The 230,686-nt window shown below is 38.9% G+C and carries 212 protein-coding genes, 6 tRNA genes, 1 pseudogene and 1 other annotated feature (1 of these 220 cut by a window edge); of the genes and pseudogenes, 51 read left to right on the forward strand and 168 right to left on the reverse strand.

Annotation, left to right across the window (positions count from 1 at the left end; translation table 11 throughout):
• Positions 1 to 876, forward strand: an 876-nt coding sequence (locus TSYNT_RS04990) for a uroporphyrinogen decarboxylase family protein (protein WP_059032355.1), incomplete at its 5' end; no start/stop codon positions are given.
• 49 nt (positions 877 to 925) lie between these two features.
• The gene (locus tag TSYNT_RS04995; RefSeq protein WP_059032356.1) at positions 926 to 2,311 is read left to right on the forward strand and encodes an MFS transporter; all 1,386 of its coding nucleotides are present in this window, start codon (positions 926 to 928) and stop codon (positions 2,309 to 2,311) included.
• A 62-nt stretch (positions 2,312 to 2,373) separates the two neighbouring features.
• On the opposite strand, the gene TSYNT_RS05000 is transcribed toward TSYNT_RS04995, so the two are convergent.
• The 11 genes from TSYNT_RS05000 to TSYNT_RS05050 form a co-directional block, all read right to left on the reverse strand.
• Positions 2,374 to 2,772, reverse strand: a complete 399-nt coding sequence (locus tag TSYNT_RS05000; protein ID WP_059032359.1) for a pyridoxamine 5'-phosphate oxidase family protein — start codon at positions 2,770 to 2,772, stop codon at positions 2,374 to 2,376.
• A 28-nt stretch (positions 2,773 to 2,800) separates the two neighbouring features.
• Entirely contained in the window at positions 2,801 to 3,964 is a 1,164-nt protein-coding gene (locus TSYNT_RS05005; protein ID WP_114272600.1) for an acyl-CoA dehydratase activase-related protein, read from the reverse strand.
• A complete protein-coding gene (locus tag TSYNT_RS05010) occupies positions 3,961 to 4,944 on the reverse strand; it encodes an acyl-CoA dehydratase activase-related protein (protein ID WP_059032360.1) in 984 nt (327 codons plus the stop codon). The genes TSYNT_RS05005 and TSYNT_RS05010 overlap by 4 nt, the downstream gene beginning before the upstream one ends.
• 16 nt (positions 4,945 to 4,960) lie before the next feature.
• Complete coding sequence (locus TSYNT_RS05015; RefSeq protein ID WP_059032362.1) at positions 4,961 to 6,997, reverse strand: UvrD-helicase domain-containing protein; 2,037 nt, start codon at positions 6,995 to 6,997, stop codon at positions 4,961 to 4,963.
• Between the two features lies 1 nt (position 6,998).
• Positions 6,999 to 9,440 carry a PD-(D/E)XK nuclease family protein gene (locus TSYNT_RS05020; protein WP_059032364.1) on the reverse strand — a complete coding sequence of 814 codons (2,442 nt, stop codon included), beginning with the start codon at positions 9,438 to 9,440 and terminating at the stop codon, positions 6,999 to 7,001.
• Between the two features lie 157 nt (positions 9,441 to 9,597).
• Entirely contained in the window at positions 9,598 to 11,397 is a 1,800-nt protein-coding gene (gene ftsH / locus TSYNT_RS05025) for an ATP-dependent zinc metalloprotease FtsH (protein WP_059032366.1), read from the reverse strand.
• Between the two features lie 115 nt (positions 11,398 to 11,512).
• On the reverse strand, positions 11,513 to 12,055 hold the full coding sequence (gene hpt / locus TSYNT_RS05030; RefSeq protein ID WP_174221085.1) for a hypoxanthine phosphoribosyltransferase: 543 nt from the start codon (positions 12,053 to 12,055) through the stop codon (positions 11,513 to 11,515).
• Between the two features lie 71 nt (positions 12,056 to 12,126).
• Positions 12,127 to 13,545, reverse strand: coding sequence for a tRNA lysidine(34) synthetase TilS (gene tilS / locus TSYNT_RS05035; protein WP_059032370.1), 1,419 nt, complete (start codon positions 13,543 to 13,545; stop codon positions 12,127 to 12,129).
• A gap of 73 nt (positions 13,546 to 13,618) precedes the next feature.
• Positions 13,619 to 13,693 (reverse strand) — tRNA-Glu (locus TSYNT_RS05040).
• A gap of 4 nt (positions 13,694 to 13,697) precedes the next feature.
• Positions 13,698 to 13,774, reverse strand: a tRNA-Met gene (locus TSYNT_RS05045).
• A gap of 21 nt (positions 13,775 to 13,795) precedes the next feature.
• A tRNA-Met gene (locus tag TSYNT_RS05050) sits at positions 13,796 to 13,872 on the reverse strand.
• Positions 13,873 to 14,074: 202 nt separating this feature from the next.
• On the opposite strand from TSYNT_RS05050, the gene TSYNT_RS05055 reads away from it, so the two are divergent.
• Positions 14,075 to 15,256, forward strand: a complete 1,182-nt coding sequence (locus TSYNT_RS05055) for a glycosyltransferase family 4 protein (protein WP_059032372.1) — start codon at positions 14,075 to 14,077, stop codon at positions 15,254 to 15,256.
• Positions 15,237 to 16,295, forward strand: a complete 1,059-nt coding sequence (locus TSYNT_RS05060) for a hypothetical protein (RefSeq protein WP_059032374.1) — start codon at positions 15,237 to 15,239, stop codon at positions 16,293 to 16,295. The genes TSYNT_RS05055 and TSYNT_RS05060 overlap by 20 nt, the downstream gene beginning before the upstream one ends.
• Positions 16,296 to 16,326: 31 nt before the next feature.
• Here the strand turns inward: TSYNT_RS05060 and TSYNT_RS05065 are convergent, their stop codons facing one another.
• Positions 16,327 to 19,902 carry a glycoside hydrolase family 130 protein gene (locus TSYNT_RS05065; RefSeq protein WP_059032376.1) on the reverse strand — a complete coding sequence of 1,192 codons (3,576 nt, stop codon included), beginning with the start codon at positions 19,900 to 19,902 and terminating at the stop codon, positions 16,327 to 16,329.
• A gap of 125 nt (positions 19,903 to 20,027) precedes the next feature.
• Here TSYNT_RS05065 and TSYNT_RS05070 point away from each other — a divergent pair, with 125 nt between their 5' ends.
• Entirely contained in the window at positions 20,028 to 21,215 is a 1,188-nt protein-coding gene (locus TSYNT_RS05070) for a M20 metallopeptidase family protein (RefSeq protein ID WP_059032861.1), read from the forward strand.
• Between the two features lie 5 nt (positions 21,216 to 21,220).
• Here TSYNT_RS05070 and TSYNT_RS05075 read toward each other — a convergent pair whose 3' ends face one another.
• Together TSYNT_RS05075 and TSYNT_RS05080 are read right to left on the reverse strand one after the other, a co-directional pair.
• Positions 21,221 to 22,099, reverse strand: coding sequence for an NAD(P)-dependent oxidoreductase (locus tag TSYNT_RS05075; RefSeq protein WP_059032377.1), 879 nt, complete (start codon positions 22,097 to 22,099; stop codon positions 21,221 to 21,223).
• Positions 22,100 to 22,118: 19 nt separating this feature from the next.
• The gene (locus TSYNT_RS05080) at positions 22,119 to 22,442 is read right to left on the reverse strand and encodes a TIGR04076 family protein (RefSeq protein WP_059032380.1); all 324 of its coding nucleotides are present in this window, start codon (positions 22,440 to 22,442) and stop codon (positions 22,119 to 22,121) included.
• 246 nt (positions 22,443 to 22,688) lie between these two features.
• Here TSYNT_RS05080 and TSYNT_RS05085 point away from each other — a divergent pair, with 246 nt between their 5' ends.
• Positions 22,689 to 23,138: an Hsp20/alpha crystallin family protein gene (locus TSYNT_RS05085; protein ID WP_059032381.1), complete on the forward strand. Its 450-nt coding sequence runs from the start codon at positions 22,689 to 22,691 to the stop codon at positions 23,136 to 23,138.
• Positions 23,139 to 23,304: 166 nt separating this feature from the next.
• Here the strand turns inward: TSYNT_RS05085 and rplL are convergent, their stop codons facing one another.
• The 7 genes from rplL to rpmG form a co-directional block, all read right to left on the reverse strand.
• Positions 23,305 to 23,682 (reverse strand): 50S ribosomal protein L7/L12, encoded by a 378-nt coding sequence (rplL, locus tag TSYNT_RS05090; protein ID WP_059032383.1) that lies wholly within the window; start codon positions 23,680 to 23,682, stop codon positions 23,305 to 23,307.
• 56 nt (positions 23,683 to 23,738) lie between these two features.
• A complete protein-coding gene (gene rplJ / locus TSYNT_RS05095; protein WP_059032862.1) occupies positions 23,739 to 24,257 on the reverse strand; it encodes a 50S ribosomal protein L10 in 519 nt (172 codons plus the stop codon).
• Between the two features lie 37 nt (positions 24,258 to 24,294).
• Positions 24,295 to 24,453, reverse strand: a sequence feature (ribosomal protein L10 leader region).
• An 11-nt stretch (positions 24,454 to 24,464) separates the two neighbouring features.
• Complete coding sequence (gene rplA / locus TSYNT_RS05100; RefSeq protein ID WP_059032385.1) at positions 24,465 to 25,160, reverse strand: 50S ribosomal protein L1; 696 nt, start codon at positions 25,158 to 25,160, stop codon at positions 24,465 to 24,467.
• A gap of 50 nt (positions 25,161 to 25,210) precedes the next feature.
• On the reverse strand, positions 25,211 to 25,633 hold the full coding sequence (gene rplK, locus TSYNT_RS05105; RefSeq protein WP_059032388.1) for a 50S ribosomal protein L11: 423 nt from the start codon (positions 25,631 to 25,633) through the stop codon (positions 25,211 to 25,213).
• A gap of 25 nt (positions 25,634 to 25,658) precedes the next feature.
• Positions 25,659 to 26,183: a transcription termination/antitermination protein NusG gene (gene nusG / locus TSYNT_RS05110; RefSeq protein WP_059032390.1), complete on the reverse strand. Its 525-nt coding sequence runs from the start codon at positions 26,181 to 26,183 to the stop codon at positions 25,659 to 25,661.
• 29 nt (positions 26,184 to 26,212) lie between these two features.
• Positions 26,213 to 26,419, reverse strand: a complete 207-nt coding sequence (gene secE / locus TSYNT_RS05115; RefSeq protein ID WP_083497661.1) for a preprotein translocase subunit SecE — start codon at positions 26,417 to 26,419, stop codon at positions 26,213 to 26,215.
• 20 nt (positions 26,420 to 26,439) lie between these two features.
• The gene (gene rpmG, locus TSYNT_RS05120; RefSeq protein ID WP_059032392.1) at positions 26,440 to 26,589 is read right to left on the reverse strand and encodes a 50S ribosomal protein L33; all 150 of its coding nucleotides are present in this window, start codon (positions 26,587 to 26,589) and stop codon (positions 26,440 to 26,442) included.
• 428 nt (positions 26,590 to 27,017) lie between these two features.
• On the opposite strand from rpmG, the gene TSYNT_RS05130 reads away from it, so the two are divergent.
• Complete coding sequence (locus TSYNT_RS05130) at positions 27,018 to 27,965, forward strand: cation diffusion facilitator family transporter (RefSeq protein WP_059032396.1); 948 nt, start codon at positions 27,018 to 27,020, stop codon at positions 27,963 to 27,965.
• A 53-nt stretch (positions 27,966 to 28,018) separates the two neighbouring features.
• Here the strand turns inward: TSYNT_RS05130 and tuf are convergent, their stop codons facing one another.
• From tuf to TSYNT_RS05160, 6 genes and pseudogenes are all read right to left on the reverse strand, one after another.
• Positions 28,019 to 29,224, reverse strand: coding sequence for an elongation factor Tu (tuf, locus tag TSYNT_RS05135; RefSeq protein ID WP_059032398.1), 1,206 nt, complete (start codon positions 29,222 to 29,224; stop codon positions 28,019 to 28,021).
• 100 nt (positions 29,225 to 29,324) lie between these two features.
• A tRNA-Thr gene (locus TSYNT_RS05140) sits at positions 29,325 to 29,400 on the reverse strand.
• A 5-nt stretch (positions 29,401 to 29,405) separates the two neighbouring features.
• Positions 29,406 to 29,482: transfer RNA gene (locus tag TSYNT_RS05145), tRNA-Met, on the reverse strand.
• A gap of 195 nt (positions 29,483 to 29,677) precedes the next feature.
• Positions 29,678 to 29,754 (reverse strand) — tRNA-Gly (locus tag TSYNT_RS05150).
• Positions 29,755 to 29,807: 53 nt separating this feature from the next.
• Positions 29,808 to 30,470 (reverse strand): RNA polymerase sporulation sigma factor SigH, encoded by a 663-nt coding sequence (gene sigH / locus TSYNT_RS05155; RefSeq protein ID WP_083497662.1) that lies wholly within the window; start codon positions 30,468 to 30,470, stop codon positions 29,808 to 29,810.
• 71 nt (positions 30,471 to 30,541) lie between these two features.
• A pseudogene (locus TSYNT_RS05160) lies at positions 30,542 to 30,886 on the reverse strand (UPF0236 family transposase-like protein); the annotation flags it as partial.
• A gap of 256 nt (positions 30,887 to 31,142) precedes the next feature.
• On the opposite strand from TSYNT_RS05160, the gene TSYNT_RS05165 reads away from it, so the two are divergent.
• The 8 genes from TSYNT_RS05165 to TSYNT_RS05200 all read left to right on the forward strand — a co-directional run bounded on the left by TSYNT_RS05165 (position 31,143) and on the right by TSYNT_RS05200 (position 39,707).
• The gene (locus TSYNT_RS05165) at positions 31,143 to 32,156 is read left to right on the forward strand and encodes a LacI family DNA-binding transcriptional regulator (RefSeq protein WP_059032403.1); all 1,014 of its coding nucleotides are present in this window, start codon (positions 31,143 to 31,145) and stop codon (positions 32,154 to 32,156) included.
• A 54-nt stretch (positions 32,157 to 32,210) separates the two neighbouring features.
• Complete coding sequence (locus TSYNT_RS05170) at positions 32,211 to 33,200, forward strand: ABC transporter substrate-binding protein (RefSeq protein WP_059032405.1); 990 nt, start codon at positions 32,211 to 32,213, stop codon at positions 33,198 to 33,200.
• An 89-nt stretch (positions 33,201 to 33,289) separates the two neighbouring features.
• Positions 33,290 to 34,777 (forward strand): sugar ABC transporter ATP-binding protein, encoded by a 1,488-nt coding sequence (locus TSYNT_RS05175; protein ID WP_059032407.1) that lies wholly within the window; start codon positions 33,290 to 33,292, stop codon positions 34,775 to 34,777.
• A gap of 20 nt (positions 34,778 to 34,797) precedes the next feature.
• A complete protein-coding gene (locus tag TSYNT_RS05180) occupies positions 34,798 to 35,844 on the forward strand; it encodes an ABC transporter permease (RefSeq protein ID WP_059032410.1) in 1,047 nt (348 codons plus the stop codon).
• A 15-nt stretch (positions 35,845 to 35,859) separates the two neighbouring features.
• A complete protein-coding gene (locus tag TSYNT_RS05185; RefSeq protein WP_059032411.1) occupies positions 35,860 to 36,900 on the forward strand; it encodes a Gfo/Idh/MocA family protein in 1,041 nt (346 codons plus the stop codon).
• A gap of 46 nt (positions 36,901 to 36,946) precedes the next feature.
• Entirely contained in the window at positions 36,947 to 37,861 is a 915-nt protein-coding gene (locus tag TSYNT_RS05190; protein WP_059032413.1) for a sugar phosphate isomerase/epimerase family protein, read from the forward strand.
• Between the two features lie 29 nt (positions 37,862 to 37,890).
• Positions 37,891 to 38,706 (forward strand): sugar phosphate isomerase/epimerase family protein, encoded by an 816-nt coding sequence (locus TSYNT_RS05195; protein ID WP_059032415.1) that lies wholly within the window; start codon positions 37,891 to 37,893, stop codon positions 38,704 to 38,706.
• 14 nt (positions 38,707 to 38,720) lie between these two features.
• Positions 38,721 to 39,707: a Gfo/Idh/MocA family protein gene (locus TSYNT_RS05200; RefSeq protein ID WP_059032416.1), complete on the forward strand. Its 987-nt coding sequence runs from the start codon at positions 38,721 to 38,723 to the stop codon at positions 39,705 to 39,707.
• Between the two features lie 112 nt (positions 39,708 to 39,819).
• Here the strand turns inward: TSYNT_RS05200 and TSYNT_RS05205 are convergent, their stop codons facing one another.
• Complete coding sequence (locus TSYNT_RS05205; protein WP_083497663.1) at positions 39,820 to 40,302, reverse strand: S-layer homology domain-containing protein; 483 nt, start codon at positions 40,300 to 40,302, stop codon at positions 39,820 to 39,822.
• A gap of 119 nt (positions 40,303 to 40,421) precedes the next feature.
• Here TSYNT_RS05205 and TSYNT_RS05210 point away from each other — a divergent pair, with 119 nt between their 5' ends.
• From TSYNT_RS05210 to TSYNT_RS05230, 5 genes are all read left to right on the forward strand, one after another.
• Positions 40,422 to 41,720 (forward strand): phenylacetate--CoA ligase family protein, encoded by a 1,299-nt coding sequence (locus TSYNT_RS05210; RefSeq protein WP_059032420.1) that lies wholly within the window; start codon positions 40,422 to 40,424, stop codon positions 41,718 to 41,720.
• 34 nt (positions 41,721 to 41,754) lie between these two features.
• Complete coding sequence (locus TSYNT_RS05215) at positions 41,755 to 42,186, forward strand: ACT domain-containing protein (RefSeq protein WP_059032423.1); 432 nt, start codon at positions 41,755 to 41,757, stop codon at positions 42,184 to 42,186.
• 122 nt (positions 42,187 to 42,308) lie between these two features.
• Positions 42,309 to 43,661 carry a MurT ligase domain-containing protein gene (locus TSYNT_RS05220; protein WP_059032425.1) on the forward strand — a complete coding sequence of 451 codons (1,353 nt, stop codon included), beginning with the start codon at positions 42,309 to 42,311 and terminating at the stop codon, positions 43,659 to 43,661.
• Positions 43,658 to 44,389, forward strand: a complete 732-nt coding sequence (locus TSYNT_RS05225; protein ID WP_059032427.1) for a type 1 glutamine amidotransferase — start codon at positions 43,658 to 43,660, stop codon at positions 44,387 to 44,389. Before TSYNT_RS05220 ends, TSYNT_RS05225 begins: the two co-directional genes overlap by 4 nt.
• A gap of 22 nt (positions 44,390 to 44,411) precedes the next feature.
• Positions 44,412 to 44,828, forward strand: a complete 417-nt coding sequence (locus TSYNT_RS05230) for a C-GCAxxG-C-C family (seleno)protein (protein ID WP_059032429.1) — start codon at positions 44,412 to 44,414, stop codon at positions 44,826 to 44,828.
• On the opposite strand, the gene TSYNT_RS05235 is transcribed toward TSYNT_RS05230, so the two are convergent.
• Together TSYNT_RS05235 and TSYNT_RS05240 are read right to left on the reverse strand one after the other, a co-directional pair.
• Positions 44,808 to 45,302 (reverse strand): hypothetical protein, encoded by a 495-nt coding sequence (locus tag TSYNT_RS05235; protein ID WP_059032431.1) that lies wholly within the window; start codon positions 45,300 to 45,302, stop codon positions 44,808 to 44,810. The two genes, TSYNT_RS05230 and TSYNT_RS05235, sit on opposite strands and share 21 nt — an antisense overlap.
• A gap of 88 nt (positions 45,303 to 45,390) precedes the next feature.
• A complete protein-coding gene (locus tag TSYNT_RS05240; protein ID WP_059032433.1) occupies positions 45,391 to 45,900 on the reverse strand; it encodes a transcription repressor NadR in 510 nt (169 codons plus the stop codon).
• Between the two features lie 179 nt (positions 45,901 to 46,079).
• On the opposite strand from TSYNT_RS05240, the gene TSYNT_RS05245 reads away from it, so the two are divergent.
• The 14 genes from TSYNT_RS05245 (at position 46,080) to TSYNT_RS05310 (ending at position 64,475) form a co-directional block, all read left to right on the forward strand.
• Positions 46,080 to 47,069: a lipoate--protein ligase gene (locus tag TSYNT_RS05245; protein ID WP_059032437.1), complete on the forward strand. Its 990-nt coding sequence runs from the start codon at positions 46,080 to 46,082 to the stop codon at positions 47,067 to 47,069.
• Positions 47,070 to 47,240: 171 nt separating this feature from the next.
• Positions 47,241 to 48,431 (forward strand): ROK family transcriptional regulator, encoded by a 1,191-nt coding sequence (locus TSYNT_RS05250; RefSeq protein ID WP_059032440.1) that lies wholly within the window; start codon positions 47,241 to 47,243, stop codon positions 48,429 to 48,431.
• 19 nt (positions 48,432 to 48,450) lie between these two features.
• Positions 48,451 to 49,407 carry an ROK family protein gene (locus TSYNT_RS05255; RefSeq protein WP_059032443.1) on the forward strand — a complete coding sequence of 319 codons (957 nt, stop codon included), beginning with the start codon at positions 48,451 to 48,453 and terminating at the stop codon, positions 49,405 to 49,407.
• A gap of 12 nt (positions 49,408 to 49,419) precedes the next feature.
• The gene (gene fba, locus TSYNT_RS05260) at positions 49,420 to 50,265 is read left to right on the forward strand and encodes a class II fructose-1,6-bisphosphate aldolase (RefSeq protein WP_059032445.1); all 846 of its coding nucleotides are present in this window, start codon (positions 49,420 to 49,422) and stop codon (positions 50,263 to 50,265) included.
• A gap of 14 nt (positions 50,266 to 50,279) precedes the next feature.
• Positions 50,280 to 51,353: a bifunctional phosphoglucose/phosphomannose isomerase gene (locus TSYNT_RS05265; protein WP_059032447.1), complete on the forward strand. Its 1,074-nt coding sequence runs from the start codon at positions 50,280 to 50,282 to the stop codon at positions 51,351 to 51,353.
• A complete protein-coding gene (pfkB, locus tag TSYNT_RS05270; RefSeq protein WP_059032449.1) occupies positions 51,354 to 52,292 on the forward strand; it encodes a 1-phosphofructokinase in 939 nt (312 codons plus the stop codon).
• A gap of 114 nt (positions 52,293 to 52,406) precedes the next feature.
• Entirely contained in the window at positions 52,407 to 55,502 is a 3,096-nt protein-coding gene (gene ebgA, locus TSYNT_RS05275; protein ID WP_059032451.1) for a beta-galactosidase subunit alpha, read from the forward strand.
• A gap of 31 nt (positions 55,503 to 55,533) precedes the next feature.
• On the forward strand, positions 55,534 to 56,454 hold the full coding sequence (locus TSYNT_RS05280; protein ID WP_059032453.1) for a carbohydrate ABC transporter permease: 921 nt from the start codon (positions 55,534 to 55,536) through the stop codon (positions 56,452 to 56,454).
• Positions 56,451 to 57,296 (forward strand): carbohydrate ABC transporter permease, encoded by an 846-nt coding sequence (locus TSYNT_RS05285; RefSeq protein WP_202859729.1) that lies wholly within the window; start codon positions 56,451 to 56,453, stop codon positions 57,294 to 57,296. Before TSYNT_RS05280 ends, TSYNT_RS05285 begins: the two co-directional genes overlap by 4 nt.
• Positions 57,297 to 57,316: 20 nt before the next feature.
• Positions 57,317 to 58,630 (forward strand): ABC transporter substrate-binding protein, encoded by a 1,314-nt coding sequence (locus tag TSYNT_RS05290; protein ID WP_083497664.1) that lies wholly within the window; start codon positions 57,317 to 57,319, stop codon positions 58,628 to 58,630.
• 73 nt (positions 58,631 to 58,703) lie between these two features.
• On the forward strand, positions 58,704 to 60,098 hold the full coding sequence (gene gcvPA / locus TSYNT_RS05295) for an aminomethyl-transferring glycine dehydrogenase subunit GcvPA (RefSeq protein WP_059032458.1): 1,395 nt from the start codon (positions 58,704 to 58,706) through the stop codon (positions 60,096 to 60,098).
• Between the two features lie 21 nt (positions 60,099 to 60,119).
• Positions 60,120 to 61,682, forward strand: coding sequence for an aminomethyl-transferring glycine dehydrogenase subunit GcvPB (gene gcvPB, locus TSYNT_RS05300; RefSeq protein ID WP_059032460.1), 1,563 nt, complete (start codon positions 60,120 to 60,122; stop codon positions 61,680 to 61,682).
• Positions 61,683 to 61,706: 24 nt separating this feature from the next.
• Complete coding sequence (locus TSYNT_RS05305; protein ID WP_059032463.1) at positions 61,707 to 62,489, forward strand: SDR family NAD(P)-dependent oxidoreductase; 783 nt, start codon at positions 61,707 to 61,709, stop codon at positions 62,487 to 62,489.
• A 468-nt stretch (positions 62,490 to 62,957) separates the two neighbouring features.
• Positions 62,958 to 64,475, forward strand: coding sequence for an IS1182 family transposase (locus TSYNT_RS05310; protein WP_059031289.1), 1,518 nt, complete (start codon positions 62,958 to 62,960; stop codon positions 64,473 to 64,475).
• A gap of 152 nt (positions 64,476 to 64,627) precedes the next feature.
• On the opposite strand, the gene TSYNT_RS05315 is transcribed toward TSYNT_RS05310, so the two are convergent.
• The 18 genes from TSYNT_RS05315 to TSYNT_RS05400 all read right to left on the reverse strand — a co-directional run bounded on the left by TSYNT_RS05315 (position 64,628) and on the right by TSYNT_RS05400 (position 84,680).
• Positions 64,628 to 65,989 carry a uroporphyrinogen decarboxylase/cobalamine-independent methonine synthase family protein gene (locus tag TSYNT_RS05315; RefSeq protein ID WP_059032465.1) on the reverse strand — a complete coding sequence of 454 codons (1,362 nt, stop codon included), beginning with the start codon at positions 65,987 to 65,989 and terminating at the stop codon, positions 64,628 to 64,630.
• 194 nt (positions 65,990 to 66,183) lie between these two features.
• Complete coding sequence (locus TSYNT_RS05320) at positions 66,184 to 67,545, reverse strand: uroporphyrinogen decarboxylase family protein (RefSeq protein WP_059032467.1); 1,362 nt, start codon at positions 67,543 to 67,545, stop codon at positions 66,184 to 66,186.
• The gene (locus TSYNT_RS05325) at positions 67,546 to 68,184 is read right to left on the reverse strand and encodes a cobalamin B12-binding domain-containing protein (RefSeq protein ID WP_059032469.1); all 639 of its coding nucleotides are present in this window, start codon (positions 68,182 to 68,184) and stop codon (positions 67,546 to 67,548) included.
• Positions 68,185 to 68,423: 239 nt separating this feature from the next.
• Complete coding sequence (locus tag TSYNT_RS05330) at positions 68,424 to 69,806, reverse strand: MFS transporter (protein WP_059032471.1); 1,383 nt, start codon at positions 69,804 to 69,806, stop codon at positions 68,424 to 68,426.
• A gap of 84 nt (positions 69,807 to 69,890) precedes the next feature.
• Positions 69,891 to 71,114 carry a uroporphyrinogen decarboxylase family protein gene (locus TSYNT_RS05335; protein ID WP_238142644.1) on the reverse strand — a complete coding sequence of 408 codons (1,224 nt, stop codon included), beginning with the start codon at positions 71,112 to 71,114 and terminating at the stop codon, positions 69,891 to 69,893.
• Positions 71,115 to 71,116: 2 nt separating this feature from the next.
• Positions 71,117 to 71,746, reverse strand: coding sequence for a cobalamin B12-binding domain-containing protein (locus TSYNT_RS05340; RefSeq protein ID WP_059032475.1), 630 nt, complete (start codon positions 71,744 to 71,746; stop codon positions 71,117 to 71,119).
• Positions 71,747 to 72,344: 598 nt separating this feature from the next.
• Positions 72,345 to 73,040, reverse strand: coding sequence for a DUF1638 domain-containing protein (locus tag TSYNT_RS05345; RefSeq protein ID WP_238142645.1), 696 nt, complete (start codon positions 73,038 to 73,040; stop codon positions 72,345 to 72,347).
• 123 nt (positions 73,041 to 73,163) lie between these two features.
• Positions 73,164 to 74,093 carry a transketolase family protein gene (locus TSYNT_RS05350; RefSeq protein WP_059032479.1) on the reverse strand — a complete coding sequence of 310 codons (930 nt, stop codon included), beginning with the start codon at positions 74,091 to 74,093 and terminating at the stop codon, positions 73,164 to 73,166.
• Positions 74,094 to 74,111: 18 nt separating this feature from the next.
• A complete protein-coding gene (locus TSYNT_RS05355) occupies positions 74,112 to 74,942 on the reverse strand; it encodes a transketolase (RefSeq protein WP_083497665.1) in 831 nt (276 codons plus the stop codon).
• 22 nt (positions 74,943 to 74,964) lie between these two features.
• Positions 74,965 to 75,816: a YitT family protein gene (locus TSYNT_RS05360; RefSeq protein ID WP_059032480.1), complete on the reverse strand. Its 852-nt coding sequence runs from the start codon at positions 75,814 to 75,816 to the stop codon at positions 74,965 to 74,967.
• 12 nt (positions 75,817 to 75,828) lie between these two features.
• A complete protein-coding gene (locus TSYNT_RS05365; protein ID WP_059032481.1) occupies positions 75,829 to 76,575 on the reverse strand; it encodes a WecB/TagA/CpsF family glycosyltransferase in 747 nt (248 codons plus the stop codon).
• Entirely contained in the window at positions 76,572 to 77,693 is a 1,122-nt protein-coding gene (gene csaB / locus TSYNT_RS05370) for a polysaccharide pyruvyl transferase CsaB (protein ID WP_059032482.1), read from the reverse strand. The genes TSYNT_RS05365 and csaB overlap by 4 nt, the downstream gene beginning before the upstream one ends.
• An 80-nt stretch (positions 77,694 to 77,773) precedes the next feature.
• Positions 77,774 to 78,865, reverse strand: coding sequence for a glycosyltransferase family 4 protein (locus TSYNT_RS05375; RefSeq protein WP_059032483.1), 1,092 nt, complete (start codon positions 78,863 to 78,865; stop codon positions 77,774 to 77,776).
• On the reverse strand, positions 78,862 to 80,775 hold the full coding sequence (locus tag TSYNT_RS05380; protein WP_059032484.1) for an O-antigen ligase family protein: 1,914 nt from the start codon (positions 80,773 to 80,775) through the stop codon (positions 78,862 to 78,864). The genes TSYNT_RS05375 and TSYNT_RS05380 overlap by 4 nt, the downstream gene beginning before the upstream one ends.
• Positions 80,776 to 80,855: 80 nt before the next feature.
• Positions 80,856 to 81,335 (reverse strand): DUF4330 domain-containing protein, encoded by a 480-nt coding sequence (locus tag TSYNT_RS05385; protein ID WP_059032485.1) that lies wholly within the window; start codon positions 81,333 to 81,335, stop codon positions 80,856 to 80,858.
• Entirely contained in the window at positions 81,319 to 82,464 is a 1,146-nt protein-coding gene (locus TSYNT_RS05390; protein ID WP_059032486.1) for a glycosyltransferase family 4 protein, read from the reverse strand. Before TSYNT_RS05390 ends, TSYNT_RS05385 begins: the two co-directional genes overlap by 17 nt.
• A gap of 68 nt (positions 82,465 to 82,532) precedes the next feature.
• Positions 82,533 to 82,988, reverse strand: coding sequence for a hypothetical protein (locus TSYNT_RS05395; protein WP_059032487.1), 456 nt, complete (start codon positions 82,986 to 82,988; stop codon positions 82,533 to 82,535).
• A gap of 21 nt (positions 82,989 to 83,009) precedes the next feature.
• Positions 83,010 to 84,680, reverse strand: coding sequence for an ABC1 kinase family protein (locus TSYNT_RS05400; protein WP_059032488.1), 1,671 nt, complete (start codon positions 84,678 to 84,680; stop codon positions 83,010 to 83,012).
• A 190-nt stretch (positions 84,681 to 84,870) separates the two neighbouring features.
• On the opposite strand from TSYNT_RS05400, the gene fba (TSYNT_RS05405) reads away from it, so the two are divergent.
• Positions 84,871 to 85,821: a class II fructose-1,6-bisphosphate aldolase gene (gene fba / locus TSYNT_RS05405; protein WP_059032489.1), complete on the forward strand. Its 951-nt coding sequence runs from the start codon at positions 84,871 to 84,873 to the stop codon at positions 85,819 to 85,821.
• A 426-nt stretch (positions 85,822 to 86,247) separates the two neighbouring features.
• Positions 86,248 to 87,777, forward strand: a complete 1,530-nt coding sequence (locus TSYNT_RS05410) for a M1 family metallopeptidase (protein ID WP_059032490.1) — start codon at positions 86,248 to 86,250, stop codon at positions 87,775 to 87,777.
• Here TSYNT_RS05410 and TSYNT_RS05415 read toward each other — a convergent pair.
• The 20 genes from TSYNT_RS05415 to TSYNT_RS05510 form a co-directional block, all read right to left on the reverse strand.
• On the reverse strand, positions 87,767 to 88,567 hold the full coding sequence (locus tag TSYNT_RS05415; RefSeq protein WP_059032491.1) for a L,D-transpeptidase: 801 nt from the start codon (positions 88,565 to 88,567) through the stop codon (positions 87,767 to 87,769). The two genes, TSYNT_RS05410 and TSYNT_RS05415, sit on opposite strands and share 11 nt — an antisense overlap.
• Before the next feature lie 311 nt (positions 88,568 to 88,878).
• A complete protein-coding gene (gene gltX / locus TSYNT_RS05420) occupies positions 88,879 to 90,354 on the reverse strand; it encodes a glutamate--tRNA ligase (protein ID WP_059032492.1) in 1,476 nt (491 codons plus the stop codon).
• Between the two features lie 97 nt (positions 90,355 to 90,451).
• Positions 90,452 to 91,639: a nickel pincer cofactor biosynthesis protein LarC gene (gene larC, locus TSYNT_RS05425; RefSeq protein ID WP_059032493.1), complete on the reverse strand. Its 1,188-nt coding sequence runs from the start codon at positions 91,637 to 91,639 to the stop codon at positions 90,452 to 90,454.
• Positions 91,640 to 91,641: 2 nt separating this feature from the next.
• Positions 91,642 to 92,403, reverse strand: coding sequence for a nickel pincer cofactor biosynthesis protein LarB (larB, locus tag TSYNT_RS05430; RefSeq protein WP_114272602.1), 762 nt, complete (start codon positions 92,401 to 92,403; stop codon positions 91,642 to 91,644).
• Positions 92,385 to 93,221, reverse strand: a complete 837-nt coding sequence (gene larE, locus TSYNT_RS05435; RefSeq protein ID WP_059032495.1) for an ATP-dependent sacrificial sulfur transferase LarE — start codon at positions 93,219 to 93,221, stop codon at positions 92,385 to 92,387. Before larE ends, larB begins: the two co-directional genes overlap by 19 nt.
• Positions 93,222 to 93,239: 18 nt before the next feature.
• Positions 93,240 to 95,447, reverse strand: a complete 2,208-nt coding sequence (gene recD2 / locus TSYNT_RS05440) for an SF1B family DNA helicase RecD2 (RefSeq protein WP_059032496.1) — start codon at positions 95,445 to 95,447, stop codon at positions 93,240 to 93,242.
• A 325-nt stretch (positions 95,448 to 95,772) separates the two neighbouring features.
• The gene (locus tag TSYNT_RS05445; RefSeq protein ID WP_059032867.1) at positions 95,773 to 96,420 is read right to left on the reverse strand and encodes a response regulator; all 648 of its coding nucleotides are present in this window, start codon (positions 96,418 to 96,420) and stop codon (positions 95,773 to 95,775) included.
• 20 nt (positions 96,421 to 96,440) lie between these two features.
• Positions 96,441 to 97,592 carry a sensor histidine kinase gene (locus TSYNT_RS05450; protein WP_059032497.1) on the reverse strand — a complete coding sequence of 384 codons (1,152 nt, stop codon included), beginning with the start codon at positions 97,590 to 97,592 and terminating at the stop codon, positions 96,441 to 96,443.
• Positions 97,593 to 97,740: 148 nt separating this feature from the next.
• A complete protein-coding gene (metK, locus tag TSYNT_RS05455; RefSeq protein ID WP_059032498.1) occupies positions 97,741 to 98,937 on the reverse strand; it encodes a methionine adenosyltransferase in 1,197 nt (398 codons plus the stop codon).
• Between the two features lie 30 nt (positions 98,938 to 98,967).
• Positions 98,968 to 100,557 carry a HEAT repeat domain-containing protein gene (locus TSYNT_RS05460; protein ID WP_059032499.1) on the reverse strand — a complete coding sequence of 530 codons (1,590 nt, stop codon included), beginning with the start codon at positions 100,555 to 100,557 and terminating at the stop codon, positions 98,968 to 98,970.
• 166 nt (positions 100,558 to 100,723) lie between these two features.
• Positions 100,724 to 101,473 carry an arginase family protein gene (locus TSYNT_RS05465; protein WP_059032868.1) on the reverse strand — a complete coding sequence of 250 codons (750 nt, stop codon included), beginning with the start codon at positions 101,471 to 101,473 and terminating at the stop codon, positions 100,724 to 100,726.
• A gap of 140 nt (positions 101,474 to 101,613) precedes the next feature.
• Complete coding sequence (fbp, locus tag TSYNT_RS05470; RefSeq protein ID WP_059032500.1) at positions 101,614 to 102,711, reverse strand: fructose-1,6-bisphosphate aldolase/phosphatase; 1,098 nt, start codon at positions 102,709 to 102,711, stop codon at positions 101,614 to 101,616.
• A 233-nt stretch (positions 102,712 to 102,944) separates the two neighbouring features.
• On the reverse strand, positions 102,945 to 103,181 hold the full coding sequence (locus tag TSYNT_RS05475) for a hypothetical protein (protein WP_059032501.1): 237 nt from the start codon (positions 103,179 to 103,181) through the stop codon (positions 102,945 to 102,947).
• A gap of 41 nt (positions 103,182 to 103,222) precedes the next feature.
• On the reverse strand, positions 103,223 to 103,939 hold the full coding sequence (locus TSYNT_RS05480) for a hypothetical protein (protein ID WP_059032502.1): 717 nt from the start codon (positions 103,937 to 103,939) through the stop codon (positions 103,223 to 103,225).
• Positions 103,940 to 104,406: 467 nt separating this feature from the next.
• Positions 104,407 to 104,739 carry a hypothetical protein gene (locus tag TSYNT_RS05485; RefSeq protein ID WP_059032503.1) on the reverse strand — a complete coding sequence of 111 codons (333 nt, stop codon included), beginning with the start codon at positions 104,737 to 104,739 and terminating at the stop codon, positions 104,407 to 104,409.
• Positions 104,740 to 104,886: 147 nt separating this feature from the next.
• Entirely contained in the window at positions 104,887 to 105,267 is a 381-nt protein-coding gene (locus TSYNT_RS05490) for a hypothetical protein (RefSeq protein ID WP_059032504.1), read from the reverse strand.
• 23 nt (positions 105,268 to 105,290) lie between these two features.
• The gene (locus TSYNT_RS05495) at positions 105,291 to 105,566 is read right to left on the reverse strand and encodes a hypothetical protein (RefSeq protein WP_059032505.1); all 276 of its coding nucleotides are present in this window, start codon (positions 105,564 to 105,566) and stop codon (positions 105,291 to 105,293) included.
• 20 nt (positions 105,567 to 105,586) lie between these two features.
• The gene (locus tag TSYNT_RS05500) at positions 105,587 to 106,537 is read right to left on the reverse strand and encodes a DUF5131 family protein (RefSeq protein WP_202859730.1); all 951 of its coding nucleotides are present in this window, start codon (positions 106,535 to 106,537) and stop codon (positions 105,587 to 105,589) included.
• A 110-nt stretch (positions 106,538 to 106,647) separates the two neighbouring features.
• A complete protein-coding gene (locus TSYNT_RS05505) occupies positions 106,648 to 106,935 on the reverse strand; it encodes a hypothetical protein (RefSeq protein WP_023062293.1) in 288 nt (95 codons plus the stop codon).
• Between the two features lie 321 nt (positions 106,936 to 107,256).
• On the reverse strand, positions 107,257 to 107,532 hold the full coding sequence (locus TSYNT_RS05510; protein WP_023062292.1) for a hypothetical protein: 276 nt from the start codon (positions 107,530 to 107,532) through the stop codon (positions 107,257 to 107,259).
• A 154-nt stretch (positions 107,533 to 107,686) separates the two neighbouring features.
• Between TSYNT_RS05510 and TSYNT_RS05515 the strand changes: the two genes are divergently transcribed.
• From TSYNT_RS05515 to TSYNT_RS05525, 3 genes are all read left to right on the forward strand, one after another.
• A complete protein-coding gene (locus TSYNT_RS05515) occupies positions 107,687 to 107,902 on the forward strand; it encodes a helix-turn-helix domain-containing protein (protein ID WP_023062291.1) in 216 nt (71 codons plus the stop codon).
• 208 nt (positions 107,903 to 108,110) lie between these two features.
• A complete protein-coding gene (locus tag TSYNT_RS05520; RefSeq protein ID WP_059032506.1) occupies positions 108,111 to 108,992 on the forward strand; it encodes a hypothetical protein in 882 nt (293 codons plus the stop codon).
• Positions 108,993 to 109,021: 29 nt separating this feature from the next.
• The gene (locus TSYNT_RS05525; RefSeq protein ID WP_059032507.1) at positions 109,022 to 109,771 is read left to right on the forward strand and encodes a Fic family protein; all 750 of its coding nucleotides are present in this window, start codon (positions 109,022 to 109,024) and stop codon (positions 109,769 to 109,771) included.
• Between the two features lie 190 nt (positions 109,772 to 109,961).
• Here the strand turns inward: TSYNT_RS05525 and TSYNT_RS05530 are convergent, their stop codons facing one another.
• Positions 109,962 to 110,231 carry a hypothetical protein gene (locus TSYNT_RS05530; protein ID WP_059032508.1) on the reverse strand — a complete coding sequence of 90 codons (270 nt, stop codon included), beginning with the start codon at positions 110,229 to 110,231 and terminating at the stop codon, positions 109,962 to 109,964.
• A gap of 135 nt (positions 110,232 to 110,366) precedes the next feature.
• Between TSYNT_RS05530 and TSYNT_RS05535 the strand changes: the two genes are divergently transcribed.
• The 3 genes from TSYNT_RS05535 (at position 110,367) to TSYNT_RS05545 (ending at position 111,800) form a co-directional block, all read left to right on the forward strand.
• Positions 110,367 to 110,732 carry a DUF6431 domain-containing protein gene (locus TSYNT_RS05535; RefSeq protein ID WP_162780989.1) on the forward strand — a complete coding sequence of 122 codons (366 nt, stop codon included), beginning with the start codon at positions 110,367 to 110,369 and terminating at the stop codon, positions 110,730 to 110,732.
• A gap of 178 nt (positions 110,733 to 110,910) precedes the next feature.
• Positions 110,911 to 111,273, forward strand: coding sequence for a hypothetical protein (locus TSYNT_RS05540; protein ID WP_059032510.1), 363 nt, complete (start codon positions 110,911 to 110,913; stop codon positions 111,271 to 111,273).
• Complete coding sequence (locus tag TSYNT_RS05545) at positions 111,270 to 111,800, forward strand: hypothetical protein (protein ID WP_023062288.1); 531 nt, start codon at positions 111,270 to 111,272, stop codon at positions 111,798 to 111,800. The genes TSYNT_RS05540 and TSYNT_RS05545 overlap by 4 nt, the downstream gene beginning before the upstream one ends.
• Positions 111,801 to 112,073: 273 nt before the next feature.
• On the opposite strand, the gene TSYNT_RS05550 is transcribed toward TSYNT_RS05545, so the two are convergent.
• The 7 genes from TSYNT_RS05550 to TSYNT_RS05580 all read right to left on the reverse strand — a co-directional run bounded on the left by TSYNT_RS05550 (position 112,074) and on the right by TSYNT_RS05580 (position 119,035).
• The gene (locus TSYNT_RS05550; RefSeq protein ID WP_059032511.1) at positions 112,074 to 112,556 is read right to left on the reverse strand and encodes a hypothetical protein; all 483 of its coding nucleotides are present in this window, start codon (positions 112,554 to 112,556) and stop codon (positions 112,074 to 112,076) included.
• The gene (locus TSYNT_RS05555; protein ID WP_059032512.1) at positions 112,553 to 116,044 is read right to left on the reverse strand and encodes a tape measure protein; all 3,492 of its coding nucleotides are present in this window, start codon (positions 116,042 to 116,044) and stop codon (positions 112,553 to 112,555) included. The genes TSYNT_RS05550 and TSYNT_RS05555 overlap by 4 nt, the downstream gene beginning before the upstream one ends.
• Before the next feature lie 163 nt (positions 116,045 to 116,207).
• A complete protein-coding gene (locus tag TSYNT_RS05560; RefSeq protein ID WP_059032513.1) occupies positions 116,208 to 116,510 on the reverse strand; it encodes a hypothetical protein in 303 nt (100 codons plus the stop codon).
• A 5-nt stretch (positions 116,511 to 116,515) separates the two neighbouring features.
• On the reverse strand, positions 116,516 to 116,956 hold the full coding sequence (locus tag TSYNT_RS05565) for a hypothetical protein (RefSeq protein ID WP_059032514.1): 441 nt from the start codon (positions 116,954 to 116,956) through the stop codon (positions 116,516 to 116,518).
• A 22-nt stretch (positions 116,957 to 116,978) separates the two neighbouring features.
• Positions 116,979 to 117,665 carry a sigma-70 family RNA polymerase sigma factor gene (locus tag TSYNT_RS05570; protein WP_059032515.1) on the reverse strand — a complete coding sequence of 229 codons (687 nt, stop codon included), beginning with the start codon at positions 117,663 to 117,665 and terminating at the stop codon, positions 116,979 to 116,981.
• Between the two features lie 118 nt (positions 117,666 to 117,783).
• The gene (locus tag TSYNT_RS05575; RefSeq protein ID WP_059032516.1) at positions 117,784 to 118,746 is read right to left on the reverse strand and encodes a hypothetical protein; all 963 of its coding nucleotides are present in this window, start codon (positions 118,744 to 118,746) and stop codon (positions 117,784 to 117,786) included.
• Between the two features lie 61 nt (positions 118,747 to 118,807).
• Positions 118,808 to 119,035, reverse strand: coding sequence for a hypothetical protein (locus TSYNT_RS05580; protein ID WP_059032517.1), 228 nt, complete (start codon positions 119,033 to 119,035; stop codon positions 118,808 to 118,810).
• Between the two features lie 199 nt (positions 119,036 to 119,234).
• On the opposite strand from TSYNT_RS05580, the gene TSYNT_RS05585 reads away from it, so the two are divergent.
• Positions 119,235 to 119,849 (forward strand): helix-turn-helix domain-containing protein, encoded by a 615-nt coding sequence (locus TSYNT_RS05585; RefSeq protein ID WP_059032518.1) that lies wholly within the window; start codon positions 119,235 to 119,237, stop codon positions 119,847 to 119,849.
• A 51-nt stretch (positions 119,850 to 119,900) separates the two neighbouring features.
• On the forward strand, positions 119,901 to 121,007 hold the full coding sequence (locus TSYNT_RS05590) for a site-specific integrase (protein ID WP_059032519.1): 1,107 nt from the start codon (positions 119,901 to 119,903) through the stop codon (positions 121,005 to 121,007).
• A 79-nt stretch (positions 121,008 to 121,086) separates the two neighbouring features.
• On the opposite strand, the gene guaA is transcribed toward TSYNT_RS05590, so the two are convergent.
• From guaA to TSYNT_RS05730, 28 genes are all read right to left on the reverse strand, one after another.
• Complete coding sequence (guaA, locus tag TSYNT_RS05595; RefSeq protein ID WP_059032520.1) at positions 121,087 to 122,622, reverse strand: glutamine-hydrolyzing GMP synthase; 1,536 nt, start codon at positions 122,620 to 122,622, stop codon at positions 121,087 to 121,089.
• Positions 122,623 to 122,864: 242 nt separating this feature from the next.
• Complete coding sequence (locus TSYNT_RS05600) at positions 122,865 to 123,929, reverse strand: ABC transporter permease (RefSeq protein ID WP_059032521.1); 1,065 nt, start codon at positions 123,927 to 123,929, stop codon at positions 122,865 to 122,867.
• On the reverse strand, positions 123,904 to 124,803 hold the full coding sequence (locus tag TSYNT_RS05605; RefSeq protein WP_059032522.1) for an ABC transporter ATP-binding protein: 900 nt from the start codon (positions 124,801 to 124,803) through the stop codon (positions 123,904 to 123,906). Before TSYNT_RS05605 ends, TSYNT_RS05600 begins: the two co-directional genes overlap by 26 nt.
• Before the next feature lie 2 nt (positions 124,804 to 124,805).
• Complete coding sequence (locus TSYNT_RS05610; protein ID WP_059032523.1) at positions 124,806 to 125,189, reverse strand: GntR family transcriptional regulator; 384 nt, start codon at positions 125,187 to 125,189, stop codon at positions 124,806 to 124,808.
• A gap of 382 nt (positions 125,190 to 125,571) precedes the next feature.
• Entirely contained in the window at positions 125,572 to 126,999 is a 1,428-nt protein-coding gene (locus tag TSYNT_RS05615; protein WP_059032524.1) for an NAD(P)(+) transhydrogenase (Re/Si-specific) subunit beta, read from the reverse strand.
• A 14-nt stretch (positions 127,000 to 127,013) separates the two neighbouring features.
• On the reverse strand, positions 127,014 to 127,286 hold the full coding sequence (locus tag TSYNT_RS05620) for an NAD(P) transhydrogenase subunit alpha part 2 (RefSeq protein ID WP_059032525.1): 273 nt from the start codon (positions 127,284 to 127,286) through the stop codon (positions 127,014 to 127,016).
• A 15-nt stretch (positions 127,287 to 127,301) separates the two neighbouring features.
• Positions 127,302 to 128,483, reverse strand: a complete 1,182-nt coding sequence (locus tag TSYNT_RS05625) for an NAD(P) transhydrogenase subunit alpha (RefSeq protein ID WP_059032526.1) — start codon at positions 128,481 to 128,483, stop codon at positions 127,302 to 127,304.
• A 363-nt stretch (positions 128,484 to 128,846) separates the two neighbouring features.
• Positions 128,847 to 130,031, reverse strand: coding sequence for a sigma 54-interacting transcriptional regulator (locus tag TSYNT_RS05630; protein WP_238142646.1), 1,185 nt, complete (start codon positions 130,029 to 130,031; stop codon positions 128,847 to 128,849).
• 100 nt (positions 130,032 to 130,131) lie between these two features.
• Positions 130,132 to 130,638, reverse strand: a complete 507-nt coding sequence (locus TSYNT_RS05635) for a PTS sugar transporter subunit IIA (RefSeq protein ID WP_059032527.1) — start codon at positions 130,636 to 130,638, stop codon at positions 130,132 to 130,134.
• Positions 130,639 to 130,667: 29 nt separating this feature from the next.
• Positions 130,668 to 131,510: a PRD domain-containing protein gene (locus tag TSYNT_RS05640; RefSeq protein WP_059032528.1), complete on the reverse strand. Its 843-nt coding sequence runs from the start codon at positions 131,508 to 131,510 to the stop codon at positions 130,668 to 130,670.
• 31 nt (positions 131,511 to 131,541) lie between these two features.
• Positions 131,542 to 132,576, reverse strand: a complete 1,035-nt coding sequence (locus tag TSYNT_RS05645; RefSeq protein WP_059032529.1) for an ADP-ribosylglycohydrolase family protein — start codon at positions 132,574 to 132,576, stop codon at positions 131,542 to 131,544.
• Between the two features lie 36 nt (positions 132,577 to 132,612).
• Positions 132,613 to 133,551 carry a pseudouridine-5'-phosphate glycosidase gene (locus tag TSYNT_RS05650; protein ID WP_059032530.1) on the reverse strand — a complete coding sequence of 313 codons (939 nt, stop codon included), beginning with the start codon at positions 133,549 to 133,551 and terminating at the stop codon, positions 132,613 to 132,615.
• Between the two features lie 4 nt (positions 133,552 to 133,555).
• The gene (locus tag TSYNT_RS05655; RefSeq protein WP_059032531.1) at positions 133,556 to 134,509 is read right to left on the reverse strand and encodes an eIF2B alpha/beta/delta subunit family protein; all 954 of its coding nucleotides are present in this window, start codon (positions 134,507 to 134,509) and stop codon (positions 133,556 to 133,558) included.
• Positions 134,510 to 134,540: 31 nt separating this feature from the next.
• Entirely contained in the window at positions 134,541 to 135,959 is a 1,419-nt protein-coding gene (locus TSYNT_RS05660; protein ID WP_238142647.1) for a PTS transporter subunit EIIC, read from the reverse strand.
• 297 nt (positions 135,960 to 136,256) lie between these two features.
• Positions 136,257 to 137,489 carry an MFS transporter gene (locus TSYNT_RS05665; protein WP_059032532.1) on the reverse strand — a complete coding sequence of 411 codons (1,233 nt, stop codon included), beginning with the start codon at positions 137,487 to 137,489 and terminating at the stop codon, positions 136,257 to 136,259.
• A 101-nt stretch (positions 137,490 to 137,590) separates the two neighbouring features.
• Positions 137,591 to 139,594 carry a sodium-translocating pyrophosphatase gene (locus tag TSYNT_RS05670; protein WP_059032533.1) on the reverse strand — a complete coding sequence of 668 codons (2,004 nt, stop codon included), beginning with the start codon at positions 139,592 to 139,594 and terminating at the stop codon, positions 137,591 to 137,593.
• A gap of 43 nt (positions 139,595 to 139,637) precedes the next feature.
• Positions 139,638 to 139,865 carry a preprotein translocase subunit SecG gene (secG, locus tag TSYNT_RS05675; protein WP_059032534.1) on the reverse strand — a complete coding sequence of 76 codons (228 nt, stop codon included), beginning with the start codon at positions 139,863 to 139,865 and terminating at the stop codon, positions 139,638 to 139,640.
• Between the two features lie 247 nt (positions 139,866 to 140,112).
• Positions 140,113 to 141,399, reverse strand: a complete 1,287-nt coding sequence (gene eno / locus TSYNT_RS05680) for a phosphopyruvate hydratase (protein WP_059032535.1) — start codon at positions 141,397 to 141,399, stop codon at positions 140,113 to 140,115.
• 22 nt (positions 141,400 to 141,421) lie between these two features.
• Positions 141,422 to 142,966 carry a 2,3-bisphosphoglycerate-independent phosphoglycerate mutase gene (gpmI, locus tag TSYNT_RS05685; protein ID WP_059032536.1) on the reverse strand — a complete coding sequence of 515 codons (1,545 nt, stop codon included), beginning with the start codon at positions 142,964 to 142,966 and terminating at the stop codon, positions 141,422 to 141,424.
• A 15-nt stretch (positions 142,967 to 142,981) separates the two neighbouring features.
• The gene (gene tpiA / locus TSYNT_RS05690; RefSeq protein WP_059032537.1) at positions 142,982 to 143,737 is read right to left on the reverse strand and encodes a triose-phosphate isomerase; all 756 of its coding nucleotides are present in this window, start codon (positions 143,735 to 143,737) and stop codon (positions 142,982 to 142,984) included.
• Positions 143,738 to 143,753: 16 nt separating this feature from the next.
• Positions 143,754 to 144,938 carry a phosphoglycerate kinase gene (locus TSYNT_RS05695; RefSeq protein ID WP_059032538.1) on the reverse strand — a complete coding sequence of 395 codons (1,185 nt, stop codon included), beginning with the start codon at positions 144,936 to 144,938 and terminating at the stop codon, positions 143,754 to 143,756.
• Positions 144,931 to 145,971, reverse strand: a complete 1,041-nt coding sequence (locus TSYNT_RS05700) for a sugar-binding transcriptional regulator (RefSeq protein ID WP_059032539.1) — start codon at positions 145,969 to 145,971, stop codon at positions 144,931 to 144,933. The genes TSYNT_RS05695 and TSYNT_RS05700 overlap by 8 nt, the downstream gene beginning before the upstream one ends.
• A 90-nt stretch (positions 145,972 to 146,061) precedes the next feature.
• Positions 146,062 to 147,075 (reverse strand): type I glyceraldehyde-3-phosphate dehydrogenase, encoded by a 1,014-nt coding sequence (gene gap / locus TSYNT_RS05705; protein WP_059032540.1) that lies wholly within the window; start codon positions 147,073 to 147,075, stop codon positions 146,062 to 146,064.
• Positions 147,076 to 147,277: 202 nt separating this feature from the next.
• Positions 147,278 to 148,681, reverse strand: coding sequence for an RNA polymerase factor sigma-54 (gene rpoN, locus TSYNT_RS05710; RefSeq protein ID WP_059032541.1), 1,404 nt, complete (start codon positions 148,679 to 148,681; stop codon positions 147,278 to 147,280).
• A gap of 254 nt (positions 148,682 to 148,935) precedes the next feature.
• Positions 148,936 to 149,952, reverse strand: a complete 1,017-nt coding sequence (locus tag TSYNT_RS05715; protein ID WP_059032542.1) for an aspartate-semialdehyde dehydrogenase — start codon at positions 149,950 to 149,952, stop codon at positions 148,936 to 148,938.
• 313 nt (positions 149,953 to 150,265) lie between these two features.
• Positions 150,266 to 151,441, reverse strand: a complete 1,176-nt coding sequence (locus TSYNT_RS05720) for an aspartate kinase (RefSeq protein WP_059032543.1) — start codon at positions 151,439 to 151,441, stop codon at positions 150,266 to 150,268.
• Positions 151,442 to 151,463: 22 nt separating this feature from the next.
• On the reverse strand, positions 151,464 to 152,477 hold the full coding sequence (locus tag TSYNT_RS05725; RefSeq protein WP_059032544.1) for an aspartate-semialdehyde dehydrogenase: 1,014 nt from the start codon (positions 152,475 to 152,477) through the stop codon (positions 151,464 to 151,466).
• 202 nt (positions 152,478 to 152,679) lie between these two features.
• Complete coding sequence (locus tag TSYNT_RS05730) at positions 152,680 to 153,183, reverse strand: gamma carbonic anhydrase family protein (RefSeq protein WP_059032545.1); 504 nt, start codon at positions 153,181 to 153,183, stop codon at positions 152,680 to 152,682.
• A gap of 289 nt (positions 153,184 to 153,472) precedes the next feature.
• Here TSYNT_RS05730 and TSYNT_RS05735 point away from each other — a divergent pair, with 289 nt between their 5' ends.
• On the forward strand, positions 153,473 to 156,892 hold the full coding sequence (locus TSYNT_RS05735) for a stalk domain-containing protein (protein ID WP_059032546.1): 3,420 nt from the start codon (positions 153,473 to 153,475) through the stop codon (positions 156,890 to 156,892).
• A 69-nt stretch (positions 156,893 to 156,961) separates the two neighbouring features.
• Here TSYNT_RS05735 and nifJ read toward each other — a convergent pair whose 3' ends face one another.
• The 10 genes from nifJ to TSYNT_RS05785 form a co-directional block, all read right to left on the reverse strand.
• Positions 156,962 to 160,489, reverse strand: coding sequence for a pyruvate:ferredoxin (flavodoxin) oxidoreductase (gene nifJ, locus TSYNT_RS05740; protein WP_059032547.1), 3,528 nt, complete (start codon positions 160,487 to 160,489; stop codon positions 156,962 to 156,964).
• A gap of 415 nt (positions 160,490 to 160,904) precedes the next feature.
• Positions 160,905 to 161,750, reverse strand: a complete 846-nt coding sequence (locus TSYNT_RS05745; protein ID WP_059032548.1) for a DegV family protein — start codon at positions 161,748 to 161,750, stop codon at positions 160,905 to 160,907.
• Positions 161,751 to 161,826: 76 nt separating this feature from the next.
• Positions 161,827 to 162,645 (reverse strand): purine-nucleoside phosphorylase, encoded by an 819-nt coding sequence (locus TSYNT_RS05750; protein WP_059032549.1) that lies wholly within the window; start codon positions 162,643 to 162,645, stop codon positions 161,827 to 161,829.
• Between the two features lie 18 nt (positions 162,646 to 162,663).
• The gene (locus TSYNT_RS05755; RefSeq protein ID WP_059032550.1) at positions 162,664 to 163,842 is read right to left on the reverse strand and encodes a phosphopentomutase; all 1,179 of its coding nucleotides are present in this window, start codon (positions 163,840 to 163,842) and stop codon (positions 162,664 to 162,666) included.
• A gap of 15 nt (positions 163,843 to 163,857) precedes the next feature.
• Positions 163,858 to 165,177, reverse strand: a complete 1,320-nt coding sequence (locus TSYNT_RS05760) for a pyrimidine-nucleoside phosphorylase (RefSeq protein WP_059032871.1) — start codon at positions 165,175 to 165,177, stop codon at positions 163,858 to 163,860.
• Between the two features lie 79 nt (positions 165,178 to 165,256).
• Positions 165,257 to 165,649: a cytidine deaminase gene (locus TSYNT_RS05765; RefSeq protein WP_083497667.1), complete on the reverse strand. Its 393-nt coding sequence runs from the start codon at positions 165,647 to 165,649 to the stop codon at positions 165,257 to 165,259.
• A gap of 21 nt (positions 165,650 to 165,670) precedes the next feature.
• The gene (nikC, locus tag TSYNT_RS05770; protein ID WP_059032551.1) at positions 165,671 to 166,516 is read right to left on the reverse strand and encodes a nickel transporter permease; all 846 of its coding nucleotides are present in this window, start codon (positions 166,514 to 166,516) and stop codon (positions 165,671 to 165,673) included.
• A 15-nt stretch (positions 166,517 to 166,531) separates the two neighbouring features.
• A complete protein-coding gene (locus TSYNT_RS05775) occupies positions 166,532 to 167,539 on the reverse strand; it encodes an ABC transporter permease (RefSeq protein ID WP_202859731.1) in 1,008 nt (335 codons plus the stop codon).
• A 15-nt stretch (positions 167,540 to 167,554) separates the two neighbouring features.
• Complete coding sequence (locus tag TSYNT_RS05780; RefSeq protein WP_059032552.1) at positions 167,555 to 169,174, reverse strand: ABC transporter substrate-binding protein; 1,620 nt, start codon at positions 169,172 to 169,174, stop codon at positions 167,555 to 167,557.
• 109 nt (positions 169,175 to 169,283) lie between these two features.
• Positions 169,284 to 170,009, reverse strand: a complete 726-nt coding sequence (locus TSYNT_RS05785; protein WP_059032553.1) for a carbon-nitrogen hydrolase family protein — start codon at positions 170,007 to 170,009, stop codon at positions 169,284 to 169,286.
• A 171-nt stretch (positions 170,010 to 170,180) separates the two neighbouring features.
• Here TSYNT_RS05785 and yfcE point away from each other — a divergent pair, with 171 nt between their 5' ends.
• The gene (gene yfcE / locus TSYNT_RS05790) at positions 170,181 to 170,726 is read left to right on the forward strand and encodes a phosphodiesterase (protein WP_059032554.1); all 546 of its coding nucleotides are present in this window, start codon (positions 170,181 to 170,183) and stop codon (positions 170,724 to 170,726) included.
• A 6-nt stretch (positions 170,727 to 170,732) separates the two neighbouring features.
• On the opposite strand, the gene TSYNT_RS05795 is transcribed toward yfcE, so the two are convergent.
• The 13 genes from TSYNT_RS05795 to TSYNT_RS05855 all read right to left on the reverse strand — a co-directional run bounded on the left by TSYNT_RS05795 (position 170,733) and on the right by TSYNT_RS05855 (position 185,129).
• Positions 170,733 to 171,302, reverse strand: coding sequence for a TIGR01440 family protein (locus tag TSYNT_RS05795; protein ID WP_059032555.1), 570 nt, complete (start codon positions 171,300 to 171,302; stop codon positions 170,733 to 170,735).
• A 466-nt stretch (positions 171,303 to 171,768) separates the two neighbouring features.
• Positions 171,769 to 173,061 (reverse strand): PTS ascorbate transporter subunit IIC, encoded by a 1,293-nt coding sequence (locus TSYNT_RS05800; protein WP_059032556.1) that lies wholly within the window; start codon positions 173,059 to 173,061, stop codon positions 171,769 to 171,771.
• 209 nt (positions 173,062 to 173,270) lie between these two features.
• Positions 173,271 to 173,570 carry a PTS sugar transporter subunit IIB gene (locus TSYNT_RS05805; RefSeq protein WP_059032557.1) on the reverse strand — a complete coding sequence of 100 codons (300 nt, stop codon included), beginning with the start codon at positions 173,568 to 173,570 and terminating at the stop codon, positions 173,271 to 173,273.
• A 200-nt stretch (positions 173,571 to 173,770) separates the two neighbouring features.
• Positions 173,771 to 174,631 (reverse strand): SDR family oxidoreductase, encoded by an 861-nt coding sequence (locus tag TSYNT_RS05810; protein WP_238142658.1) that lies wholly within the window; start codon positions 174,629 to 174,631, stop codon positions 173,771 to 173,773.
• 5 nt (positions 174,632 to 174,636) lie between these two features.
• On the reverse strand, positions 174,637 to 175,278 hold the full coding sequence (locus tag TSYNT_RS05815) for a cyclase family protein (RefSeq protein WP_059032559.1): 642 nt from the start codon (positions 175,276 to 175,278) through the stop codon (positions 174,637 to 174,639).
• 30 nt (positions 175,279 to 175,308) lie between these two features.
• Positions 175,309 to 176,340: an Ldh family oxidoreductase gene (locus tag TSYNT_RS05820; RefSeq protein WP_059032560.1), complete on the reverse strand. Its 1,032-nt coding sequence runs from the start codon at positions 176,338 to 176,340 to the stop codon at positions 175,309 to 175,311.
• A 40-nt stretch (positions 176,341 to 176,380) separates the two neighbouring features.
• Complete coding sequence (locus tag TSYNT_RS05825) at positions 176,381 to 177,310, reverse strand: phosphoglycerate dehydrogenase (protein ID WP_059032561.1); 930 nt, start codon at positions 177,308 to 177,310, stop codon at positions 176,381 to 176,383.
• Positions 177,311 to 177,330: 20 nt separating this feature from the next.
• Positions 177,331 to 178,218 (reverse strand): dihydrodipicolinate synthase family protein, encoded by an 888-nt coding sequence (locus tag TSYNT_RS05830; protein WP_059032562.1) that lies wholly within the window; start codon positions 178,216 to 178,218, stop codon positions 177,331 to 177,333.
• Between the two features lie 85 nt (positions 178,219 to 178,303).
• Positions 178,304 to 180,427, reverse strand: a complete 2,124-nt coding sequence (locus tag TSYNT_RS05835) for a BglG family transcription antiterminator (protein WP_238142648.1) — start codon at positions 180,425 to 180,427, stop codon at positions 178,304 to 178,306.
• Positions 180,428 to 180,674: 247 nt separating this feature from the next.
• Positions 180,675 to 181,952: a nickel-dependent lactate racemase gene (gene larA / locus TSYNT_RS05840; protein WP_059032564.1), complete on the reverse strand. Its 1,278-nt coding sequence runs from the start codon at positions 181,950 to 181,952 to the stop codon at positions 180,675 to 180,677.
• Between the two features lie 266 nt (positions 181,953 to 182,218).
• The gene (locus TSYNT_RS05845; RefSeq protein ID WP_059032874.1) at positions 182,219 to 182,725 is read right to left on the reverse strand and encodes a type 1 glutamine amidotransferase domain-containing protein; all 507 of its coding nucleotides are present in this window, start codon (positions 182,723 to 182,725) and stop codon (positions 182,219 to 182,221) included.
• Positions 182,726 to 182,800: 75 nt separating this feature from the next.
• Positions 182,801 to 184,147, reverse strand: a complete 1,347-nt coding sequence (locus tag TSYNT_RS05850; RefSeq protein ID WP_059032565.1) for an SEC-C domain-containing protein — start codon at positions 184,145 to 184,147, stop codon at positions 182,801 to 182,803.
• A gap of 88 nt (positions 184,148 to 184,235) precedes the next feature.
• Positions 184,236 to 185,129 (reverse strand): radical SAM protein, encoded by an 894-nt coding sequence (locus TSYNT_RS05855; protein ID WP_059032566.1) that lies wholly within the window; start codon positions 185,127 to 185,129, stop codon positions 184,236 to 184,238.
• Positions 185,130 to 185,319: 190 nt separating this feature from the next.
• Here TSYNT_RS05855 and mscL point away from each other — a divergent pair, with 190 nt between their 5' ends.
• Positions 185,320 to 185,718 carry a large-conductance mechanosensitive channel protein MscL gene (gene mscL, locus TSYNT_RS05860; protein WP_083497668.1) on the forward strand — a complete coding sequence of 133 codons (399 nt, stop codon included), beginning with the start codon at positions 185,320 to 185,322 and terminating at the stop codon, positions 185,716 to 185,718.
• An 8-nt stretch (positions 185,719 to 185,726) separates the two neighbouring features.
• On the opposite strand, the gene TSYNT_RS05865 is transcribed toward mscL, so the two are convergent.
• The 7 genes from TSYNT_RS05865 to TSYNT_RS05895 all read right to left on the reverse strand — a co-directional run bounded on the left by TSYNT_RS05865 (position 185,727) and on the right by TSYNT_RS05895 (position 191,662).
• Positions 185,727 to 185,978 carry a hypothetical protein gene (locus tag TSYNT_RS05865; RefSeq protein ID WP_059032567.1) on the reverse strand — a complete coding sequence of 84 codons (252 nt, stop codon included), beginning with the start codon at positions 185,976 to 185,978 and terminating at the stop codon, positions 185,727 to 185,729.
• Between the two features lie 23 nt (positions 185,979 to 186,001).
• Positions 186,002 to 186,376, reverse strand: coding sequence for an SLC5/6 family protein (locus TSYNT_RS05870; protein WP_059032568.1), 375 nt, complete (start codon positions 186,374 to 186,376; stop codon positions 186,002 to 186,004).
• 13 nt (positions 186,377 to 186,389) lie between these two features.
• The gene (locus TSYNT_RS05875) at positions 186,390 to 187,970 is read right to left on the reverse strand and encodes a thiamine pyrophosphate-binding protein (RefSeq protein ID WP_059032569.1); all 1,581 of its coding nucleotides are present in this window, start codon (positions 187,968 to 187,970) and stop codon (positions 186,390 to 186,392) included.
• Positions 187,971 to 188,353: 383 nt separating this feature from the next.
• A complete protein-coding gene (locus TSYNT_RS05880; RefSeq protein WP_162780990.1) occupies positions 188,354 to 188,521 on the reverse strand; it encodes a hypothetical protein in 168 nt (55 codons plus the stop codon).
• Between the two features lie 79 nt (positions 188,522 to 188,600).
• On the reverse strand, positions 188,601 to 189,716 hold the full coding sequence (locus TSYNT_RS05885; RefSeq protein ID WP_059032570.1) for a dihydrolipoamide acetyltransferase family protein: 1,116 nt from the start codon (positions 189,714 to 189,716) through the stop codon (positions 188,601 to 188,603).
• Positions 189,717 to 189,730: 14 nt separating this feature from the next.
• The gene (locus TSYNT_RS05890) at positions 189,731 to 190,693 is read right to left on the reverse strand and encodes an alpha-ketoacid dehydrogenase subunit beta (RefSeq protein ID WP_059032571.1); all 963 of its coding nucleotides are present in this window, start codon (positions 190,691 to 190,693) and stop codon (positions 189,731 to 189,733) included.
• Positions 190,694 to 190,696: 3 nt separating this feature from the next.
• Complete coding sequence (locus tag TSYNT_RS05895; protein WP_059032572.1) at positions 190,697 to 191,662, reverse strand: thiamine pyrophosphate-dependent dehydrogenase E1 component subunit alpha; 966 nt, start codon at positions 191,660 to 191,662, stop codon at positions 190,697 to 190,699.
• A 403-nt stretch (positions 191,663 to 192,065) separates the two neighbouring features.
• On the opposite strand from TSYNT_RS05895, the gene TSYNT_RS05900 reads away from it, so the two are divergent.
• Both TSYNT_RS05900 and TSYNT_RS05905 read left to right on the forward strand, forming a co-directional pair.
• Positions 192,066 to 193,244 carry a MalY/PatB family protein gene (locus TSYNT_RS05900; protein WP_059032573.1) on the forward strand — a complete coding sequence of 393 codons (1,179 nt, stop codon included), beginning with the start codon at positions 192,066 to 192,068 and terminating at the stop codon, positions 193,242 to 193,244.
• 119 nt (positions 193,245 to 193,363) lie between these two features.
• Positions 193,364 to 194,353, forward strand: coding sequence for a D-alanine--D-alanine ligase family protein (locus tag TSYNT_RS05905; RefSeq protein WP_059032574.1), 990 nt, complete (start codon positions 193,364 to 193,366; stop codon positions 194,351 to 194,353).
• Positions 194,354 to 194,407: 54 nt separating this feature from the next.
• On the opposite strand, the gene TSYNT_RS05910 is transcribed toward TSYNT_RS05905, so the two are convergent.
• The 32 genes from TSYNT_RS05910 to TSYNT_RS06065 form a co-directional block, all read right to left on the reverse strand.
• Positions 194,408 to 195,376 carry a Cof-type HAD-IIB family hydrolase gene (locus tag TSYNT_RS05910; protein WP_059032575.1) on the reverse strand — a complete coding sequence of 323 codons (969 nt, stop codon included), beginning with the start codon at positions 195,374 to 195,376 and terminating at the stop codon, positions 194,408 to 194,410.
• Positions 195,377 to 195,445: 69 nt separating this feature from the next.
• Positions 195,446 to 196,669: a DNA polymerase IV gene (locus tag TSYNT_RS05915; protein ID WP_059032576.1), complete on the reverse strand. Its 1,224-nt coding sequence runs from the start codon at positions 196,667 to 196,669 to the stop codon at positions 195,446 to 195,448.
• Between the two features lie 154 nt (positions 196,670 to 196,823).
• Positions 196,824 to 198,125, reverse strand: coding sequence for a phenylacetate--CoA ligase family protein (locus TSYNT_RS05920; protein WP_059032876.1), 1,302 nt, complete (start codon positions 198,123 to 198,125; stop codon positions 196,824 to 196,826).
• 237 nt (positions 198,126 to 198,362) lie between these two features.
• On the reverse strand, positions 198,363 to 198,761 hold the full coding sequence (locus TSYNT_RS05925) for a secondary thiamine-phosphate synthase enzyme YjbQ (protein ID WP_083497672.1): 399 nt from the start codon (positions 198,759 to 198,761) through the stop codon (positions 198,363 to 198,365).
• 130 nt (positions 198,762 to 198,891) lie between these two features.
• The gene (gene dhaM / locus TSYNT_RS05930) at positions 198,892 to 199,287 is read right to left on the reverse strand and encodes a dihydroxyacetone kinase phosphoryl donor subunit DhaM (protein WP_059032578.1); all 396 of its coding nucleotides are present in this window, start codon (positions 199,285 to 199,287) and stop codon (positions 198,892 to 198,894) included.
• 9 nt (positions 199,288 to 199,296) lie between these two features.
• The gene (gene dhaL / locus TSYNT_RS05935; RefSeq protein WP_059032579.1) at positions 199,297 to 199,929 is read right to left on the reverse strand and encodes a dihydroxyacetone kinase subunit DhaL; all 633 of its coding nucleotides are present in this window, start codon (positions 199,927 to 199,929) and stop codon (positions 199,297 to 199,299) included.
• 25 nt (positions 199,930 to 199,954) lie between these two features.
• The gene (gene dhaK, locus TSYNT_RS05940; RefSeq protein ID WP_059032580.1) at positions 199,955 to 200,953 is read right to left on the reverse strand and encodes a dihydroxyacetone kinase subunit DhaK; all 999 of its coding nucleotides are present in this window, start codon (positions 200,951 to 200,953) and stop codon (positions 199,955 to 199,957) included.
• Between the two features lie 125 nt (positions 200,954 to 201,078).
• Entirely contained in the window at positions 201,079 to 202,812 is a 1,734-nt protein-coding gene (gene phnD / locus TSYNT_RS05945; RefSeq protein WP_059032581.1) for a phosphate/phosphite/phosphonate ABC transporter substrate-binding protein, read from the reverse strand.
• An 18-nt stretch (positions 202,813 to 202,830) separates the two neighbouring features.
• The gene (locus tag TSYNT_RS05950) at positions 202,831 to 204,189 is read right to left on the reverse strand and encodes a sigma-54 interaction domain-containing protein (RefSeq protein ID WP_114272604.1); all 1,359 of its coding nucleotides are present in this window, start codon (positions 204,187 to 204,189) and stop codon (positions 202,831 to 202,833) included.
• Between the two features lie 22 nt (positions 204,190 to 204,211).
• Positions 204,212 to 204,583, reverse strand: coding sequence for a DUF1667 domain-containing protein (locus TSYNT_RS05955; RefSeq protein WP_059032582.1), 372 nt, complete (start codon positions 204,581 to 204,583; stop codon positions 204,212 to 204,214).
• Positions 204,584 to 204,586: 3 nt separating this feature from the next.
• Positions 204,587 to 205,849, reverse strand: coding sequence for an NAD(P)/FAD-dependent oxidoreductase (locus TSYNT_RS05960; protein ID WP_059032583.1), 1,263 nt, complete (start codon positions 205,847 to 205,849; stop codon positions 204,587 to 204,589).
• Complete coding sequence (locus tag TSYNT_RS05965) at positions 205,839 to 207,311, reverse strand: NAD(P)/FAD-dependent oxidoreductase (protein WP_059032584.1); 1,473 nt, start codon at positions 207,309 to 207,311, stop codon at positions 205,839 to 205,841. The genes TSYNT_RS05960 and TSYNT_RS05965 overlap by 11 nt, the downstream gene beginning before the upstream one ends.
• 108 nt (positions 207,312 to 207,419) lie before the next feature.
• Positions 207,420 to 208,919: a glycerol kinase GlpK gene (gene glpK, locus TSYNT_RS05970; RefSeq protein ID WP_059032585.1), complete on the reverse strand. Its 1,500-nt coding sequence runs from the start codon at positions 208,917 to 208,919 to the stop codon at positions 207,420 to 207,422.
• Between the two features lie 108 nt (positions 208,920 to 209,027).
• Complete coding sequence (locus TSYNT_RS05975) at positions 209,028 to 209,366, reverse strand: Lin0368 family putative glycerol transporter subunit (protein ID WP_059032586.1); 339 nt, start codon at positions 209,364 to 209,366, stop codon at positions 209,028 to 209,030.
• Between the two features lie 58 nt (positions 209,367 to 209,424).
• Positions 209,425 to 209,781 carry a Lin0368 family putative glycerol transporter subunit gene (locus tag TSYNT_RS05980; RefSeq protein WP_059032587.1) on the reverse strand — a complete coding sequence of 119 codons (357 nt, stop codon included), beginning with the start codon at positions 209,779 to 209,781 and terminating at the stop codon, positions 209,425 to 209,427.
• A 177-nt stretch (positions 209,782 to 209,958) separates the two neighbouring features.
• Positions 209,959 to 210,534 carry a glycerol-3-phosphate responsive antiterminator gene (locus TSYNT_RS05985; RefSeq protein ID WP_059032588.1) on the reverse strand — a complete coding sequence of 192 codons (576 nt, stop codon included), beginning with the start codon at positions 210,532 to 210,534 and terminating at the stop codon, positions 209,959 to 209,961.
• Positions 210,535 to 210,723: 189 nt separating this feature from the next.
• Positions 210,724 to 211,317, reverse strand: coding sequence for a glycerol-3-phosphate 1-O-acyltransferase PlsY (plsY, locus tag TSYNT_RS05990; RefSeq protein WP_059032589.1), 594 nt, complete (start codon positions 211,315 to 211,317; stop codon positions 210,724 to 210,726).
• Between the two features lie 274 nt (positions 211,318 to 211,591).
• Positions 211,592 to 212,005: a DUF3842 family protein gene (locus TSYNT_RS05995; protein WP_059032590.1), complete on the reverse strand. Its 414-nt coding sequence runs from the start codon at positions 212,003 to 212,005 to the stop codon at positions 211,592 to 211,594.
• The gene (locus tag TSYNT_RS06000) at positions 212,002 to 212,199 is read right to left on the reverse strand and encodes a CooT family nickel-binding protein (protein ID WP_059032591.1); all 198 of its coding nucleotides are present in this window, start codon (positions 212,197 to 212,199) and stop codon (positions 212,002 to 212,004) included. Before TSYNT_RS06000 ends, TSYNT_RS05995 begins: the two co-directional genes overlap by 4 nt.
• 18 nt (positions 212,200 to 212,217) lie before the next feature.
• Positions 212,218 to 212,448 carry a DUF8180 domain-containing protein gene (locus tag TSYNT_RS06005; protein WP_059032592.1) on the reverse strand — a complete coding sequence of 77 codons (231 nt, stop codon included), beginning with the start codon at positions 212,446 to 212,448 and terminating at the stop codon, positions 212,218 to 212,220.
• Positions 212,449 to 212,496: 48 nt separating this feature from the next.
• The gene (gene acsV / locus TSYNT_RS06010; protein ID WP_059032593.1) at positions 212,497 to 214,425 is read right to left on the reverse strand and encodes a corrinoid activation/regeneration protein AcsV; all 1,929 of its coding nucleotides are present in this window, start codon (positions 214,423 to 214,425) and stop codon (positions 212,497 to 212,499) included.
• A gap of 79 nt (positions 214,426 to 214,504) precedes the next feature.
• Positions 214,505 to 216,628: an acetyl-CoA decarbonylase/synthase complex subunit alpha/beta gene (acsB, locus tag TSYNT_RS06015; RefSeq protein ID WP_059032594.1), complete on the reverse strand. Its 2,124-nt coding sequence runs from the start codon at positions 216,626 to 216,628 to the stop codon at positions 214,505 to 214,507.
• A 40-nt stretch (positions 216,629 to 216,668) separates the two neighbouring features.
• A complete protein-coding gene (gene acsE / locus TSYNT_RS06020; protein ID WP_059032595.1) occupies positions 216,669 to 217,454 on the reverse strand; it encodes a carbon monoxide dehydrogenase/acetyl-CoA synthase methytransferase subunit in 786 nt (261 codons plus the stop codon).
• Positions 217,455 to 217,472: 18 nt separating this feature from the next.
• A complete protein-coding gene (gene acsC / locus TSYNT_RS06025; RefSeq protein ID WP_059032596.1) occupies positions 217,473 to 218,837 on the reverse strand; it encodes an acetyl-CoA decarbonylase/synthase complex subunit gamma in 1,365 nt (454 codons plus the stop codon).
• A 19-nt stretch (positions 218,838 to 218,856) separates the two neighbouring features.
• Positions 218,857 to 219,795 carry an acetyl-CoA decarbonylase/synthase complex subunit delta gene (acsD, locus tag TSYNT_RS06030; RefSeq protein WP_059032597.1) on the reverse strand — a complete coding sequence of 313 codons (939 nt, stop codon included), beginning with the start codon at positions 219,793 to 219,795 and terminating at the stop codon, positions 218,857 to 218,859.
• A gap of 23 nt (positions 219,796 to 219,818) precedes the next feature.
• Positions 219,819 to 220,598: an ATP-binding protein gene (locus TSYNT_RS06035; RefSeq protein ID WP_059032598.1), complete on the reverse strand. Its 780-nt coding sequence runs from the start codon at positions 220,596 to 220,598 to the stop codon at positions 219,819 to 219,821.
• A gap of 65 nt (positions 220,599 to 220,663) precedes the next feature.
• Entirely contained in the window at positions 220,664 to 221,521 is an 858-nt protein-coding gene (locus TSYNT_RS06040) for a bifunctional 5,10-methylenetetrahydrofolate dehydrogenase/5,10-methenyltetrahydrofolate cyclohydrolase (RefSeq protein ID WP_059032599.1), read from the reverse strand.
• Complete coding sequence (locus tag TSYNT_RS06045; RefSeq protein WP_059032600.1) at positions 221,505 to 222,341, reverse strand: DUF166 domain-containing protein; 837 nt, start codon at positions 222,339 to 222,341, stop codon at positions 221,505 to 221,507. The genes TSYNT_RS06040 and TSYNT_RS06045 overlap by 17 nt, the downstream gene beginning before the upstream one ends.
• Positions 222,342 to 222,368: 27 nt before the next feature.
• Positions 222,369 to 224,048: a formate--tetrahydrofolate ligase gene (locus tag TSYNT_RS06050; RefSeq protein ID WP_059032601.1), complete on the reverse strand. Its 1,680-nt coding sequence runs from the start codon at positions 224,046 to 224,048 to the stop codon at positions 222,369 to 222,371.
• Complete coding sequence (locus TSYNT_RS06055; protein WP_059032602.1) at positions 224,045 to 224,848, reverse strand: ATP-binding protein; 804 nt, start codon at positions 224,846 to 224,848, stop codon at positions 224,045 to 224,047. Before TSYNT_RS06055 ends, TSYNT_RS06050 begins: the two co-directional genes overlap by 4 nt.
• A 32-nt stretch (positions 224,849 to 224,880) precedes the next feature.
• Entirely contained in the window at positions 224,881 to 226,782 is a 1,902-nt protein-coding gene (cooS, locus tag TSYNT_RS06060; protein WP_059032603.1) for an anaerobic carbon-monoxide dehydrogenase catalytic subunit, read from the reverse strand.
• A 19-nt stretch (positions 226,783 to 226,801) separates the two neighbouring features.
• On the reverse strand, positions 226,802 to 227,221 hold the full coding sequence (locus tag TSYNT_RS06065; RefSeq protein ID WP_059032604.1) for a 4Fe-4S binding protein: 420 nt from the start codon (positions 227,219 to 227,221) through the stop codon (positions 226,802 to 226,804).
• A gap of 204 nt (positions 227,222 to 227,425) precedes the next feature.
• Here TSYNT_RS06065 and TSYNT_RS06070 point away from each other — a divergent pair, with 204 nt between their 5' ends.
• Positions 227,426 to 228,415 carry a Gfo/Idh/MocA family protein gene (locus TSYNT_RS06070; RefSeq protein WP_059032605.1) on the forward strand — a complete coding sequence of 330 codons (990 nt, stop codon included), beginning with the start codon at positions 227,426 to 227,428 and terminating at the stop codon, positions 228,413 to 228,415.
• Positions 228,416 to 228,445: 30 nt separating this feature from the next.
• Positions 228,446 to 228,844, forward strand: coding sequence for a metallopeptidase family protein (locus TSYNT_RS06075; RefSeq protein WP_059032878.1), 399 nt, complete (start codon positions 228,446 to 228,448; stop codon positions 228,842 to 228,844).
• 10 nt (positions 228,845 to 228,854) lie between these two features.
• Here the strand turns inward: TSYNT_RS06075 and TSYNT_RS06080 are convergent, their stop codons facing one another.
• Both TSYNT_RS06080 and TSYNT_RS06085 read right to left on the reverse strand, forming a co-directional pair.
• Complete coding sequence (locus tag TSYNT_RS06080; RefSeq protein WP_059032606.1) at positions 228,855 to 229,718, reverse strand: DMT family transporter; 864 nt, start codon at positions 229,716 to 229,718, stop codon at positions 228,855 to 228,857.
• A gap of 70 nt (positions 229,719 to 229,788) precedes the next feature.
• On the reverse strand, positions 229,789 to 230,686 hold the 3' portion of the coding sequence (locus tag TSYNT_RS06085) for an EAL domain-containing protein (RefSeq protein ID WP_059032607.1). 2,075 nt of this gene lie beyond the right edge of the window; 898 of the gene's 2,973 nt are visible here — the last part of the coding sequence; its start codon lies beyond the right edge, outside the window; its stop codon occupies positions 229,789 to 229,791.

Consider the following 230,686-nt stretch of genomic DNA (forward strand, 5'->3'; position numbering starts at 1 on the left):
CCCGGCAGAGAGATTGATGAAAATGCAAGTCCTCAGTTTATCGGCGGAACCTTCATGCAGCCGGAAGAATACGATCAGCTGATAGAAGATCCTGTAGGATTTATTGCAGAAACCATACTGCCTAGGGTGTGCACTAATCTGGAGACAAAAAGAAAGGCCATGGCTACATGGGTAAGAGTCGGTATGGAACTTGAGAAAGGCGCTCGTTTAGGCGGTGAAGTCGGCAGAATCTCTGCAGAGTTAGGTTATCCATATATCCCCATGGGCTGGGCATATGCCCCAATGGATATTATCGGAGACTTTTTAAGAGGCATAAGCAATGCCGCTCTTGATGTTAGAAGATACCCGGATAAGATCAAAAAAGCCGTCGATGCTCTTACAGAACCGGTAATCACGTATGCTTTAGACGCATGTAAGCCGATAAATGCAGAAGTGGCTTTCATACCATTGCATTTAAACGAATACTTATCGCCTAAACTTTATAATGAGTTTTACTGGCCTTCGCTAAAGAAAGTCATTATAAGGCTTTATGAAGAGGGCGTCAAATCAGAGGTATTTTTTGAAGGACATCATGAGCCTCATCTAGAGACCATTTTAGAACTGCCTAGGGGATGGGGAATAGCATATTTCGAAAAAACTGACGTTGTTAAGGCGAAAGAAGTATTAAAGGATCATACATGTGTAATGGGCGGCCTGCCTATAAGTTTATTAGTCAGTGCCACGCCGCAAGAAATCGACGAATATGTTAAGACCTTACTCGAAAAAGTAAAACCAGGCGGAGGATTTATATTGGCTCCGGCTGTCGGAACCGCTCCGGCAATTACGCCACCTGAAAACATACATGCCTTAATTAGCGCAGTAGAAAAATACGGTTAATTTGTGCAAATACTCCAAAAGCTTGTTTAATTGAAGGGGATGAGCCGTTATGGAAAAAAAGCCACTAAGCAAAGCCGTAAAGACATTCTATGGCATCGGAGATTTTGGTTTTGGTTTGATGGCATCAGTTGAACTTTATTTCTTTGTATTTTTCCTGACCAATGTTGCTAAACTTTCATTGCCAACAGTTGCTCTCATCAGTTCGATAACGAGTATCGTAGATGCAGTGTCATCACCTTTTTACGGAGCTATAATCAGCGGCACTAAGCCTTTAAAGTGGGGACGAAATCGTTCTTGGATATTGATAATGCCTCCGCTTGTCGTAATCTTTTATATATTCCAATTTAGCAAGATCGGTCCGGAATCAGTAGCCGCACTGATTATCTGCGCCGGTTTTATTCTAAGCCATATCGCATGGAACCTGCCCTGGGTAGCAAATGTTGCGCTTATTCCGGTACTTGCCAGTGACCCTGATGAAGCAGCATTGCTGGCATCAAGACGTGCTACTTGGACTGCTCTTTCAGGAATAGTATTCTCTTATACCGGAGCACCCTTGGCAGAGTATTTTGGCAGGGTTACAAACAATGAAGTATTGGGTTACACCATTCTGGCAGGGCTTACAGGTTTGATTATGATGATCTGTTACTGGATCGTTTTTAAGATAACAGAAGGCTATGAGCCTACGGGAACTGCAGCTCAAGACACAACTCAGGCTCAAAAAGTTTCACTAGCTGCTATGGTAAAAAGCCTTGTCCAAAATCCACCCCTTATTGTGCTGTTAATATCAGACTTTTTCAGGAACATGGTCCTCTTTGTTATGACAGCAGCTGCAGCTTATTACTTTACTTATGTAGCACAAAATATGGGACTATTTTCAGCATACTTACTAATAGTATCTATAGCAACTATGATAGGATCATACTTTGCAGGTTCAGTTGCAAAGAAAATGTCATCGCGGAATGCCACCATCTTTGGTCTGTATGCCTTAGGCATATCGCTTATAATATGTAAATTCGTAGCACTAAATGTTACTATGTTTTTCATTGTAATAACTATATCTAGTATATTTACAGGAATTCTAACATCAGTAACCGTAAGCTTATATTCTGATGTATCTATTTATGCTTACTGGAAAACAGGAGAAGACGCATCTCCCTTTGTTATGGGCTTGATGACGGTAGCCTTAAAGCTTGCAGTTATATCCAGAGGAACGGTGATTCCTTTTGTCTTGGCGTCGGTAGGATTTACCCCGGGAATAGATCCTGCCTCAGCTACTGAAGCACTTAAGATAGGCGTAATAAATGCTTTCCTATTCATACCCGGAATCTTTGCATTAATCGGCGCTGTAATACTGCACTTAGGTTATAAGCTGACGCGAGAAAAAGTTATAGAATATCAAAACGAAATAAATAAAAGATTGGCTCAACAAGCTTAAATAACAAAAGCAAAAGAGGTATGCCTTTAATTTAAAGGCATACCTCTTTTTTCGCTTTAGGACTACACTTGAATTTTTCGTATTTCTTTGTCAATTTTAAGCACAGATGCTTCGATATTTGTTATATAGAATAGCTCAAAATTCGAACTTTCGGGCGAACCATAAATGGCAGCAAGGCTGGGAGCAACAGCAAATGCCTGTTTTTTAGCTTCTATGTTCTCGTCAAACACAGCTCTACCGCTTATGCGAACCCACTCATCTTTAGATATCATTGCGCAAATTTCTACGGCAGGATTCGCCTTAAGCTGCCTATAGACATTTTTGTGATTGCCCGTGCAAAAATACAACTTCCCGTTGTAATTCATGACAAATCCAAACGGGCGAACTTTAGGTTTATCACCGTCAACAGTTGCCACATAAAATACAGAAGCATCTGTCAGCATTTTTAATAATTCTTCCATCTTCCTCACCCCTATTTTTATTTAATTATTACTTATTACTTAATACTTTCTCATTATCAATATCGCTATTTTCATGATATATCTTAGATAAGTAACTGTTATCTTCACTCATTTCCTTTTTTTGATTTATCATATCAATAAAGGCTTCAAGTCTTGTTCTGACGCCGGCTTTAGCTGAATGTTCATCTAGCACCAGTGTCATTACTGGAATTGAATAATCTTTCGCGACTCGAGGTATTGCGCTTTTTGCAACAATTTCAGGCATGCAGGTAAAAGGCAGAAGATGTATAACACCATCAAAACCATTTTTTGCAAAACTTGCAATTTGAGCTACGGTTTCTTGGCCGTGGCCACCTATAAAGCGCTTAATATAAGGTTCTGCTAACTTTAACATTTCCTTATAATCTTTTGGCTTTAAAAAGGAAGGAAAAAGATTTATTCTGACCCAGTCTGTAAGGTAAACGCTTCGATACACTTCGGCGCCGAGACTGTTCAGCTCAGATTCTATGTCTAAGTTTACAAAGGGCTCCAATACAGTATATATTTCACCTACTATTCCGATTTTGGGGAAGGTTTTATCCTTTATAGTCTCAATGCTGTCAAATGTTTCCAGCATAACTGCTTTATATTCATCTAGCTCTGCTTCTTTCTTTATATCCTTTATTTTATGAATTACTTCTTTGTACTTTTTATCGGTCTGACCTTTTATTTTTTCCTTTGGCCTTATTTGAGACAATTTCATGTCTGCAATATCCAACAGAATGGCCTTTTTCCATGCAATTATAGCTGCCTTTATTATATTTTTTAGTGAATTTTGTTTTCTGTTAGTAAGCACTCTAATATCACTTACTAACTTTAAAAAATTATTTTTCGGAGGTTCTACTATGACCATTTTAAAATCAAAACCTAAATCTTTTAAAATTTCTCGCTCTACTTCACCATAATAGCCAAACCTGCAGGGCCCTATTCCACCGGCCATGACAATGGTATCTGCACCGTTTTCAAGGGCTTCAATAAAATTCCCCACATTTATTTTAAGTGGAAGGCAAGCAAATTCCGGCGAATGCAGGACACCAAGTTCTAAGGTTCTTTTTGTGCAAAAAGGCGGAACAACTACTTCTGTGCCTAGGTTTTCAAATAGAGATTCAAGCACAATGTATAAATTACCCATATGAGGAAAAGTCACTTTCATTGAACCTTCCTCCCTTCTAAAACATCCAAAAAAGCCTCAAGCCTTGTATCAAACCCGGCTTCAGCGGCGTGTTCATCAAGGGTTAGATACAGAAAAGGAATTTTATAGTAACGTTTTATTTTTCTTTCCAAAAGTTCACCTACAAAAGAATCGGGACCACATCCGAAAGATGCAACATGGATTATTCCATCAAGCTCTCCTTTGTCTAAAAAGTAGAAAGCAGCACCTAACGATCTTTCCCCTAGTGTCCAGAACATATCTTTTGTCAGTTTCTTGGCCCCTTTTTTGATTTCACTATCTGAAACCATGTCAGTTGTTATAAGATTAATATGCTGTCTTTTGAGCTTAGCAACAAGGTTCATGCTAAGAAAAGTATCGTATATATTGTAATGGTGCCCCACTAATAAAACTTTCGGATATGAAGCAGTATGTAGCTCGGATTCCTCTTGTTTTGGAGGTTTAAAATCGATATCCGGCAAGATTTCGCATGGGGCTATTTTGTATGTAGTGATAAATTGTTTATACTTTTTTTGCGCGCTTGCTGCTTTATGATAGGCCCGCAGCACTTCTGTCTTATTTTTATTAAGAGCATCGCCAATTTGTATTACGTGGTTTTTAATGCCTTTCTTGCTTTTATAAAGATTTAATTCGGCATCGATTAACGGCGGTAACTTCGGAATGCTATTTCTTATCATATCCGGCAGCCCTAAAAACTTTGGGCAGAGATATTTTTGCGGCTCTATGCTTACAATTCTGGGAATAAAAATAGCATCAACCTTATCTGCCAGATCTGCTACATGGCCGTGAAAGCTTTTAATCGGCAGGCATGCATCATCTACGCATAATGCAACTCCTTTTTTAAGCAGTGCCTCGTTAGTAGAGGATGACAGCACAACCTGCTGACCTAAAGCCTCAAAAAATACCTTCCAAAAAGGGTAGTATTCATAATAAAACAGTGCTCTGGGTATGCCTATTTTCATCAATACACCTCTGTTGCTAACTTGTTGTTTGGTTTAACCATTTTAAAAAACTTTCTCGTTTATCAGATGTTATCTCTCCTGATATCACTAAATAATCCATTGCGCGGGTAAGCGCCACATAAAGCAGCCTTTTGGCTTCTTCAATCTCTTTGTTATCAAGAAAGTTTTTCAACTCTTGCCACTTCTCTTTATCTTTTTTAATTGCAAGACCGACTTCCGGATCAAATAATATCTCAGAAGATACCGTTGATAAGCTTTGGCCGCTGTCTGCCAGGATAACTATGGGAAACTCCAATCCCTTTGCCGAATGTATTGTAATAAACTTTACAACATCTTCTTCTTCAGAAACATCCACCGCCTCCTGATACTCTGAGCCCCAATTCGAAAGTTCTTCTAAAAATTCTCTTAAGGTAAAGCCTTCTTCATCATAAACTGCACATAAATCTAAAAATTGAAGCAGGCTCTCGGTATCAAGGACATCTTCTAAATCGGTATATAAAAGCTTTGAATCTTTTATAATCTGTTCTGCCAGTTGTTTAATTGTTGCCTTATCTTTCATTTTAACCCACTTTTGAAATAATTTAAAGGCTTCCTCGGAGTCTATATTCTCATCAAAGATATTACTTAATTTTTTGCCGTTAAGCACATATTCTGCAATTTTATCATCATCCACTTTAAGCAAGTGCGAAAGTGCGCCATATATGTTTATATCATCTTTATACTCCACAGCCTTTAATCCCAAAAGAAGATTTTTTACTCCATGGCTTTCTTTAAGAGTCCCGACTTCAGCCACATAAAATGGTATATTGCGTGCGCGAAACTCCTCAATATAACAGGAAAGATGGGTTTTTCTCCTAAAGAGCACGGCAAAATCTCGAAAGGTGGGCTTTCGGTATCCTCCTGTGGTGCTGTCATATACCTTTACAGAATCATCGGACAACATTTCTAGTATCTTATCTGCAATAAGTCTTGCTTCCTGCTGCCTCCGCTCTCTCATCAAGCCGCTATTTTGCCCAATAAGGAAACAGATATTTTTTCCATCATGCTGCCTTTTGTAATTAATCGGTTCATAATTCTCCATGATGTCTTCAAAAGCTTTGTTTACAAACGTTATTATTTTATCGTTACTTCGAAAATTATCTTTTAAACTTAAGGACTTTCCATTTTTCTCTAAATCTTTTCTGAGCTTTTCGAAAAGCTCAACACGCGCTCCTCTAAAGCCGTAGATGGATTGTTTTTTGTCTCCCACCACAAAAAGATTTGTATCTTTGCCTAACAGCCGAAGAATTTTGTCTTGGATAAAGTTCAAATCCTGATATTCATCTACCAAAATAAATTTAAATTTTTGTTGATAGTTTTTCAAAATTTCCCGATTTTTTTCGAACATATCCAGCGTCTTTTCCAGAATATCTTCATAGTCAAGAACGTGCTGTTTCTCTTTTTTGCTGCCATAAATCTTTAAAGATTCTTCAATTAACATCACTATGGTTTTTTCATCTTCACTAATCGCCATTTCAGATAAAGTAGCAATGCTTACACCTTGGTTCTGTATTTTTATTATATTTTGATAAAGCTCATCGGATAATTTTCCAAAGCCCATTTCTGAAGTAATCTGAAAAACATTTTTGTTTTCTAATTTTCCTATAACGGCCTCTTGTATGCTTTCCTTGAGCCACGCATTCCCTTGATACTCCTTTGCTACCTGTGCCTCAGGGTCTATGGAAGCTTCTACCGGATTTTCTTTAAGCAATCGCAAGCAAAAACTATGTATTGTGCTGATATAAGCAGTTGAAAGCCTGAGTAGGTTTTTAGAGATGCTGTCATTGTATTTTTGCATTTTCATTTCGTATCTGAGCCGCTCTCTCATTTCAAGAGCTGCTTTATTTGTATATGTTATGGCGGCAATTTCGTCAATACTTGCAAGGCCCTGCTGTAATATATAAATTATGCGGCCCACCAGTATTCTAGTTTTGCCGGCACCGGCACCGGCTGTGACTACAAGGCTTTTATCTATTGTTTCGATAGCTTCTTTTTGTAAAGGGGTGTGTCCCATATTAAAACTCCTCCCAGGGACAAATTTGAGTAAAATCGCAAAAGCTGCCATAGCTTTGTATTTTTGGACATTTTTTTGGTTCTATCGGAAATTTCCCTTCTCTTATATTGTTTACATAAGCTCTGACTGTGTCTTTGGTTTTTTCCATAACGGTTTCCCATTCTTCTTGTGTTAAAATCCCTTTTTTCTGCCTCTTTGAAATAAATGGCAGATCTCTATCTCTTACAATAAAGTTATCTATAGCACCTTTTTTAACAGAAACAAAAGCTCCTCCCACTACCGGTTTTTTTAATATATGTTCCGCAGCCAAGATATATATTGGCATTTGAAGGTTTGTTCCATCTTCCATCTCTTTTATATCCGGTGTTGACCCGCTTTTATAGTCGATTATCAGTAATCTGTGCTGTGCGTCTTCATCTATCCTGTCAATTTTTCCCGAAAGCAAGATGTCTGGGGCAAAATCCAAGGAAAAATTTTTCTTGGATCCAAAACCAAGCTCAAAAAGAATCGGTTTAAAGTCTCCTCTTGAGGCTACATACCAGCCGACATAGTTCGTTATGCTTTTTGCAATTTCATTTTTCTCTATTTCAAACAGCAGAGGATGCGGAAAACTCTCTTTTACGCCGGAATTTTCCATGACACTTTCTGTAAGAAAGATTATCTCATTTTCGTATTCTTCTAATTTTATGCTTTCAAGGGTATCTTTATGATTTTTAAAAAATATCTCTAATATTTTATGTATGGCACTGCCCCGTGAAACCGCCGTATATTCTCCTTCTTCATCAGGTGCTGCAAGGCCTATGACTCTTGCAAGAAAAAACTTATAAGGACATTCGCCGTACATGTTTAGGGAAGCTGCGCTGAAAGGTTCTTCATGAAATCGCTTGCCTAATATTTTTCTTGTATTTTCTGAAATAGTTCCTAAAGTTTCACTGAAATTTTTAAATCCGGTAGAAGTATACATATCTTCTAATCTGACATCTTTAACCTCGGCTTTTAAATCATAAAGTATATCTTCTATATAGGAAGACATCAGTGAAGATGAGTTATCTTCCAAAACTGCCGGATAAGAAAAGCAGCCTGTAGAACTTGATGCCAGCAAAAATTTTAAGCAGCGCTGCTCATCCTCAAGATGACTATCTATGGTATCAAAACTGTAACCTATCTCATTGAGTCTTTTCCTCTCATCTTCCTTTATAAGCCAGTCAGGTCGTAATTCTGCCGGAAAATCTCCTTCTATCATCCCTGCCGCATAAATCTTTTCAAATTTTAGCCCTATTATTTGTTCTAGAGAAAGTATCCGAATACCTTCTTTATCGGAATCAAAACAGTTGTAGGAATAATTTCTTAAATAGGGTGCAAAAAAATTTATAAATCCTTCAAAATCTGTATATTCTTCTCCTGCCATTTCCCCTATATCTTCTAATTCATCCAAAAGTTTAATTAGGGCCTGAAATGCCGTAATATCGCGTTTTACAAAATCAGGGTCGTCACTATGAATATTGTAAAATCTGTTGGGATATCCATTGTCGGCAAGAAAACTTTTTGATATTTCGGCCCATTTATTGATTTTATGCCGTGAAATATTAGTTTTTAAAAGAATTTGTACAAAATAATCTGTTGTTTCTTCTTTTACAAGTCTTAAAAACGCTTTTACGAAAGGATTTTGGATAAGGGGTGCTTTTATATCAAAGTTTAACGATAAGTTCGCCTCTTTTGCCGCGTCTTTTAAAAGATATTTATAGGCTTTGGGCTTCGGCAAAACTATGCAGATTTTTTGCGGGGGAATGCCTTCTTCTAAATCTCTTAAAATCATTTTTGATATGTATTCAATTTCAATCCTCTTGTTTTGAGCCTTAATGGCATTTACATGTTTCATTTTATGCTCAAGGGGCAAGTTGACTATAACCCCTTTATCTACTATAACTTCCAACACTTTTTTCTGTATCGGATAAAGCCTATAAAATCCCCTAAAACATATTTTGTCAAACTGTTCAATATACTTTGCTTTACCTGCGTAGTCTGCCGAAATTATTTGGCAATCTTCTAAGTCATATAGAAGGTTTTCGGCAAGAAAATCCTGATATGTTCGGTATATCAAAGCCAAATCTTTTAGGCGAGGTGAATCCTTCAATATTTTATCAGCAATGTCAGGGGTTATGCCTTGTAATTTCAATTCCATTATTACTTCACTAATGCGCCGCACATATCCGGGCCTATATTCGCTGAAAAATTTAAATTGATTTTTCTCTTGCAGGCTATGAAAGATACGGCTGATTACTATATCTCTTTTAAAATTCCCGATAATATTTTTTGAATCTATAACATCTTTTATAATGTTTCTTATAAACTCTTCATAGAAAATTGCTGCCTCGCCGGCTGTTTGTGCTTGACTTTCTTGTTCTGCCAAATATGATGTAGGATATACATTAAGTTGTCTCATAATTTTTCCTCGCTAATATCTTCTTAAAGCTATACATTAAAGAATACCACAATAGTAGAATTTTTTCAATTATTTAACTATCTTTTGCAGTTATCGGCTTATAAACAGTAGGCCAGCGCTTTTTGGCGCTGGCCAGTAGTAGAGGTTGTAAGCTAGTTTATGCGCTTGCAAAAACCTCTAAGAATTCATTTTCCTTTAACTTTTCTTTTTCAAGCAGTGCTTGGGCTACTTTATGAAGTTTGTTGACATTGTCTGACAAAAGTGACCTAGCTCTGTCATAACAGCTGCTGATAATATTTTTAACTTCTTTGTCGATAGATGCTGCCACTTCTTCGCTGTAGTTTCTGCCTTGTGCAATATCTCTTCCCAGAAATACTTCTTCCTGCTTATGGCCCAGTGTCATTGGGCCTATATTTTCGCTCATGCCATACTCCATAACCATTTTTCTTGCAATCTGAGTTGCCCGCTCTAAATCATTTTGGGCACCGGTGCTTATTTCATTGAGCACTAGCTCTTCTGAAACACGGCCGCCAAGTAAATGGGTTATTTGGTCCATGAGTTCATTTTTACCCATAAAGAAGCGATCTTCTTTCGGCAAAATCATAGTATATCCGCCTGCTCTGCCCCTAGGCACTATAGATACTTCATGAACCGGGTCTACAGTCGGCAGTAAATGTGCCACTACAGCATGTCCCGCCTCATGATAGGCAACCAATCGGCGCTCTCGTTCTGTCATAACTCGGCTTTTCTTTTCCGGCCCTGCTATTACTCTAGTTATAGCCTCTTCTAGCTCCGGCATTTCTATTTTCTTTTTATTGCGCCTTGCTGAAAGAAGCGCTGCTTCATTCATCAGGTTTTCAAGATCAGCACCGGTAAATCCGGGCGTCCTTCTGGCCAGTACTGAAAGCTCTACATCTTCTGCTAAAGGCTTGTTTCTTGCATGAACCTTGAGTATTTCTTCTCTTCCTTTTACATCAGGTCTGTCTACCACAACTTCTCTGTCAAACCTGCCAGGTCTTAAAAGCGCAGGATCTAATATATCGGGGCGGTTAGTAGCAGCTATAACTATTATGCCCTCATTAATACCGAAACCGTCCATTTCTACAAGCAGCTGGTTTAGCGTCTGTTCTCTTTCATCATGTCCACCGCCAAGACCTGCTCCTCTTTGGCGGCCCACTGCATCGATTTCATCAATAAATATGATACACGGCGCATTCTTTTTAGCTTGGTCAAACAAGTCCCTGACCCTTGCTGCACCAACACCTACAAACATTTCCACAAAGTCCGAGCCGCTTATTGTAAAAAACGGTACCCCGGCTTCCCCTGCTACAGCTCTTGCTAAAAGTGTTTTTCCTGTTCCCGGAGGGCCTACCAGTAAAACTCCCTTGGGAATGCGCGCCCCCAGCTCTATAAATTTCTTGGGATGTTTTAAAAACTCCACTACTTCTTCTAATTCTTCTTTTGCTTCATCTACGCCTGCCACATCTTTAAAAGTCACTCTTCTTTTATCGTCTGTATGAAGCTTTGCCTTACTCTTGCCGAAAGACATCACTCGTCCACCACCGCCTTGGCTCTGCTGCATTAAGAAATACCATGCGCCAAATATAAATACCATGAGCAGTAGAGGGGACAAAATTTGCGTCCACCAAGGCGTAACAGGCTTAGGCTCTGAATCCACCGTCAATGCGCCGCTTCCGGCAAGCTTATCTATTTTAGCCATAAAAGTAGTCAGATCAGGAACATAGCTTACAAAATTTCTACCATCTTTTAGAGTGCCTTTGATGTTATTTTCTATTATCACTATTTTTTCCACTTCACCTTTGTCAAGGCGTTGAAGTAATTCTGAATATCCTAATCTGATCTGAGCTGCTTCCTGGTTAGAATACCATTGGACAACTGATAAAATTAAAATTATTATCAGCAAATAAAAACTTAGACTCCTAAAAAAGTTGTTCAAAAATTTTCCTCCCTTCTTGCACCACTAGACCAAACACATTTTACCACATAAATTACATTTTTACAATTATGCAAAATTTCTAATGCACCTCTTGATAATAATTTTCTTTATTACTTTATCCTTTGTAGATTTCAGGCTTTAACACGCAAATATCTCGTAAATTCCTATATTTTCCGGCATAGTCCAAACCATAGCCCACAACAAAATCATCCGGAATTTCAAAACCTAAATAATCTATTTTCAAATCAACTTTTCTGCGATTTGGCTTGTCAAGCAGTGTACAGATTTTAAGGCTGGCAGGTTTACGGGACTTTAAGATTTTATGCATATAGCTTAGAGTCAGCCCTGAATCAACTATATCCTCGACTATTAAGACATCCTTTCCCTCCACGGATTCATCAAGATCTTTAAGTATCCTAACGACTCCGGAAGATTCAGTGGATGTTCCATAGCTCGACACCGCCATAAAATCAATTTTTAAAGGCAGCTCTATAGAGCGAATAAGGTCTGACATGAAAACTACAGCGCCCTTTAGCACCCCTATTACGATAAAATTATCGCTATCCTTATAATCGTTGGTTATTTTTTCTCCCAGTTCCTTTACTTTTTCTAAAAGCTGCTCCTCTGTTATTAAAACTTGCTTTACATCATTGAGCAAGGCTATCCTCCTATTCGCTGCTTATTTTAAGATTTACAAATCAATTAGCATTTATTTTACCACAATGCCTATTACCTATCAAGTATATCAAAATTTCCTTCATTTATTATTCTTAAACGCAAAACTTTTTTTGTTTTGTCATCCAGTTTAAACCTATCATCAATTCTCATTCCTGCAACCCAAATGATATTACCGCAAGATTCTACTATTGGGATTTTATTTCTCTTTCTTCGAGGAATTTTTTCATCAATAAAAAACTCCTTTATTTTTTTAAAACCATCAGCACCTAAAGGTTTAAATTTGTCGCCGGCTCTTCTGTTTCTTACAATCAGATTGCAGTTTCCCACTTTATCAAAATCAAGGTATGCGGTGTTTGGGTCAATAGGCATATTAAAATTAGGATCGGGCGGTATAATATCGGCTTCTATCGTAACTCCACTTTCGGCTATAACAACCTTGCCCGGAACGGAAAGCTCATAAATATAATCAGGAACATCCGTATCTTTGCCGTCAGCATACAGCACAAATCGGCCATATTCTTTAATGCCTATAATGCCTTTGGGCAAGTCTATTATTTTGCCTGTTTCGGATTCTTCTATAAATTTAACCAGAAGCGCTGTGTGTTTTTCTTCAAAATCCTTTGTGTCTCCGGCAATTTTTTCTATTGCAAATCTTGCTACGTAGTATTTTATAGCTTCATGCAAATTTAAAAACTTCCCTATGTTTATTATAACGCAAAAGGGTTCAAAGTCTAGTACGTCTCTTGAAGCTTTTTGAGCCTCTTCCTTTATAAACGAAAGGTCTCGACGCGCTATTTCGGAAAGGCGGCGAAGGGATTTCCCCAGATGAGGACAGTATTTTTGTTCAATCAGAGGCATTAATTCAAGGCGAATACTGTTTCTAAAATAATCAGTCGTAAGATTTGTTGAATCTATTCTAAAAGGGATATTATTCTGATTTAGGTATTCTTCGATTTCTTCTCTCGGGATTTCAATAAGGGGTCTTATATAGAAATCTCGAACAGGCTCGATGCCCAGTAGGCCTTCTAAACCGCTGCCTCTTAAAATATTCATAAGTATAGTCTCTTCATGATCGTCTCTGTTATGGCCGGTAGCTATTTTATCTGCTTTTATTTCACTTCTTACACGTTTAAAAAAATCGTATCTGACACGTCTTGCCGCATCTTCCATAGAAAGTCCCTTGGCTGAGGCATAAGAAGGAACGTCAAGCCTTTCGGTAAAAAGCTCAATATTCCAGGATTTACATAATTTTTCTACAAACTCTGCATCTTGTCCTGATTCATCGCCTCGTATCATATGATCCAAATGGGCTGCATATACATAAATATTAAGTTCTCCTTGGAGTGTGACTAAAAGATGTAAAAGACAGACAGAATCAGGCCCTCCAGATACTCCGGCAATAATCTTGTCTCCTTTTTGAATCATATTGTATTTTTTAAGCGTTGAAAGAAAAATTTCATTTACATTCATTTTAAGTCTTCCTTAAGATTTTAACATTATTAAATAAAAAAAGCCGCATTTTGCGACTTGTTATTTTGCAGCTTGGTGACCCCGAGGGGATTCGAACCCCTGATACCGCCGTGAAAGGGCGATGTCTTAACCACTTGACCACGGGGCCTTTTTGGTAGCGGCGCAGGGATTTGAACCCCGGACACTGCGGGTATGAACCGCATGCTCTAGCCACCTGAGCTACGCCGCCATGTAAGATATTTGCATATTTTGGTTGCGGGGGCCGGATTTGAACCGACGACCTCCGGGTTATGAGCCCGACGAGCTACCGGACTGCTCCACCCCGCGTCATTTATATAATATCGTAAATGCCAAGCTATTTTATTTTACAACAAAAAGTCGAATCCGTCAAGCCAAATCGTTTTGTTGAAATAGACAGAAATCTCTGCTATAATGAATTATAAAGTCTGATATTGCTTATCTTTATGAATAATTGTTTCATGGAGCAAGGTGGTATTTTATGGCTTAGAATTTTAAGGAAGTGGTATTAATGAATATCGTTATTTTGAGCACTTATCCCCCTAGAGAATGCGGGATAGCTTCTTTCTCTAAGGACCTTAGGGACAATCTTGTATCTATCGATGAAAATGTCAGCATCATCGCCATAACAGACGCAAAAAATTCCTACGATTATCCCAAAGAGGTTATTTTTGAGGTAAGTCAAGATGAAAAAGAAAGCTTTCGGGAGGCAGCAGATTTTGTAAATCAATCTTCGGCAGATGTTGTCATAATCCAGCATGAATACGGTATATTCGGAGGCGATGACGGCAGCTATGTCCTTGAATTTGCAAATCATCTTAAAAAACCATTTGTAGTTACTACTCACACAGTGCTTTTGGAGCCAACTTTTGGTCAAAAAAATGTGCTTTCTCGGTTAGGAGCTGCAGCAAACGGAATTGTGTGTATGACAAAAAGATCCGCAAAGCTTTTGAGTAAAGTTTACAGCGTCCCTGAACATAAAATACGCGTAATCCCTCATGGCGTTCCATTTTTTGAACCTAAAGGCAGGGATGAATTAAAGCAAAAATACGGATATACCGGAAGAACAATAGTTTCAACCTTTGGCCTTATAGGTCCGGGTAAAGGCATTGAAAATTGCATAAAAGCAATTTCCGAACTTGTACCGCATCATCCGGATATTCTTTACTTAGTTCTCGGCAAAACACATCCGAATATTATAAAAAAATATGGGGAATCTTATAGGGCTTCGCTTGTAAGCTTAGTAGAAGAATTAGGATTAACCGACAATGTAAAATTTATAAATGAATTCCTCTCACTAGATAAGTTGGGAGATTATCTTTACATGACTGATGTGTATGTAACGCCATATCCCAACAAAAATCAGGCTGTAAGCGGCACGCTAACTTATGCGGTAGGATGTGGAAGGGCAATAGTATCTACGCCTTATGAATATGCTCTTGAAATATTGGGCGATGGAAGAGGGCTTATTGCTCAAAATAGTGATGACCCTAAAGAACTTGCTTTTTTAATAGAAAAAATTATTAACGATCCCGCCTTGAAACAATCCTTGGAAAATAAGGCGCAAGAATTGGGTAAAAAAATGAGTTGGAATAATGTCGCAAAGTTATATAGGAGCTTTTTAGAAGAACTCATCGCTTTTGCTGATTCCAAGATAAAAGAGGTGGTGTCTGATGAAAGAAGTCTCCTATAAACATTTGGAGAAAATGACGGATAATACCGGAATAATACAATTTGCAAAATATGATAATCCTATAAAGGAAAGCGGATACACCGTCGATGACAATGCACGGGCTTTGATTGTGGCTTTAAACGCTGATAAAGGCATGAAAGACCTGGCTAAGATTTACATTGAATTTATAAAAAGTGCTCAAAGGCCTGACGGCACTTTTGCAAATCTAAAGCTGGATGAAAATTTCGTTCCTGACATTGATTCTGAAGACAGTATTGGAAGGGCTTTTATGGCTTGTTGTTACGCATTCTGTAATAAAAACTCTTCTTCGGAAATTAAAGAAACCGCGCAAGGTATCATCAAAAAGACCTTACCTGTCATAGAAAACTTTAAAAGTCTGAGAGCCATAGCATATTCTCTTATAGGGCTTGCCTCGCTTTTAGGAAATGGTTTTGAAGATGTGCAAAGCACAGACGACATTTACAAAATAGCCGGTGATATGGCAGAGCGATTAAACAATGCCTATACAGCAAACCACAGTGATAACTGGCAGTGGTTTGAAGAATACTTAACTTACTGCAATGCCGTTTTGCCTCATTCTTTGTTTCTTTATTATGCTGTTTCCGGAGATAAAAAATCCCTTAGGATCGCAGAAGAATCTTTGAATTTTTTAACAGATGCCCTTTTTAAAAACGGTTATTTGTCAATTGTAGGAAATCAGGGATGGTGGCAAAAAGACGGCAGTATACCTACCTTTGATCAGCAGCCTGTTGATGCTGCATCTATCACCCTTGCATGTATTTGTGCTTATTTTGTAAAAGGTAAGAAAGAGCACTTGGATATGGCAAAACTTTCTTACAGATGGTACTGGGGAAAAAATGTAAATAGCTTGCAAGTATACAATGAAACTTCAGGCGGCTGTCATGATGCATTGACTTCCTGTGGTATAAATATGAATCAAGGAGCAGAAGCGCTAGTAAGTTTTCTGCTGACTCATCAAATATTGGAAAATATTTTAAACAACAATGCACAAGATACGGCAGAAATACCTGCTGTATAAAAAGAGAGGGTAGAATCCCTCTCTTTGTTTCTTATCTTTTTTCGGTTTTTTGTCTTATTTCATAGGGTATTAAATCCCCAATTTTCCCGAACGCAGCGCAAAGATACGTATCCGCTGCCCCATAATACACTAAAATTTCATCATCTGCTTCCAGTATCTCTCTGTCGCTTACAGGAACTGCACCGCAGGTAAAAACTACATTCGGAACCCACGATGTTGATTTGTCCCCCACTTCATAATGCATCTGTGGAGAAAGAATAGGGTTTGGAGACCTGTACAGAAGTCTTGACGGATTATCAAGTTCAACTAATGCTGCACCCAGCCTGTAGACCAAATTGTCATCGACTCCATGATATATCAGAAGCCACCCGTATTTTGTCTTTATAGGTTGGGCACCTGCACCGATTTTCATGGAATCCCACATCATTCCTGTCCGAGGTCCCATAATTATCTTATGCCCGTCTTTCGGCCAGGGAAATTTAAGCTCTTCAGAATATGAAACCCATATGCTAGGCTCAATTCTATGATAGAGTATATACTGATCGTTGATTTTTTCGGGAAAGATAACTGCATCTTTATTCCATATATTTGGAAAAGCAAGGCCTAATCTTTCCCATTTACTAAAATCTCTTTTTAAAAAGTCTGTGATGCCAATACAAGCGGCGGCTATTTGAGCTACTACTCCATCATAAGCGGTATAAAACATATAAATTTTGTCTCCCATTATAACTGTCCTGGGATCTTCGCAACCTTTTTTCTCTTGCGGAGTTTGCGGGAAAAAAATAGGTTCCGGAAGTCTTTCTAAGATATTGCAGCCATCAGATACAGCCATTCCAATCCTAGAAATATTATCATCGCCAAAAGCTCTGTAAAGTATGAATACCTTGTTTTCTATTTTGAGAGCTGCAGCATTGAGCACATATTTAGACTCCCACGGATGATCATGGATAGGCCGCAATATGGGATTGCCTTCATATCGCACAAGGCTTCCTGCGGGAGGCCAATTTTCTATATCTTGAACTACAACAGCATCATTAAAGGGTTTTATTTTTAAAAGGATATTTGCAATATCGTAACTTTCTTTTCCTTCTCCCATAAGTTGAAACACTACCTCCATGATTTCTTCTTCACTGTATCCCATGTATTTACATAGTTCTACCAAAAGTTCATTATTGAACCAGTTTCGTTCTACATGAATTGAAAGAGGTGCTGGTACTCCTTTGCCGCCTTTAAAGCTATAGCTCGCCCAGCTCCATGCTGAGCAAGGTATAAAAGTTCCGTCTTCTAGGGTAAATGAGAGATTGTATCCTTCTGCCATTAAGTAGATTGCTTCAGCTTCAGTTTTCATTCCCATATCTTCGAGTTTTTTCCCTAAAATTTTTAATCGTGCTACAAATTCTTTTTGATGCCAGTTTTCAAATATATTGTGAGCCGAGAAAATATCTTTGCCGTGGTGTCCTATAATAGAATTAATTACTTTGATACCAAAATTTCTTCGTTCTCTTGCATATAGCCTCCAGATATAAGCATAGTGTTCCGCTTCTATAGCACTTTTAATTATATGGGTAAAATAAAGAAGTTTTGGATATCTACCCCCCATTCCTTTTGCAAGCGTTGATATTATAATAACGCCTGTAATTTTATTTAGTGCACTTATATTGCTCATGCTCGCTATATTGGGGAATTTATTTTTACCAACTACAATCCTCTCTATTTCCACTTCTTCCATATTATCCGGCCTGAGATTATCCTCCAGCCATAAATTTATCCTGTCTACATAGGCTCTCTCCTCGCTTATAAACGCCAAAGCCATGGCTTTTCGGGGTGTCACAGCATCTAAAAGTTCCCCTATGCTCGTATAACCCATTGCTACCAAAAGATTCGAAGGAATAAACTCACATAACAGCTTCTCTAATATTTCTTCTTTTACCGCCATAACTTTGCCGCAAGGCATCATCTCAAACATTTTATCAACTGATTCTTTTGTTCCCTTCAACGTGTGAAGATCGCCTGCAAACAGTAAATTTGCGGTTTTTTCAAGTTGTGCTACAAGTTCACTTATCCCTGCAACTATTTCTTTAGAATCAGCATCTCTTGGAATGTGCAGTTTATTATATATAAAATCGTAAAAAGCAGCAGTGTATTTTTTCTTAATTTCATTAAATATTCCATTCGTCCACACTACTTGTCCGTTTAAACTTGTCAGTTGCTTCGGAAGCACAATTGGCACACCAGGGATAAATTCTAAATAATCTAATGGCACAATTGGAGGCGCTTTTTCCTCTGATTTACTAACCCAGTTTTTTGTAAAAGAACTTTTTAATTTTAAAAATGCCTTTGTTTGAGACGTCTCAAAATCTATTATTTTTTTGTAGGCAAGATTTTCTATATCCTCAGGGTTCGCATTGTCAAAACGTCTCTTGAAATTATTTATCTGTTTTATGTATCCTGCTACAGCACCTTCATACGCCACCATAAATGCAGATAAAATATCTTCTTTTGATATTTCTTCAGAAAAACAATATGCTTCTAAAAAACGATAAGTGAACGTCGCCCACAGTTCCTCATCCAATATAAAACTTTCATAGGAAAGATTATAAACTTCCTCTGCCGAAGATGCAAGTTCTTTTGGCAGCAGTTTTTTATAAATTAACCCATATTTTTCATAATCAGACTTAAATATGCTTACAAAATCTGTAAATTTATAGTATGCTTTTTTCGGCACATCTTCGTTTGCTGTAAATCGCAACAACTTATCAGGAAATTTTAAGATATCATTATGGTTTAACCAATAATCCTGATCAGCAATGATACATTCCCAAAAAGATCTGGTAATCTCTTTAAACAGAAAAAGTATTTTTTGCATTGACGAAGGAGATAGTGTAGCTCCTAAATCTACCTCGCAAATTTTTTTATCCCATACCACTGCGCGAGTTACAAGCCAAGGATCTATTCCATATCCGCCTATATAGCTGAGCCAATGGGATGCTTCCATACAGTAATCCTCTACAAGGTCATGAGCTATCCCGTATAAACCTGATAAAGGATCATATAGATTATATCCGTATATTGTTTCAAGTAATGGTCTTACCAGCAAAGTACCTGTGGTATTTTCAAAATAGTGTCTTTTAAATTTTGCAAAAACCGCATCATAGCCTTGGGTAATAGGATATATAAGTTGTTCTATCCAAGAGTGGGAAAATCCCTCTCCATTTTCACTTACCATATCTGCCTTTAGAATTATGGCATCGGCTTCAAGCTGTTTTGCTATCTCTAAAATGGTCATTATGCTAAAGCCTCTGCCGTTTATACCCGGATCTAATATAAAGGATATATTTGGCGTTTTTAATTTTGTGCTTCTTATAATTTCTAAGGCATCGCTTCCTGCAGGATCCCCGATGCAAACTATTAGTTTTTTTAGGTTTGGAAACGCTTCAAGTCCCTCGTCTACTGTTTTTAAGATAGATTCAATTGTATCTTTTTCATTATAAAATGGAATCCCTACAACTAAATCTGCATAACTCATATCTTGCATAGCATTTAGAATTTCGTCTACCTTTTTACGGAATTCATCTCCTTTTTCAACTACATTTTCATTTACGCTCAAATTGGAAACCTCATTTCTTTTTAGTTATTAATAATATTATTTTAAGAATATCATAAAGTATAAAAAAGATGTATACTTAATATATTGCAAAATTACGAATTAAATAGGGGGTAAAAATTTTGGGCATAGATTGGCTTTTGGAGGCCGATAAAATAAGTAAGGATATTGTAGCTATCAGAAGATATCTTCACATGAATCCGGAATTAGGATTTGAGGAGCATCTTACCAGCGAATTTGTAGAAAAAACACTTCATGATATAGGTATTAAAACAAAAAGGGTAGCAGGCACCGGCATTATTGGCATTTTAACAGGAAAAGATTTAGGGAAAACGGTTGGGCTAAGAGCAGACATGGATGCCTTACCTTTAAATGATGGAAAGAACGTGGAGTATGCTTCAAAAGTAAAAGGAAAAATGCACGCCTGCGGTCATGACGCTCATACTGCCGGACTTTTGGGAGCGGCTATGCTTCTGGCAAAGCACCGGGAAAGCTTTATCGGACAGGTGAAATTCCTTTTTCAGCCTGCAGAAGAAACCACCGGCGGTGCACTGCCTATGATAAAAGAAGGAGCTATGGAAAATCCTAAAGTCAATGCAGTTTTTGGATTACACTGTAACGCGGGGCTTAATACAGGAAAAATTGGCGTGATTTACGGAAAGGCTTACGCCTCATCAGATATGTTTGATATAAAGATAAAGGGTAAAAGCTGCCATGGCGCAAGCCCCCAATTCGGAATCGATGCTATAGCAGTAGGAGCTCAGGTAATTAACTGCCTGCAGAGTATTGTAAGTCGCAGTATAGATCCACTGGATTCTGCTGTTATAACAGTCGGAAAATTTAATGGCGGTTATCAAAGAAATATTATAGCAGATGCTGCAAATCTTTCAGGAATAATAAGGACATTAGAGCCTGAGACTCGCAAAAAAATCAGGAATAATTTTGCTAAAATGGTAAATAAGATCTGTGAGGCTTACGGGGCCCAGGCTGATATTAATATAGTAGAAAGCTATCCCGCCCTTGTAAATGATGACAAAATGGTGGATCTAGTCAGGGCCGCAGCCTCTAAGCTCATTGGAGAGCAAAATGTAGTTGTGGTTTCTAAACCGGGCATGGGGGTGGAAGACTTTGCGTATTTTCTAAAAGAAGCACCTGGGGCCTTTTTTCAGCTGGGAGTAAGAAACGAAGCAAAAGGAATAGTGCATCCTGCCCACAGCAACCTGTTCGATATTGATGAAGATGCGCTGCCTCTTGCTTCAGCAGTTTTGGCAAATATAGCTTTTGAATATTTAATGGGAAATCTAAACAGAAGTTAGCTCTGCTATATGTAATATTTAAAAAGTGCTTGTGTGCCGCTGTCCTCTTCTCCTTTTTCCGCTAATTCTTCATATAGAGAAAGCGCAAGTTTTAAGCCGGGGGTTTTAAGTCCCATTTCTTCTGCAGATTCTAAGGCAATTTTCATATCTTTGATAAAATGCTTTATGTAAAAACCAGGTCGAAAATCTCCATCCAGCATTCTGGGTGCTAAATTGCTCAAAGACCAGCTGCCTGCAGCTCCTGATTCTATACTTTTTAAAACCAGTTTCGGATCAAGGCCTGCCTTTTTTGCATAAGCCATAGCTTCACAAACTCCTATCATATTAGAGGCAATTGCGATTTGATTACTCATTTTGGTATGCTGGCCTGCCCCGGCTTTTCCCTGCAGCACTATATTTTTACCCATTGCTTCAAAAATAGGCTTAACTTCTTCAAACGCCTCTCTATCTCCTCCAACCATGATAGAAAGGGTTGCCTCTCTTGCTCCCACATCCCCACCTGAAACCGGTGCATCTAAGGCATATAAACCCCGTGCTTTAGCCTCTTCATAAATTTCCATGGCAAGTTTCGGACTTGAAGTCGTCATATCTATCAAATAAGAGCCTTTTTTCGCATTTTCTATTACTCGACCTTCTCCAAGATATAATTCTCTTACATCTTTGGGATATCCTACCATTGTTATTATTACATCGGCTTCCTTTGCAATTTCTGCAGGACTGTCTTTCCATGCTGCGCCAAGTTCAATTAATTCTTGAGCTTTTGATTTTGTCCGGTTATATACTAAAAGCTCATACCCTGCTTTAATTAAATTTTTTGCCATGCTTTTCCCCATTACGCCTGTTCCTATAAAACCTATTATTGTATTTTCTTTGCTTATCGGCATAATTACAGCCTCCTTATAATTATTTTTTTGACTTATATTTTTCTGCAGGCATTACTTCATAAAGAACTGTGCCACCGGGTGTATAAGGCGGGCCCGGATCCACACATTGCCACAGGCGGCCGTCAATTCCAAGTTTTTCAAAGTCAGTTCCCAGACGGCACGCAAAAACTACAGGCATGATATTTGTGAGGGCATAAGCGCAAATATTATCGGATTTTTCTTTAACAATATTTGCTCCGGAAAAATAAAGTACATCGCCAACTTTTATTCCTGCTGCACAATTTCCTCGAACTTCCCGTACAACAGCAATCACGTCGCGAGAAATTTTAGCAACGCTTTCCACCGCCTTCACTCTCCTTTACCAGCAAGTTTTCTTGAGCTATTAGATTTCAAATATATAATATCATTGCTTTGGCTATCATATATTCAATTCTATAACTATGTTTAAAATTCCTTCATTGTATTTTATGAAAAAAATTTTTGAAACCCTATTGACAAACTCTAAAAAATATGTTATATAAAAAATAGAATTAGCACTCGGGAGTTGAGAGTGCTAACAAAAAAATTATAAGTAAAGGAGCTGATGTATATGGCAGGATTAGTTCCTTTCAACAGAAGAACACCTGATATTTTAAGTGATCCTTTTGATGATATAACCAATGTGTTAGATGACTTCTTTGCTGATGTGTGGCCCTTCAGAAGGAGCCTTGTAGCTGATACTTTCAAAATTGACGTTTTAGAAGACGATAAAAACTACTATATTAAAGCAGAACTTCCCGGTGTAAAGAAAGAGGAAGTCAATGTAACAGTAGATGAAGGCAGAATCCAGATTTCAGTAAATAAAGAAGAAAACGTAGAAGAGGAAGGCAAGAACTATATCCACAGAGAGAGACGCCAAACCTCGATGCAGCGCAACATCTTCTTGGCAGATGCTAAAGATGAAGGCGTAGTTGCGAAACTGGAAAACGGTATTTTAACTGTAACCGTTCCTAAGAAAGAGCAAACAGGAAAAGCAGTGCCAATTGAGATCGAAGGTTAATACTATAAAACCACCCGAAAAACGGGTGGTTTTTTTCTGCCCTCGATAGAGGCAGTTACCGGCCAGCGCCTTAGGCGCTGACCTTCTTTATTTATATGTTATTGCTTTTAGTCATGTACCGCCAGCTAACTGGCGGAAGTGAAAGCACCGGCTTACGTAAATAGCCTTATTTTATTTCTACTGTTGCTCCAACTTCGGCGAGCTTTTCTTTAATCTGCTCGGCTTCTTCTTTGCTAACCTTTTCCTTTACAGGCTTTGGTGCATTGTCTACTAAGTCTTTTGCTTCTTTTAAGCCTAATCCTGTGATTTCTCTTACAACCTTTATAACTTTAATCTTCTGATCCCCTGCTGCAGATAAGATTACATCAAATTCAGTCTGCTCTGCCTCAGCGGCTTCTGCGGCTCCGCCTGCGGCAGGAGCTGCTGCAGCTGCCACAGGAGCTACTGCTGTCACTCCAAATCTTTCCTGTAAATCCTTTACAAGTTCTGATAACTCTAGTACTGTCATATTTTCAATAGCAGAAATAATTTCTTCTTTTGTCATTAATTTTTCCTCCTCAATTTTACTTAAAATTAGTTTTTATATTTTGATGTGAACCTTTAAGAAGCTTTCTTTTCCTCAATAGCTTGCAATGTATAAACCAAATTGCGAAGCGTTCCCTGTAATACTCCCACAATACCATATAGCGGCGACTGAATTGCGCCGACTGCATTTGCAAGAAGTTGTTCTTTCGGGGGTAGTTTAGCAAGTTCATCAATCATTTCCCTGCTAGCAACTTTGCCTTCCACTACACCGGCTTTAATTTCTAATTCCTTATGGGTTTTTGCAAACTCTGTTAGCAGCTTTGCAGGCGCTACCGGATCTTCATAACTGAAAGCTACGGCAGTAGGGCCTTCAAGAAAATCATCCAAGCTATAGTCAAAATCTTCAAGAGCGATATGCATTAGCGTATTTTTTGCAACTTTATACTCTATGCCCTGCTCCCGAAGCTTACGGCGAAGTTCGGTTATGGCCGCTACATTTAAGCCACGATAATCCGTAAGAATAACAGCTTTTGAACGACTAAATTTATCCTTTAATTCTTCTACAGCTTTTATCTTCGATTCTTTTACTGGCACTGTTTCACCTCCCAACATTTTTACTGCTTTTGCTTTTAACAAATTAAATAAAGCCTTTCTGCAGAAACAGAAAGGCTTTAGCATTTAAACAAATTCATGATTTTGTATGGAACAAAACCATTTTGCTTTAATTGCCTCGGTAGGAAATTAAGCTTTTATAAGCACCTACTGTCTGCAGCATTTATTATTTTTATATTCAATTTAGATTTAAGCCGCTACTTTTTGAGGATTTATTTTTATCCCGGGTCCCATGGTGCTGGATACAACTATACTTTTGATGTACTGGCCTTTAGCTGAAGCCGGTTTTGCTTTAATTATAGCATCCATTAGAGCATTAAAGTTGTCTATCAGTTTATCAACCCCAAAAGATTTTTTGCCGATCGGGGCATGTACAATCCCGGTTTTGTCAACTCTAAATTCTATTTTTCCGGCTTTAACCTCTTTTACGGCTTTTCCTACATCAAAAGTTACTGTACCTGCTTTCGGGTTGGGCATAAGGCCTCTGGGGCCTAAAATCCTTCCTAACTTTCCTACGCTGCCCATCATATCAGGTGTTGCAATCGCAACATCGAAATCAAGAAATCCGTTTTCAACTTTTGCAACCAAATCTTCTGCGCCTACATAATCGGCTCCTGCCTCTTCGGCTTCCTTAATTTTGTCTCCCTTGGCAAATACTAAAACTCTAACGCTTTTGCCGGTTCCATGTGGAAGTGTGACCGTACCTCTCACCTGCTGATCGGCATGTCTCGGGTCAACGCCAAGACGGATAGCGACTTCTATAGTTTCATCAAAATTTGCTACTGCTGTCTTTTCTAATAACTCAAATGCTTCTCTTACATCATACACTTTTGTTCTATCCACTAATTTTAATGCTTCTAGATATTTTTTGCCATGTTTAGCCATTTAGCGTACCTCCTTGTGGTAATATCGGAAAAATCCTCCCACTAGAAAATTTATTCGACTGTAATGCCCATACTGCGGGCAGTTCCCTCTACCATCCTCATTGCAGCTTCGATGCTGTTAGCGTTAAGATCGACCATTTTTAACTGGGCTATTTCTTGAACATCTTTCTTGCTGACTTTTCCTACTTTGACTCGATTGGGCTCTCCAGAGCCTTTTTCCACTCCTGCAGCCTTTTTAAGCAGCACAGAGGCCGGGGGAGTCTTTAAAACAAAAGTAAATGATCTGTCCTGATATACTGAAAGTTCCACAGGTATAATCAAACCGGCTTGGTTTGCTGTTTTTTCGTTAAATTCTTTACAGAAATTCATTATATTTATACCGGTAGGACCAAGTGCCGGGCCTACTGGTGGGGCTGGCGTTGCTTTACCTGCAGGAATCTGAAGTTTAACTACGGATACTACTTTTTTTGCCATTGGCACACCTCCTCTAACACAACTGTTATAGTTTTTCTATTTGATCAAAACCTAATTCTATAGGTGTTTCTCTGCCAAACATAGATATGAGCACTTTTACTTTTTGCTTTTCGGGATTTATCTCTATAACGTTTCCAACAAAGTTCTCAAATGGCCCGGACGAGACCTTAACGCTCTGATTTATGGCAATATCAATTTTATGCTTCGGCTCTTCAATACCCATTTGCTTTAGAATCTGTTTAACTTCAGACTCGTTAAGGGGAATAGGTTTGCTTCCTGCTCCTACAAATCCCGTAACTCCCGGTGTGTTGCGGACGACATACCAGGAATCATCTGTTACAATCATTTCGACCAGGACATATCCTGGAAAAATTTTGCGCTGTGTAGTTTTTCGCTTTCCGTTTTTAATTTCTATTTCGTCCTCCATAGGAACAAGAATCCGAAAAATCTTATCCTGCATACCCATGGATTCAACACGCTTTTCCAGGTTAGTTTTTACTTTATTTTCGTAACCTGAATAAGTATGAATAACGTACCAATTTTTTGACATGCTGCCGGGCTGTGCCCAACCTCCTTCAATTATCGGAGAATAAGTGATAATAATCTATAAAATATATTGTCTGATATCCACAAAAAACCGCTTACGATAACAACAGATATCATAACCACAAGAGTATATGTGGTAAGTTCATTTTTGGTGGGCCATGTTACTTTTTTAAGTTCGGACCTTACTTCTCTAAAAAACTTTCCGGTCCGCTTTATAATTCCCTCCTTAGCCGCTGCCATAAGACAATCCTCCTAGTCAATCATTTAGTTTCCCTGTGCAGTGTATGTTTTCCGCAGCGTCTGCAGTATTTAGTCATTTCCAATCTATCGGGATCATTCTTTTTATTTTTTTGAGTAAAATAATTTCTTTCCTTGCATTCTGTACATGCTAAAACTATGTTGGTCCTCAATGAGTGCGCACCTCCTACTCATGTTCGTATATATAGTTTATTCCCAGTCTTTATCTAGTGTGTAAGGATTTTTCGCTTTTTAGTCACTTAAATAAATTTATCATAATTGGCGTATGTTGTCAATAAATTAGATTTTATTTAAAAGATGGATCAAAGATGAGCATATAAATCATTATCATATGATAATCATTGTCGCACTTGACTTTCGGGGTTTTTGATGTTATATTTTCATTATAATGAGAACAGGCTTTTGCCGGGCGCACGGACGCAGCAATTAGAATTTTTGCAGGACTCATTCCTGCAAGTTTTTTTTACGCCAAATTTTGCCTTTAGCAGGGGAAGGATATTTTTAAAATTAACCAAATTTTGCACTATAAATGAAGATTTTGTACGTTCTTATTTTAACATTTACAGGAGGAATACCGCCAGTGAATAAAAAAGTTAAAAGCATCAATAATTATTTAATTGCATTATTTTTAAAGGAAAATGATTTTCCTTTAAGAGTAACCGATCCGCAGTTAAGGAGAAAGTATGCATACCTTGAGGCATGGGTAAGTATAGTAGGAAATCTGGTTCTGGCCGCTATTAAGATTTTCTTTGGGCTTACCTTAAATAGTATTTCATTAATGGCGGACGCCATTCATACAGCATCAGATGTATTGACTTCCGTAGTGGTGCTCTTAGGTTTCAAATTTTCCAGTTCCCCGGCCGATGAAAAACATCCGTACGGTCATGGCAGAATAGAATCGCTTGCCACTTTATTGATTGCTGCGATGCTGATTGTGGTGGGGGTTCAGTTTGGCCAGACTTCATGGAGCCGTTTTATTGCTAACACCCCTGTAAAAGGAAGCTTTATGGTAGCAGGTGTAATGGTAGTCGGAGCTATATTTAAAGAATGGATGGCTCAATTTTCCGTTGACCTTGGGATGCGAACTAATGCTTCTGCTCTGATGGCAGATGCTATGCACCATAGGACTGACGGTATAGCTTCAATTCTTGTAGCTATTGCCATTATCGCTTCTAGATATGGCTATTATAGAGTAGATGCCATATTTGGTCTCGGAGTTTCTGCATTAATTATCTATACCGGCATAAACATAATAGCAGAATCCGCTTCCAGACTTATAGGAGAAGCTCCTGATGAGGAAATTTTAAAGGTTATCGAAAAATGTGCTCTTTCTATTCCAGGTGTCTGTAGTATTCACAAAGTCAACGTCCATGACTATGGGGATTATAAGGAAATCTCATTGCACATACAAGTAGAAAAAGATATGCCCCTCATCAAGGCTCATGAGATATCAGAGCAAGTGGAAAGAGCTATTGAAGCTGAGACAGATTCTAATGTTACTGTTCATATCGAGCCGTTAAGGAGTTAAAAACTAACTAAAAAGAAGGGGACCAAGCCCCTTCTTTATTCATATCATATTATTTAGTTCTCGATTACCTCTGTTACTACACCTGCTCCAACTGTTCTTCCACCTTCACGGATAGCAAATCTAAGTCCTGGTTCGATGGCTATAGGAGCTATTAGCTCTATGTCCATTACTACGTTGTCTCCGGGCATTACCATCTCTGTGCCTTCAGGAAGCTTGATTGTTCCTGTAACGTCGGTTGTCCTGAAGTAGAACTGAGGACGATAGCCGTTAAAGAAGGGAGTATGTCTTCCGCCTTCTTCTTTCTTTAGAACATAAACCTGACCTTTAAACTTGGTGTGGGGTTTAATGCTGCCGGGTTTTGCAAGGACCATTCCTCTTTCAACTTCGTCTCTGTTTATGCCGCGAAGAAGAACTCCTACGTTGTCTCCGGCTTCTGCGGTATCAAGGAGCTTTCTGAACATCTCAAGGCCTGTTACCACTGTCTTTCTTGTCTCTTCGGCAAGGCCTACGATTTCAACTTCGTCTCCTACCTTAACTGTTCCTCTTTCAACTCTTCCTGTTACAACGGTGCCTCTTCCTGTAATGGTAAATACGTCTTCTATAGGCATGAGGAAGGGTTTGTCTACTTCACGCTGGGGTGTGGGTATATAGGTATCTATGGTATCTATAAGCTCCCATATGGGGCCGCACCACTTGCAGTCTTTTTTGCCGCAGCCGCACTCTAATGCTTTTAAGGCTGAACCCTTTACTATGGGTATTTCGTCTCCGGGAAATCCGTATTCGGTTAACAGCTCTCTTACTTCCATTTCAACTAATTCTATTAATTCTTCGTCATCTACCATGTCGGTCTTGTTTAAAAAGACTACGATGTAGGGGACGCCTACCTGGCGGGCAAGAAGTATATGCTCTCTTGTCTGAGGCATTGGGCCGTCAGCTGCCGATACTACAAGTATTGCTCCGTCCATCTGGGCTGCGCCTGTTATCATGTTCTTTACATAGTCAGCATGGCCCGGGCAGTCCACGTGGGCATAGTGGCGTTTTTCTGTTTCATATTCCACGTGGGATATTGCAATCGTTATTCCACGCTCTCTTTCTTCAGGAGCTTTGTCTATATTGCTGTAGTCTACGAAGTTTGAAAGTCCCGCATCAGATAAAACCTTTGTTATTGCTGCGGTAAGAGTTGTTTTGCCGTGGTCTACGTGACCTATTGTCCCTATATTAATATGGGGCTTTTTTCTTTCATATTTTTGCTTTGCCATGGTTATCCTCCTTAGATATGTAAATTGCAATTCAAAAGTAATATAAATCGTAGCTTTGTTGATTTTAAAAGCGAATTTTCAAATATATTTAATGCAAAAATGGAGCCCACGACCGGGCTTGAACCGGTGACCTCCGCCTTACCAAGGCGACGCTCTGCCTCCTGAGCTACGTGGGCTTGTTTGGTTGCGGGGGCCGGATTTGAACCGACGACCTCCGGGTTATGAGCCCGACGAGCTACCTGGCTGCTCCACCCCGCGGCAAGTTGTTTGATATAGAAAAGAGTCTTAATTATACAATCTATCTAATCCTGCTGCGTCTTTTATTCTAATATAAATTTAGATATTCGTCAAGGTTGAAATGTTTTGCTTATTGTGAAGCCCTGCAGCCTTTACAAAAAAATATATGCACCTCTAATATATAAGATTCAGAGGGCATACTCTTTTTTTATATAATGGAGCGGGAAACGGGATTCGAACCCGCGACATTCAGCTTGGAAGGCTGACGCTCTAGCCAGCTGAGCTATTCCCGCATATAAGCAATTATAAAGCCGGTTGCTTAGAAACCTTTTGGGCATGCCAAGATTTAACACATATTTCTTACTTCAAGATACTTCTCTAATTTGCGTTTTACCCGCTGAAGCGCATTGTCAATGGATTTAACATGGCGCTTAAGCTCGCATGCAATTTCTTGATAAGATTTACCGCCTAAATACGAGACCAATACCTGCCACTCTAGTTTGCTTAAAATCTCGCCCATTTTATCTTCGATTTCTTCAAACTCTTCTTGGCTTATTATAAGTTCTTCCGGATCAGAAATCTTTACACCTGAAATAATGTCCATCAATGTTCTGTCCGAATCCTCATCATAAAGCGGCTTGTTAAGTGAGACATAAGAATTCAGCGGAATGTGCTTTTGTCTTGTGGCCGTCTTTATAGCAGTAATTATCTGCCTTGTTACGCAAAGCTCCGCAAAGGCTCTAAAGGAGGCAAGCCTGTCAGGATTAAAATCTCTGATGGCTTTATACAGTCCGATCATACCTTCTTGTATAATATCTTCACGATCAGCGCCTATTAAGAAGTATGATCTAGCTTTAGATTTAACAAAGTTTTTATACTTGTTAATGATATATTCAAGTGCCTCATGGTCGCCATTAGTGGCTTCACATACTATATCTTCATCGGTCATGTCATCAAAAGAAAGACATTCCTCTTTAGGAAGCCCAACATTCAATAAGATCGCCCCCATGATTTTTTAAAGAGCTTACGCTACAAATGTTATTATAGCGCATTTTTACTGCATTAGTCAAGTCTTTAGCTTTCATGTTTTTCTATTCCTATCGCATTATCTAAAAGATAAGCTCTTTTGCCTGTACTTTTGTTCTTGTAGTACCTTCTCTCGTAGTTTACGTCTCCAAAGGGTGTTACGATTGTCCTTTTACAGCCCTTTTGTACCACCTTCCAGTCCTTTCTCTTATCTTTGTCCTTGTATATCTTTTCATCTAGTTCATTTAGTACATCTTGGCATACATCTTTACCTAGATCGCTTAGTACTTCCTTTAGCTCTTGTTCAAATTCAGGGTATGTATAGCTCCCATCTAAAAGCTTAAATATTTTTTCTTCTACAAGCAGGAATTTATCCATTACAAGTCGAATTAGTTCCATAAAGACCTCACCTTTCTATGAGTTTATACTCATCCTGTGGAAAGGATGGTGAGGTCTTTTTTCTACGTCCGAATGAATTTTTCCTGCAAAAAACCTAGAAATATTTTACACTATCTTTTAAGATAATATTGACAAAACAAATTTACAAGCTTATACTTAAAATGTAATGGATTACATTTTGCTTTTTTATTTTTTTTCTAAAAAGTGTAATGGATTACATTCAAAATTATTTTATATTAATATTGGTGGAATAAATATGGTCAAAATAGCAGATGTTGCTAAAGAAGCAAATGTATCTGTAGCAACAGTATCAAGAGTATTAAATAAAAAAGGGTCAGTAAAACCGGAAACCTGCGAAAGGGTTTATAAAGCCATAGAAAAACTTTCCTTTGAGCCTAATATGTCTGCACGCAATCTGAGGCGAAATGAGACGCGGGTAATACTTATAATTGCTCCAAATATAACAAACCCTTATTATGCACATATACTTGCAGGTATCGGCGATGAGGCAGCAAAACTGGGATACAGTGCGCTTATATATAATACCGCAGGGAATGAGGAGCGGGAAAGAAGCAGCATGGATATGCTAAAAAGAAAACGGGCAGATGGCGCTATCCTCCTTGCATGCAATACGGATTCATTATGGGTAGCAGAATACGCGGAAAAATACCCTTTAGTGCATTGCTCTGAATATGTGGAGAAACTTGATGTTCCAAGGGTTTCTATTGACAACTACAAAGCTGCTGTAGATGTAATGGAATACATTATAGGTCTGGGACATAAAAAAATTGCCACTATAAGCAGCTGCAACAGTTATATTTCAACTGTTCTCAGGCTGCAAGGCTACAAGGATACACTTAAAAAACATAGTCTTGCGATGAAAAAAAGGTATATTGCATTTGCTGATGCAGAATATTCCTTTAAAAGCGGTAAAACTGCGGCTTTTGACTTACTTAAACAAAAAGACAGACCTACGGCTATTTTTTGCATATCAGATACTATTGCACTAGGCGCGATTACGGCGGCAAAAGAAATGGGACTTAGGGTGCCTGAAGATGTTACGATTACGGGTTTTGACGATGTAGATTATACTACAATGTTTCATCCCTATATAACTACTATCGCTCAGCCTTGCTACGAACTTGGAAGGGAATCTTTTAAGCTTCTGCACGCCTGCATGAGCAATAAAAAGGAAATCGATAAAAAAGTAATACTTCCCCATAAATTTATTATTCGCGAATCATCGGCACCAATTTCAACATGCAATTAACTGCTAAAGCATGCAGTTAATTAGTATAAAAATAAATATAAAAGGGGTGTTTTGATGAAAAAGTTTGTTAGCGTAATTTTAGTTTTAACTTTGGCGTTAGCAGTACTTCTGACAGGCTGCGGCGGCCAGCAGGCAACTAATAGCAATGAAGAAGGCACACCTAGCGAAAATAGCGGTGGAGGAGAGAAATTCAAGGTTGGTATCTTAGCCCCTGCTGTTACCCACGGTTGGGTTGCAGCTGTTGCCTATCACGCGGAGGCCCGCGCAAAAGAGTTGTCAGACCAGATCGACTACAAAATTCAGACCAGCAGTAATGCTGAAGAAATGACTGCTCAATTAGATGACCTGATGACATGGGGCGCACAGGCTATAGTAGCATTTCCTCAGTGGGAAGGCATGGAAGAACCCATAAAGAAGGCTTTGGATGCCGGAATAAAGGTTGTAAACTTTGATATCGTAATTGATGTAGACGGTGTTTACAGAGTATCCGGCGACAATGAAGGCATGGGAATTGAAGGCGCCAAGTATATTGCTGACAAAATAGGCAAAGAGGGAACTGTTGTAGTTTTAGAAGTTCCTACATCCGGTTCAGTATCAGAGCTTAGGAAAAAGGGCTTTATGGAAACAGCGGCGCAAATTGCTCCCGATTGGAACATACTTACATATGCAACAAAGTTTACTCGGGAAGACGGTTTGAAGGATTTTGCAGATATACTAACCAGCAATCCGAAAATCGATGCCGTGTTTTCCATGGACGATGAGACTTCCATAGGTGTTCTTCAGGCTATAAGAGAAGCAGGCCGAACCGATATCAAAGTCATTACCGGCGGCGGAGGAATGCAGGAATATTTCAGAATGATGCCCGAAAATGAAGATATATGGCTTGAATCCGCGCTTTACAGCCCAGCCATGGTAAAAGATGCCATCGATCTTGCTGTAAAATTATTAAAGGGTGAAGACGCTCCCGAAGTTACAATTATCCCGACTACTATAGTAGACAGAACAAATTACAAAGATTTCTTAGATCCGAATTCGCCGTATTAAACCAAAAGCATACGTTGATTGAGACAACTAAGACAAAAGGTTATGGCGTCGCCATAACCTTTTGCATATAAAAAGATGGATGTGGTTTCATGATAGTTGAAATGAAAAATATCATAAAATCATTTGGAAGCAATAAAGTGCTAAAAAATGTATCATTTACAATAAAAGGCGGTGAAATATGCGCACTTATAGGTGAGAACGGGGCAGGCAAATCAACGCTTATGAATATACTAGGCGGAGTATGCAAGATAGATTCGGGAAAAATATATCTGGACGGCAAAGAAGTAGAATTTGAAAGCCCTGCAGAATCCCTTAATGCCGGTATAGCATTTATACACCAAGAGCTTAACCTTATAAACGATTTGCCTGTATATGAAAACATGTTTTTAGGCAGAGAGCTAAAAAACAAACGAGGGACTTTAGATTTAGAAAGAATGGTTTATGAAACAGAAAAAGTTTTCAGGGAAATGAATGTAGACCTAGACCCCAAAATCATGGTTCGAGATTTAGATACATCCTACAAGCAGATAGTTGAAATATGCAGAGCCATGATGATGAATGCATCGATAATAATAATGGACGAACCTACTACTTCGCTGACAGAACCTGAAATAGAACGAGTCTTTAAGATGATGAGGACGCTAAAAGAGCGAGGTGTAGGCATAATCTTTATATCTCATAAATTAAACGAAGTAATGGAGATATGCGAAAGATACATAGTGCTAAGAGATGGCTGCCTGGTTGCCGAAGGAAATGTAAGCGATGTAACAACTGACGATCTGGCAAGATTTATGGTGGGCTATGATGTGAGAACCGAGCAATTGTCAAGAAAAAGAAAATTGGGTAAAGAAATTCTTCGCCTGGAAGGGCTTACTCATGAAAAGGCGTACAGAAACATCAGTTTATCGGTAAGGGCCGGAGAAATCCTCGGCGTAACCGGCCTGCTGGGAGACGGGCGAAGCGAACTTTTTCAATCGGTTTTTGGAGCAGAGAGCATACTTGACGGAAAGATATTTCTTGAAGGCAAAGAGATTAAAATTTTTAGCACAACCCAAGCCCTTCATATAGGTATTGGATACCTTCCGGGCAATAGAAAAGAAAACGGAATAATAAAAGACATGAATGTGCTTGAAAATGCATCCATAGTTACATGGCCATTGTTTGCAAAAAGAGGAGTAATCGACTGGCCAAGACATATCAACATATTCAACAGGCAAATTAAAGAACTGAGAATAAAACTTGGAAAGATTAGCGACAGCATTAACAGTCTTTCAGGAGGTAACCAGCAAAAGGTTGTACTTGCAAAGTGGCTGTCGGCAAATCCTAAAGTTCTAGTGCTGGATAATCCTACTCAGGGTGTTGATGTGGGAGCCAAAGAAGATATCTATGACATTATATTAAATCTTGCAGATGAAAATATTGCCGTAATTGTGCTTTCCAGCGAAGCCCAGGAGATTGTGAGAATATGTGATAGAGCAATCGTAATGTATCATGGAGCAATCCAAGGCGAAGTTTTTGGCAAGACAATGAACGAACATGACATAATGCGGCTAGCTACCGGCGGGAGACTGGAATAAGCAAGAAAGGGGAACAAAATATGAGTGATGATACCGGCAGAAAAAGGAAGAGAAGCTTTTTTGAATGGTTCAAATACAGATGGACCGCGGAACCGCTTTTTAGCACCGCCATAGTTCTCTTACTCATTATTATATTACAGACATTGGTTTTGGGGTTTGATTATGACTCCATCGGCAGCTGGTTTAGTTCGTGGCTGAACAATTGGATAAATATTTTAAGAAATAATGCAGGTATTGGCATAATCTCCCTTGGGATGACATTTGTAATAATTTCGGGAGGCATAGATCTTGCGGTAGGTTCCACGACAGTTGCAATAGGCGCTGTTATGATGATGCTTATTGACAAAGGGCCAAAGGGCATATTGATAAATATGGGTATAACCGGCATCCCGGCATTTGCGATAGCGATTGTTGCAGGAATCGTGTTAGGATATTGCCTGGGTACAGGGATTGGGCTATTAATAACCAAAGGCAGGATACCTCCGTTTATCGCAACATTGGGCGCAATGAAGATTTTTAGAAGTGTTACACAGCATTTTATGCAGGGTTACAATCCAACGGTTCCGAGAGAATTCCTTCAAATTGCAAACATGAAAATAGGAAATTTTATGTTAATGCCTATTATATTTTGGCTGGTTATTGCAAGCATACTATATTATGTCTCAAAACGGACGGTGTTTGGACGGCAAGTGATCGCAGTAGGCTCTAATGAAAAAGCAGCTAAACTTTCAGGCGTTAATGTAGACAAAGTCAAAACAGGCGTATACTCACTTATGGGAATACTTGTGGCGATTTCTGCGATAATTCAGGTGTCACGAATAGGCTCCATGGACTTTGCAAACGCAGGCAGCGGCTACGAGATGGACGCAATTGCTGCGGCTGTAGTGGGAGGAACGAGCATGAGCGGCGGAAGAGGCACCGTATTAGGCACTGTTTTTGGTATGCTGATTATCGCTGTGATGAACAACCTTCTAAATCTTTTTGGAGTACCGCCTTTCTTAAGAGAAGCCTTTAAAGGTCTAATAGTTGTTTGCGCGGTGCTTTTACAGAAGAAAGAGAAAGCTTAAAAGGAGGATAACTTTATGATTAATGTTGGTATTATCGGATGTGGGAAAATTGCTCAAGTAAGACATATACCTGAATATCTTGATAATAAAAATTGCCGCCTAGTGGGTTTTTACGATAAAAATCCGGACAGAACAAAGGAAATTGCCCAAAAATATGGCGGAATAGCTTATGCTTCTTGCGAAGAATTACTTTCAAATCCCACAATAGATGCAGTAAGCGTATGCGTATCAAATAATTTGCATGCCCAGATAACAATTGAGGCACTTCGCGCAGGAAAGCATGTGCTTTGTGAAAAACCTATGGCAACAACTCTTGAAGATTGCAAAGCCATGGTTAAAGCAGCTGAGGATGCGGGCAAAAAACTTCTTATAGGTCACAACCAAAGACTTGCTCCTGCTCACAGAAGGGCAAAAAAGCTGGTAGAAGAAGGATTAATTGGCGATATAATTACCTTCAAAACTACCTTTGGGCACGGTGGCCCGGAAACGTGGAGCATTGATGCAGGTCCTGATGTGTGGTTTTTTGACAAGAATACCGCGGTTATGGGTGCTATGGCAGACCTTGGAATTCACAAGACGGATTTGATACAGTTTTTAACCGGTAAAAAAATTGTAGAAACAACGGCAAAACTTGCTACATTAAACAAAAAGACTTCTGACGGCAAACCTATAAGCGTAGACGATAATGCATTTTGCATATATAAAATGGAAAATGGAATCATCGGAATAATGACGGCAAGTTGGACATATTATGGACCAGAGGACAACAGCACCATATTATATGGAACAAAAGGCATTATGAGAATATATGATGATCCTCAGTATGCTATAAAAGTTCTTATGCATGATGGAGAGAAAATAAATTTCGAAATGGAAGGCATACAGACAAATGAAAAACAAACAAAATCCGGTGTCATAGATTTATTTGTGGACAGCATACTAAATGACAGGGATACAGAATTATCTGGAAAAGCCGCGCTAAGTTCTATGAAAGCAGTATTTGCAAGCATAGAATCATCTGAAAAAGGTAAAACCATTACCGTAGATCAAGATTAATTATATCTGATAATATCCAATAAATAAAAGAAAGAAGATGGTATGCATGAAAATGGGATTTGTAAGTGCGATTTTAGCTGATTACAGTTTCGAAAAACTAATTGATACTGCAGCCGAACTAGGATTTGAATGTGTTGAAGTTGCATGCTGGCCTAAAGGAACAGCGGAAAGAAGGTATGCCGGCGTCAGCCATATTGATGTGGACAGCCTTAATGATGAAAAAGCCGCTTACATAAAGGATTATTGCAGAAATAAAAAAGTTCAAATCTCGTCCCTTGCCTTTTATCCTAATACCATCGGAAATGACTTAGAGATGCGCCGTGCAAATGTTTCTCATCTATACAAAGTAATAGATGCCAGCGCAAAACTTGGGGTTAATATGGTGACAACATTTATAGGAAGAAATCAGTATAAAAGCGTTGAGGAAAATATAGAACTTTTTAAGGAAGTCTGGCCGCCTATTATAAGCTATGCAGAAAATAAAGGGGTAAAAGTTGCCATAGAAAACTGCCCAATGCTTTTTGATGAAAACCAGTGGCCGGGCGGGCAGAACCTTTTTAATTCTCCTAAAATCTGGAGAAAATTGTTTGAAATTATTCCAAGCGATAATTTCGGTATAAATCTTGATCCAAGTCATTTTATCTGGCAAATGATGGATTACATAAAACCGGTTTATGAATTCCGAGACAAAATTTTTCATGTTCACTTCAAAGATATTAAACTGCACCCTGATAAATTAAAAGAAGTGGGGACGCTGGCTTATCCCCTAGATTACATGAGTCCTAAAATCCCGGGTCTTGGCGATGTAAACTGGGGAGCTTATGTTTCATCTCTCACTGATATAGGATACAATGGATATGCGTGTATAGAAATAGAAGACAGGGCTTTTGAGGAAAACGAAGAAAGGGTCCTTGCAAGCCTGAAACTTTCAAAGAGGTATTTAGAACAGTTTGTAATCTAGAAATTCAAATTTAAAGGGGGTCTTATGGCGTGAAGAGAATTATTGCGGTAAATTCAAACACTTATCACGGCTACTCTCTCGATGATGCTATTTCCGGCATAAGCAAGGCTGGTTTCAAGTATATTGAGCTTACAGCAACAAAAGGATGGACCGAGCATGTCTTTCCAACAATGACATTTGAAGAGCTCTGCAGAATTAAAGACAGTCTAAAAAAGGCGGAGCTTACGCCGATTTCCATGAGCGGTCACTGCAACCTTATGGATACAGAACGCCTTAGTGATTTTATTTTAAATATTAAACTTGCATCATTTTTCGGATGCGACTACATTATATCTTCAATTGGAGAGGCACATTTAAAAGATAGAACTGAAACTTCCGATGAAGAAGTGGCAAAACACATAAAAGAGATTGTGCCATACCTACAGGAATATAATCTCAAACTATGTCTTGAAAACCACGGCAAGCACGGAACAGGAAAACAACTTAAAAAAATTGTAGATTTAGTGGACTCGCCGACAGTCATGATAAATTATGATACTGCAAATGTTATATATTATGGAAATATTGATCCGGTAGAAGACATAAGTTCATGTATAGATAAAATCGGGCATATTCACCTAAAAGACAAAGCCGGTGCCAATAACGAGTGGAATTTTCCTGCAATAGGCAAAGGAAACGTTGATTTTGAAAGGATTATTAGCGAATTAGACAAAGCCAATAACAATTGCCCCCTCAGTATAGAAATAGAATTTACAAAGGATGGAGCAAGAAATCTTGGTGAAGTAAATCAAGCAGTAAAGGATTCTTACGATTATCTTAAAAAAATAGGCCTTTTTAGTGCCTAAATGGAGGGAGACCGATGGTCAAGATTGGTATGGTTGGCTTTGGGGGCATAGGAAATGTGCATTATGATAACTACAAAAATATTGACGGATGCAAAGTTGTCGCAGTAGTATGCAATACTGCACAGGATAAAGAAAAAGCCGCAAAGTTCAATTTAGCTGTATATGATGACATAGCTTCCATGACAGCAAATGAACAAATAGATGTGATAGATGTATGCACACCTACTTATCTTCATAAAGAACATGTAGTAGAAAGCTTAAATTGCGGCAAACATGTAATTGTGGAAAAACCAATGGCTCTTTGCGCAAAAGATGCTAAAGAAATGTTCGACCTTGCCGCCAAAAAAAATCTTTTGCTTTTTGTAGGTCAAGTCGTGCGTTTTACAAGAGAATCCGAAATTCTTTATGAAGCCGTAAAAAGCGAAAAATACGGCAAGCCTCTGGACGGCTATTTCATAAGACTTAGCGCTTGCCCTACATGGAGCAAGGGAGGGTGGCTTTTTGACAGAAAGAAAAGCGGACTTGTGCCCTTTGACTTGCATGTCCATGACTTGGATTTGATTATAAGTATTTTCGGAAAGCCAAGAAACTTTACATATACAAGCTGCGGCAGGCCTGATGCCGGATATAAAGAACATTACAGATTCAATTATACACTTGACAATCTAAACGTTACGGCAGAGGCAGCCTGGTTTAATGCAAATTATCCCTTCAAAGCTGCTTGGCGTGTATATTTTGAAAATGCAGTATTAGAAAACGATGGAAAAAAAGTTACAGTTTATGAGCATGATAAAGAACCTTTCACTTATAACTTTCAAGAGGATAAAGCGGTAGCCACCGAGATAAACCTGCCTGCCAGCGACATGTTTTACCGTGAGCTTTCACATTTTATAGAATGTATAGAAAGAGGCGTTCCGTCAGAACGTATCCACCCTGATGAAATCATAGAAGGGATTAAGATTTTAGAAAAAATAACCGAAGAAGAAAAGCCGGCAGTCTAAGAACCGCATCTATTCAGGACATACTAGGAAGGAGGCGCTCTTTAAAAGAGCGCCTCCTTGTGTGCTTTTTTACTGCTTATTTTTTGCTGTTTACTAAATTTACCAGCTGAATCTAGAGCAAGTTGTAAAGCACTTGCGCCATCTCAGCCCTTGTTGCAATGCTTTCGGGAGTTAACAAGCCATCACTTCCGCGCACCATTCCTGTTTTGGCCAGATATTCCATAGCTTCTTTTGCCCAAGGAGCTACTTTATCGGCATCTCTGAAGCTTTCCAGGGTTGTTCCAGTAGTGCCGACAGGCAATTCTCCCAGCTCTTTTAAGGTGTTGTAAAGCAGTGTAAACATTTCCTGTCTTGTAATCGGCCGCTCCGGAGCAAAAAGGTTGCTGCCGATACCTTTTGTAATATTAAGGCGTTTAGCTGCTGCCAGATAACCGGTATAGTATGTGCTGCCGGCATCTAGGAAGTTGTCTTTCGGCTGCGCATCGGGTTCTATTCCGTATGCCCTCATCAGCATAACTAAATATTGGCTGCGCGTCAGCTGCTCTTGCGGGCTAAAAATTCCCTCCGCGGTTCCTGTGGTTATACCTCTACTCATTTATAAGTTATGGTTGCAATTTTGACATTATATTATATAATTTTACTTAACAATTGTTTGCTTAACACAACTGAGAGAGCGTGTTATTAAAGTAAAATTTCAAAATAGAGGGGACAGCTATGCACTGGAATAAAACACGAGAATGTATAGACAGAGAGCAGCTTCGTTCATATCAGCTTACAAAACTTAAAGAAACCATAGACAGAGTTTACCACAATGTGGAAAGCTACAGGCAGAAAATGCAAGAAATAGGAGTGATTCCTGAAGACATAAAAACTTTAGAGGATATAAGGCTTCTGCCGTTTACAACAAAACAAGATCTTAGGGACAACTATCCCTACGGCATGTTTGCAGTGCCTATCGAAGAAATAATCAGGATTCACGCTTCATCAGGGACCACGGGAAAACCTACAGTGGTAGGCTATACCAGAAGAGATATTTCTAATTGGGCCGAATTAATCGCAAGAAGCCTTGTAATGGGAGGCGGAAAGAGAGATTCGGTGGTTCAGGTCTCCTATGGATACGGCCTTTTTACCGGCGGTTTAGGATTTCACTATGGAGCAGAAAAATTAGGAGCAGTGGTGCTGCCTACGTCAGGCGGCAATACTCGCCGGCAGGTTATGCTCATGAAGGATTTAGGTACCGAGATTCTTGCATGCACCCCTTCTTACGCCCTTTGCATCGCCGAAACCTTAGAAGAAATGGGAATAAAGCAAGAAGAGTTAAAACTCAAGACAGGAATTTTTGGAGCAGAACCTTGGTCTGATAATATGCGCAAAGACCTTGAATCAAAACTTGGAATAAAAGCACTTGATATTTATGGTCTCAGCGAGGTTATAGGCCCTGGAGTAGCGGCTGAATGTATGGAGCAGAACGGTCTTCACATCGCAGAAGACTTCTTCATCCCCGAAATAATAGATCCGGTAACAGAAGAACCGCTTCCCGAGGGTGAAAGAGGCGAGCTGGTAATTACAACAATTGATAAAGAAGGCTTGCCGGTTATTAGGTACAGAACGCGAGATATCACCTCTATTTCATATAAGCCGTGCTCTTGCGGCAGGACTCATGCCCGAATCGAGAAAATCCTAGGCAGAACCGACGACATGCTGATTATCAGAGGAGTCAATGTGTTCCCGTCTCAAATTGAAAGTGCCTTAATGGCGGCCGGCGATGCCGAGCCCCACTATTTGATTATAGTGGATAGAAAGGATAATCTTGATTCTATCGAGGTATGGGTTGAAGTGTCAGAACAGCTTTTTGCCGATGAAGTAAGAAAGCTGGAAGAAGTCAGGAAAAAAATTACATCATCTATCTATACAACTTTAGGCATAAATGTAAACGTAAAATTAGTTGAACCGCATACCGTTGAGCGGACAGAAGGCAAATCTAAGCGCGTTATCGACAAAAGGAAATTATAAGGTACATTACAAGCAAAATGAACGGAGGGGTTATATGTTTGTAAAACAGATTTCGGTATTCCTAGAAAACAAACCCGGTAAACTTTCTCAAGTTACGGATATCCTAGAGAAAAATAATATCGATATCAAAGCTATTTCCATAGCAGATACTACTGAATTTGGGATTTTACGGATGATTGTAGATAAACCCAAAGAGGCAGTTGAGGCAATAAAAGCTGAGAAATTTCCGGTTAGCACAACGGACGTATTGGCAGTTGAGGTAACAGATAAGCCCGGAGGGTTAAACCGCGCCCTTCAAATTTTAAACGATGCCGGCGTCAGTGTGGAATATCTCTATTCGTTTATTAAGCGAAACGGTGAAAGGGCATTGATACTATTTCGAGTGGAAGAACCGGAGAGAGCGGTAGAGGTTCTCCAATCAGCGGGAATAAAACTGTATTCAACTGAAGAAATAAATAGTCTATAAAAAACAGGAGGAGTGTCAGAATAGGACACTCCTTAATAATTTAAAAAAATTGCACCTGAAAATACTCGATGCTATAATTTAAAAAGAGCTTTGTGCGATATACTAAAGGAGGCTCCAAAACATTGAAAGAAACATTTGCTGTTTTAGCGGGGAAAGCCGCCGTAAATCTTGCAAAGATTGCAGGCCGTCAGGGAACCAGCATAGGCGGAAGGGTAGCGCTTAAAATAAGTCCCGATATTCTTACTTGGTTTAGCTCAAAGGTAAAAAATGACATAATATTTGTCACAGGCACAAACGGAAAGACATCAACAAACAATATGATTTATTCCATAATCCAGGAGGCAGGCTATACTTGTGCTTGCAATAATATCGGCGCAAACATGGAAGTTGGGTTAATATCGGCTTTTATAGACAGTAGTTCAGTTTTTAAGCTGTCACTGGATTTTGCGTGTATGGAGGTAGATGAAGCATCCTTGCCAAAAGCAGCTGCCTCTACAAAGCCCGACATAATCGTGTTTACCAATATATTTCCGGATCAGTCAGACAGATATGTAGAAATTGACGCCCTTTTAAATAAGATAAGAGATGGATTAGAAGCATCTCCCGATACCACTCTTTTAATAAACGCAGACGATCCCTTTCTTGTAAGCATAGGAAATTTACTGCCTAATCCGAAACGGTATTACGGCGTTGAAAAGTGGTTTGACAATATAAGCGAAGATACGATGGCAGATGCTGTTTTATGTAAAAAATGCGGCAGCATCCTTTCCTATGACTGCCGCTATTATGGACAACTCGGCCGCTACAGCTGCAGCAAATGCGGTTTTCATAGACCGGCTCCTGATTTCAGCGCAGTCATTGAAAACGAGGAAGGCGTTCAGCTATTTAATATCTTAGATAAAGATAAAAAATCGATAATTGCGGTAAAGGCAGATATAAGCGATAGATACACTGTATATAACATGGCGGCTGCCGTATCCTGCGGGCTTCTTATAGGTATAAGGCCTGAAATTATAATAAAAGGGCTGCAAAAATACAAGCCTCAGGCAGGCAGAATGGAAGAGTTTTATATTCAAAAACCAATACTGTTGAATCTTGCCAAGAACCCTGTAGGATTTAACGAATCAATGAAAACGGTAAGTAAAGACGGAAGGACAAAAACAGTTGCCATTGGAGTAAACGACCTTCCCCAGGACGGACGGGACGTGTCATGGCTGTGGGATACGGATTTTGAGATACTAAAAAAAATAGACGATACTATAACAAGCTATATATTATTTGGACGCAGAAGATATGATACAGCGCTTAGGCTAAAGTACGCCGGAATAGACACAAAAAAACTTGTTATTTCGGAAATACTGGACGATGTTGTAAATAATGTTGTAGAAACCAAAAGCGAAATAGCTTATATAATATCCAATTACAGCACCACCTTTGACATCCGAAAGATATTAAAAGAGAGGGATAGCAAATGAAGCTTAATATATGCCACTTATACCCTGACCTTATGAATATGTACGGAGACAGCGGCAATATGCTTGCCCTTATTAGACGCTGCCAGTGGCGAAACATCTCGGTAGAAGTTAAAGAGCGCAGATTAAATGACAAAGCCGAAGACTTCAAAAACCAAGACATATTTTTTATAGGTCATGGAGCAAGCAGGCAGCAAAGCATAGTTGCTCAAGATATGAAAAGTATAAAGCCTTATTTGAAGGAAGCTATCGAAGAAGGCAAAGTGTTTCTTGCCATATGCGGAGGTTACCGCATACTAGGCAGATATCAAGATGCAAATGGCGCAACTTTGGGACTTGAGCTTTTCAATTTTTATACAGAACAAACGACAGACCACTTTGCAGGCAATATTATAGTAGAAACTGACGAAAATTATAATCTCATCGGCTTCGAAAACCACATTGGAAAAACATATCTAAATGGTCTTAAGCCTTTAGGACGAGTAATTTTCGGATTTGGGAATAACGGTGAAGATAAAACAGAAGGCATGCGCTACAAGAATACAATCGGCACATATCTTCACGGCCCCCTCCTTCCCAATAATCCCCGATTATGTGATAAAATAATAGAGGCGGCATTGCGCAATAAATATGGCACTGTTGAACTTGAAAAACTTGATGATTCGCTGGAGCTTGAAACCCGTAGAAAAATCTTAGAATTAATTGATCCAAAATTTACATCTCTTGCATAAGATTAAAAAAGGAGTGAATACTATGCTGACTGAAAAAATAGAAAAGTACTATTCGAAGGAATTTGACTTAAACTGCGCAGAGGCCATGGTTTATTCGGCAAATGAAGAATATGGTTTAAACTTAGATAAAAAAGCTCTGAAAATGGCATCAGGCTTTGGAGGCGGTATGGGCATTGAAAGTGTATGCGGTGCCCTGACAGGCGGGATAATGGTGCTGGGCGTGCTTTTTACAAAAGAAAAAGCTCACGAAAGTGAGCGTGTCAAGACATTAGAAAAAGAATTCTTAAGCCGATATAAGGATAAGATGGGTGATATATTGTGCAAACCCCTAAAAGAAAAGCACCATAACGATGAGGTCAGGTGTCTTAATGTTATAAAAGAAGCGGGAGTAATACTGGATGATATAGTTAAAAGAGAGCTAGGAACTCCTTCTAGATAAAGACATACTGTTTGAAACAGCTTTATAGAGCACTACGGCTATGGCGCTGTCTGCCAAATGGTGCAGTACGGTTCCTATACCTACAACCACAAATGCAGTATATAGATCAAAACCGAAAGGAAGCACTATCAAAGATTCTCCTAAAGCATGAATCGGTGTTACGGCAATTAAAGCCTTGGAGAACGAAAAACCCTTTTTGATTAAATAAGCACCGGCTACTCCGAATGCTACATGGATAAGAGCTCTTGCCGCTATAACAGGTCCCAGCATCAGCAGGAAACCAAAGGCAGAACCCAACCCCACCATCACAGCTGCCCAAGGGCTAATTAGCATTGCCAGCATCGAGGGTACGTGAGAGGCCAGTGTTGCCGAAAACGGAGGGATATATACCCTGAGGTAGCCGCCAAAAGCTACCGGTATTAATATTGCCAGTGCTGTCAGTAAAGCACTTATTACAAGATCTCTAGTTTTCATTGCACATTTTTTCCTTTCAAAGTATAATAATTGTTAATAACTATTATACTGTATATACACATGACAAGTCAATAAATTTTAAAAAAAATTATTCTAAAAGCATCCCTTTTTCCTTTAATAGCTTTTCGGCTTTATTGATGCAGTCCAAGTTAATAGCCTCAATCGTATGAATATGCACCCCGTCTGTAAGCTGCGAGAGCAAACTTGCTCTATGTTCTTTCACTGCATTTAAAAAATTTTCCACATCCTCGGAAGTAGACAGCATAAGCATGCCTCGAAGTTCGCCATATATAGGATGCTCAACTATTACATCAATCACTTTACAGCCGCATTCTACAAATGTCAGCAGCTCTTCCCGGGTTAGATCTGCATCATGGCGCACAGCTATTTGTTTGGTATAAGGCAGCATCGTGCCCTGCACCATGTACCCTTGAGCAGTTGCGATAATATTATTTCCTGCTGCCCTAAGTATAGCAATATCCTGGACTATGACTTGCCGCGTAACATTGAAAATCTTTGCAAGTTCACTGCCTGACATAGGTTCCTTGCAAGACTTAAGCAACTCTAAAATTTTATTCCTGCGCTGTTGGGTATTCATATTACTAACACCACCCTTACTAATCTGATTTTATTATATCAGTAGTTTACGATACTTTCCACATCGCTACAAATTTTATAACGTGATACAAAGCTTGCTATAGAGATTAAAGAGACTTACACTAAAGTCATATATATATATTCTAAGGCATTAAACTATATTATACTAGGAGGTTTGCAATGCTATACATCAAAAACGAATCAAACGATCCTTATTTCAACATGGCCCTTGACGAATATGTGGTAAGCAGCCTTGATCCATCAGAGGATTACTTTTATTTTTACCAAAATAAACCCGCCGTTATAATCGGCAGAAACCAAAACACTATAGAAGAAGTAAATCAGGAATATGTAAATGAAAACAATATTATAGTGGTAAGGCGCATGTCAGGGGGAGGAGCAGTCTATCATGACCTGGGCAATGTAAATTTTAGCTTTGTGGTAGACTACAAGCCGGAAGACTTCAACAATATAGAAAGATTTGCTAAGGCCATAGTAAAAGCTCTTGAAAAATTAGGAATAAATGCTGAATTTTCCGGCAGAAATGATATAACAATAGACGGGAAAAAGATATCCGGCAATGCCCAATATATCACCAAAGGACGAATACTTCACCACGGCACCCTGTTATTTGACTCAGATTTGACGGTTCTCAGCAAAGCATTGAATGTTAAACCTGAAAAAATTCTCTCTAAAGGCGTAAAATCTGTAAAAAGCAGAGTGACAAATATCAAGGAGTATTTAAAGGACGATATATCGATTCCCACATTTAAAGAAATGCTTCTAAAATATGTTTTTGAGGTAGAGGGAAGCGAGCTAAATGAATATATACTGACTCCGGAAGATATGAAAAATATCACAAAGCTCAGAGATGAAAAATATGCAACATGGGAATGGAATTTCGGAAATGCTCCCGAGTTTGATCTTGTGCGTTCCCACCGCTTTGACGGCGGAGAAATCCAAGTTCGCATGAACGTAAGAGATGGTATAATAACAGATATCAAATTTTTTGGCGATTTCATGAGTGTCCGCGATATTTCAGAAGTCGAAAAGCAACTTAAAGGACAAAAATTCAAAAACGATGCAATAAAAGCTGCTCTTTCGAAGTTGAATTTAAAGGACTACTTCGGCTCAATAAGCCTGGAAGAAATAGCAAGTCTGTTTTATTAAAAGAAAATTTATCTATAATAAAAGGCTTTCTTAACAGAAGCCTTTTTTAATTATTTTAATTACTTAATTAAAATTTTTATAAAGTAATTAAAAAAGTAGCAGGATTTTCTGTTTATATGTCGAATATATATTTAAGATAGTAAAAATTTTAATGAAGTTGGAGAATTTTTTATGGGAGAATTTGATCTAGATAAATTTAAAACAATAGCAACTCCTAACGACTGCTTGGTTTTAAATACAATAAGACACCAGGGCCCGATATCCCGGGCAGATATTGCAAAAGCGACAAACCTTACGGCTCCTGCCATTACCTATATAACAAACAAACTACTGGACTCGGGGATAGTAACAGAGCATACGATAGGACAATCCAGCGGCGGCAGGCGGCCCATTCTCCTTGCAATAAACCCTGACACTTTAAACGTTTTGGTAATCCATATAAGCTCTAACAGATTAAGAGGCTACCTGGTAGACGGAGAGCTGAACGTGATTTCAGAAAAGGAATACTCCGTCCAGAAGATGGCTAAAGATGACATATTAGAACTTATGCTCAGCACAATATTGGATTTAAAAAAAGATGCAAAAACCGACATACTTGGCATCGGCGTTGTAGTTCACGGTCCGGTTCAGTCTAAAGAAGGCATATCCTTATTTGCGCCAAATCTTGGTTGGAGAAATGTTCCTATAAAATATATCGTTGAAGAAAAAATAGGCCTTCCAACCTTTGTAGAAAACGACGTAAGAGCCATGGCCATAGGGGAATTTTACTATGGCTCAGCATCCGACATTGAAAATATGGTGTTTTTGAAAGTGGGCTACGGCATAGGTTCTGCAATATTTATAGATGGTAAGCTTTATCGAGGATGCGGGGACAGTGCCGGAGAAATCGGACACACTACCATAGATGTGGGCGGACCGCTGTGCAGCTGCGGCAATTATGGCTGTTTAGAAGCTGTGGCATCTGAGAATGCCCTTGTAAAATCAATGATTAAGTCAATTAAGGAAGGAAGGTCCTCCATGGTTCAAGAAATGGCAGGAGGAAACCTTGAGGATATAACACCTGAGATGATTTACGAAGCCGCCGAGAAAAACGATAACCTTGCAGGCAGATTCTTGAGGCAGACAGCCCGCTACCTCGGCATAGGCATAGCAAATGCAATAAATACGTTTAATCCTGAACTCTTGGTAATCGGAGGAGGGATAGTGAAAGCAAAATCCTCCATCGAAAAGACAATGCTTGATACAGTAAAAGACCGATGCCTTGAAAACAGCTTTAATCAGTGCAAAATTGAGTTTTCTCAGATGGGTGAAATAGCCACAATAAAAGGAGCTGCCGATGTTGTTATGACAGCCATCTTTTAAAAGAAGCGGAGGGAGATAATTGTACTTTATAGGTGTAGACCTTGGAGGAACAAAGATTGCTTCAGCCCTTGTAAATCAAAAGGGAGAAATTATAACCGAAAATGTTACCGAAACAGAAGCCTCAAAGGGCGCAGATTATGTATTAAATAAGATTAAAAATGAAATAAAAAAACTTTACGATGCTGCAGGTTCTGTGCCTATCGGGGGAATAGGCCTCGGAATACCCGGCCTTATGGACATAGAAAAAGGCATTTCTATCTTTGCAGGCAATTTAGCATGGCAAAATGTGCCGGTAATTGAGGAATTTAAAAAGGATTTTCACACTCCTATTTTCATGGACAATGATGTAAGAGTAGCAACATTAGCAGAAAAGTATTTTGGAGCAGGTAAAGACGTAAACACCCTTATATGTGTAACACTGGGCACAGGCATAGGCTCCGGCATAATCCTTGATGGCAAGATTTACAGGGGATATTCTTACAGCGCAGGCGAGATAGGCCATACAACCGTTATAAAAGATGGACTTTATTGCAACTGCGGAAACCGAGGGTGCCTTGAAATGTATGCATCAGCCCCCGGGATTGTGCGCCAGATTAAAAGGCATATTATGGAAGGCCACTATACGATTATGACAAAGATGACAGACGGTAATGTAGATAAAATTACAACAAAAACCCTTTCAGCAGCATTTGACGAGGGAGATGGTTTGGCACGTCTTGTAATGGAAAATACAGCAGAACTTCTGGGAATCGGTCTTTCTACATACGCACAAATTATCAACCCGGAAATGATTGTAATCGGCGGCGGCGTATCGCTTCTAGGCGATAGACTATTTATTCCCTTGCGGAAATATTTTAATGAACATTTAATGCAGGCACTAAGAGATAAAATCCCCATTGTACCTGCAAAACTTAAAGATAAAGCCGGTGCCGTAGGCGCCGCGACTCTTGCTATGAAAAACCTGGGTATTTTTTAAAGGAGGCAAAAAATGTTAGTATCTTCAAAAGAAATGTTGAACAAAGCTCGGCAAAATAACTATGCAATAGCTGCTTTTAACATACACAATTTAGAAACACTAAAAGCAACGGTAGAAGCCGCTGAGGAGGAACGCGCTCCTCTTATACTTCAGACAACTCCCGGCACCTGTGAATATGCCGGAATAGATTATTTAGTTGCCATGGCTCATACAGCATCAAATAAAGCCGATATTCCCATAGCATTACATTTAGACCACGGAAATTCCCTTGACCTTGCAATAAAATGCATAGACGCAGGCTACACATCTGTTATGATCGACGGCTCTATGCTGCCTTTTAATGAAAATGTTTCCTTAGTAAAACAAGTCGTAGAATACGCTCATAAAAAACAAGTTCAAGTTGAGGCAGAGCTTGGGCATATTTCCGGAGTCGAAGAAAATATTTCATCAAGCCACGAAGTACTCACTGACCCAAAAGAAGCTGCCGAATTCGTAAATAGAACTGGCGTAGATTCCCTGGCAATTGCCGTAGGCACAGCCCATGGAGTATATAAAGGGAAGCCTGAAATTCACTTCGACATAATTCAAAACATTCGTCAGCTTGTGAATGTGCCCCTGGTTTTACACGGTTGCTCCGGCGTGCCTGAAGAAGATGTAAAACAGGCAATAAAATGCGGAATATGCAAAATAAATATCGCAACAGATATTAAAATTGCCTTCGCTGACGAGCTTAAAAAGTTTTTTGTATCACAGCCTGATGAGACAGATCCCCGCAAATATTTTAAACCTGCAATAAAAGCAGTAAAAGATGTAGTAAAATCCAAGATTCATATGGCGGAGTCATACAACAAAGCATAAAGGAGGCTTTTGGTTTGATAAATTTAGATGATGTAGAGAAAGTCAGAGAAATAGACAGCATGAATTCACTTTCTGCAACAGAAAATTATGATTTGCAGTTTGAAGAAGCCATAAATATAGCTCAAAATTTCGAAATAGATAAGCCTAACCGCATCTTTCAAGAAATCGTAGTGCTGGGCACAGGCGGAGGATCTTCTGTAGCTGCAGGCCTTTTAAAATCCTACTTGTTTGATGAACTTAACATTCCGGTAATAATCAATCAAGGCTATAACATACCTGCTTGCGTGGACAAAGATTCATTGGTGCTGGCAATATCTCATTCAGGAAATACAGAAGAGACATTAAGCGCCTACGAGCAGGCTGTTAAAGCTGGCGCCCACATAGTAGCTGTTACGGCAGGCGGCAAATTAAAAGAGATGTGCCAAAAAGACAACGTTCCCTGCCTGATTATACCTTACGATATCGGCCATCCTCGCAGGGATATCGGCTATATTTTCGTGCCCATGGTGGTAATACTGAGTAAACTTGGATTAATAGAAGATAAAACAGAAGACCTTAAAAGCCTAGTAGACCTATTTGGCGATCTGAAAAATAGATATGGTGCAGATATTCCGACAAAACAAAATGAAGCAAAACAAATAGCAGCCGAGCTTTATGGACATATTCCCCTTGTATACGGCTCCCTTGATTATTATGATTCAGTGGCCTGGAGAATAAAAAATCAGTTTGGCGAAAATAGCAAACTCATGGCATTTTATAATGTAATACCCAATTTGCATCATGATGAAGCGGTGGGGTGGGATATGCCTGCAGAACTTATCTCCAAGTTTTATCTGATTTTACTGCGGGACGATGAACTAGACAGCCCTAAAATAAAAAAGCGCAAAGACATAACCGCCGAAATGCTATCTGCCAGAATGGGCAAAGTAAGACAGGTTTATGCAGAGGGTCCGAATAGACTTTGCCGCATGTTTTCTCTGGTGTATCTGGGAGATTTTATCACTCTCTATGCTCCTATATATCGAGGAGTAGATCCTACGCCGGTAAATATCATAAACCTATTTAAACAGAAGATGGCGGAATCGTAAATGATTCTTACAGTGAATTTAAATGCATCAATTGACAAAGCATATAAGGTTGAAAATTTCAAAATAGGTGCAGTGACAAGAGTAAAAGAGGTAATTCCCACGGCAGGCGGCAAAGGCTTAAATGTGGCAAGAGTGCTGTCTGCATTGGGGGAAAACGTGAATGTTACCGGATTTACCGGCGGATTTTCCGGAGCATTTATAGAGCAGGAACTAAAAAAAGAAAATATGCCCTTCAATTTTATTCACATAAACGGCGAGACTCGATCCTGCATAAATATTATTGATTTGTCATCAAAAATTCATACAGAGCTGTTAGAGCCGGGACCCGATGTAACAGCTCAAGAACTTGACGAGTTTTTGAAGTTTTATACAAAAGCAGTTAAAAATTCTGATATTATAACGCTTTCCGGAAGCGCTCCAAAAGGTATCAAAGAAGATATATATGCAAGACTTGTAACTATTGCGAAAGGCGAGCATAAAAAAGTAATCCTTGATACCAGCGGTAAATACTTAGAGATGGGCCTTGCAAGCGGACCTACTTTAATAAAGCCAAATAAATCAGAGGCGGAAGCACTTTTAGGAAGGCAGCTAAAAGATATAGAGGAGCTTATAGGCGCTGCGAAAGACCTTGCAAAACTTGGACCGGAAATTTGCGTAATATCTCTGGGAGAAAAGGGTGCGGTAGCAGCAAGCAGGTCATTAAATGAGGCTTATTGGGCGCTTCCACCCAAAATCCAAGTTTCAAATACGGTAGGCTGTGGGGATGCAATGGTAGCAGGCTTTGCAGCGGCGCTTTACAACAACTTGCCCCTTGAAGACTCACTAAAATTTGCAGTTGCGGTTTCTGCCGCTGCGGCACTGAGCCCAATAACCGGGGGAATTGTAGTAGAAGAAGTCAGCAATATCGAAGAAAAAGTCAAAATCACAAGATTTAAATAGAGAACACATGGGGACAGTCCCTCCGTGCTACCTCGGCAGGCTAAAAAACAGAACACATGGGGACAGTCCATCCGTGTTACCCGAGATTCAAATAATAGAAATGGAGGCTGAAAAATGCCTGAGGCCATTAATTATAGAGAAAATGACTGGGAAAACTTAAATTTAGTCCATAAAAACAGAATGGAAAGCAGAACTTACTTTGTATCGTATCCGGAAGAAGAATTGGCACTGACATTTGAGCGAGGTTTATCGAAAAATTTCAGATTATTGAATGGACTTTGGAAATTCTATTATTCTCTATCGCCTTACACTGTTCCTGAGGGTTTTTACGAAGAATCCTTTGACGATACCTCCTGGGACGAGATTAAAGTGCCCGGATGCTGGCAGCTTCAAGGGTATGGTAATCCTCATTATACTGATTTGATATATCTGTTTCCAATTGATCCACCCTATGTTCCGACGGAAAATGCTACAGGCTGTTACAGGAGGAAATTCTATATTGCCGAAGGCTGGATAGATAAACAAATCTTGCTGCGCTTTGAAGGAGTAGATAGCGCATTTCATATTTGGGTAAATGGAAAAGAAGCGGGTTACAGCAAAGGGAGCCGTCTGCCATCGGAATTTGATATAACGTCTTTTGTTCGGCCTGGAGAAAATACTCTTGCAGTAGAGGTTTACAGATGGAGCGATGGGAGTTATTTAGAGGATCAGGATATGTGGTGGCTCAGTGGAATTTTTCGCGATGTATCACTAATTGCAAGACCCAAACTGCATCTTCAGGATTTTACAGTAAGAACAAAATTCGATAATGAGTATAAGGATGCGGAGCTGGAGATTTCAATGCGTTGGGAAAACCTTAGCGAAAAAGAGATTTCCGGCTGCAATGTAAATGTAAAACTCCTTGATAAAGATTTAGAACTTGTAGCTGAAGATATGCATGAACTAAGTTTTGCAGGGCAATTTGGCAAAACCGGATCGCTTCTTCATCTAAGTTCTCCTAATAAGTGGACTGCTGAAACGCCTTACTTATACACCTTGCTTATAACTTTGAATGATAAATTCGGGAAAGTAGTAGAAGTAGTGCCATACCGTGTCGGGGTCAGAACTGTAGAAATTAAAGATGGTAATTTATTGGTAAATGGAACGTCCATACTTTTTAAAGGTGTAAACTATCATGAAATTCATCCTGACTACGGTAGAACTGTGCCTATTGAATGGGCAAAAGAGGATTTGCTCATGATGAAGCAGCATAACATAAATGCGGTAAGGACTTCCCATTACCCTCATATACCTGCTTTTTACGACTTATGTGATGAATACGGCCTATATGTAATTGATGAGACAGATCTTGAATGTCATGGATTTGAACTTACAGAAAACTATAACAGAATCAGTGATGATGCTGCATGGGAGAAAGCTTATCTAGACAGGCTTGAGAGAATGGTCCAGCGAGATAAAAATCATCCTTGTGTCATTATGTGGTCATTGGGAAATGAGTCAGGCTTTGGTAGGAACTTTGAAGCGATGGCGGCATGGTGCAGACAAAACGATCCTACAAGGCCCATACATTATGAAGGAGACAGCAGTGCAAAGATTGCAGATATTTACAGCACCATGTACACCTCCCATGAAAAGCTTATAGAAATCGGTGAAGATGAAAACGCTGCAAAGCCTCATATCCTTTGCGAATATGCTCATGCTATGGGAAACGGTCCCGGCGGTCTTGCAGAATACCAAGAAATCTTTTATAAATATAAACGGCTGCAGGGTGGATTTGTATGGGAATGGATGGATCACGGTTTAAGATCTAAAATGGCAGATGGCAAAGAATTTTTTGCCTATGGCGGTGATTTTGGCGACGAACCCAATAATTCCAACTTTTGTATTGATGGCTTAGTAATGCCTGATCGCACAGCAAGTCCGGGGCTTTTAGAATACAAAAAAGTTATTGAACCTGTAAAGACAGAAGCAATAAATGTGTTAGATGGAATTTTACAGATTACAAACCTTTATGATTTTATAACTCTTGACCATTTAGAACTTTTTTGGAATATAACCACAAATGATGCGATGCTTCAAAGCGGCAAACTGTTACTGCCCCGTATAAAACCGGGCGAAAGCGCCGAAATTACTCTTCCTATAAAACATCCATTACAATCTGCTAATTGTTGGCTAAACATATCTTATCGTCTTGCAGCTGATACCAATTGGGCACCTGCAGGCCATGAAATTGCATCCGGACAGTTTCTCCTGCCTGCAAACGAAAAAATAGAACTTGAAATGTCATTGCCGTCTATGCCTATTTGCTGCGAAGATATGAAAAATAAGCTGAAGATTACAGGAGCAGATTTTGAAATCATTTTTGACAAAATATCAGGCGGAATCGATTCATGGAAATTTGCAGGGTTAAGCTTTATGCACAAAGGTCCGGCACTTAACTTTTGGAGAGCTCCTATAGACAATGATATGTTTGAAGTAGAAAAATGGAAAGCAAAAAATCTTAACCATCTTATTGATACAGTAGATGAAATAAGATGGCACAAATTTGGCGAAGACACTTTAAACATATCCGTAAATGGCAAAGTAGCTCCAATAACCTTAGATTGGTCAATAAAATATAAACTCTTATATACAATAAACGGCAGTGGAAATGTAATATTGGAAATTAGCGGAAATCCGGAGGGAAGGGGATTGCCGGAAACGCTTCCGAGGATAGGGGTTCAAGTAGAGCTTGCAAAGAATCTAGAAAGGGTAAGATGGTGGGGCAGGGGACCCGGCGAATCTTATATAGACAGCAAACAAGCTAATTCTTTCGGCCTTTATACAAAGCATATAGACGAATTATACACCCCTTATATAAAGCCGCAGGAAAACGGCAACAGGACAGAAGTAAAATGGGTATCCTTTGAAGAACCTGTGGGTATAGGATTTATAATCGCGGGAGAAGAGCCATTAAACTTCAGTGCTCATCGCTTTTCTATAAAATCTATCGAAAATGCAAAAAACAGATGCAACCTTGTGCCGGAAGACAAGATATACTTAAAACTCGATTATCGCCATCATGGCTTAGGAAGCGCAAGCTGCGGACCCGGTCAGCTTCCCCAATACAAACTAGCTCCCGCAAGTTTCCGATTTAAACTCTGCATGAAGCCGTTTTACCCTGACGAAGTGTCTGCAAAAAATTTAAGCAAGTTAAAAATACTAGGCTAAATCCATTCCTAAGCCAAAGGGAGTTTTGTTGATGAACAACACGATTGAAAAAAGTCAACCTAACAGGCGGCGGCCTAGATTTGTCGGAACAAGATGGAATATAAAAACAGCCCCTTATCTATTTTTGCTGCCGACAATAATTGTCTTCTGCGTTTTTATGATATACCCTTTTGTAAGTTCATTTTTTATGAGCTTTCAGGAGCTTGAGGGCGGCAAATTTGTTTATGTAGGCCTTAAAAACTATATCAGGCTCATGAAAGACTCTATATTTATAACAGCGCTAAAAAATACCACTATTTACCTCTTAATTCAGGTACCAATAATGCTTGTTCTTGCGCTGGTAATTGCGAATATGCTGAACCAACGATTTTTAAAAGCAAAAGGGTTCTTCAGAGTATCGGTTTTTCTTCCTTGTGTTACGGCGCTTGTGGCCTATGCATTAATTTTTAAACTTTTACTAAACACCGAATATGGCCTTGTAAACTATCTGCTGACTAGTTTAGGCTTCCCGAAGGTTGATTGGCTAAACGGTCCAATAAGCGCAAAGATTTCCCTTATAATTGCCCTTACCTGGAGATGGACAGGCTATAACACGGTCATAATGATTGCAGGGCTGCAAAGGATTCCGGAAGAAATTTATGAGGCTGCTGATATAGATGGGGCAAGCAGTTTTCAGAAATTTAAACAAATTACGATTCCATTAATGAAGCCAATAATTCTATTTTGCGCCATTACTTCTACTATTGGCACCTTACAGCTCTTTGATGAATCTTATATTTTAACCCATGGAGGTCCTGATAATGCCACAATAACTGTTGTTCATTACCTTTACAACATGGGCTTTAGGTATCTGAAGTTTGGATATGCGGCTGCCATGAGCTATGTGCTGCTTATAATTGTAGCAATATTGTCGGCTATACAATTTAAGATTAGCGGGAGTGATGACTTGTGAGAAAAAACTTTAAACCGGGAGATGTGACCGGAACAAGATTAATAGTTTACTATATTGTTCTTATTTTAGTTGCATTCGTGTCACTGTTCCCATTTTATGTTATGTTTGTATCTTCTACACTTTCCACAAGTCAAATACTCAACATTCCACCGCACTTGAGTTTCGGTAATCAGCTGCTTGAAAACTTTAAAAATCTTTCTGAAAAAATCAATATTAGCAGAGTGATTTTTAATTCCCTATTTATTGCAATAACCTATACACTCCTTACACTGCTTCTCGATTCCATGGCCGGCTATGCTCTTGCCAAATATGAGTTTAAAGGCAAATCCATAATTTTTGGAATAATTATTTCCACATTAATGGTGCCTTCTCAAGTGACCCTTGTACCAATGTTTATTATGATGAATAAAATAGGATGGCAAAACACTTACTGGGCCATTATATTTCCGGCTCTCGCCAATGCCTTTGGAATATTTTTGATGAGACAAAACATGACTTCATTCCCGACAGCTTTGATAGAGGCGGCGCGCATAGATGGCTGCAGCGAATTTGGGATCTTTTTTCAAATAGTTATGCCTAATATGAAGCCTGCCTTAGGAGCTTTGGGAATATACAACTTCATGTCTCAGTGGGGAAACTTTATGTGGCCGTTGATAATTCTCGCAACTAAGGATATGTACACTCTTCCTGTGGCTTTGGCTTCTCTTGAAGGCTTAATGTATAAGGACTACGGGATGATGATGTTGGGTTCCACAATATCTACCATTCCTATCATAATAATATTTTTGATTTTCCAAAGGCAGTTTGTTTCAGGCCTTATTGGCGGTTCAATAAAAGAGTAAAAAATACAAGGGAGGAAAAAATGATGTTTAAAAAAGTCACGATTCTTGCAGTAGTTTTGTGTATGGTGTTTGCTATGGCCGGCTGCGGCAGTAAGCCTGCTGAAAACAGCACTGAGGCTCCAAAAGAAGATACTTCTGCCCAAGGTGAAAAACCTAAACTCTCAGGAGAGCTGACGGTATGGAGCTGGGATGTAGCTGCCAAAGCGCTTCAAGAAGCAGCGGTAAATTTTAACAAGATTTATCCCGATGTAAAGATAACGGTAGAGGACTTAGGAACAGATCAAGTGTACGACAAAATGACTACAGGCCTTGTGGCAAACGTAGGTCTGCCTGATGTAGTAACCATTGAAGGCGAACGTGTTGCAAGTTTTGCCGGAAAATTTCCGGAAGGCTTTGTAGATCTCACTGATGCGATTAAAACAGATGATTTTCTACCTGTTAAAATCTCAGAATGCAAGTCAAACGGAAAACTTGTTGCATTTCCTTGGGATGCCGGTCCGGCCACGGTTTATTATAGGACCGACCTGTTTGAAAAAGCAGGCATAAAAGCAGAAGATATAAAAACATGGGACGATTTTATAGCTGCCGGAAAGGTAATGAACGAAAAAGTGGGAGTAAAAATGGTGCCTCTTGCAGCATCTAGAAATGCCAATCTTTTTGGCATGATTTTGAATCAGCTCGGTTCATATTTCTTTGATGCCGAGGGCAATACAACACTGAATACCGATGCTGCGATAAAAGCCATGTCGATTATTCAAAAAATGTATGACGAAGGAATAACTTATGATAATACAGACTGGGATGGTCTTGTTTCGGCTACCCAAAGCGGTAAAATTGCAACAGTGCCCTCTGCTGTCTGGTGGGCAGGCACACTAATGGATGAAGTGCCGGATCTTTCCGGCAAGTGGGCAGTAATGAGACTGCCAAAAGTAGGGAATGAAGGTGTTCAAGCAGCGGTTTATGGAGGTTCTAATGTTATGATACCTGCAGCTACCCAAAACCGTGAAGCAGCCGTGGAATTTGTAAAATTTGCTATGACAGATATGGATACCCAGATTACAGCATTTACCAAATACGGCCTGTTCCCTTCGTATATACCAACATATGACGATCCTGCATTTGACCAAGAAGTAGAATATTTTGGCGGGCAAAAGATTTGGAAATTCTTTGCAGAAGTAGCCAAAGAAATTCCCGAGCTCTACTATACAGAAGATTTTCCAGAGGTATATTCACGTGTAATAGATGCCCAGGCAAAAGTTACATTAAAACATGCAGAAGTTAAAGCAACGCTTGACGCACTCCAAAAAGACATAACTAATATGTTGGGCAAATAAACTTATTTCGCAAGGGGCGTGCCTAACAGGCTATGCCCCTTTTTAAACTCATTTGAAGCAAGGAGGCTTTTGTATGGCAAAAAAACCATTTATCCATCCTTATATTCCCAATTCTGTTCCTGGAATAAAGGCCGAGATGATGAAGGAAATAGGGATACAAGATATTGATGAGCTTTATTCGGAAATACCTGATGCACTAAAATTTAAGTCAAAACTAAATCTTCCGGATCCAATACTTTCAGAATGTGAGCTTGAACAGCATGTAAGCAAAATATTAGATAAAAACAGCACATCAAGAGAATATTTGAGTTTCTTAGGCGCAGGCTGCTACGACCATTACGTGCCTGCAGTGTGTGATGAAATAAATCGCAGACCTGAATTTTTGACTGCATATGCTGGCGAACCCTACGAAGATCATGGACGTTTTCAGGCGCTGTTTGAATATGAAAGCATGATGGCAGAGTTGTTAGATATGGATGTAGTAAATGTGCCAACTTATGATTGGAACCAGGCTGCATCTACAGCAATCAGAATGGCTCAGCGAATCACCGGCCGCAATGAAGCTGTAGTCGTAAAGACGATTAATCCTGATAGGCTTTTGACAATAAAAAACTACTGCCACCCTGCAGTAAAAATTATTATTGCAGATTTTGACAAGAAAACAGGACTTGCCGACCTTGAAGATTTAAGAAAGAAGATATCTTCGAATACAGCTGCCGTTTATTTTGAAAATCCCTCTTTTTTAGGCGTCCTTGAAGAACAATGCAACGAAATATCCGAACTTGCAAAACAAAATGGCGCACTGACCATCGTAGGCGTTGATCCTATATCTCTTGGAGTAATTGCTCCGCCATCGAATTACGGAGCCGATATAGTTTGCGGTGATGTGCAATCACTTGGGATACATATGAATTACGGAGGAGGGTTTGCAGGTTTTATTGCAACTCGCGATGAAGAAAAATTCGTTTCCCAATATCCTTCAAGGCTATTTGGCGTTACCACCACAGTAGTTCCCGGCGAATTAGGATTTGGAGATGTATTTTATGATAGGACATCTTTTGCAAAACGAGAGCAGGGAAAGGAATTTGTCGGAACAGCATCAGCTCTTTGGGGTATTACAGCAGGAGTTTATCTTGCGCTAATGGGGCCGAAGGGGATGGAGGATATAGGAAAGACAATTCTTCAAAAGTCTTATTATGGAGCAAAAGAACTGGCAAAAGTCAAAAATATAAACTCTCCGTATTTATCGTCTGCTTTTTTCAGGGAATTTGTTGTAAACTTTGATGATACAGGTAAAACCGTGGAAGAAATCAATAAAATGCTGCTTGAAAAAGGAATTTTTGGCGGAAAAGACTTGTCTCAAACCTTTCCCGAACTAGGTCAAAGCGCTCTTTTCTGTATTACAGAAAGGCATACGGCTTCAGACATCCATAAACTTGTAAAAAGTATAGAAAGCATTTTGAAATAACTTAAGAGGAAGTGATAATGTATGAGCGAGAAAAAGTCGCTTTTAAGAAAAGGCTTTCATCAGGCAAAATGGGATGAACCGGTAATTTTCGAGCTTAGCACAAAAGGCGAGCGCGGTATATATGTTCCGCAAGCAGAAGAAGAAATTTCAAATGCTGTTGGGGATAGCCTTGATTTAATACCTAAAAACCTGCGAAGAAAGACGCCGCCGAATCTTCCCGAAATGTCTCAAGCAAAGGTTCTGCGCCACTATTTGAGGCTTTCTCAAGAAGTGTTGGGTGCTGATGTAAATATCGAAATAGGACAAGGCACATGCACAATCAAATACAGCCCCAAAATAAACGAAAAGTTTGCATCTTCCCCTAAAATAACAGAACTTCATCCCTTGCAGCCTGAAAGCACAGTTCAAGGCGTTCTCGAAATAATGCATAAAACTGATACCTTTCTAAGAGAAATATCAGGTCTTGACAGATTTACTTTCCAGCCGGGAGGCGGCTCTCAGGCAATTTTTGCTATTGCATCTATGATTCGAGCATATCATGAATCCCGGGGTGAGGGGGATACGAGAAATGAAATCATAACCACAATTTTTTCGCATCCTTCAAATGCAGCCGCCGCAGCAGTAAAGGGATTTAAAGTTATAACGCTCCACCCTGACAAGGACGGCTATCCAGATATTGAAGAACTGAAAAAGGTAGTGTCGAATCGGACGGCAGGTCTTATGATTACAAATCCTGAGGACACCGGAATATATAATCCCAGAATCGCTGAATTTACCAGTATTGTCCATGAAGTGGGAGGATTATGCAGTTATGACCAGGCAAATGCCAATGGAATATTGGGGATTACTCGGGCAAAAGAAGCAGGTTTTGATTTTTGTTTCTTTAACCTGCACAAGACATTTTCATCGCCCCATGGATGTGGCGGGCCCGGTGTAGGGGCATTGGGTGTTGTCAAAAAGTTAGAGAGCTTTTTACCGGCGCCTATAGTGGATTTTGATGGTGAAAAGTACTTCTTAAATTACAATTTAGAGCACAGCATAGGGAAAATACGCTCATTTTATGGGACAATTCCTGCTGTTATAAGAGCGTATGCATGGATAATGAGTCTAGGCGATGAAGGTTTAAAAGAAGTTGCAAAGATAGCAGTATTAAACAGTAATTATTTATGCAAAAAGATTAAGGAAATAAAGGGAGTATCTATTCCCTATGCCCTGGGCAAATATAGATTTGAGCAGGTCAGATACAGTTGGGAGCCTCTTACAAAAGAAACAGGCGTCACAACAGAGGATATTCAACGGCGCATGTGCGATTTTGGGCTTCACTACTGGACGAGCCATCATCCGTGGATTGTTCCTGAGCCTTTTACCTTAGAACCTACTGAATCTGCCTCGAAAGACGACCTTGATGAATATTTGGAAGCTCTTAGGGAAATTGCTAAAGAGGCTTATGAGAATCCCGAAAAGGTGAAAAATGCTCCTTACAACAGCTGTGTTCATAAAATTAATACAGAACCGTTGGATGATCCTAAAAAATGGGGCATAACATGGCGGTCGCATCTAAAGAAAATAAAAGGCGAAAAATAACTTAAAGCAGTGGGAGGAAGCTTTATGGATGTAAATAAAAATATACTAGCTCTTGATGGAAAAACAGCTGTTGTTACTGGGGCTGCGTCAGGGATAGGTTTTGCTTCGGCAAAGACATTGGCTGAGTTTGGTGCTGAAGTATTTTTACTTGATATAAATGAAGATGCCGGAGAAAAAGCGGCTGCAGAGATTTCACAAAGCGGCTGCAAAGCTCATTTTCTAAAGTGCGATATTACCTCCGGCCAAAGTTGCCAAAAGGTGGTAGAGGAAATACAAAAAAGAAGCGGCCATATTGATATTCTACACAATAATGCGGGAATTATTATCAGAAAGAATGTCGTTGAACTGGAAGAAAATGAATGGGACAAGAGTATAGATGTGTGTCTGAAGGGAGTGTATCTGCTTTCGAAGTATGTAATTCCTGTAATGGCGGCAGGTGGTGGAGGAAGCATTATTAACACAGGCTCGGGCTGGGGACTTAAAGGGGGCGACAATGCCGCCGCATACTGCGCTGCAAAGGGCGGCGTTGTAAACTTAACACGTGCCATGGCGATAGATCACGGTCCTCAGAACATTAGAGTAAATTGTGTCTGTCCGGGAGACATTGATACTCCCATGCTAAGAAGCGAGGCAAGACAGCTCGGAATCCCTGAAGATGAAATGATAAAGTCATCTGCCGTTACAAGACCACTGTTAAAAGTAGGAACACCCCTTGATATAGCTTATGCAGTCCTTTTTCTTGCCAGCGAAATGTCTTCCTACGTAACTGGAAGCGTCTTAGTAGCAGACGGCGGTGGCCTTGCATAAAAACACATGGGGACAGTCCCTCCGTGTTAATTGATCTACCCAAAACACATGGGGACAGTCCCTCCGTGTTACCTCGGCAGGCTGGGAAACACAAGGGAAACAGGAACACATGGGGACAGTCCCTCCGTGTTAATTTCTCTTCCTTTGGAATAGCAGAGAAAGAATAGCTTTATTTTAAAACATGCACAGGAACACATGGGGACAGTCCCTCCGTGCTAATTTCTCTTCATTTGGAATAGCAAAGAAAGAATAGCTTTATTTTAAAACATGAGCCCGGGTTTTAAAAGAACACAAAAGAACCGTCCGAGACCACTGAAAAAGTCCCCCCCATAAAAGAAATCTGATTCTAAAATTAAACACAAGAAAATGATTAAAAGCCTTGAAATGTCTGGCTTTAAGGTACCAAAAACCCCTTATTCATGGTATAATATAAGTATGATCAAATACCAATCAAAAGGGGTTTTTCTAATGCTTCGACTTAAGCCAAAGCAACTGAGTTTTCATTCATTGCTGTACGACAAAATTCCGGAAAATCACATACTAAAAAGGATAGATTCAGTGGTTGATTTTTCTTTTATCAACGAACTGCTAAAAGGCAGCTATTGCAAAGAGTTTGGCCGTCCTGCAAAAGAACCGGAAATGATGTGCAAGCTGCTTTTCTTGCAGCATCTATATAACCTTTCGGATGAAAGAGTAATAGAGGAAGCAAGCTTAAACCTTGCCTACCTGTATTTTTTAGGCCTCAATCCTGAAGATGCCCTTCCGGATAAAAGCCTGCTTTCAAAATTCAGGACCCATCGCTTGGAGGAATCAACCTTAGACGAAATCATAACAGAAATCGTAAGACAATGTGTAGAAAAGGGAATCATAGAAGGAGGCAGCGTAAGCATAGATACTACCCATATACAAGCAAATACCATTAAAAAAACCCCTGAACGGTTAATGAAACATTTAGGAAAAAAGATCATTAAAACATATACAGAGGAAACGGGAAAAACCTTAGAAGATATACCCGAAGCGCCGGCCTACAAGGAAATTGAAGATCATAAAGAGGCTAAGGCCGAAATGAAAGAATACTTAGAGACTGTAATAGATAAAGTAAACGAAAATATATCCGCAAATGAACAAAAGACCAAGGAAGCAATAAACAAAGCTAAGGAAATATTAGACGACCCTAAGTTTATAAATCAAAAAGGAGTGCGTTCGCTAATAGACGAAGACGCAAGAGTCGGCTATAAAAGTAAAAACCATAATTATTTCGGCTATAAAACCGAGTTTGCCATGACAACGGATGAACGCATCATCACTTGCGTAAGAACAGCGAACGGAGCATATACCGACGGAAACCACACAAAAGAAATGCTTGAACAAACAAAAAAAGCCGGCATAAGGATTGATGAAGTTTATGCAGATAAAGCGTATTTTAGAAAACCCATACTGGATGATATAAAAGAAATAAATGCAAAAGCCTATATACCTGTAAGCGAATCAGTCTATAGAATCGATGAAAGTGAATTTACATATAACAAAGACTCCGACCAGTGGCAGTGCAGCCAAGGCAACATAACAGAAAAAAGGAGGCATTTTAAATCTAAAAAAGACAAAAAAGAAACCTACAAATACTATTTTGAAATAAATCAGTGCAAGGCATGCCCCATACACGATAAATGCTGCAAAAGAAGTTCGCGTAAAATTCTCAATGTAGGTTTAAATACACCGGAGTTTTATGAAATATCGCAGTACCAAAAAACCGAGGAGTTTAAGGAAAAATACAAAAAGAGAGCTTCAATCGAAGGCAAAAATGCCGAACTTAAACGATTTCACGGGCTGTATCGAGCAAGGGGATACGGTCTGTTAAGCGTGTCCATACAATCGAAACTAGCCGCAATAGCGGTAAATATAAAGAGGATAGCAGCAATAGTATCCTCTTTTTTTATTTTGTTTTTTAAAAAACCTATATTTTCCAGAGCAAATCTTGGTTTTTGATATTTTTTGATGAAACCAGGATAAAAAAGGCTAGTTTTTCAGTGGTCTCGGACGGTTCTTTTGTGTTGTCAGACAACACAAAAGAACCGTCCCTCTGTGCTATGACAACACAAAAGAACCGTCCCTGTGTGCTATGTGCACTGCGTGTTTAATTATAAAATCAAGTAAATTAAATATTGAAAAATCATTTCTTCAAGCCATTGTAATTTATCTTTACCAAACTCTGATACATTTGGGTTCAACGCTTTATATTGATCCCATGTCTTATAATATTTACTTTCGAGCTCTCTTGAAGGCTCGACTGTGTAATCTTCTTTGTTAAACTCAATGCCTGCAGTATCTCCCGGATTAGTATAAACTGCATAATCTCTTACGGTTTCAGCAACAGCACATAGATTTTCTAGGTTTATGTCATTTAGCATGAGCGGATGTTTGTCCAAGCTAAATATGTATTTACCTCCCGGAGCAAGGATGTCAATGTACTCCTTAACTTCTTTAACACAATCTTTCTTAGATTTGGTTTTCAAACTCATAATTGGATACAAGCCTGTAATAATATGCTTTTTTCCAAGTTTTTCTTTTATAAGCTTTGGGTCACCGCTTTCAAAGACAAGCAGTGTATTTGTTGGTAGTTCGTACAGATAATCTAAATATCTTAATAAATCTCCTTCGCAAAGTAAGCTGCAATTAATACCAAGGGATGCATATTCATAAGTCATGCGTTTGAAGGTAGGCCAGTAAAGTTTTGCAAAATCTTCTTCTCTGATAAAGGCCGGCATATGTAGTGGCATAAAAACTCTGCTGTATTTTGAAGGATTTTTTGGCAGACCTTTTTTAAATGCTATAGGATATAATGCTTCGCAGGCAGCCTTAACTTTATCAGGGATACGCCTAATATCCACACTTATGCCTCTAAATCCGCGAAGTTGGTCTGCAAGAAGATCAAAAGGTGTTTCGGTAAAACCGCCCTTAAAAATCGAGCTTGGATAAAATCCATATTTTTCTACCAGATCATTTATTATGTCTGTAAGTTGCCTATAATCGCTCTGATATGCAAGCAAGCTTTTCGTAAGGCTTATTGCGCTGTTGATGGGATCTGAAGCGTTAAAAGCTTTGTACAGTCTAGGAAGAACCCTTTCTAGGATACAATCATAAGGTTTTTCGATAAGATAATCATAGTCTTCCACCGTCATTCCTACTACTTCCGGATGCTGAATAAAGCCGTTTGATGCCATGATAAATGAACGCGACTCAAGGGCCTGGTAGAAAGAAGGCAAGCGAAAACTTCCGGCAAAAACACATATGTCAGAATAAACCAACTGACATATCTTGTCCGCAGGCTCTTTAAGTTTTTCAAGTTTCCACTGAGCTTCTACCAGATCAAGGCCTCCAAATTGGGCTACAGCTTCAAGTGTAAGGGATATATCTACCGGAACTCTCTTGGGTATTTTATTATCAAGGATATCCTCATAGATCTTTACCCTTTCTTCCTGCAACTTTTTTGCATTAATCATATCGAATTTATTCACCTTTTATAGTTATTTTGATGTTCCGCCTTCTTTAGACTATAAACACTTATAGTTAAATTCAATTATATATTGGTTCTTATGAAATGTAAAGATTTTTTGCTTATTTTAGACAATTTTCTGTAATCCCTGCACATAGCATATCAGACAGCAAAAACTAAATGACGAATATGCAATACAATTTACATTAATAAATAAACCAGATATTGAAATACTGCATCTTCAAGATTTGAAAGTTTGTCTTTTCCAAACTCTGATACATTTGGATTCAATGCTTTATATTGATCCCATGTCTTATAATATTTACTTTCTAACTTTCTCGAAGGCTCCACCTTATACTCTTCCTTCTTAAACTCAATACCTGCAGTATCTCCCGGATTGGTATAAACCGCATAATCTCTTACGGTTTCGGCAACGGCACACAAATTTTCTAAGTTTATGTCGTTTAATAGCAAAGGCTGTTTGTCAAATCCAAATATATATTTGCCCTGTGGAGCAAGGATGTCAATGTACCGCTTTACTTCATCTACGCACTCTTTTTCAGATTTTGTTTTTAAATTGACTATTGGATAGAGTCCTGTAATTATGTGCTTTTTGCCTAATTTACCTTTGATTATTTTAGGATCACCGTACTCGAACATAAGAACAGTATCCGTCGGCAGATCATAAAGATAATCAAGATACCTTGTCCAGTCATCCTCGCAAAATATGCTGCAGTGAATCCCCATCGAAGCATATTCATCCAACATTCTTTTGAATGTAGGCCAGTAAAGATTTTCAAAATCCTTTTCACGCATAAATGTGGGCATATGCAAAGGCAAAAACACTTGTCCGTAGTTAGAAATTTGCGCAGGCAAACCTTTTTTAAACACTATGGGATAAACTGCTTCGCATGCTTCCTTTAACTTATCAGGAATGCGCCTAATATCCATGCTTATACCTTTAAATCCCCTAAGTTGGTCAGCTATAAAGTCAAAAGGCGCTTCCGAAAAACCGCCGCTAAACAAATTCCCCGGGTAGTAGCCGTATTTCTCGGTAAGTTTTCCAACTATCATGCCGCTTTCCATAAAGTCATTATTGTATGCTAAGACACTTTTTGTAAGGCTTATAGCGCTATTAATCGGGTCTGCTGCATCAAGCGCCTTATATTGGCGAGGAAGCACTCTTTCCAGAATACAGTCATAAGGTTTTTCAATAAGATAATCATAATCTTCCGGCATCATGCCAACTACTTCCGGATGTTGGATAAATCCATTTGATGCCATAACGAAGGATTGAGATTTCATCAACTCGTAAAAGGAAGGAAAACGCAATGAGCCGGAGAAAACGCAGGTATCAGAATAAACCTTCTGACATAATTTGTCAGCGGTTTCTTCCACTATCGAAGGATTCCACTGCGCCTGAGCCAAATTCAGCCCTCCATACTGGGCAACAAATTCAAAGGGAAGGCTTATGCCTACAGGAACTCTTTTTGGCACCTTATTATCATATACATCATGATATATGCTGATCCTTTCTTCCTGCAATGCTTTTACGTCATTCATTTATTTCACCCACCCCTGGCATATTTTTACTCCTTCAGCAGCATTTGTCGTCCAGGCATCTGCCCCCACATGTTCACACACTTCCTGGTTTACCGGGTTGCCTCCTATTATCACTTTAACCTTGTCTCTTAGACCTGCTTCTTTAAGGCCGTCTATTGTCTCTTTCATAGCTTCAAGGGCAAGGGTGAGTACTCCGCTAAGTCCTACTATATCAGGATGTACTTCTTTAACTTTTTCTACGAAGGCTTCTACAGGCTGATCTATTCCAAGGTCATAGACTTGAAATCCTGCAGCTTCAGCCATATTGCGGAATATGTTCTTTCCTATGTCGTGCAAGTCTCCGTGAACAGTTCCTAAAACTATAGTGCCTATTTTCTTTTCACTTGCGCTTCCTATTACGGGCTTTAATATTTCTATAGCCTGATTTAGCAGTTCTCCCGCAAATATAAGATCTCCTACAAAATACTCTCCTGTTTCAAACTTTTCGCCTACGATATTCATGCCGTCCTGACATGCTTCAACAGCTTTCTGGGCTTCTTCCTGAGAAGGGTTTGATGCTACAAAATCCTTTAAGATTCTAAGCACCTCTTCTTCATCAAGATTTCCTAAAGCTTCGGTTAAATGTTTAAAGTCTGACATTGATGGAAACCTCCTCTTAGTTTAAATATTTTATATGTATATACAAGTTATAATATAAGTATATACATGTAATTTTAGATTGTCAATACTTTTTTGAACATTATTTGTTTTTTAATTGTTTATTTTTTAACTATCTTTCGAATTTCCGCGCTATATTGCGCAAAAAAATATCCCAACCTAAATCGTAAGAGAGGTTGGGATATTTTATCGGTAAGCTTATTAAGCTAATATAATTAATTTTATGCTTTTGCCAGTCTTTCATTTATTGCTTTTTGATATTCAACTACCTTTTCTCTTGTAAGTTTATATCCAAATGTCATTATTAAGGCAGAGATTAACGCGAATATGCCAGGGATAAATAGAAATGCATTTATCACACCTGCTTTAAGTGCAGGAGTAGCCGTAGCCGGATCTGCTCCCGGTATAAATCCTGCTGTTGCCAAAACAAAAGGAATGACTGTTCCGCGTGAAATAACAGCTAGTTTAAGTGCAACTGTCATTAATCCCATAACAAAAGATGACGCATCTTCGCCTATCTTCCAGTTGGCATAAATCGATACATCTGAATATAGACCAACCATAACGGAAGTCAGAACACCTAAGAACATTCTTGCTAAAAAAACAACTACGAAGAACAGTGTTACGTTCATTGCTACATACTTACATATTATGAGTGATGCTGCCAGCGCATAAAGACTCACAATTGTTGCGTTTCGTGAAGAGAGCTTCTTAGCAAGAGATCCCGCAAAATAGGAACCTATCACCTGTGCAATGGAGCCTGCCAGTAAATACGCAGGAAAAAGAGACATATCTTGAGCAACATAAGTGAAATAATAAGCTGCTGCCGCTGTCATAACAAAATTGACCATATACCTGAAAAAGTCGGCTATTAATAATACAATAAGGGGCGGGTTTTGAACAAGGCTTTTTACCATGGCTCCTATTGAAACCTTGGAGCCTTGTTTAGAGCCGAGGGCTTCTGCGCCTGTAGGCTCATAACCTTCGGTTATCTTGAATACTATCCAATAGCATATTGTCATTATCAAAGCAGTCAATCCGGCTAAGATAGTATAGCCGAGAACTTCATTATTTGTAACTTTTCCGAAATATTCTGCCAGCGGTGCTCCCGTATAAGAAAAAACTATACCGGCAAGTGCTGTGTAAGTTGCGCGTCTTGAAGCAAGAAGAGCGGCTTCGTCAGGGTTGGTTGCAAGAACCGGAATAAGTGCTACATTAGCGACCCACGGGATATTCCATGCTATGTGGCTCAATATAAAACCGGCGCATATTATAAATGCTGCTACTGGATCGGGGCCAATTTTTGTGAATTGAAAGATGTATAAAAAAATAACTACTGGGGGCATAATCAACATCCACGAACGGTTTCTGCCCCATTTTAAAGGTTTTGTGCCGCTGATTATCGCACCATAAAACGGAGACAGCACAGCATCAACAATACTTGTTATCGAGCCTATCAATGCAACCAGAGGGAGGGGAAGTTTTGCTACGTTTGTCAAGAAAAATACAAAAAAGTATAATTCAACTTGTGTCATAAGACTGAAGCCGAAATCCCCTATACCATAAAATGTCTTTATGGTCTTATTTAGTGGTTTTTTCGCCATAAATCTTTCTCCCCTTTCACAAATCCTAATTTAGTGATATATAGGCACTGATTTCATTAAACCAGTGCCTATTATTTCTATGGTTTAACCATATTTTTCCACTGCTTCAATTAAGGCCGTAATATTTTCTACCGGCGTCTCGCGAGGAGCTGTTCCTATAGTAGGAGATAAGATAACTCCGCCTCCGGGCTTGACTTGCTCTAATAAGTTCTTCATATATTCTTCAATCTTCTCCGGCGTACTCCCGATAATAATACTTACAGGTATTCCGCCTACAACACAGGTATGGCCTTTTAATACTTGCTTTGCTTTTACCAAATCTGTTTTTTCAAAGTATGCTACACCCCACCCTTTTGGCAGCTCTAAAATGGTCTCTAGGTGAGGCTCATGATGCCCTTCAAAAAATACCCATGACTTTACGCCCTCATCTAATAATCTGAGTATTACTTCTTTTAATGTGGGCCAATAAAACTCGTTATATAATTTAGGAGAAAGATACTCGTTTAGATGTAGTGGTATCATCGCAAGGTTAATCCCAACCTTTTTATAGGCTAGGGCATACTGCACTATAGGCTCCACAAGGGCTTCGGTAGCTTTCTTTACTTTATCGGGATATCTTCTAATATCAAGTACTACATTATTTATTCCTCTTAAAAAGTCTCCAATGATATCAAGTGGTGCATATGCTCCGCCCATAGGTATGGAAGGATAACCTAAATCTGCTGAAATTTTGCCAATTTGGCGTCCCGCTGCAGAAAATCTGTCAAATTCTCTGCCCAATCTTACCCACGTAGCCATTGCTTGGCGTGGCGTAGAGATATTATTGCATGTCCGCGGAAGTATTGTTTCAGTAACAAATTTTACCGGATCTTCAATCAATTTATCGTATTCATCCGGCTCCATAAAGGTTCCGCCGATAAACTGAGGACTTGAGTTTTCATCAATTTCTCTTCCCGGAAATCTATAATATTTATCGCCTAAAACGTCATGCATAGGACCTGAAATAAAAGTAGTGCTGCGGGCTATATCCTCGAATTCAGAAAAGGCAACGCTAAATACTCGCCCATCTAAGCCGGGTATCGAAGCCGAGGGCCAATCAAACGGGAAATCTTTCAAATATTTTTCAATAGCCTTTATGGCTTTATCATAATCATAGCAAAACTCATGCTGATTAATGCCTGAATAAGCAGGGATTATGTCGCCGCCTATGCCTTTTAGTGGCACTCTATCAGGTTCCTCTAAATTCATAGCAGCTTGTATTCTTGCAAGACGTTCCTTTGCAAGTTCGTCAGGACTTTTTGCACACATCTTTATCCCTCCACTCCCATTAATTCTTTACACAGCCTTACTCCTTTTGCAGCATCATCTGCCCAGGCATCTGCGCCGGTAAACTCTTTTACTTCTTCATCGACTCTTCCTCCGCCTATTATTATCTTAGGCTCTGTAAGACCTGCTTGCTTTATTGCCTCTATTGTCTTTTTCATGGAGCTTATTCCCGCTGTAATAAGGCAGCTCATTCCTACAAGGTCTGGTTTATTTTCTTTTACTGCGTCTACAAATTTTTCTACAGGTACATCCACACCTATATCTATTACATCAAATCCTGCGGCTTCGGCAAATGCTTTGAATATGTCCTTTCCTATGTTATGTATGTCTTCTTTTACGGTGCCTAGTACCATTTTACCTATTTTCTTTCCTTCTCCTTCCTTTATCATGGGAAGTGCAAGCTCCATTATGCCTTTAAATATTTCTCCTCCCAAGAGAAGCTCTGAAAGAAAATACTCGCCTTTTTCAAACTTATCTCCTACAACAGCCATAGCATCTCTGCATACATCTAGAAGTTTTTGAGCATCTCCGCCTTTTTCAAGATACTCTTTAGCAAGACTTACTGCACCTTCTTCATCCATATCTACTATTTTGTTGAAAAGTTCATCAAGCACTTTACCTTCCCCCTTATGATTGATAGATTAATTAAGAGTATGCGATAATTTCTGTACATAAAAACTGCAAAGACCTATAAACATAACCGAATTTATTTAAATTTTTGGGTTATGTCACCTCCTTTGCAAAATTCAAAATTTACTAAATACAATTCTCCCACTTAAATTACAACAAATCTATGTTTGCAATAGATAAAAATAGAATATTATAAATATTTATATGCCTGAGAAATTGTACATAGTAATTGCTATAATATCCCGGAAAATATTACTTGCTTGCTGTATATACTTGTCTCACTACGAGTATATAACAGCTTAGATATATTTGTCAAGATATTTTGAACCTTTTATAGTTTGTGTCTAAATTCACTTTTAAACATATTTTGTATTATTGTTTTTGTCTCATATTTAACAAGCATCTTGCACCTGATCAGCTAGCGGTTTATGTTTCGCAAACTTTTATATTGCTTTAAAGGCTAAAGCTTTTTATCCACTGGCTATGCCAGTGGATGTCTATGCAAAATAAAAATTGCCTACTTCGTCAAAAAGAAGTAGGCATGCATTTTAAATAACTACTCAGAGGTAGGTATGGCCAAATTTAAATAACGTTTATCTCCTTCATTTCAGGAATATTCCCATACCCAAAATGGCTTATCTTTATCTTTTCGCCCTTTGGTATTATTGAAAAATCATTGTCATAAGGGCCTGTTAGTAACTTTTCTAAATACCAAACATCTCCTTGCTCTATAATGAGCTTTAACTTTGTAAACCGGGCTATCTCTTCAGCTTTTCCCATACATTCGCTTAAATCATAGGCTCCTGTATCTATTATCATCAGATACTCATAATTTTTGAGCATTAATTCAAAAATCCGTTTCGTTTTAGCTTCGCCGTATTTTTCCAGCGCTCTGTAATATTCCCCTGCAAGACTCTTAGGAGACTCCATCCACCCTTTAGTCAAAAAATAAGTATTGCTTGTGCGATTAAACTCTTCCCCTTTTCTACTGAGCATCATAGATATGCAATCATCGGTTTTAGGAATCACCAATTCGGCAGTGGTAGCTTTAACCCCGACTAATGCATTACCACAGCAGCCATAACCAAGAAGAATTCTTTTTTTATCTTTTGCTGAGTCTATATTTTCTTGAATTACCATGCGCAGTTTGTCAGGATCATTGTGATAATCAGAATCTATTAAAATAGTTGGATACACCTTGCCTGTTTTTTTCATTGCTGCCTCTAGCTCATGCTTGATTGTCTGGCAAGCAATAACAAGAATTTGTTTTTCTTCCACTGCCATCACCGTCCATGATATCTATAATTGTATATACGGCTATTACTAATACTATAAGATTTTTTAGAAATTTTGTCAATAGCAAAAACCGGTGTTTAAAAGCACCAGCTATATTGCTGTTTGTTATCTATTTTTTACCATCTTCGCCGCTTCAACTATATCTTGCGCAGTCAGATGGTAAAGTTTTAAAAGTTCTTCCGGTTTGCCGGATTGTCCGAATTGGTCTCTTATTCCAACTCGGTACATGGGGGTAGGCATCTTTTCTGAGAGCACCTCTGCAACAGCGCTGCCAAGACCTCCTATGACAGAGTGTTCTTCAGCTGTTACAATAGCTTTGCACTTTGCGGCATCAAGTATTATATCTTCGTCTATGGGTTTTAATGTGCTTATGTTTACTACCATGGCATCTAAGCCTTCATTTTTGAGGATTTCGGCGGCTTTTAATGCCTCTATCACCATGATGCCTGTTGCGATTATTGCTACATCCCTTCCCTTTCTTAAAACACTTCCTTTGCCGATTTCAAACTTATAGTCGTCATTAAATACGGTTTCTACTTCAAATCTTCCAAAGCGAAGATATACAGGGCCTTCATAAAGAGCAGCAGCTCTTACGGCTTTTTTAGCTTCTACTGCATCGGCAGGGTTTATTACGGTCATATTCGGAACTGACCTCATGAGAGCTAAATCTTCTACGGACTGATGGGTTGCTCCGTCTTCTCCTACTGTAAGGCCTGCGTGAGTTGCAGCTACTTTTACGTTTAGTTTCGGATAGCATATGGAGTTTCTCACCTGTTCAAAGGCTCTGCCTGTTGCAAAGATGGCAAAGGTGCTGGCAAAGGGTATTTTGCCGCATGTGGCAAAACCTGCGGCGGTTCCCATAAGGTCCTGTTCCGCTATGCCTATGTTAAAAAATCTTTCGGGAAACTTTTTTGCAAACATCGATGTCTTGGTAGAGCCGGAAAGATCGGCATCCAAGACTACTATATCTTTTATCTCATCGCCTAAGTCAGCAAGTGCTTGTCCATAGGCTTCACGTGTTGCGATTTTTGTCATCTGTATCTCCTCCAAGTATTATATGGATAAGGCTTTTAAGGCTTCTTCAGCTTGCTCTCGGCTAGGAGCCTTGCCGTGCCAGCCTGCCTGATTTTCCATAAAGGGAACTCCCTTGCCTTTTATGGTCTTTGCAACTATTACGGTGGGCTTGCCTTTTACTTGCTTGGCTTTTTCTGTAGCTTCGATGATTTGAGCGATGTTATGGCCGTCTATGTCTATTACATTCCAACCAAAGGCTTTAAATTTGTCCTGTACTACTTCAGGCGACATTACTTTTTCAATGGGGCCGTCTATCTGAAGGCCGTTATGATCTACAAACGCTGTAAGATTATCCAGTTTGTAGTGAGCTGATGTCATAGCAGCTTCCCAAATCTGTCCTTCTTCCAGCTCTCCGTCTCCCATAAGGACATAAACCCTGTAGTCTTTTTTGTCAAGTTTTCCTGCAAGAGCCATTCCGTTTGCGCAGGAAAGGCCTTGCCCTAGGGAGCCTGTGGTCATGTCTACTCCCGGAGTTACTTTCATGTCAGGATGGCCTTGAAGCATTGAACCTGTCTTTCTAAGGGTCATAAGTTCCTCTTTCGGGAAATACCCTCTTTCGGCTAATGTGGCATAAAGCACGGGCGCGGCATGTCCTTTTGAAAGAACAAATCTGTCTCTTTCCGGCCACTTTGGATTCTTAGGGTCTATATTCATTACATGAAAATACAGTGCTGTTAATATATCGGCACTTGAAAGGGAACCTCCGGGGTGTCCTGAACCTGCTTCGGTAATCATTTCAATTATGTGGCGCCGTATTATGAGGGCTTTTTTGTTGAGTTCTTCTATGGCTTCGCAAGATACTTCGTTCACGTAAAATCACTCCTTGGATATTTTAATCGTTTTTATAGGTAAAACCTTCTCCTAAAACCTCATGCACATCATGAATTATTACAAAGGCTCGGGGGTCGGTTTGATAAACAATGTTTTTTAGCTTAGAAACCTCCATACGTGTTATAACACATAATAAAACATTTTTATCTTGTCTTGTAAAACCTCCTTCTGCTTTAAGGAAGGTTAATCCGCGCTGCATATCTGAAAGAATTCGCTGAGATATTGCCTCTGTTTCGTTTGAAATTATGTAAACAGCTTTAGCGTAATTAAATCCCTCTTGAATGATGTCTATGACTTTACTGCTTATAAACAAAGCTATCCAGGCATACATCGCAAGTTCCCAGCTGAAAGTTATTCCGCTTAATATTATAACAAAAAAATCAATAATCATTATTCCTTGGCCAATGCTTATTGATGAAATAAAATGATTGAGAATCATCGCCGCAAGATCAGTTCCGCCTGTAGAACCTCTGACTCTGAATATTATGCCCAGGCCAATTCCTAAAAGTATGCCGCCATAAACTGTAGCAAGTAATAAATCGGTCGTCACAACTGGGAAACCTGCGGTCATCTCCGTAAAAAGTGAAAATAGCAGCGTTCCAACAATAGTTTTTATGCCGACACCTTTTCCTAAAAAAACAACTGCCGCTACAAAAAGCGGAATGTTCAAGACAAGCATCGTCCAGCCTACAGGCAACTTAAAAAGATAATAAAGTACTGTGGCAAGACCACTTAGCCCTCCTGCAGCGACCTTATTCGGAACAAGAAACATTGTCAGACTGAGTGCACCGATAAAAGATCCTATGACGATTTGTGCATACTCTACAATTAATGTTTTTGCCTTAGATTTCATTCTATCACTTCTTTAATTGTTTATTGTCCTGTGTGATATTACTTTAACTAAAAATGCAGGCAATGCTCCTACTCTTTTTAGGCGAGAAGGTTGCATGATAAGTCTGTATAACCATTCAAGCCCGATATTTTGCACGAATTGAGGGGCTCGCTGAACATTGCCGGAAAGCACGTCAAAGCTCCCCCCAACGCCCATTGCAATTTTAAATTGCATTTTATTCTTGTTTTTTATCATGAATATTTCCTGTTTTGGGCACCCCATAGCAACTAGCAAAATATCTGGTTTCGTGTGATTTATTAAATTAACGACCTCAATTTCTTCGTTTTCTCCAAAGTATCCGTCATGGCACCCCACGATTTCTACATTCGGAAACATTGAGCAAATTTTTTCTCCTGCTTTTTCTGCAACCTCCGGTTTACCGCCTAAAAGAAACAAGCTAAGAGATTTTTTGTTCGCTAGCTCTAATAGTTTCATCATAAAATCGAAGCCTGTTGTTCTTTCAGCCAGTGGTTTTCCAAGTATCTTAGATGCGATCACGACTCCTATTCCATCTGGAAGGCATAAGTCTGCGCTGTTCAGTGCTGCTCTTAGTTCCGGGTTTTTCTGAGCCGCCATTATAATTTCTGCATTAGGTGTGACTATTACCTTATTACCGGAAGAATCCAAGAACCGCTCTGCTTGTCGGTATGCCTTTTGATAATCAGTTTGATCTAAAAGTACCCCTAAGATATTCATACGTTCCCGGGTTTCTGCATTCATTTGTGCCCCTCCAAAAGTTTTATAGCAAGTTTTGCATTTTCATTTGCTAAGACCGTAAGTTCTTCTTTTTTCTTTTGGAGCTGTTTTTGGCTTTTGGCTGCATCTGAAATGGCTTCTTCAAGTAAATTGCAAAGCCCTACCAAGTCTAAATCTCCTGGTTTGCCGGCAGATGGCTGTTCTATTCTTTGAAGAAAATGCTCTACCTTCGGATCATATACTAAACCAACTAATGGAACTTCCATCATTGCTCCGAAAATCAAGGCATGTAAACGCATCCCAAATATTAAATCCATTTTTCCGCAAAGCCAAAGAATTTCTCGAGGGCTTAAAGGTTCGGCAATAACTTTAGCCTCTTCCTTCATCAATTTTACAATCTCAAGGGATTCATAATAGTCTTTGGGATGCTGCATAGGTATAAAAACAACTTCTGAATCTCGGCCCTTTATCAGATAATCACAAGCTTGTGCTATTATCTCTCTATTTTTGTTCAAATTCCATGGTCTGACTGAAACACCGACTTTCATGCGCTCACTGCAAAGATTTATATCAAGTCTTTTGAGTAGTTTAGCGCCTTCTTCATCGCTTATTGGTTTTAAGACAAATGCCGGATCTGCGGTAACGATAATAGGGGGTTTTGATACGCCGAGGTTTTCCAGCTCTTTCCGAGATTGCTCATCTCTTACCGTTATCAAATCCATCATATTCCCGACACGTTTTATCATGCTCTTATTTATTTCTCTTAGGACAGGCCCTACACCATTGGCATAAAACATAACCTTCTTATTCATCTTCTTTGCTAAATACAAAATAAAAAGGTAGTATGGTATCGATCGGTTGCTTGTAACATCCTGAAGCAAGCCTCCGCCTCCGCTGATAACTAAATCTGCTTTCGATATTTCTCTTATTATGGCAAGAGGACTCGTTCTTTGGACAGCATTGATACCGTAATATTCCTTAGTCTTTTGAGGATCTGCCGAAAGAGCTGTAATTTCTATATCGCTTTTCAATTTTTTCAATGAATCCACGATAGCCATGAGTATGGCTTCATCTCCGGCATTGCCAAAACCATAATAGCCGGAAACCAATACTCTTTGCATCAATCTCTCTCCTCTTTTCATAGAGATAAATCCCCCTAATTTTCCAACCTCCGGCACTGCCGTCATTTTTCAATCTGGACGGCAAAATGCAAATTCATCAATTATCTTTGTAAGACTTCCTGATAAACTTTTTCGGTTTTTTCAATCATTGTCTTTGAAGAAAACTTCTCTACTACTGTCTTTTTTGCCTCATCGCCCAGCCTTCGAGCTAAATCCTTGTCAGATAAAATTTTTACTATGCTTTCGGCAAGATAAACATCGTTTCCAGGTTGAACCAAAAGGCCGTTGGTTCCATCCTTTATCACTTCTGGTATGCCTCCTGTTATAGTAGCCACAACAGGTTTACCAAGAGCCATGGCCTCCAGCAGAGAAAGTCCTAATCCTTCACTTACGGAAGAAAGTACAAACAAATCAAAATCCGCCATAAGATTTTCAACATCTTGTCTATACCCCATAAATATTACGTTACTTTCTATTCCAAGTTCAGAGCACATATTTTTTAAATTTTTTTCCAGTGATCCACTGCCTATAATTACAAGCAGTGCATTGGGGTAATCTTTTATTACTCGGTAAAATGCATTAATTGCATATTCATAACCTTTTTCAGGAACGAGCCTTGCAACCATGCCTATTATCGGTGTGTCTGGTGTTATGTTCAACTCCTTGCGTAAAGTTCCTTTAACACCCTCAAACTTTGTAGTATCTATACCATTGTATATAATAGTAATCATATCGGCAGGCACGCCGCTTTCTATGAGGTTTATCTTCACAGCGCGAGATATAGCAATAATTTTATCTGTAAAAATGCGAGAAATCAGTCTGGTAATCATTCTTTTTACAGGGCCCGCACCACCACCCATAATGCTGTGGCGTGTCATTACCACTTTTGCTCCTGCCATTTTCCCGGCTATTCGGCCGGCAAAGCTCGCATGGGTATGCACTATATCAAACTTTTCTTGAGAAATTATTCGCCGAAGGCTCTTTATTTGGCTCATATTAGTAGAGCTTTCTCCGCCTTCCAAAGGAAATACCTGAATGTTTCTTTCCCTTAGCTCTTTTTCAAGCTCGCCGCCTTTTGGGCAGGCGACCGCTGCTTCAAAAGAGGTTTCGTATTTATTGGATAATAAGTTAAATATATATCTGCCCGCTCCGCCGACGTTTGTATCAGAAAGCACATGAAGGACTTTTATCATTGCAATATCTCTTCCTTTGCGGTATCGTCAGGTAATTTTATATATGTCATAGCCGACATCATCCCTGAAAGCATCCAAAAAGCCATAACAATTCGCGGACTGTACCACACATAATCAAACAAGCCGTGAAACAGGTGGCCAAGCAGACCTGTTGCAATACCTGCTAAAACGTATGACATTTTCCAAGGACGCTCTATGCTGCTTAAAGCTTGAGAAAACCCGCGAAAAGCCATCCATATCAGAGCAAAAACCCCTATAATTCCCATTTCAAGTGATATTTGAAGGTAAAGGTTGTGGGCATGGACAGCCGATGCACCTGCGATCATGTAATTTCTGTAAACTAACGCAAAAGCTGTAGACCCTAGGCCTACCCCTGTCAGCCAATAATCTTTAAACATCCTTAAAGCCGCAGTCCAAATTGTTAGTCTATACAGATTTGAGCTGTCTTCTAGGCTGCCGATGCTTGCTATCCTTTCATAAACAACAGATGGCAAGAATGCAGGGGCAACAGCGGCAGCTGCAATTATTAAAATTAAAATTACCGGCGCCTTTAGAAGCGAGAAAATAACTACGCTTGCTGCAAGTCCTAGCCATGCTCCTCTTGAAAATGTCAATATAAGACATAAAAATGATAATCCAAGAACGCCGAGCACTACTACTTTTTGTCTAAATTTATCCACTGCAAAAAAAAGTCCAAGAAAAATAGGTATTGTAAGCCCTAAATATTCGCCTAGTACATTTGGATTTTCAAGTGTTGCATAAACTCTTGTCTCAAGTTCAGGAAACTGTTTTACGTCCACCCACGCGGCAGCAGTTGGAACCTTTACAAAAAAATATTGGTATATACCCATTAAGGAAATTGCTAATACCGACATCGCTAAAGCAATAAGCATTCTCTTTATAGTTTTCGGATTGCGAAATAGGATTTGGGAAATGTAAAATAACATAAAATATATCAGATAGAGAGGAAGAACCTTTAAGCTATCTCCTCTTGCAATAGAAAATATTGCCGCTATAACCGCTGTTATGAGAAATAAAATCGCAGGTAAAACGTTGGCCGGCATGCCATCTTTGAATCTGTACTTATCATTTAGCACTACTGCCAAAAATGTAATTCCGATAATTCCGGCTGTATATGTAGTAGGTGCCAGAGGAAGTAAAAAACCGGCAAGATAAAGCCCAATAGCGGGCCATAAGTATATAAGAACAGAACCGCACAAAGCACCGAAGATTTTTATAAAAATAGTTTTTGTAAGAAAATAATACAATATGCCGATAAATATTCCCAGCAAAGCTAAAACACGCTTATCTCGGACTGATATTTCGCTTAAAGAAGTCTGATTTTCTGGTATGCGCTTATCATTTGTATCAAAAATCCAATCAACTACCTTATAGATGATACTAGAGCCCAAAATGGAATCTAAAGATGCGGTAGAATAAAGAATAAAAAATATGGCGCACAGAAACAGTATTTGGGATACAAGCGTTTTAACCGCAAGTCCTTCTAAAAAAACTTTTAAAGCCAAAACAGCAAAACTAGAGGGCAAAAAAATATAAGCTGTTGCAATAAGCGGAGTCTGAATAAAGGTATTAATTGCCTTAAGAACAGTTTCTACTAAAAAGCTGCTTTTTATTGCATCGTTAGCTAGGTCTATAAGTGTATTAATCGGATGGCTTAGTCTTAAGACCGGAGATATAATTTTACTATTTTCAATAGCTTCATTATCCCAATTTCTATATGTAAAAATTGCCCTTAATCCACTGTTTCTAAATGCCTTTAAAACAACATCGCCCAACTTTCGCAGAGCTTTATAAAAAGAGCTGTTCTCATACAAAGATGATTGAAAAAGACGTTTAAGTATATTAATTATTATACTATTTTGTATTAAGGAGCTTAAACTGTTTTCCACCTACAAGCCTCCTTTAAGCCCTCTAAAAATCAACGATTTCTGTATATTTACTCCTAGAGATAGTAATCAAACCTGTTTTGCTAGAAATTTATTTCCATTACAGTTGATGTTACAGAGTAAATATTTGTCTTGATTTGCAAAGATGTTCCAATGCGGATTTCGTTGCTGCCAAGAACGATTGCATTTTCATTTACAGAACCTGTTCCCTTTACTGTAATATAAACATCTTTCAACACCGGATTCGGATATACAACAATACGCCCATCAGCAGTTTCTACTAATGTTTCTGAAGGTTTTACTTCTACATTGGTAACCTTTCCTAAAACACCATTGGTTTTTGTCTCTTTTACTGTATCCCCTACTTTAATAACATCTGCAGTAGCATCTTTTACTTCTTTGACATACAGCACTGCCTCAATATCCTTTGCTTGAGAACCTACAGAACTTTGATGTATCTTTGTGCCAAATCTTGCTACAACCGCCAGGATAACCAAAATAACGAGCAAATCTATGATATTTATCAGGCCAAAAATCCTGCCCTTGTTATCTATTATGTGCATTTTTTTCCTCCTCAATTAGTTGATAATAAATTTTTAATACCTGATTAGTCATGCTTTCAATTGAAAAATATTTTGCAACTTCTTCTCTTCCAAAACTTCCCAACCTTTTCCGAAGCTGTTCATCGCTCAGCAGTGTTTTTATTGCGGAAGCAATATTTTCTGAATCTGTTGTCATGCTTGAACCCCTGCCACTAAAATTATGTTTTTTAGCCAGCTCAAAGTTTTCAGGTTTCAAAATCCCCATAAATCCCGCTTCACCCGCTATTATAACAGGTTTTTCCATTGCCATAGCTTCTAAGGCCACTCTCCCCACTCCTACTGCCACATCTGCCATATTCATAATTTGCGGAGTATCAAGCCTTGCGCCTGTAACAATGACACTGTTTTCTGGGGCTTTTTCGTTATATTGATTGGCCATCTTTGCAATTGATTCATATTTGTCCCCTTCCCCTACGACTATCAGTTTTACGTTTGGGAAACTATCTTTTATTTGAGGAAGGGCTTTTATAAGCCTTAATGCAATTTCGCCGCGGGCTCCCATTAGACGGCTGATATATACGATTTTTAAATCCTCATGTTTCAGCCCTAATTGTTTTTCCACAGGCGACGAATCAATACTAGGGTCAAATTGTTCTAAGTCAATGCCGTTGGGTATTACAAAAATTTTATCCGGATTAACTTTAAATCCTGCAATTAAATGTTTTTTCACATCTTCGCTGACTGCAATAACCTTTTGGCCCCAGGCACTGATTAGTCCCATACCCCATCCCGTAGAATAAATTCCGTGAGATGTAGTTATATATGGACAACCCGTTAGGACGCTTACCCACTGAGATACCCAGGCCGGTATACGCGCATGGGCATGAATTATATCAACCTTATGTTTTTTTACAATAGCCGTCAATCCTTTTATAGAAGACGCTAAAGCCATCGGAGATTTTTTGTCCAGCGGCAAAGTATAATGCTTTATGTCATTGCTCTCCAGGAATTCAGTCAATTTGCCTCCGTGGGAAGCAACGATAACTTCGACCCCTCGTTTTTTTAATTGTTTGGCCAGAGAAATAACATGAGTTTCGGCTCCGCCGGCATCAAGAGCCATCAAAGCCAATAATACCGTAAGTTTCTCCATTAAAATAGCCTCTCTCTCCGAGGAATTTGCTAAAAAAAGTATACCATCATAATAAAGTAAAGTAAAGTTTACTGCTCTAATGTGTAATTTCCTCTGACAAGCACTACAACATTATCATTCTCTGCCTTCATCCCTCGGCCGTCCTCTCTTGGAACAATAAGAAGATGGTTTTGGGATATATTCTCGCCATTTACTATATCTTTTCCTTGTGTAACATCTGCCAGACCTCCGTTGCCACTGTCTACGGCAGTTGCAATTCCGCTTCTTAAAATCATTTCGGTGCCTTTATCACCTAAAATGTGCTGCCCCTTTTCCATATAAACTATTTCTAGGCTGGCAGAATTACCGCTTTTAGAATCAACATACTGCTTTAAATCAGCCAAGACTTTGTCTACATAACTTTTTGTAACTACCGGATCAGCTTCAGAACCAGGCTCTGCTACATCTGCTTTAACATTGATACTAAATACCAAAACAGCCGCTAATGCTATTAAAAGAATTGATAATCTAGAAATTCTTCTCATTTTCATGCCTCCAAATATTTTTTACATTCTGCCTGTGCGAAGTATAGAAATAATGAGCCAAACCCCCAGAAAACCTGCAATAATAAATCCTGCAACTCCAAGCAAAGGATAATTATAGAAAAACGGCCCAACATTTGCCTGAATTATAAGGGATGAGCCAATTATTAATGCAGCCACTATCAGGCTAAAAACTAATCGATTTACCATTTTATGAAGTTCGATAATAACCTTTGAGGTTCCCGGGGTATCAAAATCGATTTTGATGCTGTTAATCTTTGTGCGCTGATATAATCCATTAATAAGCTTTGGGATAAGCATAAGGGATTTATTAAATTCTTGCATTGTCGAAACTGCACTCTGTGCTAAATACTCAGGGCTGTAACGTTGCCGAAGGAGCCTTTTTGCAAAAGGTTTTGCGGTTTCAAATATGTTAAAATCGGGACATAGCTCAAGCCCCACACCTTCTATTGTTATGATTGCTTTTAAAAGAAGGGTGAAGTTTGACGGTAAAATTATCTTATATTTTGCAACAATAATAAAAACCTCGTTTAAAAGTTCTGATGCATTTACGTCTTTTAACTCTTTTCCATAATATCGGTCAAGTAAATCCTCAATATCCAACTCCATTTTCGAAATATCCGGCTCTTGTTCAGACTGACTAATTTCAAGAAGCACATCAGTAATTTTTTTGACGTCTTTATTTATTATCCCAATCATTAAGTCCGCAATCTTATCTTTGGTATATTTATCAATTCGCCCGACTATGCCAAAGTCTATGAACACTATCTTACCGTCAGGCCTTATTATTATATTGCCAGGGTGCGGATCGGCATGAAAAAATCCATGTATGAATATTTGCTTCATCATGGCTCTTGCGCCGTTTTCAGCAATCTTTCTTTTATCTAAATTGTTTTCTGATGCACTATCCAGTTCACTTATCTTATATCCACGAATATATTCCAATGTTAATATCTTCTTAGATGTAGCTTCCCAATAAACTTTTGGAACATAAATTGTCTCATCGTCTTTAAAATTTTGCCGGAACTTATCTATATTGTAACCTTCTCTTGTAAAATCTAATTCCTTATGCATTGCATCTGCAAATTCCTCAATTTTACCAACCGGATCATATATTTTCGCTTCTGGAATATGCTTTTCTACCAATCGTGCAAGATTAAGCATAATTTCCAAATCAGCGTTCACTATTTCTTCTATCCCTGGCCTTCGAATTTTAATAACAACCTCATCACCATTTTTCAGAACCGCTTTGTGGACTTGTCCAATCGAAGCAGCGGCCAATGGTTCTTTATCAATAACTAAAAATATATTTCTCATATTGCCGCCAAGTTCTTCTTCAATTTCAGCTTTTGCCTCATTAAAATCAAAAGGTGCAACATTGTCTTGCAACTTTTTAAGTTCTTTTATATAATCTGGCGGAAGCAAGTCAGGTCGAGTACTTAAAACCTGTCCAAGCTTTACGAAGGTAGGGCCAAGTTCTTCTAGCATCATAACAATCTTTTGCGGCGTTGTCAGTTTGCCGGAAGGATCTATGTTTTTTTGTTTAAATCCTTTAGGCATAATTATGCCGACTTTTTCGACAAGGTAACCAAATCCATATTTTATCAATACATTCATTATTTGTCTGTATCTTTTGGCCTGATGGTAAGTTGAGCTAATTTGACTCTTGAACAAGAAAAACCCTCCCACCCATGATGACTCTATTTTATCATACCTAAAAACAATTATCTAATTTAAAAAGCAATTATCAGCAGGTTAATAAAACTAATTTCAGCACTGAATTTATCGATTGGATAACCTCAGCCTTTAATTTTTTTGTTTTTTGTAATATACTTGTAGTAATTTAGCAGAAGGAGTGTAGCTTATGCCATTGGTAACATCAAAAGAAATGTTTAAGAAGGCGTATAAAGGCGGGTATGCCATAGGCGCATTTAATGTCAACAATATGGAAATAATACAGGGTATTGTTGAGGCAGGCAAGGAGGAAAATGCTCCTCTTATCTTGCAGGTATCTGCCGGCGCTAGAAAATATGCCCAGCCGGTCTATCTTAAAAAGTTAGTGGAAGCAGCGGTCGAATACAGTGGTCTGCCAATAGTCCTTCATCTAGACCACGGTGACAGTTTTGAAATATGTAAGGCTTGCGTCGACGATGGCTTTACTTCAGTAATGATTGACGGTTCAAAATATCCTTTTGAAGAAAATATTGCACTTACAAAAAAAGTTGTGGATTATGCCCATTCAAAAGGAGTTGTAGTGGAAGCTGAGCTAGGCAGGCTTTCAGGGATTGAAGATGCTGTAAGCGTATCAGAACGAGATGCCGCTTTTACAGATCCGGATGAAGCAGTAGAATTCGTAGAGCGCACAGGTGTGGACTCCCTTGCAATTGCTATCGGCACAAGCCATGGAGCCTATAAGTTTAAAGGAGAACCTAGGCTTGATTTTGAGCGCCTAGAAAAAATCTCTAGCATGTTGCCTAATTTCCCACTTGTTTTGCACGGTGCCTCATCTGTACCGCAAGAATTTGTTGAGATTTGCAATAAATATGGTGGCCAGATTCCCGGTGCAAAGGGAGTACCGGAAGATATGCTTAGAAAAGCAGCTGAAATGGGTGTTTGCAAGATAAATATAGATACGGATTTACGTCTTGCCATGACTGCATCTATTAGAAAGTATTTGGCAGAAAATCCATCTCATTTTGACCCTCGCCAATATTTAGGACCCGGCCGGGAAGCAATAAAGCAAATGGTAATACATAAGATGAGAGATGTCTTGGGTTGCAGCGGAAAGGCTCCTGAAAGTATTTCTTCCTTATAGCAGTGACATTAGGTAAATAGAAAATATTTTTTCTAGCGCTCAAAATGACAGTAAATCGAGTACGGGTTATCTTCCCGCTGGTTAGGCGATGGGGTTTCTTTTGACCCATCGTAAACATGCCGGACGAACAATCAAGCTCTGCTAAAATTCCACTTAGCAGAGCTTTTTATTAGATACGCTTTACTTACAAAGCTAATTTAGGTAGTGCTCATACAAAGCCACTTTGTGTAGCTTTGCAGAAGTAACCATGCCTTGTAGTAAAGGCAGTTTTTCTACTTAAATTTTGAGATACATAGTTTTTTAGTTTAGAAATATATGTAGTTTTTTCTTTCAGCTTAGAAGGATTTAGTATTTTTGCATAGAAATGAGTATAATATGAAATATATGGAAACGTAAATTGATTTTAATCCTCAGGGGGATTTTGATTTGAAAAAATTTGTTGCATTTGCTTTGGTAATAATTGCTTTGTTTTTGATATTCTTATTTGCAAAAAATATTTTTATGCTTTCTATGACGCAGTCTCCTTTAAGCCAAGTGCCAGATAAATCTCAAGAAACTTACTCTGCTCAAGCAATTCCCGAAAGGAATATATATGCTATCGATGCTGAATATGACGGAAAAGATAAAATAAAAGCTGTCATGGACTTTACTTGCGTAAATAAAACAGAAAAGGTATATGACATACTTTATTTTCATCTTTATCCTAATATTTTTTCCAGTCCTTCCAGAGTTCCTTTTTTTAAAGGCGACCTTTCCCGCGTTTTTCCGGAAGGATTTAGCTATGGCGCCATCCAGATAAAGCAAGTTAAGCAGAAAGATAAAGATATTAAATGGTCTTTTGAAGAAGGCGGCGAAATACTGAAATTATTTCTAGCCGAACCTATATCTGCCGGCAATTTCTCAAACTTACATATGCAATTTGAAGTTACTATACCAAAAGCGCGCTTTCGCTTTGGATACCAGACATTTGGAAATGATAAAATAACTGTATCATTGGGTAACTGGTACCCGATTCTTGCGGTAAATAACGGTGGAAAATGGAGTTTGGAAAAGCATTACGCTATCGGTGACTGCACTTACAGTGATATGGCCGATTACAAGGTAAGCATAACAGTACCTAAAGATTTTGTTGTTGCGGCTTCCGGCTCTTTGGAAAAAAATGAAGTTCGAAGTAATAAAGTTGTTTATATTTACTCTATAGACAACATTCGAGAATTCGGCGCAGCTATAAGCAACAACTATCAGACCTCATCTGACGAAATCGATGGGATAATTATAACATCTTATTTTTATCCGGAAGATAAGGAAGGCGGATTTATGGCACTGAATATCGCAAAATATGCCTTGGGAATCTTCAATGAATCTTTTGGCAAATACCCATACCCGGAGCTTCGAATAGCCGAAGCCAATTATTATCCGGGAGGAATGGAGTTTCCTACTTTTATAATGATGGATAATGCGAAATATACTCAATCAAATATTTCAAATCTTTCCCTTGAAAGGTCCACCGCCCATGAAGTAGCTCACCAATGGTGGTATAACTTAGTAGGAAGTAACCAAATAACCGAACCCTGGTTAGATGAAGGAATCACTGAATTTTCCACTCTATACTATTTTGAAAATCGCTACGGAGCTCCCGGCAAAGATTCCTACTTTGAAAAATTTGTAATAGGCTCAAAAGATTTTGTTATAAAAAACCGCTCACACATGTTAGACCCCCTTCCGGCTTTTAAAAGTCAGCAAGATTATTTTTCTACTGTATATATTGGCGGCGTGCTGTTTTATGATGATTTAAGAAATCAAATCGGCAAAGAGAATTTATTGGACTTTTTTAGGTCTTACTGCGAAACCTTTAAATATAAAAATGTCACGCTTAGGGAGTTTGAAGAATTCCTTAAAGATAAAAAATATGAAGCTCTTGATGAGAGCTTCTATAAAAAATGGTTTAATCCGTGATTATGACCGGAGTTCCCCGAGGCATGCTATTATAAAACCATAGGGCATCATCAAGGGAAAGACGTATACATCCGTGAGATGCTTTTTGACCTAGTTTTTCTGCCTCTTCTTCAATAATCTTTTTATTTTCATCAAAGGGAACGCTGTGGAATAAATAGTTGTTGTTAAATCTTACCCAATAGTAGCCAACTTGTTTGTAATTAGGACTATAAAAAGAATCTCCTCTTTCACCTATACGATATAAGCCTTCAGGGGTGCTGCAATTATTTTCATCTAGACCGGTTGAACAGGAAAAAGTTTTAATAATTTTATCATTTTCGTAAATATCTACCTTTTGTTCGCTTAAATCAACTATTACCCCAAATTTTTCATTTAAATCAACTTCCTGTATGTATTCTGTGGGAACAAAACCACAAATTGGTTTCATTGTTCTATAGTCTCTGCATTTCACTTCTGTATATCCATTATCCAAATTTTTTATAATTTCTACATTTACCAAGTCTCCATAGACTACACCTAAGCTTTTGGAATCTGAAGACGGCAGCTCTCTGATATTAATGGCTGTTATTTCATTGGCTTTTAAGACGGTTATCTTACTTGGAAACTTACTTAATGGTTTTGGTTCAATCTCTTGCAATATACCAATTTCCGGTTTTTCCCATATGATATTTTCTGATTCTGCACTTTCTGTCAAGGGTGGAGAAAACTCAGTTTTTTCTTTGATTATCCACGGCATCATTGCAGCTAGGGTCAGTATAATCAAAGAAATAATCACTTTAGTAGGCTTCAAGTCTACACCTCATTGCTTTTAAGTCTTAACAACTCTATGATTGCACTACATCAAATAATATCATACTTTTCTACAAATATCATTACACATTAATCTATTTACGATGCCATTTAAGACAAAAAAGCAGCACAGCTTATGTTTCAAAGCGGCTGCTTGAAAAATTTGTATTTACTCTTATAAATAAAACCATGCAGATAAGATGGTTTTTTGTCACTAGGTTATTAATATAATAGTTTTAGATTTTTTTCGGGGCTTTTATGCATTATGCATCGGTCAATTTTTTAATTATTTCATCCAGGTGAAAAAATAAACTAATTGCTCTTGTTGCTAATCCATTCTGCAGCTTTTCTCATACGCTCTACGGTCTTTTCTTTGCCCAAAAGGACGATTATGTCAAAAAGACCCGGCCCTACAGTTCTGCCGGTAATGGCAAGCCTTGTAGGGTGTATTATCTCTGAGGCTTTAAGACCCATTTCATCGGTTATACTTCTTAAAGCTTCTTCTGTTTTATCATGAGTAAAATCTTCTAGTTTTTCTAATGCCTCTGCACCCAGCATTAAAAGCTTCGCAGCGTTTTCTTTTGTAAAATGTTTTCTAACACCCTTTTCATCATACTCGGTTATATCTTTGAAGAAAAAAGCTATACCGTCCGCCAGTTCATCTAAGGTTTTGGCTCTGTCTCTGGAGATTTCAACTGTCTTTTTAATGTATTCAAAATTGTTTTTAGCATATTCTTCAGTAATAATACCCTTATTAATCATAAATGGTATTGTTTGCTCTGTTATATAATCTAAATCGAGTTCTCTCATATAATGGCCGTTTATCCACGCAAGCTTTTTCACGTCATAAATTGCAGCTGTCTTATTAACTCTTTCTAAGGTAAATTCTTTTATTGCTTTATCCATACCAAAGATTTCTTCTGTTCCTTCCGGCGACCAACCCAGCAGTGTCAGATAGTTTATAATCGCTTGTGCAAGATATCCTTGGTCTCTGAATTCTTCTACTGATGTTGCTCCATGTCGTTTACTAAGTTTACTGCGATCAGGTGCTAGTATCATGGGTAAGTGAGCAAACTGGGGAAGTTTGTATCCTAAAGCAAGATACGTTTGTATTTGTTTAGGAGTATTCGAAAGATGTTCCTCTGCTCTTATAACATGACTTATCTTCATTGCGTTATCATCCACTACACAAGCAAAATTATATGTAGGAATACCATTGGATTTTACAATTATTAAATCATCTAAGGTGGAATTGTCAAATACTACTGTGCCGCGAATTAGATCTTCGACTACTGTCTGACCTTTTTCCGGCATTTTTAGTCTTATTGTATAAGCTCTTCCTTCATCTTCAAATTTTTTTCTTTCTTCCGGGGTAAGGTTTCGGCAGCGACCATCGTATCTGGGAGGCCTTCCGGCTTTAAGCGCAGCCTCTCTTCTTTCGGCAAGTTCTTCAGGCGTGCAGTAGCAATAATATGCTTTTCCTTCTGCAAGAAGTCTATCAACCTCTTTTTTATAAATGTCAAGGCGCTTTGACTGAAAATAAGGTCCAAAAGGTCCACCTTTTTCAGGCCCTTCGTCCCAATCCAGGCCCAACCATTTTAATGAACGTATAATCTGATTGACAGATTCTTCTGTAGATCGCTCTGTATCAGTATCCTCTATTCTTAACACAAAAACTCCATTATTATGTCTTGCATAAAGCAAGTTAAAAAGCGCTGTCCGTGCGCCACCGATATGCAAACTTCCAGTGGGGCTCGGTGCAAATCTTACTCTTACGTTGTTTGACATAAAAACACTCCTATCTCAAGTAAATAGTGCTGGACAAAAAATTTAATCGCTTAAAACAGTATAGCATTATAATTTATGCTTTACAAGAATTAGCTCTTTAGACTGTCAAATATCGCTTTACAATTTCATAGGCTTTTAGTAAAGGTATATTGTTGTTTTTTGCAAGAATCTTCATATCTTCATACTCAGGTGCAGCTTTTATTGTTTCATCGCCGATTTTAGCTATTTTAACTTTAAGATTCCCTAAAGGGGTATTTATCTCTTCTATTTTTCTGGAAAGCTTTATACGACCTGCAAGTAATTCTCTTACTCCTAAAGTCGTGGTTTCTTTAAGTATTATCTGAGATAAATGCTGTTTCTTATTTGGCGCGCAAAGACACGTAAGTTTTACGGCCGGCCTGCTTTTTTTCATTATTATCGGCGTTAAAAATACATCTAACGCTCCTTCCTGAAAAAGCCTTTCTATAATGGCTTCATATAATTGAGGGTTCATGTCGTCTATATTAGATTCTAATATAGCTACGGCATCTCTTTCCAAGCCCTCCGCATACTCGCTTTCCATTCGGTCAAGTTCCTTTAGCAGCACTGCTCTTAAAACATTTGGAGACTTTCTTTCGGCTTTTCCGAGCCCATAGCCGATTTTCTCAGGAATCCCTAAGGGCATGCTGCCAAATTTATCTACAAATATATTTAAAATAAGAGCACCTGTAGGTGTTGTAAATTCCCCTGCTTCTTCTCCAGAATATATAGGGATGCCTTCTAAAAGTTCTAAAGTAGCCGGTGCGGGCACAGGTAAGATACCATGGGCACAATTAACCGTCCCTGATCCTACATTTATGTGAGACGCATAAACCTTCGTGGGATTTAGCATACTTATAAGTGTACATGCTCCTACTATATCGACTATTGAATCGATGGCTCCTACTTCGTGAAAATGAATTTCCTCAGGAGGTTTTCCATGAACCTTACCCTCTGCTTTAGCCAATTTATAAAAAGCTTGCTTGCTCTTTTGTTTTATATCATACTCTAATGCGCTGCCATCGATTATCGCATATATATCTAAAAGATTTCTGTGGGGGTGGTGTTCATGAGTTTTTACTACAACATCAGTTCCTGTAATCCCACCTTTTATTCCCTTTTTTATTTCTATGCTATATTCGTCATTTAAAGGAAGAGTCTGGAGTTGTCTTAAAAATCTTTCCTGATCGAGGCCTAAATCCAGCATAGCTCCTAAAAACATATCACCACTTATGCCTGAAAAACAGTCCAGGTACAAAATTGACACATTTATTCCTCCTTGTTGGCCAGCCGATTAATTTGGTGGGCTACATAAGCAGCACCAAAACCGTTATCGATGTTTACTACAGAAATTCCGCCTGCACAGCTGTTGAGCATTGCAAGAAGAGCGGAAAGTCCTCCGAAATTTGCTCCATATCCAACACTTGTTGGAACAGCAACTACAGGTTTATCTACAAGGCCTCCGACTACACTAGCCAGTGCCCCTTCCATTCCGGCTACAACCACTATAACAGTAGCTGATTGAAGTGCATTCACGTTCATAAGCAACCGATGTATGCCAGCTACTCCCACATCATAAAGTCTTTCTACCGGGTTTCCAAAAAGTTCCGCAGTTACAGCAGCCTCTTCTGCAACAGGTATATCGGATGTGCCTGCTGTTACAACCGCGATTGTGCCTGTATTTTGGGGTACTTTTTCCCTTATAATGGCAAAAATTCGCGCATCCTCATAATATTTTGCATCAGGTGCAATCATTTGGACATCGTGAAAGGTTTTAAGATCTGCTCGCGTGCCGATCACATTACTTCCGTTTTTTGCCATATGTCTTGCTATTTCTACAACTTGAGATGTGGTTTTACCTTGGCAGTATATTACTTCAGGTATTCCGCGCCTTAGCGCTCTATGGTTGTCGATTTTGGCAAAATCTAAATTTTCATATGGTAACTTTTTTAGCTTAAGCATCACATCTTCGGTTGTAAGTTTGCCTGTCCTTAGCTTTTCTAATAACTCCCTTAATTTTTCTTCCAAAATAGCTTGTCCTCCTCTTTTAGCTCATCATTCATGCTTCCGATTCTATATCCGTCAAGATCTATTGTTACATATTTAAAGCCGAGCCGTCGAAACTCATGAGTTATTTTATCACGAAAATTTCTTTCTAAAAACTTGTTTATTTCTTCGGGCAGCACTTCTATTCGTGCCAAATCCCCATGACTGCGAACGCGGAATTGCCCAAAGCCTTCAGCGCTCAATATTTCTTCTGCATCCGAGACTCTTTTTATTTTTTCTAAAGTAATCTTTTCACCATAAGGAATTCTCGAAAAGAGGCAGGCAGCAGAAGGTTTGTTCCATGTAGAAAGCTTTAGTTTTTTTGAAGCTTCGCGAATTTCTTCCTTTGTTAAACCGGCTGACTTTAACGGGCTTTTAATTCCAATCTCCTCAATAGCCTTCATACCAGGCCTGAAATCTGCTGTATCGCTTATATTAGAACCTTCTACTACGTTATCATAACCTCTACTGCTTGCAGCAGAAATTATAACTGATAAGAGCTTTTTCTTGCAGTAATAGCAGCGATTCGGCGGGTTATTTGCAACATCAGGAATATCTAAAACGGTTAATTTGACAATTTTATGTTGCAAGCCAAGTTCTTTTGTGAATCTTCGAGACTCTTCCAAATCTTTTTTTGAAAGCCCTTCAAAATCAGCAGTTATTGCAAGCACATTATTTTTTCCAAGCGTATCTGTGCACATCCTTAGTAAAAAGGCGCTGTCTGTGCCACCTGAAAACGCAACCGCTAAGCGCTTTAATGCTTGAATTTCATCTTTTAGCCGATCTATTTTTTGTTCTAGCATTTATTTGCTCCTTCATTTTTATGTAGGATATATTCCGCAGGAAAATTCTTCAATTATCCTATCGCTCAAATGTCCATAACGTTTTAGTGCTCTGTTATTTTGTATAGATAGTGTCAAGGCCTGTTTGCTGCCTACCAACACAAGCAATCTTTTAGCTCTCGTAACCGCTGTATACAATAGATTTCGCTGAAGCATTACATAGTGGGACGTAGTTATCGGTATTATAACCGCCGGAAATTCACTCCCCTGGCTCTTGTGGACGGAAAGGGCATATGCAAGATTCAACTCTTCAATTTCCTGTCCGCAATATGTTACATTCTTTTCTTGTTGAATATCCTGAAATGTAACAGTAACTATATCATCATCCTCATCAATATTCGTTATGCGGCCTAAATCGCCGTTGAAAACCTCTTTCTCATAATTGTTTTTAATCTGCATAACCTTATCGCCTTCCCGAAAAAGCTGTCCATGGTATTTGCATTCTTTTTTGGAGGTAGAAGGCGGATTTAAAATATGCTGCAGGCGCTCATTTAAATTTATTACGCCCACAATGCCTTTTTTCATTGGTGTCAGAATTTGAATATCCTCAAAAGGATCGAAATTTCCATAGTTAGGAAGTCTTTCTTTAACCATTTCAAGTATTGTCTCTAAAATGTCCTCAGGGGAAAGCACCTGTTCAAAAAAGAAATCTTTGTCTTTTACGTTAAGATACGGAAAATACCCCTTATTTATCCTATGGGCATTTACAACGATCATGCTTTCCTGTGCCTGTCTAAATATCTCATCTAGGACTACTGTCGAAATCTTATCACTTTCAATAATTTCTTTTAAAACACTGCCCGGTCCCACCGATGGAAGCTGGTCTTTATCTCCTACTAAGATAAGGCGGGCTCCCGGTTTTACGGCAGACAGCAGATGATACATAAGAGTTATGTCTACCATTGACATTTCATCAACTATAATTACGTCTTCCTCCAAAAGACTTTCCTGATTTTTCCCAAAGGCCATGGCACCATGTTCAAATGCATTATATTCAAGTAACCTGTGGATTGTTTTTGCTTCTTTACCGGTAGCTTCTGCCATGCGTTTTGCAGCTCTGCCTGTAGGCGCAGCAAGGGCTGCTTTAAGTTTGTGTTTTTCAAAGAACTTAAGTAAGCTCTGAATTGTAGTAGTCTTTCCTGTTCCAGGCCCCCCTGTTATTACAATTACGCCATTTTGTGCAGCTTTTTCCAAGGCTTCGCGCTGGCGCTTGGCAAGTTGGATTTTGCACAACTTTTCTATTTCATTTATAGTTTCGTCCGTTATTTCAAGGGGTTTGTCTATCATTTGGGCAAGTAAAAAAAGTTTACGCGCTATAGATTTTTCCAAATAATAAAAAGCAGCCAGGTATACCTCACTGCTACCCCAGCTTCTATCGATAACAATTTCTTCTTTTTCTTCTAATGCTAAAAGCGGCTGATTTAAAAGTTCACTTTCAACTCCCAATAATTCTGAGGTTTTATAAAGCAGTTTATCGGCAGGAAGAAAGACATGGCCTTCATCAGCTGCCTTGAGCAATGTATATTTTAAACCTGCTTCTAAGCGCTCCATAGAGTTATTTTCTATGCCCATCTTTTGAGCAATGTAATCAGCTGTTTTAAAACCTATACCCTCTACTTCGTCAGCCAGACGATACGGATTTTCCTTTAAAACCTGAGTTGCTTTCTCCTTATATTTTTTATATATCTTTACGGCTACAGCCGGTCCAATACCATATTGCTGTAAAAACAGCATAATATCCCGAATTTCCCGTTGTTCTTCATAGGATTTAGTTATCATATTCAATTTTTTTTCACCAATACCGGGAATTTTTAAAAGTTCATCAGGATAACTATTCAAGATCTCAAGGGTTTTTTCGCCAAATTCATCGACGATCCTTTTAGCCGTAGCAGGACCTATCCCCTTAATTGCTCCGGAGGCTAAATATTTTTCTATGTCATTTATTGTAGCCGGCGTAATTACCTCATAAAATTCAGTTTTAAACTGGTAACCGTAATCTTTATGAAGTATCCAATCCCCCTTCAGCTTTAGCCTCTCTCCTGTTTCAAGGCAATGAAAATATCCCACTGCCGTAACTGTTTCATCTTTATAATCCTCGTTATCGTTTACGGAAAATTTTATAACGGAAAAGCCGTCTTTCTCGTTGTAATATGTAATTCTCTCAACTATACCACTTAATTCGATCATTGACTGCACTCCAAAATGTTTTTACGTAAATGCTGCTTATTCTCAGCCTCTGGTTTATTTTAGCATTTTTTGAATATACCTGCAACTACCGGAAAATCAACGTCATAAAAGGCCGGCTTTTAAAATGTTTTAATTGAGATAAAAAAAGACCCTTGCTTTCAGGGCCTCGCCATGAAAGAAGGGGGGCTTAAAACTAAGGGTAAATCATTTAAGAAGAAATAGGGCTTTCATGTTTTTATTATAAGCTTAATTAGCAAAAATTGGTATATCTCTGTTGCCCTATTTTATTAGGCTTTTAGGCCTATATCTCTGTATATACAGTAGCCTAAACAAGACCGTTTTTTATAGCAAAGACAGCTGCTTGGGTTCTGTCCATAAGATCCAATTTGTGCAAAATGCTACTTACGTGGTTTTTTACTGTTTTCTCGCTTATACCAAGAGCGGCAGATATTTCTCTATTGCTCATTCCTTTGGATATATGTATTAAAACTTCTCTTTCTCTTGCTGTAAGATTTCTTTTAAGATCATGATTTGATAATGGCTGTGTTAAACGATTGTATTCTGCCACTAGCGCCCTTGTCAAGTTTGGCTGTATGTAAGTTTCACCTCGGCTGGCGCTTCGCACGGCTGAAATGAGGCCTTGAGGCTCTATGTCTTTAAGGACGTATCCTGATATCCCTAACTTTAGCAATTCAAGAAGATACTCCTTGTCATCATATATTGTCAAAATAACTATTTGGGAAGTCGAGTTTTTTTCCTTTAATGATTTTGTCACTTCTATCCCGTTTAGCTTAGGCATATTTATATCCAAAAGAAGCACTTGTGGCTTTCTAGTAATAACTTTTTCAACAGCTTCAAGGCCGTCAGAAGCTTCATCTATTACCTCGATATCATCTTCCATCTCCAAAATTTTTTTTAGGCCTTTTCTCATCAAAACATGGTCGTCAGCTAATATAACAGTAATTTTTTCCAAAAACAAACACTCCTCCATAATTAGTTGCCAAATGGAATACTTACAAATACTTTTGTCCCCTGACCAGGTTTAGACTCAATATTGAAAGAACCATCTACCAGGGCAATTCGTTCTTTTATTGTCATAATGCCAAAATGTTGCCGTGACTCCTTATTTGAATTTTCCTGATTTATCTCAAAGCCAATTCCGTCGTCTGTTACTGCAAGATTTACTCTTCCATCGCTAAACTCCAGCTTTACATAACAATTTTTTGCGCAAGAATGCTTCTTTACATTTGTAAGTATTTCTTGCAAAACCCTAAAAATAGTAATTTCAACATCGGGATTGAGTCTCATTCTATCCCCAAAAAACCGAAACTCTGTTCTTATCCCGGTTTCCTCTTGAAATTCTTCGCAGTACCTGCTTATTGCGGCTCTTAAGCCTAAATCATCTAAAGAAGACGGCCTTAAATTGAAAATAATTTTTCTAAGCTCCTGCAAAGATGCTCTTACAACCTCCTTGAGTTTTTCAAGTTCCTTTTTAGCTTCATTCAGGTCTTTCTCCATAACTCTTTCGCAAATTTCTGCCTGTATAACTACATTTGCAAGCGTTTGAGCCGGGCCATCGTGGATATCTCGAGCTACCCGCTGCCGCTCTTCTTCCTGTGCCTTTATTATTTGAGCCGCCAGACTTCGCCGCTCATTAATATCTGCCAGTTGGCTCGACATTTCCTTTAAATCGCCCTTTAAGAATCCTAAAGCTACTCCTAGCTGCATTACTAAATGCTCAGATTGATTCAAAATATTGAGCATACTTCTTAAATTGCGTTCAAGATCATTTCGCTTTTCTCTAAGCTGTATCTCTTTTTGGCGCTCTATAGAAAGTTGTATTTGAATATTTTTCGCTTCTTCATAGGCAGCTTTAATGTCTTCTTCCGAATACTTTTCGAAATCTCGGCTTACCGTCATTAATTTAAATTTAGCAGCTCGCTCAAGTTTTACTAGATTGTCTACTCTTTCAATAACTTCCTTTACTTGAATCTTTAGCTCTGCAAGTTCGTTTTCCAAGCGTTCGCATTCTTGCTTTGCATGCTCAAATATGCTAAAAATTTCTTTTTGACTTTTCTCGATTGTTTCAATGGTGTTATTTAGTATTTTATTTAGATATTCTGCATTTAATTTTGATTTATTCATGGCAAACTCCAAAAATTTATAAAATAGTTTATGTCTGCTGTATATATTCGCTAAAATATACGAATATCCCTGCTTCAATAATAATTTAACGTTTAATTTTGGCCCCAATCTAAGTAGATTAAAATATATCGAGTAAAAAGCAGCCTTTTTAAAGGCTGCTTGCTTGTGCTTTTAATATGTCAACTTTATCTAATTTTTCCCAAGATAAATCTAATTCTTCTCTTCCAAAGTGTCCATATGCCGCAACTTGTTTATAGATTGGTTTTCTCAAATCTAGGTCTCTTATGATGGCTCCGGGGCGAAGATCAAAATTTTGTACAACCAGCTTTTCTATCTCTTCATCCGGCAAAATGCCTGTGCCAAAGGTATCAATCATCACAGAAACCGGTTTTGCAACACCTATTGCATAGGCCAGCTGAATCTCGCATTTAGAAGCAAGGCCTGCTCCTACAATATTTTTAGCTACGTAACGGGCAGCGTAAGATGCAGAACGGTCTACCTTAGTCGGATCCTTTCCTGAAAAAGAACCGCCGCCATGCCGTGAGTAGCCGCCATATGTATCAACTATGATTTTACGGCCTGTAAGGCCTGAATCTCCATGAGGCCCGCCGACTACAAACCTGCCGGTAGGATTAATAAAAATTTGTGTTTTATTGTCCATAAGATGGGCTGGAATAATCTTTTTTATAACTTCTTCTATAATTCCCTCTTGAAGGGTTAAAAGCTTAACCGAAGAACTGTGCTGCGCCGAGACCACTATTTTGTCCACCCTTACAGGTTTTGAATTTTCGTATTGAACCGTTACCTGAGTCTTTCCGTCGGGCCTTAGAAAAGGAAGCACATCATTTTTCCTGACTTCAGCTAACTTGCGAGCTAGTTTATGTGCAAGAGAAATAGGCATCGGCATAAGTTCCGGCGTTTCATCTACGGCAAAGCCAAACATCATTCCCTGATCTCCGGCACCGATTTTTTCAAGTTCGTCTGCAGCACCTTCTTTTTCACGCGCCTCATAAGCACAGTTAACGCCCATGGCAATGTCAGGGGACTGCTCTTTTATGCTTGTAATAACCGCACAGGTATCGCAATCAAAACCGAATTTTGCTCTCGTATATCCTATTTCTCTTATAGTTTCGCGAGTAATACTGGGAATATCAACGTAACAATCCGTAGTAATTTCGCCAATAACCAGCGCTAAACCTGTAGTTGCAGCAACTTCGCAAGCAACTCTTGCCTGCGGATCATTTGCAATAATGGAATCAAGGATAGCATCAGCTATCTGATCACAAACTTTATCCGGGTGTCCCTCTGTTACTGATTCTGAAGTAAATAAGAAATTTTTCCCCATTTTATACCTCCTCGTTGTTTATCTTCTCTTTTATTTTAACCTATTTAAATTAGACCGAATTTTGCTCTCGCTCCTTACATTGCTTAAGGCCATTACTAAGCTCTCAATTATCAGACCTTGAATAAACGGATGGCAGCAGAGCGGCTTCATATCCATATTTAAAAATGCACATAAGGTCAATTTCGCAATGTCTCGACAGTTTGACCTTTCTAGGAAATCAGCAGAAAGCTCCAACATCCGCTTTATTATATTTATGTTTGGTTCTATAAGCTCTTCGGTAAAATTTCTAAAGAGATTTTCTGATTTTTGATAACTCAGTTTCCTCATCTGGCGTATGTGCTTTGCTTTGCTTTCTTTGGCATAAGCACAGACTCTAGGATCTCTTACAAACCAATCGTCGAAGTAGCCATAATCTATTAAACCAAAAGTTTTTTTCAAACAAGCATCATCATTTTTAATAGCCTCTAAATCATAGGTTTCAAATTTAGGGCGATACCTTTCATATTTTATGATATCATTTAGCTCGACAAGATATTTCCAAAAATAAAACTGATAAGGAATTCGGCTGCCTTTTGTTTGATTTACTAAAAGGGCATCTCCTAAAAGTGCCACAACATAATCGAAATCGCACTTTTCAATAAAAGTTGTTTTTGAAAAATCATTTATAGAAGAGTTAAATTCGCGGGCAGTTAAATCTGATACTCCCCAACAATCAACAACGCCTAATTCGGTATTAACAAGCAAATTTACAAAACTTAGCTTTTTGTATTTAAACGGATCTTGCCACACCATCCAAATCGACCTGTTGCCTGTACCATCTATAGCAGAAACAAATGCTTTTATAGGTCTTTTTAGATTTTGCCATGGCTCAAAGTAACTCATAATTACCCCGCTTAGTCTGAGCCTCTGGGCTTCGCGAAAAGCTAATTTTCGTATTTTATCATCCTTGGATTTGTTAGCCAGTTTAAAGAGCACGTAAAGCGCTTTTCCGGATTTAATTTTCCCAAGCGCTTTTACGGCTTCCTGTGCTAAAAGATAATCGTCGGCAAATGCTATAATTTCAAGTAAGTATATAGACCTTTCGTCTCTTAAGTCACCCATATCTCTGATATATGCTGCTCGCATCTCGGGAGAGAATTCATTTAAATCATCTAATATATGTGGAATCAAAAACGGATCTTTCTGAACGTCTTCAAACATTTCCAGCATAGAGTCAGAGGCTACTTTATCAAAATCTTTCAGAATAAATTCCAGAGGAAGATCTGCCGCATCTACGCCATAACGTCCTAGTACAGCAATTATTCTTGCTTTTATGCGATCAGAAACATCTGTCATGATTAATATTTCAAGTAAAGGCTCCAGCACGCTTATATTGTTGGCGTATTCTAAAGCATAACAAACTATCGGGGCCATTTCTTCATCATTTTCTCTAAGCTTGGCAAGGCAAATAGGTATTACTGTTTCGTCTCCTAAGTTGAAAAGTTTTCCCATTGCTTCATCCATTTCCCAAAGCGTAAGATCCTTGTCCTTTAGTGATTTTAAATAGTCTAGTATACGTTTTTTATACAAAAGTCGGTAATCGACTTTGACAAAGGCCTGTTTATTTGTTTTCTTTTGCATTGCCTGCTCCTTCCTTACATCTTAAGAAATTCATCTTATACATTATAATATAATAAGACGGTTTTAGCAACGGATAACAACTTCGTCAAGTAGGGCCAAGATATTGCAAAGGTTGTATATAGCATTATAAATCACTTTACGGAATTTATCCACACCTTTTGTAAAATTAGCTTGTCAACGCCCTTAATATTTCTAGATTTGCGGCCTCGTTAAGACGATTTCGCCATATATCTTCATTTGTAAGCAATATTTTATCTCCTGGTAGCATCCATTCTCCGCAAATATCTACTGCAAAAACATAAGTGTTATTTTTTATAGTACAAATCAGGCGTTTAAGCCCTGCTATGCTCATGGTGCCTTGATCCCAACCAGTTGCGGCATCTTGCGGGCGGAGCACATCTTTATCTATGCTTATATAAACAGGGGTTTCAATCCTTGATAATTGAGATGCAATTTTAGATATCAAGAGTTTTTCTGGCTCATTTTCTGTAATAAAGAGCAGATTGCTCTCTTTGAGACTATATTTTTCTATTGCAAAATCTCCGGCATCTACTCCGACTATTATGCATTTTTCTATTTTGCCCTCTTTTATAAGCTCTGCAAGCCATGATCCACAACTTATCAGATGAGGAAAAGTTTCGTACATATCAGAATGATGGTCAATTAAAATCAGAGAAATTTTTTCAGGCAGATTGCTTATTAACGAGAAGGAAAGATGGTGAAAATCACTTGAACCTAAAAAGCTTATTCCTCTAGGCAGTTTCTTTAAATGGTTGGAAATTTCCAAAAGTCTGCTTTTTTGGCTACAAAATCTTAGTTTATCAAAGCCTGTTAAGTCCACAATATTATCAGCTTTTTTTAATAGTTTTTCCTGAAAGTCTAAACTATTGTCCACCTTTATTATATTAATAGGCATTCTCACAGGATCACAACTTTTCATATACTTTTTAGATTATAAATCTTTATACTTAATATTATCATAAAACAAAATAAATAAGTATTCAGTGCATAAAAAATAAAAAGCACGGCGTTAGTTAGCCGCGCTTTCATGAAAATTTAGCATTGTTCAAATCTGCCTTTAAGTTTTTCCATCACACCAGGTAATGTAGTATATTCCATTTCGTCAAGGGGCAATCTATGAGGTTCAAATGGACCCATCTGTCTTATGTAATCGGCAACTTTGAGAGCCTTTTGTCTAGCCATATCAAAGGCTACGTCTGCGAATAAGTCTTGTGGACCATGGAGTTTTCCGTTGGCTAGCTGAAAGCCCATTGCAATTACTCTAGGCGGACCATCGAATCGGGTAGGAAGCGCCTGTTTTTGTGATACCGGCATAAGCGGCCCATAGTGCGAACCACGCATCCAACCTGCTACCAAGTGGGGATTTGCAAAAGGTTCCAGGACTTCTCCAACAGCTGGCAAACCGCTTTGACACCGAACTATGAGCACAGGATCGTCTTTACCTACATAGCGGCCGGCCATTTGATTCATTTTTTGCGTTGAAGACACGGCCGCTATCTCGCCTTCCTTGGTATAAATGCTTTTTACGACATATCTATTAGATGCGCCCAAGAAAATCAGTAAATCATAAAGCTCTTCAGGACAGGCAAAAGTTACTTTTTTGTCTTTTATAAGGTCGAAAACTTCAAATCGGAAGCCTGAATGCATTTTTGGATCTATCACAAGCCCAATGGTATTAAATGGGTCAGCAAATATCTTATAAAGCGGCAGATTCCAAGCTCCCGGTTCAGTCTTATCCGCCATAAAAATCACTATTGGCTCACTTGGCCGTTCCTCAAATTCCATCTCAGCAATTCCCGGTCCCATGCCTTTCATATTACCAGAAAATGCATCTGATAAGAGATCTTGTCCTGCTCCATACATTTTTAGGCTTTTTGCTACTTCAGTACAGCTGAGAAAAGTATCCCAAGCCAATGTGTGAATTTTTTCAGAGTTTATGCCCTCTTTGTGTGTCATTATAAGATTTATATCATCACCGACATTTGTAACAAAACAATCTACTAACAAATCTTTTCCTTTCTCTTTTAACATTTCCTCCGCTTTTTCCAACATTTTCGGATGTACGCTACCATGCCCAACAAAACCGCCTACATCGGCTTTAATTACTGAAAGAGTTATTTTAGAGTTTATCATGTGATACCTCCTGAATATAATATGCTATTCTATTTAATATAAAATAGCTAAATGTGTTATACTTAATATATATTCGCTATACTATTTAATATTCCTTCATAAAATTAAAGTTTTAATATATTTAATAATTAGATAATTATAAGTAAAGAATATGCAGTATGTGTGCAAACTCTTACAAAAATAGTTTAGGCGCACATACTGCATAGTATTTGCTATATATTTAATTTGCTTTTTTATTTTTCGATGCCATCGCCTTTTCTTATATCAGATAGAATTTCCAGTACCTGGCTTTTATAAGATGCCGGAGTTTCAACAAAGCCCCAGCCCTTTTGCGGCTGAAAAATTCCGTCATATGCGGCATCATGATACGTTCCGATAAAGTGCGGTATGTTACGCTCAACCAACACTATATCTAAAAGCTTTGCTTCGATTTCGTTCTCTAATGTTGCGATTTTTACTATTTCTTCCATAGCTATTCCTTCTTTTGAAGTAGTATACCCTGCCTTAGAGGTTATTTTAGCAATAAAGTTATAATAACACTAATCGTTCCGATTAATACAGCTATCACAGAACCAACAGCCCATTTATTTAAAGCGTCAAATTTATCCTCTATCCTGTCGAACCTTTCTTCTACTTTGTTAAACTTTGCATCTACTTTGTCGAACCTTTCTTCTACTTTCTCAAACTTTGAGTCTACTTTATTAAACCTTTCTTCTACTTTGTCGAACCTTGCGTCTACTTTATTAAACCTTTCTTCTACTTTCTCAAACTTTGCGTCTACTTTATTAAACCTTTCTTCTACTTTCTCAAACTTTGAGTCTACTTTATTAAACCTTTCTTCTACTTTGTCGAACCTTTCTTCTACTTTGTCGAACCTTTCTTCTACTTTGTTAAATCTTAAATCGGTTTCCTTTTTCATAGACTCAAATTTTTCGTCTACTTTATCAAACCTTGCATCCATTTCCTTTTTCATAGACTCAAATTTTGCATCTACTTTATCAAACCTTGCATCGGTTTTATCAGATAAATCTTTTATTTCTTTATGAACTGCTTCAAACTTTGCATCCACTCTGTCAAATTTTGCATCCATGCGGTCTCTTAAATCGTTTATTTGCTGTGACAGATAAAAATAGCCGGATTCATAAATCTTCGGTTCATGAGTTTCGTTTGGCCGCTGTTCATCATTCCCTGTGCCATTAGCACCGATTTCTTTTTCTGCCATATCCATCACCCTTCCTCCTGTCTATGACCATTATAGCATGAATTTCTATAATTTTCTATTAAACATCATGCAAGGATAGTGAGGTCTTTTTTCTGCGTCAATATGAATTTTTCCTGCAAAAAATCTAAAAACCGCTTATACGCAGCTTTGTGACCCAAAAAATATTACATTTTTAATTTTTAGTATGGCAAGTAATTTAAAACCCTACAAACCTATCAGAATAAAGGCTTGTAGGGTTTTCATTATTATTCCCACTCAATTGTTAAAGTTTTATTCGTCGTTATTCCTATTATTTTCAGTTATTTCTATTATCATATTTGCTCAAATTATTGTCAATTTTTAAGTTTAGCAATTTTTTTGCTTCCATATTGCTACCACGTTGATTCTCTATTCCGCATAAAATGATAAGCTCATTTTTCATCTTTATCATGTAAAGTATCTCCATCGTTTTTTATTTTTAACCCCACTTTGATTCATATCTTGAACTCCTTCCGATACCATTGGTGAAGGTCCTCTGTGGTGTTTAGCTTGGCCGCCAGCGCCTGGCCACTTTCGACCAGCTTGTAATATTTGTGTTTGAACTCTTCGATTGTTAATACCTTGAACTGCCATTCCCCCGGCATGTATCCTTCAGATATGAAGGTAAATCCCTTCTCGGTCTCCTCTGTAATCTTTCCCGGGATCTCATGGTCTCTATTGGTATCAAAATAGCGGAGGTTGCCTTTGTGCATGTGTACGTCCAGAGCTATGCCGGTGAAACTTTCCTCATCCGGAAGCTTGTATATATAAACAGCTTGTCTGTCCATGATCTTTTTACCTCCTCTTACCTGAAAATAAGCACTTTGCACCGTACTGGCACTGTGCTATTACTGTGCTTTTCCGGTGCATCTCTGGTGCTCTTTTAGTGGCCTGTATCCTACTATTATACTACATCAGATATCTGATTAAAATACCTATTGAAACTCTGGCGCTGGTATTTGACTGCACCTTCTGTAAAGCTGCCGGTTCCTGTATTTACTAAAGTTATTCACCTGAATATAGTTGCTGCCATTTACGCTGTATCGCACGATAAAGCGTCTATCGTGCAGGCTCTGCAGCATTTCATCAACCTGGCTGGCGCTCACATCATCAAATCCCATTATAACCTTCTTGATCTTCCTGGGATTGTCCTCCATGCGTCCCTTGTCATCTACCATGGTCCAGAGGCCTGCAAATAATAATCTGGTTAATGGCGGGAGTTCTCCCATGGCATCATTGTCAAAAATGAGGTTCTTTATATTGCGCATTTGCTCCATCTGCCTTTGAAAAACTGGTGTTATACATGCTTTACTCATACCGTTAGCCTCCTTCTCAAATTTTAAGCCGTTATTTTGATGGTGTCGGCGTCTCCAGTAATTAGTCTTATCAGCTGTGCGCCTGCTCTGATTCCATCGATATAGCCCTGGTCATACACAGAAGTTGTAAGATTGTTGAGTTTGTCTTCTGCCGCTATTTTGCCTACTTTTTCAGCCAGTAATGACAAGATTTCCTCTTTGGCTACCTCGATATCCTCCTGAAGATCAGCTGTAGATATGGCATTGGTATTCTCCTCGGTCTGCAAAAAACATGCTAATTGATAAATGTTCTTTTTCATCCTTCATTCCTCCTTATTTATTATTCGTTCCGGAACGGGCACCATGTCGGGCTGGTCCGTGCATACCTTCCTGGTATATGTTTGCCTACCTTCATGCAATCGTGCCGGTTCCCTCGCTTCCCTTCCGGGGTTATTTTGCAGTACTCACACTTCTTGCAGTGTGGGATTGGTTTCTCCTCCGGCAGTATTAGTTCTGCAGGGAACTCCTGTATTAAATCCCCGCCCCAGACTTTCTCCAGCTCTTTGCTGCTATTCATAAAGACCGGGATTTCGGCGGTTCTGGCTGCAGTGACGATTGTCTCTATCCATTCCCGCTTTGGCTTTACTTTGTCCCGCCTATTTCCGGTCTCGGCTCCGATGATGATCCAGTCCATGAAGTCTATGTCGCTTATGTCTATCTCCTCCAGGAGCGGCTCTATATTGATGAATTGGTTATGCTGCTTCCTGGGGAGGAATACTATCTGATCAAGGTCAGCGCTCCTGGTGACGGTCGTCCCGTACCAGAAATTCCTGGAGCGGGGGAGTAGCCCTATGGAGCTCATTTGTTCGTATCTTTGCGGGTACCTCGTCATGAAAAGGTAATTATGCCATGGTGCTGCTTCACAGGCCCTGAATACTTCCTCTATCCAGGTATCCGGGATCCAAGGTCCGAACAGATCCCCCAAGCTGCAAACGAAAATGTTCGCTGGTTTCTTCTTTTGTGCCGGCATTGGCAGGCGGTACCTGTGCATTATAGGTTCAAATCCCACCGGGTCCGGTATAACCTTGCCTACCTGGTTTTTAAATGGGTTATCCAGGATATAAAGTCCGTTTTCATCCTTCCGGAGCTGGCTGGATCCTTTGTTGATCCTCACGTCTCCGGAGAAGCGCTTTGCCTGTTTCGCTGCGTAGCAGTATGGGCAGCCATGCCGGCAGCCGGTGACCGGGTTCCAGGTGAAGTTACACCACTCGATCTGTGATATGTTCATCATCTGTTTATTCCTCCCTTCCTGGTATTAGTCGGTGATAGGTAAAAGGTAAAAGGTAATAGGCAATAGGTAATAGGTTAAAGGTAATAGGCCCGGCTTGTACTGTGCTTTTCTCATACTTGTATGAGACTAATCTGGTGCTTTTTGAAGGTCCTTGATTTTGTTAGGCTTCCAATAGGCGCCGGTATTCTGTCCTTATGTTGCTGCTTTGCGATAGCTGCAGCTTCTTTTCTTATTGTCTCAGCTTCCTCCGGTGTCCTGGCTGTGATCATGATGGTAATTACTCCAGGCTTTAGTTCCCGTGCTACATGGACCGGCGTTTCGTCCTCGTCAATCGTGATTATGTACCTTACCTTTGGCTGCTGTGTGATAGCTGATTGCAAGCTTACTACTTTGGCCATGTCTTTTACCCCCTTTATCAATTTATGTGGTTGGGTCGTCCTCTTCGGGTATGTTTGCCTGCTCCTGGTTGGTATCCACCCGCGCCGCGTGGAGGCGGCAGGCTCTGCGGGCATGGCACCTGGCGGTGCCATTTGTGGTTGGGTTGTCTGTTGATCCGGTTTTCTTTTGCCTGCTGGCTTCCGGTACTGACTTTAAGTTAGTTATAAATTGAACTATGGGAGCGGATCTGGTACAATGTTAGTACAAGACCGCTCCGGTTGGTCTGTGTGAAGCTCTTTACATCAAAGCTTTTAGTCGGGTGCTGATGTAAGGGGCTTTTCTTATGCCACTGTGAAGCGGCGGGATTCTATTTCCTTCAAGTATTGCTTATAAAGTTCTGCATGTGTCGTCTTAAACGCTGCTGTATCAAAGCGGCTGCTTTTTACAACCTTCCAACGGATCTTGAAAACATCAACCACCATTTCATCTACTCCTCTGGCGCTCATCTCAGCTTTAATCGCATCCTGAATACTATTTATTTCTGCCTGAAGCTCTTCTGCCATTGCCTGAAGTTCTTTAAGCTCTCTAACCTTGCTTACTAATTCGTTTGTACTCATGTAATCACTCCCTTTAATTGTTTCTGTTTATAATATAAATGATATTGTTTATAGTGTCAATGACTAATTTAACGTTTCTCAATAAAAGAGAAATAATATCGTTGATTTATTAAATAAATTCGTTTATAATGAGAATATCGAAAGGAGTGGTTATATGTCCGTTTCGGAACAGTTAAAAATTCTATGTGTTAAGCTTGGTATAAGTGTTTCTGAACTCGGAAGGTTATCCGGCAGAAGTCCACAGGCCTTTAATCAAAAGATGAAGCGTGAAACTTTTACTGTCGATGAGCTAAAAAAGATAGCCGAAGCTGCCGGATGCAAATACGAGGGCTCTTTTATACTGCCATCTGGCGAGAAAGTCACATATTAATTGAGGGGATGTCCTGCTTTGGAAAAGAAAAATATTCATATTTTTGCGCCCTACAACAATGGCTTTACTGTAAAAATTCCAGGAGCTGGGTACCTCAATGGCAAGGAGGCAAGAGAGTAAAATTTGCCCTTGGTACAACTTTGAAAACGACAGCGAGGTGACAAATGGCAGCATTTCCATTAAAAAATAATTAAGAAAGGATGATTTTATGTTTATGGTTCTTGGTTTAACCGGAATGGTAGGCTTTGTGGTCTGCCTGGTTGTTTTTATAATCTCACTGATTAGAAAAAAGTCGAAGAAGCCAAGTGCTATTGGTATGGTTGTGTGCTTCACCTTGTTTTTTGTCGGTTTGGCATTGACGCCTCCAGCGCCAGAAAAAACAGCAGTAGAAAAGGAACCGGCCCCGATTATTACGGAGAGCACTGACTTTGAAAGTGAAGCTCCCTCTTCAAGTGTTATGCCTTCTGAGACCATTACGCCTGTTTCCACTGCTGACGATAGTCAGTCTGCAGAGAGTTCCTCACCATCCGAGCCGTCCAAGCCATTCGAGCCAACTGAACCGACTGAAACTCAGCCTACCGAAGTATCGGAGACTGTCTTCACATTAGATGATGAGATAATTCCGGGACTTAAGGCAGCCGATATAAAACTGAACTTGGTTAAATGGGGATTGAAGGAGGCCTCTTCCAAGAAATCCGAGGGCTCTGACGACATTTCCTATATTTCCTCCGTGGTCGATTCTGAAACCGGTGCTGATCTGTCCTATTTCATCATGACAAACAGTGCTCTTAATGTGAAATATGCAACCTTCTCAATTATCAATCTGGCTGCTATATCTGAAGAGGATTTCCTTAATATCGCTACCGGTTATCTTGGTTACTGTGCTACTGTTCCATTTGACGGTGCCGAGCCTGAAAAATCCAAACAGTGGATCGAGGACAACATTAAAAAGTGTAATGAAGCGGGAAAGATTGAAACACTGAATGTCGGCAATGTAGAATTTTCACTCTACGGCACTGGCAACAGTTCACGATATCTTGAAATAAAACCCATAAAAAATAATCCTCAGCAGAGCTCATCGGAAGATTAAACGAATTTATAAATGGAGGAGTTGATAAAATGACGATATATGAAAAAATCGACCGCTACAAGCTGGCCATTGATGAAAAGCGTCCCTTTGAAGGTCATTTGCTTCATGAAATTAAAAACTACTACCGGATAGGCCTTACATGGTCCAGCAATGCCCTCGAAGGGAACACCCTCACTCTAAGTGAAACAAAGATCCTCCTGGAAGACGGACTGACTGTCGGAGGGAAGCCTCTTCGGGATACATTCGAAGCCCTGGGGCATGCAAAGGCTTATGATTTCATGTTTACATTGCTTAATAGTTACCAAATAACCGAAGAAGACGCCCTTACAATGCACCGGATGTTCTATACAGGTATTGATGCCGAGGAAGCGGGAAAATACCGCAGTCGCCCAGTCTTTATAACCGGCTCAAAATATGAAGTATGCCCAGTAGAACGGATAGAAGAGGAAATGAAAAACTTATTCCAGTGGGCATGCTCCGCGCGTAACAAATACCATCCGGTCCAATTTGCCGCCCAGCTGCATAAGCGGTTCGTATTTATTCATCCTTTCATAGATGGAAATGGGAGAGTTGCTCGGTTGCTGATGAATACGGCGCTTATTCAAGACGGTTATATGCTGGCCATAATTCCGCCGGTCTTGCGACATGAGTATATTAGCTTACTGGAGCGGGCTCATGAAGATGATCAACCTTTTATGGACTTTATTGCCGAACGCGTTCTTGAGTCTGAAAAGGAAATTATGAGGTTATTGAATATCCCTTTTCCTCATCTATCCTAAAATAAAATAAGAGCGATATCTGTCCGTTAAGATTCCGCTCAAAATATACCCAGTGGTAATATTTAAGCCATTCCGCGTTTATATGAAAAAGAGAGCCTCTACCGGGATAAAGTCCTGGAGGCTCTCTTTGTGTTTCTGGTGTAGCTTTGATGTCATTGTCCTATTGTATGACATGGAAGAGCTATGGCCGCTAATATTCACTTGGGAAGAGGATTGTTGTCGCAGATCTATCCCATTCGGTAATAATCCAGATCTTTCCCTTGCTGGTCTCATATGCGGCCAGTATCCGCTCGCCTGTCCTGGCTGCCATATCATTCAGATCTTTATCCTCTTGACAAAGGTCTCCCCAGTCATATTTCCGGTACCGGTTAAAGGCTGCTATGACTTCTTGAGCAAATGCCGGGTTTTCCTTCATTTCATCAGCTACACCTTTTATTGCGAGTATCGTTCCATATTCCATGGGGTTTCTCCGCTTGCTTTAGTTTGTATTCATGTTAATACGATCAGCTCACCTGGTTAAGGCATACCAGGTGGGTAAATTCAGGACCAGCTCCAAATACGTTGGCGTATTTAATAACGTTCAGCGGATGAGGAGGTGGTTATCCTGATCATTGCTATTAATTACACCGTGGAATACGACGAGGCCCGCAAGGTTTATAAGATCCGGAATAAAGATGCTCCATTTTGCCCGGACTGCGGCCAGCTGCTCTCCGGATATGATACAAGAGCTCGCCATGTCGTTGATAGTTCGGGCCAGATCTGCTGGTACCGACTGCGCCGGTTAAAGTGTCTATGTTGCGATAAACTGCATCTTGAGCTTCCGGATTTTATGGCTCCTAAAAAGCATTATGAAGCCAGGCTTATAGAAGATGTTATGGCTGGCCGATCGGATTCTTGCCCGGCTGATGATTCGACAATCCGAAGATGGAAAAAAGGAAAATACCCACCCAGTTTGCCTTAATAACCCGGAGCTTCTGTAGTATTTTTGTAGACAAGCCAGTTGAAAGGAGTGATAAACCATTGGAAACAGAATTTTTAAAAAAATAGCTGTCTCATTCGGTATAGCTTTAGCTTTGTTTGTAGCCGCAGTAATCGGTTACAATTTTAACGATGCGAGCTTGTCCTTACCTGGAGACTCTGTGAAGACATTCTCCGATGTAGATGTATCATCGAATAACAGTGGCGCCCCTGGTATGATCACAATCCCAGGTTACAAGCATATCACTATGAAAGCAGGCCAGAAGGTTCAGAAGGTAGAGCTCGGTAATCCAAAACAAAATAACTGTTATATGTCAATTGCTATTAAGCTCCCAGATGGGACGCAGCTTTATGAGTCAGGTTTGCTTGAACCCGGACAGGTCCTTACCTCTATTGAAATCTCCCGAGAGCTAAAATCCGGGATTTATGAAGGGGCAATCCTGAGCTATTCATGCTATGACATGGAGGAAATAAAAGAGCTAAATGGTGCTGTAACTATTTTTGATTTGGAGGTTATGCCATGAATAAAAGAGTTTTGTCTGTATTAATAGCCATCATCCTGGTGTGCAGTGTTATGCCAATAGAAGCACTTGCAAGCCAGACATCTGGAAGTATGACCGTTTCCTATACCTATACTTTCACACCTGATTATACAATAAATATCCCCGCTTCAATCTCTATCAATGATAGCGAAGTTATTACATTCACGGCTGAAAAAATGGATATTGGATCTGATAAGGAAGTCCATATTAAAATCGACGGTGAAGCTACATATGAAAACGGCGGAAATTTTTATCTTTATAAAGATAAAGGGACAGAAAACGAGTCAAAAATACCTTGCTCTATTTTGCGCTCAAATCCATCTGGAAGTATTGGATGGACTAAAATTAACGGCTTGAGCAACGAGGATGTAGCTTGGTTTAGAGATGGTGATACAAATGTGAGAGGTTACGGAGCTCTTAAATTTATACCAAATGTCCCCAGCGGCTCTCCCTATGGAACATATACAGGAACGGTCTATTTTAAGATTGAGCTCATTGATAAAAGCTAATTAATTCATAAAAGCATGTTAGTAGTAGAACCCTGGAAAAACCAGGGTTTTTGTTTTCTTGCTTACTCTATAAAATATATTTTAGGCGCGTATTTCCCCTTTATTTTGAATTTTAACTCCAACATGGGTATTTACCTTACCTACTTTAAATTCGCTCCGTACAAGTCAAATCTGGCCGTTTCTCGCCTGCATTTTTGATATGGACATGTCCGTCCAAACAAGTAAAGCAAAAGAGCGGATTTTATTCCGCCCTTTTACTTTTTAAGGCTAAGCCTAATACGGCTCTTTGAAGATTTGACTAATACGAGGCATTGCTTTCTCGATGATAGGATCCTCAAATGGTCTTGGAGCCATTCTATCGGTTCCCTCTTCGAGATATGGAGCATACTTTACTTCAGTAGTAATTGCCGGTTTTATTGTTACGGTCTTGCCTATTCGCTCGGATGCAGATTGCGGTCTCCAACTTAAGCGCAGGTTTCCACTGCGATTTGCAGGCGGTTCACCTGGTGCTGAAGCTCTGTATAATTGCCCACCTCGCAATTTATGGCCATAATCTTTAAGCAAGCTCTTTGTTTGCTTTGTCATCCTGCTGCCATATGTGCCAGGCTTCTTATAAACCTTACCGGAACGCTCTCCTCGAAGGACAGTTAAAGCTGAATTCCGGAGCTCGTTGGCTGCACGAAACGCTCTTGATTTGGCTTGATAAGTTATTTCCTCCACAATCTCATTAACAGCGCCCTCTAAATCAATCTTCAAGCTTCAGCCACTCCTTTCACCGGCATATTTGCAAAAATGCGGGCCAGTCTTTCTGCCAGCTCGTCTCCGATGTCGTCAGTCATTTCGCGGATATAAGCCTTCAGTATGGCCACCACTTTGTTTTCATCGGTGTTGTCTCCGCCGCCTTCAATCGTGAATTTAGGCTCTGCCTTGACTTCTACCTTGATGGTGATGTTCTGGCCGGCCTTTCCGGTTGCGGAGGCTACCGGGATTTCGTCCGGTTCCTCTCCTACGATTCCGCCGTCTTCATAGGCCCTTACGCCAAGAAGCTCACCGGTCCGCTGCCATAAATCAAGGCCTCTTTGCCTCTTGCTTGGGCTTAACGGGATAATTCCTTCAGCTCCGTCCTCGGCCACGATGCCCATGTGCGGCTTTGTCATAATGCCGCCGTATGCATGTTCGAGGACGCTGCCTTTGCCCTGGCTGGTCGTCAGGCCGGTTTCTTTCGATCCTTTTTGACCCAGGCCTCCGAGCCAGTCTTTGAAGCTCTGCCACTTGTCGCCGATCCATTCACCGATGCCACCGAGCTTTTCGCCTACCCATTCCCATGCCCTGGTTGCTCCGGTCTTGATGGGTTCCCAGACTTTCTGTTCAAACCATCCCGACACTCCGGACCAGGCTTCGCTTATGGCATTCTTTGCTGCTGTGAACTGATCTCCCAGCCATGCTCCTGCTGTCTGCGCTGCGCTTTTCACCGGCTGCCAGACCGATTCATCAAACCAACCTGAAACAGCTCCCCAGGTCTCGCTTACCCAGGTCTTGGCCTCGCTCCATCTTTCGCTTACCCACTGGCCTGCTGCCTGGGCTCCTGTTTTGACCGGTGTCCATATTGACTCTTCAAACCATGTTGAAAAGTCGGACCAGCGCTCGCCTATCCATGTTCTTGCCTCGCTCCATCTTTCGCTTACCCACTGGCCGGCGGCTTGGGCTGCATTGCTTACCGGGGTCCATATCGATTCATCAAACCACCCGGAGAAATCACTCCATTTATCTCCGATCCAATCTCTTGCCTCGCTCCATGCTCCTGCTGCGATGTTAATTGCTGAAATACCAACGTCCTTTGTCGGGGTCCATATCGAAGTTTCGAACCATTCACTGAACCCGCTCCACTTGTCACTGATCCATGATCCGGCGTTTGAGGCTCCTGTCTTGATGGAGTCCCATGTGTTGCTTGCCCATATCTTGGTATTTTCCCAGAACTTTGATAAAGCTCCGTCTTTGTCCGTTGCGTCAGATAGGGCTTTGCCGGCTTTATCTCCGGTTAAAAGCGCCGCTGCGCCGCCTATTCCTGCACCGATTAAAGTTCCAAGTCCAGGCATGATTGCAGTACCTATTAAAGCACCTGTTCCGACCATACCTGCTTTGGTTCCTGCGGTTACATACTCATCTTTAGCAACTTTGTTATTGCCTGCTTTGCTTGCTTTTATTCCCTGATAAACATCAATTCCTGCGCTACCAAGTCCGAGGATCCCGCCTATAATTCCGGCTATCCCTGCGGCGCCTGCAGCTGCAGCTCCGCCGGCAGTTGTTGCTCCGCTTCCGAGTGCTACTCCTAACTTGGCCAGGCCTGTTGTTAATGCGCCTCCGGACGCTACGTATGTGCCATTAGCAAGCTTCACAGTATTTATAGCATTTCCTGCCGCTCCCGCGGCGCCCGGTAAAGCAAGAGGCGATCCTCCTCCAGGAAGCTTCGGTATTGTCGCGGGTCCTCCTCCAGGTAAGCTTGGAATGTTGTTTATGATTTTGCCCCCACTTCCACCTTCTCCAATCGTTGGGCCATTGATGTAAACTACGGAGGCCGTAACGGCCATAGTGGAAGTTATGAAGCTGTCAGGGACAAGAGATCCTGTTGCTGCAGGTACTCCATCTTTGCTCCCTTTTCCAAAAAGGTTAAATAAACCTTTCCCGGCCTTACTTCCCAGCTTAAAAACACCTGTTCCAAGTTTAAAGATACCTGTAAGTAGCGGCCATATTTTAGCAATTCCTAACCCTATTGCGCCGGCAGACAGCCAGGATGTACTGCTTGGCTTCTCTCCTCCTGGAAGCAGCGTTCCTGCGTCCTTAAATACGCCTTTGATAGCGTTCAGGATTGCCTCTCCTACCTTCTTGCCGTCAAATCCCCGTGTAAAACCTTCAGCGAATGAAGCGCCTATGCTGGTTCCGTCCTCTACGGCACCCCTGGCGTCAATTCCGAGTATGGCCAGCAATCCTGCGGAGAGTGCAGTTCCTATTCCTTCGCCGATTTTGCTGGCTTTGTCTGCAAGCCAGGCCTTACCGGTTGAATTCCACCACTCGTTGAATGGCTGCGCTATGATCTTATCCCAGGCTATCTTCAGCTTTTCTCCGAAGTTCTTGGCGTCTTTCCATTCCTGGGAGTTAACCATGCGCTGTATGCTATTTCTCAAGGCATCCACTCTGGCCATTACCCACTTGGAGATATTTGCTCCGGCTTTCTTCCAGGCCTCTCCCCATTGAGCGATGATATCCTGGTTCTCGTCTATCCAGGTAGTGATCTTTTCAAGTCCTGGCTTTACGCCTTCCCACAAGCCTTGTCCCCAAGGCCTCAAGAGTGAGTTTTGGAGAGTGTCTTTAAGGGTTGAGATCATACCTTTGGCCGTCCTGGATTGGTTGTCCATCATTCCGCCGAAGCGCTTATCCATGCCTCGTAACAATGCATCGATAACTTTTGCCGCTTCTATGCTCTCTTTACCGATGTTCGCTATCTGCTCTCCGGTGAGGCCGAGCTCTTCCTGCAGGATCTGGTTAGCCGGCACGCCGAGTTCCTGGAGCTGCAAGAGCTCTTCTGTCTGCGCTCGCCCTTTGGCCTGCATCTGGCCGAGGGCCCTGGTGATTCTGTCTATTCCTTTGGAGCCGGCTCCCAGGCCGCTGGCCGTATCGCCTATGGTTTTCAGCATATCCAGCACCTTATCCGCTTCAAATCCGAAGGCCATTAGCAGCTTACTGCTGTTGATCAGTTCCGGAAATTCAAACGGCGTTTTGTTCGCAAACTCTGACGCTTCCTTCAGGAACTGCTGGGCCTTCTCGGCGCTTTTTAGCATGGTCTCAAATGCAATCTGTGTCTGCTCAAAGTCAGCGGCTATGTCCATTGGTTTATAAATGCCAGCAAATGCGCCGGTGGCCCCGAGTATAGCTCCCTGGATGGAAGTCGCAAAGTTCCATAGGCTTCTCAATGGTGCCGTGGCCAGATCGATTACTTTCATCGTAAAACTGAACGTCTTACCCGCTATGCTGCGTGCTTTTGATGAAACTTTACCGACAATGCTTGACGCCCTATCCAGCGCGTCAAGGACGATCTGGTATTTTGTTTTATTCATCTGCTCCAGCCTTTCCTGGGTCCTTTGACTTGCTTTATCAAAGGCATTCAGCTTACTTTTAGCCTGGGACACTCCAGGATCTGTATTATCCTTGATGCTTATTGGTATCTCAATTCTATAGACGTCACCCATAGTTATCCTCCTTTCTGAATTATTTTAATTAATTGCATGGGTTTTAGAAGGGAGGAGCTCTGCCACAGTAAAGGTAACTGCTAACTAATGCACTTATATAGCCTTTTCCCTTTAACTTTCCGCTTTTCACGTTATCCCTCCTTTCTGCTTATAGCTTCCCGGACTATTTCTCCGAGCTGATTTCTGGCTTGATTTCAGTCAAGCAAAAGTCCAGAATATCACATATTTGCTTTAGTGCAGCGGTTATATATCCTTCGTTCATTGGGCTGCCTATTTGAATGCTGTTAAGGAGCTCTTTGGCTTCTTTTAGCTTGTCCAAGGCTTTCTCATGTGGCGTCTTTTCAGCAGCCTTTCTTGCTGCAGCTTCCCTTTCCTCTTGCTGCCGCTGTAGCTCCTGGCGTTGTTTTTGCTTTTCGATGTACTTAGCTCTTTCCTCATTTCTAACTTCTGCAGTAGGGAAAAACATTGTCTTCACCTCCTTCCAAATTCTTCAGTTAACTTTTTTGTTATTGCCTCCTGGAGTTTAGCTTTTATAAAAGCCGGACTTTCCTCTTCAGGGAGCAACTCAATCCCGCCGATACCATATAAAATTACCGTCAGGTCCCTTACGCCTCTGTCTATGTCCTTGAATAATGTCCTTCTGTTTATGTTAAATCGTGCCGCCGTTTTATAGCTATCCAGAGGATTTTCTGCAAAATAGAAACAAAGCAATTCGTTATACACTCTGGTTTTTTCACCTTTAGCTATCTCCCTGTATATCTTCATCGCTTGTATAAGTACCGCTTTCTCCTCTGGGCTTGACTTACCATCCCTATATCTTTGCAAGGCCTGTTTTACAGCTTTCTGCCGGGCTTCAACCATGATACTTGAACTGTCTTCCTGCTCAATTAATTCCTGAATGTTAAATGCCATTTCACATCCCCCTTGGTTATTGTTATATGAGTTTGAGAGCCTCGTCCTCAAAGCTAATAACAACGCTCTCTGGATTTGAGAATTCACTTATACGTCTAAACTGGTAAACTTCCCCTAATTCTTGAATGGATTCTGATTTACGCAGTTTATTGAAAGCCGAGCATCTTATATCCCATGTAAGCCACCTTTCCCATCCCATGATCTCACATATCTCTGTAATGGTTTTTTCTTCATAATACCGGTAATGTATGTAAATCTGTTCTCTTGGCGAAAGCTTATCTATCTCTTCTCTGACAATAAGCATCATATCGTTTAGTTCGCAATAACTGTATGTATCCGAAGAGGGGTCACAAATAGCATCCTCTAAAGTAAGGTCGTCTCCGTCTTCAGATATGGGTGCATTGAGCGATATCGTCTCAACCTGCCGTTTACCCTTAAATCCTAATTCAGCGAGGCATGTATTTTTCACGTGATATCCAAGATATGAATTAAAAAGAAGTCCCTTATCAGGTGAAAAATCATTAACGGCCTCTAAAACCGCAAAGTAACCGCACTGAAGTAAGTCTTCCGGCTCTGCTAAACTGTTCTTGCATAGAGGGAAATACCGGCTTATGAGCTTGAAAAGCAGTGGCTTCACTGCGAAATACAATTTATGCAGGCTTTCTATATCTCCCTGCGCGGCCATGGCCGCCAACTCCTCATTTGTCACTTGTAATAACCCCCTCTCCGTGATAGAATATTAAAAAATATGTTAATATTTGGCTAAACGGAGCGGGAGCTGTTTATAATGCTCTCGTTTTTATTTTTGTTTGTTAGCAACCATAGTCTTATTTCTCCTTATCTATTGACCGTGAATAGAAATAATAATCTTCTGCTCGTTTGAAGCCTGCAAGCATATCTCTCTTACTTTCTGCTCCCGGCGAGCTGGCCGCTGGTTGCTGATTGTTCCCGTCAAAATACTTGCTATTGATTCCATTCAGCGGTTCCTCCTTGTATTCATCATCCCATCTTCCCTCGTTCAGCCAGGTTTTTGGGTTTGGTATATATCTGCCGTTTTCTCTCTGCCATTGCCACGTTGCTTTAGCTCTTCCTATGGCCGTCATGATCTTGTCAAACAGTTCTGTATCAGGCTTGACCTTTTTCCAGGCGTTCCATGCTGCCTTCTTGCCTACTTTCTTTGGATATGCGGTCCAGAATTCATTAAATCTCTTTTCCTGAAGGCTTGGATCCGCCACGTCACTCTCTTCTTCAAGATCACGGTTTATGTTAAGGTTACGGTTAAGGTTACGGTCACGGTTACGGTTACGGTTAGGGTCGGATGTCCCATTGTCTTGTCCTATGGAATGTCCATAGTCTTGTCCCGCGGACTGTCCCGCGGACATTCCGCTATCATTATCACTTTGACGTTGTTTCCTTTTTCGTTCAGCCTCTTTAGCCCGCTTATCGAGTGCTTTATACCATTGATCCTGCCATACATCCCAGTCATGCAGAATAAAATGACCATCATCAGCAACATCAATCCATCCAGTAGAGATGAGACTTTCCAGAAGATGTTCTGCTGCTTCATGTGCAGATTGTCCCGCGGACTGTCCGCGGTACATAATGCCGTCAGCTATATCATCAGCTGTTGCACTAAGAATATTTCCATCTCGATCAGCATTATTAAGGCCCCATAACCACAGTGTAACGAGTATTCCAATCGCTTCATGCCTACTGCATTGAAGCTGGCGAGCTAATGCTCTGGTTTTTGGGTGATCTCGCACACCTTCATGAGCGCTTACCCATGCCATACTCACCACCTCCTCTCTCTTTACCTTCTATTGCTCTGCTTCTTCCTTCCGGGTAAGCGGATTATGCTCCGAACGCTTCACATATGTGGCCATCGTTACTGCATCCCTGTTTTGCTTTGCTGAGTTCCTTAATTGCTTGTCGGACCATCGCTTTCTCCTCTGGAGATAGTTCGTCCCGCAGTTTGCGGCAAAATGTTGATTCAGAGCATCCCAGCCACTTCGCAATCTGCCAATGAGCTACGTTTGCACTCTTAGCTTCTCTCCTAATATCAGCGTTGGCTTTACTCATTCTACATCCTCCTTTGCATATAATTGTTGTTGTTGTTATTGACCTTTGAACAGTAATGTTGTATTATGTCTTTAGAATAATTCTTGTTGCTGTTGTTGTCAATTAGGCTAAATGCAATTCAACAATGTTGTTCATTTTTAGAATTTGCGGCTCTGATGCGCCGTTTACTTGCTTATATTGTTAAACGAGGAGGTATAAAATGGGAGAAAGCAAAATCAACAAAACTGAGATGCATGTGCGTAAGTGTTTTTCTGAACGCCTTAAGGGATTACGCAAAGGACGCAAGCTTTCACAGGATGAATTGGGCGCCGATCTTGGCTTGTCTCGCGGCAGTATCAGCTATTATGAAAAACAGAGCCGAACGGCTCCGATAGATGTTCTGTATGTCATTGCGGATTATTTTAATGTGTCTACAGATTTCTTGTTGGGTCTGAAAGATGAACCTGATCCATATGTTAAAATAAATGCTCCCAAAAAGCCTGGAACTTCTCATACGCTTCCAAAAATTTTAGATGATGTCCCAGCTCTGGCAGCTCGGCATTCTGAATTATGGAGTGCTTTTATTCGAACGTCGCTATTGCTCCCTCAGGAATCTGGATTACGGGATAGTCTTTTCACTGCAGTAATGGGGACAATAGATGCTTACATGGTTGCAGCACAATTTCTCCGATCAGGTAAACCCTTATCAGAGTTAATCTCTGCGCTCCAGGATACCAAAGTATCTACCGAGCTTTCTATGTCTATCCTTGTTCAGATCTCTGGCCTTCAGGAGAAAGCGATTAGTGCCAGCCAAGATGATAGGGGAAAAGAATAAAAAATAAGTACCGACTTTTTATCAAGAGTTTATATGAAGGGAGGCGGTTGGTTGCCGGTTTACAAAGATGAAGAGAGAAAAACGTGGTATGTCTGGTTCCGCTACAAAGACTGGGCCGGCGTTGTGCGTCAGCACAAGAAGAGAGGCTTTCAGAAGAGATCTGAAGCTGTCCAGTACGAGCGAGACTTTCTAAAAAAGCAAAGCGGCAGCTGTGATATGAGCTTCGGCTCTATGGTGGAGCTATACATGGAAGATTGTAAATCGCGGCTCCGCTCCACGACATACGAAAGTAAGAAATACCTCATTGAGTCAAAAATACTTCCAACTTTTAAAGATTTACCTGTCAATGCTATAACAGCCGCTACGGTGCGTAAATGGCAGAATGAGCTCCTGGATGATGATGCTGAGTATTCTCCAACATACCTTAAAACGATAAATAACCAGCTGTCGGCCATTTTCAATTTTGCCAAGCGCTATTATGGCCTGAATACAAATCCTGCAGCTGTCGCGGGATCCATCGGTAAAAAGAACGCCGAGACTATGCAGTTCTGGACAAAAGATGAATTTGAGCTTTTTATTGAAGCTGTTTCAGATAAGCCTGCGTCATATGCTATTTTTAATACCTTATTCTGGACCGGTATGCGCTCCGGAGAGCTCCTGGCCCTTACTCTGAATGATATAAATTTCGAAGCTAAAACGATAAGTATAACAAAGAGCTACGCCAGGATTGGAGGAGAGGATGTGATCTCTCTTCCAAAAACTCCAAAGAGCCGCCGGGTAATTACTGTACCGGATTTTCTCCTGGATATTCTGAAGGATTACGCCGGCCGCCTGGTGGACTATGAGCCTTCGGACCGCCTTTTTGAATATACAAAGCACTACCTTCAAAGCGAAATGGACCGCGGGTGTAAGAAATCAGGGGTAAAAAAGATACGTGTTCATGACATCCGCCATTCCCACGCATCGTTATTGATTGAACTGGGTTTTTCCCCGCTGCTTATATCAGAGCGTCTTGGCCATGAGAATGTGGAGACCACTCTGGAAATATACGCCCATTTATACCCCAATAAGCACGGGGAAGTTTCCAGTAAACTGAACGAACTATTTACCCCTAAAATTTTCCAAAAAACAGGCGAAAATCCGGGTATTTCAGAATAATGCTTCCAAATTGCTACCACGGGCAAAAATTAAGCCTCTGAAACCCTTTATTTTACTGGGTTCAGAGGCATTTTGACGTCTATTCCCACTCGATAGTTGCCGGAGGCTTTGATGTTATGTCATAAACTACGCGGTTTGCATCCTCTACTTCACTTGTGATTCTTTTTGAAATTCTGTCAAGTAAATCATGGGGAAGTTTTGCCCATTCGGCAGTCATTGCATCTTCGCTTATTATTGCTCTTACGGCAATAGTATGTTTATATGTGCGTTTGTCTGCAGTTACACCTACGCTTTGAATGTTCGGGAGGATTGCAAAGGCCTGCCACAGTTCTCTATAAAGTCCCGCTTTTTTTATTTCATCAGTTACAATAAAATCGGCTTCTCTTACTATATTGAGTTTTTCTTCGGTTACTTCTCCCAACACTCTTACTCCGAGCCCCGGCCCGGGGAATGGATGGCGATATACTATCTCTTCGGGAATTCCCAATTCAAGCCCTATTTTTCGTACTTCATCTTTAAAAAGTTCTTTTAGAGGTTCTATTAATTCAAAGTTTACATTTTCTGGAAGTCCGCCAACATTGTGATGGCTTTTAACTGCTCCTGCTATTGGGTTTACGCTTTCAATTATGTCAGGATATATTGTTCCTTGAACTAAAAAGTCAATTTTTCCGAGTTTCGATGCTTCTTCTTCAAACACCCTGATAAATTCTTCTCCAACTATTTTTCGTTTCATTTCGGGATCTGTAACACCTTTAAGCTTATCAAGAAAGCGCTTAGATGCGTTAATTGCTATAAGATTCATATGAAACTTATCCCTGAATGTCTTTATAACTTGCTCCGGCTCGTTTTTGCGCATAAGGCCGTGATCTACAAAAATGCACGTCAAATTGTCACCTATTGCTTTATGAACTAAAACTGCCGATACTGATGAATCAATGCCGCCGCTAAGAGCGCAAATTGCTTTTTTATCTCCTACCTTCTCTTTTATAAGATTTACTTGTTCTTCAATAAAAGCCTTGGTAGACCATGTTCCACTGCATTTTGCAATCCCAAATAAGAAGTTATTTAAAATTTCACGTCCACATTGAGTCAAACTTTCTTCAGGGTGAAATTGAATGCCGTAAAGGTTTTTCCCGTTTCCAATTGCTGCAAACTGAGTTTTCTTAGTATGTGCAAGCACTTCGAATTCTTCGGGAAGTGAACTGGGTAAATCGCCACTGTCCATTACAACTGTTATCTTCCCATCGATGCCTTGAAATAAACCCTTTGGCATGTCTATAATAAGTTCTGATACACCACTTTCCCAGCTGCCAGATGCTTCGATTTTTGCACCAAAGGTCTTTAGCATTAGCTGCATTCCGTAGCCTATAGCCAAGACCGGGATATCGCTTCTAAAGATATTTTCATCGCAAAAAGGTGCATTCTCACTATAGACGCTCATCGGCCCCCCGGCTAAAATAATTGCTTTGGGCTGCTTTTCTAATATTTTTTCCAGCGAAGTTGAATATGGTAGTAATTCACAATAAACCTGAGCTTCTCTTACTCGCCGTGCCACCATCTGGGCATATTTACCACCAAAATCAAGGATTATAACTGTTTCCCTTGCACGTTCCATGCTATCCCCTCCAAAAGATTTTACCTTTTTCACTCAACAATTATCCCACAAAATCTTATATTTTTCCATGAAATTTTGGCTCTAACATATATTTTTTTATTTCTATTTTACTTATATATTTATATGTAATTCTTTTGCCATTATATCATAGATTTTAAACTTCTGATTTGCCTTATCTTGGATGACGGATTGTTTTTGTCTCTAAATACAACAAGTGTCGTAAGTATCTTGCCACGTTATTCTTATACCTTCGCTCGGTTTGTTTTTATGCTGTAACTTGCTACAAACCATCCTAAAAAAATTCCTATGATATAGCCAATTATTGTAAATATCCTGGGAACATTATTTGTGAAATATATAAAACTTCCTGCACATCCGGTAACTATTACTCCAACGAGCATGGAGGTGCACACTGCCACCCCAAACTTGAAAAATGTTTCTATTGTCTCAAATTCTAGAGTTTCGCCGCTTCTCTCCAATTTATTGCGGTCAAACAATAGTTTTGCTGCAACAAGCATTATTATTGCTGAAATAATATGAAATACAATAGGCACCTCTTTAATGTTGCTTAATATCCCCGGCATAGTATATGACCCAAAAATATTTAAAAACTCGTCAATTACAGCTATGCGATATCCCCACATCGCCATATTCATATACAGCAATCCTGTAAAACCTATGGGGAATATGAAAAATATAATAGTCAAAACCAACTGGGATATTGAAGTACCTGTCAAACTTGCAAAAAGCAGTGAGAAACTCAATACAATAAATAATCTAAAGGCATCTGCTCCAAACCAGGACATTACCATACCTGCTGAGTAAAAATCCCTTAAGCCCTTGGAAAGCCATAGAGCTGCTACCATTATCGCTGCATTTATTAAAAACGGCAAAATTACATTTGCAAAAGCTATTACGGCTTTATTAAAAAATATTTCTGTACGGCTAAATGGCATAGTCGCAAGTATTTCGAATGTCTTTTTTCGCTTTTCCTCTCCAAATAGAAGCGCCGCAGCTGCCATGGGTGTAAAAACTACTAACATTGCTTCCATACCTGATAGTTGTTTAAATTTATCTTGCAAAAGATTCTTTAACTCGGCTTTGTATCCATCTATATCAAAGCCCGCATACCATTCCGGGTGTTTTTCCATTTCTTGAATTGTTCTTTGATAATTGTTGTATGTATTTATCACACCTAAAGTCATTGTAAAAAATAATATGCCTGCTACCGCAAAGCACAGCCATTTAGTCATTTTCCAGTCCTTTTTCAGCAAAGCCTTATTAAAGGGCAATGTCTGTAAAGTCATAGCCTTCAACTCCCATCTTGTATATAAAAATCTCTTCAAGAGACATATCTATCGTTTCTAATAAAATAGGATTGCATTTTTTGATCGCATCTATTACCGCATCAAGATTATCCTTCACTACTATTTGATGTATTTTGCCGATGGTTTCTATTTTTAGTATATGTTCATTGCTCTTTATCTCTTCCGGAAACTCACCTTTAAACGCAACTTGAATCTTTCTCACATTACTTTTAAGGTTTTCAACACTATCTTCCAACAACATCTTACCTTCATGGATAATGCCAATATGGTCGCAAATTTGCTCCAATTGCCCCAAATTATGGCTTGAAATCAAAACAGTAGTTTCATTTGCGCTTACTTCGTCGACAATTAAGTTTAAAACCTTTTGTTTAACAACAGGATCTAAGCCCGATGTGGGTTCGTCCAATATAAGTATATTGGGCATTATAGATAAGCTCAAAAGTATGGCAAGCTGCGTTTTCATGCCTTTTGATAAATATTTGATTTTTTTATTGCCGTCGAGTTTGAAAAGTTTCATTAATTGAATATATCTTTTATCATTCCAAAACGGGTAAGTATCCTTATAAAACTCGACTATCTCACCGATTTTAAAGGAGGGATAGAAATACTGATAATCCGATACATAGCCTATTCTGGACTTTATATTAGTATTATCTTTGATGTTCTCGCCCGAGATTAGAACTTCACCTTTTTCCGGTTTATATATATCTACTAAGTTTTTTATCAAGGTTGTTTTGCCTGCCCCATTAGGTCCTATCAAACCATATATCGAACCGCTTTTTATCCTAAGGTTTATGTCATCTAGGATCTTTGTTCCTCCTAAAGATTTATCTAAATTTTTAACTTCAATCATTTTTATGCTCTCTCCTCCATTTCCTCAGCTAATCCTTGAATGAAAGCCATAAGCTCTTCTTTGCTAAACCCCATATACAAGGCTTCAATGATGCCCTTTCTAAACGTTTTTTTTAGTTCTTCCATTTTGCTACTGTCTTTTTTTGGTTTATATTCTTTTGAGATAAATGTCCCTTTCCCTTGAATTGTAACTATTACCCCTTCTCTCTCTAATTCTTTATATGCCTTTTGAACAGTGTTTGGGTTTAAAGTCATCATTTTAGCCATATCTCTAATAGATGGCAGCTTTTCCCCCGGTTCAAATAAGCCCTTCAATATACCTTCTTTTATATTGTTTACAATTTGCGCATAAATAGGCGTGCTGCTGGTTACATCAATATAAATCAATTTTTCACCTCCAACGGCATTATGTATATAGTGTACTATGAGTATTAATACATTAGATACATAGTAACTTATAAAAAAAATAAAGTCAAGGTTTGTCCCTGACTTTTATTCTTGCTCCTGTATTTCTATTTTTTTAATATCCGGGTGGCCGTTAAAGGATAGAAACTTTTTATCCCAGAAACCGCCTGTCATCCCGAAAATAGTTTCAAAATAGTTTCTCTGCTTTATATCTTAAAAGCTATTTGTCATCCTGAACGCAGCAACAGATCTTTGGAGGGATTCTTCGTCTAGTTTTCTGTATGACTATAGTAAGATACAAAAAGAGCTGTCGCTTTGCAAGATTATTTTCCTTGCAGTGCAACAGCTCTTTTATAGACATTCCTTAAATATTGTTTTTCGAACTTAATGTAACTTCTTCTTGCTCTATGCTCTTGATTAGTTTTTTAAGTGTTTCCGAAGCATCGCCAAGCAGTAAATGCACATGAGGTAATTCATATAGGGAATTGTCAACTCCCGAATAGCCCGGCTTTGTATCTAAATTACATACAATAACACTTTTTGCCTTATCTACTTCCAGCACCGGCATTCCATATATAGGGGTGCCCTCAGCGGTGTTGGCTGCAGGATTTATTACATCACACGCTCCGACTACAAGCACTACATCTGTTTCGGCAAATTCCGGGTTTATGGCATCCATCTCGCATAATTTTTCGTAAGGCACATCCACTTCTGCCAAAAGCACATTCATATGGCCGGGCATACGGCCTGCCACCGGATGTATAGCAAACTTTACTTCCTTGCCTTGGGACTCCAATAAGTCATATAATTCTTTTACATAGCTTTGTGCTTGTGCTATAGCCATTCCATAGCCTGGAACAATTATGACCTTTTTTGCTTCTTTTAAAAGTTGTGCAGGAGTTTTTTTATGTTCAGGCGATTCTTCATTTCTTTTTACAGCTGTTATTTTCCCTTCAGATTTCTTTGCTTGTGCTGAGTTATTTAATTGTGATCCCTTTAAAATATCGACCAGTGATCTATTCATGGCGCTACACATAATCTGTGTAAGTATCAAGCCGGAAGCACCTACAATGGCTCCGACTGCTACTAAAAGCGGATCCCCTATCGTAAAGCCGCAAATAGCTCCTGCAAGTCCTGACAGAGAATTTAAAAGCGATATTGTAATCGGCATGTCAGCGCCGCCGACCCTAATAGCAAAGAATACACCGTAGGTTAATGAAAGTAAAGCAGTAACAATAGAAAAAGTTCCGGAATTTGCTGCATTCGAAAATAAAGCAAGGATTATAAATACAGCAACAGCTAATAAGATACTATTTGAGATTTGATTGTGCTTTTTAAGAATTATAGGTTTTTGGGATATTTTTCGCGCAAGTTTTGCTGCTGCCACCAGGCTTCCACTTAACGTTATTGCTCCTACTGCTAACGCCAACTGGCTTGTGATTCTGGAAAAAGTTGTCATATAGGGGTACTTTTCATAAATTTCTACAAGTGCAACTAGGGCAGAAGCTCCCCCTCCAAGACCGTTTAATAGGGCTACCATTTGAGGCATCTCAATCATCTTAACCCTTTTAGCAATTGCGTAGCCGATAACCCCTCCAAGGAGAATCGCAATCCATAAAAGAGGCATGTCTATGATGCCATTATATATAAGCACAACTATAATAGCGACAAACATAGCTATTGCCCCTATCCTGTTGCCTAGAACTGCAGTTTTGGGTGAGCTCATCAATTTAATTCCCAGAAGAACCAGAGCTGATAAAACAACAGAAATAACTTCGTAAGTTCCTATCATGGGCACACCTCTCTTTAACTTTTAAACATTTTTAGCATTCTGTCGGTAACAAGAAACCCTCCTATAAGGTTGATCGCTGCAAGTACTATGGCAATAAATCCAAGCAATTTACTTGATAGCGATACAGCAAACGCTGTCGAAACCAACGATCCAAGTATCGTTACACCTGATATTGCATTTGTACCTGACATCAGGGGAGTATGAAGCAGGGAAGGGACTTCTTTGATAACTTTATATCCCAGGATGCCGGCAACCACAAAGACAGTTATAAGAAATAGTTCCTTCAATTTGCCTCACCCTTTCTATATTGCAAGAACTTCACGTGCCCCGACATGATACAAATTCCCGTCCTTAGTCACTAAACTCGAAGCTATAATTTCATCATCTGTATCTATTATTATTTTGCCGTCTTTGACAAACGATGCAATAAAATTATATATATTATGAGCGAACATCCATGTTGAACTTATAGGCACCATTCCCGGGATATTTTTTGTTCCATCTATGCTTACACTATATTGAACTATAAGTTCTCCTCCTTTAGTCAGCTCACAATTTCCTCCCTGATCAATGGCAACATCCACAATAGCAGATCCTGGTTTCATCTGTTTTACCATTTCTTCTGTAACTAAGACCGGAGCTAATCTTCCAGGGACTAATGCTGTTAATATTAAGATATCAGATTTTATGACATAATCCTTTATAGATTCTTGCTCTTTTAAAATCCATTCCTTTGGCAAGGACTGAGCATATCCGCCTTCACCTATAGCAACGTCAGCCGGAACACCTGTTTCTACAATTTTTGCACCTAGGCTTTTTGCATGTTCCGCCGCCTCTGGTCTGATATCGGCAGCATAGACTACTGCTCCAAGCCGTTTAGCCGTTGCTATCGCCTGCAATCCGGCTACACCTGTTCCAATTACCATGACCGTTGAAGGTTGTATCATTCCAACAGCCGTACCTATCATAGGAATAAACTTAGGCAGGCGGTCAGCTGCCATCAAAACACTTTTATAACCTGCCACTGTGCTCATCGATGTCAGGGCATCCATAGACTGTGCTCTAGAGATTCGGGGAATGCCGTCAAGCGTTAAACTAATGACTCTTTTCTCCATAAGTTTTTTTACCATTTCATGATTGGAAGGAGCTGCTGGGTGCAAGAATGTTATTAAAACCTGTCCTTCATGCATTAAATCCACTTCATGCACACCCAACTCTTCATTAAATAATGGCTCTTTAACTTTTAGTATTATATCTGATTCGGTATATAGTTGTTGTATATCCTCGATGATAACTGCTCCAACTTTCTCATATTCGGCATCAGCAAAATACGACCCGACTCCCGCTCCCTTTTCGACAAAAACTTTAGCGCCACCATCAGTTAGTTTTTTTACCGTTTCGGGAATAGCAGCTACTCGCCTTTCTCCATTCATTATTTCTTTCGGTATACCAAAATATAATCCTTTAAATTGACTGCTAGACATTATGAGACCCCCTTATTGATATTTAAAATGCTTTGCTTATATATTTAATTTGCAAGAAACATGCCATAAAGTTTTAAAAGTTCCGTAATATTATAATGCGCTTGACGATGCTCTAAATTGCTGTTCTAGTGCAGTTTTCTGAGGTTTATTATAAAAACCGTTTTTTTAAAATCGTTTATATAAAAACATATGGTAACTTAAGTTACCATATATTAGTTTCGAGCGGTAGTTTTTGTTACCTGATTATACAGGAATTAGCAAAGTTAATTCAAAAGGAACGATTTAATCCCAAATTTCAGAAGTTATTTAGTTATTTGTAAAAAAATATGGTAACTTAAGTTACCATATGTCGCAAAATCAGCATTATTCAATATTATATTTCTTCATCTTTTTAATCAAGGCAGGGTGTGATATCCCTAAAGCTTTAGACGCTTTTCTAATAGAGCCATGTTTAGATAAGGCTTCACTTATTACTTTGCTCTCAAGCTGTTCGACGATTGTTTTAAGGGGCACATCCTCCATTTCCGGTAATTCAAGCTCATTATGTCCTTCAAAGTGGAGGTTGTCTATGTCGATTATTCTTCCAGGCGTAAGATTTACGGCTCTTTCTATCAAGTTTTGCAGCTCTCTTACATTGCCGGGCCAATCATAATTTACAAGAAATGCCATCGCTTTTGCTGTAAGGGTTTTAGGCGGTTTCCCGAGAGAATTGACATATCTTGAAAGAAAATATTCGGCAAGAAGGGGAATATCCGCTCTACGTTCTCTAAGAGATGGTATTGTAATGGGAACAACATTTAAGCGATAATAAAGATCTTCTCGAAACTCACCTTTTTGAACCATCTTTTCTAAGTTTCGATTAGTTGCTGCAATTATTCTTACATTAATTGGCTTTTCTTTATAACCGCCTATTCTCCTGATTTTCATTTCTTGTATGACTCTGAGCAATTTCGCCTGAGTGCTTAAAGAAAGATCGCCTACTTCATCCAGAAATACAGTTCCTTTATCTGCTATTTCAAGCAAGCCCGCCTTGCCGCCTTTTTTGGCTCCGCTAAAGGCGCCCTCTTCATAGCCGAACAGCTCGCTTTCCAATAGTGTATCAGGTAGCGCTGCGCAATTTACAGGATAAAATGAGAATTTATTTCTCGGACTTGCAAGATGAATAGCTTTTGCAAAAAGTTCCTTACCTGTTCCGCTCTCACCTAGAATCAAAATAGTGCTGCTTCCCTCAGCCGCAAGTCTTGCCCTGAAAATCGCTTTCTTTAGCGCGCTGCTTTCTCCTAAAATAGAACTGAAGGGATCGTCTTTTGGCGCATCAGGCACAGTACATCTTACTTCTTCAACCTTTTTTATGTTGGGAATTGGCGCAAGATCAAGCATTATCTTCTTTTTTATTTCTTCATTTTCACATTCCAGCTCAAAGTACATTAGATTTGGTAAAACTTCCAATGCCAAAATACTAATATTATACTTTGCTATAATCCTGCTGGTATCATAAACCATGCCGGTTCTATCTTCGAACTCAATCCGCAGCCTGAAAGCCCCCACCGTATCCACCACCAATTAACATAATATGTCGCTATATACATTCTATCGTAAATGCAAGTTTTATTCCAGTTAGGGAGGCTTTAAGGCAGCCGGCTTTTAATTAATTTGGTAAAAGATCTACTTCCATTAAAGGGTCGCCTGTGCTAATATTTCTATTCTCTGTAATTTCCATCGAAGCTATTTTATCTTTCTCCGGCAAAATTATCGGCGTTTGTAAAAGGTAACCGCTATTTTTAATGAAATCTATGTCAAATTCTACAATCGCATCACCAGCTCTTACTTTTTGGCCTTCTTTTACTAAAATCTTAAAGCCTTTTCCATTTAAGTTCACTGTATCAAGGCCTATATGGACTAAAACTGCAAGGCCTTCCTTCGACTCAAAAACAATAGCATGGCCTGTGGGAAATAGCTGCTTTATTTTTCCGTCAAAAGGTGCTACCACTACTCCTTCTGAAGGTTCGATGGCAATCCCGTCGCCTACCATCTTATTTGCAAAAACTTCATCTTTTACTTCGGCAAGATCTATAATTTTTCCGCTTACAGGAGCCATTACAGTAACAGATTTATTTGTTTTGCGGTTTCTATTTGCGAAAACAAGTCCAAACACCTGAATCCTCCTTATACACTACCAAAATCTTAGTTTTTATCTAATTCATTTAATGAATCTTTTATTCTTTGAATGTGCAAAGCTAAATACCCTATCTCGTCTTCCGTCGGTGATTTTCCCAGTCTTTCTCTTATATATTCAGCAAGTTTATTTGCAATACTATAGCTGTCGGCAAATTCACTTTTTATTTTTTTAAGCAAGGGATTTTTTATAGTTGTATTACTGTTTATCCGATCTAAGGCAAATCTTAAATGAACTAACAGTCTTGCATAATTGGCATCTTGCCTGTTGAGTTTAGCGTTCAGTTCTCCTTCTGCAATTTCAACCATTTTGTTTATCATAGTTGTATTCTCAACAGTCTTTGCTAAATCCCTATTTATTCTTGAAGAATGTATGTGCATAGCAATAAAACCTTTTTCGCCATCAGGAATATTTGTTTCAAACTTTTCTTCAATCATTTCGGCTGCCTGACATGCCAGCTCATATTCTCGAGAATACAAAGCTTTAATTTCCTCTATAAATGGATTTGTAATCTCAAGACCAGTCTTTAGCCTTTCTAAAGTGAATCCAATATGATCAGCCAAAGCTACATGAATATGTTCATTTAGAGGCTCCTGCAGCTCCTTTGATACCATAGATATAATTTCTTCCGTAACGCCTATTATGTCCTCGTTGAAATTATTTAGTTGTTCAAGCTTATTCTTGTCGACAAAGCTAAACACCTTCTCAATTTTTTCATTATCTATCATGCCACCCGGTTTCGCATCAAAACCAAGTCCTTTCCCAACAAGGACGACTTCTTTTTGGTTTAATCTATCCTTTGCCATTATTACATTATTGTTAAAAACTTTTATAATGCGAAATCTATGCACTATAAAATCCTCCATTGCTCGAGAATCTATTTCACTTTTTAATTCTCTCAAATATTTGATTTGCTAAATACTCAAAATTTATATCTGGATTAGCTTTCCTTAACTCTATATAAATATTATCCGGTATTGAATCAATTCCACTTAGCGCTCCGGATATTGAGCACGAAATAGCAGCTACAGTATCTGTATCATTCCCCATTGTTGCGCAAACACTAGCGGATTTTATTGGATCTCCATTAACACCTACAAAAACACCAATAGCTGCAGGAACCGCTTCAACAACCGGCATGCCACAACCTATATTTTGGCTTATCATCATACATATTTCTTCTAAGGTATCACATTTTAAAGCTAGCATGGCACTTAGTTTTATACGAGAGGCAATACTGCTGCCCGGTACAACTTTTGCAATTCTTTTACCGATTATTAAGCCTTGTTCTGCGCCGTATAAAGCAGATTTATAAACTGAAATAGGATTGGCAGTTGGCGTTAAAGCATTGGAAATAGCAGCGGCTACAGAACATGCCCCAGACATAGCAAGAGTTGTAGCATGAGTTGGTTGACAAATCATACAGGCATCTCTAATTGCTGCATCTAGATTACCTGGGTTAAATAAACCTGCTGGTGCTATTTTCATCGCGCATCCATTTGAAGTTCCTATTCCTACCTCCTGCGCTAAATTTCTTCCTACTTCTATAGGATCTGTGCCCTTCCGAAATTCTTCAATAGCCTTCCTTGTCGTTGGTCCTGCAAACCTTTTAAAATCATCTTCATTATCTGCCCATTTTAAAAGCGCTCGAGCAACTGCTTCAGCTATTATATCCCCGTTTTCGTCTTCAAGATAAGCATTTATTATTCCAACTGTTTGACCTGTATCATCAGTAATTTGACCAGCTCTTCTGCCACATGAAAATGGTCTGTCAACATCTGGCGGATAAAAATGATCTATCAAGCCACCAAATTTTTTCATAATTTGTTCCATAGTCATTTGTTCGCTAGCAGTACCAAATGCATCTCCAACAGCGCAACCAACTATACAGCCAAGTATTTTTTCGAACAACTCCAATTGAGATAAGCCTCCTTCGAGTTTTTATCTTAACTATTATAGGCAATTAGCAGGTAGCTTTGAATAGGCTGCGGCTATTCTTGAACCTATTTTAGCATTATTGTAGACTAATTGTAAGTTAGCTTCAAGGCTTTTGCCTTCAGTCTTCTCAACTATGCGTTTTAGCAGAAAGGGTGTTAAATCCTTTCCTTTTACTCCTAATTTCTCACTTTCTTCTATTGCTTCGTCTATAATAGAATCTATATACTCTTTATCTAATGAGCTTTCTTCGGGTATAGGATTAGCTACTAATATACCGCCCTTTAGTTTTAGCGTATCTTGGACATATACTAATTTTGCAATTTCCTCTACACTATCTAATCGCAAATTTAACTTAAGACCGCTATTGCGAGTGAAAAAAGCTGGCAGTTCATCTGTTTTAAAGCCTATCACAGGAACTCCCTTTGTTTCTAAATATTCTAATGTGCGTGGCAAATCTAGAATGGATTTAGCACCGGCACAAATAACAGTAACAGGTGTTTGAGCCAGTTCTTCTAAATCTGCAGACACATCTAGTGTTTTTTCGTATTCCCTATGAACGCCACCTATACCGCCAGTTACAAAAAATTTTATTCCAGCCATATTGGCACACAGCATCGTAGCAGCTACTGTTGTTGCCCCTACACCTTTTGAAGCAATCACCGCTGCAATATCCCTTCGCGATACTTTTGCAATATCAGAATTTGTTGCTAGAATCTTTAGATCTTCTTCATTTATCCCTATTTTAATCTTACCATCCATAATTGCTATCGTTGCAGGAATTGCACCATTTTCTCGAACAATTTCTTCAACCTTATGAGCCATTTCTATATTTTGAGGATATGGCATTCCATGAGAAATTATAGTCGATTCAAGTGCAACAACTGGTAGATGATTATTGATTGCATCTTTTATTTCTTGATTAAACTCTACAAAATTGTTGTAATTAGTCTTCATTTTGTTATTCCATCACCTTTCCTTCGAGTTTACTCCAAAAACCAGCTATTTGAGCAGGAGATACTATGCCATATTCACATATAATCGATTTAAGATCTGTTGCAGGCGTTAGATCAAAAAATTGATTAATGATTTCAATTCCATCTAAGCTATCAAAATCTCCTTTTGACACAATTTCAGTTTCCGATCTTCTTTCCAATTTAATCTTGTAGCCATAAAGTGTTCTAAGATCTAGCTTGTAAAGTTCGCTCGCTATATAAACAGGTTTTTTACACAAACAAGCCAATTTACTAATCATAGCAGTACCCATTTTATTAGCCACTGAGCCATCATAGCAAATAGAATCAGCTCCCATGATTACATAATCAGCTTTTGGTAAAAATTCATATATAGAAGCGTCTGTAATATAAATTGCCCTTATATTTAATTTTTGTAAAATCTTTATAGCTACTCTTGATTCTCGAAGCGGCCTTGATTCAGTACAAATTACAGTAAAGTTTTTACCTTTTTCCGCAGCTTTAATAAAAATTTCCATTAATGTACTACTGTAACTATGCATCATAATAATATCATTTTCTTGAACTAAATTTGATCCATATTCTCCTACTCGGCTCACTGCTTCAAAGGAATAATCTATAATATTTGAGCAAACATGGCTAACTTCTTTTTTGACTCTTTCTACATCTTTAACATTTTCTATTTTTTTCAATGTGTTTTTTACTATATACCATGTATTATATATAGTTGCCATTGTTGGTTTCAAATCAATTATCTGTTTTGCTACATCTTCATATCGATTTATCAAACTATCTTTTGAAGAAAAGGTTTCCTGCTCAGAAACCAATTTAAATGCCCATGCCGCAGCACGGCCAAAGGGACTGCCACCTTTTACATTCATATTTCTTATTTCTTCAATTACGTGGTCTGCAGATTTAAACTCGATATCTTTTACTTCCATATTTTTCACCTTCCTATAATTCTTATAATTCTTACTCAATTGATTCATCAATTCCAAAAATATATGTCAAAACAAAAGTTACCAACGCTCCTACTAAGACCCCAGTTAATAAACCGCTAAAACCAGGTCCTAAGTATGCTGGGATTGTATATAAACTAAATGCAACTGGCGCAGTTGTACCTGCGTGGCTTGCACCTGTTATAGCACCTCCTATAGCACCACCTATGCAAACAAACAGAAAAGGTTTTTTATACTTAAGGTTAACCCCATACATTACCGGTTCAATTACGCTTCCAGCAAAAAAACTAGTTAAGCTTAAGGCAAAAGCATTTCTCTTTATTTCAGGATTCTTTGCTTTTAGTGAAACAGCTAGTCCTGCGGCAATTTGGCAGATTAAGCTCGGCGCATGTGTCATTATTACCGTATCTCTGCCAAATCTAGCAATATTGGGAACAGTAATCATCGACAGCAAAACTATATGCATGCCAAAAATAATGAGAATTTGCCATACTCCTCCAATTAATGCCCCGGCTAGAATCGGACTGAATGCATATAAACTTGTAAAAAGTGAAGAAAGAGCATTGCCACCCCATACGCCAATGGGACCTAAGAATAAAATTGTAAGAGGAACTATTATTAATGCACTTAAAAAAGGTATTGCTATACTGTGTGAAGCTTTGGGAAGATATTTCTTTAATATTTGTTCAAATTTTGAAAGAAAATAAATAGCTAATATTGCCGGTATAACAGAACAAGGATAATAAACATTTGTTACTTTAATCCCTAGGAATGTCACTTGCTCCATCGTTGCAAATAAGTTACTAAATTTAGGATTGATCAAAACACACAAAATCATCAGCGATACTGCAATATTTGTCTGGAATTTTTTAGCTGCTGACCAACCGATAATTATAGGGAAGAAGTCATATAGCGTGTCCGCAATAATATTTAGAATTTGATATGTTGAATTGTCGGTAGGTACTTTAAAAACAACACTTAAAAGAACGCAAAATGTTTTTATGAATCCTGAAGCAACTAGTGCAGGAATAACAGGTGTTACAATTTCTGACAGAGTTGTTAAAAATAAATCAAGATACTTTTTTACAGTTCCTTTTTCTTCGGTTTTTTTAGAGGAATCTTCGGCAATAGCTGAATATCCTTCATCTTTGCCGTCTATACTTTCTTTTTGCATTGAAAGAATTTCTCGATAAACTTCGTCTACGATTCCCCCTAAGACTATTTGATATTGGTCACCCAACTTAATGACTTGGAGGACACCCGGTAATTTTTTGAGCTGTTCCACGTTTACCTTAGAATCGTTTTTTGCAACAAATCTTAGTCTTGTCATGCAGTAAGAGATATTGTGAATGTTAGAAGAGCCGCCAATGTTTTCTAAAATCTCTTTTGCAAGTTCTTTATTGTTGTTGGACATTAAAACACTTCCTTTCATTGTTTTTAATATTTTTTTGTTATAAACAAAAAGAGCCGGAAAAGAATATGCTTTTTTACATATCCTTTCCCAGCTCATGCCTGCAAAACAGTAACACGCTGGTTAAATATCGCTAATATTTTTTATTTAGTTGACTGCTGAACTATGTTTAGTATAGCAGGGATTTTTGTATAGTTCAAGTCTTTTTTTAGATATCCTCATTCTGCAAAATGCTGACTGCTACTCGGGCCTGAAACGATTTTTTATCTTAAATACGGTTTTTGTAAGGGTCTTGACAAATTCTTAAAGAGAAGTTTGCTATAGTTCTTCAACCTTTATATTTTTCTTTTTGCTCCAAAAATATATGATTATAGCTGAAGCAAGCCCGATTATCCCTGATATCAAAAATGTCATACCGGCACCATAATGTTCGGATAATGTGCCTGCATACATAGAACCAACGGTTGTCATGCCCGAAAACACTAATGTGTAAAAGCTCATAACACGTCCTCTTATATAATCCTCTGAATTTATTTGAATAATTGAGTTGCAAGATGCAGTAAATGTTATCATGAAAAATCCTGTAAGTGCCAGAAAAACCATTGAAAGATAATAATTATGCATCATGCCTAGAATTCCTTGAAATAGTGAAAGGCCGGCTGCTCCAAGGAATAGTATTCCCATTTTAGGTTCTGAGCCTGCTGTTGCAGCAAGTGTCAAAGCGCCTGTCAAAGCGCCAATTCCCATAGCTGCCATAAGGGTTCCATACTGAGATGCTTCCATTCCCAAGTCTATCTTGGTAAAGACAGGAACAAGCACATTAAAATTCATCGTAAATACGTTTATAAGGAGCATAAGGAGCATTGGAACATAGATATTTGGTGTCTTAAATACATATTTGACTCCTTCTGTCATGTCGTGAATAACAGTTGCATTAGTTCTGCTGTTTTGCCTTTTTTCTTTTACATCCATTAACAGCAAACCTGTTATAACAGCGATATATGATATTCCGTTTAACAAAAAGCATAATCCTATGCCTAAATACCCTATAAGTATGCCAGCGACTGCAGGGCCAATTATACGAGCCAGGTTGAATACAGATGAATTTAGAGCTATTGCATTTAATAAATCATCCTTTCCTACAAGATCTATCATTAGAGCCTGCCTTGCGGGATTGTCTATGCTGTTTAGTGCTCCTAGAATTAAAGCCGTGATGGCTATGTGCCAATACTGCGCTTTGCCGGAAAATGTAAGAATCGAAAGAGTAAATGCAACAATCATTAGTCCTATTTGAGTAAATATAACTAGTTTTCTTTTGGGGAATCTATCAACGTATACACCTGCAAAAAGCGCCAGGAATAACACAGGTAAGGTTTGTAATGTTGTTATAAAACCTAAAAGGAAGGGAGAGTTTGTAAGCTTGAGGATAAGCCATGCCTGCCCAATATTTTGCATCCATGTGCCTATCAATGATATGCACTGGCCGAGCCAAAAAAGTCGAAAGTTCCGGTGGGTAAGCGCCGGAAATGATAACTTAAGTCTTGTTATCAAGTTCGTAGTATGTCACCTCGTGTAGACCGCTTGACTTTAAAATTTCTAATTTATTTTATACCTTTTTTTCTCATAAGTATAGGATTAAATTTTGTATAATTTTAAATAAATAATGGCGCAAACACGAGAGCTACAATCGTCATTAGTTTTATTAAAATATTCATAGAAGGACCTGCTGTATCTTTAAACGGATCGCCTACTGTATCACCAACAACTGCGGCGGCATGCGTAGGTGTGCCTTTTCCGCCAAAATTTCCTGCCTCAATAAATTTCTTGGCATTGTCCCATGCGCCACCAGAGTTAGACATCTGAATAGCAAGCATAACACCTGTCAGCAGTGCACCTGCAACAAGACCTCCAAGTGCCTCGGCTCCGAGCACATATCCTACAAGCAGTGGCGCTATTACCGCCATAAGGCCAGGTAAAACCATCTCTCTTATGGCAGCTGCCGTACTTATATCCACGCATCTTGCATAATCCGGTTTTGCTTTTTCTTCCATAATGCCCGGAATTTCTCTAAATTGCCGTCTAACTTCCTCTATCATCTGAAACGCCGCTTTGCCTACAGCTTCCATTGCCATGGACGCGAATAAGAATGGAAGCATTGCTCCGATTAAAAGACCTGCAATAACGCTTGCGTCTAATAAGTTTATTCCATTATCCAATCCAACTGCAGTAGTATAAGCCGAAAACAAAGCAAGAGCGGTAAGCGCAGCGGACCCTATCGCAAATCCCTTTCCTATCGCAGCTGTAGTATTGCCTACAGAGTCAAGTTTATCGGTGATTTTGCGAACATCTTCCGGAAGTTCCGCCATTTCAGCTATTCCACCGGCATTGTCTGCAATAGGACCATATGCATCAACTGCCACAGTCATTCCTGTGGTCGATAGCATCCCTATAGCTGCCAATGCTATACCATAGAGTCCTGAAAATTTGTATGAAATAAGAATAGAAGCCACGATGAACAGTACCGGGAGTGCTGTTGATTTCATTCCCACTGCAAGACCTGATATGATATTTGTTGCAGCACCAGTCTGCGAAGATTTTGCAATTTCTTTCACAGGAGGGTAGTCAGACGAAGTATAATATTCGGTAACGATACCAATAACACTGCCGACAACTATACCTGACGCTGCTGCAAAAAATGCATTCAGTTCTCCTAAAATCATCTTGCTTAAAAAATAGGTGAAAATCATTGATGCGATTGCGCTTATAAAAGTCCCATTTGTAAGAGCTTTTTGAGGATTGGCGCCGCTTGCTAAATTTACAAAAAATACCCCTATAATTGCACTTAAAATTCCCGCCGCAGCAAGCACAAGGGGAAAAACAATTCCCTTTATGCCAAAAGCCTGACCTGTTACATTGGATACTGCCACAGCTCCTATAGCCATTCCTGAAACAATTGAGCCTACATAAGATTCAAAAAGATCAGCTCCCATTCCTGCTACATCGCCTACATTATCGCCCACATTATCTGCTATAACAGCTGGATTTCTAGGATCATCTTCAGGAATGCCTGCTTCAACCTTTCCTACTAAGTCAGCTCCCACGTCGGCAGCTTTAGTATATATTCCTCCGCCAACCCTTGCAAACAATGCAATCGAGCTTGCGCCCAAGGCAAAACCGTTAATTACGTCAAAACTTTTAACATCCGCAGGATTTCCAAAAAGGCAGTACATTATACCTAATCCCAAAAGACCCAATCCTACAACTGACATACCCATAACCGCCCCGCCTGAAAATGCTATCCCCAAGGCCTTGTTTTGGCTTTCCTGGGCAGCATGGGCTGTTCTGACATTTGCCTTAGTAGCAACATTCATACCTATAAAACCGGCTAAAACCGACGCGATGCTGCCGCAAACATAACATATGGCTGTCTGCCAACCGATTAAAAAGCCTATTATGCAGAACATAGCTGCAACAAAAACTATCAAAACCCTATACTCCCTCAAAAGAAAAGCCATTGCGCCTTCTTGAATTGCTTTTGAGATTTCCTGCATTTTCTCGTTACCTGCAGGGTTCTTAACTATTCTAAGAGCAAGAACTAGAACAAAAATCAAAGCAACAATTCCCATTATTATAGCCCATATCACCAGATTTTCCATCGTGCAACTACCTCCAATGTTGTTAAAGATTGTAAAACAGGCACTACCTCAAAAATACAATCATTATAACCGACATGGCTAAAAACACAAAAGCAAAAATCTCCGTATATCTAGCTAGCTTATCATCAATTCCTTTTTTCTTGCCAAACAATTTTTCGGCTCCTCCAGCAATACTCCCAGCCAAGCCTGCAGACTTTCCGGATTGGAGTAAAACTAAAGCAATTAGGCCAACGCATATGGCTAAATAAATGATCGTAAGAAAAAGCTCCATATCATTACCCCCTCCCAAATCAATATTAATGATTATAACACACGGTTTTTTAAAAGACAACTCTTTTACATATAAATGTGATATACTATTATTATCATTTTTACAGATTATGCTTTACTATTCATTTAGTAAAATGTAAATCTGGTAATATGGTCCAATTATTATTAAATTAGCCGGAAAGCTCCGGCTAATTTAATCTTATATATGCTGCTCTTATCTTTGCTGTTTGCTTTATATGAAATAATATTTATCGCTTGATATTGTAAAATGCGTCAATTCCGAGATACACCGCTGTATCGCCGAGCTCTTCTTCAATTCTTAAAAGCTGGTTGTACTTAGCTACTCTATCAGTTCTTGAGGGAGCGCCTGTTTTAATCTGACCGGCATTTGTTGCAACTACCAGGTCCGCTATTGTGGTATCTTCAGTTTCGCCGGAGCGATGAGATACTATAGCTGTATATTTTGCTCTCTCGGCCATTGAAATAGCATCTAGTGTTTCGGTAAGTGTGCCTATCTGATTCAGTTTTATTAAGATTGAATTTGCCACGCCTTGTTCAATTCCGCGTTTTAGTCGATTTGTATTGGTCACAAAAAGATCATCGCCTACAAGCTGAACTTTATTGCCAAGAGCATCTGTCAGCAATTTCCAGCCTTCCCAGTCTTCTTCTGCCATACCATCCTCAATAGATATTATAGGATATTTTTCAACTAAACGCGAGTAGTAATTTACAAGATTTGCTGCATCGTATTCAAGATTTTCGCCTTTAAGCTCATATTTGCCATCATTATAGAACTCAGAAGATGCTGCGTCAAGGGCTATATAGATATCTTTCCCAGGGGTATAACCGGCTTTTTCAATAGCCTCAACTATAAATTTTATAGCTTCTTCATTTGATGCAAGGTTCGGGGCAAAACCACCTTCATCACCAACAGCAGTTGAAAGTCCTCTTTCTCCTAATACCTTTTTTAGTGCATGGAAAGTTTCTGCTCCCATCTGAAGAGCCTGAGCAAAACTTTTAGCCCCTACCGGCATAATCATAAATTCTTGTAAATCCACATTATTGTCTGCATGTTTCCCACCGTTTAATATATTCATCATTGGTACCGGCAAAACTTTGGGATTTGCACCGCCGATGTATTTATATAAACCGACTTGTAAAAATTCGGCTGCAGCGTGAGCTACTGCAAGTGAAACGCCTAAGATTGCATTAGCGCCAAGATGCTCCTTGTTTGGGGTTCCGTCAAGTTCAATCAGAAGTTTATCAATCGCTACCTGATCCAGGGCGTCCATGCCGCAAAGTTCAGGGGCGATTATTTCATTCACGTTTTGGACCGCCTTCAAGACGCCTTTTCCACCAAAGCGATTTTTGTCATTATCTCTAAGCTCCACTGCTTCAAACTGGCCGGTGGAAGCTCCTGAAGGTACTGCGGCTCTTCCAATTGTCCCATCTTCCAATACCACTTCGACTTCTACAGTTGGATTGCCTCTTGAATCTAAAATTTCTCTTGCAAATACGTCTAATATTGTTGACATAATAAAATTCACCTTCCTTAGTTTAATGTAATATTAAAGATTTTCCAGTCATTTCTTTGGGCTGGGCAATACCTAAAAGCTCTAACATAGTGGGTGCTATATCAGCTAGTTTTCCATTGGTAAGCTTGTACTTGTCTTTATCAGGAGATACAAGAATAAATGGAACTGGATTGCATGTATGTGCAGTATATGGTTCTCCTGTTTCGTAATTTAGCATTTGCTCGGCATTACCATGGTCTGCTGTAACTATAAGTGTTCCTTCTTTTTCGGCTATCACATCAGCTACCATGCCAACGCATTTGTCTACTGTTTCCACCGCTTTCACAGCAGCTTCAAGAATGCCTGTATGACCTACCATATCTGGATTTGCGAAGTTTAAAACTATAACGTCGTAAATATCTTCCAAAATCTTTTTTATAACAGTATCTGCCACTTCATAGGCACTCATTTCCGGCTTTAGATCATATGTAGCCACCTTAGGTGATGGGATAAGAATTCTATCTTCTCCTTGATAAGCCTTTTCCCTTCCGCCATTGAAGAAAAATGTAACATGGGCATATTTTTCTGTTTCGGCAATTCTAAGCTGTTTGATACCGGCTCGTTCTAAAACTTCAGCCAAGATGTTGTCCATTGACTCAGGACCATATGCAATCATAACATTTTTTATTGTTGCATCATATTCCGTCATGCAAACAAAGAAAACTGGAAAATACCCTTTTTTTCGCTCAAATCCTTGAAATTCCTCGCTGCAGAATGCGTAAGTTATTTGTCGTGCTCTATCAGGTCTAAAATTAAAGAAAATAATCGAATCTCCAGGCTCGACAGTTGCAATCGGTTTATCGGTTTCATTTACTATAACCGTAGGCTTTACGAATTCATCTGTTTCATTACGCTCATAGCTTTTTTCAACGGCTTCAGTCGCACTATGTGCCTTTATTCCTTCACCTAAAACCATAGCTTCATAGGCTTTTTGAGTTCTATCCCATCTTTTGTCTCTGTCCATTGCATAATAGCGACCTGATATGGTGGCAATTTTCCCTATGCCGATTCTTTTCATATAATCTTCGATTTCGTTAATGTATTTTAGGGCATTGGCAGGCGGCACATCTCTACCATCTAAAAAGGCATGAATATAGACTTGGGAGAGGCCCTTTTGTTTTGCCATCTCTAAGAGGGCTTTCAGGTGTTCTATATGACTATGAACTCCGCCATCGGACAAAAGTCCCATAAGATGAAGTTTTTTGCCATTAGTAAGCGCATTGTCCATAGCTGCAGTCAGTGCCGGATTTTTAAAAAAATCTCCCGTTTTAATATCCTGGCTTATCCGTGTAAAATCTTGATATACTACTCTTCCCGCACCCATATTAAGATGGCCGACTTCAGAATTTCCCATTTGGCCTTCAGGTAAGCCAACAGCAAGCCCTGACGCCTCTAGTGAAGTGTTGGGATAGTTTGCAATTAATCGATTATAATTAGGTGTATTAGCGTTTAATATTGCGTTTCCTTCTTTTTTAGGATTTAGTCCCCAGCCATCTAAAATCATCAACATAAGTGGTTTTTTTGGCACTTTATTCAACTCCTGCTACAGATTAAAAGCACAGATTCTATAAAAACTTTCTGGATCAAGACTTGCTCCGCCAACTAGGGCTCCATCAATATCAGCTTCGTTCATAAGCTCTTTTATGTTATCTGGCTTGACACTGCCGCCATAAAGGATTCTGATATTTTCTGCGACGTTTTTAGAATACAATTCCCCAATTTTTTCCCTTATAGCTTTAATTACTTCTTCAGCATCTTTTGATGATGCGGTCTTGCCGGTGCCTATAGCCCATATCGGTTCATAAGCAAACACTATTTTTCCAACTTCAGATGAAGGAATATCCTTTAGTGCTTTTTCGACTTGAGAAGTCACCCATGCCATAGTAATTCCTTCTTCACGTTGGCTTAGGGTTTCTCCCACGCATACAATCGGCAAAAGGCCGTGCTTTAAAGCTGACTTTATTTTTTTATTGACAGTTTCATCAGTTTCTGCAAAATACTGGCGTCGTTCTGAGTGGCCTATGATAACATACTCACATGGAACTTCTTTTAACATTAATGGCGAAATTTCACCGGTAAACGCGCCATTATCTTCCCAGTGCATATTTTGTGCCCCAAGCTTTACATTCGTGTTTGCAAGTTTTTCAGCTGCCGTAAAAAGATTTGTAAATGGCGGGCAGATAACTATATCTGATGCAATGTTTCTTACCTTCGGCAGAAAATTGTCAAGGAAGTCAATAGTATCTTTTCTTGTATTATTCATCTTCCAATTTCCAGCGATTAACGGTTTTCTTGACATAATCAATACCTCCGATTTATTTATCGTTAAGTGCGGCTACTCCCGGCAGTTCTTTACCCTCAAGAAATTCCAAAGATGCGCCTCCGCCTGTGGAAACATGGGTCATAGAGTTTGCAAGACCCAGTTGTTCTACTGCCGCCACTGAATCTCCGCCTCCTACTATAGTTATGGCTTCCGATTCAGCCATGGCTTTTGCAATAGCTAAGGTTCCGGCATCATATGGTTTTATTTCAAATACACCCATGGGACCGTTCCAAACTACCGTTTTTGCTCCTTTGATAATTTCAGTAAATTTCTCTCTTGTCTTTTCTCCTATATCAACACCGATTTTATCCGACGGTATATTCTTTACTGAAACTGTTTCATAAGGCAAGCCTTCTTTTATCTCGGAAGTTACTACCACATCTTCCGGAAGCAGCAATTTTACGTTTTTCTCTTGGGCTTCTTTTAGAAGTGAGGCCGCCAGCTCTATCTTATCTTCCTCTAAAAGTGATTTTCCAATCTCATATCCTTGACTTTTAAGAAATGTAAATGCCATTCCACCGCCGATTAAAAGTGCATCAACTTTATTTAAAAGATTTTTTATTACACCAATTTTGTCTCCCACTTTTGCGCCGCCTAAAATTGCTACAAAGGGTCTTTGGGGATTTTCAAGGGCGCTGCCCATTATTTCAATTTCTTTTTGCATTAAGTATCCTGCGCCTGCGGGTAGAAATTTTGCAATGCCTGCCGTGGAAGCATGGGCTCTGTGGGCTGTGCCAAAAGCATCATTTATGAATATGTCGCCTAGTTTCGCAAGCTTTTTAGCAAATTCAATATCATTTTTTTCTTCTTCTTCATGAAATCTGACATTTTCTAAGAGTAATACATCTTTTGATTTCATTTGGGATACGATTTTTTCTACTTCTTCGCCTACGCAATCCGGCGCCAAAATAACCTCTTTATTAAGTAGCTCTGAAAGTCTTTTTGCAACAGGTGCCAGACTGTATTTTGGGTTCGGCTTACCCTTCGGCCTGCCAAGGTGGGACATTAGAATAACCTTTGCACCCTTGTCGATAAGATAATTTATCGTGGGAATCGCAGCTCTTATACGGGTATCGTCAGTTATATTTCCTGCATCATCAAGGGGTACGTTAAAGTCGACTCTAACGAGCACCCTTTTATTTTCAACATCAAAATCTTCTATTGTCTTTTTATTCATCTTCTTTACCTCCTTCAAGCTCTAATAATTTTCTTGCTGCTCCTTCATCCGTAATTAAAACAGTAGGGCTATGGTATTTTAAAAACGCTTGAATTGCCGGAGCCTTATTTTTTCCTCCTGCTATTGCGATTACAATACGAATGTTTTTTAAGTCTCCTATTGTAAGGCCTACACTGCTGGTCATATGGACAACTTGTCCGTTTTTATTAAAATAAAAACCAAAGGCTTCAGCTACTGCACCTTTTTCTTTTATTTTTTTTATTTCATCTTCCGAAAGACCTCGTCTGCGTCCTATTTCTTCTGCGCCGCCAATGCCATGCAAAAGTATATCGGCACTGCGCACGATTTTTAATATTTCTCGTATGCCGGGCTCATTTATTACAGATTCCATAGTTTCAGGACTCAGGTTATCAGGAACGTAGAGCAGCTTGTATTGAGCTTTAAGCTTTTTTGCAAGCTCTGCCGCTGTGGTATTTGACTCAATTTCTACTTTCTCTCCAAGGCCGCCCCTTCCGGGAACCACAGTAATATTTTCTACGCCCGGTACTTCTTCCATTGCAGGGGGTATCTGCGCCATAGTAGTGCCACCTGTTACTGCAATAACATCGCCGCTATTTATAACCTTTTTTAAATAGCAGGCTGCTTCTTTGCCAAGCTGCATTTTTACTGTTTCATCTTCATCTGAGTCTCCCGGAACTATGGAAACATAGCTGCAGTTAAATTGCTCTTTTATTCGCTGGGCTATGGGATTTAGACCTCTTAAATGATATATAAAATGCTCCAATTTAAAGATGATGTTTTCGCCGGCCGGTGTAAGTTCCATTCCTTTAGGACTAACCTTTATTAGCCCTTGCGTCTCCAGGCGTTTTACCTCTGTCCTGAGCTGCCTTTCAGATAATGAAAGAATTAATGAGAGTGCTCTTCGACCTATGGGCTGGTTAAAATATATATTGCGCAGTATAGTGTAACGATTTTCAATGGCAAGCGATATTTCAGGAGCTACTTGCTGAAGTAGTTTCACCAATTCTTCCATTTAATGTTCTCCTTAAATAATATACAAGCAAATGGCTGAAAATCCCTCTTTAAAGAAAGCAAGAATTTCCAGCCACCGCCTTTTTATAACTTAAAATCCTTTGCTTGCTATATATGCAGCAAGATCCATAACTCTGTTTGAATAGCCCCATTCGTTGTCATACCATGCAACAACTTTTACCAAATCGTCTTCGATTACCATTGTAGATAAACCATCAACAATCGATGAAAGGTCGCATCCCTTAAAGTCCATCGACACCACAGGCTCTTCTGTATATCCGAGAATTCCCTTCATCCTGCCTTCTGCTGCATTTTTTAGTGCTTCATTTATTTGTTCTGCAGTAGCACTCTTGGAAAGCTGACAGGTAAGGTCTACAATGGATACTGTAGGTGTAGGCACTCTAAGAGCAAAGCCGTTAAGTTTTCCTTTAAGCTCAGGAATTACCAAAGCAACTGCTTTAGCGGCACCTGTTGTTGTAGGTATTATATTTAAAGCAGCAGCTCTTGCTCTACGAAGGTCTTTGTGTGGAAGATCAAGGATTCTCTGATCATTGGTATAAGAGTGGACTGTATTCATAAGACCTTTTTCAATACCAAAGTTATCTAATAAGACTTTTGCAACCGGTGCAAGACAGTTGGTTGTGCACGAAGCATTTGAGATTACATGATGTTCCTTTGGATTGTATTTTTCTTCATTTACTCCCAAAACTATTGTGATGTCTTCATCTTTTGCAGGAGCACTTATAATAACCTTCTTTGCCTTGCCTGATTCAATATGGCCTATCGCCTTATCCTTTGATGTGAAAAGGCCGGTAGACTCTATTACTATGTCTGCGCCAACTTCTCCCCAGGGTATGTTTCTTAAGTCTTTTTCTGCAAAAACTTTGATTTCTTTTCCATTTACAACTATTGAGGATTCCTTGGCTTCAACAGTGCCGTTAAAAGGACCAAATACTGAATCGTATTTTAAAAGATGCGCCAATGTCTTTGTGTCATAAAGATCGTTGATTGCCACCACATCGATTTCAGGGTGTTTCGCAATTGCAGCTTTTAAAGCATTTCTGCCTATACGGCCAAATCCATTTATACCTACTTTTATTGACATTAAAAACTCCTCCTTGTAATTTATATTTATATTTTAAAGTAATATAAGGGTCATTTTATGTCCCTTATATATATTTATCGTCCCGAAAAGTCCAAAAAAAGGTTTTTGTTGTAAACAAAAACAGCCTATAAACATATATAATCAACTCTGTAATCTTATTCAACAAAAACCCTTAAAATCCTGCTATGAATAAAAATTTAATTTAATATCTTTTTCTTTTTGCCGACGAGAGAATACCGGCTTCTTCCCTGTATTTGGAAACTGTTCTGCGGGATATTGAAATGCCTTTGTCTTTTAGTATATCAGCAATTTTTTGGTCGCTCAAGGGGTTGTAAGGATCTTCAGTATCGATTATTTCTTGAATCATCTTTTTTATGCTCTCAGATGAAGTAGAAGTACCGTTTTCATTATCAAGGCCGCTTTGAAAGAAAAACTTTAGTTCAAATACTCCCCTGGGAGTCTGGACATATTTGCCGCTAATTGCCCTTGAGACTGTAGATTCATGAACTCCCACTTTATCGGCTATTTCCTTCATTGTAAGAGGTTTAAGATATATAAGTCCATTTTCTAAAAAATCTTTCTGAACTTCTACGATAGATTGTATAACTTTATGAAGCGTCACACGTCTTTGTTCAATGCTTTTTATAAGCCACATTGCCGAATCCAGTCGACTTGACAAAAACTTTGAAATATTTGATTCTTTGTCTTCAGAGCTTAAAAGGGAGCGATAATAAGAATTTATCGAAAGTCTGGGTGAAATTGTATCATTCATTATTACAAGATACTCATCTCCAATTTTTTCAACAACAGCATCAGGGACTATATAGCACACATCGTTAAGTGATGCAAAATTTCTTCCGGGTTTCGGATCTAAGGTAACTAATATATCCTTTAAGTCTTGGACCTCGCTTACACTAATGTTAAGGGACTCTGCAATTTTTGAAAAACGAGCTTCAGCAAGGTCTGTAAGATGATTTATTACCAACTCTTTTATTTTCGGTGCATCGATACCTCTTTGATCAATCTGAATAAGTAGACATTCTGTTAGATTTCGTGCACCAACTCCGGCAGGATCAAAAGTTTGGATGATTTTCAGGGCTTCTTCTACCTCATCTTCATCTACTTTCAAAATCTTTGCAACTTCTTTTGTTGTTATTGAAAGATAGCCGTTTTTATCTATGTTGCCTATTAGGAATTCACCGATCTTGAGGATAGTTTTAGATACAGAAGAAACATGGAGCTGCATCATAAGGTGGTCTTGTAGAGTTGGCGTAGAGGATACAAAATTTTCATACCCTGCCCCTTCTTCTTTTTGCTCGCGCTGAACTCTTATAGGAGTGCTGTTGGCCTCATCCTGAAAATATTCGTCCCAGTCAATGCTGTCATCAGTATTACTATCTTCTTTCTCTTCAGTTTTATCTTCGACTTCGTCAACTTTAGGATCGTCTTCCCCAACATCCAGCAGTGGATTTTCCAGGAGCTGATCTTCTATATATTGATCCAGCTCAAGTGTGGAAAGCTGCAGGATCGTTATGGCCTGTCTAAGTTCAGGCGTCATAACCAGTTTTTGAGTCTGCGACAACTTCAATCCGAAATTCATTTGCATTTTTATACCCCCAAAATAATGCAAAACCCACCTAAAAACAAGAATATATTTTTCTATCTAACATATCTATTCTATAAAAGTAATTATTAATCCTCTTTTTATAATATAATTAAAATACTTTATTTCATTTAATAAATTATCCCAATATGCGGAATCGATATTATTATAGCATAAAGCGTGCCAATTGAAAAGTTTACGGAAAAATTAAAAAGCAAGGATATAGCTTATTACCTTGCTTTTTAATGGAATCTTTGTCATATTAAATTGTCTTTTATCATAGTTTCAGCAATTTGCACTGCATTTAAGGCTGCGCCTTTTCGCAGGTTGTCTCCTACTATCCAAAGATTTAAACCGCAATCTATGCTAAAGTCTTCTCTAATTCTGCCTACATATACATCGTCTTTTCCTGAAACATATATTGGCATGGGGTATTTTAGTTCTTTTGGCGCATCTTCCACTTTTACACCAGGTGCTTTCGCAAGTATTTCTCTGACCTTTTCCACAGAAATTTTTTCATATGTTTCCACATTAACTGCCTCCGAATGGCAATTCATTACCGGCACCCTTACAGTGGTAGCAGTCACCGCGATAGTATCATCTAGAATCTTTCTGGTTTCATGCACCATTTTCCACTCTTCAAGGCTGTAGCCTGTATCATCAAAAACATCAATATGAGGCAATGTGTTAAATGCTATCTGATAAGGATACACTTCATTTTTAATAGCTTTTTCTCCTTCTAAAATAGCTTTTGATTGGGTTTTTAATTCTTCTATTGCCTCAAGCCCTGTACCTGATACGGCTTGATATGTTGAAACAACAACTCTTTTAACCTTTGCCACATCATGAATTGGTTTTAAAACAACAACCATTTGGATTGTAGAACAGTTCGGATTTGCAATTATGCCCTTGTGTCCCCTAAGGTCTTCAGGGTTGACTTCTGGAACTACAAGTGGCACTTCATTGTCTAATCTAAATGCGTTGCTGTTGTCTATTACAACAGCTCCGTGTTTTACAGCTTCCGGAGCAAGCTCTGTGCTTACACTTTTTCCGGCAGAAAAAAGTGCTATATCAATCCCACTAAAAGAAGAAGGGGAGGCTTCCTGGACTTTTACTTCTTTTCCACAAAACTTTATGACATTTCCATTAGATCTAGATGAAGCTAAGGGAAGAATGTTGTTTACAGGAAAGTTTCTCTCTTCTAAAATTTGCAGCATGGTTTGTCCTACTGCTCCAGTAGCTCCGACTATGGCCACATTGTACTTTTTCTTCATTTTCTACCACTCCTTGTGCTTTTATGTATATTTACTTTATATTATCTGATGAGTGCAATCGCTCATCAGATAATATAGGAAATATCTTAATATAATAATTGGCAAAAATCAATAGTTTTATGAAATTTTTCTGTTAAAAACATATTAATTATTTTGTCCGCCATATAAATACATTTGTATTCTTTTTAGAAACATTTAGCATAATATATTCGACATAAAATCCTATTATCCTTTTTTTGCAATTATCTTTTTATTTATAGCAAAGAAAAACTGCCACTATCGCATTGATAAATGGCAGTTTTTTAAAGGTTTATTAGAAATATCTATGGAAAATAATATCTACTGCTTTTGTTGCATCCTTATCATTTATTATAAACTTGCTGCAATTATTTCGGCTTTGATGAATGACAACAGGTATATTATTTTCTAAAAACAGTTCGGTAATCTCTTTATTTAACATTCTTGAATCAACGGTTGACTTGTAAACAACAGAAACTTTAGCTATATCATGATAAAACTCCACATTACTCTTAAGCTCTTCTGCAAGTATTTTAGCCGACTTTTCCTGTTCGCTGTCAATTAATACTATGCTTGCCCCTGCGCTGTCTAAATAGACGGAACCGTCGCAGCTGAGCTTAAGTAGTTTTTCAGTTTCTTTGTCATTATATTTATCCGCTCTGCTAAATTTAGCCTCCACAAGATTTCTTTGAAGGGGTATACCTGAAATAGTTAAATCGCTCTCTGCAGGTCCGATGATAGTGCCGCCGTCTTCTTCAAAAGTAGATTTAACTTTTAAGGGGGTATTAAATTTTTTTGCAGCTTTTACAGCCCTGGGATGAATTACTTTTGCGCCATTATCAGCCATTGCAATAACTTCATCATAGGATATTTTGGAGATAAAAGGAGCTTCCGGAACAATTCGCGGATCGGTAACAGCTATTCCGGGCACATCAGTATATATTTCCACCAGTTCTGCCTCGAGATATCCTCCTAATGCCGCTGCAGATGTATCACTTCCGCCCCTGCCTAAGGTTGTGATTTCTCCTTTTTCTGTCTGACCCTGAAATCCTGCTACAACGACTATATTGCCTTCTCTAAGTTTCTCTTTAATTGGCTTTGGATCAACTTTTATTATCTCGGCATTACCGAAATCCGCAGTCGTTAAAATGCCTGCCTGAAATCCCGTCATTGCCTCGGTTTTAAAGCCTTGTGATTCTATATATGAAGCCATAACCGCAGTTGAAATAATTTCGCCGCATGCCATAATAAGATCTTTTTTCTTTGGAGAAACCTCTCCTCCTCCTTCGGTTTTTAAAAGATGTATTAATGTATCTGTAGCATAAGGATCTCCCATTCTTCCCATTGCGGATACCACAACCACTACATCGTATCCCATATTTTTTGCTTTAGCGATATGGCCCAAAGCAGCTCTGCGGTTTTCAGGGGATTTAACAGATGTTCCCCCAAATTTTTGTACGATAATGGCCATATAGTTGCCCTCCTTTGTTACATTAAATTATGCTATATTTAATTAAGGTCTCTGCAATCTGAACAGCATTTAGCGCCGCTCCTTTTCTTAAATTATCTGCCACAACCCACATGTTAATTCCATTTTCTACGGAAAAATCTTTACGTATCCTGCCGACATAAACTTCATCCGTGCCTGTAAGTTCCGCAGCTAAAGGGTAGGTATTAGAGGAAATGTCGTCTAATACCTTAACACCGGGTGCATGATTTAAAAGTTCTCTTACATCTTCTGCATCAATAGGCTTTTGTGTTTCCACATTTATGGATTCCGAATGGCAGCGTATCACCGGAACTCTAACCGCCGTCGGGCTTATTTTAATATCGTTGTTGTGAAACATTTTGTGTGTTTCATTTACCATTTTCATTTCTTCTTTAGTATAAGCATTGTCTAAAAAAGTATCAATATGGGGAAGGGCGTTAAAAGCTATTTGATGAGGGTAAACCTTTGGCTTTATTTCTTTATGTTCTAAGTATGCTTTAACTTGCTCTTCCAGTTCCATTATCCCTGGCAATCCGCTGCCTGATACAGCCTGATAAGTTGAAACAACAATTCTTTTTATTGTATATTTGTCATGAATCGGTTTTAAGGCAACAAGCATCTGAATAGTTGAGCAATTAGGATTGGCAATAATCCCGTTATGCCAAGTAACATCTTCGGGATTGACTTCCGGAATTACAAGGGGAACTTTAGGATCCATTCTAAAGGCATTGCTGTTGTCTATAACTATACAGCCTTCAGAAACCGCTACAGGAGCAAGATTTTGGCTTGCCCCTTCTCCTGCAGAAAAAAGAGCTATATCCAAATCCTTAAATGCCCCTTTTTCAGCTACTTCAACTTCTACCTCTTCGCCTTTGTAGGTAACTTTTTTGCCGCGGTTTTCCGCAATATCAAGGGGTTTAATTTTTTCGATGGGAAAATCTCTCTGCTCCAAGGTTTTCAACATCTCTGTGCCAACAGCTCCCATGGCGCCTACAACACCCACAGAATATTTTTTCATAACAATTGACCTCCCGGATAAAAATTTATTTTTAAATTCGTTTTTTATATAAAAGCATTTACTAATGTTTGTCTTCATGAGACGGACTTACTATATTTCGATTATATTTATCCTACCGTATGAGGTCAACACATCTTATCCTGTGGAATCCTTGCAATGCATAAACTTTAAGCACATTAACAGATTTATAGATATTAGAATTTTATTTCATATATTCTTGGGCAAGTTCAGCATATTCTACCGCCCGGTCTTTGATCATTTTGGTATAATCTTCAGTCAAGCGCCGCACTACTTTTGCGGGCACTCCCATAGCTAAAGAATTAGCAGGTATTTCTTTTCCTTCGGTTACTAATGCTCCTGCTCCGATTAGTGCCCCTTCTCCTATAACGGCTCCATCAAGAACAATAGCACCCATGCCTATAAATGCGCCATCTTTTATAGTGCATCCATGGACGATTGCGCCATGTCCTATTGTAACGTTATTTCCTATTATCGTTGGGTATTTTTCAGCCACATGAACTATGCATCTGTCCTGTATATTAGCAAAGGATCCTATTTCGATTTTGTTCACATCGCCTCTTAGGACTGCCCCATGCCAAACGCTGGACTTTTCTCCGATAGAAACATCGCCTATTACATCAGCGCTGGGAGCAATAAAACAAGTTTTGCTTATTTTGGGAGCAAAATCTTTAAATTTCCCAATCATATTTATACGCCTCCGGGTTTTTAATTATCGTTTTTGATAGCTTTTACTTAAGTATTTTATTCTACAAAAAATAGAATTTACACTATTATACAATAGTCAAATTGAGATTACCAGAGTTTTGCAGTAGATGGAACATTTCTCATTTTTGCACGTCTGATATATAATGTATATAATTGCAGAAAAAACTTGTAGAAGATTATCTGCAATTACGGGGGATCAGAAACAAGGAGGGATAGTTTAGCGCTTTTTATGCAATCTATTTTTAACAAATACACACGGAGGGAAAGAAATGTTACATAAGTTTAAAAATCATTGGAAAGATCGTCTTATTCCACTACTTGTTGCTATCCTCATTTTTACATCTTTTTTAACGCCGGCATTCGGCCAGGAGATCCTTTTATATCAGGAAAGCCAAGGCTTCCCGGTAACAGGAGGCGTAACTTATGAAGAGCAGACTATTTTTACTTCACAGGGCTGGCAAAAAATTCATATTTTAAGAGCAGATCTTACATCTGATAATGTTGATATCGACACAATCATAGGAAGTAACGGCCTTTCGCAGCGAGCGCCACTAAATAAGATGGTACAGGATAACGGCGCCATAGCCGGAATCAACGGAGACTTTTTTATTATGGCCACGCCTTCCGCACCTATAGGGCCTCAAATCAGTAACGGAAAATTAATTTCCACACCGTTAAATTTGCAGGGAATGTCATCAATTGCCATGACTTATGACAAAATTCCCCAGATACTAACGATGACTTTTTCCGGTAAGCTTATAGCGCCTGATCGTAGCTACTACTTTGTGGATGGCGTGAACAAAATACGAGATAGCTACAATCACATTTTTGTATACACTCCCGAGTTTGGACAATCAACGCCTAAACTGGGAAACGGCGCCCCTAATTTAACTTTTTTAACAGTGAAAGACAATACAATCATAAATATCTCAGAGGGTCAAACTACTGAAATTCCAAAAGACGGGCTTGTGCTTATGGCATGGGGCGAGGGTGCAGCTTTTATGAAGGGTCATTTCCAAATAGGCGACCCGGTAGAACTCGAGCTTTCGATTGCGCCGGATATTTCAAATTTAAAAATGGCTTTGGGCGGGGGAGCTGTTTTAGTAGACAATGGCGCTATCCCGCAGACTTTTGCCCATAATATAGCAGGAACCCATCCTCGAACGGCAATAGGTTTTACTGCAGATAAAAAGACAATGATAATGGTTGTAGTAGATGGCCGTCAGGCACAAAGCCGAGGAATGACTCAGCAGGAATTAGCACAACTTATGCTCAATCTTGGAGCCTACAACGCATTAAACCTTGATGGCGGCGGATCATCGACTATGGTGGCAAGGCCTTTTTGCCAAACTCAAACGCAGGTGCTAAACAGTGTGTCTGAAGGCGTTCAAAGACTTATCACAAATGCCGTGGCTATTTTTGCAAGAGAACCTGTAGGTCAAATTTATGGGCTCAACATTGTATCTTCATCTTTTAACATTGCAAAAAGCGGGCATATGACATTTCAAGCTCAAGCATATGATAAAAACTACAATTTGGTAGATTTTGATTCAAGTAAAGTAGTATGGAGTGTGTCAAATGATATCGGCTACTTTGAAGGTAATGTATTTGTCGCAGAAAAAAGTGGAACAGGAAAAGTAACCGCAAGCTTTGGCGATATTCAGGCGTCTTCTGATATAAGGGTTTTAAAAGACGGTGTAACGCTTGCTATAGAGCCTTCAAAGGTTCAGTTAAATCCAGGTGCAAAAACCACATTTCGGGTATCTGTAATTGATGCAGAAGGTTTTAAGGCTTTACTTGACCCATCGGACATAAAATGGAAAATTGTCGGTGATATCGGTTCAATGAGCGGTTTAGAATTTACCGCAGGTCAGACTCCGGCAAGTGGTGCTGTAATAGGAGAATTTTCAGGGCTTACTGCAGGAGCTCTTGTTCAAGTAGGATATTACAGTCAAGTAGTAGATAATTTTGAAACCTTAAATGGCAAAAATTTTACATCGTATCCCGCTGATGTAAAAGGAGCATTTAGTATCGTTTCGGCACCGGAACCAGTATATTCAGGACAGGCATCCGGCAGGCTCGATTATGATTTTACAGCAGGAAATGCTACAAGAGCCGCATACCTTTCCTTTGGAAATAGCGGCAAGGCACTGCCTTTAAATACAAGTAAAATTTCTCTTTGGGTATATGGCGATAATCAAGGTGAATGGCTGAGGGTCTCTGTAAATGATGCTTCCGGTAAAGAAACTATTTTAGACCTTGCGCGAAGCGTAGACTGGGATGGTTGGAAACAAATCGAGGTAACCTTGCCGTCTGGCAAACAGCCTTTTACACTCAAAACAATTTATGTTGTAGAAACAGATCCCGAAGCAAGCATTAAAGGAGCCGTTTATTTCGATGACCTTACGGCTTTGATTGCGGGAAATTACAACGAATCTTTGCTGCCTCAACCTACTGTTTGGACTGATACGGCAAATCAAAAAGGAAGTGGATTTACATTTGGCGCAGTAGGAGCAAAGCCTTTGGTGAATCCCGACCAGGAAAGCTATACAAGGACAATGTCTGCTGCCGCTAAAATAATAAATAACTCAAATGCGTCACTTACTCTTGTAGTAGGGCAACCTTGGGCTGACAACGGCTCATTAAGCAGCCAATTAAAGGATTTTAGGAACTATAAGATGACTGGCAAGGGTTATGCTGTTTCATCCGAAAAAGGTGCAAATTTCATGCTTTTAGACGCTACAAAAGGCAGTCTTCGATTAACAGACTACAACCAATGGATAAATTTGCAAAAAGATTTGGCTTCTCTGGATAAATCAAAGGCCCTTTTTGTGGTATTGGATAGAATGCCTGAGAATTTTTCAGACACATTGGAGGGCGACTTGCTTAAAAAGATCTTGATTTCCCATGCAAAATCATCTGGTTCCAGCGTATGGGTTATAGGCGGGGCCGGAGCAGCACCTTTTAGCAGTAGAGCAGAAGATGGCGTGCATTTTGTCTCCATCCCCTCTATAAATTCGCCAGAACCTGCAACTGTAGTTTTTAATGTTTCTGATCAAGCTGTAAATTACCAGGTAATTCCAATTGTTGATCAAATCGTATCTGAAACAGTTACTGTAAAAGCAGGTACAGCAACTAACCTTAAAATCTATGGAGTAAGCCCTGCAGGCAGCAAAATGCTTCTTGGCTACCCATACACATGCGATTGGAAAGTATCTTATTCAAAACCGGTAGGTTTTGATACAAAAACATTGGCTTTTAAAGCAGTAGATCCCGGAACGGCAACAATTGAGGTGAAAGTCGGAAATATATCTAAGAGCTTCCCGATTATAATTACTGACATATCGGTTGTCGTAAATGGAAAAGAAGTAGTTTTTCCCGATGAGCTTCCTTATGTAAATCAAGACAACAGAACCATGGTGCCTGTAAGATTTGTATCTGAGAGCCTTGGAGCTCAGGTCGAATGGGATAATGACAATAGAATGGTTATAATCTGCAAAGACGATAAGACTATAAAGCTTAAAATCGGTGAAAGCAAAGCAGATGTTAATGGTAAAACTGTAACCTTTGATACTTCTGCCATTATACAAAATAGCAGGACAATGGTTCCGGTAAGATTTATAAGTGAGGCTTTGGGGGCAAAAGTAAGCTGGAATCAAACAATAAAAACAGTAGAAATTCAATATTAATCTTGAAGTGTAAATAAAATTCCCCATATGCAAAAGCCGGCGTTACTTTTAACGCCGGCTTTTGTTTTATTAACCCTCTGCAAGCTTCCTATAGATTTCATAACGCTCTCTTGCATCTTGTTCTGCTTTTTCAAAGAGTTTTTCTGCTCTTTCCGGAAAAGCAGTAAGCAAAGATGTGTAGCGAACTTCACCCATTAAAAATTCTCTAAAGTTTGCCGTAGGCTCTTTTGAGTCTAAGATAAATGGATTTTTACCCTGCTCCTTAAGTAGCGGATTGTATCTGTATAAGTGCCAGTAACCTGCTTCTACAGCTTGCTTTTCACGAAGCTGGCTGGCTCCCATTCCGGCTTTTATGCCATGATTTATGCATGGTGCATATGCGATAATCAAAGATGGCCCCGGATAACTTTCTGCCTCAATTAATGCCTTTATTAATTGACTTTGATTGGCGCCCATAGCCACCTGAGCAACATACACATATCCGTAAGTCATGGCTATGCGTCCCAAGTCTTTCTTCTTGATATTTTTGCCTGCTGCTGCAAATTGAGCTACCGCTGCAGTAGGAGTGGATTTTGAGGATTGGCCGCCTGTGTTGGAATAAACCTCTGTATCGAATACCAGAACATTTACGTCTTCGCCTGAGGCCAATACATGGTCAAGACCTCCAAAACCAATATCATATGCCCAGCCGTCTCCACCAAATATCCACTGTGATTTTTTCACTAGATATTCTTTTTTATCTAAAATCTCGGCCAGAACTTTGTTGATTTTTTCGTCATTTGTCTTATACTTTTCAAGTATCGGAATGATCGTAAGCGCTGCTTGTTTAGTTGCGCGGGCGTCATTCATGTTATCAAGCCACAACTTGAAAGCATCTTTTAGTTCTGATGGTATATCAAACTCCATTGCTTCTTTCATCAGCAGAGCGAGCTTCTCACGTGTTTGCTTCACTGCAAGATACATGCCAAGGCCAAATTCCGCATTATCCTCAAACAAAGAATTTGCCCATGAAGGACCATACCCTTCTCTATTTGCACAATATGGGATAGATGGTGCGCTGCCGCCCCAAATAGATGAGCATCCGGTAGCATTTGCAATCATCATCCTGTCGCCAAATAGCTGAGTTACTAAGCGCGCATAAGGAGTTTCGCCGCAGCCTGCGCATGCGCCTGAAAACTCGAGAAGTGGCTGTTCAAACTGACTGCCTTTTACTGTCTCTATTTTTAAAGGATTTTCTTTTTCAGAAAGACTCATTGCATAATCCCAATAAGGTATTTGATGTGTCTGGCTCTCTAAAGGCTTCATAATTAGGGATTTTTCTTTTGATGGACATGTATTCGCACATACGCCGCATCCGGTGCAGTCTAACGGGCTTATCTGAACTCTAAAGTTCAGACCTTCCAATCCTTTGCCTATTGCCTTCTTAGATACAAATCCCTCAGGTGCATTTTTTACTTCTTCTTCATTTAATAAGAAAGGTCTTATTACAGCATGAGGGCATACAAATGCGCATTGATTACACTGAATACATGATTCAGGCTGCCATTCAGGAACATTTACTGCTATGCCGCGTTTTTCGTATTTTGTAGTGCCTACTGGAAAAGTGCCATCCTCGCGTCCGACAAAAGCACTTACCGGAAGCTTGTCGCCTTCCTGGCGATTCATAACATCAGCTACGTTTTTGATAAAGTCCGGAACATCGGCCTCTACCTTTGACTCTTCGTCAACTGCATCAGCCCAAGAAGCAGGTACTTCAACTTTTACAAGTGCTTCAATACCTTTGTCAACAGCCAGGTAGTTCATATTTACTATTTTTTCGCCCTTATGACCGTATGATTTTACTATGGCCTCTTTGAGGTGCTTCACAGCTTCTTCGATTGGGATAATGTTTGTAAGTTTGAAAAATGCCGCCTGCATTATCATATTTATTCTTCCGCCAAGGCCTATTTCCTGAGCGATATCCACAGCATTGATTATATAGAAGTTAATGTTATGTTTTGCAAGATAATTTTTTACAGATGCAGGAAGTTTTTTATCAAGTTCTTCTTTAGACCACTGGCAGTTTAATAGAAAAGTGCCGCCGTCTTTTAAGCCTGAAAGAATATCATATTTGCCTACATAAGCAGGATTATGACATGCAACAAAATCAGCTTTGTCAATCAAATATGTTGAACGGATAGGCTTATGGCCAAAACGCAAGTGTGAAATTGTTACTCCGCCGGATTTTTTGGAGTCATAGGAAAAATAAGCCTGAGCATACATATCGGTGTTGTCGCCAATAATTTTAATAGCGCTCTTATTTGCTCCTACAGTTCCATCTGAACCTAAACCCCAGAATTTGCAACAGGTAGTCCCTTCCGGGACTGTGTCAATATATTCTCCTAAAGGAAGAGATGTATTTGTCACATCATCTACTATACCAATAGTAAAGTGGTTTTTCGGTTCATCAGCTTTTAGATTGTCGTAAACAGCTTTAATCTGTGTGGGCGTTGTATCCTTTGAACCTAAACCGTAGCGGCCTCCTACAATTGTGGGTCGGTTACCATCAGCTATATAAGCTGTACACACATCCTGATATAAGGGCTCGCCTAGGGCTCCAGGCTCCTTTGTTCTGTCTAGAACAGCTATCTTCTTAACCGTTTTAGGCATTTGAGACAGGAAATGCTCTATAGAAAAAGGTCTAAATAAATGAACCTTTAAAACTCCTACTTTCTCGCCTTGTGACATGAGGTAGTCTATGGTTTCCTCAATAGTTTCACATACAGAACCCATTGCAACTATTACTCTTTCAGCTTCGGGATGCCCATAGTAGTTAAACAAACCATAGTTGCGGCCTGTAAGTTTATTAATTTCATTCATGTATTCTTCTACTACTTGTGGAATAGCCAAATAATATGGATTTGCAGCTTCCTTTGCTTGGAAGAATATATCAGGATTTTGAGCAGTGCCCCTGGCTACAGGGTTTTCTGGATTTAATGCTCTTTTCTTAAACTTTTTCACTGCATCATAATCTACTAATTTTGCAAGATCTTCATAATCCAGAACTTCAATTTTTTGAATCTCGTGGGATGTCCTAAACCCGTCAAAGAAATGAACAAATGGTACGCTTCCTTTGATGGCTGCAAGATGCGCTACGCCTGCTAAATCCATTGTTTCCTGAACACTGCCTGATGCCAGCATCGCAAATCCGGTTTGCCTACAAGCCATAACATCTGAATGATCTCCAAAAATAGATAAGGCATGACCTGCCACAGCTCTAGCTGTTACATGAAATACACCCGGTAACAGCTCGCCGGCGATTTTGTACATGTTAGGGATCATCAGTAGTAAACCCTGAGATGCTGTAAATGTTGTGGTAAGCGCGCCTGCGGTGAGAGAGCCATGAACTGTTCCTGCGGCACCTGCCTCAGATTGCATCTCTATTACCTTGACTTCCTGACCAAAAATGTTTTTTCTTCCATGGGCCGCCCAGTCATCCACATATTCCGCCATAGGTGAAGACGGCGTGATTGGATAAATTGCAGCTACTTCAGTAAAGGCATATGCAACATGAGCAGCGGCATTATTGCCATCCATGGATTTCATAACTTTTGCCATTAATTTTTCCTCTCCTTTTGCTTATTGCTTAAAGTTTGTCTAATATATTGTAAAGGCTCGTGAACTACTCGGCATTGAAATACCGAGCTTCGTAATTCTAGGCCACAAACTTTAGTTCGTCTGACCTATGCATTACCGGCCTGCTCAATGCCACTAGTGGTCGCTCTTTGTATAGAGGTTCCAGCTACTTCGCTGGATTCCCTGCGGGTTTCTTAATAGATGCTGCTTGTGACATTTTGCACATTTAACTTCAGATTTATAATTATTCTCAGCCACACAGTTTTTGAAGCCCGATTATTACAAACAAAAGTATTATATCACAATACTTTTGATTTATCTATACAGTATACTGCATATTAGAATTCAATATTTATTGTATACGCAAATTCTTATTGTATCGCTTTTGCGCCCTCATTTATGCATTCTGAAAAAAGAGTGCCACAGTACCAGGGCCTGCGTGAGAGCCTATTACAGGTCCTATCCATGACATTATTATATTTTTTACTCCAAATTCTTTGATAACCGCTTCTTTAAGTTCTAGCGCAAGTTCCTCATTATCCGCATGACTTATCCCAATTACCTGATCTTGAGGGTTTTTAGCTCGCTGCGCCATAATTTCTATCATTTTCTTTACTACATTTTTCCGTCCTCGCACGTTTTCTAGTGGAAGAATCGCTCCGTCTACAAAATGCAAAACCGGCTTTACATTAAGAAGGCCTCCTACAAAGGCCTGAGTAGCAGAAATCCTTCCTCCGCGCTTTAGGTATTCCAAGGAATCTACTGTAAATATATGTTCCATATGTAATGCATAAGGTTCTATTACCTGAGCTATTTCTTGGGCTGTTTTGCCTTCTTTTGCCATTTGAGCAGCCTTTAAAACAACCAATCCAAGTCCCAGGCTTGCACACTTTGTATCTATGATAATTATCTCGTCTGCCTTCAAGTTTTCTTTTGCAAGAAGGGCAGATTCATAACTACTTGTAAGTTTTGAAGAAAGGCCCAACACTAAAGGTGTCTTCCCTTGGCTTAAATACTCTTTGAAACACTGCATATAAACCGGAACTGTAACTTGCGATGTAGTAGGCACAATTTCTCCTCTTCTAATAGAATCATAAAACTCTTTGAGACTTAAATTCGAAATATCTTTTGTCGGATCGTCTTTTAAAGAAACAGGCATTGGCAAAACTTTTATAGGATAATCTTTGATAATACCTTCCGGAAGATCAGATGAACTATCAGTTACTATAATTACATTTTCCATAAATATCACCTCCAGGCTTCGATTGAGCCAACCCCATTTTATCATTTTAAAAGGCTTTGTGCAATTAAAGGATCTGCTACATTTCAGCTACTGCGCCGCTTATTATTTTTATGAAATCTTTCTTTACTCTCTCTGATGTTTCTATTACTTCCTGATGTGACAGCTTATTTTTTGAAATTCCTGCAGCCATATTTGTAATGCAAGAAATTCCAAAAACCTTTATATTCATTTGCCTTGCTGCTATGACTTCCGGTACTGTCGACATGCCTACAGCATCAGCACCGATTATTGACAGCATCTTTATTTCTGCAGGTGTTTCATAGCTTGGACCTTTCAGAAATGCATATACCCCCTCCTTATAAGCAACCTTATTTTTCTCATAAACTCTCTTTGCCGTTTCTATAAGCTCAGGGTCGTAAGCATAAGTCATATCAAAAAATCTAGGCCCGAACTCCGGAATTTCCTCTCCTATAGCCGGATTTTCCCCTGCAAAATTAATATGATCTTTTATAACCATTAAATCTCCGGGTTTGAGGGATGCATTAATTCCTCCTGCAGCATTTGTCACAATCAATGTGTTGATCCCCAGAAGGCCCATCACCCTAACTCCAAAAACCACTTTTGATATAGGGTGTCCCTCATAAAAATGAAATCTGCCCTGCATTGCTGCTACATCTTTACCTTCTAATTTTCCAAAAACCAGATTTCCCGCATGCCCTTTTACTGTTGAAACAGGGAATCCGGGAATATTTGAATAAGGTATTACTGTCTTATCCTCTATTCCTTCTACAACTTCTCCTAATCCGCTGCCCAAAACTATGCCAATTTTTGGTTGTGTATCTATCTTATTTTTGATGTGGTCTACAGCCTGCATTACTTCTTCTCTATAAGACATGTGGCATTCCTCCAATTATCATAAACTATATGTTATAAGCTCTTTAAGGCTTTTTCCATTCTTTAGCTTTTCGCAGCCGAGAAAATCGGCTACCGTTTGGCCCACATCAGAAAAACACGGCAAAGTGTTAAGGTTTACTGCCGGCTTTATCTTGCTTCCATAAATCAGGACGGGAATATATTCCCTTGAATGGTCAGTGCTTTCAGTGGTTGGATCACATCCATGGTCCGCGGTAATTATCAGCACATCTTCTTCTTTAAGTTTTGAAATTATTTCAGGAAGACGGGCATCAAATTCTTCTAAGGCTTTTGCATATCCTACAGGATCGTTTCCGTGTCCGTAAAGCATGTCGTAATCCACAAGATTTGTAAATACTAGTCCCCGGTCAAGCTCATTCATAGCTAAAATAGTTTTATTTATCCCATCTGTATTCCCATTTGTATGAATCGACTTAGTTATACCCTGTCCTGCAAAAATATCCCAAATTTTGCCGACGCCGATAACTTCCATCCCGGCAGCCAAAACCTTGTCAAGGAGGGTCTCGTAAGGGGGTTTTAGTGAAAAATCAGCTCTGTTATATGTTCTTACGTAATTTCCCGATGTACCGGTGAATGGACGTGCTATTACTCTTGCCACTGCGTGTTCTCCCTGAAGTATCTCTCTGGCAATTCTGCACATCTCATAAAGTCTTTCAAGTGGAATTATATCTTCGTGAGCTGCTATCTGAAATACAGAATCAGCCGAAGTATATACTATTGGGCACTTGGTCTTGACATGCTCATCTCCCAGCTCTTGGATTATTTGCGTGCCTGAGGCCGGCTTGTTGCCTAAGACTTTAGTGCCTGTTCTTTTTTCAAATTCTTCTATTATTTCTGGAGGAAAGCCATTAGGATATACAGGAAACGGCCTTTCCAGGACGACTCCCGCAAGCTCCCAATGTCCTGTAGTAGTATCTTTGCCGGGAGATTTTTCGGCTGCCTTGCCATATGCGCCAAGAGGCTTTTTTACCGGCGGCACTCCCATCACATCTATAATATTTCCAATGCCCAGCTTTTGCATGTTAGGCATATTAAGCCCGCCTACAGCCCGTGCTGTATTTCCCAGCGTGTTGCTTCCCTCATCTCCATATTTTGCAGCATCCGGCATTTCTCCAACACCTACACTGTCAAGCACTATCATAGTAACTTTTTTTATCATGATGACCATCCCTTTTTAAAACTTCGCTATTTTATCTCCTGTTATCTTCGCCCAAATAACCTTCCTTTTTTCGGTGGGCTTTAAGTCAAATTCAAAGGCTTCTTTTACTTCATCCTTCGCCCAGTCAAGTTTTGCTCTGTCATTTGCTAAAATTTTTGCAAAGACTTCGCCCTTATTTACTTCATCTCCCACTTTTTTATATATCCAAATACCCACTGCCGGATCTATCACATCATCCTTCTTTTGCCTGCCTGCTCCAAGTTTCATGGCTGTAGTGCCTAAACGCACTCCATCGATTTTGCTTACGTAGCCGTCTTGTGCTGCGGTAACTTCAAGTTCATATTTAGCTTGAGGAAACAGTGAATAATCCTGGATAACTTTCGGATTTCCTCCCTGGTTTTTTATTATCTCACTAAATTTTTCAAGTGCTTTTCCTGTGTCTATGCTATCTTTTAGTTTTGCCACGGCCTTTGATTTATCGCTTTCAATTTCAGCCATTCGCATCATTTCTGCAGCAAACTCAAGGCAAAGTGTAAGAAGATCCGGATGTCCGCTTCCTTTCAACACCTCTATTGCTTCTATAACCTCTATGGCGTTGCCGATAGCAAGACCTAGAGGCTGCTCCATATCAGTAATATAGGCTATAGTTTCTCTTTCCGCTCTATTTCCTATCTTTACCATTAAACGTCCGAGCTCTAAGGCATCTTCAAAGGTTTTCATAAAGGCACCGCTGCCAAACTTTACATCTAAGATTATTTTATCGGCACCACCGGCAATTTTTTTACTCATTATTGAGCTTGCTATAAGAGGCATGGAATCTACTGTTGCTGTTACATCCCTTAGTGCATAGAGCATTTTGTCTGCCGGCACCAGGTTCTTTGACTGGCCTGTTATTGCAGCGCCAATGGTGTTTACTGAATTGATAAAAGTTTTTGCATCCAGTTCGCAGCAAAATCCGGGAATTGATTCCAGCTTATCTATAGTGCCTCCCGTATGTCCTAAACCTCGTCCGGACATTTTTGCGATCTTTACTCCCACAGAAGAAGCAAGGGGAACTAAAACCAACGTAGTGGTGTCTGCAATACCTCCTGTAGAATGTTTATCCACTTTAATGCCTTTGATTTCAGATAAATCTACTGTTTCGCCTGAGTAAGCCATAGCCATAGTAAGATTTGTTGTCTCATCTTCGTCCATTCCTTTAAAATAAATTGCCATAAGCAGAGCCGATATCTGATAATCAGAAATGCTGCCGTTTACATAGCCGTCAATTACAAACTGTATCTCCTCTTTTGAAAGTTTTAATCCCCGCTTCTTTTTTTCAATAATATCTGTCATAAAAAACACGATATCACCGCCCATCCAAAAATTTATTTAATTTCTTGCACTACTTATTAAGCTGATTTTACGCCAAAAATCACAGACGAAATGCATAAGGTAAAAGTTCCTCTACGGTCATTGTTTTTATTTTGGAGCCATCTCTATTTGAAAGATAAATAATAGCAGAAGGTGCAAGCTCAGCTATAACCTGTCTGCAGGCTCCGCAAGGAGAAACCGGTTCATCTACATTTGCAGCGACAGCTAAAGCCGCTATATCCTTTTTTCCTTCTGAATAAGCCTTAAAAAGCGTTACTCTTTCAGCACATACGGTAAGCCCATATGATGCATTTTCAATATTGCAGCCTAAGATCGTTTCCCCGTCTGCAGTAGCCGCGCAGGCTCCCACGGGAAACTTAGAATAGGGCACATATGCATTTTCCATGGCAGATAAGGCTTTTTTGACTAGTTCTTTTTTATTAATTTCAATCATATAAAATCCTCCTAAGCAATTCTAACGTTCTGTAAACTTCCTTGTTTTGGGATCTAAAAAATCTCTAAGTCCGTCTCCTATCAGATTAAAGCCTAAAACCGTTATAAGAATTGCCATACCCGGAAAAGTAGGATACCACCAATGACTTAATATATACTGACGGCCGGTTGAAATCATGGCACCCCATTCAGCAGTGGGAGGCTGTGCTCCAAGACCAATAAAGCTTAAACCGGCAGTAAGCTGTATAGCAAATCCTATATCCATGGTAGCTTCCACGATAACAGGCGAAATGCAATTCGGTAGAATGTGTTTAAAGATGATTTTCATATCATTATTGCCGATTGCTTTTGCAGCCTCCACATATTCAAATTCCTTTAAGGCCAAAATCTGACCTCTTACTATTCTGGTATACCACGGCCACCATGTAAGGCTTACTGCCATCACAGCATTTGTAAGACTCGGTCCTAAGGCAGCTGCAACTGCCATTGCAAGTATAAATGAGGGGAAGGATAAAAACATGTCAGTAATTCTCATTATTATTTCATCTATCCACCCGCCAAAATATCCGCTAATTCCCCCTAATATCACTCCTATAACCGCAGCAAAAGTTACTACCTCTATCCCTACTGCAAGGGATATGCGCGCACCGTAAACTATTCTGCTGAATATATCTCTTCCCATTTCATCAGTGCCAAAAAGGTGGCGACTGCCCGGTGGTAAAAGCTTATCGCTCATAGAAATTTCTATCGGATCAAATTTTGCTATGTAAGGAGCGAATACAGCAACAAGTATCAGCATAATAATAATCAACGTACCTATTAGATTCAAAGGATTTTTAAAGAACTTTAGTAAAGTTTTTTTGTTCATTATCAGCTACCTCGATTATTTATAGACGATTCTAGGATCGATAAAGGCATAACTTATATCGACAATTAAGTTTACGATTACAAATATTACGGTTGTAATCAGTGTCACTCCCATAATAGCCGGAAAATTTAATGTCATTATGGCATGCACACCGTAGTTTCCTATACCCGGCCACGAAAACACCGTTTCAGTAAGCACAGCACCTCCTAAAAGCGATGCAAATTGGAGACCGATAATAGTCATCACCGGTAGTATGGCATTTCTTAAAGCATGCTTATAAATTACAACTCTTTCGCTAAGTCCCTTAGCTCTTGCTGTCTTAATATAGTCTTCATTCAATACTTCCAAAATGCTCGAGCGAGTCATTCGTGTAAATACAGCCATGGAACCGTATCCTAAGGTAAATGCAGGCAATATTAAGTGAAGTATACTACTCTTTAGCGCGAGCCAATCGCCGCTTAAAATGCTGTCGATTATATAAAAACCGGTTATATGTGCAGGGGGATTTAGTTCTATTCCTATGCGCCCGCCTATAGGGAGAAGGCCTAATTTTTTGTAAAATAAAAGTTGAAGCAAAAGCCCCAACCAAAATATAGGAGTTGATGCACCGAGCAGGCTTGCAATTCTACCTCCGTTATCTATAAATGTATTTTTTCTTGTAGCCGAAACAACTCCCAGCGGCAATCCTATAGCTACACTTATTAAAAGTGCAAAAATTGAAAGTTCGGCTGTGGCGGGAAGATATGTTAGGACCTCTTCCCTTACAGGTTTTCTTGTCTCGATAGAAGTACCCATATCTCCATGCAAAAGATCTGAAATATACATTAAATACTGAACGGGCAGGGGCTTATCAAAACCTAGCTGCTTCCTCAAGGATTCAATCTGCTCAGGACCTGCATGGGGACCGGCCGCAAGGCGAACCGGATCCCCCGGAATTGCATGTGATATTATAAAAGTTAACAGCGACATGCCAATTAAAACAACGATTAGCATTGCAATTCTTCTTGCAATATATGTTGTCAAAATTACCCCTCCAGGTCATTCCTTATACATAAAGTAATAGCGATTTACGAGAATCGGGTGAAATACAAAACCTTTTACCCATGACCTCATAGTCGTAATATTGTCGCGTACAAGTATAAATATTGCCGGACAATCATCGTTTATTATTTGTTGGGCTCTTTTATAAAGTTCTTCTCTATGGGCCAAATCCGTAGAGCGGCGAGCCTCCTCTAAAAGCTGATCCACTTGCGGATTTGTATAGAAAGATTCGTTTATGCTGCCTATGGTTCTTGAGCTGTAAAGAGCATAAAGCACATTATCCGGGTCTAAATAGTCAGGATAAAAACCGCTTATAAACATATCAGGTGCAGTTTCCGCTGATGCCAACATATCTTTTATGGTTGCCCATGCTAAAACCTGTATGCTGATATCTATCCCAAGTTCTTTCATATCGCTTTGAAACAGTTCTGCAACTTTTTTATAGTCTTCAGAGCCTGTCTCTACCATTATTGTAAACTTTAGACCTTTTCCTCCCGGATATCCTGCTTCTTCTAGAAGCTTTTTAGCTTTTTCTACATCTTTTTCGTAGGGTTTAATGGTTGAATCATGGGCCCACATTCCTGGCGGGAGTGGTCCCTGCATTCTTTTGCCTAAATTGTTAAATACGCCCTTTATGCAGTCATCATAAGAAAATCCATACGCCATAGCCTGACGCACTCTTTTATCTTTTAGAGCACCTCTTTGGTTATTAAAAAACAGATTAAGCAAGTTGACGGTACTGTCAACTTGTACAGTTATATCGGGATTTTTCGAAAGATCTTCTATAACATCTCGCGGTATGGCATTTGCAAAATCTGCATCTCCGCTTTCCAACATAAGTCTTTGGGAAGAAGATTCTTGAACAACTTTGTACACAACCTTGGAAACGTGTTTTCCTTCCCATCCTCCCCAATAGTCAGGGTTTTTTACCAGCGTAAAGTCTTGACCCATATTCCAGCTTTCCAGCATATAAGGGCCGGTACCTACCATGTTTTGTCTTAACCAATTTTGTGCCAAGTCTCCATTTTCTTCATGTTCTTTTATAGCCTTAGGGCTTATAATCATCGGACCTGAGGGGTTTGCAAGAGCATGAATAAACGGAACAAAGGCGTATTCAAGGTTAAATCTTACGGTGTATTCATCAACAACATCTATGCTTTTTATCATATCGAACATCCACGCCGGCCCCTGATTAATTTTAAGCAGTCTTTCAAAAGAAGTTTTGACAGCATCTGCGTTAAATGGAGCTCCATCTGTAAACTTTATATTCTTTTTAAGGTAGAAGGTCCACACTTTTCCATCACTGCTTGTTTCCCATCTCTCCGCAAGTTGTGGGACAACTTCATTTGTGCCGCCTTTGTAAGTAACCAATCCCTCATAAACCTGTGAAATAGCTTGCAATGATTCTGGATCATAAGCTATATGAGGATCTAATGTGGTGGGCTGATCATTATAGGCTACTACCATGGTATCGGGGTTTTTAACTTTCGTCTGATTTTCCTGGGTATTTTTCGAATTGGTCGGTGCCTTATTGGCTGACTGAGCGCATCCGGCAACTAACGAAACACATAAAATCAGTATTAATAGCAACACTAAAAATTGTCTGACTTTTTTCATGCCATAAACCCCCTAAAATTTTCTCTATTTGCCTGGCTGTTGAATATATTTTACCATGAAATCTTAATATTTGAACGCTAATTAAGCATGTGTACATAATACTTGAAGTTTATGGTAAAACTGAAATTGAAATTAAGGTTTCTTCGCTTTCTCCAGTTGAAACTGCCACCGCTCCCTCCGGATCAACAATCAGGCTATTGCCCAAGCTTACCATTCCAAGATGTGAACCTACAAAATTTGATAGCAGAACATAAACCTGGTTTTCAACCGCTCTTGTTATAGGAATCGCCCTATTTTTTTCTAACTTCCATCGGGCCTCTTTAGGATTATAAAAATGAGCTGATAGAATATATATAAATTCCGCCCCTTTATTTTTAAGTTCTTTGGCAAGACTTGGATAGTTTTGGTCTCTACATATCATAATTCCAATTGTTTTGTTTTTATATGTAAAAACAAAAAGGTCTTTTTTACCCGCTTCAAAGTATTCTAATTCTGCTTTTGTAGGATATTTTTTATCATAGCTATAGGTTCTCCCATTGGGTAAAAATACAGATACACTGTTGTAAAGTTTGCCTTCTTCAGTATAGGGATGTCCTACTGCGACTCCAACTTTTGACGTTTCGCAGGTTTTGCTAATTTCATCTAAGGCATTTTGCACCAATTCATTTAAATTTTTATCTGATAAAATTTCCGGCGTATAACCGGTAAGCGCCATTTCCGGAAAACCAATAAAATCCATATTTTGACAAGAAGCTTCTTTTATGAAGCTGATGATTTTATTCTTGTTAACCTCAAGTTTTTCAGAAACAGACATCTGACATACTCCAAGTTTCATTTCGCGTTCCCCTTTATCATTAATTTCGAATTGCTTCTATTATACTTTATATTCCCGGGCTATTCAAAAAATTCTTTTGGATTTCTGTCGGTATGCGATTGACAAAAGGATTTTTTTAATGTAGATGTAAAATAGGAATATAACTTTAAAATTTGACAGGAGGGGTCTAAAATGAGAATTGCAATATTAAGTGATACTCATGGAAGCTTAGATGCTTTTAATAAAGTTTTGGAAATAGCAAAGCCATATGACTATATTATTCATGCAGGAGATATACTTTATCACGGACCGAGAAATCCCTTGCCCGAAGGCTACAATCCTGCAGAACTTGCAAAAGCCATAAACAAATTGGATGTACCATTTATAGCAGCGGCAGGCAACTGTGATGCACCCATTGATCAGGTGGTGCTTTCAGTTCCGATTCAGTCTCCTTATGCATTACTGATAATTGATGGGTGTAAAATTCTCATTACGCATGGTCATCAAACCACAGAAGAGGAACTTATTTCACTTGCTAAAAAATGGAAAATTGATATTTTAATAACAGGCCACACTCATGTAAAAGTCTTAGAAAAAAAAGAAGGGCTGATACTTTTAAATCCGGGTTCTTGTGCGCTGCCAAAAGACGGTACACCATCTTTTGCTATTTTCGAAAAATCAAATCTATCCCTTGTCAATATTGAAACCGGTGACCCTATTAAAAGTATTGCCCTATGAAATTTTTTATTTTTGACCTGTTTTATCCCACGTCTCAGGTATTACCGCTCGAGCGCCACCGATGAGCTTAGGGCGGTAACGAGCCGCTACAAGATTGGCTTGTCCTATTTTATTGATGCTAAGCCTTACCGGAACAGCTACATGTTTTATGTGCATTCCTATTAATGTATCCCCTATATCAAGACCGAAGTGTCCTTTTATGTATTCCACTACCACAGGATGCTCCATTTTCTCGAAAACCATGGTTGCAAAAGCGCCTCCGGCATGCATAGCAGGTTTTACTGTGACTACTTCTAAATTATATTGTTCTGCTACTTTTTCCTCTACAACCAGTGCGCGATTCAGGTGCTCACAGCACTGAGCAGCAAGTCTGACATCATATTTTGGTATGACATTTGCTATGCCTTCCACAACAGCCTCTGCAGCTTCCATGCTGGAATATTTCCCTATTCTCCCGCCCATAATCTCACTTGTGCTGCAGCCTATCACAAGAATCTGGCCGGGCTTTACAGGGGCTATAGAAAACAGCTCTTCAATTGCTTTTGAAACATTATCGCTAATTGATTTTAAGTCCATTTTTTTCCTCCAATCATTGATAATAAATTATAAGAAAGAAAAGTAATCCCCATTTTGTCTGCGATTATTATTATAGCACATCAACCATATTTTTATAACTTTTATAATAAGTTTTAAAAAATGAATGATAGTGGCACAATTTAGCTTGAGCTTGATTAGTAGGAAATAATGAATCTTGGGTAATTAAAAATGTGATAAAAATATACAAAAAACTGCCACACAGATTCGAGTGACAGTCCATAGGCACTAATTTTAGATATTTAACCTGTCTACTTGCAGGGGCATATTGCAATGGTGGTTCGCCCTGAGGCCATAAGCTTCTATTACTAACCAGCGTCTAAAAGTGCTAGTTTTTACTTTGTTCAAGCCCTATGTATTTATTAATTTTGTCAAAAAGAAAAAGAGGGTCATATTAAAATTGTTTCCCTCTTTTTCGAAAAATATAATTGTTGTTATTATATATAAATTAAAATCCTCCTATACCAGCTAAAAGTCGTCCTATTCCATTCGATATCATTCCTATCCAGCAAAAATCAGGATCAACTACTGTTACACTTTGTGCCGCTAAAATAGAACTGCAACATACAAAATAAAAATAAGGTAAAATTATAAATAATACACCTTGTAGTGCTCCAGCAGCTATCGCACCTTTAACTCCACCTGTTGAGTTTCCGAAAACTCCTCCAGTGCCACCCATGAAGAAGAATTCTATCATTGGGGGAACAACAGCTACGCCAACAAGATAACCAAATATAACAGAAGTAAGAATACCCGCAATTGTAGCAGATATAAAACCAATTAGAACTGCATTTGGCGCATATGGAAAAACAACAGGGCAATCAAGCGCCGGAACAGCATTGGGAACAACTTTAGAGGCTATTCCTTCAAATGCAACTAAAATTTCTGCTATCATCATTCTTACGCCTTGCAAAAGTATTGTAAGACCAGCACCAAAGGTTATGCCTTGAATTAAAATAAAAACAACTATATTTTGTGTTACTTTAAGTTCTGTAGCAACATAAGATGTACCCGCAAAAGCTACACATATTGCAAAAAGAGCAACAATAACTAATGTAGTTGCACAAACAACTTCTTTTGCAAAACCAAGTGCTTTTGGAAGTTTAATATCTTCTGTGCTCACCATTTTATCACTTTTAAATAATTTTCCAACTTGCCCACCGAGCCAATAGCCAGTAGCTCCAAAGTGTCCCATTGCAAGAGGCTGCCCACCTGTTATGTTTCTCATAAAATTATTATTTATTGCCGGAAGAACCACATATGCTATACCAGCTAATATTGAGCCAATTATGGCAACGGGCATACCTGTGATCCCTGCCGCTGCAAAGCCTACGGTTATTGCAGAGGCCGCATAGAGAAAATGATGTCCTGCAAGGAATATATATTTAAGAGGGGTGAGTCTGGCAAGTATTAAATTTACTATAAAAGCCCCTACAATAATATAGGCAACAGTCGAACCATAATTTGTGGTTGCAATATTAACTACAGATGTAGTCATGGGAACAATTCCTTGCATATTGAAAGCTTCTTTTATTAAAGGCGATAAATAATTTGAAATTACGCCCGACATAACGCCTGCACCAGTACTAAGAATAATAACTCCCATAATAGTCTTAAGAGTGCCTGTAATTACCTGATCTGATGATTTTTTTTGCGCAAGAAGACCTATCAGAACAACTAAACCGATAAGTATTGCTGAATTTCCAAGGAAGTCATTTATTAAGCTCCATAAAAAACTCATTCATAATCCTCCTTCTAAATTTTAAGGCTTTGCAAATCTTGTTTTTAAAACCGAAATTGTGGATAAAGATTTTTGAAATATTACAGTGATTGTGATATAATTTATTTAATTATTTTAAACTGACTATAATCCTTTAATGGCTTCACTCTTTATAATAAAATGTAAACAAGAGCGAAGCTTCTTTCTTTATATCTGAGTTTTGCCGTGAATTACAGTTTCCCCATTTGCTTTAAGCAAGTAATAATTTTTGATTTTATTTCATTTTTGTCTACAAAATTACTAACTGGAATTACTTTAAATTGTTTGTCTGCAGGTAGAGCTTTTTTTAAAACGTCAGCTAATTCAGTAGAAGTAACAACCATGTCAAATGGCGTAGATTTAGCAGTTCCAATATCCGCAACATTTATCGTGTAATCTTTAATACCTAATTCATCAAGGATTTTGCCTACTGTAACTCTAAGAATTACGCTGGAGCCAATGCCCAAACCACAAACTGTTAGCACATTCATTTATACCCCTCCAAATACTCGCACGTAAATGCTAAGAAAATATGAAAGCCTGAATAATTTCTTCCTAGTTTACAAAATTCCTTTTCCGCTTCTATTCTTGTTTTTTAAATTATATCTGCTTTTTTTATTCCATATCCCGCCTTCTTCCTTCTTAAATTAAGTCCAATTGAAACCTAGATTTGCATCAATAGTTAAATATTTTATAAAGTTTTTTCATCAACTTTTTCCAAGCACTCGTGCAGAGCTTCTTTCCAATTGCGGATATTCTTATCAAATATGGTTTCATAAACTAATGTTGATAATGTTGTATTAGCTGGCCGCGGAGCCATTCTCTTCATATCTTGTATTGTCTTAGGGATTAAGATATTTTCATATTGCAATCCTAATGTTTTTGCGATCTCAACGGCAAATTCATACCGGCTTGCTGTTCCCTTGTTACCTAAATGGTATAAGCCGTATGCATCACTTTTAATAACTTTTTCAATCATAAAAGCTAAATCTTTTACATACGTAGGATTATCTTTTTGATCGCATGCTAAAATCATTGGCATATTAGTTTTAAGGGCTTTAACTATCTTCAAAATATAATTTCTATCAGGATGGCCATCTATTCCGTACAGATAAGGAACGCGTAAAATAAAGCACGGAATACCAGAGGCTTTTACCTCCTCTTCAGATTTTAGTTTACTTTTGCCATAAACATTAATAGGATTTACTTCATCAAACTCAGTGTATGCGTTTTCCTTTTTACCATCAAATACTGAATTTGAGCTAATATATGCAAATATTGATTTTGCCTTTCTAGCAGCATTTAATAAATTCCTCGTTCCTAGAGTATTGACTAAGTATGTTTGCTCAGGATTTTCTTCGCATATGTCCAAATCTCTCATTGCGGCAGCATGTATAATTAAATGTGGTTTAATACGGACAATTGTTTCAGTTATCGATGAAAAATCTAGAATATTTATATCTTTAGAACCTTTTAAAGAAAACACTTCATCACACTTTGAAAAATGTTCAGCAAGCTCAGAACCTAATAATCCCGTTGCACCACTTATCACGATTTTCAATTTGCATTCTCCTTTTCTAGCAAAATAGCTCTAGCCGGAGAACCTTCAGCATTTTTAATAAGCAATGGTAGGCAAATAAACTCGAACACTCCCGAGGTTACATTTTCGAAGTTTAAACCTTCTACTATCCAAACTTCATTTTTTAATAGAGCCTCATGAATTTTATATTTAGTATTTTTACTATCCACGCTAAAGTTATCAGTTCCTAAAGCTTTCACACCGTGTCGAATAAAAAAATCAGTAGCTGTTAAATCAAAGTAATCAAAATTACGATTATATCGATTTTTCCCAAATTTAAAAAGAAGAATTCTATTACCTTTGTAATATTTTTCCAAAAATTCTTTTGTTACTGTGCAAGGATAAGGAATCTCTATAACTTCTGCAATTCCTAAAAGGTTTTGAAGTGGCATTTGATCTATGCTTTTGCCATTCTTTATAAAATGTAAAGGAGCATCCACATGGGTTCCGACATGGCTTTCCATTGTAATCCGAGACATATTTGCGCGATCCTCATTGCTTATTGTTCTTATCCACTGAAGCTTAAATCCTTCTAAACTTGGATATTTATCCATCTCATTATATAATGGCGAACTAATATCTATAATTTTAGTTCCTTTTAGTAAATCTTGTTCACTCATTAAAATTATCCTCACTTTTTTACTAAGTTCTTATCTACTTTCAAAGGCTGCATTCAAGATATTTTCATCAATTTCTAATCCCTTTTTTATAGCTTTTTCGCGATTCATTGCCTCTATTTCTCCAGGGAGATAGATTGTATCAAAACCAGGTCGCGGCTTTGAAGCTTTAATTAAATTAATTAGTTCATTGACTTTCTGATAATAAGTCTCTAGTTCCAAAAAACTCTCTAAAGAAACGCTTATAATTGTTAAACCTGCATTTTGGCTTTTAGTGGTATCCTTGTGGACAGAAGTTACATAATGTGAAAAACCTGAATTGTTCAATATTCCTGCAATTACATCAACAATTATTGCTAAGCCAAATCCTTTTGGACCTCCTAACGGGGTTAAAACCCCATTAATTGCTTTAGAAGGATCATCAGTTGGATAACCGTTTTCGTCAATCGCCCACTCTGGATTGATTTTCTCATTAAGTTCTTTCGCACGATATATTTTAGCCTTAGCCACGCTACTTGTTGCCATATCTAATATAATTGGGATATTTTTGGTAGGAATGCTTACTGAAATAGGGTTTGTCCCAAGAACTGCTTCCATTCCTCCATAGGGAGCTACTGTTGGATTAGCATTTACCAGCATTATCCCAATAAGCCCGGCATGCGCGATTTTTTCTGTATAATAAGCAAGCATTCCACAGTGATTTGAATTACGGACACCAATCCAACTTAATGAATACTTCCTTGCTTTTTCTATAGCAATTTTTGTCGCCATTTCCCCTGCTACTTGGCCAAAACCACCATTAGCATCAATAAGAGTAATAAAATCCTTTTCTTTAATTATTGTCGGTTCAACTTTTATATTTATTCCACCATCTTTAATACGTCTGAGATATGCGGGAAGCATATTTATCCCATGTGATTTTACCCCACGCATTTCAGCTTCTACAATTGTATCAGCTACTATTTTAGCATCTTTTTGTTTAACACCGTATTTCATTAAAATTTCTAGGATTTTTTGCTGTAATTCATCTGGGGCAATTATAATCTTCCCATTTTCGTGCTGCATCTATTTCACTTCCTTAAATAATACGATAATACGTAATTTGTCAGGCATTAGTATTTCTTAAGCAATCACTAACTATTTCTATGCACTTTTTATCCATTTTACGTAGAGTTTCTTCTTCACAAGCTGCCATATGAGGAGTAGCAACAACATTCTTTAAGTGAATCAATGGGTTATTTTTAGGAGGCTCTTCTAAAAATACATCTACTGCAGCTCCTCTTATTTTTCCAGAAACTAAGGCTTCGTATAAGGCTTCTTCATTAACAATTCCGCCTCGAGCTATATTTAAGAGATAAGCAGAATTTTTCATCAATGAAATTTCCCTTTTATCAATTATGTTTCTTGTTCCGCTTGTTAATGGGATATGAATAGTCACAAAATCTGATGTCTTTAATAAATATTCCAACGTTACATAATTGATATCATCTTCTAAAGACCATGTAATATCAGGATAAACATCATAAACTTGAACTAGCATTTGTAAGCCCTTGCACAATTTAGCTACTTTTTTTCCTATATTGCCGGTTCCAATTATCCCTACGACTTTGCCGCTAACCCGTGTACCCATTTCTTTAAAGAAATTTCCGTTTTGCAAATTTAAATATCCTTGTGGTATTTTGCGTGCTATTGCAAATATCATTCCAATAGTAAATTCTGCAACTGCATCAGAATTAATATTTGGCATATTTTTTACGATTATACCCTTCTTTTGGGCGTAATTTATATCTATATTATCCGTACCAGTACCGAATTTAACTATACATTTCAACTTGTTCATTCGATCAATTATAATGGGTGTAACCTTGCTTGTTCCAACTATTAAACCGTCAATTTCATCTAAAATTTCATCATTGGTTTCTTCTAAATTTAAAAAATAAGGTTTTAAGTTGTTGGAATAAAACTCTTTCTCTAAAACTTCTTTATTTTGGCCATATCCAAATGAATTTGAAGAAATCAAAACATTATACATCATTTTTCTTTGCCCTGTTAAATCTATAATAATTTCAGTTCTTCAAGAGATGATTTAACTTTTACCTTTAGTTCTTCAGATATTGGCAAAAATGGTTTTCGCGGATATCCTGAATCAATGCCTCTCATTTCTAATATCGCATGCATTACCGGAACAGTCGGACCAAGTTTGGTAACTGAACGAAGTTTTAGAACAAGTTCTTGAGTTTTTTTGGCCTCTTCTTTTTTGCCATTAATATATTCCAAGTACATTTTATTTAGCAATTCAGGAAAAATATTCCCTAAGCCTGTTACTGCTCCAATGGCCCCTGCTTCAAAAGCTGCGTAGAAGATTGCTTCCGTTCCTATTATTACATTAAAATCCTGATAATCTTCCACTGCTAGTTTATAATTATAGTAATTTACTAAATCGAAGGAGCTATCTTTTATTCCTCTTAATCCATAATCTGCAAGCTTTTTCAAGACTTCTGGTTTAATTGGATTGCCCGAAATGCTTGGGTTATTATACACAAACACAGGTATATTTACTGCATCAATCAAGCACCGAAAATGTTCGAAAATAGAATCATCGGTTAGAGGATTATAATAAGGTGCTATAGCTCCTACAGCGTCTGCTCCAATTGATTCCGCATGTTTGGCAAGTTCAACAGTGGTATTGGTATCGGCGGTTCCTACATGAATAATAACAGGTACTCGCCCATTGACATATTCAATGATGAGTTCAGCAGCTTTTTTTCTCTCTTGGATACTCATTAATGGACCAGAACCATAAGTCCCTACTGGATATAATCCTTGAACATAAGGCACTACGAAGTCTATTAGTCTCTTCAGTCCGTCTTCATATATTTCTCCCGTTTCAGTAAAGGGAGTCATTAATGGCGGGATGATGCCTTTAAAATCAATAGCTTTCATTTTATTACCTCCATAAAAGTTTAATATAATTTTTGAAGTTAACACAATAGTTAAAATTAATCTATCTTAATATTAATTTTTTTAACTAGCTCTCTAGTATTTGCAAAACTTCTTTCACATCTGTTGCTAATGTAATTTTATTAACGTTTTCCTCATCACTTAAAACATCCATTAATTGTGATATTGCTTTTAAGTGAGTTTCATGACTTATGGCTCCGATCGTTATAACCAATCTCACAGGATCATTAGCTGCATTGCCAAACTCCACCGGCTCTTTTAATGTCACGAGGCTCATACAAACTTTTTTCACTCCATCTTCCGGGCGGGCGTGAGGCATTGCTATACCGGGAGCAATGACGATATAGGGACCAAGTTCTTTGACGTTTTTTATCATTGCATCAACATACCTGGGTTCTACAAAACCTTCTCTTACTAAAACCTCACCTCCTTTTCTGATTGCCTCTTCCCAATCGCTTGCTTCGACATTCAGTTCTATTGTTTTTTCTGTTAATAAATCTTTTAACACTGGCTGGGCAACTCCCTTCGAGCTGTTATAACTTGCAAGATTTAAAAAACTTGATAATTCTCTTGCTAATTCCTGCTGATTTTTTATTATGCAGTATTTATCTATAATCTTGAGAATTTCTTCCAATTGGTTTTGATTGTTTGTATAAGCGGATATATTCGGCTGAATCTTTGACAAAAGCCGGTATATTCTTTCTATATCTTTTTCCGGAAGCAGTGGATTCACTACGATTTCAGGTATATCTTTGCTGCCAGTAGGAATTGTTGAAATTATTAAATCTACTCTATCATTTTTGCTGGTTTCTTCTATCTGGCGGCTTGCAATCGTGTTTACAACATTTATGTTGCTAAATTGATTTTTAATTCTCGAAGACAAAAGTTTTGCTGTGCCTACGCCTGTTCCGCAAACCACAACTGCGTTGTATATATTGCTGCATGTCGCTTTATTTCTCTCAACTGCTGCACCTATATGAATTGCAATAAAACCAGCTTCTTCATCAGGAATCTTTTTGCCTATATAGTTTTCCAATGGTTTTAGAGATAGTTGAACCGCCTTAAATATTTCCGGATAATTGCGTTTAATTTCGTGCAAAATTGGATTTTTAAGAGGTAGATTATGTCTGAGGCGATAAATAGTAGGTTCTAAGTGTTTTAAGAGGCCGTTGTGCAGCTCTGTATCGATTGAAAAATCTTTATTTAACTTTTCTCCTATAGTTTTAATAATCTCATCTGTTAAAATTTGCAGCTGCAACCACTCTTTGCTTGAAAATATATCAGCTTCTGTAACTTTTCCGCCTAACAGATGTATTGTGATGTAGCCGATTTCATCATCAGGAATCTTAATATTGTAGCTTTCTTCTAAAAATGCAACCATGCTCGAAGCTACTGCAAATTCTTTGGTAAATTTGAGCCGTGACAATTCTTCTTCCGGCATTACTATATTTTTGTTAAGTTGTATACGTTTTATTGCAAGCGCAAGATGAATTACCAATCCGGAATATGCATTATCGGCAAATGTTGTTTTTAACTGCTTTTCAGCTATTTGTATCGACTTTTCTATAGGCAAAATATCAAGGTCTTGAAACAACTTTTTTATTTGCTTGTCTGCTACTATATTTATTCTTCGATGAATTGGTGTTTTTATAAGGTTTAGCGCTTTCTCGACTTCCATATTTTCTGATAAAAGGGAAATCACGGCTCTTCTTAAGTCTTGTTCATATCCTTTTACTTTAAGGCCAAAATGCGGCACAGATTCAAGTTGAAGATTATGATGTGCAAGCCATGTTCTTACTGGCTTTAAATCATTTGAAACGGTGCCTCGACTTACCGACAAAACATCTGCGATTTCATCGATTGTTATATAATCTTTTGCCTGAAAAAGTTCTGTAAGTATCATAGTCTGTCGTTCTTTAGGAGTTAATACATAGTTATAGCTTGTAATTTCTTCAAGTAATGTCATAATTTTTTGTTTTTGAGAAGGCATAGGTGCATATTCGATTCCGGAATTAGGTTTTCTGATTAATTGTGGCAAATCGTTGGCTTTTAAAAAGTCATCAATTTTGTCTAAATCATATCTAATTGTTCTTGAAGATACTTTGAACTTTTTAGCAAGCTCTGAAATTTTAATCGGTTTTTCTGATGATATAATTTGACCAAGCAGCTGCGCGCATCGCTCATCTATCAAATTATAACAACTCCCTTCATTATGCATTATATAGCAGCCCTATTGTTATGAAAAGTCTAATATCTTTCAAAGCAATTGTGGCAATTGTATACTATACTTACACTAAATGCTGAGGCAGCATCTGTCAAATTAAAAATTGTATAATAGCAATTGAGTACAAAAATAAAAGCCTGGAATCGGCTATTTTTTATATAGGATTCCGGGCTTATCATTTTCGAATGTAGGAGAAATAAAATTATATAGCAGCTCAGTCGTTCTCCACTATCACTGAAACACCATCTGGAATTACTGTAATTTTTGCATTATTCCCTTTGAGTTTTAGCGCCTGCTTTATAGCGTCTTCTACTGTGTAAGCATGAATCATATGGCAATCCTCAATCATTTTAGGATCACACATATCTGTTACAAATATGACGGTATGCTTATCAAGAATCCTTGATAAAATTTGAAATTCCCACTGATCAGGTGCCGTATCTTCCGGAGGCACCTTTGCTAATCTATCCAAGATTTCCCTGGGGTTTTTTGCATTTTTCATGTTGTTATAAAAAGACTCTCCACCATGACCATCATTACATGCGGCAACCATTATAATTACTCCGTTCTCGCGGCATGTCGCCTCTGCTGCAGTCATCCCTTTTACGGATTGATAAAGATTTTGGTCTAAAGGATACCCTCCGTTTGTAGAAATAACAATATCTGCAGGCTTTGCCTTTACGCTCGAAAGTTGTTTTACGAATTTGCACCCTTCCTCATGGGCTAGAATGCTGTCACCACTAAAGGCATTTATGATTTTTTTATCTTTATCTATTACAACATTTAATATGAAGGCAAGATTAGCTGCTTTTGCTGCAAATAGCATATCTTTATGTATTGGATTATTTTCCAGGTTGCCTGTTCTCGCATAAGGACTTGCAATAAATTTTGCGCAATGATTTTCCATGACAGATGTTGCACCTGCCACACCAGGAAGAATGCTCTTTCTTCCCCCTGAAAAGCCGGCAAAAAAATGTGGTTCAATAAAGCCCTCAGATATAACTAATTCTGATTTGCAAACCATTTTGTTTAAATATAGCCTGCCCCCTGAAGGCAAAAGGCCAACATATTCTAGCTGATCATTATCAAAAGCCATATGGTTTATAATGGTTTCATTTTTAACTATTTCTTCTCCGAATTTATTTATCATTTCTTCTTTCGTTGTCGGCCTGTGAAAACCAGTTGCAATCATAATTTTTATATCTATATTCGGATTTGCCCTTCTAATTGTATCCAATAATATAGGCATTGTAATTTTGCTCGGCACGGGTCGTGTATGATCACTGGTTATTATTAAAACTTCTTTCTTTCCTTTTACCAATTCTTCCAGCGTTGGACTTCCTATAGGATTCGAAAGCGCATTTCTTACTATTTCATCTTGTGGCAAAGATTGTTTATATTCGTCAGCTTTTGAAGTCAATATCCCTAAAAAATTTTCGTCAGGGATGTTAACATCCAAAAAAGTTTTGTGGTATGGGAGTCTTACCTTCATTTTAAAGTCCTCCTATCAAATTATTAATATTAATAAACCGGTATAATGGTATGGTGGTCTTACCATTATATAAATAATATCATAATATTACACAAAATCAAAGTATAGTTATTAATTTAACAATTTTAGTCCTGCTAATAAAAAAGGTATCACTAAATAATTCATCTTTGTGATACCTTTAGGCTGATGCGGTATAGACAGTAACCGCACTTTGTGGCAAAACTTCGTTCCGATTTCGTTTTGATAAGGATGGTTTGATTAAACTATCATCCGATCTTTTCAATTATTGCTTTAAGAAATGCCGGCAGGTCATTAGGATTTCTTGATGTTATCAAGTTTCCATCTACAACTACTTCTGCGTCTACATATTCTGCGCCTGCATTTACAATATCGTCCTTTATTGAGAAAAACCCGGTTAACTTTTTGCCCTTCAAATTGCAGCAAGAAGCCATCATCCATGGTCCATGACAAATGGCAGCTATCGGCTTACCTAATTTATCCATTTCCCTTACAAAATTCAGTGTATCTTTGTTCCTGCGCATATGATCCGGAGAATATCCTCCGGGTATTACAACAGCATCATAATCCTTAGCATTTACTTCCTTGGAAGAATGGGTGCTTTTTTCAGTAAAACCGCTTTTGCTAATATACGCCTTGTCCTTTTCCGATCCCACTAAATGAACTTCATAACCAGCTTCTTTAAGTCGATAATAAGGGTATATTAATTCCTTCTCATCAAAAAAATTTTCTATAAGGACAGCTACCTTTTTAATTTTAATCACTCCTTTTTAAAGTTTGTATAAAATATAAATCAAGTTTAAATATTGAGCATCAATTGACAAAATTTGCTAAAGCTCTATCTCAAAAGTCATATCCTCATCTGTTATTATATCTATTACTTCTTCTATATCTATTTCTTTAATAGCATCTTGACTAGTTGCTTCTTCGTAAGTTTTTTGCAAGATAGATGCTTCTTTTTCTAAACCTTTTGAGTTAAGGTATGAAATATAGTTATTTAAAAACTCACGATTTACAAGTTGTTTTGCAGAATCTAACATAAGTTGACTGTCATCCACAGTCCTCGGCAATTTCATAAAATATTTCTGCATCGATAGAGCGAGAATTTTTTCGATTGCAATAATATGGGTCCACAGTGGCATAAAAAAGAAAGATGTAGTGCTTACAATCACATAACACAGTTCTTCATTTTTGTCTTTATTTTCTTCTAGTGTCTCTGATAACGCCTCTAATATATCTTTGTAAACTTCTTCAATTACTTCTTCTTCCTGCAGCACGGCATCTGCAGCGCCAAATATCAGGTCGGGACAGTATAATTTTAAATAAGCTAAATCTTCTTTTATCACCTCATTTATTGCCGATAAAAACTTCAGAAATAAGGTGTAAATTATGTAGAATGGAAATTCAAATTCTACTCCATTATTCAGCAAATACTCCAATTCACTTTCGAAATTGTATAATGCTTTTATGCCGACAAATTCTTCGAAAATCGGATATTCCTCAAATAATGGTTCCAGTTGTAAAAAAGCGTCTTCGGAAGAATCATCGGATTCGTTTTCTGCGATTTGATGAAATTTCTCGGCAGCCTCTCCCATTTCCTTCAGGCTTATCTGAAAAAGAACATCAAAAAAGCCGGTTTGCCATGGATCTGCAAGTCCAAGACTTATCCAATTAAAAATAGTCTTTAGTTCATCATCAGTAAAAAAACTAGTACGGATTATGGATGCCAGTTCAAGAAGATATTCTTCTATAGACAGGTCCTCAAGCACCTCATCAAATAGATCGTCAAAATTATCGGTATCATTTTCTATAAAAACTTTTGCCGGTATTCGGAAAAACTTTAGCTCTTCTTTACTGCTGACAAGTTGAAATATAGCTTCTGCCGATTTTTGAATACTATCCAAATCAAGATCATTTTCTTCCCAAAGTTCGGAGATGATTTTTGCAATCCTTTCAGTATCGGCCTCCCCTGCATCTTCTTTCATTTCAAAGCCGAACATGACACTTACTACCCTTATAAAGTCTTTTCCATATTGGTTGATATCAAAATCTTTCTCTAACTCTTTGATTAGTTCTGTTTCAATTTCCTCAATCCTTGGAAGACAGCATTTTTTGTACTTTTTGCCGCTACCGCAAATACATTCATCATTTCTTTTTATATCAAATACATTGGGCATTTAGGAACCTCCGTATCATTTCAAAAATATTTGTTCGTTTGCCTTATTCTATCATGTAAATTTGTCCACCGTCTACTTTTAATTTTAATTATTCGTCAAAATCCGGAACGTATTCATCAGAAGCGGCTCCTTCTTCTTGAATATAACCGTTTTCAAGTCCGAGCTCAAAAAAATAATCTATCACTTCATCATATTCTTTTTTGGAAAGGGTTTTATTTATTTCAGGATAATTTTTAGCTTTATAATATGGTGCATATTGAGACATAATGCTTACATAAACCCCTTTTGGAAGATTGGCAGATATCCATTGAAGCACTTTTTTTGAATCTTCGACATGACCTGGCAAAACTAAATGTCTTATAACAAGGCCCTTTTTTATAATACCGTTTCCATCAAAAACAGGTTCCCCCACCTGAGAAAACATTTCCAGAATCGCTTGGGTTGCGATATCGAAATAGCCGGGTGCCGCGGAATATTTCAAAGCCAAATCATCGCTAAAATATTTTAGGTCTGGAAGGTACACATCTACCAAGCCCGTGAGCATCTTTAACGTTTCGACTCTTTCATAGGCGTTGGAATTCCACACTATAGGCAGTGCGAGGCCCTTTTCTTTTGCAAGCTTTACTGCTTCGATTATTTGAACAGAATAAATAGTGGGAGTTACAAGATTTATATTGTTGACACCATTTTGTTGTAATTCTAAGAATATCTCGGCTAAATCCGTTATAGAAACTTCTCTGCCTGCTCCCTCTTGGCTTATTTTAAAATTCTGGCAAAATACGCATTTTAAGTTACAGTGAGTGAAAAAGACAGTGCCCGAACCATTTTCTCCACTGATGCAAGGTTCCTCCCATTTATGTACAAAATACTTTGACAACACTGCATTTCCCGGCGCCTTGCATACGCCTTTCTGCCCCTTTGTCCTGTCAACACCGCAACAAAAAGGACACAGCTTGCATTCTTTTAAAATATTCTTTGTCACTTAAAAGTACACCTCTGTAGGTTGATAATAATCTATGGTTTTTACTGTATATTACTTGCAATAGCAAACTTTTAATTATTCATCTTCAATAAGTTCGAATTTATCAATATTGAACTTAGACAGCATAAAGTATATCATATTAATAAATATACAAACAGATTTTAAAAAATCTTATTTCGGGGGCATGCATATGTATGATGAATTTAAAAAGTTTGCAATGAAGGGTAATGTAATAGATCTTGCAGTTGGTGTTGTAATAGGCGGAGCATTTGGAAAAATTATAACTTCTCTCGTAAATGATATTATAATGCCTATCCTTGGTATTATAACAGGAAAAATCGACCTTACTTCATTAAAAGTCGTCATAACGCCGGCTACAGCAGATGTTGCTGAATTATCAATAAAATATGGTCAATTCATACAGTCATTAATTGATTTTCTTTTAGTATCCCTATCAATGTTTTTTGTCATAAAAGCGATAAATTCATTTAGCCAAACCGTAAAAGAAGAACCTTCTGTGCCTACGCCATCTAAAGAAGAAGCTTTATTGGAAGAAATACGTGATATCTTAAAGGAAAATAATCACTAATCAAATCTTTAAGATTTTCTTGTCAAACTAGATATTATAAGTAAGCATAAAGTAGTAACAACAGCTGCAAGAATTACTGGCCCTCCAAATACCTCTGTCACCCAATCATTTTGTCCTGCTACTATAGCTGTTAGAGTTCCTGCAATAAGAGCAATTCTTGCGCCTGCAGGAGTTACCATAGAATTTTCATAAGTATATTCTCCAGGTTTTCTCCAAAGTAAACCTACTACTATAGTAGGCGCGAGAGCACCAGCGGCCATACTATATAACCAACTTACAAGTCCTAAAATAAACTGAAATCGCAGTGCGCATAATCTTTTGCAATAACATTTTCAATAAATTCACCCATACTTTTAAATGAAAACCTCGCTAAAAAGCCAGCCAGTGTCAATGCAAAAACAAGCTTGCCTCCTTCGCTGCCTAAAACCCATACAAGCCAGCTTAAGCCTACATGATAACCTTGATCCGGCGTCCCAACAAAATCGGCGGCGCCCCAAACTGTAGCAAGATATGTCCACATTAGCAAAAAAAGTGGAAGCTTTTTGCCTGCAATAGCATAATCGTCAAAGCTTGCAGACCCTTCTTTAGATACTCTAAAGCCTATCCAAAGCATTACCAAAAGATAGATTATGCTCACTGCCCAAATGATAGTTGTCATTTTTATACCCCCTTTAATTTCTGTAAGATCGTGGATCTATAACAGCTTGAATAACTACCGGTTTTTTAGAATTCAATTCCTTTTTTAAAATATCTTCCAACTCTTTAATTCTTTCTACTTTGTAACCCACTGCTCCAAAACTCTCAGCCAATTTAACCATGTCTGGATTCGTAAATTCAACTCCATAAGGCATAAGCCCTTTTCTTTCTTGATTCATCTTAATAAGACTCAGAGTTTTATCATCTAAAACAATTATAATTATTGGTATGTCTTCTCTTACCATCGTTTCCAGCTCAGCCATATTCATTCCAAAGCAGCCGTCCCCTATTATTGCTATAACAGGTTTTTTTGGAAAATATAACTTGGCTGCCATAGCAGTAGGAATTCCTGAACCCATAGATGATAGACCATTTGACATAAAAAATGTCTTGGGCTCATATGTTTCCCATATTTGCCCCACTAACATTTTATGAGCGCCTACATCAGAAACGGCTATTGTGTCGTAAGGCATTGTTCGTCGCGCTGCTTTTACGACTTCAAACGATTCCATTGCCTCGCTTTTTTTAGTTGCCACTGTCTTAATCAAATTCTCCCTAACAGACTTTATATCATTTATGTCCCAAGAAGCACGATTTACTTGCCTTGTTAATACTTCTAGCATTTTAGATATATTTCCATGAAGTTCTAATTGTGTAGGATAATATTTATCTGTATTGGGCATGTTATCTATATCAATAACAGGTGTTTCGCCAAACATCCATTGTTTATCCATTTCAACTACATCAAAACCTATTGTAATTATCAAATCGCTATTTTTTGCATAATCCAAAATTATTCTATCGCACAACATTTCTATTACTCCTAAAAATTGGAGATGATTTTCAGGAATAATACCTTTTGCTTTTGGTGTAATTATTACCGGCGCTCCCAATTTTTCCACAAACTTTACAAATTCCTGATGCGCATTGCATCTAAGCACCCCTAATCCAGCAAAAATTATTGGCTTTTTTGAATTATTAATTATTTTAAGAGAGGCAGATATATCCCCTGAAAAAGTAGATTCAGTGGAAATTTTAGATAAATAATAATTCATCTTCTCTTTTTCCATTAAAGCTACATTGCTTGGAAATGTAAGATGGACAGGTCCTTGTTTTGGGGACATGGCAATAGCAAACGCCTTGCTTAATATTCTTTCGACTGATGATGCTTCAATGGTTGCGCTCCACTTTGAAACTGGTTCAAATAATCTAACTAAATCCAAGTGTTGATGTGTTGAAACTTCATAAAAATTAGTGGCCATATTACCTGTAATAGCAATTACAGGGGCTCTGTCTAAATAAGCGTGAGCTACGCCTGTAATTAGATTTGTGGCTCCCGGCCCAAGTGTAGAAAGACATACTCCCGGTTTTCCAGATATTTCGCCAGTAGCTGCAGCCATAAAAGCCGCTGTAGATTCATGCTTAGTAAGTATAAACCGGATTCCTTCTTTCTTAAGAGAATCTAGGAAAGATGTTACTTCTCCTCCTGGATATCCGAATACACATGGTATTCCCTCCTCTTTTAATATTTTTGCAACTATGTCTGAGACCTTCATATGCTCCCTCCTGTCTTTAATGCAAAATTATGTATGAATCATCACACTATTTGCAAGCATGGTAAAATTAAATTTTTGATATTTTTATTTTACCATAATGTAATAATTTTGTACAAAAAAATAATGCCGCAACATGCGGCAATAAGATTTTTGCTTGTTCCTATTAATCCTCGTAGAATTCTTTAAGCATCTTGTTTATATCTTTTTTAGCTTTCGCAATCTTTTCTTTTACAACTTTATCTTCGAAAAGGTATCTGAACAACATATGTTGTCACCTCCACTGATAATGACTTTCAATCTCAACTAAATTATAGTATGAAAATCATTATCAGTCAAGTAGTTTTTAAAAATAACTTTTTTGGATTGTTTGACTAAAAGACTGTCTAGCTGCATATTTCCAGGAATTCTTGGTAAATATCGCACAGCTCACTAGCTTCTTTTTTTGATGGCATTTCACTTGCAATTCTCAAGAGCGGTTCTGTTCCGGACAATCTTGCAGAAATCCAGCCACCGCTTTCTTGAAATTTATTTTGAAATTCTGAATGCGTCACTCCCTCGACTTTTTTAAATCTGTAAAAAAAATCAGAGGGATAGATATTCCCTCTGATAGCGCCAGGCTATATAGTTTAGTTATATAAGCTTATCAATATTCTCTAAGTTATTTTTAATTTCGCCCAAGAATTTAACTGCATTACTTCCTTCAATAATACGATGATCATAACCTAAACTTGCAATCAAAATTGGTCTTATGACAATACTGTTTTCTATTATTATGGGTCTTTCGGTTATTTTGCCAATCCCTAAAATTGCACTTTGTGGATAGTTTATAACCGGAACAAAGAAACTAGAGCCAAAAATTCCTGAATTTGTGATAGTAAAGGTTCCTTCTGACATATCTTTAATTGTCAAAGTCTTTTTTGCTACTTTTTCTTTAAACTCATTAATACAATTTGAAATATCCTCAAGTGGTCTATCTGCAGCATTTTTTATTACAGGAACATACAATTGGCCTTCATAATCTAGCGCAACTCCAATGTTTATTTGCTTTTTAATCGTGATTTTTTTATCTTCGAGGATTGAGTTGATTATTGGAAATTTCTTTAGCGACTGGCTAACAGCTTTGATAATATACGTTGTATAAGAAAAATTCTTTTTAAGACGCATTTCTTTTACTTTACTCATATCTATTTCCATAAAAGTTGTGGCTTGCACATATTCTTTAGCCTTTTCTATATGCTCAAACATCGATTTTTTAACACCGGTCAGAGAAATTTCTTCTGCGCCAGTTTCTTCTCTTTTTTTAGCTGCATTTTCAACATCTTTTTTTGTAATAATTCCGTTGGGTCCCGTGCCCTGAACATTTGCTAAATCCAAATTATATTCTTGAGCAAATCTTTTTGCAATTGGCTGGACTCTAATCTTTTTCTCTGCTGATACTATTACATCTTTTTCTGCCTTTTCTGCTAGAGAAGGTGGTTTTAGCGATTCTTCAATTTTTGTAAGCTCTTCTACTGAATCAGCTATTATTGCCAAAACAGCCCCTACCGGCAGTTCATCGCCTTCTTTGCACATAAGTTTGATATAACCGCTTTTTTCGGCTGCTACCTCAAAATTTGCCTTTTCAGCAGAAATGCTCATTATATTTTCACCCTTATTTACCTGCTCATTATCTTTAACATATATTTTTTCGATTACGCCAGTTTGCATCAAACCGCTCATTTTTTCTAAAACTATTTTTTCAATCATTACTGCTTTTCTCCCTATCTACATATTTTTTCGGCTGCCATTACTATATCTTGAACTTGAGGTACTGCAGCTTCTTCCGAGGCAAAAGGCACAGGGATTTCTCTTCCTCCAACCCTTATAATCGAACTTTGCAGGTAGTCTATTGCTTCTTCAGCAACCATTGCAGCAATTTCACCGCCAAATCCGCCGAATTTAGGCGATTCGTGAACTACGACTAATCTGCCAGTCTTTTTAACGGAATTCAAAATTATTTCTTTGTCTAGGGGCTTAATTGTCCTCGGATCAACTATTTCTGCCTCAATTCCTTCATCTGCTAATATCTCGGCAGCCTCCTGAGAGCGGCTTACCATCATTGAGGTTGCCACAATTGTAACATCGCTGCCGCCCCTCTTTATGTCTCCCTTGCTAAGGGGTATCGTATAAGGCTCGTCCGGAACTTCTTCTTGAGTGCCATAAAGTCTTTTATGTTCCAAAAATAAAACCGGATCATTGCTCTTAATTGCAGAATGCAGTAAACCTTTAGCATCATAAGGAGTTGAAGGGCATACAATCTTTAGACCTGGAACATTCATGAACCAGGCTTCGACACATTGGCTATGATGCATTCCCAAATTCAAACCTATGCCCATCGGGGCCCTTACTACTAAAGGACAGCATGCTTTTCCAGCAGATAGATAGCGAATTTTCGCGGCGCTTTGCACCAAATGGTCCATTGATATTACAAGTATGTCCGCAAATTGTATTTCAACAATAGGTCTTGTCCCCATGATAGCCGCACCCACACCCATTCCGGCAAGAGCAGCTTCTGATATAGGGGTATTTCTTACTCTATTAGGTCCGAATTCTTCAATAAGCCCTGTAGTGACTCCAAATAAACCCATTTCTATATCTTCTCCAAATGTAAAAACACTCGGATCAGATCGCATGGCTTCAGCATATGCCTCATTTAAAGCTTTTGCATATGTCTTAACACTCATTTATTATACCCCCTCTTCATAAACATCTGTCAGCATATCATCCGTCGTGCAGACCGGCTCATCTTGAATTGATTTAAATGCTTCTTCTATCTCACTGTCTGCATCGTTTTTTATCTTTGCCAAGTCTTCTTCTGATGCCATATCATTTTCTATTAAATAATTTCCAAGTCTTTTTATCGGACATTTCTTTGCCCATTCTTCAATAATCTCAGATGGCCGATTCTCTGGAATAATTCCGGCATGAGGTTTCATCCTAAATGTAATGCAATCTAATAAAGTTGGTCCCTCTCCTCTTCTGGCCCTTTCTACTGCTTCCTTTGTATAGCTATAGACCTCAATTATATTATTCCCATCTATGGTATAGCCAGGGATCCCATATCCAACGGCTCTGTCCGAAAATTTTTTGCAAGCCGTTGCCTTATTAGCCGGCATAGTCACAGCTATCTGGTTATTTTCAATTATAAATATGCAAGGCAGCTTCCATGCGCCTGATAGATTAATAGCTTCATGAAAATCGCCTCTGTTTGCGGCTCCGTCTCCGAAAAAGTTAAGAACCACATTATTTGTACCTTTATAAGATAAAGCTAAAGCCGCGCCGGCTCCGATAGAAATAGAGCTGCCAACCATTCCGGTTCCAGGAAGTACTCCAAGTTCGGGATAGCAGGAATGGTGAGAAGTTTCATGTCCTTTGCTAGGACTCTTTTTCCTGGCACCCATCGCCAAAAGCATAGTTCTTGCCGAAACGCCTCGTGCTATAAATGCGCCGCGGGTTCTTAGCGACGGCAGAACTTTATCATCTGGTCCTATTGCATAACAACTTCCAATGGGTATAGCTTCTTGACCGGTGCTTTGATGAACGACTTCTTTTAAAAGTCCCTTTTTAAACCATTCATCTGTTTTAATATCAAATAACCTTGTTAAAACCATTTGACGATACATTTCAAGTAAATCAGATTTACTAAGATCCAATTGTTCTCACTCCATTCTGTTAATTTTCAAATCGATGATCTCTTTAGAATTTTTGTTAAACCATCTTTTATCTCCTTAGTTGCTTGTTCACCTCCAGTAAGATTTTTTGCTAAATTTACAAGGCTCCGCTTTGACATTTTAGAATTTAAAAAAATGCTTAGCGGAGCCTTTTTATTTAATGGAAGTAGTTTTTAGTTGAAATATTTGATAAAATTTTTAGTATTTATATATTACTTCTATATTTCATATTATTTTCCTTCTTTGTGAAATAATTATTTTTACAAAATATAGATAAATTTTTAATGCTTATTATCCCTGTTTCGCTTAGAGGATTTTTTGTAAATTTGTCAAAATATATATTTATAGCCTATAATTTTAGCATTTTAAAAATGGGGGTATTATAGTGAAATACGATTTTGATAAAGTAATCGATCGAAAAAATGATTATTCGTCTAAATGGAATGATCTTCAAAAAATGTTCGGCAGGGACGACCTTTTGCCCATGTGGGTTGGGGATATGGACTTTGAAAGTCCACAGCCTGTCATAGACGCCCTTGTTGAAAGAGCAAAAAAGGGGGTTTACGGCTACACATCAACGCCTCCGTCCTATTTTGAATCAGTGGCTCAGTGGATGAAAAAACGTCATAATTGGAATGTAGAAACTGACTGGATGGTTTATACGCCGGGAGTAGTTACGGCGCTGAGCTTTATTATAAATGCCTTTACAAATCCAGGAGATAAGATTATAGTTCAGCAGCCGGTATATTATCCGTTTTTCAGAGTCATTGAAGAAAACGGCCGGCGCCTGGTAAATAACCCTTTGATTTATAAAGACGGGAAATATACCATGGACTTTGACGATTTAGAGGAAAAGGTAAAAGATCGCCGAATTAAACTTATGTTTTTGTGTAATCCACACAATCCCGTAGGCCGGGTCTGGACAAAAGAGGAATTGACAAGGCTAGGTCGGATATGCCTCGAAAATAATATTCTTGTAGTATCTGATGAAATCCACCAAGATATTGTCTACCCCGGAGCAACACATATTCCCTTTGCTTCTATATCAGAAGAGTTTGCCTTGAGCTCCATAACATGCACTTCTCCTAGCAAAACTTTTAACCTAGCCGGTCTTCAAACTGCAACTATAATAATTCCAAATACGGTTTACTATGATATTTACAAAAACTTTATCAAAAGGCTTGAGCTGCTAAATAACCATGTATTTGGAATCGTAGCACAAGAAGCAGCTTATATGTATGGTGAGGAATGGCTAAATCAACTTTTGGAATATCTTACAGGTAATTTAAAATTACTTATAGATGAGATCGAAAGAGAAATCCCTCAGTTAAAAGTAATAAGACCCGAAGGGACATTTTTTGTATGGCTTGACTGCACATCTCTTGGTTTAGATCCACATCAGTTAAGTGATTTTATGACAAATAAGGCAAAGCTTGCTTTAGAAAGTGGATATTGGTTTGGTACAGGCGGCGAAGGATTTGAAAGAATAAACATAGCTTGCCCCCGCATATATGTAACAGAGGCCGTAAAACGGTTAAAGACAGCAATTAGAGAAATAAAGTAGCACTTTGCTTAATTTTAGTAAAATTCTTATAAAATTTTTGCATATATGTGCACAATATGGTATAATGAATTAGGCTCAATATTTTATTGGGCTTAATTCATTATAAGGAGGCGCGTCAAATGAAAGTAGGTGTTTTTTGGCGTAAATTCAGAAATGTAGAGCTGCAGAGGAAGATTTCAGAAGAAAATACTTATGATGATGCCTACGAGGAAGCCTTTCAACATATGACGGCCTTGCAGGAAGCCGGTTTTGATGCTGAGTTAATCGAATGGAGGAATAATGATCCTAGAAAGACATTGAGGGAAGTTTTTTCAAAAGGAATTGACATCGTTTTTAATGCTTCATCGCTAAGAGAAGTAGCTTTTCTAGAAGCATTCGATATACCTTACGTAGGCTCAGGTATTGATTTAGTTGCAACTAACAAAGCAACGCGCAAAAAAATCTTAGCATTTCATCAATTACCAACCCCTAAGTTCTTTGTAGTAAAAAATTCTAGAAGTATTCCTTCTCATTCTTTAAATTACCCATTATTTGCAAAACCTGTCAGCGGCCGTGGAAGTGCCGGGATAAGCGAGGAGAATATAGTATATAATTTAAAGGATTTAGGTAGAATCGTCGATAAAATTGCCAAAAAAATCGGTCAAGATACATTGGTTGAGGAATTTATCGATGGCCGCGAAATCACAGTAGGCGTTATCGGCAATGAAGAACCTAAGGTGCTTCCAATTCTTGAAATCCAGTACAATTCAGCAAAAACAAATACTTATGAGCACAAAATGCTAGATAGGGAGATTATTAAGTGTCCGGCAGATCTTCCGAAAGACATAGAAGATAATATCAAAGAAACAGCAGTAAAGATATATAAAGTCTTAAATGTCAAAGATTTTGGGCGTATCGATATGATATTATCCAAAGATGGCACTCCTTATTTTCTGGAAATTAACACTTTTGCAGGTCTTACAATGCCAAAAGGTAAAGCTCACAGCGGTTACATGGGATATATGGCTCAAGCCGAGGGCATGTCGGCAGCCAAATTTATCGGACAAATCTTGCAATATGCAGCAAAGCGCTATTCATTTGATGAAAAAGTATACGAACTACCATCATAAAAATAAGGCGGCAGGTTGCCTCCTTATTTCTTTATTCTCTTCTTTTTTATTTTCTTATCTTTCGCTTTGGCAAAACTTTGTTTGTGGCAGTGTTTCTTTTATCTGTATTTCTCCTGCAAGAAGCTTTTCGAAAAATATCGCAAGACCTTCGCTATCATTGTCTGCAGTTACATAATCTGCTTTGCTTTTTACTCTTTCCGGGGCATTGCCCATAGCAACTCCCAGTCCTGCATATTCAATCATTTTAATGTCATTTATGTTATCGCCTACGGCTATTATTTCTTCACGGTTTAGCCCAAGCTTTTCGCTTACAACAGCAAGGCCTTTAGCCTTCGATACCCCACCTCTTAGTATATCTATACAGTTATCTATGGCTGATGTTATTGAAATTTCATCTTTATATTTTTTTGTTATTTCTTCTATAAAAAGTTTCAAATCCTCTTGTCTTTCATTCCCATAAACCACGACTTTAAGGGGTTCTTCTTCCATAGCTTTAATTGCTTCGTCCACGTTTTTTACATTTGTTACCGGTATAAAAGCAAAATCTCGCATTAAATTAAAATATCCTATCGGTGAATGTTTTAGCGGCTCCCTTAAAAAGCGCTTAAAATATTTGCTGCGGTAACTTGAACCTATATTGATTTTTCTTTCTTCTGTAAAGATTTGAATCTTAAAATCATCATATTGTGATGCGGTTTTCATAATATCCGCGGCAATTTCTTTGGAAAGAGAATGGTATATGGCAGAATTTGTAGAAAAATCTTTTATGAGTGCTCCATCACTGCAAATAAGAGGGGCATCTATATTTATTTCTTTTGCCCTGCTTAAGGCACTTCTATAGTGTCGTCCTGTAGATATTGTAACTTTTATCCCTGCATCCTTTGCCTTTTTAATCGCATTTTTCGTGCGCGAAGTTATGATATGATGGCTATTGATAAGTGTACCGTCGATATCTAATGCTGCCAATTTAAATTTTTTATAATTGCCTTTAAATAAGTCACTGTTTTTAAATTTTACTTTCATAGACTACAGTCCTTTTCTTTAAAACCTTTTGCACGCTTTAATTATATAATTACTTTGAGATTTTTTCAATTAAAACCGGCTTCTCTTATTTTCGCTCATTTTTTGCGCTTTACTTAATTTTCTTTCATTTAATTCTTTATCCTGCAGAAGTCTTGCACGAAAAATCGCATCATCGCCAAACCGATCTTTTATTTTATCCACTGCCATATTAAGTTTTTTCTTCTTTTTTTCTTCACTAAAAAGAGAAACTTGATCGAATTCTTTAACAAGGTTAGAAAGACTTACGCCTATAAGTCTTAATGGCATTTTGCCGTCCCAGTTTGAATAAAGCAGTCTTTTGGCCGTATTATAAATATCTTCTGTGTTATTAGTGTAAAAGATAGTATTTGAACGGGTAACCACATCGAATAAATTATTTTTTAATGTTATGCTGACTGTCCGACCTAAATAGTTTTCTCGCCGCACTCTGCGCCCTACTTGTTCGGCTAAAAAAAGAAGGACCTTTTCTGCCTCATCAAAAGATGTGATATCCGCCGGCATAGTAATAGAATGTCCCATAGATTTTGCATCATCTGCTATGTGGGGATTTACCCTGCTGTCATCTATTCCATTTGCCCAAAGATGTAAATATGTACCGTTTAAACCAAAGGCTTTCTCTAAAACATTCTTTGGGGTAATTGCCAAATCTCCTATGGTTTTAATATTCATATGACTAAAACGCTCATTCATCCGCCTGCCCACTCCAAATAATTTGTCGACAGGCAGGGGCCAAAGCAGCTTTGGAACATCTTCGGGATAAAGCACAGTAATTGCATTAGGTTTTTTCATGTCAGAGGCCATTTTGGCTAAAAGTTTATTTGATGATACACCTATGGAGCATTGAAGATCTATCTCTTTGGCAATCTTAAATTGAATTTTTTTAGCTATATTAAGTGAATCTCCAAACAGTTTTTCGCAGCCTGATACATCAAGCCATGCTTCGTCGATGCTAAATACTTCGACTTGTGGAGTAAAATTTCTAAGGATATTCATGACATTTTGACTGGTATCTACGTATAATTCATATTCCGGTTTCATAAATATACCTTGAGGACAAAGTTTTTCTGCCTGCCATTTTGGCATTCCTGTCTTTACTCCATATCTGCGTGCCTCATAAGAGGCTGTAAGTATAATGCCGGTCCTCTTTTTTGGATCTCCCGCTACCATTATGGGCTTATTTTTAAGGGAAGAATCTTTTGCTTGATGGCACGAAGCATAAAACGCATTCATATCCACATGTAAAATCGAAAGCATCTAATCATCTCCGAACATATGTTTGGTTTAATCTTATCATGAGAAAAGATAAAAATCAATTCTAACAAAAATACCTCCAAAGTAGATTTTGGTTATTTACCTTGTCTACTTTAGAGGTATCATATCATCTTACTGGCGGCGCTATAATTTAATATTAATTTTGTTTTCTTAAGTCTTTAACTCTGCGGGCTTTTCCTTCAAATCGTTCAAGGGAATTGGGAGCTATAAGTCTAACATTTGCACTAATGCCTAAAACTGTGTGAAGTTTATGTTCTATACGTTTTTCCATAGCTTCCAGTTCTCTAAATCGATCGGTAAAAATCTCCTCTGTAACCTCGACCTGAACCTCTAGTTCGTCCATATAACCGTTTTTAGTAACAACGAGCATATAATTAGGTGTAAGACCTTCCGATTGAACCAAAACACCTTCAATTTGGGATGGGAAAACATTAACGCCTCTAATTATAAGCATATCGTCGGTTCTTCCGGAGATTTTCTTCATTCGAGTACTTGTCCTACCACATTTGCAAGGCTCGGGATTTAAGGAAGATATATCTCTTGTGCGATAGCGTATCAAGGGAAGGGCTTCTTTAGTAAGTGTTGTTATAACTACTTCCCCTTCTTCGCCGTAATCTTTCGGTTCTCCAGTTACCGGATCAATAATTTCTATTAGGAAATGGTCTTCAGCTATGTGCATGCCATCTTGATACTGACACTCCCCTGAAACTCCGGGGCCCATCACTTCGCTAAGACCGTAATTATCAGTAACTAAAATTCCCCAGCGCTTTTCAAGCTCCCGCCGCATTTCTTCTGTGCATGCTTCTGAACCAAAAAGGCCATATTTTAGTTTTAAATTTTTTATGTCAATCCCCATTTTTTCAGCAACTTCTGACATATACAGAGCATATGAAGGAGTTGAAATAAGGGCTGTAGATTCAAAATCCTGTAAAAGCATAATCTGCCGCTCGGTATTCCCCACTGATGCAGGCACTACAGCAGCTCCGACTTTTTCAAGACCATAGTGGAGGCCAAAGGCACCTGTGAAAAGTCCATACCCGAAAGCCACTTGAGCCATATCTTCATCTGTTACTCCGGCTTGAGTTACTACCCTTGCAACAACTTCGGCCCATGTATCAAGATCACTTCTCGTATATCCTACCACTGTCGGCTTTCCTGTAGTACCTGAAGAAGCATGTATTCTCAGCAACTTATTTCTAGGAACAGCAAAAAGACCAAAGGGGTAGTTGTCTCTTAATACGTCCTTTGTTGTAAATGGTAAGCGCCTTATGTCCTCTAATTTTTTAATATCAGCAGGCGTAATCCCCATTGAATCGAACGTTTTTTTGTAATAAGGAACGTTATCGTAAACTCTTTTTAATGTTGCCCTAAGTCTTTCAAGCTGGATTTCCTCAATGTCTTTTCTTGAAGCGCATTCCCATTGCTTATTCCAAATTATTGGCAATTAAGCCTCTCCTCCTTTTGTGCTGCATTAATTATTTATGATTAAGCTGTTGTTCTGATTATCAAAGAGAGGAGGGGTTATTATATTTGTGAACATTTCCATCCTCCCGTGCTACCCTTTTATCTTTATCGCAAATTTTTTATACCTACCATAATACAATTTCATTTGCAATACTTATAAAATAGCAAACCTACTCGCCGTTGTCAATACTTTCGGATTTTATTGCGTCTATTATTTGTCCTCCATAACCTTAACTATGATATTTCTTGTTCTGGGTCCATCAAATTCACAGAAAAATATTCTCTGCCATGTGCCTAGTAATAATTTACCTTCTCTGACTATAAGTGCTAAACTGTTTCCCACCAATGAAGCTTTAATATGGGCATCCGAATTTCCTTCTAAATGGCGATAGTCACCATTATGAGGAATAAGTTTATCTAGAGTTTCTAGGATATCAATTGACACGTCCTTATCTGCTCCCTCATTTATGGTAATTCCCGCTGTAGTATGAGGAATAAAAATGTAACATATACCATCCTTCACTTCTGACTCATCTACACTTTTCTGAACAATTGTAGTTATATCAAGCATTTGGTTATGTTCTTCTGTTCTAATAGTAAATTTTTGCATGATATCTGCCTCCGATTTTTTATTTAAAATATATATGCTTTTATATTTCGCTGTTTTGTTTAAAAATCCTTCATAAAAAATAATAAAGCATGCATAAGGAGCTTCCGTCGTGCGAAAGCTCCTTATAAGCCTACATTATCTTCTTCATACCTCGTGTATCTTCGGCAGCTTTTTTAACTTCTTCAAGACTTTTCCCGAAGCTTGCTTCCATAGCTGCCGACATAGCTCCTTCTACAAAAGGAGCGTCTGCCATGCAAACCTTCTTTCTTACATCTTCTCTTAAATCTTCAATGGCCATCTCGGCGCTCATTACCGCACTACCAAGATCCGGTATAACTAATACTCCGTCTCCATCAAAGACTTCGATGATTTTCTCTTCGATTAAGAATGCATCAGTGCCCAGTCTGCCGTCTGAGGTTCCTGCAGCCTCTTCAATCTTTATTTTCTCTCTTACAACCTGCTCTATGAGCTCTTTAGCTCCTTGTGCCAACTTTTTGCTATGTGAGACAAGTACAATTCCAACCAATGTAACACCTCATTTTTGCATATTTTCCAGTGCATCGTATATAGCTTTAAGCATAATATAGCAGGATGTAGCTCCCGGGTCTTGATGACCGATGCTTCTTTCCCCAAGATAACTTGCCCTTCCTTTTTTTGCGATAATGCCTTTCGTATATTCTACACCATCTTTTGCCGCATCTACAGCTTTTTTTAAAAGATTAAGGTCTGCAGGCGAAGAACTTTTTAAGACTTTGACAGCAGGTTCTAAAGAATCTATTATGGTTTTTTCGCCTTTTTGGGCCTTTCCTCGCATTTTAATGCCTTCAAGGGCGGCGTCCAATATAGTAGGCAAATCCTCAAATGTGATCTTATCTTTTGTCCCGGTTGCCTGAGATGCCCTCATAAATGCCGTCCCGTATAAAGGACCTGATGCACCTCCTACTGTGGATACCAAAGTCATTCCAACCGTTTTTAAGATAGTGCCGCAGTCCTTATCTTCCATCGATGAAATTTTTTCGCTGACCGCTTTAAAGCCCTTTGCCATATTTATGCCGTGATCGGCATCGCCAATTGCCGCATCAAGCTCTGTTAAAAAATCCTTATTTTCCTCAATATACTGTGCCATATGATTTATTATTTTTATAAGTTGTGCACTGTCAACTGCCATTATGTTCTCTTCCTTTCTCGCCAAATCAAAGCTGTCTAAAAGCAGGTGTATCTGCAGATGCATCTAGCAGAGTTTTTAGCTCCTCATCTAATTTTAAAAGAGTAATAGATGCTCCCGCCATCTCAAGTGAAGTCATAAATTCACCGATAAACGTCTTATAGACCTTAATTTTCTTTTCCTTTAAAACCTCGCTTACTCTTCGGTTCATTATAAATTGTTCCATTAATGGTGTTGCGCCAAGGCCGTTTACCATCACGGCTACTTCATCGCCTGCTTCATAAGGCAAATCCTTTGTTATCTTATCAAGTAAGTGATCCACGATTTCATCTGCCTTCATGATAGAAGTCCTCATTGTCCCCGGTTCTCCGTGAATGCCTATGCCTATTTCCATTTCATCTTCGCCCAAGGTAAAGTTGGGTTTGCCCGCAGCAGGGACAGTGCAGGGCGTAAGAGCAAATCCCATGCTCCGCACATTATTAATAACTTTTTCTGCTGTATTTTTTACTTCTACCAAAGTCCCGCCTGCTTCTGCCTTTGCTCCTGCAATCTTATGCACAAAAACCGTTCCCGCAATGCCGCGTCTTCCGGTGGTATAAAGGCTGTCTTCAACAGCAACGTCATCATTTACAACTACTTTTTCAATATTTACTCCGTCGCCCTCAGCCATTTCCGCCGCCATTTCAAAGTTCATTATATCACCAGTGTAGTTCTTTATTATCAGCAGAACCCCAGCTCCCCCGTCCACTGCTTTTATTGCTTCATATATCTGATCAGGGGTTGGCGATGTAAAAACAGCTCCTGCTACTGCCGCATCCAACATGCCCTTACCTACAAAGCCTGCATGAGAAGGCTCATGGCCGCTGCCTCCTCCTGATACTAACGCAACCTTTCCTTTTACCGGCGCATTAGTTCTTATCATAACATCAAAACCATCAAGCTTCCTTACATACTGAGGATAAGCTGCGGCCATACCTTCCAGCATTTCCTCAACTACATTTTCAGGATTATTTATGACCTTTTTCATTAAATCATCGCCTCCTAAAAGCTGTTTAGTTTTATTATACTATATTCATGGCAGTTTACATAGGTAAAAAGGATTTGTTTAAACATCGCGCGAGATATACTTTACTATTTTTAATTAAATATTTGTCAGTTTGCATCTTTTGCGACTTCCCGGACTATATCATAGTTTTTGTCATCAGCAATGACGAATCCGTTAATTACTGAACTCCCCTTCTTGTTGTCTCTGTAATTGATAAAAGCTTTTTTGAGTTTATCCAAAATCTCTTGATCCATATTTGCTCGGGCGGCTATGCAGTCTTTGGGAATCGGGTCGGTTTTTGCCAAATATACAAGTTTTGTTATATCTAAACCTTGACGTTTTGCTTCTTCTATAGCTTCAGAATAAGTAGCTCCTACTTTAACCGAGCCTGAAAGCACTGCTTCAACAACGTTGCTGTGGGTTCCAAGAAATAATTGCTCTTCTAAATCTCTATCAGGATCTATTCCTGCTTTTTTCAGCAGCATGCGAGGATAAGCATAGCCCGAAGCTGATTTTGGATCTACAAAAGCCATTCGCTGGCCTTTTATATCTGCCAGATTTTTTATTCCGGAATCAACAGTTGTAATAATATAACCTAGGTAACTCGGCGAACCGTTTACTATAGGCGTTACAAGCGGAACAATAGGACCTTTGCTTTTTGCATTTACATAAGCGAGCGGCGAAAACCATCCTACATCAATAATGCCATCAATCAAACTATTTGACAGTGCATCATAATCAGTAGCAACTAAAACATGTGGAATCAGGTTTATATTCTTACACACCATATTAATAACCGGCAGGTACAGCGATTTTATAACTTCCGGACTCAGCGCAGGATTTATTCCAAAAATTATTTCGTTTTCTTTTTTAAGGTTAACAGACTCTTTTTGTAATAAGTAAACTTTTTGCACCAACCTTTGAGCTATTTCTAAAAGCTCCTGATTGCATTTTTCCTGGTCTCTTATTAAAAATGCTGCTTTTGTCGTAGAATCTGCAGTTTCTGCAGTTTTTTCATAAAGAGCGGCAAAGATACCAGCCAGGTATTCCGAAACTTTTGCCTGATCTTGTGAAGACTCGAATAATTCGGTATTAAGTTTAGAAATGTCCTCAAATACCCCGACTGCTTCCCCCATAATCTTTTTGCCAACCTGCATTTTAGCATTTGCATCTTGAAGTCTTTCCGCTCCGTCTCTTGATATTCTGCATGCTTGAATTATGCCTTCATTAATAAGATCTGCGGTCTCATGTATTTCTTGAGATTTTATTCTACTTTGTTCTGCAAGCTTTCTAATTTCATTTGCAACAACACCAAAACCCCTACCGGCGTCTCCTGCTCTAGCAGCTTCTATAGCTGCGTTTAATGCCAGCAAATTAGTTTGTTTTGCTATATGAGTTGTAAAGCCTACAAAATCCCTTACTTTTTCTGTAAGTTCTACAATACCTTCAATTTCGCGGGCAGATTGGTCTATTTGAAAAGTAACATCTGCTAAAACTCTCTCTGCTTCAGCTATAGAAGTATTCCCTTCTTCTACTTTTTTTAAATAGTCTTTAGAAATTCGGGAAACTGTCAAAGCTGTTTCATTTAACTTAGATGCCAATAAAGATAAACCTCTTAGTTCTTCTGAGCCGCTAGCTGCATTTGCGCTTATTTCCTGTGAATGGCAAGAAATATCCTCAACCAGTTTAACTAAGCTTTTTACTGTGTCAGAGTTCTTTGCAACTACCCATTTTATTTCATGGGCGTCGTAGCCCACTTCTTCACTTAAATGAAGCATTTCGCTTTGATCAGTTGAATAGTTTTGAATATCATTTCCTTTAAATGATTTTAAGTTTGGCATTCTAAAACTCCTTTAAACTTACTCTATTATGCCATACCTTCTAGCTTTTGCCGCTACAGTTTTATGAGTAATGCCTAAGGCTTTTCCTGCAGCATTGAAGCTTTTATATTTGTTTAGTGCGACTTTAATTATTGCCTTTTCGTAATCATCGTAACTTGCCAGCTCACCGTCCGGCTCAAGATTAATTAGTGGTCGTTTTGTCTCGCTTGTCCTGTTAGTTATGCCTTGCGGTAAATCCGAAATATCAATTACGTCTGTTTCCGCAAGGTTGATAGCGCGCTCAATTATATTCTCAAGTTCTCTTACATTTCCTGGCCAATCATAATTATATAAAGATTCAACAGCTCTTTTTGTTATTGATTTACTTTTCACTCCCAATTTTATGCACAATTTCCTAAGAAAATGCTCAACAAGCAGTGGAATATCTTCTTTTCTTTCTCTTAAACTAGGAAGCACTATAGGCACTACATTTAAGCGGTAGTATAAATCCTCACGAAAATCCCCAAAACTTACCATTTCTTGTAAATTTCTATGTGTTGCAGCTATTATTCTTACATCTGTTTTTAAAACGCGATTGCCTCCAACTCTTTCAAATTCACGTTCCTGTAAAACCCTCAGAAGTTTTGACTGTAAATTTTTATCAAGTTCCCCTATTTCATCTAAAAATATAGTGCCGCCATTTGCCAGTTCGAATTTTCCAATCTTTTGATATATAGCTCCGGTAAAAGCACCTTTTTCGTGGCCAAAAAGCTCACTCTCCATCAGATCGGCTGGAATTCCGGGACAATTTACTTTTATAAACGGACCATCGCATCTTTTACTTGCGCAGTGTATCGCCTCTGCTACAAGCTCTTTTCCTGTCCCGCTTTCTCCTTGCAATAGAACTGTAGAAGAAGTTTTAGCCGCCTTTGCGGCAACTTTTAAAGCCGAAAGTAACCTTTTGCTGCTGCCAATAATATTCTTAAAGGCTCCATCAGCAATCTCGAAATCACTATCCCTGTCTAAGTCTTTAGAGCGCAGACGAGGCATTGCCTCTGTTTGGAGGAAATGCCTGTTGAAGACCACTGAATACCCTAAAATTTCACTTTCGTCTGAAATGGGATTAACTTCAGCTGATATAATTTTACTTTCATCAAAACTTTTATTTTCTCTGACTCGAATTCTGGTAAATGAGCCATTTCCTAGAGTTACATCGGGAATTACGTCTTGCAGCGGGCTGCCCTCTATTAATTCCTTTTTAAACCCGATTAATTCTTCTGCTACCTTATTGCACAGGGCAATAGTTCCCTCCTGATCTGTTATAATGATACCTAAGGGCAAGCTGTCAAAAACTTTTTCATTTGTAATTTCTACAAATGATTTACCGTTTTGGCACACGGCTTTTCACCTCGGTTTAAATTTACTTTTTTTCGGCATTGCCTGTTGCTACTATATCGATTCCAGTACCTACAACATTGCTTACAACGACATCGCCGATTTTAACAGGCGGAGACACTGTAACATCTTTCAGCTCTACCATGGCTCTTTTTAACAGCTTTTTAGGAATGGGTTCTTTCGTCTTGACAGGCAGCATCCTGCCATCTGCTAATTTTAGTGTGGTGGTAAGCGTTCTTCTAGGATCTAAAACTTCATTTTTTGCATACTCTATACCGCGTTTACATCCATAATTTTTTATACTCTCAATATTGCCGTCTACTAGTTTCACATCTATTTGGCACCCTTTTGGGCAAATAATGCATGTTACCGTTTTATCGACTTCAACTGATTGCATTATCTACACCTCTTCTCGAAGAGAAAATTTTAATGTTTTAATGTCTTTACCGGCAAGCTCACTCTTTTTAATCTCAATATTTATCATCTCACTGGGTTTTATATGTTGTAACACTCTTGCACGAATCAATTCATTATCGGATTCTATAAACAGCCGCGCTTTTTCCATTGGTCTTGTGCTGCGCATAAAAAAGTTTTGTTTTTCACTTAGAATTTTTTCAGGATTTACAAGCTGTGGCACTACATATCTTATGTCGTCACCGGCTAAAATTGAAATATAGTTTTTATCGGGAATCTTGTCTTTTAAATAGTTTGTAGCTCCCATGCCTGCAAGCCTTGATTCCATCGTAACAAAATCAACTAAATCGTGAACATGAACCACATTGCCGCATGCAAAAATTCCAGGTATAGAAGTTTCCATTCTTTGGTTTACCACAGGTCCGCCTGTAACATTGTCAATTTTGATATCAGCCATTTTAGAAAGCTCGTTTTCAGGTATAAGGCCTACGGACAAAAGCAGTGTGTCGCAGCTTACAAATTTTTCGGTAGACGGGATAGGATTCATATTCTCATCTACTTCTGCAATAGTCACACCTTCGATCCTATCTCTTCCATGAATATATGTGACTGTATGGCTTAGGAGCAAAGGAATATCAAAATCATTTAGGCATTGAACGATATTTCTTGTAAGTCCGTTTGAATACGGCATAATTTCTGCTACACACTTTACTTTTGCTCCTTCTAGCGTAAATCGCCTTGCCATAATAAGCCCTATATCGCCGGAGCCTAAAATAACAACTTCTTTTCCTGGCATATAACCTTCAATATTTACAAAACGTTGGGCTGTTCCTGCTGTAAAGATTCCTGCAGGCCGGTATCCCGGAATGTTTATGGCACCTCTTGTCCTTTCTCTGCATCCCATAGTCAGAATCACTGCATCAGCCCTGATTTGAAGCAGTCCTTTTTTGGGGCTTACCGCAGTTATTGTTTTGTCAGCTCCAAGTTCTATAACCATTGTATCGAGCAGGGTTTCAATACCCATTGTTTTAAGTTCTTCAATAAATCTATCAGCATATTCAGGCCCTGTAAGTTCTTCATTAAATACATGGAGTCCAAAACCATTGTGAATGCATTGCTGCAGTATTCCTCCAAGCCCTGAATCTCTTTCTATAAGTAAGATATCCTCTGCTCCGCTCTTTTTAGCTTCTATTGCAGCAGCAAGACCTGCAGGGCCGCCACCGATTACTACAAGTTGCTTATTTAGCATTTTGGTCACCGCCTTCGTCCTTCAAGAATTCCTTTATTCGGCCAATAAGAATATTGGACCCGGGACCTTTTTTTGTAACTTCTAAGGGATCTATACCAAGTTCTCGGGTAATTATTTCTACTACTCTAGGCGAGCAAAAACCTCCCTGGCATCTTCCCATGCCTGCTCTAGTCCTTCTTTTTACTGCATCAATGCTTTGCGCTCCTATAGGTCTTTTTATTGCATCAATTATTTCTGCTTCGGTAACGGTTTCGCATCGACAGATTACATGTCCAAAGGCCGGATTTTCTTCAATAAGCTTTTTTCGTTCTTCGTTATCCATTTCTCTGAACCTGAATTTTTTGGGCCTATGCGGTATAAAATCCCTTTTTTCTTTTAGCTTAAGGCCTATATCTTGTAAAATGTCTTTTACTTCAAGAGCTATCGCAGGTGCTGATGTAAGCCCCGGTGATTGTATACCGCCAACATTGATAAATCCATTAACTTTTTTCGATGCTTCGATTATAAAATCGTTAGTATTAGAAACTGCCCTTAATCCTGCAAAAGATGTTATGACATTTCTCATAGGTAAATTTGGGATAAGCTTTTTTCCGCCTGCTACAATTTCTTTTATGCCGTCAGAGTTTACACTTGTATCATATTTATCTCCTATATCATGGGAATTTGGTCCTATAAAGATATTACCATCAACCGTAGGGCAAACTAAGATGCCTTTTGATATTTTAGTTGGTGTAGGAAATACGGCCTTTTTTACTAAACCTCCAAACTGTTTATCGAAAATTAAATACTCGCCTTTGCGAGGAGTTATTGTATATTCTTCGGCTCCTGCCATTTTCGATATTTCATCAGCAAAAAGTCCCGCGGCATTTACTATATATTTTGTTTCTATATTTCCTTTTGGAGTTTTTATTAAAAAGTGATGATTACCCAATACTTCTATGTCTGTTACAGGAGAATTGAGCCAAAATTTTACACCATTCTGGCTGGCATTTTCAGCTAGTGCAATAGTAAGCTCATAAGGACAAACAATACCTCCTGTCGGGGCATCAAGAGCGGCTTTTGCCTCGGGATTCAAATTTGGTTCAAGTGTTAAAAGTTCATCTTTGCCTATTATTCTAAGGGGATTTACTCCATTAATTTTCCCTCTTTCTAAAAGTTCGCAAAGCACTTGAACTTCTTCATCATTTACGGCAACTACCAATGATCCGTTCATTTTAAACGGTACATCCAGCTCTTTGCATAACTCAGGATATAGCCTATTTCCTATTACATTAAATTTTGCCTTTAGGGTGCCCGGCTCAGCATCGAATCCTGCATGGACTACTGCACTGTTTGCTTTACTTGTGCCGCAGGCTACATCTTCTTCTTTTTCAACTAATGTAATATCAATATCGTAACGAGCAAGCTCTCGCGCAATAGCACATCCCGTCACTCCTGCTCCGATAATTACTATATCTTCCATTTTTTTCCTCCTTAAAAATGAAAAAACCACACCTATAGAAAGGTGTGGTTCTCCATATTCTCCACCACAGCTAAAATCAAATTTAAATTCTATTCTATTATATTTTCATTATACATCTTTATCTTCCCAATTCATAGAGCGCTTAACAGCTTTTTTCCAACCTGCATAAAGCCGTTCTTTTGTTTCAGTTTCCATCTGAGGTCTAAATGTTTTATCAATTTGCCATTTAGACGAAATATCATTTTTGTCTTTCCAGTAACCAACTGCAAGGCCGGCAAGATAAGCAGCACCTAAGGCTGTGGTTTCTATTACCTTTGGTCTATCGACCGGAACCCCTAAGATATCAGCTTGAAATTGCATTAAGAAATTATTTGCAACTGCTCCGCCATCAACTTTCAAGTTCTTTAAAGTAATCCCTGAATCTTGCTGCATTGCTTCTAAAACGTCCCTGGTTTGATAGCAAATCGATTCTAGTGCGGCTCTGACAATGTGTTCACGTTTTGCTCCACGGGTAAGGCCTAAAATTGCACCCCGCGCATACATATCCCAATAAGGAGCACCTAATCCAACAAAAGCCGGCACCAAATATACCCCATTATTATCTTCCACTTTCATAGCCAATTCTTCGCTTTGAGCGGCATTGTCCAAAACTCTAAGTTCATCGCGCAGCCACTGGATAACAGCGCCTGCAATAAAGATGCTTCCCTCTAAAGCATATTCAACTTTTCCGTCTACTCCCCATGCAATTGTAGTAAGAAGACCATGTTTTGATTCAACAGCCTTTTCACCAGTATTCATCAACATAAAACAGCCTGTTCCGTATGTGTTCTTGGCCATTCCCGCACTATAGCATGCTTGTCCGAACAATGCAGCTTGCTGGTCGCCTGCGACACCTGCAATAGGAACTTCGCCTCCGAATATTTCAGTGGTAGTATAGCCATAAACGCAGCTCGAAGGCATTACTTTCGGCAACATATTTTTAGGTATATTTAGTTCTTTTAATATGTCTTCGTCCCAGTCCAATGTATGTATGTTAAACAGCATGGTTCTAGATGCATTGCTGTAATCTGTTACATGTACTTTTCCGCCAGTCAAATTCCATATGAGCCATGTGTCAATATTCCCGAACAATAAATCGCCTTTTTCTGCCTTTTCTCTTGCGCCCTCTACATTATCAAGAATCCATTTTATTTTTGTCCCTGAAAAATAAGCATCGACAACTAAACCGGTTTTTTCACGTATTTTTTCTGTAAGACCCCGCTCTTTTAATTCATCGCAGATAGATGCTGTTCTACGACATTGCCACACTATAGCATTATATACTGGCTTTCCGGTATTCTTATCCCAAACAACTGTGGTTTCTCTTTGATTTGTAATACCTATAGCAGCAATATCATGTACTGCTAAACCGCATTTTAAAAGAACTTCTTTGGCTACACCTATTTGGCTTCCCCAAATTTCCATAGCATCATGCTCCACCCAGCCTGGCTTTGGATAAATTTGAGTAAATTCTCTATTTGTAACGCCTTTAATTAAACCATTCTCATCAAAAATTATTGCTCTGGAGCTAGTCGTCCCCTGATCTAAAGCCATTATATATCTAGACACTGTATATTACCTCCCTATACATATTTTAATTTTATTTGAAATATATGAAAATTTATTATGCACTTTAGAATATATTTGAATATTTTTTAACTGACTAACTATTGCACTCTAGACATACAAGCAATAAAGAATAAATCCTCCTAAAATTCCTCCTATAATCGCATTTAAAACCATACTTAGTCCTTTTCCAACGTCATCGCCTGATAAAGCTGAAGCCACAAACAAGCCTGTCCCTGCTGCCCACGCCATATCAATCCATGCCCCACCTGATTGATAAATCAAGCCTACTCCATGATTAAGAGTCCATGTTGTACCAACTATAAATCCCGCGGCAAGCCAACCACCAATAGGACCAAAGTTTTCAACCAACTTTCCCCAGACCAATCTAATTAAGAACGGAAATATAAAACCGCCAGCTATTGTAGCAATAATTTTAGGAAATGCCATTTTGTAACCTCCTTTGTTTTATCCAAATTATTTCTTATAATTTTTTAGAAGTACAGTTCTAAGCTTTATTTTTTTCCGCCCACATTTTTTCAATAGCAACTGCCATGCTCCCTCCAATTATTCCTCCGATAATTACGCACGCAAGGGTAGGCAGCGATTCAATCCCTGCTTGTGTTCCTTTAAGAAACACGTCTCTCATTGTTCCTGTGATTCCTATTCCTAGAGCCATGTCAACCGCGGCACCTTCATTTGCTATAAGGCCAATATAGTGATTTAAAAACCACATTACTGAAATAATTATAAACCCTGAAAACCACCCTCCGCCAATTCCATATGTTTCCACAAAAGCTCCCCAGACTGACATTACGAAAATACCTGCAATTGCGTAACCTAAAATTGAACCTATCTTTTTCATTAACATCACCCTTTCTGGTTTTTATTGGACTTGTTGTAGTAAATTTTATAAAAATGACTTATAAGTAGCTGTTTAATCACCTCCTTATAAACTAAAAAGTCCTTCCTAGCTTAGTAATTAGTACAAAGGTACTGTAATTACTAACCTAGGAAGGACTTTCTCCTATTCTCCAAGTCCTTAAAAGGTATAGTCCCAGATATCTTCTTTTGTAACCGATATAGCCCAGGCCCCCTCTTTAATAGCAGCTTCAACTTCAGCTGTATTTTCAATCAGTCCTCCAGCTATAACAGGATGTCTTACGGTTCGGCATATCCTTCCGATAACTTTAGGTATTACAGCAGGGAGAATTTCTACGGCATCAGGGTTTACGCTTTTAACTGTTTTTTCAGCAGTATCAAGAGCAAGACTATCTAGAACAAATATTCGTTGAATAGTAAACAATCCTTCGTTTTTAGCGTAATTTATAAGGTTCGCTCGCGTTGTTATAATTCCGTCCGGCTTTATCTCTTGAGCAATATATTTTATTCCCATACTATCTTTGCTGATACCTTCGAGAAGATCTAAATGTAGAAAGACGGTTTTGTTACTTTCTTTTACTCGATCTACGATCTTCTTAATGTTTAATATATTACCAGTTAGAAGGAATATGCACTTAGGTTTTTTTGATAAAGCTATATTGACTCTTTCGATATCTCTTATGGCCGGTATTACCGGAAAACTCTTTAGGTCTTGAATTATCTTTTGATCAGTCAAATAACCACCTCTGCTTTTTAAGTTTTTTTGAATATTATTTATAGATTATTGAAATTTCCTTATTTATATTATTGCAAAAAATATGCCAATCATATTTGCTTATGTTTCTTGAGTTTAAGTACTTTTATGTTGGTAAAAAATATCAACTCAACAATATCTCTTGATACTTTTTACCAACAGTATTAATTTTTACCGCTTTTTTAATACAAGCTTATTTTCTTTACCGGCCATTAATCTTTTAATATTTTCTTTATGTCTGTATATAGCAATAAGTCCCAAGACAAGCCCTGTCATTATGTAGTTTAGGGGGTAATCAAAAGCTGTGACAAGGATGGGGTATAAAACAGCTGCAGTAACAGAACCCAATGAAACATAACGCGATAGGGCAATCACGACTACTCCTATTACAAAAAGGATAAGGGCTACTTTTGGAGTAAGAACTAAAATAGCTCCGAAACTAGTTGCGATTCCCTTTCCGCCTTTAAAGCCTAAAAAAATGGACCAATCATGCCCAATCACAACCGCAATGGCAGATAGCAATGCCAAACTTTCGCCGCCAACAAGTTTTCCTAACAGCACCATAACAAAACCCTTTGCAAAATCTGCTGCAAAAACCATAGCAGCCGGTTTTGGGCCAAGCACTCTTAACACGTTAGTCGAGCCGGGATTTCCGCTGCCATATTTTCGTATATCTGTTGAATAAAATTTATTGCAGATCACAGAGGCTGAAGAAACAGAGCCTATTAAATAACTTACAACTATAAAGATGATGGTTTTTAGCATAGCTACCCACCCTTCAAAATATTTTTAACAATTTCCAATTCATTTAATAATGTACAGTATTTGGGGCAAAAAGTCAAATAGCTGTTTTTGCTTTTTAATTGCTCTAGGTTTATTTATATACTTCGCAGCTTATATTTGCCTGGTTTGTATATATTAATGAAAAAGATCCTTTAATTGCGCTAATGTGCAAAAAAAGCCGCACTTTTGTATGCGGCTTTAGGTTCGTTCTTGGGTTAATTGGAAATTTTATCTTAATTTAGTTTTTTAACTTCTATCATTGATTTAATTCTTTAATTTTTTCTATGGCATCTTTTATGGCAAGAAATAATGGTTTTTTCTCCATGCCTAAAAGCGTAATATCCTCATTGTCTATAATAGGGATAAGAATTTTTTTTGCGTCAGAAGATGCTATGGCTTCAGTGATACGCGGTGTTATTTCTCCTAGCATAGAATTCGGAATGACAATTCCAAGCGATCCCACAATTACATCTGCTTTTTTTACCGCAAAGGATATTGCATTTTCGCCTGTGGCGCCTTTATTGGCTTTTTCCTTCATCATAGCTGAAGTTGCAGCAGAATTAGTGCCTAAGGCATAAATAGTAATATCAGCCGGCAGATCTTGTCTCAAAAGAGATATAATCTGACTGCCGATTCCTCCTCCCATGCCATCTACCACAGCGATATTCATTTGGCTTTCTCTCTTTCAAGTATTATCTTGTGTTCAAGAAGCCGAACTTCCTTAATTGCAGCATCAACAATTTTTTGCTCGCCCAAAAGATCATACATAAATAATTTACCGTCTTGTGGTTCTATATGAATAACATTATCCATTATCTTTTTTTCTTCGCCATCTTCTAAAAGGTATACTTTTGATTCGCACATTTTAATGCACCTCCGTTTCTAGATATGTTTTTTGGCTTCAAGTAAGTAATCGCTGGCAGCTTTAAGGGAATCAGCGGCTTTTGATATCAGCTCTGAAACCTCTGTTTTTCCAAGGTTTTTTGCCTTGTCTGCCCATTCTCTGAACCCTTCTTCATGGGAATTATTATGCTCAATCCAGTGTGCTAAAAGGATTTTTAATGTTTCTATATCTTTCTCTTTATCTGATTTGCAGCAGTTATTTTCTCCCATTGTAATTCCTCCTTTGGTAAATTTTGTAAATAAAGTTTTATTTTCACATTATAAATTCATAACATCTTTCAGGCTCGGAAACAGGCTGGTGTCCGTATGGGGAAGAAAACAAGCGCTGATAAACTCTTCCATATACAAGGGATCTGCGCTAAGCTCAATGTAGGTCATATTGTCCGCAATTTCTGCTGCCTTTTTTCTTGCTTCATCGCTGATTACACATGCATAAGCTCCTGCAAGGGAACTGTTGCCCACAAAATCAAATTTGTCATGAGGTATATCAGGAAGTAAACCAATCACAATTGAGTTTTCAATATCAAGATTCTGTCCTATTCCTCCTGCTATTATAACTTTGTCAATATCTTCCGGAGTCATTCCCGCATTGTTTAAAAGAGTTCTTGCACCTGAATATACGGCACCCTTTGCGCGCAGGAAATTATCTATATCGATTTCATTTATTGTTATATCTCGGCCGCTTTCTGTTTCATCTCCAAAGACTATCACGTATTCACTGCATCCAATATGTGCATTATATCTTATCCTGTCTGATTTGATTGTTGTATTGAGTTTACCTTTCATATCTATTATACCTGTCAAAAACATTTCAGCAATAGCATCTATTATTCCGGAACCGCAAATACCTTTTGGCATAACGTTACCTATGACTTTTATTTCGGGTCTTAAGTCATATCTATTAATTTTTACCTCATCAATAGCGCCTATAGCAGCTCTCATGCCGCAGCTGATTTCTCCTCCTTCAAAGGCAGGCCCTGCAGAACACGCACATGTCAGCATCCATTCCTTGTTTCCTAAGACTATTTCACCATTTGTGCCTAAATCCATAAATAATATAGTTTCATCGCTATTCCAGATTCCCGATGCCAAAACTCCTGCTACTATGTCGCCTCCCACATAGCTTGCAACATTGGGCAGAGTAAATACAGGTGCATTTTTATTGATATCAAGTAAAATATCCCCGGCTCTAAATATGGGAGCATGTCTAAATGCCGGTATATAAGGTTCGATTCTAATATTCTCGGCAGGTATCCCAAGCAGAAAATGAGTCATGGTCGTATTGCCTGCAAAAACCGAAAATATTATGTCATTTTTATCAATATTGAGCTTACTTGTCATATTATTAATCAGTTGATTCAATGTACCTTCAGCTATAGCCTGCTGCAATTTTTTAAGCCCACTGTTTTTCGTAGAATAAATTATTCGACTTATGACATCTGCGCCGTACTGCATTTGCAAGTTGCCGCTATTTGCAGACGCCACTATTTCTCCTGTTTGAATATCGGCAAGGCAGGCAGCAACGGTTGTGGTGCCGATATCCGCACAAAGGCCTAAAGGTCCGGCTTTTTCTTTTTCGGCAATGCTTACAATATTACAATCATCACTATTTTTTGAAACAAACAGTCTGATTTCAAAATTATTTCTTCTTAAAGCCTGAGGCAGTTTTTTAAGGACTTCAACAAAGCATTTTACATTTTTACATCCCAGTACTTGCCTTAGCTCCCTTTCAACTCTTTCAAAATCGGGAATATTATCATCGATCGTAGGTTTTGGAAGTTTAAGGCTTACTGCTTCAAACTTTGTTACAATTTTTACGCCCGAGGATGTTAGTGTTTCTACGGTCTTTTTTATAAATTTTCCCTTAGAGCCTGATGTTATATCTTCTACCATTATGTCGTTTATAACATCTATCTGGAGAATTTCAACGGTCATATCGTCTTGAACCCATGTCATACAGGCAAGTCTAATACCCTGTTCTATTTCTTCAGGCGAAAGAAGCGAGTTATATTCATGCTTGTGGGCACCGGATTTTACTTTGACTTTGCATTTACCGCATACCCCCTTGCCTCCGCAAGGAGCATCCAGGAATACTCCTGCCTTTCGCGCCGCTTCCATCAAATTAGTACCTCTGGTTACTTCTACAGTCTTTCCTGCCGGTTGAAAAGTAATAGTGCATTTTTCCATAAGTAATCACCCTATTCTTGGCTTATAAGTGTGCAAGCCACTTTAGAAAAGTGGCTTGCATGGCAATGGTGTCGAATATTTAAAACATGGGATCCATGCTAAGAGCAGGATGGCCGACTTTTGTCAAAAATTCTACTACCGAATCCGGATCTGTTCCGACTTCTTCATCAGCAATCATGTCATAGAAATTTTCTATGCCCATTTCTTTACCTCTTTCTATAAGTTTATCCTTGAGAGCTTCTTTTAATTCCTTAGGCATCCAAACAACGCGTTTTAATCCTCCGTCGGCATATAGGAACTTTTTACTCGTTATAAATTGTCTGCCGTGTCCCATAAACCCGGGTGTTTGAACACCGCCACCGGTGGTAGATGCCAACTCGCCAAACGTCATGCCGAGCGGGGTCATGCCGTGGTATTCACGATTCACAATAATCACACCGTTTGCCTCAGGCATAATGCCGCAAATACATTCAAAACATCCGCAGGATGTCATAGGATCTTCCATTATCGTGTATATATTAACTTTAGTTGTAGCGCCGTGGGATTGCTCAGCGACTCGCTTATTTATAGACTCCCAGCTGCCCTTGACCTCATCAAGGCACTCGCCTTTGACTATGGGCTGGCAAGGACCGGTGGGATTTAGCTCGTATGTTGCTTTTGCATCAAGCCAACTTACGGCTCCACACAACCCAAGCCTTTCAGGTGTTACTATACACACATGGGCAGGTGCAAAAGATTGGCACAGCAAGCAAGAATAGAAAGTATCAACGCTTTCATCGGTAAGGCCCGCAAGCCTTGCATCTCTTGCTTCATACTTTGGCCGAGCAACTTCATTTAAAAGTTTTTCTACTTGTTCTTTATCGGTAATTATAGTTACTTGGACCTTATCGGCAATATTCCCAAATTCATCAAGCATCTTAGCGTATAGAACTTCGCCTATATGTTTCAGCCTGAAGCCTGCTTCATATGCGGATTTGCTTATTCGTACCCATGCAATGTCTCTCTGCCCTATATGCATAACGCCTTCAATATAATTTACAAAATAATGGATTCGGCGCTCCATTACAGGCTCAAAATCTTCCTCCATATTCTTTCCTGCTACATCAACAATAATTGCCAAAGGAAGTTTTCCGCCGTCAGGGCCTAATGTATCAATATCCGGTCCTATTACTTCAATCTTATGATCCTCAACTTCGGAAAGATCACGCTTTCTCACAAGTTCCCAGGCAGTCGTACGCCCACCGCCAAATTCCGCAAACATTTCGTCTTTGCGAACTCTCTCCCCCTCAAAGGCTGGAGCAAAGCCTACAGGGATCGGAATTTCTGTTATTTTAATCTTTATACCACGAGCTTCTAGTGATGTTTGAACCAGTTTATCATAGTCCTTTTGAACTATAAGATTCATTGGCACTTCCTGAACGTCCTGATCGGTAATTACGGGAAATCCTAATGCAATGGCTCCGGCACCGGCAGACACAACTAATTCGCTTAGAGGTCCTAGGGCATTTACAAAAGCCGGCACCCTTTCTTTAGTATATTTTAGCAGTTCCGGAAGGTCTCCGGGTTTTATATTTCCAAAGATTAGTGCTGCTCTTATAGCAAAAGACACTATATGTGTAACCGATGTCACATCATAGCCTAGCGGCACAACTCTAAATTCCAGGCCCATTTTTACTTTTGATTCAATTGCCTGGTCAATTATTTTTCCTACTAATGTTACTAGGATACCTTTTGATTGATAGTCCTTAATGACTTTTGCCGCATCTTCCGCTGTCGGAGCCTCTCCGATAACAACAGCCACACCCGGAATATCTCCTGTAACCAGAGGCACACCAAGGGAGCGGATAACAGTATCTGGAATAAACCCAACACACGGTTCCTCGTAGGGATTCTTTCCGCCCACATATTTGCACGCTTCAATAACTTCTGCCGCAACCGCCGTTGCAAGTCCTGCATTTAAAGCCTTTTCGAGGTTCTGCTCTTTTACTATAAGGCTTTCAATGACTCCAATAGCACCTTTTAAATCCGCCAGAGTATTAATTTTTTGTCCGGTAGCAGCATAAATAGTAGGGAGACTATAGGCAGTGTTGGGAAAACTTACTTTCTCGTTTTCTCCATACTCCTTTATGGTCTGCTCCAGCACAGATTTACAAGCCTCTAATGCTTGCTCGGAGCCGGTAAAAATAATGTCGAATAATGTCATACATATCCCTCCAAGGATGTTTTTTCGCCTTCAGGCAAAATTATAGGTCTAAGTAGGAATCGGCGTACAAGGTTCTTCCTTTTATCAAATCCGCCGTTTTAATCACATTTATAACCAGTTTATCCAATGGATTTATTATAGCAGAAGTCAGACCGCACTGAATAGCCATAGCGCAAAAGGTAGCTTCGATTAGGCCTCTAAGCTCCTTAGGGCAACCGTTGGATACATTGCTAAGTCCGCCGGTTGTTAAAAGCCCCATCTCCGAAATCTGTCTTACCGCTTCCAAGACTTCCTGTTGTTTGTCCTGCATGCCTTTTAGAACTACAAAGAGGGGGTCAAAAAGGATGTTTTCAGGATCCAAGCCGGTTTCCATTGCCCTTTCCAGAATCTGCGTACAGTACATCATTCGCTCATCATTGTCTCTGGGAATACCTTCTTTTGCACACAATCCTATTACCATTGCATCATATTCTGCTGCAAGGTTTATCATATCAAGTCTTGGACCTGCATCAGCAGAATTGATAATGGGTTTGCCTGCCGTGCGGTCGTAAACTTTAATTCCGGCTTCTATTGCTTTCATATTAGCTGTGTCAAGACATAAAGGCGTATTAGGGAATTCTTCCTGCAAAATCTTAACCGCCCAGGGCATCAATTCTTCTCCGTCCCTGTCTGCAGGACCAATATTTACATCAAGATAATTAGCTCCTGCTTCAATCTGCTCCCGAGCTCTTGCAAGAATCGGCTCTGGATTTCTCTCCTGCAGTGCCTTTCTAATTGTAGGGGAAATAACATGTATTCTTTCACCGATAGTTAAAAATCTCGCCACTTAATGTTCCTCCCTTTCTTAGCTTGCTTTATTTTGTTCCTTATACTTCTTCAAGAAATTAGGCAATGCAGCTGCTTCCTCCGGCCCAACGATGACTTTCCAACCGGGTAGCTCGTCTTCAATATCAGCTTTAAGTACCGCAACTTTTCCGGGAATTATCATTTCTCTTGTTTTTACTTTATTTTCAACATCAAATTCCTTCAAAGCTTTTGCAATAGATTTAGCGTTAAACTTGCCTGCAGCCCATGCCGTAAGTACTGAATAACCTCCTGCATCAGGTATTAAAATCCATGCAGGAACTTTAGATCGTTCAACTTCTCCGGATACGATAAAATATGTCAAGGCAAAATCGACGGTTACAAGCAGCGGGGATTCTTCATCGACAGGACCGATTTTATATACATCTTGTTCAATGCGCATGGGTCTTTGGGGATCTGTATAAATATTTTGTCTTAAAGCAAACAGCGGAAGTGCCATGGCATAATCCATGTCGCTGAGTACAATTATTGAAGCGTATTTTTCAACGAACAACGATGCACATGCAAGCTGCATCATTTTATCCGTTGACATATCACATACAAAGGCTGCTGTAGGATATCCAAAGGTTCTGTCACCTGACAAAAGCGCCGTCCTGCGGATATTTACCATATCGTCAAATGCTCCCTTTAAGTTCCGGCTTTTGGCATCCAGCAGCAGTTCTTTATATCCGGCATTTTGGATTTTTTGAACAAGTTCGTACAGATTTTCCTTACCATCTGCCGTAACTCCCAAAAGTAAATTGTTTTCTTTTGCAAGTTTTACCATATCTTCGTAATTGTCAGCAGTAGCCCCAAAAAGTATAGGTCCTTTTTCGGCAGAGATATCTAGTGCCGCTTTTGCAATCTCAGGATTTTCTGTAATTATCATGGGCACTATTTTTGGGCAACTTTCTGTGACATTTTTAATAAGGGATGTGAATTTATCCTTATCTTGGCTTTCGCATCTGAAGGCTCCGACTTCTATATACATTTCTTCATTAATTCGCGTATAATCAATTGCATTAATATGATCTATCCGCGTCTTTATTTCATCTTCGGTCATAGTATCGGAAAATAATATCGCAAACCTAGGCCGGTTTACAAAGGTTTTTTCATGCCTAAAAAGGACTGTTTCGCCACCTAGGGTATATTCAGTATCACCTCTGCCAAATTTTACTGTCTTCATAGGTGGTGCAGTAGCCTCGGCCAGTTGAGCCTTTGCCTCTTCTGACATATAGGGGCATTTTTCAGCTTCGGTTCCGCCCTGGGCAAGTTTCATGGCAAAAGCCAAACATGTAGGGAAACCGCATTCCTTGCAATTTTTGCGAGGAAGCAGTTTATATATTTGCATTCCATTAAGTGCCATAATTCATCTCTCCTTTTGTTTATTCAGTCATTTCTGTAATGAAGTTTCGGATAACTTCTACCGAACGCGGGTGTCTGAGTATTACTGCATTAGCTCCGGCAGCCAAAACTCCTACTGCACTGGATATTTCCATAGCTACTCCTCTTTCTTCCTGCGGTCCCCATTCAGGTATATCTTCTTGAGTAACAACAGACTCTTTTACCTTCCATGCTTCGAAGGATACCGGTGAAATTATAGGCATTTGAAGTGTTTCATCATTTTGTTCCAAAGCAGCAAGCTTTATTCTGTCTAAAGTCGTAATCACATACTCAAAACCGTAGCCAACAGCTGCGCAGCCCGGGTTCATAAGCATTTTGTCGGGTTTTACCCCTAATTGTGTAATTAAAATATTAAGTTGTTTTGCAAGGTTCAAATCTACCGAAGACTCAGCCACTACAATATTGCCGTAAGCAAGTCCCACTGCAGCGGCAACTTCTTTGTAATTTGCTTCTATTGCCGACAAGAACGCATAGTTTTTATTTGTAAGGGCTTCAGCAATCTTAGTAAAGAGTTTGGCATTTTTATCATTGTCTTGGCATCCTGCTATAACCAGTGGTACTGTTAAATTGTCAGCTAATTTTTTTGCAATTTCCGCACATTCTTCCACAGATCTGTTAAGGCCGTCAGGGCTTGCCCCTTCAAACTTAATACATATAAAATCCGGTTTATACTTTTCTACACAGTATGCTGCCCATTTTAACGGATCATCTGCGGCGTCTTTAAAGACATCAAGCACTGCGGCAGGCCAGGATTCAGGAAAGATATCCCATATTTCCATGCCTATAGCCGGCTTATTTCCGATGTTTCCATCAAAACCGTAAAATGGCAGAACAGATTCTCCTCCGAGTTTCAGATCTGAGCCTACTGTTACTTCTAGAATTTTTCCGGAATATTTCTGAGTAGGCATTTTGTAAGCCATATATATCGCCTCCGAATAATAAATTATGCTTTCACTTTTGTAATTATTATATCATCAAAAATTTTTCTTGCGCTTTTTACGGCATCGCTGTCTTTGGGCAAGCGAACCAGTGGGGTGCCTTTGTTATCATATTCAAATACTAACTTATCCTGCGGAATAGTTCCGGCAAGTTTTAAGCCATAGTTTTCTATTGTCTGCTTTATATCGTCTGAGAGCCCTTCTTTAGGAACACGGTTGACTATGAGGTAAAGTTCCTTCACATCAAGCTGCAGTTCTTCTATGAGTTCTTTTACTCTTGAGGCGGCTTCTATTCCTCGTTTCGAACATTCGCTTACCGCAAACATAATGTCAACGCTTTTTGTAGTGCGCCTGCTTAAATGTTCTAACCCGGCTTCGTTGTCGATAACCATTACTTTGTAATTATCGGAAAGTCTATCAGTTGCTTCCCTTAAAATACCGTTTGCAAAACAGTAGCAGCCGGCTCCTTCAGGCCTGCCCATAACCAGTAAATCAAAGCCATGACCTTCGATAATCGCCTGCTGAAGCTTATAATTAATATAATCGGTCTTGCTCATACCTCCCGGCAAATTTCCATCTCTGTTTTTAACACTTATGTCTTCTCTTATATCACCCAGGGTTATTTCTACATCTTCGCCCAGCACTTCATTTAAATTGGCATTGGGGTCGGCGTCTACACCCAGTATCGGCGTAATCTTTTTTTCTATTAAATAATCAATTAGGAAACCGGCCAGTGTTGTTTTGCCTGTGCCGCCTTTTCCTGCTACTGCTATAGTATAAGCCATTTAATTCATCTCCTTGCACTTTCGCAATACAACATATAACGCTTTTGCGTTATTGCTGCAGCTTTTTAATATATGCCTTTCTGAAGCTTCAAAGCTTCGATTACATGTTTTGCAAGCACTGTAGATGTCACAGCGCCTACTCCGCCGGGAACTGGGGTTATAGAGCTTGCAATCGGACACACGCTATCAAAATCCACATCACCACACATCTTCCCGCTCTCGTCAAAATTAATTCCCACATCAATTACCACAGCACCATTGCTTACCATATCCTTTGTAACCATCTTAGCCTTTCCTGCTGCAGCAATAAGTATTTCACCTTTTTTTGTCTCTTCAGCCAGGTTTCTTGTCCTTGTATGGCAAATCGTTACAGTAGCATTGCGTGCAAGCAGCATCATAGCAAGGGGACGCCCCACTACCATGCTTCTTCCAATCACTACAGTTCGCTTTCCTTCTACCTTTATCCCGTAATAATCTAAGATTTCAATAACTGCAGCGGGTGTACATGGAGCAAACCCATCATCGTCTCCGCTTATTACTTTGCTGACGTTGATGGGATTGAGGCAATCCACATCCTTCTCTGGTGATATTTTATATTTGATTGTATTTTCTGAGATGTATTGAGGAAGGGGCCTCATAACCATAATGCCGTTTATTTTGGGATCGGTATTTAAGTCGTCTATAATCTTTAAAAAATCTCCTTGAGTCACATCTTCCGGAAGTTTTTTTACTCGGCAATCTATTCCTATGCTGCTGCAGCGCTTTACAGCACTGTTGATATAAGATTGTGAATCAGGTCTGCTGCCTGCCATTACCAAGCAAAGTCCGGGGGTGATGCCTTGCTTTCTTAGCCGGTCGACCTCTGCGACAAGTTCATCCTTTAGGGCTGCGGCTACTTCCTTGCCATCAAGTATCTTTGCCATCAGCAATCCTCCTTATATTCTTTTGAGCATCTTTTGCCGCATTCAAATTAATATAAGCTGCGATATGCATAGGGGAGTCGCAAATCTCAGGGTCCATATGACTGCTAGAAAGGCACGGATAAGCATGCCACAGTCTATTTGCAATACTTACAACATCTTCCTTGTCAACACCTATAAGTCCGGCAGCCACATGGTAGGTGGCACCGCAGGCAGACGAGTAAGAAACGTCTACCGCGGCTACTTTTTCATTGTCATCAACAAAAACAGTATACTTAGGTCTTCCTATTTTAAACTGATCTATAAAAGAATTGATATATCTAAACTTTCCCTTTGCAAGAGAACAAAACGGCCGAGGAAAGGCATATTCCAGATTCATTTGTTCGCATAAAGCTTTAAGCTTATTTGCAAAAGAAGACGAAAGCCAAGTAGGATCTTCTCTGGGAACTATTATCGCTTTGCATCCTGCCTTTGCAGCATGTTTTACCAGCTCCACAAGTATGTCGGGATGCACTCCTACTGCAATTAAAATATCATGTTCGGCAATAGGGCTCTTTATATAAAGCTCGGCATCATCTATAAGTTCAGGCAGAACGGAGGGAAATCTTATGACACCTGCTATGTCTTTACTAAAATTAAGATTCAGCTTCTGCCTGAACTTAAAACATCTTCTTGAACAATAATCAGGATTATCTTCAAAATTTGTCAAATGCGGTAAAAATTTCCTTGCTGCAAATTCTCCTCCATATTTTACTTGAAAAAATCCGGGCAAATCTGGTGTATCATGGCTTGCAGCTATTAGGAGTTTTAACCGTTTATCCATAAAAAGACCACCTTTGGTATTTAAATCCTAAAATAATCCTGTAATTCTTCCGCTGGCATCTACATCAATATTTTCTGCTGCGGGCCGCTTCGGCAGTCCGGGCATTGTCATTATGTCACCGGTAAGCGCTACAACAAATCCTGCCCCTGCTGAAATTTTTACATTTCTTACATTTATCTTAAAACCGGTTGGACGGCCAAGTATTTTAGGATTATCGGTAAGAGAATACTGAGTCTTAGCAATACAAACCGGAACATTTCTAAATCCGAGTTTCTCTAAATTATCGATTTCTTTTAATGCGGCCGGGGCAAATTCCACACCATCTGCGCCGTATATCTCTTTGGCTATGGTAGTTATTTTATCTGCAATGCCTATATCTAAATCATAGATTGGTTTAAATTCGTTTTTGCCCTCATCTATAATCCTTACGACTTCTTTTGCAAGCTCTATGCCGCCTTCTCCACCTTTTGCCCAGACTTCTGAAAGCACCGCATTTACACCAAGATTATTACACTCTTCTTGAACTAATTTGAGTTCATTTTCAGTATCTGTAGGGAATTTATTAATAGCTACGACTGCAGGAATTTTATACTTTTTAGTGATATTTTCTACATGTTTTAATAGGTTTGGCAATCCCTTTTTCAATGCATCCAAGTTTTCCTTGCTAAGATCTTCTTTACTTACTCCACCATTATATTTTAAAGCACGGACAGTTGCAACAATTACTACAGCATCCGGCTTTATGCCTGCCGTGCGGCATTTTATATCTAAGAACTTTTCCGCTCCAAGATCTGCGCCAAAACCTGCCTCTGTTACTACATAATCTGCAAGTTTTAATGCCATTTTTGTTGCAATAATGCTGTTGCAGCCATGGGCAATGTTTGCAAAGGGTCCTCCGTGTACAAATGCAGGTGTTCCTTCAAGGGTTTGAACCAAGTTCGGTTTAAAAGCGTCTTTTAAAAGTGCGGTCATCGCTCCATGTGCCTTTAAATCCTTAGCCGTAACCGGTTTTCCATCATAGGTATAGCCAATTATTATTCGCCCAAGACGATTTTTTAAATCTTCCATGTCAGTTGCGAGGCAAAATACTGCCATAATCTCAGATGCAACCGTAATGTCGTATCCGTCTTCCCTAGGCATGCCATTTGTTTTTCCGCCAAGACCGTCAACTACAAATCTGAGCTGCCGGTCGTTCATGTCTACACATCTCTTCCAAGTTATACGGCGAGGATCGATATTGAGCTCGTTTCCTTGATAAATGTGATTGTCTATCATGGCGGCTAAAAGGTTATTAGCTGCGCCGATAGCATGAAAATCTCCGGTAAAATGAAGGTTTATGTCTTCCATAGGCACTACCTGGGCATATCCTCCGCCTGCAGCACCTCCCTTTATTCCAAACACCGGTCCTAGGGAAGGTTCCCTAAGGGCTATCATGGCATTTTTGCCGAGTCTTCTTAAGGCATCGCCCAATCCTACTGTCGTTGTGGTCTTGCCTTCTCCCGCAGGCGTTGGGTTTATTGCAGTGGTAAGTATCAGCTTGCCGTCTTTCTTGTTTTCAAGGCCTTTTAACAAGTTGTAGTTGATTTTAGCTTTATACTTACCATAGTATTCTATCTCATCCTCAGAAAGGCCGACTTTCGCCGCAATATCCTTAATATGTTCAAGTTTAGCTTCCTGGGCAATTTCAATATCGCTTTTATAGCTCACTTTACTTCCTCCCTTGGATTTGAGTTTTTTATAAGTGTTAAGATATTATCTTTAATTAACCTGACTTCATTTGTATAGTTTATGCAAGACTTAAAAGGCGCTTGTCCCAACCTATCAGCTTTTATAAGCTCATCATCGTAAGGTAAAAATCCTAAAACCTGAGTATCTTCGCAGGCTTTTTTAATAAATTCTTTTTCCTCATCGCTACTAATTTTATTGCCTACAACGAATACATTCTTTACCCCTATATCTCCTGCCAGCTTTTTGATGGTAGACAATGTTTGAATACTTCTCTTGCCCGGCTCGGTCACAACGATAAAGGCATCTACGCAATCTGCGGTAGCTCTTCCAAGATGTTCTATGCCGGCTTCCATATCCATTATTAACGCATCTTGAGGGGCTATAAGAAGATGCTGCATTAAAGCCCTTAAAAAAGCATGCTCCGGGCATATGCACCCTGAACCGCCGGCTTTTACAGTGCCCATAACCAGAAGCTTTATACCTTCATGCTCAACACAATATTTTTCAGGTATATCGTCCACTTTTGGATTAAGTTTGAACATCTGCCCTATCCTGCCCGGCACAGCTTGGGTCCGCTGAGCTATTAAATCTTTTATTTCAGAAAGGGGCGTTATGTTCATAATTTTTTCTTCCGGAAATCCTAAAGCCATTGCAAGATTTGCATCAGGGTCTGCATCAACAGCTAGGACTTTGCATCCTTCTTCTGCCATTACTTTTGCAAGAACTCCTGCAAACGTGGTTTTACCTACGCCGCCTTTACCTGTAATTGCTATCTTCACCGCCAGCACATCCTTTACTTTCTCGATAAGCTTTATATACTAAGTATTTTCCGTTTTTCTTCAATGCAGCTGATGATTTTCTTTGCCGCTTCCTTAGGATCTGATTCTATATCAAAATAGCCGCCATATATGTCTTTAACATCATTTGTGAGAAACCTTGTTAAATTATCGGAGCCTGTTACTTGAGGTGCAACACCTAACATAGTATATACCCCGGAGGCAACAACATAGGTTCCTATGGAAAGCGCCTTTTCTGACATCCACTCAGGAGCCGCCCCTGCCACCGGCAGATCTTTTATATCTACATTCATGAACTTAGCAAGCTCTGATAACAACAGTAGTATCCTACTTATATCTACACATGAACCCATATGCAGCACCGGCGGGATATTCACTAATTCGCAAACAGTAGCAAGTCCTTTGCCACAAAGGCCACGAGCTTCTTTTGACATAAGGCCTGCTTTTATACAAGCATAAGCACCGCATCCGGTTGTCACCACAAGCACATCATTTTTAATTAATTCTTTTGCCAGCTCTACATGACCTTTATCATGTAAAACCTTATGATTGTTGCATCCGACGATAGCTACTGCTCCCCTGAGCACTCCTGACTTTATGGCATCTGCCAAGGGCTTTACTGTTCCGGAGGGATGGGCAGTGCTGTTTGTAACTTTATCTAAGGCATTTATAATTGCCTCATTGCTGTAACCTACAAATCCTTTTGACTTTTCTTGGGGTATAAAAATATTTCCCTGTCTGTTTTTAAAGTTCATTACAGCTTCCTTAACAATTCTTTTTGCAGATTCTATAGCCTCTTCTTCATTAAACTGCATATGAATTGCGCCGGGAATTTTGGCTTTAGGGGATGTGGTTATAAGTTTTGTATGATAACATTTTGCAACTTGAGACAGTGCAGGCATTATGCACTGAACATCAACCACCATAGCATCTACTGCCCCTGTAACTATTGCCAGTTCTTGTTGGAAAAAGTTGCCTGCCATCGGTATTCCGTGGCGCATTGCAATTTCATTTCCGGTGCAGCACATGCCTACAAGGTTTATTCCTTCAGCCCCCTGCTTTTTAGCAAGCTCAATTAACTCCGGATCGTTTACCGCAATAAGTATCGCCTCCGAAAGCGTAGGTTCGTGGCCGTGGATTACCAAATTTACTTCGTCCTCTTTAAGAACACCAAGATTTGCTTCAATTTCATGAGGCTCGGGAACTCCGAACAATATATCTGAAAGCTCTGTTCCTATCATGGAGCCGCCCCATCCATCGCTAAGCGCCGCCCTTATAGCAGTTGTCATGATATTTCTGTAATCCGCATCACAGCCTATATGTGTAGAATGTAAAACTTCCACAATGTCTCTGTCTATAGCCCTGGGCGTTACGTTCATTTTATTCCAGATTTTTTTTCTATCCTCTGGGGCTCTCTGGATAAATCTTAAGTTGCCAAAAGGCTTACCGAATTCTTCAAGGGCTGTTTTAGCAACATTGGCAGCTATATCCTTTATATCCTGATTTTCTGTATCGATTCCCCATTCTTTTGCAAGGGAGATAAGTTTTTTATGGTTTTTTACTTTATAGCCTGATTCAGGATTTTTTGCCGCATGGTAGAGAGCGTGGGCAATATCGCGGCCGTGGTCGGAATGGGCCGAAGAACCTGCGGCGATGGAACGGGCAAGGTTTCTCGATGCAATGGTATCCTCGTCTGCTCCGCATATTCCTTTTTTAGGTCCATCTTCACTTACTTTTACTATTCTGCAAGGTCCCATTGCACAATTAGTGCAGCAAAGACCCATTTCGCCGAAGCCGCATTGAGGCTGCATAGCTTCTGCCCTGTCCCATACTGTTTCTATCTTTTCGTTCCTTGCTTTTTCCATTAGTTTATAATTTGCTGCGTCACAGCTTAAACACTCAAAATCGCATGACATAATCTCACCTCATGTTGTTTTATACTATCTTTATTTTTAAAGCCCTTGTAGGACATGACATAGCGCAGAAAGGCTTGTCGGAATGTGCGCATCTGTCGCACATAGTTGGGAATGTATGAAGTTCAATAGCGCCGAAAGGACAGGCCTCCTCGCAAAGACCGCAGCCTGTGCATAGCATCTTGTCAACCTTTATGATTCCAAGTTCCTCATCTTTAGAAAGCGCTCCGGTTGGACATACGGCAATGCACCGAGGATTTGCGCAAAGCATACACTGTTCGAGTTTTAGCTTTCCTCCCTTTGTTTTTATTCTAAGCCGGGAAATTTTATTTTCCTTTATCGCGCCAGATAGGCTTCTAGAGTCAGAATGAGCCGCTGCGCAGGCAAGTTCACAGGTCTTGCATCCAAGGCAAAGGTCTTTTTCAAAAAGAATCTTTACCATAATTTATACCCCTCTTCTTTTTATATTTTATATTTGTTATTATTTTCACAATTACTGAGTTCATAATACATTATTGATAAATATTTGTCAATATGATTTATGGCAAACAGCAAAGAATATTTTGCTATATTGAAAAAGGCTTGCATTTGCTATATTATCATGGTAAGGCTAAGACAAATTAATTTGATAAGGAGACTTATGCTTATGATTAGATTTGGAGTTGTCGGCACTGGATGGATTACTGATGCTTTTATAAAAGGCGCTAGCTTAGATAAGGACTTTAAGCTTTGTGCTGTTTATTCAAGAAGCACGGAAAAAGCAAAAGAGTTTGCTAAAAAATACTCTGTTGAAAATATATTTACGGATTTGGAAGAAATGGCAAAAAGCAACTTGATTGATGCAGTTTACATAGCAAGCCCAAACTCGCTTCATGCTGAACAGTCTATATTTTTTATGAACCACAAAAAACACGTTTTATGCGAAAAACCTTTAGCTTCTAATAGTAATGAAGTAAAGAATATGATAAAAGCCTCCCGCGACAATAATGTTGCGCTAATGGAGGCGTTAAAAACCGGCTTTCTTCCTAATTTTAAGGCGGTAAAAGAAAATCTGGATAAATTGGGAGAAATTCGAAGGATAGTAGCAAATTTTTGCCAGTATTCTTCCAGATATGATAGCTTTAAAGAAGGTAGGCATTGCAATGTTTTTGATCCTGCTTTTTCCGGGGGTTCGCTGATGGATATTGGCATTTACTGTACATATTTTATAATGAGCTTATTCGGAGTGCCGAAAGATGTGGTTGCTACAGGCGAAATTCTTGGCACCGGCGTGGACGGACAGGGCACCCTCTGCCTACAATATGATGGTATGGAAGGCGTAGTTATACATTCTAAGATAACTGATTCAGTGGTTTCCAGTGAAATTCAGGGCGAGTCCGGGAATATGGTTATTAACAAAATATCCGTTCCCAGGAATATCACAATATATTATCGCGGCGGAAACATTCAAGACATCTCCCGCCCCCAAATAGAAGATGATATGTATTATGAAGCAGCTGAATTTATAAATTTAATAAAAGCTGGAAAAATTGAATCAGATATTAATTCCCACAAGCTTTCTCTTTCAGTCATGGAAGTGTTGGATAAGGCAAGGAAGCAGATTGGAGTTATCTTTCCTGCTGATAAAAAAATCTGACAGGTTGCCTAATTGAAAGGAACTTTTATAATGGATTACAAAAAAGATGAATTTCCATCTATTGATGAAACTTTAGAAATGTTAGATGATATTGCAGATGAAATTCCTAAAGAATTTTTTCGTAAATTAAATAAGGGAATTATATTGCTGCCTGAATATAAGCTCCACAAAAGCAGTTGCGACCCTAACAGACTTTATATTATGGGAGAATACAGCGTTGATGTTACCGGCAGGCAGATAAGAATTTACTACGGCTCATTTAAAAAGATATGTCAAGGCCTTCCCCGCCCGATTTTAAGACAAAAATTAAAGGATGTGCTTTTGCATGAATTTACACACCATTTAGAGTCCATGGCAGGGGAAAAGGGTCTTGAGATTAAAGATGACGAGGCGCTGGAAAAATATATGAGAAAAAATAATCTGAACTAAATGAACAAATTCATTTTTTTCCGCTTACTGCCAAGTATGAAATCGAAAAGAATATAACTATACATCCAATAACTTCGGTTATACTTACAGCTTCATTTAATAGTAAAACTCCTGTAATTACACTGGTAATAGGCTCAAACAGCGAAAAAATCGCAGCTGATGTTGAGCCTATTTCTCGTATGCCCACCTGCATAAGTATCATTGCCAAAAAAGATGTAAAGAATGCAACTATAATCATAAAAACAAAGGACTTAAGCGGCAAATTAACTACAATATATCCGATAAAAATATTTCCGATAAGCATGGTAAGGGCGGCAAAAATAGCGATATAAAGCGAGAGCTTGTAAGGTGATATTTTAACCAGTCCGCTTTTTTCAACCATTACCATATAAAAAGCGTAAGTTAAGGCGGAAGTTACTGCCATAATAACACCTAAAATATTTTCGATATGTTGAAAATCCATGAAACAAAAAACGCCGAAGCACGCAAGGCATAGCGCTATAATCTTCTGCCTGCTCAGATTTTCACCAAAAGCATATCTGCACAGCACTGCAACAAAAACCGGATACATAAAATGAAGGGTTGTTGTAGCACCTACCCCTATATATGGATATGAACTGTAAAGCAGCGCCGTCGTAGCAGTAATTCCAAATACAGAAACCATTATTATGTATTTCAAATCTTGTTTTTCAATTTTAAGGTCAAGCTTATTGTATTTTAAAAGTACATACAAAAAGGGAATAGCGAAAAGGTTCCTATAAAATGTCATAGAAAGCGAATTATTGCCCATCTCATAAGTAAGGCTTGCCAGTATCGGCGTAAACCCATATAAAAATGCAGATAAAATTGCGCATAGCGCCCCTTTGATTTTCATTGCAGTAGACTCCTATCCATCTAAAATTTCAACCATGCTTTATTCTTTGTATAAGATTATACATAATATTTTAGGGTTCAGCTAAATGTTCATTTGACTGCTCTAGTATTTCCTGTACAATTTTTGGCGAGATTTTTTTAGGTTGCAGACTAGGTCTTCCCAGGTAGTATCCTTGCAGATAATCTGCTCCAAGTTGGATTAGTGTGTCCATTTCCTCTTTTGTCTCTATGCCTTCGGCAATTAATTTAACCTTCCGGCTTTTAGTATACTGCAAAATAGCCCTTACAAAGTTCTGTCGATTTATATCTTTGTCAATACCTCTAGTTACCGCCATGTTCAGTTTTACAAAGTCGGGGTAGAACGTCAAAAAAGCAATGCCAATGTTGTATCCTGAGCCGAAATCGTCTAAAGCCAAGGAGCATCCCCATCTTTTTGCAAGACTTTGCTTCTTTATAAATACTCTTTCATCAGTCAGTTCATTTTCAGTTATCTCAATTACGATGCGGGACAAATCCCTCTTAAACTTATTTTCCAGTTCTGCTAAATCTTTATCCGATAAAATATAGTTTGGAATTGAGTTAATAAATATCTTTGCATTTTCAAAATCTTTTTCATATTTTTTAAATGTCTCTAAAGTCTTAAACCAAGTGATGCGCTCCATATCATAAAGTCTTGATTGTGAGCCGGCAAGTGTTACAATGGCTCGAGAGGATATTAATACTGCAGATTTGGAACGTATTAGTGATTCATATGCAAATGTTTCTCCTGTTTTGGCAATTACAATCGGTTGAAATACAAAGTCAAAAAGTTTTTCTTCAATAAGGTTGTTTATCTCCTTTTTGCCATTGAAAAATAGTATCTTTTTATTGTAAACAGGTTTCTCAAACTCACCAATGCTTCCTTTTTCTCCGTTTTTTGATTCATACATGGCAAAATCTGCATATTTCAGTAATTCATAATAACTCGTT

This window comes from Tepidanaerobacter syntrophicus, assembly GCF_001485475.2.
GTDB classification, from domain to species: Bacteria; Bacillota; Thermosediminibacteria; order Thermosediminibacterales; family Tepidanaerobacteraceae; genus Tepidanaerobacter; species Tepidanaerobacter syntrophicus.

What these genes read in the sequence shown, in the direction of transcription:
- TSYNT_RS05975 (WP_059032586.1), bottom strand. Translation starts at nt 209,366, where the DNA reads ATGGCATTTCCTAAAATTATTGCTACAATAGCTGGCGGTTTTATATTT.
- TSYNT_RS05240 (WP_059032433.1), bottom strand. Translation starts at nt 45,900, where the DNA reads ATGAATACCCAACAGCGCAGGAATAAAATTTTAGAGTTGCTTAAGTCT.
- TSYNT_RS05625 (WP_059032526.1), bottom strand. Translation starts at nt 128,483, where the DNA reads ATGTCTAGCAGTCAATTTAAAGGATTATATTTTGGTATACCGAAAGAA.
- acsV (WP_059032593.1), bottom strand. Translation starts at nt 214,425, where the DNA reads ATGGAAAAATGCACTATTACTTTTCAACCGGCAGGAAAGACTGTAGAA.
- gltX (WP_059032492.1), bottom strand. Translation starts at nt 90,354, where the DNA reads ATGTCAAACAACGTAAGAGTAAGATTTGCACCGAGCCCCACTGGAAGT.
- TSYNT_RS05365 (WP_059032481.1), bottom strand. Translation starts at nt 76,575, where the DNA reads ATGAATGCAGAAACCCGGGAACGTATGAATATCTTAGGGGTACTTTTA.
- TSYNT_RS05545 (WP_023062288.1), top strand. Translation starts at nt 111,270, where the DNA reads ATGAATAAAAGAGTTTTGTCTGTATTAATAGCCATCATCCTGGTGTGC.
- tpiA (WP_059032537.1), bottom strand. Translation starts at nt 143,737, where the DNA reads ATGTCAAGAAAACCGTTAATCGCTGGAAATTGGAAGATGAATAATACA.
- TSYNT_RS05510 (WP_023062292.1), bottom strand. Translation starts at nt 107,532, where the DNA reads ATGAGTACAAACGAATTAGTAAGCAAGGTTAGAGAGCTTAAAGAACTT.
- TSYNT_RS06070 (WP_059032605.1), top strand. Translation starts at nt 227,426, where the DNA reads ATGATTAGATTTGGAGTTGTCGGCACTGGATGGATTACTGATGCTTTT.
- TSYNT_RS05925 (WP_083497672.1), bottom strand. Translation starts at nt 198,761, where the DNA reads ATGCAAAAATTTACTATTAGAACAGAAGAACATAACCAAATGCTTGAT.
- TSYNT_RS05915 (WP_059032576.1), bottom strand. Translation starts at nt 196,669, where the DNA reads ATGCTTTCGATTTTACATGTGGATATGAATGCGTTTTATGCTTCGTGC.
- TSYNT_RS05815 (WP_059032559.1), bottom strand. Translation starts at nt 175,278, where the DNA reads ATGAGTGAACAAGATTTACTAAAAGGAACTAAAATTATAGATATTAGT.
- TSYNT_RS05500 (WP_202859730.1), bottom strand. Translation starts at nt 106,537, where the DNA reads ATGATGAACATATCACAGATCGAGTGGTGTAACTTCACCTGGAACCCG.
- tilS (WP_059032370.1), bottom strand. Translation starts at nt 13,545, where the DNA reads ATGAATGTAAATGAAATTTTTCTTTCAACGCTTAAAAAATACAATATG.
- TSYNT_RS05745 (WP_059032548.1), bottom strand. Translation starts at nt 161,750, where the DNA reads ATGGAAAATGTAATTATAGTAACTGATAGTTCATCTGATCTTCCGGAA.
- acsC (WP_059032596.1), bottom strand. Translation starts at nt 218,837, where the DNA reads ATGGCACTTAATGGAATGCAAATATATAAACTGCTTCCTCGCAAAAAT.
- TSYNT_RS06035 (WP_059032598.1), bottom strand. Translation starts at nt 220,598, where the DNA reads ATGGCTTATACTATAGCAGTAGCAGGAAAAGGCGGCACAGGCAAAACA.
- gcvPB (WP_059032460.1), top strand. Translation starts at nt 60,120, where the DNA reads ATGAGCGAGAAAAAGTCGCTTTTAAGAAAAGGCTTTCATCAGGCAAAA.
- TSYNT_RS05210 (WP_059032420.1), top strand. Translation starts at nt 40,422, where the DNA reads ATGCACTGGAATAAAACACGAGAATGTATAGACAGAGAGCAGCTTCGT.
- nusG (WP_059032390.1), bottom strand. Translation starts at nt 26,183, where the DNA reads ATGTCAAAAAATTGGTACGTTATTCATACTTATTCAGGTTACGAAAAT.
- TSYNT_RS06075 (WP_059032878.1), top strand. Translation starts at nt 228,446, where the DNA reads ATGGATTACAAAAAAGATGAATTTCCATCTATTGATGAAACTTTAGAA.
- mscL (WP_083497668.1), top strand. Translation starts at nt 185,320, where the DNA reads ATGTATGATGAATTTAAAAAGTTTGCAATGAAGGGTAATGTAATAGAT.
- TSYNT_RS05530 (WP_059032508.1), bottom strand. Translation starts at nt 110,231, where the DNA reads ATGGAATATGGAACGATACTCGCAATAAAAGGTGTAGCTGATGAAATG.
- TSYNT_RS05700 (WP_059032539.1), bottom strand. Translation starts at nt 145,971, where the DNA reads ATGGAAGAATTGGTGAAACTACTTCAGCAAGTAGCTCCTGAAATATCG.
- fba (WP_059032445.1), top strand. Translation starts at nt 49,420, where the DNA reads ATGTTAGTATCTTCAAAAGAAATGTTGAACAAAGCTCGGCAAAATAAC.
- TSYNT_RS05460 (WP_059032499.1), bottom strand. Translation starts at nt 100,557, where the DNA reads ATGCAAAAGAAAACAAATAAACAGGCCTTTGTCAAAGTCGATTACCGA.
- fba (WP_059032489.1), top strand. Translation starts at nt 84,871, where the DNA reads ATGCCATTGGTAACATCAAAAGAAATGTTTAAGAAGGCGTATAAAGGC.
- TSYNT_RS05170 (WP_059032405.1), top strand. Translation starts at nt 32,211, where the DNA reads ATGAAAAAGTTTGTTAGCGTAATTTTAGTTTTAACTTTGGCGTTAGCA.
- TSYNT_RS05480 (WP_059032502.1), bottom strand. Translation starts at nt 103,939, where the DNA reads ATGGATATGGCAGAAAAAGAAATCGGTGCTAATGGCACAGGGAATGAT.
- TSYNT_RS05555 (WP_059032512.1), bottom strand. Translation starts at nt 116,044, where the DNA reads ATGGGTGACGTCTATAGAATTGAGATACCAATAAGCATCAAGGATAAT.
- TSYNT_RS05830 (WP_059032562.1), bottom strand. Translation starts at nt 178,218, where the DNA reads ATGAAAGCTATTGATTTTAAAGGCATCATCCCGCCATTAATGACTCCC.
- TSYNT_RS05250 (WP_059032440.1), top strand. Translation starts at nt 47,241, where the DNA reads ATGGGAGAATTTGATCTAGATAAATTTAAAACAATAGCAACTCCTAAC.
- TSYNT_RS06065 (WP_059032604.1), bottom strand. Translation starts at nt 227,221, where the DNA reads ATGGTAAAGATTCTTTTTGAAAAAGACCTTTGCCTTGGATGCAAGACC.
- TSYNT_RS05600 (WP_059032521.1), bottom strand. Translation starts at nt 123,929, where the DNA reads ATGACTTTACAGACATTGCCCTTTAATAAGGCTTTGCTGAAAAAGGAC.
- TSYNT_RS05910 (WP_059032575.1), bottom strand. Translation starts at nt 195,376, where the DNA reads ATGAAAGTAAAATTTAAAAACAGTGACTTATTTAAAGGCAATTATAAA.
- TSYNT_RS05960 (WP_059032583.1), bottom strand. Translation starts at nt 205,849, where the DNA reads ATGCTAAATAAGCAACTTGTAGTAATCGGTGGCGGCCCTGCAGGTCTT.
- TSYNT_RS05905 (WP_059032574.1), top strand. Translation starts at nt 193,364, where the DNA reads ATGAAAGTAGGTGTTTTTTGGCGTAAATTCAGAAATGTAGAGCTGCAG.
- nifJ (WP_059032547.1), bottom strand. Translation starts at nt 160,489, where the DNA reads ATGGCAAAAGTTATGAAATCCATGGATGGCAATAATGCCGCTGCTCAT.
- TSYNT_RS05825 (WP_059032561.1), bottom strand. Translation starts at nt 177,310, where the DNA reads ATGATGTATAATGTTTTGATTTCTTCAAATTCATTTGGATATGGCCAA.
- TSYNT_RS05075 (WP_059032377.1), bottom strand. Translation starts at nt 22,099, where the DNA reads ATGCCGATAAGCAAAGAAAATACAATAATAGGTTTTATAGGAACAGGC.
- TSYNT_RS05085 (WP_059032381.1), top strand. Translation starts at nt 22,689, where the DNA reads ATGGCAGGATTAGTTCCTTTCAACAGAAGAACACCTGATATTTTAAGT.
- TSYNT_RS05505 (WP_023062293.1), bottom strand. Translation starts at nt 106,935, where the DNA reads ATGGCCAAAGTAGTAAGCTTGCAATCAGCTATCACACAGCAGCCAAAG.
- TSYNT_RS05230 (WP_059032429.1), top strand. Translation starts at nt 44,412, where the DNA reads ATGCTGACTGAAAAAATAGAAAAGTACTATTCGAAGGAATTTGACTTA.
- TSYNT_RS05695 (WP_059032538.1), bottom strand. Translation starts at nt 144,938, where the DNA reads ATGAATAAAAAGACAATAGAAGATTTTGATGTTGAAAATAAAAGGGTG.
- TSYNT_RS05205 (WP_083497663.1), bottom strand. Translation starts at nt 40,302, where the DNA reads ATGAGTAGAGGTATAACCACAGGAACCGCGGAGGGAATTTTTAGCCCG.
- yfcE (WP_059032554.1), top strand. Translation starts at nt 170,181, where the DNA reads ATGAGAATTGCAATATTAAGTGATACTCATGGAAGCTTAGATGCTTTT.
- TSYNT_RS05315 (WP_059032465.1), bottom strand. Translation starts at nt 65,989, where the DNA reads ATGATTAATGCAAAAAAGTTGCAGGAAGAAAGGGTAAAGATCTATGAG.
- TSYNT_RS05865 (WP_059032567.1), bottom strand. Translation starts at nt 185,978, where the DNA reads ATGGCCGCTGGTGCTCTCGCGCCTACTATAGTAGTAGGTTTACTTTGG.
- TSYNT_RS05360 (WP_059032480.1), bottom strand. Translation starts at nt 75,816, where the DNA reads ATGAAATCTAAGGCAAAAACATTAATTGTAGAGTATGCACAAATCGTC.
- TSYNT_RS05305 (WP_059032463.1), top strand. Translation starts at nt 61,707, where the DNA reads ATGGATGTAAATAAAAATATACTAGCTCTTGATGGAAAAACAGCTGTT.
- TSYNT_RS05290 (WP_083497664.1), top strand. Translation starts at nt 57,317, where the DNA reads ATGATGTTTAAAAAAGTCACGATTCTTGCAGTAGTTTTGTGTATGGTG.
- TSYNT_RS05165 (WP_059032403.1), top strand. Translation starts at nt 31,143, where the DNA reads ATGGTCAAAATAGCAGATGTTGCTAAAGAAGCAAATGTATCTGTAGCA.
- TSYNT_RS05995 (WP_059032590.1), bottom strand. Translation starts at nt 212,005, where the DNA reads ATGAATATCGCTGTGGTAGATGGCATGGGAGGAGGAATCGGCAGTCAG.
- TSYNT_RS05175 (WP_059032407.1), top strand. Translation starts at nt 33,290, where the DNA reads ATGATAGTTGAAATGAAAAATATCATAAAATCATTTGGAAGCAATAAA.
- TSYNT_RS05765 (WP_083497667.1), bottom strand. Translation starts at nt 165,649, where the DNA reads ATGATTGAAATTAATAAAAAAGAACTAGTCAAAAAAGCCTTATCTGCC.
- TSYNT_RS05615 (WP_059032524.1), bottom strand. Translation starts at nt 126,999, where the DNA reads ATGATAGGAACTTACGAAGTTATTTCTGTTGTTTTATCAGCTCTGGTT.
- TSYNT_RS05215 (WP_059032423.1), top strand. Translation starts at nt 41,755, where the DNA reads ATGTTTGTAAAACAGATTTCGGTATTCCTAGAAAACAAACCCGGTAAA.
- ebgA (WP_059032451.1), top strand. Translation starts at nt 52,407, where the DNA reads ATGCCTGAGGCCATTAATTATAGAGAAAATGACTGGGAAAACTTAAAT.
- pfkB (WP_059032449.1), top strand. Translation starts at nt 51,354, where the DNA reads ATGATTCTTACAGTGAATTTAAATGCATCAATTGACAAAGCATATAAG.
- TSYNT_RS05375 (WP_059032483.1), bottom strand. Translation starts at nt 78,865, where the DNA reads ATGATAAAAGTCCTTCATGTGCTTTCTGATACAAACGTCGGCGGAGCG.
- TSYNT_RS05670 (WP_059032533.1), bottom strand. Translation starts at nt 139,594, where the DNA reads ATGGAAAATCTGGTGATATGGGCTATAATAATGGGAATTGTTGCTTTG.
- TSYNT_RS05785 (WP_059032553.1), bottom strand. Translation starts at nt 170,009, where the DNA reads ATGAAACTTGGAGTATGTCAGATGTCTGTTTCTGAAAAACTTGAGGTT.
- rpoN (WP_059032541.1), bottom strand. Translation starts at nt 148,681, where the DNA reads ATGCAAATGAATTTCGGATTGAAGTTGTCGCAGACTCAAAAACTGGTT.
- TSYNT_RS05485 (WP_059032503.1), bottom strand. Translation starts at nt 104,739, where the DNA reads ATGGACAGACAAGCTGTTTATATATACAAGCTTCCGGATGAGGAAAGT.
- TSYNT_RS05760 (WP_059032871.1), bottom strand. Translation starts at nt 165,177, where the DNA reads ATGACAGATATTATTGAAAAAAAGAAGCGGGGATTAAAACTTTCAAAA.
- TSYNT_RS05605 (WP_059032522.1), bottom strand. Translation starts at nt 124,803, where the DNA reads ATGATTGAAGTTAAAAATTTAGATAAATCTTTAGGAGGAACAAAGATC.
- TSYNT_RS05320 (WP_059032467.1), bottom strand. Translation starts at nt 67,545, where the DNA reads ATGAATGACGTAAAAGCATTGCAGGAAGAAAGGATCAGCATATATCAT.
- TSYNT_RS05200 (WP_059032416.1), top strand. Translation starts at nt 38,721, where the DNA reads ATGGTCAAGATTGGTATGGTTGGCTTTGGGGGCATAGGAAATGTGCAT.
- rplA (WP_059032385.1), bottom strand. Translation starts at nt 25,160, where the DNA reads ATGGCTAAACATGGCAAAAAATATCTAGAAGCATTAAAATTAGTGGAT.
- TSYNT_RS05565 (WP_059032514.1), bottom strand. Translation starts at nt 116,956, where the DNA reads ATGGCATTTAACATTCAGGAATTAATTGAGCAGGAAGACAGTTCAAGT.
- TSYNT_RS05010 (WP_059032360.1), bottom strand. Translation starts at nt 4,944, where the DNA reads ATGAAAATAGGCATACCCAGAGCACTGTTTTATTATGAATACTACCCT.
- TSYNT_RS05885 (WP_059032570.1), bottom strand. Translation starts at nt 189,716, where the DNA reads ATGATTGAAAAAATAGTTTTAGAAAAAATGAGCGGTTTGATGCAAACT.
- plsY (WP_059032589.1), bottom strand. Translation starts at nt 211,317, where the DNA reads ATGCTAAAAACCATCATCTTTATAGTTGTAAGTTATTTAATAGGCTCT.
- TSYNT_RS06000 (WP_059032591.1), bottom strand. Translation starts at nt 212,199, where the DNA reads ATGTGCGAATCAAAAGTATACCTTTTAGAAGATGGCGAAGAAAAAAAG.
- eno (WP_059032535.1), bottom strand. Translation starts at nt 141,399, where the DNA reads ATGTCAACAATATTAGACGTATTTGCAAGAGAAATTTTAGATTCAAGA.
- larA (WP_059032564.1), bottom strand. Translation starts at nt 181,952, where the DNA reads ATGAAGGTAAGACTCCCATACCACAAAACTTTTTTGGATGTTAACATC.
- TSYNT_RS05980 (WP_059032587.1), bottom strand. Translation starts at nt 209,781, where the DNA reads ATGAAAAAGATAGGTTCAATTTTAGGTTACGCAATTGCAGGTATTTTC.
- TSYNT_RS06080 (WP_059032606.1), bottom strand. Translation starts at nt 229,718, where the DNA reads ATGAAAATCAAAGGGGCGCTATGCGCAATTTTATCTGCATTTTTATAT.
- TSYNT_RS05805 (WP_059032557.1), bottom strand. Translation starts at nt 173,570, where the DNA reads ATGAATGTGCTAACAGTTTGTGGTTTGGGCATTGGCTCCAGCGTAATT.
- TSYNT_RS05850 (WP_059032565.1), bottom strand. Translation starts at nt 184,147, where the DNA reads ATGCCCAATGTATTTGATATAAAAAGAAATGATGAATGTATTTGCGGT.
- TSYNT_RS05715 (WP_059032542.1), bottom strand. Translation starts at nt 149,952, where the DNA reads ATGAAGAAAAAGTACAATGTGGCCATAGTCGGAGCTACTGGAGCAGTA.
- TSYNT_RS05575 (WP_059032516.1), bottom strand. Translation starts at nt 118,746, where the DNA reads ATGGCATGGGTAAGCGCTCATGAAGGTGTGCGAGATCACCCAAAAACC.
- TSYNT_RS05020 (WP_059032364.1), bottom strand. Translation starts at nt 9,440, where the DNA reads ATGAGACAACTTAATGTATATCCTACATCATATTTGGCAGAACAAGAA.
- TSYNT_RS05335 (WP_238142644.1), bottom strand. Translation starts at nt 71,114, where the DNA reads ATGTGTGCAAAAAGTCCTGACGAACTTGCAAAGGAACGTCTTGCAAGA.
- TSYNT_RS05350 (WP_059032479.1), bottom strand. Translation starts at nt 74,093, where the DNA reads ATGACAAAAATCGCAACACGTGAAGCCTATGGACAAGCACTTGCTGAC.
- TSYNT_RS05245 (WP_059032437.1), top strand. Translation starts at nt 46,080, where the DNA reads ATGCTATACATCAAAAACGAATCAAACGATCCTTATTTCAACATGGCC.
- recD2 (WP_059032496.1), bottom strand. Translation starts at nt 95,447, where the DNA reads ATGATCGAATTAAGTGGTATAGTTGAGAGAATTACATATTACAACGAG.
- TSYNT_RS05870 (WP_059032568.1), bottom strand. Translation starts at nt 186,376, where the DNA reads ATGACAACTATCATTTGGGCAGTGAGCATAATCTATCTTTTGGTAATG.
- nikC (WP_059032551.1), bottom strand. Translation starts at nt 166,516, where the DNA reads ATGAACAAAAAAACTTTACTAAAGTTCTTTAAAAATCCTTTGAATCTA.
- TSYNT_RS05660 (WP_238142647.1), bottom strand. Translation starts at nt 135,959, where the DNA reads ATGAAAGGAAGTGTTTTAATGTCCAACAACAATAAAGAACTTGCAAAA.
- TSYNT_RS05560 (WP_059032513.1), bottom strand. Translation starts at nt 116,510, where the DNA reads ATGTTTTTCCCTACTGCAGAAGTTAGAAATGAGGAAAGAGCTAAGTAC.
- TSYNT_RS05235 (WP_059032431.1), bottom strand. Translation starts at nt 45,302, where the DNA reads ATGAAAACTAGAGATCTTGTAATAAGTGCTTTACTGACAGCACTGGCA.
- acsD (WP_059032597.1), bottom strand. Translation starts at nt 219,795, where the DNA reads ATGGCTTACAAAATGCCTACTCAGAAATATTCCGGAAAAATTCTAGAA.
- TSYNT_RS05495 (WP_059032505.1), bottom strand. Translation starts at nt 105,566, where the DNA reads ATGAAAAAGAACATTTATCAATTAGCATGTTTTTTGCAGACCGAGGAG.
- TSYNT_RS05800 (WP_059032556.1), bottom strand. Translation starts at nt 173,061, where the DNA reads ATGAGTTTTTTATGGAGCTTAATAAATGACTTCCTTGGAAATTCAGCA.
- TSYNT_RS05795 (WP_059032555.1), bottom strand. Translation starts at nt 171,302, where the DNA reads ATGGACTTAAAATCAATTAGCGATAATGTTTCAAAAGCAATTGAAGAG.
- TSYNT_RS05185 (WP_059032411.1), top strand. Translation starts at nt 35,860, where the DNA reads ATGATTAATGTTGGTATTATCGGATGTGGGAAAATTGCTCAAGTAAGA.
- TSYNT_RS06045 (WP_059032600.1), bottom strand. Translation starts at nt 222,341, where the DNA reads ATGGATAAACGGTTAAAACTCCTAATAGCTGCAAGCCATGATACACCA.
- guaA (WP_059032520.1), bottom strand. Translation starts at nt 122,622, where the DNA reads ATGGAACGTGCAAGGGAAACAGTTATAATCCTTGATTTTGGTGGTAAA.
- TSYNT_RS05390 (WP_059032486.1), bottom strand. Translation starts at nt 82,464, where the DNA reads ATGGAGAAACTTACGGTATTATTGGCTTTGATGGCTCTTGATGCCGGC.
- TSYNT_RS05225 (WP_059032427.1), top strand. Translation starts at nt 43,658, where the DNA reads ATGAAGCTTAATATATGCCACTTATACCCTGACCTTATGAATATGTAC.
- TSYNT_RS05005 (WP_114272600.1), bottom strand. Translation starts at nt 3,964, where the DNA reads ATGAAAGTGACTTTTCCTCATATGGGTAATTTATACATTGTGCTTGAA.
- TSYNT_RS05580 (WP_059032517.1), bottom strand. Translation starts at nt 119,035, where the DNA reads ATGAGTAAAGCCAACGCTGATATTAGGAGAGAAGCTAAGAGTGCAAAC.
- TSYNT_RS05755 (WP_059032550.1), bottom strand. Translation starts at nt 163,842, where the DNA reads ATGATAAAAAAAGTTACTATGATAGTGCTTGACAGTGTAGGTGTTGGA.
- TSYNT_RS06005 (WP_059032592.1), bottom strand. Translation starts at nt 212,448, where the DNA reads ATGGGAGAAAATAACTGCTGCAAATCAGATAAAGAGAAAGATATAGAA.
- TSYNT_RS05750 (WP_059032549.1), bottom strand. Translation starts at nt 162,645, where the DNA reads ATGTCTTATAGAGAAGAAGTAATGCAGGCTGTAGACCACATCAAAAAT.
- TSYNT_RS05655 (WP_059032531.1), bottom strand. Translation starts at nt 134,509, where the DNA reads ATGGAAGTAAAAGATATCGAGTTTAAATCTGCAGACCACGTAATTGAA.
- TSYNT_RS05820 (WP_059032560.1), bottom strand. Translation starts at nt 176,340, where the DNA reads ATGCAGCACGAAAATGGGAAGATTATAATTGCCCCAGATGAATTACAG.
- TSYNT_RS05520 (WP_059032506.1), top strand. Translation starts at nt 108,111, where the DNA reads ATGTTTATGGTTCTTGGTTTAACCGGAATGGTAGGCTTTGTGGTCTGC.
- TSYNT_RS05325 (WP_059032469.1), bottom strand. Translation starts at nt 68,184, where the DNA reads ATGTCAGACTTTAAACATTTAACCGAAGCTTTAGGAAATCTTGATGAA.
- TSYNT_RS05585 (WP_059032518.1), top strand. Translation starts at nt 119,235, where the DNA reads ATGGGAGAAAGCAAAATCAACAAAACTGAGATGCATGTGCGTAAGTGT.
- TSYNT_RS05720 (WP_059032543.1), bottom strand. Translation starts at nt 151,441, where the DNA reads ATGGCCATTATCGTACAAAAATTTGGGGGAACATCTGTTAAATCCCCT.
- TSYNT_RS05890 (WP_059032571.1), bottom strand. Translation starts at nt 190,693, where the DNA reads ATGAGTGTTAAGACATATGCAAAAGCTTTAAATGAGGCATATGCTGAA.
- sigH (WP_083497662.1), bottom strand. Translation starts at nt 30,470, where the DNA reads ATGGGGGCGATCTTATTGAATGTTGGGCTTCCTAAAGAGGAATGTCTT.
- TSYNT_RS06040 (WP_059032599.1), bottom strand. Translation starts at nt 221,521, where the DNA reads ATGGCAAAGATACTTGATGGCAAGGAAGTAGCCGCAGCCCTAAAGGAT.
- secE (WP_083497661.1), bottom strand. Translation starts at nt 26,419, where the DNA reads ATGGCAGCGGCTAAGGAGGGAATTATAAAGCGGACCGGAAAGTTTTTT.
- TSYNT_RS05955 (WP_059032582.1), bottom strand. Translation starts at nt 204,583, where the DNA reads ATGCAATCAGTTGAAGTCGATAAAACGGTAACATGCATTATTTGCCCA.
- TSYNT_RS05310 (WP_059031289.1), top strand. Translation starts at nt 62,958, where the DNA reads ATGCTTCGACTTAAGCCAAAGCAACTGAGTTTTCATTCATTGCTGTAC.
- TSYNT_RS05490 (WP_059032504.1), bottom strand. Translation starts at nt 105,267, where the DNA reads ATGAGTAAAGCATGTATAACACCAGTTTTTCAAAGGCAGATGGAGCAA.
- fbp (WP_059032500.1), bottom strand. Translation starts at nt 102,711, where the DNA reads ATGATAAACTCTAAAATAACTCTTTCAGTAATTAAAGCCGATGTAGGC.
- TSYNT_RS05330 (WP_059032471.1), bottom strand. Translation starts at nt 69,806, where the DNA reads ATGGCGAAAAAACCACTAAATAAGACCATAAAGACATTTTATGGTATA.
- metK (WP_059032498.1), bottom strand. Translation starts at nt 98,937, where the DNA reads ATGGGGAAAAATTTCTTATTTACTTCAGAATCAGTAACAGAGGGACAC.
- TSYNT_RS05875 (WP_059032569.1), bottom strand. Translation starts at nt 187,970, where the DNA reads ATGAAGGTCTCAGACATAGTTGCAAAAATATTAAAAGAGGAGGGAATA.
- rplL (WP_059032383.1), bottom strand. Translation starts at nt 23,682, where the DNA reads ATGACAAAAGAAGAAATTATTTCTGCTATTGAAAATATGACAGTACTA.
- TSYNT_RS05190 (WP_059032413.1), top strand. Translation starts at nt 36,947, where the DNA reads ATGAAAATGGGATTTGTAAGTGCGATTTTAGCTGATTACAGTTTCGAA.
- TSYNT_RS05780 (WP_059032552.1), bottom strand. Translation starts at nt 169,174, where the DNA reads ATGAAAAAAGTCAGACAATTTTTAGTGTTGCTATTAATACTGATTTTA.
- TSYNT_RS05450 (WP_059032497.1), bottom strand. Translation starts at nt 97,592, where the DNA reads ATGAATAAATCAAAATTAAATGCAGAATATCTAAATAAAATACTAAAT.
- TSYNT_RS05965 (WP_059032584.1), bottom strand. Translation starts at nt 207,311, where the DNA reads ATGGAAGATATAGTAATTATCGGAGCAGGAGTGACGGGATGTGCTATT.
- dhaK (WP_059032580.1), bottom strand. Translation starts at nt 200,953, where the DNA reads ATGAAAAAGGTCATAAATAATCCTGAAAATGTAGTTGAGGAAATGCTG.
- acsB (WP_059032594.1), bottom strand. Translation starts at nt 216,628, where the DNA reads ATGACATTATTCGACATTATTTTTACCGGCTCCGAGCAAGCATTAGAG.
- TSYNT_RS05730 (WP_059032545.1), bottom strand. Translation starts at nt 153,183, where the DNA reads ATGATTGGGAAATTTAAAGATTTTGCTCCCAAAATAAGCAAAACTTGT.
- TSYNT_RS05395 (WP_059032487.1), bottom strand. Translation starts at nt 82,988, where the DNA reads ATGAGAAGAATTTCTAGATTATCAATTCTTTTAATAGCATTAGCGGCT.
- TSYNT_RS05055 (WP_059032372.1), top strand. Translation starts at nt 14,075, where the DNA reads ATGAATATCGTTATTTTGAGCACTTATCCCCCTAGAGAATGCGGGATA.
- TSYNT_RS05060 (WP_059032374.1), top strand. Translation starts at nt 15,237, where the DNA reads ATGAAAGAAGTCTCCTATAAACATTTGGAGAAAATGACGGATAATACC.
- TSYNT_RS05385 (WP_059032485.1), bottom strand. Translation starts at nt 81,335, where the DNA reads ATGCACATAATAGATAACAAGGGCAGGATTTTTGGCCTGATAAATATC.
- gap (WP_059032540.1), bottom strand. Translation starts at nt 147,075, where the DNA reads ATGTCAATAAAAGTAGGTATAAATGGATTTGGCCGTATAGGCAGAAAT.
- phnD (WP_059032581.1), bottom strand. Translation starts at nt 202,812, where the DNA reads ATGCCAAACTTAAAATCATTTAAAGGAAATGATATTCAAAACTATTCA.
- TSYNT_RS05515 (WP_023062291.1), top strand. Translation starts at nt 107,687, where the DNA reads ATGTCCGTTTCGGAACAGTTAAAAATTCTATGTGTTAAGCTTGGTATA.
- larE (WP_059032495.1), bottom strand. Translation starts at nt 93,221, where the DNA reads ATGCTAGAACAAAAAATAGATCGGCTAAAAGATGAAATTCAAGCATTA.
- TSYNT_RS05650 (WP_059032530.1), bottom strand. Translation starts at nt 133,551, where the DNA reads ATGAAGACTAATTACAACAATTTTGTAGAGTTTAATCAAGAAATAAAA.
- TSYNT_RS05725 (WP_059032544.1), bottom strand. Translation starts at nt 152,477, where the DNA reads ATGAAAAAATATTCTGTGGGTGTTGTAGGCGCCATGGGAGCTGTTGGC.
- TSYNT_RS05180 (WP_059032410.1), top strand. Translation starts at nt 34,798, where the DNA reads ATGAGTGATGATACCGGCAGAAAAAGGAAGAGAAGCTTTTTTGAATGG.
- secG (WP_059032534.1), bottom strand. Translation starts at nt 139,865, where the DNA reads ATGGAGCTTTTTCTTACGATCATTTATTTAGCCATATGCGTTGGCCTA.
- cooS (WP_059032603.1), bottom strand. Translation starts at nt 226,782, where the DNA reads ATGTCATGCGATTTTGAGTGTTTAAGCTGTGACGCAGCAAATTATAAA.
- TSYNT_RS05280 (WP_059032453.1), top strand. Translation starts at nt 55,534, where the DNA reads ATGAACAACACGATTGAAAAAAGTCAACCTAACAGGCGGCGGCCTAGA.
- rplK (WP_059032388.1), bottom strand. Translation starts at nt 25,633, where the DNA reads ATGGCAAAAAAAGTAGTATCCGTAGTTAAACTTCAGATTCCTGCAGGT.
- dhaL (WP_059032579.1), bottom strand. Translation starts at nt 199,929, where the DNA reads ATGGCAGTTGACAGTGCACAACTTATAAAAATAATAAATCATATGGCA.
- tuf (WP_059032398.1), bottom strand. Translation starts at nt 29,224, where the DNA reads ATGGCAAAGCAAAAATATGAAAGAAAAAAGCCCCATATTAATATAGGG.
- csaB (WP_059032482.1), bottom strand. Translation starts at nt 77,693, where the DNA reads ATGAAAAGAGGAGAGAGATTGATGCAAAGAGTATTGGTTTCCGGCTAT.
- TSYNT_RS05525 (WP_059032507.1), top strand. Translation starts at nt 109,022, where the DNA reads ATGACGATATATGAAAAAATCGACCGCTACAAGCTGGCCATTGATGAA.
- TSYNT_RS05735 (WP_059032546.1), top strand. Translation starts at nt 153,473, where the DNA reads ATGTTACATAAGTTTAAAAATCATTGGAAAGATCGTCTTATTCCACTA.
- gcvPA (WP_059032458.1), top strand. Translation starts at nt 58,704, where the DNA reads ATGGCAAAAAAACCATTTATCCATCCTTATATTCCCAATTCTGTTCCT.
- TSYNT_RS05475 (WP_059032501.1), bottom strand. Translation starts at nt 103,181, where the DNA reads ATGGAAGAAATAGTAAAAATCGCAACATTAGAGAACGAAATCGAAGCA.
- TSYNT_RS05000 (WP_059032359.1), bottom strand. Translation starts at nt 2,772, where the DNA reads ATGGAAGAATTATTAAAAATGCTGACAGATGCTTCTGTATTTTATGTG.
- TSYNT_RS05015 (WP_059032362.1), bottom strand. Translation starts at nt 6,997, where the DNA reads ATGGGACACACCCCTTTACAAAAAGAAGCTATCGAAACAATAGATAAA.
- TSYNT_RS04995 (WP_059032356.1), top strand. Translation starts at nt 926, where the DNA reads ATGGAAAAAAAGCCACTAAGCAAAGCCGTAAAGACATTCTATGGCATC.
- TSYNT_RS05465 (WP_059032868.1), bottom strand. Translation starts at nt 101,473, where the DNA reads ATGCCTATTAATATAATAAAGGTGGACAATAGTTTAGACTTTCAGGAA.